The sequence below is a fragment of the Paenibacillus hodogayensis genome (assembly GCF_039536325.1).
Taxonomy (GTDB): domain Bacteria; phylum Bacillota; class Bacilli; order Paenibacillales; family NBRC-103111; genus Paenibacillus_AB; species Paenibacillus_AB hodogayensis.
Genome location: NZ_BAAAYO010000006.1, coordinates 579,036 through 809,721, shown reverse-complemented (window position 1 = coordinate 809,721; position 230,686 = coordinate 579,036). Strand labels below are relative to the sequence as shown.

Annotated in this window: 201 protein-coding genes and 2 riboswitches (2 of these 203 only partly in view); of the genes, 154 read left to right on the top strand and 47 right to left on the bottom strand. The window is 57.8% G+C overall.

Features of this window, described 5'->3' with window-relative positions; genetic code table 11:
- The 7 genes from ABD796_RS14735 to ABD796_RS14705 all read left to right on the top strand — a co-directional run.
- Positions 1 to 508: the 3' portion of a phage baseplate assembly protein V gene (locus tag ABD796_RS14735; protein WP_344908861.1), read on the top strand. 206 nt of this gene lie to the left of the window's left edge; 508 of the gene's 714 nt are visible here — the last part of the coding sequence; the start codon falls outside the window, past its left edge; the stop codon is at positions 506 to 508.
- Between the two features lie 14 nt (positions 509 to 522).
- On the top strand, positions 523 to 924 hold the full coding sequence (locus ABD796_RS14730; protein ID WP_344908860.1) for a GPW/gp25 family protein: 402 nt from the start codon (positions 523 to 525) through the stop codon (positions 922 to 924).
- Positions 925 to 973: 49 nt separating this feature from the next.
- Positions 974 to 4,048 carry a baseplate J/gp47 family protein gene (locus tag ABD796_RS14725; RefSeq protein ID WP_344908859.1) on the top strand — a complete coding sequence of 1,025 codons (3,075 nt, stop codon included), beginning with the start codon at positions 974 to 976 and terminating at the stop codon, positions 4,046 to 4,048.
- Positions 4,049 to 4,067: 19 nt separating this feature from the next.
- Positions 4,068 to 6,305 (top strand): putative baseplate assembly protein, encoded by a 2,238-nt coding sequence (locus ABD796_RS14720; protein ID WP_344908858.1) that lies wholly within the window; start codon positions 4,068 to 4,070, stop codon positions 6,303 to 6,305.
- Between the two features lie 24 nt (positions 6,306 to 6,329).
- Positions 6,330 to 8,432: a phage tail protein gene (locus ABD796_RS14715; protein WP_344908857.1), complete on the top strand. Its 2,103-nt coding sequence runs from the start codon at positions 6,330 to 6,332 to the stop codon at positions 8,430 to 8,432.
- A 26-nt stretch (positions 8,433 to 8,458) separates the two neighbouring features.
- Complete coding sequence (locus ABD796_RS14710; protein ID WP_344908856.1) at positions 8,459 to 10,135, top strand: hypothetical protein; 1,677 nt, start codon at positions 8,459 to 8,461, stop codon at positions 10,133 to 10,135.
- 76 nt (positions 10,136 to 10,211) lie between these two features.
- Entirely contained in the window at positions 10,212 to 11,093 is an 882-nt protein-coding gene (locus ABD796_RS14705) for a radical SAM/SPASM domain-containing protein (RefSeq protein WP_344908855.1), read from the top strand.
- A gap of 201 nt (positions 11,094 to 11,294) precedes the next feature.
- On the opposite strand, the gene ABD796_RS14700 is transcribed toward ABD796_RS14705, so the two are convergent.
- Together ABD796_RS14700 and ABD796_RS14695 are read right to left on the bottom strand one after the other, a co-directional pair.
- Complete coding sequence (locus tag ABD796_RS14700; RefSeq protein WP_344908854.1) at positions 11,295 to 13,073, bottom strand: hypothetical protein; 1,779 nt, start codon at positions 13,071 to 13,073, stop codon at positions 11,295 to 11,297.
- Positions 13,074 to 13,102: 29 nt separating this feature from the next.
- Complete coding sequence (locus ABD796_RS14695; RefSeq protein ID WP_344908853.1) at positions 13,103 to 13,489, bottom strand: DUF4280 domain-containing protein; 387 nt, start codon at positions 13,487 to 13,489, stop codon at positions 13,103 to 13,105.
- 158 nt (positions 13,490 to 13,647) lie between these two features.
- On the opposite strand from ABD796_RS14695, the gene ABD796_RS14690 reads away from it, so the two are divergent.
- The 9 genes from ABD796_RS14690 to ABD796_RS14650 all read left to right on the top strand — a co-directional run bounded on the left by ABD796_RS14690 (position 13,648) and on the right by ABD796_RS14650 (position 28,668).
- A complete protein-coding gene (locus tag ABD796_RS14690) occupies positions 13,648 to 16,956 on the top strand; it encodes a stalk domain-containing protein (protein WP_344908852.1) in 3,309 nt (1,102 codons plus the stop codon).
- 1,077 nt (positions 16,957 to 18,033) lie between these two features.
- Positions 18,034 to 20,802 carry an adenylate/guanylate cyclase domain-containing protein gene (locus ABD796_RS14685; protein WP_344908851.1) on the top strand — a complete coding sequence of 923 codons (2,769 nt, stop codon included), beginning with the start codon at positions 18,034 to 18,036 and terminating at the stop codon, positions 20,800 to 20,802.
- Between the two features lie 47 nt (positions 20,803 to 20,849).
- A complete protein-coding gene (locus ABD796_RS14680; RefSeq protein ID WP_344908850.1) occupies positions 20,850 to 21,446 on the top strand; it encodes a GNAT family N-acetyltransferase in 597 nt (198 codons plus the stop codon).
- A gap of 4 nt (positions 21,447 to 21,450) precedes the next feature.
- The gene (locus tag ABD796_RS14675) at positions 21,451 to 24,489 is read left to right on the top strand and encodes a HEAT repeat domain-containing protein (RefSeq protein WP_344908849.1); all 3,039 of its coding nucleotides are present in this window, start codon (positions 21,451 to 21,453) and stop codon (positions 24,487 to 24,489) included.
- A gap of 30 nt (positions 24,490 to 24,519) precedes the next feature.
- Positions 24,520 to 24,975 (top strand): ATP-binding protein, encoded by a 456-nt coding sequence (locus ABD796_RS14670; protein ID WP_344908848.1) that lies wholly within the window; start codon positions 24,520 to 24,522, stop codon positions 24,973 to 24,975.
- Positions 24,959 to 25,297, top strand: coding sequence for an STAS domain-containing protein (locus ABD796_RS14665; RefSeq protein WP_344908847.1), 339 nt, complete (start codon positions 24,959 to 24,961; stop codon positions 25,295 to 25,297). The genes ABD796_RS14670 and ABD796_RS14665 overlap by 17 nt, the downstream gene beginning before the upstream one ends.
- Positions 25,298 to 25,404: 107 nt before the next feature.
- The gene (locus ABD796_RS14660; RefSeq protein ID WP_344908846.1) at positions 25,405 to 26,880 is read left to right on the top strand and encodes a PP2C family protein-serine/threonine phosphatase; all 1,476 of its coding nucleotides are present in this window, start codon (positions 25,405 to 25,407) and stop codon (positions 26,878 to 26,880) included.
- A 115-nt stretch (positions 26,881 to 26,995) separates the two neighbouring features.
- The gene (locus ABD796_RS14655; protein WP_344908845.1) at positions 26,996 to 27,994 is read left to right on the top strand and encodes an eCIS core domain-containing protein; all 999 of its coding nucleotides are present in this window, start codon (positions 26,996 to 26,998) and stop codon (positions 27,992 to 27,994) included.
- A 404-nt stretch (positions 27,995 to 28,398) separates the two neighbouring features.
- Entirely contained in the window at positions 28,399 to 28,668 is a 270-nt protein-coding gene (locus tag ABD796_RS14650; protein WP_344908844.1) for a DUF7667 family protein, read from the top strand.
- A 13-nt stretch (positions 28,669 to 28,681) separates the two neighbouring features.
- Here ABD796_RS14650 and ABD796_RS14645 read toward each other — a convergent pair whose 3' ends face one another.
- From ABD796_RS14645 to ABD796_RS14630, 4 genes are read right to left on the bottom strand one after another with little or no spacing between them, the layout of a single operon-like run.
- Positions 28,682 to 30,241, bottom strand: a complete 1,560-nt coding sequence (locus ABD796_RS14645; protein WP_344908843.1) for an MDR family MFS transporter — start codon at positions 30,239 to 30,241, stop codon at positions 28,682 to 28,684.
- 16 nt (positions 30,242 to 30,257) lie between these two features.
- Positions 30,258 to 30,992 carry a hypothetical protein gene (locus tag ABD796_RS14640; protein WP_344908842.1) on the bottom strand — a complete coding sequence of 245 codons (735 nt, stop codon included), beginning with the start codon at positions 30,990 to 30,992 and terminating at the stop codon, positions 30,258 to 30,260.
- A 57-nt stretch (positions 30,993 to 31,049) separates the two neighbouring features.
- The gene (locus ABD796_RS14635; protein WP_344908841.1) at positions 31,050 to 31,790 is read right to left on the bottom strand and encodes a hypothetical protein; all 741 of its coding nucleotides are present in this window, start codon (positions 31,788 to 31,790) and stop codon (positions 31,050 to 31,052) included.
- An 18-nt stretch (positions 31,791 to 31,808) separates the two neighbouring features.
- On the bottom strand, positions 31,809 to 32,432 hold the full coding sequence (locus tag ABD796_RS14630; protein WP_344908840.1) for a YhbD family protein: 624 nt from the start codon (positions 32,430 to 32,432) through the stop codon (positions 31,809 to 31,811).
- Positions 32,433 to 32,616: 184 nt separating this feature from the next.
- Between ABD796_RS14630 and ABD796_RS14625 the strand changes: the two genes are divergently transcribed.
- Complete coding sequence (locus ABD796_RS14625) at positions 32,617 to 33,213, top strand: sterol desaturase family protein (protein WP_344908839.1); 597 nt, start codon at positions 32,617 to 32,619, stop codon at positions 33,211 to 33,213.
- Positions 33,214 to 33,330: 117 nt separating this feature from the next.
- Here the strand turns inward: ABD796_RS14625 and ABD796_RS14620 are convergent, their stop codons facing one another.
- The gene (locus ABD796_RS14620; RefSeq protein WP_344908838.1) at positions 33,331 to 34,299 is read right to left on the bottom strand and encodes a YpdA family putative bacillithiol disulfide reductase; all 969 of its coding nucleotides are present in this window, start codon (positions 34,297 to 34,299) and stop codon (positions 33,331 to 33,333) included.
- Positions 34,300 to 34,493: 194 nt separating this feature from the next.
- Between ABD796_RS14620 and ABD796_RS14615 the strand changes: the two genes are divergently transcribed.
- The 7 genes from ABD796_RS14615 (at position 34,494) to ABD796_RS14585 (ending at position 47,196) form a co-directional block, all read left to right on the top strand.
- On the top strand, positions 34,494 to 35,861 hold the full coding sequence (locus ABD796_RS14615) for an extracellular solute-binding protein (protein ID WP_344908837.1): 1,368 nt from the start codon (positions 34,494 to 34,496) through the stop codon (positions 35,859 to 35,861).
- A gap of 322 nt (positions 35,862 to 36,183) precedes the next feature.
- A complete protein-coding gene (locus ABD796_RS14610) occupies positions 36,184 to 37,170 on the top strand; it encodes a hydroxyacid dehydrogenase (protein ID WP_344908836.1) in 987 nt (328 codons plus the stop codon).
- Between the two features lie 105 nt (positions 37,171 to 37,275).
- A complete protein-coding gene (locus ABD796_RS14605) occupies positions 37,276 to 38,607 on the top strand; it encodes an ABC transporter substrate-binding protein (protein WP_344908835.1) in 1,332 nt (443 codons plus the stop codon).
- Positions 38,608 to 38,707: 100 nt separating this feature from the next.
- On the top strand, positions 38,708 to 44,161 hold the full coding sequence (locus ABD796_RS14600; protein ID WP_344908834.1) for a heparinase II/III domain-containing protein: 5,454 nt from the start codon (positions 38,708 to 38,710) through the stop codon (positions 44,159 to 44,161).
- Between the two features lie 153 nt (positions 44,162 to 44,314).
- Positions 44,315 to 45,388 carry a Gfo/Idh/MocA family protein gene (locus ABD796_RS14595; protein ID WP_344908833.1) on the top strand — a complete coding sequence of 358 codons (1,074 nt, stop codon included), beginning with the start codon at positions 44,315 to 44,317 and terminating at the stop codon, positions 45,386 to 45,388.
- A 287-nt stretch (positions 45,389 to 45,675) separates the two neighbouring features.
- Entirely contained in the window at positions 45,676 to 46,539 is an 864-nt protein-coding gene (locus tag ABD796_RS14590; protein WP_344908832.1) for a DUF695 domain-containing protein, read from the top strand.
- Positions 46,540 to 46,596: 57 nt separating this feature from the next.
- Positions 46,597 to 47,196 carry a histidine phosphatase family protein gene (locus ABD796_RS14585; RefSeq protein WP_344908831.1) on the top strand — a complete coding sequence of 200 codons (600 nt, stop codon included), beginning with the start codon at positions 46,597 to 46,599 and terminating at the stop codon, positions 47,194 to 47,196.
- A 66-nt stretch (positions 47,197 to 47,262) separates the two neighbouring features.
- Here ABD796_RS14585 and ABD796_RS14580 read toward each other — a convergent pair whose 3' ends face one another.
- Positions 47,263 to 48,279: a LacI family DNA-binding transcriptional regulator gene (locus tag ABD796_RS14580; protein WP_344908830.1), complete on the bottom strand. Its 1,017-nt coding sequence runs from the start codon at positions 48,277 to 48,279 to the stop codon at positions 47,263 to 47,265.
- Between the two features lie 250 nt (positions 48,280 to 48,529).
- On the opposite strand from ABD796_RS14580, the gene ABD796_RS14575 reads away from it, so the two are divergent.
- The 12 genes from ABD796_RS14575 to ABD796_RS14520 all read left to right on the top strand — a co-directional run bounded on the left by ABD796_RS14575 (position 48,530) and on the right by ABD796_RS14520 (position 57,970).
- Positions 48,530 to 48,856 carry a UxaA family hydrolase gene (locus ABD796_RS14575; protein ID WP_344908829.1) on the top strand — a complete coding sequence of 109 codons (327 nt, stop codon included), beginning with the start codon at positions 48,530 to 48,532 and terminating at the stop codon, positions 48,854 to 48,856.
- An 11-nt stretch (positions 48,857 to 48,867) separates the two neighbouring features.
- Positions 48,868 to 50,016 carry a UxaA family hydrolase gene (locus ABD796_RS14570; RefSeq protein ID WP_344908965.1) on the top strand — a complete coding sequence of 383 codons (1,149 nt, stop codon included), beginning with the start codon at positions 48,868 to 48,870 and terminating at the stop codon, positions 50,014 to 50,016.
- Between the two features lie 73 nt (positions 50,017 to 50,089).
- A complete protein-coding gene (locus tag ABD796_RS14565) occupies positions 50,090 to 50,884 on the top strand; it encodes an SDR family NAD(P)-dependent oxidoreductase (protein ID WP_344908828.1) in 795 nt (264 codons plus the stop codon).
- A gap of 22 nt (positions 50,885 to 50,906) precedes the next feature.
- Positions 50,907 to 51,569, top strand: a complete 663-nt coding sequence (locus ABD796_RS14560; RefSeq protein ID WP_344908827.1) for a cyclase family protein — start codon at positions 50,907 to 50,909, stop codon at positions 51,567 to 51,569.
- A gap of 2 nt (positions 51,570 to 51,571) precedes the next feature.
- Complete coding sequence (locus ABD796_RS14555) at positions 51,572 to 51,787, top strand: DUF4177 domain-containing protein (RefSeq protein WP_344908826.1); 216 nt, start codon at positions 51,572 to 51,574, stop codon at positions 51,785 to 51,787.
- Complete coding sequence (gene rbsD / locus ABD796_RS14550) at positions 51,784 to 52,170, top strand: D-ribose pyranase (RefSeq protein WP_344908825.1); 387 nt, start codon at positions 51,784 to 51,786, stop codon at positions 52,168 to 52,170. Before ABD796_RS14555 ends, rbsD begins: the two co-directional genes overlap by 4 nt.
- A 47-nt stretch (positions 52,171 to 52,217) precedes the next feature.
- On the top strand, positions 52,218 to 52,991 hold the full coding sequence (locus ABD796_RS14545; RefSeq protein ID WP_344908824.1) for an SDR family NAD(P)-dependent oxidoreductase: 774 nt from the start codon (positions 52,218 to 52,220) through the stop codon (positions 52,989 to 52,991).
- Positions 52,992 to 53,044: 53 nt separating this feature from the next.
- The gene (locus tag ABD796_RS14540; RefSeq protein WP_344908823.1) at positions 53,045 to 53,692 is read left to right on the top strand and encodes an SGNH/GDSL hydrolase family protein; all 648 of its coding nucleotides are present in this window, start codon (positions 53,045 to 53,047) and stop codon (positions 53,690 to 53,692) included.
- Positions 53,693 to 53,844: 152 nt separating this feature from the next.
- A complete protein-coding gene (locus tag ABD796_RS14535; RefSeq protein ID WP_344908822.1) occupies positions 53,845 to 55,389 on the top strand; it encodes a spore germination protein in 1,545 nt (514 codons plus the stop codon).
- 14 nt (positions 55,390 to 55,403) lie between these two features.
- The gene (locus tag ABD796_RS14530; RefSeq protein ID WP_344908821.1) at positions 55,404 to 56,603 is read left to right on the top strand and encodes a Ger(x)C family spore germination protein; all 1,200 of its coding nucleotides are present in this window, start codon (positions 55,404 to 55,406) and stop codon (positions 56,601 to 56,603) included.
- Positions 56,604 to 56,609: 6 nt separating this feature from the next.
- Positions 56,610 to 56,840, top strand: a complete 231-nt coding sequence (locus tag ABD796_RS14525; RefSeq protein ID WP_344908820.1) for a hypothetical protein — start codon at positions 56,610 to 56,612, stop codon at positions 56,838 to 56,840.
- A 14-nt stretch (positions 56,841 to 56,854) separates the two neighbouring features.
- Positions 56,855 to 57,970, top strand: coding sequence for a GerAB/ArcD/ProY family transporter (locus tag ABD796_RS14520; RefSeq protein WP_344908819.1), 1,116 nt, complete (start codon positions 56,855 to 56,857; stop codon positions 57,968 to 57,970).
- 192 nt (positions 57,971 to 58,162) lie between these two features.
- Here the strand turns inward: ABD796_RS14520 and ABD796_RS14515 are convergent, their stop codons facing one another.
- The 3 genes from ABD796_RS14515 to ABD796_RS14505 are packed head-to-tail and all read right to left on the bottom strand — an operon-like array spanning position 58,163 to position 61,184.
- Complete coding sequence (locus ABD796_RS14515) at positions 58,163 to 58,969, bottom strand: LutC/YkgG family protein (protein ID WP_344908818.1); 807 nt, start codon at positions 58,967 to 58,969, stop codon at positions 58,163 to 58,165.
- Positions 58,966 to 60,456 carry a LutB/LldF family L-lactate oxidation iron-sulfur protein gene (locus ABD796_RS14510; RefSeq protein WP_344908817.1) on the bottom strand — a complete coding sequence of 497 codons (1,491 nt, stop codon included), beginning with the start codon at positions 60,454 to 60,456 and terminating at the stop codon, positions 58,966 to 58,968. The genes ABD796_RS14515 and ABD796_RS14510 overlap by 4 nt, the downstream gene beginning before the upstream one ends.
- Positions 60,453 to 61,184, bottom strand: coding sequence for a (Fe-S)-binding protein (locus tag ABD796_RS14505; protein WP_344908816.1), 732 nt, complete (start codon positions 61,182 to 61,184; stop codon positions 60,453 to 60,455). The genes ABD796_RS14510 and ABD796_RS14505 overlap by 4 nt, the downstream gene beginning before the upstream one ends.
- 252 nt (positions 61,185 to 61,436) lie before the next feature.
- On the opposite strand from ABD796_RS14505, the gene ABD796_RS14500 reads away from it, so the two are divergent.
- Positions 61,437 to 62,765, top strand: a complete 1,329-nt coding sequence (locus ABD796_RS14500) for an extracellular solute-binding protein (protein ID WP_344908815.1) — start codon at positions 61,437 to 61,439, stop codon at positions 62,763 to 62,765.
- Positions 62,766 to 62,820: 55 nt separating this feature from the next.
- A complete protein-coding gene (locus ABD796_RS14495; protein WP_344908814.1) occupies positions 62,821 to 66,753 on the top strand; it encodes a right-handed parallel beta-helix repeat-containing protein in 3,933 nt (1,310 codons plus the stop codon).
- Positions 66,754 to 66,850: 97 nt separating this feature from the next.
- Here ABD796_RS14495 and ABD796_RS14490 read toward each other — a convergent pair whose 3' ends face one another.
- The 4 genes from ABD796_RS14490 to ABD796_RS14475 form a co-directional block, all read right to left on the bottom strand.
- The gene (locus tag ABD796_RS14490) at positions 66,851 to 67,822 is read right to left on the bottom strand and encodes a helix-turn-helix transcriptional regulator (protein WP_344908813.1); all 972 of its coding nucleotides are present in this window, start codon (positions 67,820 to 67,822) and stop codon (positions 66,851 to 66,853) included.
- 35 nt (positions 67,823 to 67,857) lie between these two features.
- Complete coding sequence (locus tag ABD796_RS14485; RefSeq protein WP_344908812.1) at positions 67,858 to 68,583, bottom strand: FadR/GntR family transcriptional regulator; 726 nt, start codon at positions 68,581 to 68,583, stop codon at positions 67,858 to 67,860.
- A gap of 133 nt (positions 68,584 to 68,716) precedes the next feature.
- A complete protein-coding gene (locus ABD796_RS14480; protein ID WP_344908811.1) occupies positions 68,717 to 69,397 on the bottom strand; it encodes a C40 family peptidase in 681 nt (226 codons plus the stop codon).
- Between the two features lie 188 nt (positions 69,398 to 69,585).
- Entirely contained in the window at positions 69,586 to 69,846 is a 261-nt protein-coding gene (locus tag ABD796_RS14475; RefSeq protein WP_344908810.1) for a hypothetical protein, read from the bottom strand.
- Positions 69,847 to 70,024: 178 nt separating this feature from the next.
- Here ABD796_RS14475 and ABD796_RS14470 point away from each other — a divergent pair, with 178 nt between their 5' ends.
- The 3 genes from ABD796_RS14470 (at position 70,025) to ABD796_RS14460 (ending at position 72,960) form a co-directional block, all read left to right on the top strand.
- Positions 70,025 to 70,792: an amidohydrolase family protein gene (locus tag ABD796_RS14470; protein ID WP_344908809.1), complete on the top strand. Its 768-nt coding sequence runs from the start codon at positions 70,025 to 70,027 to the stop codon at positions 70,790 to 70,792.
- Between the two features lie 165 nt (positions 70,793 to 70,957).
- The gene (locus tag ABD796_RS14465) at positions 70,958 to 71,872 is read left to right on the top strand and encodes an amidohydrolase family protein (protein ID WP_344908808.1); all 915 of its coding nucleotides are present in this window, start codon (positions 70,958 to 70,960) and stop codon (positions 71,870 to 71,872) included.
- Positions 71,873 to 72,081: 209 nt separating this feature from the next.
- Entirely contained in the window at positions 72,082 to 72,960 is an 879-nt protein-coding gene (locus ABD796_RS14460) for an aldo/keto reductase (protein WP_344908807.1), read from the top strand.
- A 23-nt stretch (positions 72,961 to 72,983) separates the two neighbouring features.
- On the opposite strand, the gene ABD796_RS14455 is transcribed toward ABD796_RS14460, so the two are convergent.
- Positions 72,984 to 74,600 (bottom strand): sensor histidine kinase, encoded by a 1,617-nt coding sequence (locus ABD796_RS14455; RefSeq protein ID WP_344908806.1) that lies wholly within the window; start codon positions 74,598 to 74,600, stop codon positions 72,984 to 72,986.
- Entirely contained in the window at positions 74,597 to 75,280 is a 684-nt protein-coding gene (locus ABD796_RS14450; protein ID WP_344908805.1) for a response regulator transcription factor, read from the bottom strand. The genes ABD796_RS14455 and ABD796_RS14450 overlap by 4 nt, the downstream gene beginning before the upstream one ends.
- Before the next feature lie 270 nt (positions 75,281 to 75,550).
- Here ABD796_RS14450 and ABD796_RS14445 point away from each other — a divergent pair, with 270 nt between their 5' ends.
- The 5 genes from ABD796_RS14445 (at position 75,551) to ABD796_RS14425 (ending at position 81,500) form a co-directional block, all read left to right on the top strand.
- The gene (locus ABD796_RS14445; protein WP_344908964.1) at positions 75,551 to 76,378 is read left to right on the top strand and encodes a carbohydrate ABC transporter permease; all 828 of its coding nucleotides are present in this window, start codon (positions 75,551 to 75,553) and stop codon (positions 76,376 to 76,378) included.
- A 133-nt stretch (positions 76,379 to 76,511) separates the two neighbouring features.
- Positions 76,512 to 77,426: a carbohydrate ABC transporter permease gene (locus ABD796_RS14440; protein WP_379120401.1), complete on the top strand. Its 915-nt coding sequence runs from the start codon at positions 76,512 to 76,514 to the stop codon at positions 77,424 to 77,426.
- Positions 77,427 to 77,491: 65 nt separating this feature from the next.
- A complete protein-coding gene (locus tag ABD796_RS14435; protein ID WP_344908804.1) occupies positions 77,492 to 78,658 on the top strand; it encodes an efflux RND transporter periplasmic adaptor subunit in 1,167 nt (388 codons plus the stop codon).
- 13 nt (positions 78,659 to 78,671) lie between these two features.
- On the top strand, positions 78,672 to 80,051 hold the full coding sequence (locus tag ABD796_RS14430; RefSeq protein WP_344908803.1) for an ABC transporter permease: 1,380 nt from the start codon (positions 78,672 to 78,674) through the stop codon (positions 80,049 to 80,051).
- Between the two features lie 18 nt (positions 80,052 to 80,069).
- The gene (locus ABD796_RS14425; RefSeq protein WP_344908802.1) at positions 80,070 to 81,500 is read left to right on the top strand and encodes an ABC transporter substrate-binding protein; all 1,431 of its coding nucleotides are present in this window, start codon (positions 80,070 to 80,072) and stop codon (positions 81,498 to 81,500) included.
- Between the two features lie 314 nt (positions 81,501 to 81,814).
- On the opposite strand, the gene ABD796_RS14420 is transcribed toward ABD796_RS14425, so the two are convergent.
- The gene (locus ABD796_RS14420; protein WP_344908801.1) at positions 81,815 to 82,888 is read right to left on the bottom strand and encodes a hypothetical protein; all 1,074 of its coding nucleotides are present in this window, start codon (positions 82,886 to 82,888) and stop codon (positions 81,815 to 81,817) included.
- Positions 82,889 to 83,122: 234 nt separating this feature from the next.
- Between ABD796_RS14420 and ABD796_RS14415 the strand changes: the two genes are divergently transcribed.
- Positions 83,123 to 87,643 carry a DEAD/DEAH box helicase gene (locus tag ABD796_RS14415; RefSeq protein ID WP_344908800.1) on the top strand — a complete coding sequence of 1,507 codons (4,521 nt, stop codon included), beginning with the start codon at positions 83,123 to 83,125 and terminating at the stop codon, positions 87,641 to 87,643.
- Between the two features lie 27 nt (positions 87,644 to 87,670).
- Here the strand turns inward: ABD796_RS14415 and ABD796_RS14410 are convergent, their stop codons facing one another.
- A complete protein-coding gene (locus ABD796_RS14410) occupies positions 87,671 to 87,871 on the bottom strand; it encodes a Sec62 family protein translocation protein (protein WP_344908799.1) in 201 nt (66 codons plus the stop codon).
- A 72-nt stretch (positions 87,872 to 87,943) separates the two neighbouring features.
- Positions 87,944 to 88,951 (bottom strand): LacI family DNA-binding transcriptional regulator, encoded by a 1,008-nt coding sequence (locus tag ABD796_RS14405; protein WP_344908798.1) that lies wholly within the window; start codon positions 88,949 to 88,951, stop codon positions 87,944 to 87,946.
- Positions 88,952 to 89,043: 92 nt separating this feature from the next.
- On the opposite strand from ABD796_RS14405, the gene ABD796_RS14400 reads away from it, so the two are divergent.
- From ABD796_RS14400 to ABD796_RS14390, 3 genes are all read left to right on the top strand, one after another.
- Entirely contained in the window at positions 89,044 to 90,417 is a 1,374-nt protein-coding gene (locus tag ABD796_RS14400; RefSeq protein WP_344908797.1) for an aldehyde dehydrogenase, read from the top strand.
- A gap of 127 nt (positions 90,418 to 90,544) precedes the next feature.
- Positions 90,545 to 91,435, top strand: coding sequence for an AraC family transcriptional regulator (locus tag ABD796_RS14395; protein ID WP_344908796.1), 891 nt, complete (start codon positions 90,545 to 90,547; stop codon positions 91,433 to 91,435).
- Positions 91,436 to 91,565: 130 nt separating this feature from the next.
- Positions 91,566 to 92,642, top strand: a complete 1,077-nt coding sequence (locus ABD796_RS14390) for a Gfo/Idh/MocA family protein (protein WP_344908795.1) — start codon at positions 91,566 to 91,568, stop codon at positions 92,640 to 92,642.
- Positions 92,643 to 92,711: 69 nt separating this feature from the next.
- Here the strand turns inward: ABD796_RS14390 and ABD796_RS14385 are convergent, their stop codons facing one another.
- The 3 genes from ABD796_RS14385 to ABD796_RS14375 are packed head-to-tail and all read right to left on the bottom strand — an operon-like array spanning position 92,712 to position 94,293.
- On the bottom strand, positions 92,712 to 93,170 hold the full coding sequence (locus tag ABD796_RS14385; protein ID WP_344908794.1) for an NUDIX domain-containing protein: 459 nt from the start codon (positions 93,168 to 93,170) through the stop codon (positions 92,712 to 92,714).
- A 25-nt stretch (positions 93,171 to 93,195) separates the two neighbouring features.
- On the bottom strand, positions 93,196 to 93,561 hold the full coding sequence (locus ABD796_RS14380) for an aminoacyl-tRNA hydrolase (RefSeq protein WP_344908793.1): 366 nt from the start codon (positions 93,559 to 93,561) through the stop codon (positions 93,196 to 93,198).
- A 54-nt stretch (positions 93,562 to 93,615) separates the two neighbouring features.
- Complete coding sequence (locus ABD796_RS14375) at positions 93,616 to 94,293, bottom strand: uracil-DNA glycosylase (RefSeq protein ID WP_344908792.1); 678 nt, start codon at positions 94,291 to 94,293, stop codon at positions 93,616 to 93,618.
- A gap of 186 nt (positions 94,294 to 94,479) precedes the next feature.
- On the opposite strand from ABD796_RS14375, the gene msrB reads away from it, so the two are divergent.
- The 3 genes from msrB to ABD796_RS14360 all read left to right on the top strand — a co-directional run bounded on the left by msrB (position 94,480) and on the right by ABD796_RS14360 (position 100,017).
- Entirely contained in the window at positions 94,480 to 95,451 is a 972-nt protein-coding gene (gene msrB, locus ABD796_RS14370; protein WP_344908791.1) for a peptide-methionine (R)-S-oxide reductase MsrB, read from the top strand.
- A gap of 462 nt (positions 95,452 to 95,913) precedes the next feature.
- A complete protein-coding gene (locus tag ABD796_RS14365) occupies positions 95,914 to 98,178 on the top strand; it encodes a heavy metal translocating P-type ATPase (protein WP_344908790.1) in 2,265 nt (754 codons plus the stop codon).
- Between the two features lie 237 nt (positions 98,179 to 98,415).
- Entirely contained in the window at positions 98,416 to 100,017 is a 1,602-nt protein-coding gene (locus tag ABD796_RS14360) for a copper amine oxidase N-terminal domain-containing protein (protein WP_344908789.1), read from the top strand.
- Between the two features lie 165 nt (positions 100,018 to 100,182).
- Here ABD796_RS14360 and thiD read toward each other — a convergent pair whose 3' ends face one another.
- From thiD to ABD796_RS14330, 6 genes are read right to left on the bottom strand one after another with little or no spacing between them, the layout of a single operon-like run.
- Positions 100,183 to 100,977 carry a bifunctional hydroxymethylpyrimidine kinase/phosphomethylpyrimidine kinase gene (gene thiD, locus ABD796_RS14355; protein WP_344908962.1) on the bottom strand — a complete coding sequence of 265 codons (795 nt, stop codon included), beginning with the start codon at positions 100,975 to 100,977 and terminating at the stop codon, positions 100,183 to 100,185.
- A 50-nt stretch (positions 100,978 to 101,027) separates the two neighbouring features.
- Positions 101,028 to 102,152 carry a glycine oxidase ThiO gene (gene thiO, locus ABD796_RS14350; protein ID WP_344908788.1) on the bottom strand — a complete coding sequence of 375 codons (1,125 nt, stop codon included), beginning with the start codon at positions 102,150 to 102,152 and terminating at the stop codon, positions 101,028 to 101,030.
- Positions 102,153 to 102,179: 27 nt separating this feature from the next.
- Complete coding sequence (locus tag ABD796_RS14345; RefSeq protein WP_344908787.1) at positions 102,180 to 102,968, bottom strand: thiazole synthase; 789 nt, start codon at positions 102,966 to 102,968, stop codon at positions 102,180 to 102,182.
- A gap of 6 nt (positions 102,969 to 102,974) precedes the next feature.
- A complete protein-coding gene (thiS, locus tag ABD796_RS14340; RefSeq protein ID WP_344908786.1) occupies positions 102,975 to 103,181 on the bottom strand; it encodes a sulfur carrier protein ThiS in 207 nt (68 codons plus the stop codon).
- A 37-nt stretch (positions 103,182 to 103,218) separates the two neighbouring features.
- Positions 103,219 to 103,854, bottom strand: coding sequence for a thiamine phosphate synthase (gene thiE, locus ABD796_RS14335; RefSeq protein WP_344908785.1), 636 nt, complete (start codon positions 103,852 to 103,854; stop codon positions 103,219 to 103,221).
- Between the two features lie 47 nt (positions 103,855 to 103,901).
- Positions 103,902 to 104,930, bottom strand: coding sequence for a ThiF family adenylyltransferase (locus tag ABD796_RS14330; protein ID WP_344908784.1), 1,029 nt, complete (start codon positions 104,928 to 104,930; stop codon positions 103,902 to 103,904).
- A gap of 108 nt (positions 104,931 to 105,038) precedes the next feature.
- Positions 105,039 to 105,149: riboswitch (TPP riboswitch) on the bottom strand.
- 259 nt (positions 105,150 to 105,408) lie between these two features.
- Here ABD796_RS14330 and ABD796_RS14325 point away from each other — a divergent pair.
- The 6 genes from ABD796_RS14325 (at position 105,409) to ABD796_RS14300 (ending at position 113,209) form a co-directional block, all read left to right on the top strand.
- Positions 105,409 to 105,732 (top strand): metal-sensitive transcriptional regulator, encoded by a 324-nt coding sequence (locus tag ABD796_RS14325; protein WP_344908961.1) that lies wholly within the window; start codon positions 105,409 to 105,411, stop codon positions 105,730 to 105,732.
- A gap of 203 nt (positions 105,733 to 105,935) precedes the next feature.
- Positions 105,936 to 106,958 (top strand): type I glyceraldehyde-3-phosphate dehydrogenase, encoded by a 1,023-nt coding sequence (locus ABD796_RS14320; RefSeq protein ID WP_344908783.1) that lies wholly within the window; start codon positions 105,936 to 105,938, stop codon positions 106,956 to 106,958.
- A 322-nt stretch (positions 106,959 to 107,280) separates the two neighbouring features.
- Positions 107,281 to 108,900 (top strand): extracellular solute-binding protein, encoded by a 1,620-nt coding sequence (locus tag ABD796_RS14315; RefSeq protein ID WP_344908782.1) that lies wholly within the window; start codon positions 107,281 to 107,283, stop codon positions 108,898 to 108,900.
- A gap of 254 nt (positions 108,901 to 109,154) precedes the next feature.
- On the top strand, positions 109,155 to 110,795 hold the full coding sequence (locus tag ABD796_RS14310; protein ID WP_344908781.1) for a type 2 periplasmic-binding domain-containing protein: 1,641 nt from the start codon (positions 109,155 to 109,157) through the stop codon (positions 110,793 to 110,795).
- A gap of 159 nt (positions 110,796 to 110,954) precedes the next feature.
- A complete protein-coding gene (locus ABD796_RS14305; RefSeq protein ID WP_344908780.1) occupies positions 110,955 to 112,304 on the top strand; it encodes a neutral/alkaline non-lysosomal ceramidase N-terminal domain-containing protein in 1,350 nt (449 codons plus the stop codon).
- 74 nt (positions 112,305 to 112,378) lie between these two features.
- Positions 112,379 to 113,209, top strand: coding sequence for an alpha/beta hydrolase family protein (locus ABD796_RS14300; RefSeq protein ID WP_344908779.1), 831 nt, complete (start codon positions 112,379 to 112,381; stop codon positions 113,207 to 113,209).
- Positions 113,210 to 113,282: 73 nt separating this feature from the next.
- On the opposite strand, the gene ABD796_RS14295 is transcribed toward ABD796_RS14300, so the two are convergent.
- Positions 113,283 to 113,774 (bottom strand): Hsp20/alpha crystallin family protein, encoded by a 492-nt coding sequence (locus ABD796_RS14295; RefSeq protein WP_344908778.1) that lies wholly within the window; start codon positions 113,772 to 113,774, stop codon positions 113,283 to 113,285.
- Between the two features lie 117 nt (positions 113,775 to 113,891).
- On the opposite strand from ABD796_RS14295, the gene ABD796_RS14290 reads away from it, so the two are divergent.
- The 11 genes from ABD796_RS14290 (at position 113,892) to ABD796_RS14240 (ending at position 126,889) form a co-directional block, all read left to right on the top strand.
- A complete protein-coding gene (locus ABD796_RS14290) occupies positions 113,892 to 115,679 on the top strand; it encodes an ABC transporter ATP-binding protein (RefSeq protein WP_344908777.1) in 1,788 nt (595 codons plus the stop codon).
- Positions 115,680 to 115,948: 269 nt separating this feature from the next.
- Positions 115,949 to 116,113, top strand: coding sequence for a GapA-binding peptide SR1P (locus tag ABD796_RS14285; protein ID WP_379120243.1), 165 nt, complete (start codon positions 115,949 to 115,951; stop codon positions 116,111 to 116,113).
- Complete coding sequence (gene ppdK, locus ABD796_RS14280; protein ID WP_344908776.1) at positions 116,106 to 118,940, top strand: pyruvate, phosphate dikinase; 2,835 nt, start codon at positions 116,106 to 116,108, stop codon at positions 118,938 to 118,940. The genes ABD796_RS14285 and ppdK overlap by 8 nt, the downstream gene beginning before the upstream one ends.
- 139 nt (positions 118,941 to 119,079) lie before the next feature.
- Complete coding sequence (locus ABD796_RS14275) at positions 119,080 to 119,721, top strand: helix-turn-helix transcriptional regulator (protein WP_344908775.1); 642 nt, start codon at positions 119,080 to 119,082, stop codon at positions 119,719 to 119,721.
- Positions 119,722 to 119,739: 18 nt separating this feature from the next.
- Entirely contained in the window at positions 119,740 to 120,543 is an 804-nt protein-coding gene (locus ABD796_RS14270) for a pyruvate, water dikinase regulatory protein (RefSeq protein WP_344908774.1), read from the top strand.
- Between the two features lie 91 nt (positions 120,544 to 120,634).
- Positions 120,635 to 120,880: a membrane protein insertion efficiency factor YidD gene (gene yidD / locus ABD796_RS14265; protein WP_344908959.1), complete on the top strand. Its 246-nt coding sequence runs from the start codon at positions 120,635 to 120,637 to the stop codon at positions 120,878 to 120,880.
- Positions 120,881 to 121,267: 387 nt separating this feature from the next.
- Positions 121,268 to 123,283: a methionine--tRNA ligase gene (metG, locus tag ABD796_RS14260; RefSeq protein WP_344908773.1), complete on the top strand. Its 2,016-nt coding sequence runs from the start codon at positions 121,268 to 121,270 to the stop codon at positions 123,281 to 123,283.
- Between the two features lie 198 nt (positions 123,284 to 123,481).
- Positions 123,482 to 124,468, top strand: coding sequence for a metal ABC transporter substrate-binding protein (locus ABD796_RS14255; RefSeq protein ID WP_344908772.1), 987 nt, complete (start codon positions 123,482 to 123,484; stop codon positions 124,466 to 124,468).
- A gap of 44 nt (positions 124,469 to 124,512) precedes the next feature.
- Positions 124,513 to 125,316 carry a metal ABC transporter ATP-binding protein gene (locus ABD796_RS14250; RefSeq protein ID WP_344908771.1) on the top strand — a complete coding sequence of 268 codons (804 nt, stop codon included), beginning with the start codon at positions 124,513 to 124,515 and terminating at the stop codon, positions 125,314 to 125,316.
- Positions 125,317 to 125,331: 15 nt separating this feature from the next.
- Positions 125,332 to 126,138 carry a metal ABC transporter permease gene (locus ABD796_RS14245; protein ID WP_344908770.1) on the top strand — a complete coding sequence of 269 codons (807 nt, stop codon included), beginning with the start codon at positions 125,332 to 125,334 and terminating at the stop codon, positions 126,136 to 126,138.
- A gap of 37 nt (positions 126,139 to 126,175) precedes the next feature.
- Positions 126,176 to 126,889 (top strand): cytochrome c biogenesis CcdA family protein, encoded by a 714-nt coding sequence (locus ABD796_RS14240; protein ID WP_344908769.1) that lies wholly within the window; start codon positions 126,176 to 126,178, stop codon positions 126,887 to 126,889.
- Between the two features lie 121 nt (positions 126,890 to 127,010).
- Here the strand turns inward: ABD796_RS14240 and splB are convergent, their stop codons facing one another.
- Entirely contained in the window at positions 127,011 to 128,075 is a 1,065-nt protein-coding gene (gene splB, locus ABD796_RS14235) for a spore photoproduct lyase (protein ID WP_344908768.1), read from the bottom strand.
- Between the two features lie 188 nt (positions 128,076 to 128,263).
- Here splB and mntR point away from each other — a divergent pair, with 188 nt between their 5' ends.
- The gene (gene mntR / locus ABD796_RS14230) at positions 128,264 to 128,689 is read left to right on the top strand and encodes a transcriptional regulator MntR (protein WP_344908767.1); all 426 of its coding nucleotides are present in this window, start codon (positions 128,264 to 128,266) and stop codon (positions 128,687 to 128,689) included.
- Between the two features lie 188 nt (positions 128,690 to 128,877).
- Complete coding sequence (locus ABD796_RS14225) at positions 128,878 to 129,864, top strand: patatin-like phospholipase family protein (protein ID WP_344908766.1); 987 nt, start codon at positions 128,878 to 128,880, stop codon at positions 129,862 to 129,864.
- Between the two features lie 102 nt (positions 129,865 to 129,966).
- Here the strand turns inward: ABD796_RS14225 and ABD796_RS14220 are convergent, their stop codons facing one another.
- Positions 129,967 to 130,266, bottom strand: coding sequence for a hypothetical protein (locus ABD796_RS14220; RefSeq protein ID WP_344908765.1), 300 nt, complete (start codon positions 130,264 to 130,266; stop codon positions 129,967 to 129,969).
- Between the two features lie 46 nt (positions 130,267 to 130,312).
- On the bottom strand, positions 130,313 to 131,287 hold the full coding sequence (locus ABD796_RS14215; protein WP_344908764.1) for a DUF1385 domain-containing protein: 975 nt from the start codon (positions 131,285 to 131,287) through the stop codon (positions 130,313 to 130,315).
- A 144-nt stretch (positions 131,288 to 131,431) separates the two neighbouring features.
- Here ABD796_RS14215 and ABD796_RS14210 point away from each other — a divergent pair, with 144 nt between their 5' ends.
- The 5 genes from ABD796_RS14210 to ABD796_RS14190 all read left to right on the top strand — a co-directional run bounded on the left by ABD796_RS14210 (position 131,432) and on the right by ABD796_RS14190 (position 135,882).
- A complete protein-coding gene (locus ABD796_RS14210) occupies positions 131,432 to 131,950 on the top strand; it encodes a YqhR family membrane protein (protein WP_344908763.1) in 519 nt (172 codons plus the stop codon).
- A 104-nt stretch (positions 131,951 to 132,054) separates the two neighbouring features.
- Positions 132,055 to 132,504, top strand: coding sequence for a type II 3-dehydroquinate dehydratase (gene aroQ, locus ABD796_RS14205; RefSeq protein ID WP_344908958.1), 450 nt, complete (start codon positions 132,055 to 132,057; stop codon positions 132,502 to 132,504).
- Positions 132,504 to 133,577: a M24 family metallopeptidase gene (locus ABD796_RS14200; RefSeq protein ID WP_344908762.1), complete on the top strand. Its 1,074-nt coding sequence runs from the start codon at positions 132,504 to 132,506 to the stop codon at positions 133,575 to 133,577. The genes aroQ and ABD796_RS14200 overlap by 1 nt, the downstream gene beginning before the upstream one ends.
- A gap of 145 nt (positions 133,578 to 133,722) precedes the next feature.
- Entirely contained in the window at positions 133,723 to 134,280 is a 558-nt protein-coding gene (efp, locus tag ABD796_RS14195; protein ID WP_344908761.1) for an elongation factor P, read from the top strand.
- Between the two features lie 936 nt (positions 134,281 to 135,216).
- Positions 135,217 to 135,882, top strand: coding sequence for a DNA-binding response regulator (locus tag ABD796_RS14190; RefSeq protein WP_344908760.1), 666 nt, complete (start codon positions 135,217 to 135,219; stop codon positions 135,880 to 135,882).
- A gap of 749 nt (positions 135,883 to 136,631) precedes the next feature.
- Here the strand turns inward: ABD796_RS14190 and ABD796_RS14185 are convergent.
- The 4 genes from ABD796_RS14185 to comA form a co-directional block, all read right to left on the bottom strand.
- Positions 136,632 to 137,990 (bottom strand): aspartate kinase, encoded by a 1,359-nt coding sequence (locus ABD796_RS14185; RefSeq protein ID WP_344908759.1) that lies wholly within the window; start codon positions 137,988 to 137,990, stop codon positions 136,632 to 136,634.
- Positions 137,991 to 138,456: 466 nt separating this feature from the next.
- The gene (locus ABD796_RS14180; protein ID WP_344908758.1) at positions 138,457 to 138,921 is read right to left on the bottom strand and encodes a DUF441 domain-containing protein; all 465 of its coding nucleotides are present in this window, start codon (positions 138,919 to 138,921) and stop codon (positions 138,457 to 138,459) included.
- 207 nt (positions 138,922 to 139,128) lie between these two features.
- Complete coding sequence (locus ABD796_RS14175) at positions 139,129 to 139,839, bottom strand: 2-phosphosulfolactate phosphatase (protein ID WP_344908757.1); 711 nt, start codon at positions 139,837 to 139,839, stop codon at positions 139,129 to 139,131.
- A gap of 244 nt (positions 139,840 to 140,083) precedes the next feature.
- A complete protein-coding gene (gene comA, locus ABD796_RS14170; RefSeq protein ID WP_344908756.1) occupies positions 140,084 to 140,881 on the bottom strand; it encodes a phosphosulfolactate synthase in 798 nt (265 codons plus the stop codon).
- Between the two features lie 175 nt (positions 140,882 to 141,056).
- Here comA and ABD796_RS14165 point away from each other — a divergent pair, with 175 nt between their 5' ends.
- The 26 genes from ABD796_RS14165 to spo0A all read left to right on the top strand — a co-directional run bounded on the left by ABD796_RS14165 (position 141,057) and on the right by spo0A (position 162,927).
- Positions 141,057 to 141,323 (top strand): YqhV family protein, encoded by a 267-nt coding sequence (locus tag ABD796_RS14165; RefSeq protein ID WP_344908755.1) that lies wholly within the window; start codon positions 141,057 to 141,059, stop codon positions 141,321 to 141,323.
- Positions 141,324 to 141,393: 70 nt separating this feature from the next.
- Positions 141,394 to 142,398, top strand: a complete 1,005-nt coding sequence (gene spoIIIAA, locus ABD796_RS14160) for a stage III sporulation protein AA (RefSeq protein ID WP_344908754.1) — start codon at positions 141,394 to 141,396, stop codon at positions 142,396 to 142,398.
- Positions 142,392 to 142,910, top strand: a complete 519-nt coding sequence (gene spoIIIAB / locus ABD796_RS14155; protein WP_344908753.1) for a stage III sporulation protein SpoIIIAB — start codon at positions 142,392 to 142,394, stop codon at positions 142,908 to 142,910. Before spoIIIAA ends, spoIIIAB begins: the two co-directional genes overlap by 7 nt.
- Positions 142,911 to 143,032: 122 nt before the next feature.
- Positions 143,033 to 143,236 (top strand): stage III sporulation protein AC, encoded by a 204-nt coding sequence (spoIIIAC, locus tag ABD796_RS14150; RefSeq protein ID WP_110840056.1) that lies wholly within the window; start codon positions 143,033 to 143,035, stop codon positions 143,234 to 143,236.
- A gap of 8 nt (positions 143,237 to 143,244) precedes the next feature.
- Positions 143,245 to 143,634 (top strand): stage III sporulation protein AD, encoded by a 390-nt coding sequence (spoIIIAD, locus tag ABD796_RS14145; RefSeq protein WP_344908752.1) that lies wholly within the window; start codon positions 143,245 to 143,247, stop codon positions 143,632 to 143,634.
- A gap of 105 nt (positions 143,635 to 143,739) precedes the next feature.
- A complete protein-coding gene (gene spoIIIAE / locus ABD796_RS14140; protein WP_344908751.1) occupies positions 143,740 to 144,921 on the top strand; it encodes a stage III sporulation protein AE in 1,182 nt (393 codons plus the stop codon).
- A gap of 38 nt (positions 144,922 to 144,959) precedes the next feature.
- Complete coding sequence (gene spoIIIAF, locus ABD796_RS14135) at positions 144,960 to 145,667, top strand: stage III sporulation protein AF (protein WP_344908750.1); 708 nt, start codon at positions 144,960 to 144,962, stop codon at positions 145,665 to 145,667.
- A 4-nt stretch (positions 145,668 to 145,671) separates the two neighbouring features.
- Positions 145,672 to 146,307, top strand: coding sequence for a stage III sporulation protein AG (gene spoIIIAG / locus ABD796_RS14130; RefSeq protein WP_344908749.1), 636 nt, complete (start codon positions 145,672 to 145,674; stop codon positions 146,305 to 146,307).
- Between the two features lie 34 nt (positions 146,308 to 146,341).
- Positions 146,342 to 147,073, top strand: coding sequence for a SpoIIIAH-like family protein (locus ABD796_RS14125; protein ID WP_344908748.1), 732 nt, complete (start codon positions 146,342 to 146,344; stop codon positions 147,071 to 147,073).
- Positions 147,074 to 147,248: 175 nt separating this feature from the next.
- Positions 147,249 to 147,755, top strand: coding sequence for an acetyl-CoA carboxylase biotin carboxyl carrier protein (accB, locus tag ABD796_RS14120; protein ID WP_344908957.1), 507 nt, complete (start codon positions 147,249 to 147,251; stop codon positions 147,753 to 147,755).
- Between the two features lie 18 nt (positions 147,756 to 147,773).
- Complete coding sequence (gene accC, locus ABD796_RS14115; protein WP_344908747.1) at positions 147,774 to 149,132, top strand: acetyl-CoA carboxylase biotin carboxylase subunit; 1,359 nt, start codon at positions 147,774 to 147,776, stop codon at positions 149,130 to 149,132.
- An 85-nt stretch (positions 149,133 to 149,217) separates the two neighbouring features.
- Entirely contained in the window at positions 149,218 to 149,634 is a 417-nt protein-coding gene (locus tag ABD796_RS14110) for an Asp23/Gls24 family envelope stress response protein (protein WP_344908746.1), read from the top strand.
- Between the two features lie 85 nt (positions 149,635 to 149,719).
- The gene (amaP, locus tag ABD796_RS14105; RefSeq protein WP_344908745.1) at positions 149,720 to 150,277 is read left to right on the top strand and encodes an alkaline shock response membrane anchor protein AmaP; all 558 of its coding nucleotides are present in this window, start codon (positions 149,720 to 149,722) and stop codon (positions 150,275 to 150,277) included.
- An 18-nt stretch (positions 150,278 to 150,295) separates the two neighbouring features.
- Complete coding sequence (locus tag ABD796_RS14100) at positions 150,296 to 150,532, top strand: DUF2273 domain-containing protein (RefSeq protein WP_344908744.1); 237 nt, start codon at positions 150,296 to 150,298, stop codon at positions 150,530 to 150,532.
- A 112-nt stretch (positions 150,533 to 150,644) separates the two neighbouring features.
- Positions 150,645 to 151,109, top strand: a complete 465-nt coding sequence (nusB, locus tag ABD796_RS14095; RefSeq protein WP_344908743.1) for a transcription antitermination factor NusB — start codon at positions 150,645 to 150,647, stop codon at positions 151,107 to 151,109.
- A gap of 48 nt (positions 151,110 to 151,157) precedes the next feature.
- The gene (folD, locus tag ABD796_RS14090; protein WP_344908742.1) at positions 151,158 to 152,009 is read left to right on the top strand and encodes a bifunctional methylenetetrahydrofolate dehydrogenase/methenyltetrahydrofolate cyclohydrolase FolD; all 852 of its coding nucleotides are present in this window, start codon (positions 151,158 to 151,160) and stop codon (positions 152,007 to 152,009) included.
- A 28-nt stretch (positions 152,010 to 152,037) separates the two neighbouring features.
- Positions 152,038 to 153,411 (top strand): exodeoxyribonuclease VII large subunit, encoded by a 1,374-nt coding sequence (gene xseA / locus ABD796_RS14085; RefSeq protein ID WP_344908741.1) that lies wholly within the window; start codon positions 152,038 to 152,040, stop codon positions 153,409 to 153,411.
- Entirely contained in the window at positions 153,389 to 153,646 is a 258-nt protein-coding gene (xseB, locus tag ABD796_RS14080; RefSeq protein WP_344908740.1) for an exodeoxyribonuclease VII small subunit, read from the top strand. Before xseA ends, xseB begins: the two co-directional genes overlap by 23 nt.
- Positions 153,647 to 153,651: 5 nt before the next feature.
- The gene (locus ABD796_RS14075) at positions 153,652 to 154,551 is read left to right on the top strand and encodes a polyprenyl synthetase family protein (RefSeq protein WP_344908739.1); all 900 of its coding nucleotides are present in this window, start codon (positions 153,652 to 153,654) and stop codon (positions 154,549 to 154,551) included.
- Positions 154,552 to 154,861: 310 nt separating this feature from the next.
- Positions 154,862 to 156,778 (top strand): 1-deoxy-D-xylulose-5-phosphate synthase, encoded by a 1,917-nt coding sequence (gene dxs, locus ABD796_RS14070; RefSeq protein ID WP_344908738.1) that lies wholly within the window; start codon positions 154,862 to 154,864, stop codon positions 156,776 to 156,778.
- A gap of 20 nt (positions 156,779 to 156,798) precedes the next feature.
- The gene (locus ABD796_RS14065; RefSeq protein ID WP_344908737.1) at positions 156,799 to 157,638 is read left to right on the top strand and encodes a TlyA family RNA methyltransferase; all 840 of its coding nucleotides are present in this window, start codon (positions 156,799 to 156,801) and stop codon (positions 157,636 to 157,638) included.
- 98 nt (positions 157,639 to 157,736) lie between these two features.
- Complete coding sequence (locus ABD796_RS14060; RefSeq protein ID WP_344908736.1) at positions 157,737 to 158,192, top strand: hypothetical protein; 456 nt, start codon at positions 157,737 to 157,739, stop codon at positions 158,190 to 158,192.
- Between the two features lie 16 nt (positions 158,193 to 158,208).
- Entirely contained in the window at positions 158,209 to 158,658 is a 450-nt protein-coding gene (gene ahrC, locus ABD796_RS14055; protein ID WP_344908735.1) for a transcriptional regulator AhrC/ArgR, read from the top strand.
- A 26-nt stretch (positions 158,659 to 158,684) separates the two neighbouring features.
- A complete protein-coding gene (gene recN, locus ABD796_RS14050) occupies positions 158,685 to 160,409 on the top strand; it encodes a DNA repair protein RecN (protein ID WP_344908734.1) in 1,725 nt (574 codons plus the stop codon).
- A 204-nt stretch (positions 160,410 to 160,613) separates the two neighbouring features.
- Positions 160,614 to 161,942: a SpoIVB peptidase gene (spoIVB, locus tag ABD796_RS14045; RefSeq protein ID WP_344908733.1), complete on the top strand. Its 1,329-nt coding sequence runs from the start codon at positions 160,614 to 160,616 to the stop codon at positions 161,940 to 161,942.
- Positions 161,943 to 162,132: 190 nt separating this feature from the next.
- Entirely contained in the window at positions 162,133 to 162,927 is a 795-nt protein-coding gene (gene spo0A, locus ABD796_RS14040) for a sporulation transcription factor Spo0A (protein WP_344908956.1), read from the top strand.
- Positions 162,928 to 163,036: 109 nt separating this feature from the next.
- Here spo0A and ABD796_RS14035 read toward each other — a convergent pair whose 3' ends face one another.
- On the bottom strand, positions 163,037 to 164,596 hold the full coding sequence (locus ABD796_RS14035; protein ID WP_344908732.1) for an S-layer homology domain-containing protein: 1,560 nt from the start codon (positions 164,594 to 164,596) through the stop codon (positions 163,037 to 163,039).
- A 649-nt stretch (positions 164,597 to 165,245) separates the two neighbouring features.
- Between ABD796_RS14035 and ABD796_RS14030 the strand changes: the two genes are divergently transcribed.
- The 8 genes from ABD796_RS14030 to ABD796_RS13995 all read left to right on the top strand — a co-directional run bounded on the left by ABD796_RS14030 (position 165,246) and on the right by ABD796_RS13995 (position 173,043).
- Entirely contained in the window at positions 165,246 to 165,566 is a 321-nt protein-coding gene (locus ABD796_RS14030; protein WP_344908731.1) for a hypothetical protein, read from the top strand.
- A 324-nt stretch (positions 165,567 to 165,890) separates the two neighbouring features.
- Positions 165,891 to 167,456 carry a helix-turn-helix domain-containing protein gene (locus ABD796_RS14025; protein ID WP_344908730.1) on the top strand — a complete coding sequence of 522 codons (1,566 nt, stop codon included), beginning with the start codon at positions 165,891 to 165,893 and terminating at the stop codon, positions 167,454 to 167,456.
- 132 nt (positions 167,457 to 167,588) lie between these two features.
- Positions 167,589 to 168,758 carry an alpha/beta hydrolase family protein gene (locus ABD796_RS14020; RefSeq protein WP_344908729.1) on the top strand — a complete coding sequence of 390 codons (1,170 nt, stop codon included), beginning with the start codon at positions 167,589 to 167,591 and terminating at the stop codon, positions 168,756 to 168,758.
- Positions 168,759 to 168,789: 31 nt separating this feature from the next.
- Positions 168,790 to 169,755, top strand: coding sequence for an ABC transporter substrate-binding protein (locus tag ABD796_RS14015; RefSeq protein ID WP_344908728.1), 966 nt, complete (start codon positions 168,790 to 168,792; stop codon positions 169,753 to 169,755).
- A 371-nt stretch (positions 169,756 to 170,126) separates the two neighbouring features.
- Positions 170,127 to 170,300, top strand: a complete 174-nt coding sequence (locus ABD796_RS14010) for an aspartyl-phosphate phosphatase Spo0E family protein (protein WP_344908727.1) — start codon at positions 170,127 to 170,129, stop codon at positions 170,298 to 170,300.
- Between the two features lie 141 nt (positions 170,301 to 170,441).
- Entirely contained in the window at positions 170,442 to 171,521 is a 1,080-nt protein-coding gene (gene steA, locus ABD796_RS14005) for a putative cytokinetic ring protein SteA (protein ID WP_344908726.1), read from the top strand.
- Positions 171,500 to 172,198, top strand: a complete 699-nt coding sequence (locus ABD796_RS14000) for a glycosyltransferase family 2 protein (protein WP_344908725.1) — start codon at positions 171,500 to 171,502, stop codon at positions 172,196 to 172,198. The genes steA and ABD796_RS14000 overlap by 22 nt, the downstream gene beginning before the upstream one ends.
- Positions 172,195 to 173,043 (top strand): hypothetical protein, encoded by an 849-nt coding sequence (locus ABD796_RS13995; protein WP_344908724.1) that lies wholly within the window; start codon positions 172,195 to 172,197, stop codon positions 173,041 to 173,043. Before ABD796_RS14000 ends, ABD796_RS13995 begins: the two co-directional genes overlap by 4 nt.
- On the opposite strand, the gene ABD796_RS13990 is transcribed toward ABD796_RS13995, so the two are convergent.
- Both ABD796_RS13990 and ABD796_RS13985 read right to left on the bottom strand, forming a co-directional pair.
- Positions 173,040 to 173,309 (bottom strand): DUF2627 domain-containing protein, encoded by a 270-nt coding sequence (locus ABD796_RS13990; protein ID WP_344908723.1) that lies wholly within the window; start codon positions 173,307 to 173,309, stop codon positions 173,040 to 173,042. The two genes, ABD796_RS13995 and ABD796_RS13990, sit on opposite strands and share 4 nt — an antisense overlap.
- Before the next feature lie 83 nt (positions 173,310 to 173,392).
- On the bottom strand, positions 173,393 to 174,241 hold the full coding sequence (locus tag ABD796_RS13985) for an AraC family transcriptional regulator (RefSeq protein ID WP_344908722.1): 849 nt from the start codon (positions 174,239 to 174,241) through the stop codon (positions 173,393 to 173,395).
- 246 nt (positions 174,242 to 174,487) lie between these two features.
- Between ABD796_RS13985 and ABD796_RS13980 the strand changes: the two genes are divergently transcribed.
- The 7 genes from ABD796_RS13980 to ABD796_RS13950 all read left to right on the top strand — a co-directional run bounded on the left by ABD796_RS13980 (position 174,488) and on the right by ABD796_RS13950 (position 187,844).
- Positions 174,488 to 176,275, top strand: coding sequence for a hypothetical protein (locus ABD796_RS13980; protein ID WP_344908721.1), 1,788 nt, complete (start codon positions 174,488 to 174,490; stop codon positions 176,273 to 176,275).
- Between the two features lie 37 nt (positions 176,276 to 176,312).
- Complete coding sequence (locus ABD796_RS13975) at positions 176,313 to 181,211, top strand: Ig-like domain-containing protein (RefSeq protein ID WP_344908720.1); 4,899 nt, start codon at positions 176,313 to 176,315, stop codon at positions 181,209 to 181,211.
- A gap of 79 nt (positions 181,212 to 181,290) precedes the next feature.
- Positions 181,291 to 182,625 carry an ABC transporter substrate-binding protein gene (locus tag ABD796_RS13970; RefSeq protein WP_344908719.1) on the top strand — a complete coding sequence of 445 codons (1,335 nt, stop codon included), beginning with the start codon at positions 181,291 to 181,293 and terminating at the stop codon, positions 182,623 to 182,625.
- Between the two features lie 247 nt (positions 182,626 to 182,872).
- Positions 182,873 to 184,297, top strand: coding sequence for a dihydrolipoyl dehydrogenase (lpdA, locus tag ABD796_RS13965; protein ID WP_344908718.1), 1,425 nt, complete (start codon positions 182,873 to 182,875; stop codon positions 184,295 to 184,297).
- 175 nt (positions 184,298 to 184,472) lie between these two features.
- Positions 184,473 to 185,483, top strand: a complete 1,011-nt coding sequence (locus ABD796_RS13960) for a thiamine pyrophosphate-dependent dehydrogenase E1 component subunit alpha (RefSeq protein WP_344908717.1) — start codon at positions 184,473 to 184,475, stop codon at positions 185,481 to 185,483.
- 3 nt (positions 185,484 to 185,486) lie between these two features.
- Entirely contained in the window at positions 185,487 to 186,470 is a 984-nt protein-coding gene (locus ABD796_RS13955; RefSeq protein WP_344908716.1) for an alpha-ketoacid dehydrogenase subunit beta, read from the top strand.
- A gap of 27 nt (positions 186,471 to 186,497) precedes the next feature.
- Complete coding sequence (locus ABD796_RS13950) at positions 186,498 to 187,844, top strand: dihydrolipoamide acetyltransferase family protein (RefSeq protein ID WP_344908715.1); 1,347 nt, start codon at positions 186,498 to 186,500, stop codon at positions 187,842 to 187,844.
- Positions 187,845 to 187,987: 143 nt separating this feature from the next.
- Here the strand turns inward: ABD796_RS13950 and prli42 are convergent, their stop codons facing one another.
- Positions 187,988 to 188,086, bottom strand: a complete 99-nt coding sequence (gene prli42, locus ABD796_RS13945; protein ID WP_344908714.1) for a stressosome-associated protein Prli42 — start codon at positions 188,084 to 188,086, stop codon at positions 187,988 to 187,990.
- Positions 188,087 to 188,176: 90 nt separating this feature from the next.
- Here prli42 and ABD796_RS13940 point away from each other — a divergent pair, with 90 nt between their 5' ends.
- From ABD796_RS13940 to ABD796_RS13925, 4 genes are all read left to right on the top strand, one after another.
- A complete protein-coding gene (locus ABD796_RS13940) occupies positions 188,177 to 189,319 on the top strand; it encodes a M20/M25/M40 family metallo-hydrolase (RefSeq protein ID WP_344908713.1) in 1,143 nt (380 codons plus the stop codon).
- Positions 189,320 to 189,628: 309 nt separating this feature from the next.
- The gene (locus ABD796_RS13935; RefSeq protein ID WP_344908712.1) at positions 189,629 to 191,254 is read left to right on the top strand and encodes a stalk domain-containing protein; all 1,626 of its coding nucleotides are present in this window, start codon (positions 189,629 to 189,631) and stop codon (positions 191,252 to 191,254) included.
- Between the two features lie 316 nt (positions 191,255 to 191,570).
- Entirely contained in the window at positions 191,571 to 192,734 is a 1,164-nt protein-coding gene (locus ABD796_RS13930; RefSeq protein ID WP_344908711.1) for an iron-containing alcohol dehydrogenase, read from the top strand.
- Positions 192,735 to 192,957: 223 nt separating this feature from the next.
- Positions 192,958 to 194,181 carry a DUF3866 family protein gene (locus ABD796_RS13925; protein ID WP_344908710.1) on the top strand — a complete coding sequence of 408 codons (1,224 nt, stop codon included), beginning with the start codon at positions 192,958 to 192,960 and terminating at the stop codon, positions 194,179 to 194,181.
- On the opposite strand, the gene mciZ is transcribed toward ABD796_RS13925, so the two are convergent.
- Positions 194,081 to 194,311 carry a Z-ring formation inhibitor MciZ gene (gene mciZ / locus ABD796_RS13920; RefSeq protein ID WP_344908709.1) on the bottom strand — a complete coding sequence of 77 codons (231 nt, stop codon included), beginning with the start codon at positions 194,309 to 194,311 and terminating at the stop codon, positions 194,081 to 194,083. The genes ABD796_RS13925 and mciZ overlap by 101 nt on opposite strands.
- 131 nt (positions 194,312 to 194,442) lie before the next feature.
- On the opposite strand from mciZ, the gene ABD796_RS13915 reads away from it, so the two are divergent.
- The 3 genes from ABD796_RS13915 (at position 194,443) to spoIIM (ending at position 197,035) form a co-directional block, all read left to right on the top strand.
- Positions 194,443 to 195,003: an NUDIX hydrolase gene (locus tag ABD796_RS13915; protein ID WP_344908708.1), complete on the top strand. Its 561-nt coding sequence runs from the start codon at positions 194,443 to 194,445 to the stop codon at positions 195,001 to 195,003.
- Positions 195,000 to 196,181 carry an endonuclease Q family protein gene (locus tag ABD796_RS13910; protein WP_344908707.1) on the top strand — a complete coding sequence of 394 codons (1,182 nt, stop codon included), beginning with the start codon at positions 195,000 to 195,002 and terminating at the stop codon, positions 196,179 to 196,181. The genes ABD796_RS13915 and ABD796_RS13910 overlap by 4 nt, the downstream gene beginning before the upstream one ends.
- A gap of 209 nt (positions 196,182 to 196,390) precedes the next feature.
- Entirely contained in the window at positions 196,391 to 197,035 is a 645-nt protein-coding gene (gene spoIIM, locus ABD796_RS13905) for a stage II sporulation protein M (protein ID WP_344908706.1), read from the top strand.
- 22 nt (positions 197,036 to 197,057) lie between these two features.
- On the opposite strand, the gene ABD796_RS13900 is transcribed toward spoIIM, so the two are convergent.
- Positions 197,058 to 198,044, bottom strand: a complete 987-nt coding sequence (locus ABD796_RS13900; protein ID WP_344908705.1) for a LacI family DNA-binding transcriptional regulator — start codon at positions 198,042 to 198,044, stop codon at positions 197,058 to 197,060.
- A gap of 283 nt (positions 198,045 to 198,327) precedes the next feature.
- On the opposite strand from ABD796_RS13900, the gene ABD796_RS13895 reads away from it, so the two are divergent.
- From ABD796_RS13895 to ABD796_RS13805, 19 genes are all read left to right on the top strand, one after another.
- Positions 198,328 to 199,650: an ABC transporter substrate-binding protein gene (locus tag ABD796_RS13895; RefSeq protein ID WP_344908704.1), complete on the top strand. Its 1,323-nt coding sequence runs from the start codon at positions 198,328 to 198,330 to the stop codon at positions 199,648 to 199,650.
- Between the two features lie 132 nt (positions 199,651 to 199,782).
- On the top strand, positions 199,783 to 200,244 hold the full coding sequence (gene fur, locus ABD796_RS13890) for a ferric iron uptake transcriptional regulator (RefSeq protein WP_344908703.1): 462 nt from the start codon (positions 199,783 to 199,785) through the stop codon (positions 200,242 to 200,244).
- Between the two features lie 155 nt (positions 200,245 to 200,399).
- Positions 200,400 to 200,636: a DUF4227 family protein gene (locus ABD796_RS13885; RefSeq protein WP_344908702.1), complete on the top strand. Its 237-nt coding sequence runs from the start codon at positions 200,400 to 200,402 to the stop codon at positions 200,634 to 200,636.
- A gap of 104 nt (positions 200,637 to 200,740) precedes the next feature.
- On the top strand, positions 200,741 to 201,640 hold the full coding sequence (xerD, locus tag ABD796_RS13880) for a site-specific tyrosine recombinase XerD (protein ID WP_344908701.1): 900 nt from the start codon (positions 200,741 to 200,743) through the stop codon (positions 201,638 to 201,640).
- Between the two features lie 106 nt (positions 201,641 to 201,746).
- Entirely contained in the window at positions 201,747 to 202,979 is a 1,233-nt protein-coding gene (gene deoB, locus ABD796_RS13875) for a phosphopentomutase (protein WP_344908700.1), read from the top strand.
- Between the two features lie 15 nt (positions 202,980 to 202,994).
- Positions 202,995 to 203,822 carry a purine-nucleoside phosphorylase gene (locus tag ABD796_RS13870; protein WP_344908699.1) on the top strand — a complete coding sequence of 276 codons (828 nt, stop codon included), beginning with the start codon at positions 202,995 to 202,997 and terminating at the stop codon, positions 203,820 to 203,822.
- 54 nt (positions 203,823 to 203,876) lie between these two features.
- Positions 203,877 to 204,728, top strand: a complete 852-nt coding sequence (locus ABD796_RS13865; RefSeq protein ID WP_344908698.1) for a purine-nucleoside phosphorylase — start codon at positions 203,877 to 203,879, stop codon at positions 204,726 to 204,728.
- Between the two features lie 64 nt (positions 204,729 to 204,792).
- Positions 204,793 to 206,094, top strand: coding sequence for a pyrimidine-nucleoside phosphorylase (locus ABD796_RS13860; protein ID WP_344908697.1), 1,302 nt, complete (start codon positions 204,793 to 204,795; stop codon positions 206,092 to 206,094).
- Between the two features lie 247 nt (positions 206,095 to 206,341).
- Positions 206,342 to 207,631, top strand: a complete 1,290-nt coding sequence (locus ABD796_RS13855; protein ID WP_344908696.1) for an ABC transporter substrate-binding protein — start codon at positions 206,342 to 206,344, stop codon at positions 207,629 to 207,631.
- Positions 207,632 to 207,767: 136 nt separating this feature from the next.
- Positions 207,768 to 208,808, top strand: coding sequence for a type 2 isopentenyl-diphosphate Delta-isomerase (gene fni, locus ABD796_RS13850; RefSeq protein ID WP_344908695.1), 1,041 nt, complete (start codon positions 207,768 to 207,770; stop codon positions 208,806 to 208,808).
- 136 nt (positions 208,809 to 208,944) lie between these two features.
- On the top strand, positions 208,945 to 210,156 hold the full coding sequence (locus ABD796_RS13845; RefSeq protein ID WP_344908694.1) for a D-alanyl-D-alanine carboxypeptidase family protein: 1,212 nt from the start codon (positions 208,945 to 208,947) through the stop codon (positions 210,154 to 210,156).
- A gap of 218 nt (positions 210,157 to 210,374) precedes the next feature.
- Positions 210,375 to 210,728: an anti-sigma F factor antagonist gene (spoIIAA, locus tag ABD796_RS13840; RefSeq protein WP_344908693.1), complete on the top strand. Its 354-nt coding sequence runs from the start codon at positions 210,375 to 210,377 to the stop codon at positions 210,726 to 210,728.
- On the top strand, positions 210,725 to 211,171 hold the full coding sequence (gene spoIIAB / locus ABD796_RS13835; protein ID WP_344908692.1) for an anti-sigma F factor: 447 nt from the start codon (positions 210,725 to 210,727) through the stop codon (positions 211,169 to 211,171). The genes spoIIAA and spoIIAB overlap by 4 nt, the downstream gene beginning before the upstream one ends.
- Positions 211,172 to 211,183: 12 nt before the next feature.
- Positions 211,184 to 211,939 carry an RNA polymerase sporulation sigma factor SigF gene (gene sigF / locus ABD796_RS13830; RefSeq protein WP_344908691.1) on the top strand — a complete coding sequence of 252 codons (756 nt, stop codon included), beginning with the start codon at positions 211,184 to 211,186 and terminating at the stop codon, positions 211,937 to 211,939.
- A 208-nt stretch (positions 211,940 to 212,147) separates the two neighbouring features.
- The gene (locus ABD796_RS13825; protein ID WP_344908690.1) at positions 212,148 to 212,870 is read left to right on the top strand and encodes a stage V sporulation protein AA; all 723 of its coding nucleotides are present in this window, start codon (positions 212,148 to 212,150) and stop codon (positions 212,868 to 212,870) included.
- On the top strand, positions 212,867 to 213,292 hold the full coding sequence (locus ABD796_RS13820; protein WP_344908689.1) for a stage V sporulation protein AB: 426 nt from the start codon (positions 212,867 to 212,869) through the stop codon (positions 213,290 to 213,292). The genes ABD796_RS13825 and ABD796_RS13820 overlap by 4 nt, the downstream gene beginning before the upstream one ends.
- Positions 213,293 to 213,350: 58 nt before the next feature.
- Positions 213,351 to 214,925 (top strand): spore germination protein, encoded by a 1,575-nt coding sequence (locus ABD796_RS13815; RefSeq protein WP_344908688.1) that lies wholly within the window; start codon positions 213,351 to 213,353, stop codon positions 214,923 to 214,925.
- 252 nt (positions 214,926 to 215,177) lie between these two features.
- Positions 215,178 to 216,512: a diaminopimelate decarboxylase gene (gene lysA / locus ABD796_RS13810; RefSeq protein ID WP_344908687.1), complete on the top strand. Its 1,335-nt coding sequence runs from the start codon at positions 215,178 to 215,180 to the stop codon at positions 216,510 to 216,512.
- A 103-nt stretch (positions 216,513 to 216,615) separates the two neighbouring features.
- Complete coding sequence (locus ABD796_RS13805; protein ID WP_344908686.1) at positions 216,616 to 217,812, top strand: MFS transporter; 1,197 nt, start codon at positions 216,616 to 216,618, stop codon at positions 217,810 to 217,812.
- A gap of 112 nt (positions 217,813 to 217,924) precedes the next feature.
- Here ABD796_RS13805 and ABD796_RS13800 read toward each other — a convergent pair whose 3' ends face one another.
- The gene (locus ABD796_RS13800; RefSeq protein ID WP_344908685.1) at positions 217,925 to 218,365 is read right to left on the bottom strand and encodes a peptidylprolyl isomerase; all 441 of its coding nucleotides are present in this window, start codon (positions 218,363 to 218,365) and stop codon (positions 217,925 to 217,927) included.
- A 163-nt stretch (positions 218,366 to 218,528) separates the two neighbouring features.
- Positions 218,529 to 218,711, top strand: a riboswitch (FMN riboswitch).
- 403 nt (positions 218,712 to 219,114) lie between these two features.
- On the opposite strand from ABD796_RS13800, the gene ribD reads away from it, so the two are divergent.
- The 9 genes from ribD to ytfJ all read left to right on the top strand — a co-directional run bounded on the left by ribD (position 219,115) and on the right by ytfJ (position 225,930).
- Positions 219,115 to 220,245, top strand: a complete 1,131-nt coding sequence (ribD, locus tag ABD796_RS13795; protein ID WP_344908684.1) for a bifunctional diaminohydroxyphosphoribosylaminopyrimidine deaminase/5-amino-6-(5-phosphoribosylamino)uracil reductase RibD — start codon at positions 219,115 to 219,117, stop codon at positions 220,243 to 220,245.
- On the top strand, positions 220,227 to 220,898 hold the full coding sequence (gene ribE / locus ABD796_RS13790; protein WP_344908683.1) for a riboflavin synthase: 672 nt from the start codon (positions 220,227 to 220,229) through the stop codon (positions 220,896 to 220,898). Before ribD ends, ribE begins: the two co-directional genes overlap by 19 nt.
- A 68-nt stretch (positions 220,899 to 220,966) precedes the next feature.
- Positions 220,967 to 222,199, top strand: a complete 1,233-nt coding sequence (locus tag ABD796_RS13785) for a bifunctional 3,4-dihydroxy-2-butanone-4-phosphate synthase/GTP cyclohydrolase II (RefSeq protein ID WP_344908682.1) — start codon at positions 220,967 to 220,969, stop codon at positions 222,197 to 222,199.
- Positions 222,200 to 222,251: 52 nt separating this feature from the next.
- Positions 222,252 to 222,719, top strand: a complete 468-nt coding sequence (gene ribH, locus ABD796_RS13780; RefSeq protein WP_344908681.1) for a 6,7-dimethyl-8-ribityllumazine synthase — start codon at positions 222,252 to 222,254, stop codon at positions 222,717 to 222,719.
- Between the two features lie 47 nt (positions 222,720 to 222,766).
- Entirely contained in the window at positions 222,767 to 223,549 is a 783-nt protein-coding gene (locus tag ABD796_RS13775) for a segregation and condensation protein A (RefSeq protein ID WP_344908680.1), read from the top strand.
- Positions 223,518 to 224,126, top strand: a complete 609-nt coding sequence (gene scpB / locus ABD796_RS13770; protein ID WP_344908679.1) for an SMC-Scp complex subunit ScpB — start codon at positions 223,518 to 223,520, stop codon at positions 224,124 to 224,126. The genes ABD796_RS13775 and scpB overlap by 32 nt, the downstream gene beginning before the upstream one ends.
- Before the next feature lie 92 nt (positions 224,127 to 224,218).
- Positions 224,219 to 224,890 (top strand): DUF2953 domain-containing protein, encoded by a 672-nt coding sequence (locus ABD796_RS13765; protein WP_344908678.1) that lies wholly within the window; start codon positions 224,219 to 224,221, stop codon positions 224,888 to 224,890.
- Positions 224,891 to 225,034: 144 nt separating this feature from the next.
- Positions 225,035 to 225,322 (top strand): hypothetical protein, encoded by a 288-nt coding sequence (locus ABD796_RS13760; RefSeq protein ID WP_344908677.1) that lies wholly within the window; start codon positions 225,035 to 225,037, stop codon positions 225,320 to 225,322.
- Positions 225,323 to 225,414: 92 nt separating this feature from the next.
- Positions 225,415 to 225,930 carry a GerW family sporulation protein gene (gene ytfJ / locus ABD796_RS13755; protein ID WP_344908676.1) on the top strand — a complete coding sequence of 172 codons (516 nt, stop codon included), beginning with the start codon at positions 225,415 to 225,417 and terminating at the stop codon, positions 225,928 to 225,930.
- Between the two features lie 103 nt (positions 225,931 to 226,033).
- On the opposite strand, the gene ABD796_RS13750 is transcribed toward ytfJ, so the two are convergent.
- Complete coding sequence (locus ABD796_RS13750; RefSeq protein ID WP_344908675.1) at positions 226,034 to 227,179, bottom strand: YhgE/Pip domain-containing protein; 1,146 nt, start codon at positions 227,177 to 227,179, stop codon at positions 226,034 to 226,036.
- A gap of 178 nt (positions 227,180 to 227,357) precedes the next feature.
- Here ABD796_RS13750 and ABD796_RS13745 point away from each other — a divergent pair, with 178 nt between their 5' ends.
- Positions 227,358 to 227,966: a PadR family transcriptional regulator gene (locus ABD796_RS13745; RefSeq protein ID WP_344908674.1), complete on the top strand. Its 609-nt coding sequence runs from the start codon at positions 227,358 to 227,360 to the stop codon at positions 227,964 to 227,966.
- 156 nt (positions 227,967 to 228,122) lie between these two features.
- Here ABD796_RS13745 and ABD796_RS13740 read toward each other — a convergent pair whose 3' ends face one another.
- Together ABD796_RS13740 and ABD796_RS13735 are read right to left on the bottom strand one after the other, a co-directional pair.
- A complete protein-coding gene (locus ABD796_RS13740) occupies positions 228,123 to 229,448 on the bottom strand; it encodes a (Fe-S)-binding protein (RefSeq protein WP_344908955.1) in 1,326 nt (441 codons plus the stop codon).
- A gap of 79 nt (positions 229,449 to 229,527) precedes the next feature.
- Positions 229,528 to 230,686: the 3' portion of an FAD-binding oxidoreductase gene (locus ABD796_RS13735; RefSeq protein ID WP_344908673.1), read on the bottom strand. The gene runs 266 nt beyond the window's last position; only the last 1,159 of its 1,425 coding nucleotides appear in the window; its start codon lies beyond the right edge, outside the window; it ends in the stop codon at positions 229,528 to 229,530.

The following is a 230,686-nucleotide window of genomic DNA, read 5'->3' as shown; positions in this document are numbered from 1 at the left end:
CGAGGTCGGCGACGAAGTGCTCGTCGCGTTCCATCTTGGTCAGATCCGCTATCCGCTCGTCATCGGCATGCTGTGGAACAAAAAAAACACGCCGCCCGCTCCAGCGGACAAAAACGACGAGCGGAAAATCATTTCGCGCTCGGGCAACCAGATTTCGTTTATCGACAAGTCGGGGGAAGAAACGATTACGGTCAAGACGAAAAAAGGCCAGACCGTCGTCTTGGCGGACAAGGACGATTCGCTCAAAATCTCCGATCAAAGCGGCAACAACGTCGTGCAGATCAAGGGCGGCTCGGCCAACGAAATTTCCATCACTAGCAGCTCCACCAAAATTACGCTTGACGCCAAAGGCAATGTCTCGATTGAAAGCGCCAAGGAGATCAAAATCAAATCGACCCAGGTCAGCATCGAGGCGTCGGCGACGATGGAGATCAAGGCCGGAGCTTCGCTCGACATCAAATCGGACGGAATGATCAACATCAAAGGCTCGCTGGTCAAAATCAACTGATGGGGGCGAACGCCATGTCGAACGAATTTCTCGGCCGGGGCTGGAAGTTCCCGGTGCAGATCGATAAAGCGACCGGCCGCATTCGGATGTCCGAATACGAAGAGGATATCGCCGAGGCGATCCGAATCATACTCGGCACGTCCCCGGGGGAACGGGTCATGCGTCCGGATTTTGGCTGCGGCATGAGCGATTTCGTGTTCGGCACGTCGGACGACACGACGCTGCGTCTGTTGGAAAGCAGCATCCTCGAGGCGATACGCGCTTGGGAGCCTCGCGTCGGGGAAGTGGACGTAACCGCCGAGCCCGACCGCAGCAATCCCGGCAAGGTGCTTATCCGCATTCGCTACCTGGTAAGGACGACGAACAATTTGTTCAACCAGGTATATCCGTTCTATTTGTACGAAGGAACGACTTGACGATCGCGTGAACGCGTCGGAAGCTTACAGACGAAGAGGGGGTGGAACCGTGAACACGCCGCAGCTCGATCCCCGCACGAAGGCGGATCTGATCGCCCGGATGAAGGAGTTGGCGCCTTATTATACGCCGGAGTGGCGATTTACGCCGGACGAACCCGATCCCGGCACGGCGCTTTTTTTACTTTTTGCAGACATGTATCACGAGAACGTGCGGCGGCTCAACCGCGTTCCGGCCAAAAACCTCGTCGCCTTCCTGAACATGTTCGACGTCTCCCTGCTGCCCGCCCGTCCGGCGGTCAGCCATGTCGCCTTCTCGCTGAGCGAAGGGGCGCGGGAGCCCGTATTGATTCGGGCCGGTACGCGCGTGAACGCCGAAGGGGCGGAGGGGATCGTTCCGTTCGAGACGGAGCGGACCGTGCTGCTGACGCCGGCGCGCTGGCACGCGGCTTTTTTGTCCAGCAAGCGGCATGACCGGATCGTCCGCGTTCCGCAAAGTTTGCTGGCCGATCCGGCAGCAGGCATGGCGGAGCCCGTTCCGCTGTTCCGGCTGCAAGGGATGGACAACTTGCAGGCGCATGCGCTGTTTCTGGCTCATACACCGCTGTTGACCGTATTCGACCGCGCGGTCATCGAGGTAGAGGTGAGCAATTCGACGAGACGTTTTGCCGATACCGCGACGACCAGCTTGCTCGCCGATCCGCACTTGACGGAGTGGCTGTATTCCGCGCCGGACGGCTGGCGTGCCTTCGACAAGGTCGAAGCCCGCAACAACCGAATCGTGCTGACGAAGACCGAGGTTGGCGAAATCGCCGAGCGCGAGCTGAACGGAGTGACGGACCGCTGGCTGCAATGCCGGCTAAAGCCGGCGGAGCCGGGCGGGAAATCGCTGGCCGACGGCGGCGTTGCGCTCGACCGCATCGCGCTCAAGACCGACTACGACGATAGCCTGGGACAAGGCGGTCTGGACCCGGATCTGATGTTTTATAACGATATCCAGGCAGAGCCAAGCGGCTTTTACCCGTTCGGCGATCAGTTCGTCCATTACGGAACGTTCTATATGGCCAGCCGCGAAGCGTTTACGAAGAAGGACGGCTGGGTTCATATCGATTTCACGCTCAAGGCGATCGAGAACCGGTTTTTGCCGGAGCCCGAGCTGCAAGTCAACTGGAAGCTGATTATGAAAAAATCGCAGTTCGACAAGAAGGAGCTGCCGCGCGCCTCGATTACTCAGGTGGTATGGGAATATTGGAACGGCAGCGCTTGGGTGCGTCTGAACGCCGGCAAGGAGGCGGAGACGCTGTTCTATCGGCCGGACACGGAAGGCGCCCCCAAGCGGATCGCCTTTCGCTGCCCGAACGACCTCGAGACGGTGTACGTGAACGGTCAAGCGAACTACTGGATTCGCGGACGCATTTTGCAGATTGAGAACGCCTATGCGCCGCTGCCGATCTATTTATCCCCTTGGCTGGAGAACGTCAAAGTGACGTACGGCTTCGACGACCGGGTGTACGCGCTCGAACGGTGCGTCACTTTCAACAATACGGTGTACGAGGACCGCACCGGGCAATGCCGCGTCGAGGGCAACGGGTTTGAGCCGTTCGCGCCGCTGCCGGTTCGGCATCCGACGCTGCATATCGGCTTTGACGCCCCTCCCGTGCGCGGTCCGATCTCGATCTATGCGTCGATCGTACCGCAGCGGCTGCGCGCGGAGGCGCCTCCTTGGCTGGAATGGGAGTATTTGCGGACTCCGTCGCTGCAGGGCGGCTTCTCGGAGTGGGCTCCGCTCAAAATGATGGACGAAACGAAGGGCTTGACCGAAAGCGGCACTCTGCAGTTCGTCGGTCCGGGCGATTTCGCGCCCGACACGGTATTCGGCACCGGCGGCTACTGGATTCGCGCGGTGAACCGCGACGACCGGTACGACGATCCGAACGCCGACGCGCAGCTTCCCCGCTTTCACGGCTTGTTTCTCAACACCGTGCAGGCGATCCAGCAGGAGACCGTTCCGGAGGAATTCCCGGAATTCCGCGAGTTCGACGACGGCGTCTATGCCTTGACCGGCCGGAACGTCGTGTCCGAGGAAGTGTGGGTGGACGAGACGGAGCGGCTGTCCGAGGAGCATCTGGCCGCGTTTGACGAGCGGGGCTTTCCTGTGTACGAGGCGATCCGCGACAGCGACGGCAAACTCATGCGCGTCTGGGTCCAATGGTCCGAGACGGCAAGCCTGGCCGATTCCGACGACCAGTCCCGCCATTACACGATAGACCGCACGTTCGGCCAAATCCGTTTCGGCGACGGGGTGCACGGGCTGGAGCCGTCGCGGGAGGGGCTGGAGAAGGTTCGCGTTTCTTACCGGGTCACCCAAGGCAAGCAGGGCAACCTGGACACGGGCACGATCGTGCAGCTGCAAAACTCGATCGCCTTCGTCGGCTCCGTCTCCAACATCGAGCCGGCCGCAGGCGGATGCGACCCGGAATCGCTGGACTCGGCGATCCGCCGCGGTCCGCAGCTGCTCAAGCACCGCGGCAGGGCGGTGACGGCCGAGGATTTCGAATGGCTCGCGCGGGAAGCGTACCCGAACATCGCCAAAGTAAAATGCATGGCGAACCGGAACGCGCGGATGACATACGAGCCGTCGGCGATGACGCTCGTCGTACTGCCCAAGGAAGGACGGGCCGGCATCCAGGCGTTCGGCGAGCTGAAGAAGCAGGTCGAGTCCTATTTGCTGAAGCGGGCTTCCGGGCTCGTCGCCTGGCCCGAGGCGATCCGCGCGGTGCCGCCGGCATTCGTGGAAGTGTCGATCGCCGCCGTCGTCAAGGTCGAGCGGTTCGACGATGTGCTGCCTACGGAGCTGGAGGCGATTCGCAAGCTGGAACGGTTTCTGGACCCGCTGACCGGCAATTTCGACGGCAAGGGCTGGGAGATCGGGCAGACGATTCATTCGTCGGTGTTTTATGCCTTGTTGAAGACAATCCGCACGATTTCGTTCGTCGAGAAGCTGTACATGAACGTTTATTTGTTGGAGGACGACCGCAGGATCGAGCTGGACGGAAGCCGTCCGCTCGACGTTCCGCATGGCGTGATCGTAAGCGGCAAGCATAAAGTATCCGTTCAAGCTTTGTAGGAGAAGAGGTGACGCCCCCATGCTGCCGCTGCCCAATCTGGACGATCGGCTGTACGACCAAATGGTTCAGGAAGCCCGTAAGGCGATCCCGAAGCTGTTCCCGGAGTGGACTGACGAGAACGCCCACGATCCCGGCATGACAATGCTGGAACTGATGGCCTGGATGACCGAAATGCAGCAGTACTTCTTAAACCGCGTGACCGCCCGCAACGAGCGCAAGTTCCTCAAGCTGCTCGGCATGAAAACCCGTGACGAGCTGCCGGCCGCCTGCGAGGTCGCCTTTACCGGGGCCGCGGGCCCGGTCACGATTCCGCGGGGCACGCCGCTTCAGGCTTACGACCAGACGTTCGAGACCGACGAGACGCTGCAGCTCGTGCCGGCCGCACTCGAAAAGCTGATCGTGCGCACGGAAACGGCGGTAGGGGATTTTACCGCGAATTTGCAGTCCGGCATTCCTTTCTACGCCTTCGGACCCGATGCGGGCGACGGCAGCCGGCTGTTCATCGGCTTCGACCGGGAGCTGCCCGTTCACACCGATATTTCGCTGTCGATCCGTTTGTCCGACCACTATCCGGTTCCGGTCGGCCGCGGAGGAACGTCGCAGGAGGAGCTGGCGCTCGTCGCCTCGTCCGTCGTCTCGTGGTCGTATGCGTCGAGCGAGGACGGCGACGGCTGGAGCCGCGTCGAGCTGCTGCGCGATACGACCGCCCACCTGTCGCAAAGCGGTAAGCTGACGTTTCGTTTGACGGAACGGATGAAGCCGTTTGCGATGTACCCGGCCGACGACCGGAAACGGTACTGGCTGTGCGGTACGCTGGAACGGGGAAGCTACGAGCTGTCGCCGAAGCTGACGCACCTGTACATCAATGCGGTCCGCGCGGAGCACCGCCAGACGATCGGCGAATGCGTTTCCTTCGAGGCGACGGGGGAAGCCGGGCTCGTCTGCGAAACGGTCGGGTATTTGCCCTATTTCGGCCATATCTCGGTGCAGGTCGGAAGCCGCAGCGGCGGGTGGCGCGAATGGACCATCGTCCCTGCGCTTGCCTCGTGCGGTCCCGGGGACGCCTGCTGCGAGGCGGAGCGGGAACCGTCCGCGCATAAGGTGCGGTTGCGCTTCGGAGACGGGCTGCACGGGGCGATGCCCGCCAAAGGAAGCCAAATCCGGCTTGTCGCATACGCGCCCGCAAAGGAAGGGCTGCTGTGGGTCGGCGCCGGCAACGGGCTTCCCGAGCAGGAGTTCGATCTGTCCCGTACGGGCCCGTTCCGCGGCATTGGCATGCTTCTCCAGGCGGCATACCGCGACAAGTCGACCGGGGAATGGGTATGGGAGGATTGGGAGCGGGTCGACGATTTCGACCAATCGCGGCCGTCCGACCGCCATTTCGTTTACGACCGCGCGGAAGGGCTTATCCGGTTCGGCAACAACGAGCAGGGGCGCATCCCGCCGAAATCGCGGGAGCCGAATATCCGCTTCGTCAGCCTGCAGACGGGGGGCGGGGCGCGCGGGAACATCAAGCAAGGGATGATTGCCGGCTTCGCCGAGGATGTGCCGGAATGGGCCGGCGTTGTCGCGAGCAATCCGGTTGCGGCGACAGGCGGAGCGGAGACCGAGTCGCTGGAGGAAGCGAAGCTGCGGGTGCAGCGCGAGCTGGCCGCCCCGACCCGGGCGGTCACCGCCGAGGATTACGAGGCGATCGCGCGCGATACGCCCGGATTGCGGGTCGCCCGGGTGAAGGCGATTCCGCTGTACAAGCCGGGCATGCGCGACTATCCGCGGGAGAAGGCTCCGGCGCAAATGACCGTCGCCGTCGTGCCGTACAGCGAACGGGACCGCCCCGACGCCGGACCCGGCTTTCTGGAGACGGTCAGCCGCCACCTCGACCGGCATCGTCTGCTCGGGACGGAAATCCACGTCATTTCCGCCGCATATATTAAAATTACCGTCCATGCCGTCGTCGTGATGGAGCCGGCCTACAAAGAAGAAGCGACCCCCATCGTCGCCGTGCTGAGACGGCTGCTGAGGCCGATGGGACATGGCGACGGGGAAGGGTGGCCGTTCGGCCGAACAGTATACAAGGGCGACATTTACGGTGCGATCAGCCGATTGAAGGGGGTCGTGTACGTGCAGGATTTATGGATCGATGCGGAAGGCCCGGCGGTGCGCAAGGACGGGGCCGGCGACATTCATCTTCCGCCGTACGGACTCGTCTACTCGGGCGATCATGAGATGGAGCTGATCGGCGTCACGGATTTGTAACCGGCTGGGCTAAGGAGGGAACGCATGAGCAGAGCGGTCAAGTTTTTCTCGTTCAACAAGCCGTCGGACTGGGAATCCGGCACTACGGCGAATATGAGCATCGGCGGGGACGGCTTGTCGGTCGAACGGACGGAAAAGTATTCGTTTTACCGGACCATAAACGCCGGCGGCATCGACGGCGCGGACGCGATGGCCGACTTCGCTCTGGGCCCTGGCTGCCGGCTGTACGTGCTCGACGCGAAAGCGGCGCTGTGGGTATACGATTACGAAAGCCGCCACACCGAGCTTCTTTATCCCGCGGGCCATCAGGTGTTTTCCCGCAAGGCGATGCTGGCTGCCGAAGGCGATGCGCTGTATATAGCCGACCCCGGTTCCGACAAGCGCGTATTGTCGGTATCCCCCTCGAACGGGCAGCTTGTATGGGCGCTGGACGACTGGCGCGGTCAGGAGCTGTTCCCGCTCTGCGTGGCCGTAGATGCCGGGAAACGGTTGTATGCGGCGATCCCTCTCGATTATGCGTATGACGCTGACGGCTGCGCGGAAGTGCCGTCAGGGGGCCGGATCGCAGTCGTGCGCTGGAACGTATCGGGGGGAGCGGAGAGGCTGTTCGAACAAGAAGCGCTCCGACTGGAGGAAGCGGCGCCGGTTGCGGCTTTGCATAACCGTTTCTTCCTTACGGTTACAGCCGGAGACATGCCGGTGCTGCTCGACGCGCACACGCGGCGCGTGATGGCCTTCGGCGCGGACGAAACGCCGGAGGCGTGCCGCCCGGATCCGAACGGCACCCTGGCCGGGCTGGCGGCCGATTCCCGCGGCGCGCTTTATATCGGGGATGCCCGCAAGGGCGCCTCGGTAGAAGACGAGCGGTTTATTTTAAAATACAAAGGACGGGACGAGCCTCCCGTAAAGGTTGCCGGTTATCGGTCGAGGGCGGACAAACTGCTGTGCGACGAGGCGGACCGGATGTACGCCGCCGATCTGGAAAAAGGCACAATTACGATATTGGAGCTGCAGTCCAGAACGCGAACGATGCCGGAAACGTCGCTCCCGGAAGCGTGGTACGTCTCCGGCGAGGTGGATAGCGCGGAGGACGAAACGGTTTGGCACAAGCTGGAGCTGCTGGCCGAAATCCCCGAAGAAACGCAAATCCGCATTTCTTATTTTGCGACGGATGAAACGATGGGCGTGCTGGATGGCAAAGTCGTCGATTATACCGACTATTTCGCCGATCCGACCCTATCCCTGAAGCATAAATGGACGGCCAGCAGACATCTGTGGTCGGAGCCGATCGTCAACCCGCGCGATGCGCTGCTGATGAACGCCAAGGGCCGCTATTTGCGGTTCCGCCTCGAGCTGGCGGGCAGCGACCGAAGCGCTCCCGTCGTCCATCGGCTGCGGCTGTTTTTTCCCCGGCAGTCGCCGATCGTGCATCTGCCCCCGATTTATCGGGAGGACCCGGACGGAAGCGGCTTTCTGGAGCGGTTTCTCGCCATATTCGGCACCTTTTTCGACGAGATGGAGGAGAAAATCGACAAGATCAGCTCCAGCCTTGATCCCGACTCCGTGTCCGGCTCCTACTTGAAATGGCTGAGCGGCTGGCTGGCGCTCGACGTGGCCGATGGCTGGGAGGAAGAGCGGGTGCGAGCGCTGATGACGCAAGCGCCCGAGCTGTACAAGCTGCGGGGCACGAGGCAGGGACTGGCGCGCATGCTGCACATTTATACCGGGGTGGAACCTTACATCGTCGAGCATCATCAGTTGAAGCATATGCAGGAAACGTCGGAGCTCAAGAGCATGTTCAGCCGGCTGTACGGCGACAATCCATATGGCTTCTGCGTGATGATGCCGCCGGAATGCGTCCGGACGGACAAACAGCGGCTGATGGTGGAGCGGATTATCGCCGACCAGAAGCCGGCTTACACCGATGGCAGGCTTATCGTGCTCCAGCCGTGGATGCATGCCGATATGCATACGTATCTCGGCATCAACACCGTGCTATCCGAGCCGACGCTGCTGACGCTGGACCAGCGCTCGTCCATGCCGCACCATACGGTGCTGATCGATAAAGACCGCGACAAGCGGATGGATCTTCATACCCGCCTGGAGCTCGATTCGGAACTGGATTAACCGAAGGAAAGGGGAGGGATACCCTCATGAGAAAATCGCGGTATTACCCGTTCGAACGGAACCGGTATTTTTACGGCAAGCTGTTGACGGTGAGGGATTTTGAATCGGAGCAAAAATATTTCAACGACAAACGGCGCATGATGAACCGGCTGTTGTTCGGCTCCGGCGTCATTACCGGCCTGCAAGTCATCGCGGTCGACGACAAATCGGTTTCGGTCGAAATGGGCGCGGCGATCGATGCGCTCGGCCGGGAAATTGTCGTCCCCGCGCCGGTTACGCTCAAACTGTCGATGATGGACGGGTTTACGAACAACGAATACGCCAAAAACGTCTATTTGTGCATCGCTTACGACGAGAAAGGCAAGGAGCCGGTTCATTCGATCGCCAACTCGTCCGTTCGTTCCGACGAAGTGAGCGAATACAACCGCGTGCTGGAAAGCTACCGGCTGTTCGTCCGCGAAGAGGCTCCCGACCCTTCCTCGCTGCCGATGGGACAACTGGCCGAGCAGACGGTCGTGCTGTATCGGGACGACCACGTACGCGTGCTTCAGCTTACCCCGCGTTACGTCAACCCGGGGCAGACGTTTCTGGCTACGATCCGCATCGAGAAGACGCTTCAAGCGGGGAAGATCGAGCTGCAATACGAGCTTTCGACGAATCGTCTGGAGGCGCTGGATGGCGGAACGGTGCGGTTTACGGAGCCGCAGGATTCGCAGGAAACGGAATATGAGTTTCAGCTGGCGCTTCGCGCGGACGGAGTCGGTTCGGGCAAAGCGCTTGTCGGCGTCAAGAGCGGCACGGCGTCCCTGCGCATCGGTGACCGGCAACTGGACGGGATTTCCCGCGAAGCGGCTTCGGTGGTGATTATACCGAGTGCGGTGCAGGAGCAGCTGATGGACGATTTTTTGAAGCAGTCATTGGAGGACTCCCTCGATTCGCCGTCGGAGCCTTGCCTGTATTTGGCCAAAATCGGATTGCTGCAAATGGGACCGACGTACGTGATCGAACGGGTCGAGCAGGTGCCTTTCGGCGAGTACGTGTACAATGCGTCCGCTTCGCACCGGTTGGCGCTCGCCGAAGCGAGGCGGCTGCGGGGTCTTCCCCGGCATGAGATGCCTGCGGCGGCTGAAGAGCGCGGGGAGCGGGAAAGCCGCGCTGCGGCTAAGGCGGAAGCCGCTCCGACGGCCGAGCCGGTGCCAGCCCGTTCTGCGGAGAACGCCGCTATACCGCCCGGGGGCGCGGATATCCGCACCGGCTACGTCGATATTCCGATATCCCCGTTTTCCAAATCGGCGCTTTCGTTCGGCAAGGCGGCCAAAAGCTTCGTCTCCCCCGAGATCGCGCACGGGCTCGGCGCCGGTCATGTGCTGGTCGTCACCAGCGTGGAGGAGTGGACTCATGACGCGATTTCCGATATGTTGAGCAGCGGCCAGCGGTCGTACTTCGGCACGGCGGACGTGTTCGCGGGCAGCGAGTACGAGACCGCGCTTCCGGAATGCCAGCTTGGCGTCGTGGCCTATCCCCAGAAAGGGACGTTCCGCATCGGCATCAAGGTGAGGCAAATCGCCGAATCTCGAACCGTGCGTATCCGGTGGTGGGCCTACCGTAACGGGCAGGCGCAGCTGGACGAGCCCGAGCCTGTGCCGGACATCGTCACCGTCTCCGAAGCGGCGGCCGGCTCGGACCCGAAGAGCGAGCTGTAAAGACGGCTTTCCGTCCAAATGTGGTATAATGCGGGGGAAAGATTGAAACCGCCGACATGGAATGGGGATTATCGTCTTGAAAACTTTTAAGAAAGTGTATATCGAGATTACGAGCGTATGCAACCTGGCGTGCAGCTTTTGCCCGCAGACGAGCCGGAAAGCGAGCTTTATCAAGCTGGATACGTTCAATACGATATTGGACCAAATCAAACCGCATACGAATCATATTTATTTGCACGTCAAAGGCGAGCCGCTGCTTCATCCCAAGCTGGACGAACTGCTCGATGCGAGCTACGCCAAAGGCTTCAAGGTCAATATGACGACGAACGGCACGCTGATCCGCAAGGCGGGGCCGAAGCTGCTCGGCAAGCCGGCGCTCCGGCAGATGAATTTCTCGCTTCATAGCTTCGACGGGCATGAGGGATCGACGAACCGCGAGCTGTACTTGGCCGATATTTTCCGCTTCGTGCGCGAGGTGTCGGAGCAGGGAGTGCTGGTTTCGTTCCGTTTATGGAATTTGCAGCGGGACGAGGCTACAAGCGAGGAAACCAGGCGGAATCGCGAAACGCTGGAGCTGTTGGAGCGGGAGTTCGCGCTGGATTACCGGATTGAGGAAAAAGTCTTGCCGGGCAGCGGAGTGAAGCTGGCCGAGCGGATTTATTTGAACCAAGAGCACGAGTTCGAATGGCCGAGCTTACAAGCCCCCGAGGATGAGGGAAAAGGGTTTTGCCATGCGCTCCGCACCCAGGCGGCCGTGCTCGTGGACGGAACGGTCGTGCCGTGCTGTCTGGACGGCGAAGGGGTTATCAATCTCGGCAACGTCAACGATACGCCTTTCTCGGAAATCGTGGAGAGCGAGCGGGCGAACAATCTGTTTTACGGATTTTCGCGGAGGGAAGCGGTCGAGGAGCTTTGCAGAAAGTGCGGGTACCGGAAGCGGTTCGGCACGGGGGCATAAGCGGCCGCGGACGAGCGCTCCCGGAAGGTAGCGATGAGTGTGTGGCCGGAAGGTAACGATGAGTGCAGCCGGAAGCCGACCACGTCGCTAAGCGCCGGAATTGGGACGCAAAACGGCAAAGGCAGAAGGATGGAAGGAGGGCGGGCTCCTTTATCGTTCTGCCTTTGCTTGTTTTGGGACTTTTTCGCGCGGTTGCCGCGATTAACGTTTGATTCGCTCGATCGCGATAATTTCCAGCTCGTGCGCAGTTTTGGCACCTGGCGAGAAGGTGAACGAGTATAGGAAATCGTCGCGGTAATACCGGTTGGCCGTCATGCCGCCAGCAGAGCTTGCGTGCAGATCAAGGGCAGTAAAGCCTTCGGCGTTCGTTTTCTCGCCCTGCTTGAACGTCTCGATCGCAGGCTGGAGCACCGAAAGCGGCTTGCTGCCCCATACGGTCAGGGCGGTCACCGCGGCTTCCTTGGGATTCGTGCGGGACGGCTCCACAAGGAACGAAAACTGCAGGTCCGGGTAGTTCATCTGGAATTTCAGGCCCGCCGATTCCGTCGGATTGGCCGCAGCCGTTTTGGCCGCGGAGGCTGTCGCGTTGTTCGCTGCGTTCGTTGCATTAGCCGTGCTGCTTGCGTTAGCTGTGTTGATTGCGCTCGCTGCGGTGTTTGCGTTCGCCGTGTTCGTAGCGCTTGTGCCGTTCGAAGTCTTGCCGTCTCCGGCTGCCGCAATCGGCGTTGCTTCGGCGGAGGCTGTCCCTGATGCCAGCGGTTGTTCCTCGAGCACGATTTCCGCCGGTTTTCCGAGCAGCTCTTCCACTTTCTTGCTGGGCAGGCCGATAAACGATTGCAGGCTGATCTTCCCTTTATCGAAATACGACTTCAGCAGAACGCCGCCGTCCTTGTCGAACAAGGTCCCGATCCCGTCGTAAGCGCCGCCGGCGAAGCCGCCTTTGTAGGCAAGCTTTCCGTTCTCGTCGTAAGCTTCTCCGCTTCCGGTCAGGGCGCCGTTGCGGAAGTCGCCTTTCATTCGGACGATGCCTTTGTCGTCGTGCCATTCGCCGGCTCCGCCGTAGCTTCCTGCGACGAACGCGCCCTTATACTGTATCAGCCCGCTCGGGTAATACGCGGTTCCTTCGCCGCCATACTTCCCGTTCTGGAAGCTTCCTTCGTACAGCAGCTTCCCGTCGTCGTCGTACAGCTTGCCGGCTCCGTTATAGGCGTTGGCCGTAAATTGGCCCTCGTAGAGCAGTTGGCCGTTCGGAGCGAACAGCTTGCCGGGACCGTGAAACATGCCTTCGAGCATCGCGCCTTCGTAGAGCAGCGCCCCGCTGTCGCTGTACAGCTTGCCCGTTCCGCCGAACTTGCCGTTCTGGAACTGGCCGGTGTAGCGGATTTTACGGTCCGGCTGGAACAATGTGCCTTCGCCGTCGTACGTATCGGCCGCAAATGCGCCCTTATACAGCAGCTTGCCGCTATCGTCATACAGCGTGCCAGCTCCGTTTTTCAGCCCTTTGTCGAACTCGCCTTCGTAGAGGAGCGTGCCGGCGTCGTTGTACAGCTTGCCTTGGCCCATGTACAGCCCGTCGGCGAGGCCGCCCTTATAGCGGGACTGCTTACCGGCGTCGACGATTCTCGCTTCGCCCGAGAAAGCTGCTGCCTTCGGCGTATTCTCAACGAGTACCGGAACGCGGTGAAGCCATTTGTTGACGACTGCTGGGGGCCGGATAAACAGGAAGTATACCAGGACGATCAGCACGAGCGCGGCGATAACCAGCAGCCTTTTGGACACATAGTAGCGGCCGATCGCCACGTAGTTGCGCAGAGATGTTTCCTTGGCATTCACCATGCCGTTCATCAGCGCCTGGAACTTCTTGATCAGGATTCCGGGCAGCTTGCCGAGCTCCCGAAACGGTTTTAAGATTTTGAACACAATCGGGTTGATAACCGGCCGGAACACCGTTTCCAACGTCTTGACAGGGTTGAACGACAAGCTTGTCACGTCCTCGCTTTGCGGATAAATTACGGCACCTGAATCGTCGCCTGGCCCGGCTGGACGACCTGAATGACGCCGCCCCAGTTGCACATGCACTTCGATGTGTTGTTGAGCGCAGGCATATTGGCGACCAATACGGTAGGAGAGCCAGGTGCCCAGGGGGCTGCGGTGACGGGAACGCAGGGCATCGGCGTAAGGACGCCGAAAGCTGCAGCGGTCGCGGCCGCTACCGTCGGATTGGCCATCGATTGGCACATGCCGAAGGGCATAATGTTGAGCATCGGCTTGTTATCCATAATATTGGCGATCGGCATGGAGGTCATGACCCGGTTGACGGGCAGCACCATGAGCGAACTCGGTGCGGCGCCGAAGCTGCATTGCAGCATGGCTCCGCCGCATACTGCGTTTCCCATATCGACATTCATCCAATCTTCATGATCATTTTTCAAGCAAGAAATGGTATAATTAGTTTCATAGTACTAGAAAAGAGGACGGTCAGCAATATGCCGCAAATGTGTTCTATGAGACAAATTACATATCTCAGATTTGGGCACACGGGGGAGGGGCCATTTTGAGAGCTGAGTCAAGCGGTCTGAAGCTAGGCTTGGCCGTGCTGCTGACGGTGCTGGGCCCGCTTGAGGCGGTCCGTCCGGCCAATGCGGCGGATCTGCAATCGCTGTCCATGCGCGAAGCGGTCGAGCTGTCGCTCGGACGGGATCCGGGTCTCCGGGAGGCGCGTACAACGGTCCGGCAGAAGCAGGTCGAGCTGGAGCAAGCCCATTACGCGCAAAAAAGCGAAGAGGAAAAGGCGGCCGGCTTGTTCGCCAAGCCACGCAATTTAAGCCAGCAGCTGCAAACCCGGATGAAGGTGCCGCAAGCCCAAATGCAGCTGACGGTCGCCCGCGAGCAATTGCGGCAGAAGACGGTCGAAGCGGGCAACGAGACGGAAAAAGCGTATTTGCAAGTCTACCAGGCGGCGCAGGCTGAGGAAAAGGCCCGCGCTGGGTGGGACGAAGCGCAGAAGCGTCTCGATGCCGTGCGGCAGAAGCTGAAATACGGGCTGGCGAAGCAAACGGACCGGGAAGCGGCGGAGCAGGGCTTGGAGCAAGCCGCTTCGGCCTACAAGCAGGCTCAGCTGAGCGTGAAGGGAACCCGGTTGGCGCTTGGAGCCAAGGTCGGCGTATCCCTGGAGCGGCCTTTTGCCATGACGTTCGAACCGGTGTACGCCGACTTATCGGAACGGACGCTGCCTGGATACATAGCCAAGGCGTTGGAGACGAATACGGCGCTCATTCAGGACGTGCAGTCCCGCCGTCTCGCGGACGAGAACCTGAACGTCACGCGAAATTTGTACAGTTCGAAGTTTGGCGCCGGGCGCATGAAGGCGCTGGACCGGATGTTCGGCGGCCCGGACATCGATATGGACCTGTTCGCGGCCCAATACGAAGGCTTGCTGGAGCAAGTCCGGCAAGATTGGGAAGGGTATTACTGGATTTTGCTCCCGATTCCGAAGAAGCTGTTCCAGGGCGAATTCGACGGTCTCCGATATTTGGACGATCTGCGCAACGGACTGCCGCTTGCGGCGATGGAGCAGGGCAAGGCCGCGCAGAAGGAAAAGGAAAGCCGGGCCGGGGTCATCGCAGCGGTGCGTCAGACGTATTTGGACGCGAAAGGAGCGGAGGAAGCCTACGCCCAAGCGCTGCGGAACCGGGATGCGGCGGCCGATGCGCTCGGCAAGGCGGAAAGCAAGCGCAAGCTAGGCCTATCCCCCGAGGAGGAGCTTGACGGAGCGAAGGAAGCTTTTGCAGCCAGCGACGCGCTTGTCCTGTCCGCGCAAATCGCCTATAGGGGCGCTATCGGAAAGCTCAATACGGACACGGGCGGAGCGGTAGAGGGGACGTACCGGCAAGGAGTGCTGCCGTATGAGCAGATCGACGACGGCTTGAGTCCCGTGGCGCCACTCCCCGACAAGCGGTCGTCCGGCAAATGGACGGTGCGGCCCGCTGTCGGCGAGCTGCTGTCGGAGTTCGAGCCTTCTCCGGACAAAAGACTGCAGGCGACCGAGTACGCCCTTTTCGATGCGAATGGAGCGATCATCGGAGGCAGAACGAAGGCCGGCAAGCCGCTTCGTCTTCTCAGTTTGTATGTCGCCCAGCCGGAACGGTTGAAGCTGGTGCTCTACCGCGGCGACGACACGATCGGCGAGGCGCAGCTCGAGGGCAGCGCTTCGCTCGGCACCTTTACCTTGAAGCCAGTTACTGCGGGCGCGCCTGCTGCGACTTCTGGGAAGCCCGAAAGCGCGGCGGTCCTGATCGGCACGGTGCAGATTGCTCTGAACGCGCTGACCCCGCAGCTGTACAATGCCGCGGCAGCCAGCGTGAAGGAATCCGGACAAGGCATTTTGTACTCCGCGGACGGAAAAGTGTGGTTCGATACGGAGCGGCTAACGGACGCGTCGGCCTTGAGCGACCCGACTGGCGGCGCTGCGCTTACGGCGGAACAGCGGGCCAAAGTCCGCGTTACGATGGAAGTGTCCGGCGAAGAGGGGCTCCGGTCGCTGCTTACCGCTGCGGAGCTGGAGCAGCAGCTCGCCGCGCTCGGGAAGCAGGTGGAGCAGTTGGAAGCCGATAAGAAGGAAGCGGCGGACAACGGCAAAGCCGGTCTGCTCGCCGGTTTGGCGACGCAGATCGAAGACGCCAAGGCGCGCATCGCCATGCTGAAAGCTGTGAAGGACGGAGACGCCGGAGCGGCTTTAAAGAATATGACGCTGATCAACAATCCGGAGGCGCTTCTGGCCAAGCTGGCGGAGGAAAACGCCGGGAACGGAGGCGGAACAAAAGGCGGGAACGGAGGCGGAAAAGACGGCGGGGGCGGCTCAGGACCCGGCACTCCATCTGGTAGCGGTCCGGGAGCTGGGGAATCGTCTGGCACCGGTTCGGGAGCCGATCCGGGCCCGGGAACGTCGGCCGGGAGCGGACCGGGGGCGGCCGACGCGGACGAGCTGCAGCGCTTGGCCGATAAGCGGCATGCGGAGCTGCAAGCAGCGATAGCCGCCGGTAACGGCGCGGCCGCTCTCCAAGCCGTGGAGGCATGGCTGGAAGCGAACGGAAAGGCCGTCGATGCCGGAAACGGCACCACCGAAGGGCTGGCCGTTCTGGCCCAAGCGGCGGCCGCGGTGAAGACGGAGCTGGGCAAAGCCGTACAGTCCGGCGACGCGCCAAAAGCCGAGTCGCTCTCCGGCACGCTCCACTCCATGAACGCTGCCGCGGGACAGCTCGCCATCGAGCAGCTTTTCGCCGAGCTGGAGTCGGTCGAAACGCTGTTGAACGAGGTCGCGGCCGGAACCGCGCCGCCTGGAACGGCAGCCGCCGAAGCGCAGGCGCAGATCGCCGACCTGCTGGAGCGGCAGCGAACGGAGCTGCTCCGGCAGGCTGTCGCGAAGCAGAAGGAGGCGTACTCGGAGGCGGAGCTGCAGGCGCTCGGGCAGTTGGCCGAGCAGCTTAAGGCAGAAGCAGGAGAAGGGAGCGAAGCGCTCCCGCCGCCGCATCTGCTGTCCCCGACGGTGTCGGTCAAGCTGGCCGCGCCGCCGATGCTGCTTGACGGTCAGGCGTTTATACCGCTGCGGGCCGTATCCGAATCGTTCGGGGCCGCCGTGGACTGGGACGGGGCGACGATGACCGCAACGGTCAGCACCGGGTACGGCACCGCCGAATGTACGATCGGCAGCGTGCTCGCCTATGTCGACGGAGCGCCGGTCGCCTTGGATACGCCGCCGCAGTTGCTGGCGGGATTTACATACGTTCCGCTGCGTTTTTTGGCGGAAGCGATCGGTCTTCAGGTCGTGTGGAACGACAAGACCGGTACGATTGAGCTGTACTAACTAGTAAGTGTTCATCCGGTCCGCAGCTCGCGATAATACTTGAAACGCCTGACGGCCCGCGATAGTGCTCGAAAGAGCATTATTTCCGCGCCAGAGGCCGATCCGGGGAGGAATAGTGTCCGAAAGAGCATTAACTCTGGGTAGAGCTGCTCAGAACGGCCCTTTTCCTGCGACTGGGCACGCGATAGTGCTCGAAAGAGCATTATTCCGGCGTTTGCGGGCGTTCCGGGGAGGAATAGTGTCCGAAAGAGCATTAACTCCGAGCAGAGTTGCTCAGAACGGCCGTTTTCCTGCGCCGTGGCACGCGATAGTGCTCGAAAGAGCATTATTCCCGAGCTAGCGGGCGTTCCGGCGAGGGATAGTGTCCGAAAGAGCATAACTCTGGGTAGAGCTGCTCAGAACGGCCCTTTTCCTGCGTCGGGGCCCGCGATAGTGCTCGAAAGAGCATTATTTCCGCTCCAGAGGCCGCTCCGGGGAGGAATAGTGTCCGAAAGAGCATTAACTCCGGGCAGAGTTGCTCAGAACGGCCCTTTTCCTGCGACTGGGCACGGGATAGTGCTCGAAAGAGCATTATTCCCGAGCTAGCGGGCGTTCCGGCGAGGGATAGTGTCCGAAAGAGCATTAACTCTGGGTAGAGCTGCTCAGAACGGCCGTTTTCCTGCGCCGTGGCACGCGATAGTGCTCGAAAGAGCATTATTTCCGCGCCAGAGGCCGCTCTGGGGAGGAATAGTGTCCAAAAGAACATTAACTCCGGACGGAGCTGCTCAGAACGGCCATTTTCCTGCGTCGGGGCCCGCGATAGTGCTCGAAAGAGCATTATTTCCGCGCAAGAGGCCGCTCCGGCGAGGGATAGTGTTTGAAGGAGCATTAATTCTGGGTGGGGCCGGAGAGGGCTGATTTCCACTCTGAGCAGAGCTGCTCAGAACTGCCGATTTTCGGCGTGGTCGGTATTGTACTTGATACTTGATTCTGACAAGCACCAGAAGCCATGTCACGGGAGCCGATGGCGTGGCCGGGTCGCCGGGGAGTATGCCCGCCGGCCGCCCTATTTTCAGTCAAACGAGGGGATTCCATCCTATGAAGAAGTCTGTCGCGGCTTTGCTGCTCGTCCTGCTGCTCGCCGCCGTAGCCGGAACGTACGCGTTTCAGGAAAGACGGCTGCTCGCGCAAAATCCGCTGGACCGGGAGCTTCCGTTCGTCAGCCTGTCCAAAGCGATTGCCGATCGGAACGACAATCTGTACGTGATCGACAATTCCAAGAAAACGATCCACAAAATGGACAAGAACGGAGTGCTGCTGTTCTCGCTGCATAGCGATACCGGCAAAAACGGCGAGCAGTTCCGCTTCAACGATATGGCTGTCGACGACCAGGACCGGTTGTACACGGTGCGTACGCTGCTCGATCCGTACGGGCTGACGGTCAAGTCGGAGCAGATCGTCCGGTTCGGTGCCAACGGGACGTTCGACTGGGTTATTTTCAACCAGGATTACGAGGAATTCAAAAACAAGCGGTATCGGATCGGCAGCTTGAAAAGCCCGCAAATCCGCCAAGGCGACCTGTATTTCTATAACGACGAGGTGACGAGAGTTACCCAGTACAAGCTGGGAGCGCAGGAGGAGAAGCCTCAGCGGGTGTTCTCCTTCGATATGCCGGCCAACAAATATTTGTCCGATATTGCCGGAACCGCTCCCGAGAACATTTATTACTCGGCCCGCAGCGGCGAAATTTACAAGGTCGGCGCGGACGCCGTGTCGGCGAAGGTTTACCCGCTTCCCGGCCTGGACCGGACGCTGCGCAATTTTCCGGAAAGCTTGAAGCTGGATGCGCAAGGACGGACGGTGTTTATCGACTATTTGTCCAAAGCGATCAGCCGGCTTGATCCCAAGCAGCCTTATATCATCGAAGAGCTGGTCAATACGGCCAAGGCGGAGGAGAAAGGGGTTCGACTCTCGTACGAGAAAACGTCGATCAGCCTCGGACCCGACGGCGACGTCATTATCGTAGACGATGCGCAGTTGAACCGCTATTACCCGGACGGCAAGTTCGCCCCGACGATGGACAAGATGCGGTATTCGGGCGGCTATCTCGCTCACCGCTGGCTGGTGTGGGGGACGGCGGCGATAGGGTTGCTGCTGCTCGTTTATGCGGCGAAGCTGCTCTACATCAACGTGCTGGGGCGGCGAACATCGCTCGTGTTCAAGCAAATTATCGTGTTCGTGCCGGCTGTTGCGATTGCGATGATTACGCTGTCGATGGTCGTCTACAACAATTTCGTCGCCAAAATGGAGCAGGAGACGTTCCGCGAACTGTCGCTGCTTGCGGCGAACGGACAAAATCTGATCGACGGCGATAAACTGGAGGCGCTGACCTCGCCCATCGAATACCGCGGCGAGACGTTCAACGAATTCCGCAAGAAGATCAACGCCGTGTTCGACAGCAGCGAAGCGACCGTCAATAACGACAACCGCGGCTTTTACAAGGCGGTTTACAAGGTGGAGAACGGCGCGATCTTCCGCATTCTCGAGGACGACGACGCGATGCATATGTTTAATCCGTTCCCGCTCACCGAGGAGAATACGCAGGTCATCCGCGAAGGCAAAGTCGTGACCGGGGGCTGGATCGACGATACGGGAAGCTGGAATTACGCGATCGCCCCGATCCGCAATACGGCGGGGAACATTATCGGCGTGTTCGAAACGAGCAAAAATATGGAATCGCTGCTCGTCCACCGCAGAGGGGTGCTCCAGTCGATCGTAGTCAATATTGCCTTCATCTCCGGCGGACTGCTGATCGTGCTGCTGCTAATGACCTTTATTCAGCTGTCCTCGCTGCGCAAGCTGCGGAGCAAGGTCGGCGATATTGCCAAAGGCAACTGGGACACGGAAGTCAACATCCGCACGAGGGACGAGATTTCCGATCTGGGCGAGAGCGTCAATACGATGGCGGCGCGCATTCGCGACTACATCACGAAGGTGGAGGCGTTCAGCCACGCGTATTACCGGTTCGTTCCGCAGCAGTTTCTTCGCTTCTTGAACAAGGACTCGATTCTGGACGTCGAGCTGGGGGACCAGGTGGAGCAGAACATGAGCACGATGATCTGCAACATCCGCGGCTTCTACCTGATGTCCAAGCGGCTGACGCCGGAGGAAAATTTCAATTTCGTCAATTCGTTTCTCAAGCGATTCGGTCCGTATGTGCGCAATCACAACGGCTTGGTGAATAAGTATTTGGGCGCAGGCTTCATGGCGCTTTTCCCCGGCTCGGCCGACGATGCGCTGCGGGCTTCCGTAGAGATGCGCAGGGAGATGGAACTGTACAATACCCATCGGGCCAGTACCGGTTATCGTCCCGTCGATATCGGCGTCGGCTTGCATAAAGGTCCGCTCCGGCTGGGCATTATCGGGGAAGAGCAGCGTCTGGAGAGCAACGTCATCTCCGACAATGTGAACATTTCCACCATCTTGGAGAGATTGACGGAGCCGCTAGGCGCTTCGATTCTGATCACGGACAGCGTCGTTCGCTCGCTCGGCGACGCGACCGCCTTCCAGTACCGCAATCTTGGACTGATTCAGGCGGGCGGCATGAAAGAGCCGCTTCACCTGTATGATGTATACCAGGGAGATCCGGATACGATACGCGTGCAGAAGGATAAGACGAAGGCTCGCTTTGAGGAAGCCGTTACGTATTATCAGTACGGCCGCTTCTACGATGCCCGCGAAGCGTTCCTGATGGTCATCAAGCAGAATCGTCAGGACAAAGCGGCACAAATGTATTTTTACTTATGCGACGAATATTTCCGCAACGGAACGACCGAAGATTGGAACGGAACGTTGTCGGTATCGTGATGATGCGTTATCGACGCCGCGCGCTGTAACTTTGAGGGGGGCCGGACATGAGCGCCATTTCAACAACAGGAACCGGGTCGAAGAGCGATTTCCGGGTCAAGCTGATGGCAACGGAGGAAGAGGCAAGGCGGATCAGCGCCTTTTTTCTCTCGGAGTGGTCGTTTGACGATCAACGGCATACGCCGGGAGAGATCGAGCATTTTCGCAACGCCCCGTCGGACAGTCTCCGGCAGAGGCATCATCTGTATTGGTATGTGGAAGACGAGTCCGGGGAAATCGTCGGCGTAACGAGCTGCAAGGAGAACGAGCATCGCACCGACGGCTATTTGTGGGACTATATGGTCGTCCACCGGCAATACCGGCAAAGCGGCGTGGCCGGACAGCTGTTCCGGGCGCTGGAAAGCTACATCGTCTCCATCGGCGGCAGATATTTGCTGACTTACACATGCGATTTGCCTGAGTATTTGCCGATCCGCACGATGTTTGAACGGAGGGGCTTCGAGCAGATCGGCCGGTATCCGAATTTTTACTATGAAGGCGAAGACCGGCTTGCGTATTACAAAAAGCTTGGGGAGCCCGCCCGGCGGGAAGGGACGAATGCGTCCCCGCATTCTCCGGGCGCAGACCAAACGGATAGGACTTGATGGTATGCAAGCTGTGTTGACCCGGTGGTTTGGACTGCGCGGGGAGGAAGCGCGCAAGCTGTGGACCATGCTGCCGATTTTTTATTGCGGAGGCATCGCCGAATCGTTGAACTACACCGCTTTTATGGCGCTGTTCAACCAGCGGTTCGGCGTCCAGTTTCTGCCTTACGTCTATATGGTCGAGGCGGCCATTATGCCCATAGAGGGCTGGCTGCTGTCCAAAATGGCCGGCAGGAACGCCAAGGACCGTTTTATGCGGATGCTCTACTTGATCATGCTGGGCATTCTGGCTTTGAACGCGGTCGTGCTGCTCGTTTTTTGGGCCGGGGGGATCAGCGCGTCTTTCTATTACCCGTTCTTGTTCCTGTCCTCCAACTTCGTCGTCCGGCAGCTGACACTGCTGCTGTGGAGCACGGCCTTCGACCTTTGTCCGACCCAGCAGGCGAAGCGGCTCATGCCGATCTTCGTCGGCTCTACGACGACGGGGGGCATCACGGCAGGGATTGTCGCCTATTTCATCGGCCATTGGCTCGGGACGGAGGCGGTGTACGCGCTGGCTCCGATCATGCTGCTCATCGGCTACCGGTTTTTCCGCAAATCGTTGTCGACGTACTTGACTCCGCTCATGATCAAGGACGCTTCCCGGGTGCAGGAAGCTCCGGGCGGGAGCGGCACGGACCGGCCGGGCTCGTATTATTTGCTGAAAACGCTGCGCAGTCCGTTCATGCTGACGGCTATCGGCCTGATGACGCTGATGCCTACGCTTTATTTCATGATGGAATATCAGTATTTCAATGCCGCGGAGGCTCGTTTTTCCACCGAAGGGGAGCTGACGGCGTATTACGGCCTCATCACGGCGCTGCAGTTCACGTTCTGCCTGGTGCTGCAAACCGTCTCGGGCAAGCTGATGAACCGGATCGGCGCAAGCAATATGCTGCTCGCTATCTCGGTCGTGTTTCTCGCGGGCTTCGCCTGCGTATCGCTCCTGATGAACGGGCCGCTTGGACTTGGGGTGGTGTCAGGCTCGTACGCGGTGTTGTACATTTTGCTTTACTATATCGCCGAACCATGCTATCAGCTGTTTTTCAAGATGATGCCGATTTCGGAAAGGGACGGCTTCCGCTATTTCGCCCAAGGTATTGCGGCATCCGGCGGGATTCTGCTCGGCTCGTTCCTGTCGCTGACCCATTCGATGCGGTGGATCGGCTTGGCGCCTCTGGCCTGGATCGGCATCGCGCTGTCCGCCGCGCTAATCGTCGTTGCCTGGTACGGTCGGCATCTGTACATTAAAGAGCTGGTGGGCAGCGTGCAGTCGCTGTTCGCGGACTTGTCGGACAACGCGGTGTCGTTCCTCGGGGCGATGCGCAGCTCGAAGGCGCTGTCCGCCGTCCTCGTCTATTTGAAGCATCCGAACGATTACGTCCGCGAGCTTGCGCTGGAACTGATCGGCAAGGTGAAGGACACTTCGTTCTTCCCGCATCTGGTCGGTCTCATCGGGGACCGGAGCGCCCGTATCCGGGTAGCCGCCCTGCGGGCGATGAACTTGCAGACGGCCACCGTGCAGGAGCTTGTGCAGGTAGCGGCCTTTCTGGAGGATGAGCACGAGGAGGTGCGGGCCGAATGCGTCAAGCAGCTGGCCAAAGCCAAGCATATGAAAAGCCAGGTCCACTTCTTTCTGCGCGTCAAGCTGCTCGACTCCCGTCCGCAGGTCGTCTACGAGGGCATTAAGGCGCTGTATGCGCTGGAGAGTGAGGAAAGCTACGCGGCCTGCGAGGAAGCGCTTGTGACGATGCTCGACAAGGGCGGGGAATGGGCGATGCTCGGCTGCCGCACGGTGGCCGATCTGCGGCTCGTTTCCTACGCTCCATGGCTGATGACGCTGCTTGAGGACACGAAGCCGGCCGTCAAGGTGGCTGCCGCCCACGGGCTCGGCAAGCTGCGGTACGAGGAGTCGGCTCCCGTTATGCTGGGGATGGTGCCTGCTGCCGACAAGGAGCTTCGCCGGGCTATTCTGGAGGCGCTTGTGGATATCGGCGACGTATGCGTGCCGGTGCTCAAAGATCATGCGCTAAGCGGCAACCCGTTCATTTGGCACATGGCTGTATCCGCTCTTGCCCGTATATGGGACGAAGCGGCGATCCGCTCGGAGCTGGTGGAGCTGTGCATGCAGCGCATCGGCGTCTCGAGCCGGGAAGGGGCTTTGCCGGGAGCGCTGCGCCGGCTTGGCAAGGAAGAGCTGGCCGAGCTGGCCGAGCAGCGCTGCATGGAGATACACCAGTCGCTGATCGACGGAATCTGGTCGGTATTGATGCAGCTTGCCGACGAACGGGTCGTCCAGTCTTTGCGAGAGACGGTGCGCGACGACAATGAGGAAGTGCGCGAGAACGGCATGGAGGTTCTGGCTGAAGGAATCGGCGATCGCCGGCTGTCCGCCGCGCTGCTGGAGCTGTTCAAATCGTCGGGACCGGGAGTCGGCGGGTCCGGCCATCCGAAGGCGATCGTGGAAGATGCGCAAACATGGCCGGATGAGTGGCTGAGCCGGATCGCTGTGCATGCGCTCGGGGAGGAAGCGGAGATGAAGGAAGAACGTCAAATGCTGTCCATGCTGGACAAAGTGATTTTTCTGAAGCAGGTATCGTTGTTCTCCGACTTGTCGGTCGATGAGCTGGGCCATCTGGCAAGCATCTCGCAGGAGGAGGTGCACGCCGAGGATACGGTGCTGCTGCGCCGCGGGCAATCTTCGTCGAGCTTATACATTCTGATCGCCGGCAATGTGGAGCTGAGCAATGAAACGGAAGCAGGCGGAGGCGGCACGATCGGCGTGCTCGGGCCGAAGCAATCGTTCGGCGAAACATCGGCGCTCGACGGGGCTGCGTCCTCGGTAACCGCCCAGGTGATTTTCGACGAGGCTCATCTGCTCGCGCTTCAAGGCGACCAGCTGTCTCGCCTTATCCGCCTGTATCCGGAAATCGGCATCGGACTTCTGAACGCGACGAGTGCGAGGGTCCGTCTGCTGGAAAACATGCTGATGAAGATGGGGTAAAGGATGACAACATGGGGAAGGGCGGCGGCAATGTTGACACACAAATTGGTGCTGGTGGGCGGCGGTCGGGAGCTGGAGCGGCTGCGCCAGTTTTTGACGGAAGCGGGCGAGGCGAACGGTCTGGATGAGCGGATGCTGTACCGGCTTAACCTCGTTTGCGATGAGCTGGTTACGAATATCGTGTCTTACGGCTACGGCGACGGGGCCGCCGCCGAGCCCCGGATCGAAGTCGACGTGCTTCCCGCCCCGGACGGGGTGGAACTGGTCATTGCCGACAACGGGATCGCCTTTAACCCTCTGCTTCATCCTCAGCCGGATTTGCTTGCGGAGGTAGAGGAGCGTGGCATAGGGGGATTGGGCATTCATTTTGTCCTCAAATTGACGACGGCCGCTTCGTACGAACGACAGGACGAACGCAATGTGCTGCGGCTGACGATGAACCGCCGGCATGCGGAGGAGGAGTATGGGGATGAATATCGAGCATAAGGAATGGAACGGCGTTGCGGTGCTTACGCTGAACGGAAGATTGGACGGGAATACGTCGAGCGGTCTGGAAAGCCGCTTCTTGCAGCTGGCCGAGCAAGGCGCAAGCCGGTACGTATTCAATCTGGGCGGACTCGAATACGTCAGCAGCGCAGGGCTCCGCAGCCTGCTGCTGGCCGCGAAAAAAGTGAAGACGATGCGCGGCAAGCTTGCGCTCGCCCATATGAACGAGCATGTGAAGGAAGTATTCGACATGTCCGGCTTCAGCACGATTTTTACGATTTGCGCTACCGAGCAGGAGGCATTGGACATCGCAGCCGAATAAATCCCGTCGGGACCGGCTGATTTCGTAGGCCGACATAGATGTCGGATAGCTGCCTGCGGTGACCGCGGAAAGCATAAGAAGGCAAACGATACGGGGAGATGAAAGCTATGAACGCGCTCCCTTACGCGCTGCTGGCCGTCCTGCCGCTGGCGGGCTGGGCATGGAGCGAATGGAGACGCCGCGCTCTGGAGGCGGAGTTGTCGCGGACAATGCAGTTGTTTGAAGTAAGCCTAGAGATGAATTCCACGATCCGCAAGCAGGACCTACTGCAGCGCATTATGGATACGAGCGCCCGTGCCCTCCAGGCAGAGGCGTCCTCGGTTATTCTCGTCGATCCGGAGACGGGGGACTTGTTTTTCGAGCTGGCCACCGGTCTGAAGGGGGAGGAAGTGCGCCGTATCAGGTTGAAGATGGGAGAAGGGATCGCAGGCTGGGTCGCCGAGAACGGGAAAAGCCTGAAAATCGACGATGCGGCCGGCGATCCGCGCTGGTCGTCGAAAGTGTCGAGCCGGGTCGAGTATCCGACCCGCAATCTGCTATGCGTGCCGATTTTCAGCAAAGGCTCGGTGATCGGTGTCCTGCAGGTGCTGAACAAACGCAACGGCCGGCATTTTACAGAGCGGGACATGCTGCTGCTGGAATCGATCGCCGCCCCGACGGCGGTTTCGCTCGAGAACGCGATGCTCTACGATGCGCTGGAAAAATCGATTGACGCGTTGAAATCGACGGTTGCCGTCAAAGAGCGGATGGAAAGCGAGCTGCAAATCGCTCAGCGCATTCAGATGGGTTTCTTGCCGGTCCGGCTGTCAAGGGGCCGTACGGCACCCTTGATATGGCAAGAGCCGGAGGAGTCCGACGGAGAAGCGGACGGGGCCGCGACTGCGACCGCCGTCAAGGAGGAAGCGCGCGGGGAGCTGCGCGAGGAGTCGTTTCCAGCGGGCGTGAGCGCGCTGCTCCGACCGGCCCGCGAGGTCGGCGGCGATTTCTATGATTATTTTCTGCTCGACGACAACGAGCTGTTCTTCACGCTCGGCGACGTATCGGACAAAGGCATTCCGGCTGCCTTATACATGGCGATGATTATGACGCTCGTCAAAGGGCGGATGTCGGCAGGCATGTCGCCCGGCCAATTGCTCACCGAAGTGAACCGGGAGCTGTACAAGGACGACTCCACCATGTTCGCCACTATTTTTTGCGGCGTGCTCGACGTGTCGACGGGCATGCTGACCTACTGCGACGGAGGACATTGCACCCCTTTCCTGCACCGGAGTACGGGAGAAATTGTGCCGCTGCTGGGACGCAAATGCTTGCCGCTTGGCGTCATGGACGATACCGAATATGCGGACCAGCAGGAAGCGCTGTCGGCGGGCGACCGGATTGTGCTGTACACGGACGGCATAACCGAAGCGGAGGACGCGGAGCGGCGCCAGTTCGGTTCGGCTTTGCTGCACGAGTTGCTTGCCGGCACGCGCGAACAGTCCGGCGAAGAGCTGCCGCGGCTTATTATCGAGGCTGTCGACCTGTTCGCCGCAGGGGCGGTGCAGTCCGACGACATTGCCGTCATGACTGTAGAAATCAAGTAACGCAGCGACCGCGCATGCAAAAAAACTCGCTACAGCCTTCGCCAAATTGTGGTATATTCAGGATAGACAAGGAGCCGGGCTCATCCCGGCGTATTCCATGAAAGGGGCGTATGCCATGACTGTGCGTCATGCGAAATACCCTAAACGTCCGGAAGGCGAAACGGCCCGCACCCCGACTTCCGGATCGGCCAAGTCCGATTCTACAGGCAGCGATCACCCCGTCGTGCAGTTGCAGCGGGCGATCGGAAATAAGGCTATCGGCCAGATGCTTGCCGGAAGCGACAGGGCGAGCGGGTTGCCTGCCGGCGTGCAGGCGAAGTTGACGGTAGGACCGGCGGGGGATGCGTACGAGCAGGAGGCCGACCATATCGGCAAAATGGTCGCGGACAACATTTCCTCGTCGGGATCCGGCGGGCCGGCCGTGCAGCGGATGGGAGCGGAGGAAGAAGAGCTTCAAATGAAGCGCTCTCCGGAGGGCATCCAGCGGATGGAGGACGAATCCATGCTGGACGAATCGGAGGAGCTTCAGATGAAGCGTGCTCCGGAAGGCATCCAGCGGATGGAGGACGAATCCATGCTGGACGAATCGGAGGAGCTTCAGATGAAGCGCGCTCCGGAGGGCATCCAGCGGATGGAGGACGAATCCATGCTGGACGAATCGGAGGAGCTTCAGATGAAGCGTGCTCCGGAGGGCATCCAGCGGATGGAGGACGAATCCATGCTGGACGAATCGGAGGAGCTTCAGATGAAGCGCTCACCGGAGAGCATCCAGCGGACGAGTCCGGACGACGGAGCGGGGTTCGACGCCGATGTCGGGCTGGAGCGGGAGATCGAGCAAAGCCGGGGCGGAGGCGCGCGCATGGATACCACAATCCAGACGAAGATGGAGTCCGAGTTCGGCACCGGCTTTGATGACGTGAACATTCATACCGACAACAAAGCGAATGAGATGGCCGAATCGATTGGCGCTTCGGCGTTTACAACCGGCAGCGATATTTTTTTCCGTCAGGGGCAATACAATCCGGGAAGCCGTCAAGGCCAGGAGCTGCTCGGTCATGAGCTGACCCATGTGGTGCAGCAGCGGGGCGGGAGTGTGCCGAGCGGTGGGGCGTAACCCGTCCCGGATCCGGACAGAGAAATAAACGGTACCGTTCTGCAAGAAGATAGCGGGATTTTTGGCAAGACGACGCGGCAGCGGAACATATGCAATCTCCGGCGGACAAGAGGACGGGAGCCTCTGTTGCCGGAGTTTTTTTATTCGCCTGCGTGCAGGCCCGCGTAGACTACCTTTTGGATAGAGCCGAACAGGTGGAGGAATATAAAGAGCAGAGCAAGCCGACCGATTGGTCAACTATCGGCCTGCCCGGCATATGCTGCCAATTTGGTGCCGACTTTGCTCCCGGCCGCACTTTGCCTCAACGTCCGCGCATGCGGATTTTTTTGCATCCAAGCTTTGAATCGTCTCCGATTTGGATACACTGCGAGTAGAACAAAAGATTTTCCCTTTGGAGGACGAGTATGACGATGACCATACATCCCGCCCACCGGCGGATGGCCGAGCTTTGGACGATGTCGCGGAGACGGAGCATGACGCCGGAGGAACAAACCGAACTGGACCAATGCCTGCAGGTGAACGCCCGATTGTGCTGGGAGATGGCGTGTTTGGAAAATGCATCTTTGCTTGCATCGATGACGCATGATACCGACTGGCAGCATGACATCTGCCGCCAAATCGAAGATTTTCCCTGGCAGGCCAAAAAACCGGACCATCAAGGTCCGGCTTCATAAGGGCTTGGGATAGCTAAGCCTGCGAACGGCTTTGCACCGTAGGCTTGCCCGGAATGGCGACCCGCTCCCGGGACATCAAGAATACGCAAATCAGACCAAGCACCGCAGGGATAAGCGTCCACACAAACGTGCGGGCGATCGAGGACGATAACGCCTCCGTAATCCGGTGCAGCAGATCGGCGGGGATAGCGGCCCGCGCTTCCGGGGCTAACAGCGCTCGCGGGTCTTTCAGCAGTTCGGCCGGGGGCAAGGCGGCGGAGTCTGCAGGATTTGCTCCAGAAGCAGCTCCGAGCGCGGAGGAGAGCGAGTCGGAAAACCCGTTGCGCTGTACGATGCCGAATATCGTGATGCCAATCGCCATGCCGAGCGACCGGAGGAAGACGATCGTCGAGTTGGCCGCTCCGCGTTTCGTCTCGTCGAAGTGGTGAATCGCGGCCATGCCCAGCACGGAGAACGAGGCGCCGATTCCGAGGCCGACGACGATCATGAATAGCGTTACCGCCAGCCGCGAGCTGTCCATCGTCACCGTCGTCAGCAGGGCTATGCCGGTCACGAGGATGATATTCGAGCCGAACATCACGTTGCGGTAGCCGATTTTTACCGCCAACATGGCTCCGATCTGACTGGACGCTACGCTTCCGAGCATCATCGGCAGCAGCAGCAGTCCGGAGTTGGTCGCGCTGCCCCCTTGGACTCCCTGGATATAGATCGGAATGTAAACGGTAGCCACAATAAAGGCCGCTCCGGAAAAAATGCCGATCAGCGAGCTGGAGGCGTACAGCCTGATTTTAAACATATCGTAGGATATGATCGGCTCGGCCGCCCGGCCTTCGATAAACAAAAACGCGAGAAACAAGACGGCGAACCCGATGAAAAGTCCAAGGATGGGAGCCGAGCCCCAAGCGAACTTCTGTCCGCCCAGCTCGAGCGCAAACATGAGACAGACGATCGAGCCCACCAGGGTAATCGCGCCGCCCCAGTCGATCCGCTGCTTGGCATGCCGAATCGATTCTTTGTAGAAAAACGCCACGAACACAAACGCCACCAAACCGAGCGGCAGGTTGATGTAAAATACCCAACGCCAATCAATATAATCGGTCACATAAGCCCCGAGCAGCGGCCCGAAAATGCTGGACAACCCGAACACCGCCCCGAACAGCCCGCCCATCGCGCCGCGCTTTTCCGCCGGAATGACGTCGAACATAATCGCAAACGCAATCGGCACGAGTGCGCCTCCGCCAATGCCCTGAATCGCCCGGTATACGCTAAGCTGAACGATCGTTTGCGCCGTCCCGCACAAAATCGAGCCGAGCAAAAAAACGAGCAGCCCGAAAATGAAAAACCGCTTCCTCCCGTACATGTCGGACAACTTGCCGAATATCGGCATGCCTGCCATTTCCGCGACCATGTAGGCGGAAGTGACCCAGACGAATTTGTCCAGCCCGCCGAGATCGCCGACGATCGAACCCATGGCCGTAGCTACGATCGTGTTGTCCATGGCCGATACGAGAATGCCGATCAACAGACCGGCCACGACGAGCGCGAGGTTGCTTTTGGGCGCCGCTGTTTGCATAACCGCACATCCTTCTCTACAGTTGTTTGCTTTGTTTGACGGACGAGTCTTCGAGCAGCTCGTACCGGTCCTGATATTCCACCAAGCCGATTTCGCAGCCAGGCCCGATGACCACGTTCGTTCCCCGCACGACATCGGCCTTCGTATGCTCCAGACGAATATCGTCGCCTTCGATCAGTTCCGCGATCAGCGCATCCTTGGAGAAGCCGAGCGCCTTGATCAGCTTGCCGAACGGGCTGCCCGCGCCCGACTTCCGCACGTCAATGGATTCTCCCCCGATTTCCTTGACTCGGCATTCGGCATACAGTTCGATCCGGACCGAACCCGCATTCAGCAGCCCGTCGATGCGAAAGCTTCCCCGTGAATGAAACCGTTCGGCGTCGCAGTTGCCCCGCAGCGTCATCGAGCCGTTCAATTGGACCTCTTCGGCGGTTACGGCGCCGCCGATCTTCATATGTCCGTCCGAACGGAAATCCTTGGCGGTCAGCGCGCCCTCGATATCGGTTTTACCGTTCGATCTGAACTTGTCGGCAATCACGTTGTCGCCAAACGAGGCGATGCCGTTTACGACGGCACTCTCGGCCTTCATCGTCCCCCGCACGACAGCCCGGCCGTTGCTGACGAAGCGGATGCAATCCAGACTGTCCTGAATGGTTCCGTTTCCGTTGATCGTTACGTTGTTAAACGAGCCGCCCCCACAGCCGCCCAGCATGCCCGATATGTTTAAGTCCCGACGTTCCTTCATATTCATGGCGTTCCCTCCGACAATTTCGAAAATAATTCCTTTTCTCTTCGATGACCGTGCCGGTTACGGCGCAATGCATTCGCACTCGCCGACCGACGAGCCGGAGCCGTTCTCGAACCGGTCTTTATACTCGACTCTTCCGATCCGGCAGCCGGGCCCGATGATGACGGCGCCTCCGCGGATCACGCGCGCGGTCGTATGCTCCACATAAATCTGATCGCCCTCGATTGTTTCCGCCGCCAGCGTTCCTTCGTAGAAGTCGGAAGGGAGGAAGAATGAGCCGATCAGCTTTTTCAGCACGTTGCCATCGGCCCGGTCAATGCGGATCCGTTCGCCGCCGATTTCCTTCACCTCGCAGCGGCTGTGCAGGGCGAGATGGACCGAGCCGGCATTGACGAGACCGTCGATGCGGAATATGCCTTTAATATGCAGTTCCTCGGCTTCGCAATGACCGTTGATCGTGAAATGTCCTTCCAGTTCGACTTCCTCGCCTGCAACGTTTCCCCGGATGTTCGTTTCGCCGAACGATTTGATTTCGCGTGCTTTGACGTTTCCTTCGATCTCCATTTTTCCGTTAATTTTGGCTGTTCCCGTATCGAGGCCGCCGGTAATGTCCAGCGTTCCGTTGATGCCGCACGACGTGCTTTTCAGCGTGCCGTATACGTTGGACGTCCCGTTGCAGCGGAAGGCCAGACAATCGATATCGCCGTCAAATTGGGCTTCGCCGTTTACTTTCACATTCTTGAATAAACCTCCGCCGGACCCGCCGGACCCCATAATGTGCAGATTGTGTCGTACGTCCATCTTCATGAACTCCTCTCTTCAGCTCAATCTCAGCTTCAATTCTTCCAGAGCGGACGCAAGGCTCAGGCTCGATACGATTTTCGTTCCTCCGTCGAAGGCGTAACGTTCGGCGGACTCCAGCATGAGGAACGAAGATGCGCCCATTTTGCGCGTAAAAACAAGCGTCCAGCTTTTATTCTCGAACAACGCTTCGTTAGCCCTGATCGTTTCCAGCATCAGCTTGCCCTCGTCCAGGCTCATATCGCCGGCTTGAAGCAGCTTGTCGAGCATATAGACGACGACGATCCGGCCAAACGGCAGCAGAGGCCCTTCCGCGAAAACCCGTTCGAACAGCTCCAACGATAGCGGAGAAACAATGTTTCGTTCCGTAAGCTCAGCCTTCGCCATTGCAAGCCCTTCGGCGGCGGGTGAAAAAACGTCCGCAAGCTCGTCGAGCGACAAATCGTCTTTCATGTTTTTGATTTTATCGATGCGGGCCAGTATGGATTGCTTCGGAAAAAACGTTTCCTGGCCGGTAAACGTCGATTTGCGCACAAACCATTGCTCGGGAATCAAGTTTTTGCGCTTCCATCGGTACAACTGACCGTAGGAAATGTCCGTCAGCTCCAGCAGTTCTTTTTTGGATATAAGCTCCTGCTCCATCACATCCGCCTCCTTACGATTGAGAGTGTAACATAACACTGTTACGTTTGTAAATGGGTGCGCGAAACAAAGTCCTCTATCTGAGGTCCCTCTATTCCTGCAGGCGGTCTTTAAAAAATTTTCAAAATATTGGGGTTGCTCCGCGCGCTGCGCAGCTACATAATGGGAGTGAGGGGGACGAACGATGAGAAGCCATTTGAAGGAGTTTTGTAAGGACGGACGCGTTCTGTTTATCGGCATCATGTGGATCGTCTATGCGTCGGTCGCAATGGCAACCGGCTGGAACGGCCGGACATGGGCTTGGGTTGGGGCTGGAATCGCGATCTTTTTCTTCGTGGAATATTTCGTTCATCGTTTCGTGCTGCACGGGGTGTTATGCAGATGGATGCCGAAGGCGCATCAGGGGCACGACGACCACCATGCCCACCCTACGGAGATGCGTCATCTGCTGACGCCGAACTCGTACAACGTGCCGACCCATTTTGCGCTCTGGCTCGTCTGCTCGGCAAGTACGGCGAGCGTCCATGCGGGAAGCGCCGTCATGATGGGAGTCGCGGCGTTGCATATGTATTACGAGTGGACCCATTTCGTATCGCACAGGCCGATCGCGCCCCGGACGCGCTGGGGGAAATGGATGAAAAAGTACCATCTGCTCCATCATTACAAAAGTCCGGACAGCTGGTACGGCGTGACCAACCCGGCGCTCGACAAGCTGTTCGGAACCGAAGGCCAGGTGCGCGGGAAGGACGCGGGTAACAAGGAAGGCACATTTCGGTCATAGCCGGTTGATAGCGCTTTCCCGTTTGTCGGAATAAAAGACGAAAGGCTGCCGTTCGTTGCCGGGCGGCAGCCCTCGTATGCGAATGATGCAGCTTGGCGCGCCGCGATTCAAAGCGATTTATGCGCCGGTAATGTGCCTCGCGATGGCGGTGCCGTGATGACGGCCCGACTCGATAAAAATTTCATTCGCTTCCGCCCCGGCCGCGATAACCCCGGCCAAATAAAGGCCTTGGACGTTCGTCTCCATCGTGTCCGGATCGAAGCGCGGCTTGCCAGCGTCGCCGTCCATAAGGATGCCGGCAGCGCCCAGAAATTCCCTGTCGGGATGAAAGCCGGTCAAGGCCAGGACAAAATCATTGTCCAGCGTCTCCCGGCCGTCCTCCCGCTCGATCGTTACGGCAGCCTCCTCGATGGAAATAACCCGCGAACGGTACAGCATGCGGATGCGTCCTTTGTTGACCAGACTCTCGAAGAGCGGGCGCACCCACGGCTTGACGCTTGCGGACATCGTCTCCCCGCGGTAGACGATCGTTACTTCCGCGCCGACGCGGACAAGCTCCATAGCGGCGTCGACAGCGGAATTGTTGCCGCCGATGATCGCGACCTTCATGCCGGTGTACGGATGGGCCTCGCGGAAAAAATGGCTGACCTTGGGCAAATGCTCGCCCGGTATGCCGATCATGTTCGGATGATCGAAGTAGCCGGTGGCGACGATGACGCGCTCCGCCTCGTAGCCGGCGCTGCGTCCCGCCCGGTCCAGGGTGGAAAGGGTGAAGCGATCGTCTTGTTTGACGATGCCGATGACCTGCTCGTAGGAGCAGATGCGGATGTTGCGGCGCATCGCCACGGTGCGGTAATAATGCAGCGCTTCGGCCCGCGTCGGCTTGTCGTTCGGGGTCGAAAACGGGATGCCGCCGATTTCAAGCAGCTCCGCCGTGCTGAAAAATTGCATATAGGTCGGATACAAGTAGATGGAGTGAACGATCGAATGCTTTTCGATAATGAGCGGATCGATTCCGGCGTTTTGCAGCTCCAGTGCAGCGGACAAGCCGCATGGCCCGGCGCCGACGATAATGACTTTTTCCATACTGGCTGTGCCTCCCTGTGAAGTAAACGTAGCATCCCCTTATTGTAACATACACGCCGGGCGTATACGATAAGGGCCGGAGACACGACGAGCTTACTATTACGTAGATAGTATGCATGGCTTGAAAAGGACGCTGCGAATTGATATGATTCTGCTAATCGAAACTTCACCATTAATCAGGCAGGGAGCAGGCGATGAACTTAAAGCCGAGCAGAAGCACATTCAGAGACCGTATGAACGGAATGATCGACACGCTGCGCAGGGATATCGAGTCGGGCGTTTATGCGCCCGGTTCTTTTTTGCCTTCGGAAGAAAGACTTGCCGAGCAGTTCGATGTGAGCTACAAATCGGTGGCCAAAGGGCTTGACCAGTTGGCGGCGGAAGGCTTGCTGATTAAAATACGCCGCGTAGGCAGCAAGGTGGTCAAGAAGGAAACGGTACATTTCGGGTTCCACGACACGTTGTACCGGGATGTCGACCTGGCTGCGCTGCTCGGTTTGTTTCACAAGGAGCATCCGCATATCGAGATCCGTCCGGTTGCGATCTCGCAAAATTATGCGCTCGATACGATCGACGATCTCATGCTGTCGGGCCGGTTCGACGTGATGATGATTAACCAGATTTATTACCAGCACGCCCGGGAGCACAAGCGGCTAAACGTGCTGGAGCCGGTAAAGCTCGCGGACGACACGTATCCGTTTCTGCGAGAGGAGCTGCTTGTCGATGGGATCAGCTACGCCCGGCCGCTTGTGTTTTCGCCGGTCATTCTCGCGTACAATCCGCAGCATTTTCGCGAGGCCGGACTGCCCGAGCCCGACAGCGGCTGGACGTGGGAACGGTTGCTGGAGGCGGCCGCGCAACTATCGAAGCCAAGCGAAAGGTACGGATTTGCCGCCAGCTTCTTATCAGGCAATAACCGCTGGCCGACGATTTGGATGCAATGCGCTTCCGATTCGATGCATGCGACCGGACGTCGTCCGGAGGCGGAGGAGCTCGCCGCCGGCCTGACATACTGCTATGGCCTGATGAAGGCGGACGGAGTCGTTCCGAGCTTTCTGGACGTTTCGGCTATTCAGTCGTTGTTCGCCGAGGGCAAGCTTTCCATGCTTATGACGACCTATTATTTGCTGAACGGCTTGGGGGAGAAGGTGGCGTACGATATCGCGCCATTGCCGCACATTACGAAACCGCGGACTATGCTGCTGTGGATCGGACTGTCCATTCATCGCAAGACGGCGGTGCCGGATTCGGCCCGCGCGTTCGTGGAGTTCATGACTTCTCGCGAGGCGCAAGCTGTCGTTCACAGCAATACGCTCAGTATTCCCTGCTCCGCATTGGCGGACGGCGCGCCCGATTCCAAGGTGTACAAGCCGCCCCGCTACAATCTGTACCGGGAGATCATTCCGTCCTACCGGAGCCAGCGGCAGTACGGGCTGCGTTATGAGACGATCGAAGCAACGCGCGATCTGCTGCAATTGCTGTACTCCGGCTTGATCGGAGAGGAGGAGCTGCGCGTCCGGGTGGCGGGACTGCTGGATAAGCAGGATGCGGAGCCCGTGTGAAGACGACCTGAAGCAAACGAGTAAAGACGTTTCCGAAACCACGACGAAAGTGGGCCGGAAACGTTTTTTTATGAAAACCTACCGCCAAAACGCGGTCGATCATCCTTGAAATACGTCGATAGACGGTTTCTTTTTTTCGCGTCCCTGAAACGAAGAGAAGCCGAATCGCGCATATCGAATTTCGCTGGTTGACATCGAGGAAGAAATGCATATACTAAGTTATGTAGATACTATGTAGTGTGATCATGAGTAAAGATTAATTCCTTATTTTATCCTCTACATATTTTCTGCATAACAAAATATCGATTGGAGGCCGGGAAGCTTGACATGGACGATTGCTCTCTGCTATCCGCCCAACCTGCAACGACCGATCTTGCATGAACGTCATCTGGGACGTTTGGCGGAGCTGGGAAGGGTGCTTCACGCGGACTGGTCGAACCCGGAACAGGCGCGTCGCACGCTGTATGAGGCCGATGCCGCCATTACTTCGTGGGGAACGCCGACGCTGGACGAGGAATGGCTCCGCCATTGCCCGCGGCTCCAGGTTGTCGCCCATGCGGCCGGGTCGGTCAAAGGGCTCGTGTCCGCAGCGCTGTGGGAGCGCGGCATTCGCGTATCCAGCGGGAACGGACCGCTCGGAGAGGGCGTTGCCGAGACAGCGCTCGGCATGACGATCGCTTCGCTGAAAAATATGTGGCGGATCGAACGGGCGGCGCGTGCCGGGGGATGGACGGAGGAAAGAAGATTGGCCCGCGAGCTGTATCAGATCACGATCGGCGTAATCGGAGCGGGTAAAGCGGGCACACACTTTATGAAGCTGCTGCATCCTTTTCAGATCAATGTGCTGGCGTATGATCCGTTCGTCAGCCGGGAACGGTTGGCCGAGCTTGGCGCGACCCGAACGGAACTGGATGAGCTGGTCCGCCAGTCCGATGTCGTGTCGATTCACGCGCCGCTGCTGCCTTCAACCCGCCATATGCTGGATCGGCGCCGCTTTATGATGATGAAAGACGACGCCATTGTGATCAATACGGCCAGAGCGCCGATTATCGACGAGGAGGCGTTGATCGAGCAATTGTCGCTCGGACGGTTGTTCGCTTGTCTGGACGTTGCTTCGTCGGAGCCGCTCCCGGCCGATCACCCGCTGCGCTCGCTGCCGAACTGCGTGTTAACTTGTCATATCGCGGGCGCGGTATCCAACGGCGGTTACCGGCTGGGACAATTCGCGGTCGAGGAGCTTGAACGCTTCAAGCGCGGCATGAAAATGGAAGGCGAAGTAGAGCGCGAGCAGATGGAGATTTTGGCCTAAGGCCGGGCGAGCTGCGTCAGGAGCCGCTTCAACTGCCGCGCTAATGGCTGTATATTTTAGAACTCTTATGAAATCGCTTACAAAAAAAGGGAGGTATTTGGATCGATGAAAAACCGGAGATTAAAAACCGTTTGCCTGCCGGCGGTGCTGGCGAGCGTGCTTGCCCTGACCGCTTGCGGTGCGGACGGATCGAAGACGCAGCAGGCTAAAGGGGACGATGCCGCCGCTGCGAATGAGCCGAAGCCGGTAGAGCTGTTTTTTTACACCGATGTGACCGACGATGTATTCCAGGCGACCTGGGGCGAGCGCATTCGCCAGAAATTCCCCCATGTGACCGTCAAGCATCAGCAAGGCGTCAAAGGCTCGCGGATCGAAGATTTGGTGGCGGCGGGGACGGTCCCCGATGTGATGCGGACGCAAACGACAACGATTCGCAACGAATATTTGGGACTCGGGTTGTCCTACGACATGCGCGAGTTAGTGCAGAAAAACAAGCTGGACCTGAACCGGTTCAATCCCGTTTATATGCAGCGCATCATCAATGAAACCGGAGCCGCCGGGGGCGAAATCTACGGGTTGCCGATCAATTCGCCCAGCCCGCTCGTCTTGTTTTACAACAAGGACCTGTTTGACAAATTCGGCGTCGCGTATCCGAAGGACGGCATGTCCTGGGACGATCTGCTCCCGCTGACTCAGCAGTTGTCCCGCTCGGAAGGCGGCATTTTGTACCGCGGGCTGACAACGAACTACTTGTCCGTGCTGCGGGACAACGCGTGGTCCTTGCCGATTTTGAATCCGAACGCCGATGAAATGGCCGATGCCGCCAAGTGGCAGATTTTGTTCAACAATCTGAAACGGTTTTACGAGATTCCGAATAATACGATTGCAGCCACGCTGAACGACGAGTTGCAGCTCTTCTACAAAGGGCGGACGGCCGCGATGTATGTTGGCCAGATTAACCAGTTCAACTCGTTCCCGGCCGACTTGAGCTGGGATATGGTCAGCTTGCCGCAATTGAAGGAAGCGCCGAACAAGCTATCTCAGTTGACGCCTCCGTACTGGTCGATTACCCGGCAAAGCAAGCATAAGGATGAAGCGTTCGCCGTGATCCTGGACTTGTTGTCCGAAGATCCACAGCTCGCCCAGGCCAAAGAGGGCAAAATTCCGACCCTCGCGGACAAAAAGATCGAGCAGGCATTCGGTCAGACTACACCGGCGCTGAAAGGCAAAAACACCAAAGCGGTCTTTTACTATCCGTTCGCCGATCCGACGCCGCTCAGGAAGACAGAACTGCCGTTTGTTGCGCTTGGCACGCAGCAATCGATCCTTAGCGGCGCTTTCGAGAAAGTGGTGAAGCAGCGGGTTGACGTCAATACGGCGCTTCGCGATGCTCAGGAGTTGCTTAAGAAAGAGCTGGACAACGCGAAGGCCAAGTAGAGACGGATGCGCCGCACCTTTAAGACTATCGGCTTTCACGCTAGAAACAAATCCTGAAACGGGCTGCGGCGATCCCGCAGCTCTTGAGGAGGAGCCAGGTATGCGGGAAAAAAGGAAACAGGGGAGCGTCCGGCTGCTTATGGGCCTATTGATCGCGGCGCTCGTATCGCCAGGCTGGCCGTCGGCAGCGGGTACGCAAAAGACCGTTTTGAGCGAAGGAGGAAACCCCGTGATTGAAGCGCCTGAAGTGAGCGTGCGCACGGATCGATGGCTGACGGCGCAGCGCGCTTCGGTCCCCGTCCAGACCGATGGCGTGTGGAACGAAAGCGTATGGACCGCGGCTGCTGGAACCGGCGGTTTTTCCACCGCCTACTTCAATGAACCGGCGGAACAGGAAACGTTAATGAAGCTGGCTTATGACGATACCCATCTGTATATCGCCCTCGACGGCCAATATGAAAGCGGATACACTGGAGCGAATGCGCCGGAGGCAGAGCGGGTTTTCCTGCTGCTGAGCCGTGATGACGACAGGATGAAGTTTTACAGCGTGCCGGTTTCGATTACGGCTGGCCCGCATCCGATCGGGATTCGGTACAACAATTTCACGACGGCCGATGTGCGGGAGACGTTGCAGCAAGTTGTCGATTTGACAAAGGGCGGACAGGCGCAGCAGGCGGTAAGCAAGCGGAGCGACGGCTGGAGCGCCGAAGTCAGCATCCCGCTGAGCGCGCTTGGCGTGGAAGGGAACGCGGCGGGAGAGCGCTGGCAGGTGAATGCGATTCGTTATTTTGGCATCGCGTCCTCGCGTCCGCTCAGCTCCTGGGCGCCGGTTCGCCGAATGACCGTAATCGACGGCGACAATTCCGGTCCGAATCGCGGTTATACGCTGAGCGTGTATACGGCCAACGAAGGGCGGTTCGGCAGCCTTTATTTCGAAGGAAGGCCGAATGAGCCTGTCACCGGCAAACCTGTCGCGGAATGGCCGCTTTCGGCTCCGGCCCGCTTGTTGTACGACAGCTTTACGGAGAAGCGGCTGGTCTTGAAGGAAGATGATTGGAATACGGATTCCTCGTCGGTTTCTATGCGCTGGACTTCGCCGTACGGCGAACAAACTACGCTCATCCCGGCTTCTGTCGCGACCGAGGGAAGCGAACGGGTTGTTTCCTTTTCCCATCCCGAGCCGCTGCAAAATGGGACCTACCGGCTCGAAGTGATCGCCGAGGAGCCCGGGGGGCTTTCGATGAAACAACTGGAGCTTTCGTTTGATCGGGAAGGACTGATCGCGGCGGGCAACGAGAAGTTTCCGACTTCGCCGCCGGCATCCGTGAACCAGGTGACGTCCGCGCCGCCATCGTCGGAAGTGGCTCAGCTATTATCGCTGGTGCCGGATCGGGTCGGGGTGTTTTTCGCCGGCGTGCCGCACGCGCCGGAGCTGTCGGAGCGGGCGACCAATTATACATGGTCGGTGGCCGATCCGTGGGTGCTGACTTCGACGGACGGCGGGAAGATCAAGTATCCGAATCCGCAATATCCGGAGAACAAGATGTTAACCGTGACCAACCGTCTCGGGCAAACGGTCGAATACCCGTATTACGAGGATGCGAACGGAAAGCGGTATTTCCTGTCCGCCCATCTGTGGTATATGCAGCGGCAATACGTGCTCACGCGGACGCGGGAGCTGGCGTCAACCGATCCGCTCGGGGCGGCGCGTCTGCTGTACCGCTTCGCCGAGGTGGTCCCTGGCTGGGTTCCGATGAACGACTACGACAAAGGCGTGCAGTACCCGGTCGTGCCGTCGGGCGGACCGCCCTATCCGTATTATGGCGGCTTATGGTCCCGTTGGTCGCAGAACGAGCTGGCCGCGCTCGGCCAGTTGGCGGACGCTTACGCCATTGTGAAACGGACGAACGCCTTCGAGCTGTTAAGCGCGGAACTCAGCGAAAACGCAGACGAGCGGATCGTTCAGGACATGTTCCGGCCTTCGCTGGATTACTTTCATTCGTTTCCGGTCATCAAGGCTAACGTCGAGGTGTCGAATTACAACGGATTGATCGCGCTTGCCAAAGCGTTGAACGACCCTGATCTGATGCACGAAGCGGTCGAGCTGGTGGAGCAGTACGTGGTCAATATGTATATGCTCGACGGGTTCTGGAAGGAAGTATCGGTGAGCTACCACAAAGATTCGGTGTTGCTGCTGAGTCAGGCGATCCAGCAGGCGGCAGGCTGGAGCGATCCGCCCGGATACGAATCGCCGCGGACGGGAGGTCGCTTCGAGCAACTGGATTTGCTGGAGCGGCTGCCGCAGCTCCCGGCGATGCAGGGGATTGCCGCGAAGCTGGCCTACCCGGACGGACGGGTGCTGCCGATCAATGACACCTGGGCCTTCTACAAGCCGCCTCAGCCCCAGGATACCGGTTCGCTGCTACTGCCCGGCGCGGGGATCGCCAAGCTGACTCGCGGCCAGGGAAGCGGTCAGACGATGCTGTATATGGGCTTTTCGCCGAAAAACGGCCACGATCATAAAGATCCGCTGAACTTGACCTTGTTTGCAAACGGTCAGGAATTGCTGCCGGATCTCGGGTATACGCATACGAAATACCGGCAGTGGGCCATGTCTACGCTGGCGCACAATACGGTGGTAGTAGACGGCCGCGATGCTGTGACCTCGGGAGCAGCCAAGTCCGGCGGCGCCATCCGCGATATGGTCAAGCTGGGCGATGCCGCCCAAGTGGTGCGGGCGGAACAGCCGAACGCCTACCCGCAGACCGAGACGTACGGACGGGAGCCGTGGCTGATCGGATTCGGCGACGCCGGACCGGACGAGGCGTACGTGCTGGATTTGTTCCGCGTGACGGGCGGTACGCGGCACGAGTATACGCTGAACGGGGACGCCAACCGGACGGCTTATTTCGAAACGGATGCGGCGCTTGCGGCCTACGGTCCCTACTTGCTGGAAGGCAATCCGGCCGTGGTCGAGCCGACGAACGAATACGAAACCGGCACGATCGACGGCGGGCAGTATCACGGGTATATGCATGTGCGCAATGTGCGGTCGGCGGCGCTGACGGACGGACAGTTCGAAGCTACGCTGCGGACGGCGGACGGCGCGTCGAAACGTTCGAATTTGCATATCACCGGATTTGCCGGAACCGGGGCAAGCGAGATGTTTATCGGCGAATCGCCGTCTATTCAGGCTACCCGGCTGAAAGGGTTGAGTTATGACACGCAAACGGAAGCGGATAAGTATTTCATGCCCAAGCTTGTTGTGCGACGGGAAGGAAATGCGCTGAGCAGCAATTTCATTACGGTGCTGGAGCCGTTTGCGTCCGGGCAGCAGCCGCGTATCGAACACGTCGAGGTGCTGCTCAGCGACGAGCAGACGGGAGCGGCGGCGGTGGCGATCACGTACGGCAGCACGCGCGACATTGTGCTAAGCGCTCCGCAGTATGCGGGTACGCCGCTGATCGTCGGCGATTTGCGGCTGGACGGCAAGCTTGGCTTTATTCGGCTGGTGAACGGCCAGATCGAGCAGATGCAGCTCGCGGATGGTACGAGGCTCAGCATGGGAGCAGCCGTGGTCACGGCCGGAGGCGCAGTTCACGGCACGGTTTTGCGCACGGAGCGGAAGCAGGATGGCAGCGGGCGCAATGCGCTGGTAACAGGGGCGGCAGTACCGCTCTCCGCAGCAGGCCGTTACGCGATCGTCACCCAAGCGGACGGATCGACAGCCGGCTACCGGATCGCCAGCGTCCAGTCTGTGGGGAGCGAGACGGTGCTGGATCTGGGCGAACAAGATCCCGGCTTCGTGATTGAGCCGGACGGCGGCTCCCGACAGTTGTATTTTCCGATGAAGCAGTGGAGCGGTGCGCCTACCCTTTATATTGCCAATTTGGAGGCGAGCGGGGTTGTCACGCTTCCGCCGCTTTCGCCGGGGACGGTAAGCGGAACGGTGTACGGTCCCGAGCTTGCGCCGCTTGGCGGCGCGAATGTGAATGTGAGCGGATACGGCGACTTGTCGGCCGTGACCGGCCCGGACGGCGGCTTCGTGCTGTCGCCGGCGCCCGGCGGCTGGCAGCGGGTAACGGCGAAAAAAGACGGTTATCGCACGACCGTGTCCGATGCCGTCTATGTAGGAGCGGGTCATACCGCGGTTGTCACGCTTGAGCTGGAGGACGACTCGCCCCCGCTGTTAACCGGGGCGCCTGCCGTAGGCGTGGGGGTCGGAGAGCAGGTGCAGGCGACATCGTCCCGCGACGGCCGGCTGTATCTGGTGCCGGAATCGGTCCCTCCGGTGCCGACGCAGTTGGAAGCGGCGACCGTCAACACAGCGGTGTACGCCACCCGTACGGCCGCCTCGGCCCAAACGCCGGCTTTCCTCGATACTTCCGGTTTCGCTGCGGGGAGGTATATGCTGTACGCGGCGGACAACAGCGGGCGCGTGTCCGCAGGAAAGACCATATGGCTGCTGCCGAAGCACCAACAGATCGTGGACAATGAAGATCCGCTCGTCCGTTATTCGGGAACGTGGGCGACGACGAAGGGGGACGACCGCCATATCGGCAGCAGTGCCGTGACGGCAACGGCGGACGGCGCTTATGTCGACATTCCGTTCTACGGCGACAGAGCCCAACTGCTCGGCGTTCGCTTCAATACGCACGGCAAAGCGGCGATTTATATCGACGGCGAGTATCGGACGACGGTGGACAATTACCTGGCAAGCTGGAAGGCGCAGCAGATTATTTTCGATACGGGGCTGCTGCCGGAAGGGGCGCACGTCATCCGTTATGAACGGACCGGCGAGAAAAATCCGGCCTCCAGCAATTACTTGATTCATTTCGACGCGCTGCGCAACATGACGGCGGAGTTGCTGCCGCCTACGGCAGGCCTTGTTGGCAAAGGACCGGTTGCGATCGGCACGCCGGTTACGGCAACCAGCTCCAAGAGCGCTTCCCTGTATCTGGTTCCGCGAAGCACGGCTGTGTCCCGCAGCGCGATTGAAGCGGCAGGCGCGTCCGCTAACGGCTCCAGCGCGACGGTGACGGCATCGACGTACGGGCTGCTCGATACGACCGGATTTGCGCCGGGCTTGTACAGCGTATATGCGATTGACGCAAATGGCGCCCTATCCGAAGCGCTTCCGCCGATTGCGGTGATTGACCCCGGCGAGAAGCTTGTAGATAGCGCCAGTCCGGTTGTTTATTATAGCGGTACGTGGTATACCACGAACAATGATAGCCGGCATATCGGCAATAGCGCGGTGACGGCGATGAGCAACGGGGCTTATGCCGACATTCCGTTCTACGGCGAAAGAGCGCAACTGCTCGGCGTTCGCTACAACGCGCACGGCAAAGCGGCGATTTATATCGATGGCGAATATCGGACGACGGTAGACAATTACCTGGCAAGCTGGAAGGCGCAGCAGGTTATTTTCGATACGGGGCTGCTGCCGGAAGGGCTGCATACGATAAGATACGAGCGGATCGGCGAGAAAAACCCGGCCTCCAGCGACTATTGGATCCATTTCGACGCGCTTCGGGTCATAGAGTCGCCGTAATCGTCGATACCCCCGAATGCCAACGACAGTTAAGCCGAATGGGCGTTTAGTTCAATGACGATGAAGACAAGGCTGGCATTTCGTGGTAGCATGAGGGGGACAATCGAATCATGACGGGCTTTCGGACACGAAAGCGCGAAAGGGGACTTATCGATGCAAAAAAGCGACGGTATGAATTATGCGCCGGAAGGTAAACCGCAACCAGTGGTAGGGGCGGGCGAATTTACGTTTGCCGCCATTGCGCTGGACCACGGACATATTTACGGGATGTGCAACGGCCTCATCGGAGCGGGTGCGACGCTGAAATGGGTGTACGATCCGGACCCGGCCAAAGTCGCCGCCTTTATCGCCAAATATCCGAACGTGAAAGCGGCCGAGTCGGAGCAGCAGGTGCTTCAGGACCCGGAGGTCCGCCTGGTTGCCGCAGCGGCGGTTCCGTCGGAGAGGGGCGCGCTCGGTTTGCGTGTTATGGAGCACGGCAAAGATTATTTCACCGATAAAACGCCGTTCACCAGTCTGGACCAGTTGGCAGCGGCGCGCGAAATGACAAGCCGGACCGGTTTGAAGTATATGGTGTATTACAGCGAGCGTTTGCATGTGGAAAGCGCCGTATACGCCGGACAATTGATCAAGCAAGGGGCTATCGGTCGGGTCGTACAAGTTATCGGTACCGGTCCGCATCGGCTCAACGCTCCTTCGCGGCCGGACTGGTTTTTCCGCAAGGAAAACTACGGGGGCATTTTGTGCGATATCGGCAGCCATCAGATCGAGCAGTTTTTGTTTTTCAGCGGCTGTACGGATGCCAAGGTCGTCAACAGCAAAGTGGCCAATTACCATAGCAAGTCGTATCCGGAGCTGGAAGACTTCGGGGATGCTACGCTTATCGGCGATAACGGCGCAACCAACTATTTTCGCGTAGACTGGCTGACGCCAAACGGTCTCGGAACATGGGGGGATGGCCGAACGATCATTCTCGGAACGGAAGGCTATATGGAGCTGCGCAAATATATCGATATCGCCCGTACAACGGACGGCAACCATCTGTTCCTCGTAAATGGCGAAGGCGAGAAGTATTTTGCCTTAAGCGGTCAGGTCGGCTACCCGTTCTTCGGCGAACTCATTCTGGACTGCCTGAACCGGACCGAGCATGCGATGACGCAAGCGCACGCGTTCAAGGCGGCGGAGCTGTGCCTGATTGCGCAGCGAGATGCTGTCCGCATCGAGTAGTTTGTCGTCCCGGTCGGGAGGCACGGCACAGCATTCGGGAATTGAATAAAGGCAACAGGAAACGGCCCTCGAATCGGGCCGTTTTTTTATACCCGGAAAAAGCAGCCTTTGCAGCTCGGATGTACTTCAGCGAAAAGCTTCGATAGGCGGCTTTTTTTGCGTAAAATCGGCTGGCTTCCCGGGCAAAGCCTGGTTTTGGCTATTTACAGGAAATCATGCGGGGGCGTAAAATTGAGTCAGGAAACCAAACCGGGTTTCCGAGCCGGACGCAACAGGGGATGAACGATATGGCGAAGCAGTGGGACTATTTCAATCGCACTACGGATCAGAAGGAACAGATGAGCGTGCTCGTCGACGCCGCCCATGCCGGCTACGCTCCGCTGCCCGGTTTCACCCGTCTTCTGTCGATCGTTATCAACCTGTATGCGATCGCCACCGACAAGAAAGAGCGGGACAGCGCTCAAGCGAAGCTCGGCATTCTGGAGCGACGATTGGAACATATGCTGGCCGAACATACGCAGGCGATCTATATCGGCCGGATCAATACGGAAACGCGGCTGGAATTTTATTATTACGCAAAGCCCGGGGGCGCACCTCACAAGAAGCTGGCCGAACGGGTGATGGCGTTGTATCCGAATTATCGCTGGCTGGCGGCGGAGCGCGACGATGGCGACTGGTCGTTCTACGACTATTTGAGACCGAACGAAGTGGAGAAGCTGTACGCCAAAAACAATATTTTGCTGCGCTCCTTGAGCGAGAAGGGCGACCGGCTTGGCATTCCCCGCCACGTCTATCACTGGCTGCGCTTCAGCACCGGCGAAGAGCTGGCCAAGGCCGAAGCCGGCGTTAAACGGCTGGGCTACGGGATCGTCAGCGCCGGCATGGACGCCGACAAACCGTCGTACCCGCATTCGCTGATCGTCAGCAAGACGCATCCGATCGCCATCCACGCGATGAATGATTCGGTCGGCGAGCTGTACGGGCTGGCCAACGAGTGCGGTGGCTTGTACGAAGGCTGGGGGACCGATATTCGCCGCAAGCTGTGGCGGCGCATTGTGACAAGCGTAGGCGGCAAACGGATCGCGGTCGCAGGGCTGGCGGCGCTGGCCGTGCTGATCGCGGTGTCGCTGCTGGCGTTCGTATACGCCTGAGGAGGGCACAGTTGTACCCGAAATCCGCACAATAACAGACAGAGGAGAGAACATACAATGACGGTAATCGGATTGATCCGGCATGGAGTTACAGATTGGAACGTCCAGCTCCGGGCTCAGGGACATACGGACATACCTTTGAACGAAGCGGGACGGCAGCAGGCCGGGCTGCTCGCCGGGCGCATCGGCGCCGAAGCGTGGGATGCGGTATACAGCAGCGATCTCGGACGAGCGTTCGAGACGGCGCGTACGGCTACGGCCGCTCTTGGCCTGGAGGTTTTGGTCGACGAGCGTCTGCGCGAAGTATTCCTCGGCGAAATCGAAGGCACGACCGAGGAGGAGCGGGTGAACCGTTGGGGCGCCGACTGGAGACAGCGCGAGCTCGGGGAGGAGCCGCGTGACGAAGCGGCCGATCGCGGCTTGCAAGCGATCCGCGATATTGCCGACAAGCACCCGAACCAGCGGGTGTTGATCGTCAGCCACGGCGGACTGATCGGCTGCACGCTGAAAAAGATGGTGCCGGAGGCGGAGTTTGCCGGGTTCCTGGGCAACACTTCGGTAACGCTTGTGCGCAGAAATGAAAACGGCGGCTGGGCGTGCGATCTGTATAACTGCACGACGCATCTTGAAAGTAAGCAGGAGCGGGAAGAAGCGTAATACAGCCTAGCAGCGCATAAGGAAGGCCGGCCCCCAGCCGGCCTTTTAAGCACGCAATTGCAGAGATCAGCCTGCGTGGGCGTTCGGAGGCGCGGAAGAATTGCGCACGATCAGCTCGGAAGGAAGGATCAGCTTTTTCCACTCGGGGGTCGTCGTTCCTTTGATCCGTTCGATCAGCAGTTGAATGCCCATCGCGCCGAACTGGTAGGCGGGCTGGGAGACGACGGTGAAGAACGGGTCGATGACCGAAGCGCCGAGGTCGTCGAAGCAGACGACGGAAAGCTGATCCGGCACGCTGATGCCCATGTCCAGCAGCTTGCGGATAATACCGACGGCAATAAAATTGTTGCCGGCGAATACGGCGGTCGGCGGAGAAGGCAGCGCCAGCAGCCGGTGCAGCGCCTCTTCGTCGGCGAACTGCTTGTAGCTCATCTCCAGGATCAGCTCGTCGTCGGGAGGGATGTCGTTCAGCTTGAGCGCGTCCTTGTAGCCGGTAAGCCGCTCGCGGGCGGTCGATACCAGGAGGGAGCCGTTGACCATGGCGATGCGCCGGTGGCCAAGCGCGAGCAGATGCTCGACGAGCCTGCGCGCCCCTTCGCGGTTATCCCCAGTGACGGCGTCGCAATCAAAGCCGGGAACGGCCCGGTCCAGCAGCACGAACGGAATCCGGTGCGTGCGCAGCGTCTGCAGGTGCGGGCCGGACAAGTCCGAGGCGGCCGAAAACAATACGCCGTCCACCCGCGTCGACAAAATCATGTCGACGTATTCTTTTTCCTTCGTCAAGTTTTCGTCGCTGTTGCCGAACAGCAGCTTGTACCCGAGTCGCATGGCGGCATCCTCCGCGCCGCGGGCGACCGTCGTGAAGAACGGGTTGGTAATGTCGGGGATAAGCAGGGAAAGCATTTTCGTTTCCTGCAGCACGAGGCTGCGCGCCATCGAATTGGGCACGTAGTTCAGGTCTTCCATTATTTTTTTGACGCGCTGCCGGGTCTTCTCGCTAATTTTCCCTGTATTGTTGATCACTTTGGACACCGTCATGGCGGAGACGTTGGCCTGTTTGGCGATATCGTAAATCGTAACCAAGGTCGGCCTCCCTTACTGTTGCGGGCGACCTCCGGACCGCTGCCGCTTTGCAGGAGCAGCCGGGCGGTATACCGGACCGGACGCCGCGCATACGCTGAATGGTACGGAAATTCGCGAATCGACGCGTGCGAGCGGCGATACGTACCGTATTTAGCTTATTGTACAGGAACAAAACAATTGACAGCAAGTATAAAGCTTGTTATGTTAGGGTTATCGGTAAACTTAATTCTTGAGCAAAGGAAGTGGGAACATGGCAGCACCGATCGAAGCGGGCGCGGATGCGCTCGTGATGGACGCCGCAGACCATGTGGCGACGGCTATCCGCGACATAACGGCCGGCGAAACGATCCAATACGTCATTCAAGGCAGAACAGAGTCGCTGACGGCGGCCGACGCGATTCCGTTGGGCCACAAAATAGCGATAGCCGACATTCCCGAAGGGGAAAAGGTGTGCAAATACGGGGAAGTGATCGGCCGGGCTACGGAAGCGATCGGCCGTGGGCGTCACTTGCACGTGCATAATATCGAAGGGATCCGCGGACGCGGAGACATTGCAAAGGGAGCGAGCGCATCTTGAACAGTACGTTTATGGGTTACCGGCGCCCGAACGGAGAAGTCGGCATCCGCAATCATTTATTGATTATTCCGACCGTCATATGCGCCAATCAGGTGTGCAGCCGCATTACGCAGCTTGTCCCCGAAACGGTGGCGATTCCGCATCAACACGGCTGCAGCCAGATCGGAGCCGACAAGCAAAGAACGTTCGACGTGCTTGCCGGAACCGGACTCAATCCGAACGTCGGCGGCGTCATTATCATCAGTCTCGGCTGCGAGGTCATCGATCCGCAAGCGCTTGCAGAAACAATTAAGGTTAGCGGTAAACTTGTCGAGGTGTTCGATATTCAGTCCGTGGGCGGCTCTGTCAAGGCGATCCAGCATGGCACGGAGCTGGCTCGCCGCATGCGCGCGGAGCTGGACGCCATGGAGAAGACGTCCATTCCGTTCGGAGAGCTGAAGATCGGCGTGAAATGCGGCGGCTCCGACGCCACGTCCGGCCTCGCTTCCAATCCGGCCCTCGGCGCGGCGGCGGATAGCGTCATCCGCACCGGAGGCACGGTCGTTATCGGAGAGACGACGGAAATTATCGGCGCCGAGCACGTATTGGCCAGCCGGTGCCGGACTCCGGAAGTATCCGAGCAGCTGTACCATATCGTCGACCGCTTCGAGAAGGAAGTCGAGCGGATGGGCGCGGACATGCGGGGCGGCAATCCGAGCCCGGGCAACATCGCGGGCGGCTTGTCGACGATCGAGGAGAAGTCGCTCGGCTGCATTTCCAAGTGCGGCACGGCGCCGATCGAAGGGATTGTCGAATATGCTGCGGCGATTCCGCAGAAAGGGCTGTATTTCATGGACTCGCCGGGCAACGATATCGAATGCGTATCCGGCATGGCAGCGGGAGGGGCGCATCTCGTCTGCTTCACGACCGGCCGCGGTACGCCGACCGGCTCTGCGGTTATTCCGGTTATCAAAATTACGGGCAATAAGAAAATGTTCGAACGGATGACGGACAATATGGACGTCGATGTGAGCGACATGCTGTCCGGCACCCTTTCCTTGGAGGACGCGGGAGAGATCATCTGGCAGGAAATTCGCGAGGTCAGCGACGGGAAGCTGACCAAAGCCGAGGTGCTCGGCCATACGGAGTTCAGCATCAACCGGATCGGACCGAGTCTGTAAGCGCACGGCGCAGATCTGGCGGCACTTTCTATCGTACCGCACGAATTTCAGATAATAAGGAGAGACATCCATTATGGCTCGTTTGGCAAATCGGGTAGCGCTCGTTACCGGAGGAAGCAGGGGGATCGGCGAAGCGATCGTGATCCGTCTGGCGGAAGAAGGAGCGAGCGTCGCCGTCAATTATACGTCTGAGAAATCCCGCGAGTTGGCCGAACAGGTCAAGCGCCAAGCGGAATCGCACGGGGTCCGGGCGATGATCGTGCGCGCGGACGTCGGCAACAAGCCGCAGGTCGAGGCGATGTTCGAGCAGGTCGAGAAGGAGCTGGGACCGGTCGATATTTTGGTCAATAATGCCGGAATCGCGCCGTTCGAACCTTTTTTGAAAATTACCGAAGAAACGTGGGACCGTACGTACAATACAAACGTGAAATCGATCTTCCTCTGCTCACAACGCGCCGCCTCCGGCATGACCGAGCGGAGCTACGGAAAAATCGTCAACGTGCTGTCTACCGCAAGCCTGATGGTCACAAGTCCGGTTATCCCGCACTATCAGTCGTCCAAGGCCGCGGCTCATATGCTGACCAAAGGCATGGCGATCGAGCTGGGCAAGTACGGCATCAATGTCAATGCGGTCGGACCGAGCACGGTCGACACCGATATGTGCACCGACTTTTTGGCCGACCCGGAGCTTCGCCGCAAGGAGGTCGAGGCGAATCCGATGAAGCGTCTCGGCACCGCCCGGCAAATCGGGGATGCGGTCGTCTTCCTCGCTTCCGAGGAGGCGATGCAGGTCAACGGACACCTGCTCATGGTGGACGGCGGATTGACCGTGAAGGCGGCTCAGCCCGACGATCACATGGAACGTTAAGAAGAGGAGGCATGAGGCAATTATGCGCATTGGTCCGATGATCGATCTGTCGCAGGATCTGTTTCACAATTGTCCGGTTCTTCCGGACCATGAGCCGCCGCAGCTCGACTATGTGCTGATCGGGGCGCGGGACGGCTGGACGCTGGAGCGGATTACGATGAATCTGCATACCGGCACGCATATGGACGCCCCGGCGCATCTCGGAGACTACACGCTGACGATGGATCGTATTCCGGTCGATCGGCTGCAGGGGAAAGCGTTGTACGTGCCCTTGGCCCACAAAGGTCCGGGAGAACCGATCACCGCAGCCGATCTGGAGCCTTACCGGGAACGGATGGACGACGAAACGGTCGTTCTGCTCTATACCGGCTGGGGGGAAAAACGCGGCTGGTCTAAGGAATGGGTATACGGCTCGCCTTACGTATCGAACGAGGCGGCGAAGCTTCTCGTGCAAAGCGGGGTTCGCGGCGTCGGCATCGATCATTTCAGCGTCGGGGGCACCGGGGACGAGAACCGGGAAACCCACCGGATTCTGCTCGGCGCCCCCGTCTGGGTAGCCGAAGGGCTGCAGTTGGACGATCCAGCCCTTGGCGAGGGGAACTGGCACGTCATGGCGCTGCCGATCAAAATCCGCGATTCGAGCGGCGCGCCTGCTCGCGTCGTAGCCTTTCGCATGGAGGGATGAGCATGGCGGCGGCCATTCGTTGGGAATACGCGACGACCGATTCTCCAGACAAGCTGAACGAGCTGGGAGCGGAAGGCTGGGAGCTCGTGGGGATCGGCCATGCGGGAGGGGGCGAGCGGTTTTACCTGAAGCGCCCGCTCCCTTCGCTGCGCGAGCGGATTACGCTCGACCAGCGCAAGCAGGTGCTTGACGCCGACGGAGGAGGTGACGTCCGATGAAGAAGGGCGGAATATTGAATCCGGCGCTCAGCCGGATTTTGGCCGAGACGGGCCATACGGATATGCTGACCATCTGCGACAGAGGGTTCCCGGTGCCGTCCGGTCCGGAGCGGCTCGATTTGGCGCTTGTGGACAATGTGCCGACCGTTCTGGATGTGTTGGCCGCGATCGACAAAGAGTTCGTCATCGACCGGATCATCGTCGCAGAGGAGATGATTCAGGCAAGTCCTTCGCGATTTGCGCATATGCGGGAGGCGTATCCCCATATCCCGATTGACTCGCTGCCGCACGTCGCCTTCAAGGAAATTTGTCCCGAATCCCGTGCGGTGATCCGAACAGGAGATTGCGTGTCTTACGCGAATATTATTTTAGTATCGGGTTAAAGGGTTATGCCCGTCCTACACATTGCGACAAAGGAGCAATCAGCAAAATGAGACTGCTGGATAAAGTATGTATCATCACCGGTGCGGGCTCGGGAATCGGCCAAAGCGCCGCGCTTCTGTTCGCGCGCGAGCAGGCGGTCGTCGTCGTCGCCGATATCGACCGAGAGAAAGGTGAAGAAACGGTCGCTCTGATCGCCGCTGCGGGCGGTCGGGCAGCGTACCTGCACGCCGACGTAACGAGCCCGGAATCGGCCAAGGCGCTTGTCGACGAGACGATCCGCCTGTACGGCAAAATCGACGTACTGTTCAACAATGCGGGAATCAGTGGCGTAGGCATGCTGCATGAGATCGAGCCCGACGCTTGGGACCGGGTCATGAACGTCAACATTCGCGGCGTCTACCTGCCGTCCAAATACGCGCTGCCGCACATGATGGAGCGCCGGGCCGGCTCGATTATCAACATGTCTTCCTGCATCGCTGAAATCGGACTTGCTCTGCGGGCATCGTATGCGGCGACGAAAGGGGCGGTTCTCGCCCTGACGAAGTCGATGCAGGTGGATTATGCGCCGTACGGCATTCGCGTCAATGCGCTGCTGCCGGGCACGATCATGACGCCTTTTGTGGAAAATTATTTGAAAAAATCGTACGACGATCCCGAACAAGCGATCGAATCGCTGAAGAAGCGGCAATTGAGCGGCGATCTCGGCAGACCGGAAGATGTGGCGAACGCAGCCTTGTTCCTCGCCTCGGACGAGTCGAAGTTTATGATGGGCTCCCCGCTGTATATCGACGGCGGAGTCGTATTCGGCAAAAACGCGTAAGCGCGACAAGCAGGGCGATCAGCCGCTAAAACGATAATCCGGAGGAATTGACGATGACATTGCGTATCAAGCAGGGCGACGTGGTATTGTTTCAAGGGGACAGCATTACCGACGCGGGACGAAACCGGGAGCAGACGGGCGATTTGGGGCGAGGCTACGCGCTGCTGACGGCGGCTTTGTTCTCCGCCGCATACCCGCAGCTGCAGGTGAAGTTTATCAACAGAGGCATCAGCGGCAACCGCGCCGCCGATTTGCTGAACCGGTGGGAGCCGGATTGCCTGGAACTGAAGCCGGACTGGGTCTCGATCTATATCGGCATTAACGATACGTGGAGAAAATACGACCGCAACGACCCGACCTCGGCGGAGCAATTCGAGCAGAACTACCGCCGGCTGCTCACCGAAACCCGGGAGCGCCTCGGCGCGCAAATCGTCTTGATCGAGCCGTTTGTGCTGCCTGTGCCTGAAGACCGCAAAGGCTGGCGCGAGGATCTTGATCCGAAAATTACCGTCGTGCGCGAATTGGCCCGCGAATTCGGAACGCTGCTCGTTCCGCTCGACGGATTGTTCGCCCAGGCGTCTACGTTGGCGACTTCGGCTTACTGGGCTCCGGACGGCGTCCATCCGTCTCCGGCCGGACACGCGCTGATCGCCAACGCCTGGCTGAAAACCGTCGGCGCGGCGGAAGCGGCAAGAGGCTAATCCGAATACATACACATCAGAAGCCACCCGGCGCCCTGCGCGCCGCGGCGGCTTTTTTCGCGTTCCGCTCGTACCGGAAGCGGGCTACATAAGAATAGCCAACACTGGATATGATAGGCATACACATTCTATTCGAAACCGGGGTTTCGTTCATGACACACAACCAACAGACCGAGACAGGCAAACGACTCCTCGCCACTTCCATACAGGCCAATATGGACGCCGTACGACAAGCTTTGGGAGGCAGCGAGGATCTGAAGACGAGAGCTTTCACCAGCTTTGACGGCTGTCGAATCGGCGTGCTTTATATGGACGGACTGGCCGACACCACGTTTATCCACGACTCCATATTGACCCCTCTTATGCAGGGCGGCGAACGGACGGGTACGCCCCGAGCCGACTCGGGGCCGGAAAGACTGCTGCGGCTGAGGGAGGAGCTGTCGGCCGGGGATGTTGCGCTTATGGATGAGTTCGATCCGCTGCTCATCCGGCTGCTGTCCGGCGATGCGATTGTCCTGATTGAAGGCTGTGCCGAAGCGCTGCGCGTCGGGGCGGCGGGCTGGGAGGACCGGCCTGTCGGCGAGCCGACCTCGCAGGCGGTCGTACGCGGGCCAATGGAAGCTTTTACGGAAAACATCCGGACCAACACGACTCTGATCCGGCGCAGAATCAAAGATCCCCGGCTATGGCTGGAAACGCGGCAGATCGGCACGGTGTCCCACACGGACGTCTCGATCATGTACTTGGAACATCTTGCCGACAAGAACGTCGTGGACGAGGTGAGAAGGCGTCTGGACCGGATCGATATCGACGGCATCCTGGAAAGCGGCTATATCGAGGAATTTATTCAGGACAAGACGCTGACCCCGTTCCAGACCGTATACAACAGCGAGCGACCGGACTCGATCGCGGCAGGACTGCTGGAGGGGCGGGTCGCCATTCTGGTGGACGGGACGCCGTTCGTGCTGCTTGTTCCCGCGCTGTTCGTCCATTTTTTTCAGGCGGCCGAAGATTATTACCAAAGGGCGGATATTAGCACCCTGCTTCGCATTATCCGGTTTTTGTCCTTTTTTTTCGCGCTGCTGGCGCCCTCTTTCTATATTGCGATCACGACCTACCATCAGGAAATGCTGCCCACGAGCTTGCTGATCAGTCTGGCGGCCCAGCGGGAAGGAGTTCCGTTTCCCGCCTTCATCGAAGCGCTGATGATGGAAATCACTTACGAAATATTGCGCGAGGCGGGAGTCCGCATGCCGCGTACGGTCGGACAGGCCGTGTCGATCGTAGGCACGCTGGTCATCGGACAAGCCGCGGTCGAGGCGGGCATCGTCTCCGCGGTTATGGTAATCATCGTTTCGATTACGGCCATTTCCAGCTACGTCATCCCGTCGTCCGGCATGTCCATCTCCGTTCGGATGATCCGGTTCATCTTGATGGGACTGGCCGCCTCGGTAGGATTTTACGGTATTCTGATCGGGATGATTATTCTGGTTCTCCATCTGACCAGCCTGCAATCGTTCGGCGCGCCTTACATGAGTCCGCTAGGCCCGTTCGTGCCCCAGGATCACAAGGATACGTTGTTCCGCATTCCGTGGCCGGGCATGCTGACCCGACCGCGGTTCATGGCCAAAAACGACCGGAAACGCCAGCAATCGAAGCCGAGCAGCAAGCCCAAAAACACAAAATCCGGATCTTGAGGGAGGCGGGGCTCGTGAGAACGACGGTCTTGGGATTGATCCTGGGCGTGCTGCTTTCGACTGTTTTGACCGGCTGCTGGAATCGCAGGGAGCTGAACGATCTCGGCATTCAGCTCGGAACGGCGATAGACAAGGTCGGCAGCCAATACCATCTTTCCGTGCAAGTGGTGGAGCCGGGCGAGGTGGCAAAACGGAGCGGCAAGGGCGACATTTCTTCCGTCACGATGTTCAAGGCGACTGCTCCTTCGCTATTGGCGGCGTTTCGCAAGCTGACCGAGTCCAGCCCGCGCAAAATATACGGCGCTCATATCCGCGTTCTCGTGCTGGGCGAATCTTTGGCCAAGGAAGGCATTGCGAATGCGATCGATCTGCTTGTCCGCGATCCGGAGGTGCGCTCCGATTTCTATGTGATGATCGCCAGAGGAACTTCCGCCGAAAGCGTGCTGAAAGTGTTGACCTCGCTCGAGAAAATTCCCGCGAACGAGTTGTTCCATGCACTCGACACCTCGGCCAAGGCGTGGGCGCCGACGACGACCGTGACGCTCGACCAGCTCGTGGAGAAGCTGCTTACGGAGGGCGAGAATCCGGTGCTGACCGGCGTACGGGTGGAGGGGGACAGAAGCATCGGGGAGATGAAGCAGAATCTGGACCAGGTCGATCCGGCTGCCCAGCTTCAGCTGTTCGGTTTGGGCGTTTTACACAAGGATCGTCTGATCGGCTGGCTGAACGAAACCGAGAGCAAAGGCTACAATTACATTACCGATCAAGTGAAGAGTACCGCAGGTTACGTGGAATGCCCTAGCGGCGGCTTGCTTACTCTGGAGACGATACAGTCCCATACGAAGCTGAAAGCCAAAATGGAGAACGGGGAGCCGACGGTGGACATCCATCTGGTCGACGAGTCCAACATAGCCGAGGTGGCATGCACCATCGATCTGGAAGATCCGCAAACGATTGCCCGGCTGGAGAAGGAGCAGGAGGAGAAGAAGATCGAGCTGATGCGAAGGACGATCGAAGCCGTACAGAGCAAGTTCAAGGCCGACATATTCGGCTTCGGCCAGGCGCTTTACCGTTCCGAGCCGAAGGCGTGGGCCCGGCTCAAAAACGAGTGGAGCGAGCATTTTGCCAAGCTGAAAGTGACTTATCATGTGGAAGTGCATATCCGCAGAATCGGGACGACCAACGAATCGATTCGGAACGGGCTGAAGGGATAAGATCGGATGTGGAAAATATTTCTTGTTATTGCCGTTGCCGCTGCGGCTTGCTCCATCGAGCTCCCGGGGCTGTTCAGACGGTCCGCGAAATCGGCGGCCCTCTACATCGTGATGATCGCCGTCGGCATCGTACTGAGCATAGCCGCCATGCAGAGGGTATCATGGCCGAGCCCGTTTCAGGCGGCAGTAGTCGTATTCAAACCGATTAACGACTGGCTGGGGCAACTGATCCGGTAAAGGGGGGGACGGTCGTGGTTGAAAAAGACAGCATTGGCACGAAGCAGTTGGCCGTGCTTATTGTGTTCGTCACGCTCGGCGACATGCTTCTTGTCCTGCCTACGGCGATTGCAAGCGCCGCCCATCAGGATTCGTGGATCTCGTCCTTGAGCGGAATGGTATTCGGTCTGCTCATTACGGGCCTGCTGTTCGTGCTGGGGAAATCGATCGGCCGGGACGGCCTGATGGGGCTCAACCGAAAGCTGCTGGGCCGCTTTGCGGGCGGGCTCGTGTCCGTTGTGTACCTGCTTTACTTTTTGATGAACACGTCCATTATGGTTCGGGAGTCGTCGGATTTTCTGACGACTCAACTGTTCCCGGAGACGCCGATGCGGGCGATTCATGCCATGGCGATCATTGCGCTGATGGTCGGGGTGAAATACGGGCTGCAGACGATCGCGCGGACTAGCGAGCTGTTTTTTCCGATATTCGCGCTGTTGCTGACGGCGCTGCTCCTCATGCTCATTCCGCAAGTCGAGACGGAACGCCTTCAGCCGATTATGGCAAACGGAATATCGCCGGTGGTGAAAGGAACGGTACTGGCGTCCGTCTACCCGTTCTGCGAATTGTGCGTCATCCTTATGGTGATGCCGCATGTAGTCCGGCAGAAGCACCTGGCTCGCGATTACGGTTTGGCGGTGCTTTTGGGAGGGATTGGGAGCTTCTCGGTCATCTTGCTGTCGATTCTCGTGCTGGGCAGCACGATGACGTCGCATTTTATTTACCCGATCTATATTTTGTCCGGGAAGGTCAGTATTGGCCACTTTCTGGAAAGACTAGAGGCGCTACTGGCGGTCAATCTGGTCTTGTCGACGTTCATCAAAAGCGTTTTGTTTTACTACGCTTTCGTGCTGGGGATGGCACAGCTGTTCAAGCTGGACGATTACCGGCCGCTTGTTTTTCCGACGGGGATGATCGTCTTCGGCTTAGCTTTTGTGATCTCCCCCAATGTGGTGTACTTCAACAGCGTCATTATGACATATTTGGCGGATATCGATGTGGTGGTCGGAATCGCGCTGCCGCTGCTGCTCGTCGCGGTTTATCGAATGAAAGGAAAAGCCGTTGGGGGACGGCCGGCGAAAGGCGGATAGCGGAGGAGAGTACGAATACCCTTTCCCCAAAAAGAGAAGCGGATAACGTATGGACAAAAAAAGGGCTCCAGATTCCTTGCGGAATTTGGGAGCCTCTTTTTTGGCGTTGTGTAAAAAGTCTTTTTGTCGGTTTGTCTTATCGGGGTAGGGCAGGGCAGGCAGCCCGTTGGCCGCCGTCTCCGCCACATGCGCTCAGTCTTCGAGAATGAGGGCATACACTTTGCCGGGACCGTGAATGCCGATGGTCAAATCGTTTTCGATATCGGCGCTGCGGCTCGGCCCGGTAATCAGGTTGACCGAGGAAGGCATGGCCGTCGCTTCGGGATAATCCGCGCGAATTGCCTCAAACGCTTCGCCCATGCGGGTAACGAGCCGACTCGCGCGGATGACAGCGAACAGCGTATCCGGGAGCAGGCTGACGGATCGGCCGTTGCCGCCGTGGGCGAGCAGGACCAGCGTGCCGGTGTTGGCGATGGCATAGTCTGCCCATACGATACCGAGCCGGCTTCGCTCCGCCGCCCGAAGCAGCGGACTGCGGGTGCTCCATACGGAGCCTTCCGGCGCTGCTGCTCCGGAAGGCGGCGTCCACGAAGCGGCGCCGCCCTCCCGCCAAGGCACGACGGAGACGCCGTCAGCGGCAAGCCCGTCATCGAGCGGAAGCCGATCCAGGTCGGGATGTGCCCACCGTGTTACGAGATCGATCTCCCGTTCGGCGCAAACGGTACGCGCATAGGCGGGGACCGCCTCGGCGGCGGCGTCCAGACGCGCAGTCCAAACCGTGCCGGTCAGCGCCGACCAGTTGGCCGAAAATTGGTCGATCCGCTCTTGGACTGTCGTCTGCCGGGCCGCATAATGTTCGGGCACGCCGATGACCGGTCTGGCCGGTGCTTGGGCGAGCGGGACCGACCGGCCGAGACGGTTGGCGAGACGGTTGATAAAGGCGTCTTTTCCCGCAATAGTGCCTGAGGCGGGACTGTGTGATTGACGGGGATTGCTCATGGACGTTCCTCCTTGCCCTCGGGCCGGGCGGCCAGTTCCTGCTTAAGCTCCTGCCAGCGCTCGCGGAACGAGCGTTTCGGCTTCATCGGCAAAAACCGCGACTGGGTCCAGCCGGACAGGGGAGCGGGCGCCCTCCGGATCGCGCCGCCGCGCAGCAGGGGCTTCTGCGCCCAGTAGGCGGCTTTGTTCGCCAGCCGGTAGAGCGTTACGCTGCCGAAGGCGGTGGCGTACGATTTGAACGCGATCCGTTCGGCCAGCGGGGTCATCTTCAGCTTGACTTTGCGGTGACGCAGCTGGACGAGCATGTCGTGCAGCGGTATTTTGACCGGACACGCCTCGTAGCAGGCTCCGCATAAACTGGAGGCATAGGCGAGCTGGCCGGCTTCCTTGTAGTCCTGATGGAGCAGCGGCGTGAGCACCGCGCCGATCGGCCCGCTGTAGACGGAACCGTACGTATGTCCGCCGACCTGACGATAAACCGGGCAGACGTTGAGACAGGCGGCGCAGCGAATGCAGTGAAGTACTTCCTGGAACTGCGGGTCGCCGAGCTGGGCCGAACGCCCGTTATCAAGAATGAGCACGTGCAGCTCCTCCGGTCCGTCCAGATCTCCTTCCCGCCGGGGGCCTGTGACGAACGACGTGTAGGTCGTCAGCTTCTGGCCGGTTGCGCTGCGCGCCAGCAGGTTGAGCATGACCTCGACGTCAGCGAACGTCGGCACGAGCCGCTCCATGCCCATGACCACGACGTGAACCTTTGGAATCGTGGACACCATTCGCGCGTTGCCTTCGTTGGAAACGAGCGTCACCGTTCCGGTTTCGGCAATGCCGAAGTTGCAGCCGGTAAGGCCGATGTCCGCTTCCAAAAAAATGTTGCGCAGCTGGTTGCGGGCGTAATCGGCGAGCGGTTTCGTCTCGGCCGGAAACGATTGACCGGAATGGTCGGAGAATAGGTCGGCGATCTGCTGCTTGTTTTTGTGAATAGCCGGAATGATCAGATGCGACGGCGTTTCCTTGGCGAGCTGCAAAATGTATTCCCCGAGGTCGGTTTCGACCGCCTCGATGCCGATTTCCTCCAACCGGTGGTTGAGGTGAATTTCCTCCGACACCATCGATTTGCCTTTGGCGACCAGCTTGGCCTGCGACTTGCGGGCGATGTCGAGAAAAGCGCGAACCGCATCCTCGCCGGTTTGGCAAAAGTGGACGTTTCCGCCGGCTTTGGCTACGTTATCCGAAAACTGCGCTAAATAAAAGTCGATATGCGAGATGACGTGTTCGCGGATCGCGCGCCCTCGCTCGCGCCACGTCTCCCAGTCGCCGAAGTCGTCGGCGGCTTTGAGCTTGCCGGTTTTCAGCTTATCCGTCGTGAAGGCGACGGCTTTGCGCAGAAATTCGTCGCCGAGCGCCAGCTCTGTTCTTTTTTTCAACCCGCTGCCAATCTTGGCCAATGCTTCCGCGTGCGAATCCGTTCCTTGTTGCGTCGCGCTCATCGTGTTGCTCCTCCTTGCTCCAGCAGCTGGGCGAGATGCATGACTCGCACCGGCTTGCCTTCCTTGTTCAGTCTGCCATCGATGTTCATCAGACAGCCCATGTCGGTGCCGACGAGCACTTCCGCCCCCGTCTCGAGCACGTGACGGGCTTTCTCGCAAACCATCGCTTCGGACATGTCGGCCATCTTCACCGCGAACGTGCCGCCGAAGCCGCAGCAGTCTTCCCGGTGGGGCAGGTCGATGAGCTCGAGCCCCCGGACGTGGCTCATCAGCTCGTTCGGCTCGGTGCGAACGCCCAGCAGACGCATCGCATGGCAGGACGGATGGTAGGTGGCGGTGTGCGGGAAAGCCGCCCCGACATCGGTAACCCCCAGAATCTGCACGAGAAATTGCGAGAATTCGTACGTTTTGGCGATCAGCGCCTCCGCCTTCGCCCGCCATTCCGGCTCGTCGCGAAACAGATCGGGATAATAATGGTGGATCATGCCGGTGCAGGAGCCGGAGGGGGAGACAATGTAATCGCTCCCTTCGAACGCCCGAATCCATTGCCGCGCCACGACGCGCGCCTCGTCCTGGTAGCCGCTGTTGAACGCCGGCTGGCCGCAGCAGGTTTGCTGCTCGGGAAAATCAACCTCGCAGCCGTAACGGTGCAGCAGCCGGACCACGCTTTCCCCGACTTCGGGGTACATCATATCGGCGAGACAAGTAATAAATAGGGAAACTTTCATATAGAGGGGACACCCGCTTTCTCAAAACCGTTTACCAATCTTATTATCAGGTTATCAGACAACTACCAAAAAGAAAAGGCTTTTTTGTCTACGCCGGCAAGGAGAAAGCGACTCGACCGATCTTACACAGATCCTGACGTATCTGACAAAGAAAACCGGCCGATTCTCCATTATGCTGTAGTTGAGCTCGCGACTCAAAAGAACCGAGGGGGTACTGCTTTGAAACGTCCTATGTCAAGAAAAACCCGAACCGTGTCAATTCGGCGCGCACTGCCGCTCGCCATTTCCTTCATGCTTGCGGCATGCAGCGCGAACAATGGACAGCAGGTGGCGGAACCGCTCGACCCAAAAGGCAAGCCGAATACTCCCGAGATCCGTGCGGACGAGCCGGCCGAACTCGTGTTTCATTCCAACAACGGCGATTCGGAGGAAGCCTTCAACAGCTTGTTCGGGAATGCGCTGCGTAAGAAGTTTCCACATTACACGATCAAGTACATGCAGCAGAAAGAGGGGCAAACGCTGCCCGAGCTTCTGGCGCAAAACCAAAGCATCGACATTTTGTTTGCCTCAACGCCCTACCTGTTCGGCTTGCTTATGGAGTCGGAGCTGCACTATGACATGAGCGATCTGATCAAGAAGCAGGGAGTCGACCTGAACAAATTCGAACCGACGCTTATTGACGGAATTCGGACGTCAAGCGACGGAAAAATGTATGCGCTTCCAGTGACAAATATGGTCCAGGTGATGTATTACAATAAAACGCTTTTCGACAAGTTCGGTATCACTTATCCGAAGAACGGCATGACGTGGGACGAGACCATGGACATGGCCCGCAAGCTGACGCGGAAGGACGATGGGAAGCAAATTCTCGGCTTCGCTTCTTCACCGGCCCATATTTTGCGCGGCAATCAATTCTCGCAGCCGTACCTTGATCCGGCGACAGACAAGCCCACCTTCCAGGACGATGTATGGAAATCGCTCATGCAGCTGTTCTACGTCACCCCCGGCTCGGACGAAGGCTACAAAAGCCGAGTGGGTGAACTGAAACGGCTTCCGAACTGGAGAGAGTTTACCGACACGCAAGAAATCGGCATGTTCGTGTACAATTCCCAGTTCCCGTTCACCGTCCCGAAAGAGGTTGGGCAGGTGCAGTGGGACCTTGTCTCGCTGCCGGTTATGAAGGAGAAGCCGAAGGTCGGCTCGGCAGCGACGCCGTTCGCCATGGCGGTGACCTCCATGTCCAAACACAAAGAAGCGGCAATGAAGGCTATCGATTATTTGACCTCGCGCGACAATCAGCTCGAGTATTCCAAGCGCGGCATCATGCCTGTGATCAACGATGAGGAAGTGAAGAAGGCGTACGGCAAGGAGTCCGATTTTAAAGAGAAAAACTGGAGCGCGGTCTTCTACAACCAATACGCCCCGATGGCCAAATTTTCCAGATTCCATCTGAAGGTGGAGAACGTTCTGAGTACCGTCCCTCTAGATGTGGTGCTCGGCAGGAAAGATTTGAACACAGCGTTGCGCGAAGCGACGGAAACGGCGGAGAAGACGATTGCCGAAGCGAAGCGAGGCCGCTGACGAGATGGCGTCCCAATGCCGACTCAATCAATTCCTAACCAAGGAGCGAAAATACATGAGGACATGTCGGAGCAAATCGATTTGCCTGGTTACCTTGCTTGCATTAGTGCTAAGCCTGTTCTCTAACGTTCCAATCGGCCTTACCCGGATTGTCAGCGCAGCGGGCAATACGTACTACGTCTCTCCCGCCGGAAGCGATACGAATCCGGGTACGGAAACAGCGCCGTGGAAAACAGTTGCAAAGGCGGCAGCATCGCTTCAAGCCGGCGATACGGCTATCTTCGAAGACGGCGTCTATGAAAGCAGTCAGACGATCCGATTCAACAGAAATGGCGCGGAGGGTGCGCCAATTACGATTAAGGCGAGGAACCAACAGCGGGCCAAGCTGCTGTTTTCCAATTTGAATACGACATCCAAGGTGGATTTGACTAACAAGACATTCATCTCGATCGCCGATTTCGAGATTACCCAGACCGTGAGCGGCACGTCAAGCGGGGATATCTTCATCAATATCAATAACTGCGCGGGTTGCACGATCAGCGGAAACGCCATCCATGGCGCAGGCGGCAAGGCCGTCCAAGCGTTATATGGGAGCGATATCGCGGTTATCGGCAATGAGATGTATGATTTTGTGAACTTTGCTGTTGTGCTGGCCAATATCGACCGGCCGATTATTGCGGGCAACGAGATTCGCGACGTCAATACGGCCATTCTCGTTCCAGCGGGCACGCGCAGCGCGCAGATCTATAACAATCGCATTTTTGCAGTCGGAAAGTTGATGCGCACGGCCATCACGCTGGGCGGAAGCTATCCCGCTTCCGTAGCGTATGACCCGAACGGATATGAAACTTACAATGCAGTTGCCTGGAACAATGTGATTGCCGCCGCGACGCCAGGACTGCTCGAAACAGCCGTATCGTTTGTCGGAAGCGTGGACAGCGGCTTCTACCATAACGTTGTCATCGATGTCACTTACGGAGTTCGCTTTGCCAACGGCGGCGGACCGACGGCCGGTTGGGCGCCGGTTCCGACTGCGTCGAACGTGTATAACAATATTTTCTCAGGCTGTTCCGCTGGCGCTGTCAGCATGATCGCACCGCCGAACGGCTACTCGCACGACTACAATCTGTATCATAACTGTGTGAACACGCTCGCCGAGCCGAATAGCGTCGTAGGCGATCCGTTGTTCGCCGACCGCGCAAGCGATTGGCGGCTGCAGCCGAACAGCCCGGCCCTTGGCAAGGGAACGGCATTGAACGTCACCGGATTTCACGGTGAAATGATGGACATTTATCTAGATTACAATGGCATGGTCCGAACGGAGTCGATACACATTGGAATTCACGCATTTGCTTTGCCCAAGCTAGGAGAGGTTTTGTTCACGGAAGACTTTGAAACCGGCGGTGCTGCTTGGACAGACCAGACCGGAACGATGCGGGTTGTGGAGGAATTCCCGGGCGGCAACAAAGTATTGACCGACCCGAATGCTTCTGCCGGAAGCGGTATCTCCCGTTCGTACGCCGGTTCCCCGGACTGGATCAGCTATCAGATGGATGCCAGAGTCAAGTTCGATCAGTTTCATGCTCAGACAGGCTGGTTAACGCTGTATACCCGGTATACCAATATCAACAACTACTACTTGCTGGAGATCCAAGGAAGTCCGGACAAAGGATACATCGGACTGAAGAAAAAGGTTGCCGGCACTGTCACTCCGTTGCAGGAGAAAACCGACTGGCATCCCCCGATCGGCGAATGGGTGAATATTCGTTTTGTGGTAAACGGTACGGAGCTCCTCGTATATGTAAACGGCAAACTGGAATTGAGCGGAGTGGACGGGCAATTGCAGAACGGAGCCATTGCAGCGGCGGTGTACCGGGCGGACATCCAGATTGACGATATCCGCGTAGTCGGGATCGACGCTCCGGCGGGATCGGGCAGCCCGGGCACCGTACCTGGCGCGACCTATTACGTTTCCCCGAACGGCTTGGACACGAACCCTGGAACAGAGGCGGCGCCGTGGCGAACGATGGCGAAAGCGGCGGAGGTGGCACAGCGCGGGAACACGGTTATTTTCGAGGACGGTCTTTATATCGAGACCCGACCGGCTGTGTTTACGCAAGGCGGCAGAGAGAACGAACGGATTGTATTCAAAGCGCGGAACAAGCATAAAGCCGTCATTCGGTTCCATGATCTGCCATCGAAAAAGATTATGCTGGTCGATACCCCGTACATTACGATTCAAGATTTTGAAATTACCCAAAATCGGCGAGGACCCGATACGTCCGATATGTTTATCCAGGTGCGGGAAGGCTCTCATCACGTGCACGTCATCGGCAACAAAATACACAATGCCTTTGAGGAGGGCGTCAAAGGGTATCTTGTCTCCGATTATTTGGTTGAAGGCAATATCATCTACGATATGAACCATGAGGGGATCGACTTTGTCAACGTCTCCTCCAGCATCATCCGCAACAACGAGATTTATGAGGTGGGTCGCGTCGGGTTGCTGGTCAAGGGCGGATCGTCCGACATTCAAATCTACAACAACTACATCCATAACCATAGCGTGAATATGTCGACAGGGGCCATCTATCTGGGGGGCGCGACCGACTCGAGATCGACCCGCGATTCCAGCATCAACGGCTTCGAGGCATGGAACATGGTGGCGTACAACAATATTGTTGTCGCCGAAACCGTAAACGGAGTCTCCACGATCAACAATGGCATCGCGTTTGCGGGTAGCAAGGACAGTGCGGCGTACAATAATATCGTAATCGGAGCGAGAAACGGCATTTATTTATACAACCCGCGCAACACCGTGCCGATTGTCGGCTGGGACTGGGACCCGGACAACATCAATCCGGTATTTATGAACAATATCATCATGAATTCGACCGACAATGCGGTGATCTCTGCCGGGACTAGACAGCCGATCAATCTGGTGCATGATTACAACGTGTACTACAACAATGCCACATTGCCGGCACAAGCAGAGCCTAACGGCGTATATGCGAATCCGTATTTGGCGGACCCGAGCGCAGGGGATTGGCGGTTGAAAGAAGGAAGTCCGGCAGTCGGAGCCGGCAAAGCGATCCCTGGTTTCGTGCTGCAGGGCAACCGGACGATTGACATTTCTGCGGATTATGACGGACAGCCGAGAGGATCTGTGTGGGATATCGGCATTTACAGAAACGGTATCCACGTGCCGGCCGCGCGTCCGTTTACGACGATGCATGCTTCGGGAACGATGGGCGAAAACGGCTGGCATGTCGGGACGGTTACGGTCATGCTTACAGCAGAGCGCGGCGATCTCCCGGTTGCCTCTACGCAATACAAACTGTCCGTAGCCGATCAAGTATACGGCGGGGATCGGCCATTAACAGACGGATATGTCCCATACACTGCACCAATTACGGTAACGAACGGCGTGTACGGGTTGACGTACCGCTCGGTCGATATACTGGGGAATATCGAGGAAGAGAAGACGGCTCAACTCCGCGTCGATCAGACGGGGCCCAACGTGCAATTGCTGCTGAACGGCAGTCCGATGGAGCAAGGCATGAATCTGGAGGCCGGTCAGTTGTACGTCATCGAGCCCGTACCGGCCGATGGGCTGTCGGGCGTTGCCCAAATTGCCCTGACGATTGACGGTATTGCCTATAGAGGCGCCAGCTTCGTATGGGAGGCGTCTCCCGGGAGCCATAACCTGATTGCAAAAGTGACGGATGTTGCCGGCCATGTAACCGAAACCCGCGTCGGGTTCAGTGCGCATGTGTCCATTGCTTCGCTGCGGAAGCTGATGGAGCAGGCGCGTGGAGCAGGGGAGATCGAACAGTCGCTGTACACGCAGTTGAATAACAGCTTGGAGCAAGCCAGACAGCAGATGAACCATCTCCTGCAGCAGTTGGATCAGGCGCAGCCGCAAAGCATTGCGCCGGAGCGGAAAGCGAGGATTGAGCAGCAGGCCGATTTCCTGATCGGTCACTAGGAATCGAGGCGCTCGCAGGAAAAGCCGGCCATCCTCAATTCAAGCCATTCACGCAAAAATACCGTCAAGGGAAGCTCCTTGACGGTATTCTCCTATTTTAACCATCGTGTCGGGATGCATCGGAATGCTGCCGTGAACCGGAAGACGGCCTGGAGCGAATGTAGGATTGGACGGTTTTCGCGTACTCCGTCGGCGTCATGCCGGTCGCACGCTTGAAGCATTTCGAAAAGTAATGGACGCTGCTATAGCCGAGCTTTTCCGCGATTTCCGTATAGTTGTACTGTTCCTCGCGAATGGCGGATTTCGCTTCCTCGATTTTCACTAGACCGAAGTATCGCATGATGCCGATCCCCATCGCTTGCTTGAACAGTACCTTCAGTTGGGTTTTTCCAATAAAGAACTGCTCGCTGATCTCGTCAAGCGTCAGGTTTGCGGATACGTTGCGCTTCATGTAGGCAATGATGCTTTCGACCAGTTTGTCCTTCTGATTGTCGCCGACCGCCATTAGCGTCTTCAATGTACCCGCCGGTGCGACGGCATTGACGCGGCGCAGCAGTTTGAGCAAGAACAGCTCCAGGTAGGCAATGATGGCGTGCTCACAACCGAACGGGGCTTGCGCGTTTCTGCCCAGCTCCGGAAAAAACAGCGTATCGATCGGCGGGTCGAATGCCTCAAACCCTTCCTTCAGCAGCTCGGTCAGGATATATAATTCGTCCTTCTCCAGTTGGAATATCCGATTGCCCAACTGATGCATGCACGGCGCGAACGAGTCGAAGGTCACGATCATCACATTGGTCGCGGTCTTGGCTCCTCCGGAGTGGAAGGCGTTCGGGGCGTAGAAGATCAGATCGCCTTGGGTCAGCTCAATGCGGCAGCCGTCCAAGTACAGCTCCAGCGCCCCTTTGTCGACGTACACAAGCTCCCAGAAATCATGCTTTTCTCCTGTGGTGTAAAAGCTCTTGGACAGCTCATAGTAGTGGAACGTATACAACCGGTCGATCGAAAATTCCCGCTGCAGCTTGTATCGGCTGCGGCCTTCAATCACTCGTTCTTCCGCGGCTTCCGTCATGCGCTGCCTCCCCCACCGTTCCTATCGTGGTGCCGTTACTCCTTCGCTTGAAGCCGGATCGTCTTCATCAGTTCGCCCTCGACATGGAGCAGGTGGCGGCGCATCGCCGCTTGCGCCCGTTCCGGATCGCGGGCGGCTACCGCAGCGGCAATCGCTTTGTGTTCGCGCCACAGTTGACCGGCGATTTTGTGATCGGCAGACAGCCGGACCCGGCGCGTCTCACGGATAGTCAGCTCCACCTGGGCGGCGATCGTTTCCAGCAGGCGGATCATAATCGAGTTGTGCGTCGCGTGCGCCAAAGTCAGATGAAAACGCATATCCTGCTTTTCTCCGACGGCCTCCATTCCCCGCTCGCTGTCCATCTCCGCCAAAATCGCGTTCAATGCGGCCAAATCATCGTCACTGCGCTTGACTGCGGCCAGTCCCGCATTAGCGACCTCCAGGGAAATGCGGGCTTCCAGCAGCTCGACGACGGCCTCCATGCTTGTAAACAAATGCTCGAACCGGAACGGTTCAATGCCGGGCTCCTGCATACTGCGCACAAAGCAGCCTTCGCCCTGGCGAATCTCGATCAACCCCATCGCCTTCAGCATGCTGAGCGCCTCGCGCATCGTCGAACGCCCGACCGCATACCGCTCGGTCAACTCGCGTGTCGACGGCAGCTTGTGGCCGGGCGGCAGTTTTCCGCTGACGATCTGCTCTTTAATCTGCTCGGCAATCTGTTCATAGATTTTACGTGAAGCGATTCGGGTGACTTCCATGCCTGTTCCTCCACAAAGACTGATAGCTCCTATTGTAGCACAGTACCCGGCCGTAAGGGAAAGCATCGGGCGGTTCGCGGAACGTGCAAAAAGCCCGGATGCGCGATGAGGCGCATCCGGGCTTTAGACGGTTTTACAGCACGCGGCGTGCCGTTATGTAATGATCGGACCAGTAGCCGGACGTCAGCGACGATGTGCCGACCCCGTTAAATGACGGACTGTTATGGATAAACTGTCCGTTTCCTATGTAAATGCCCACATGGCTGATCGTCCCCGACGTGCCTGTCCAGAAGAAGACGAGATCGCCTTTTTTCAGGTTGCCCTTGGCAACGTAGCTGCCCGCGTCTTTCTGATAGCGGGTTCCCCACTTGAGCGAGACGCCCTCTAGGCCGAACACGTACTTCGTAAAGGCCGAGCAGTCCATGACCGAGGTCGGTTTGTTGACGCCGAACGAGTAGTGCACGACGCCCTTCAGCGCCTGAGCGTGAGCGATGATGCGGTCGGCCTTGGCGTTCGCGCTAGGCGAGCCGCCCGACGGAGTGCCTGGGGTCGTGCTTCCCGACGATCGGACATAGTCGCTCGAGACATAGCCGGTTTTGCCGTTATACGATATTTGATACCAATACGAATTGACCTGATTCAAAATCTCTACCTTTGATCCTGCGTGGATCAGTTGATAGACCGAGCTGTTGGTAGAAGGCGCCGAGCGGAAATTGACGCCGCGCTCCACCGTACCCGTGGCCGCGAAGGCGCTCGTGGATATGGTCAGTGACAAGGCTGCGATGGAAATGATACTCACAATCTTTTTTTTCATGTCATCCCTCCCAGAAGTAATTGTATCCTTACTAGGAAGAGATTTCATTGGCAAAATGTTTACATGAAAGGAAATCCGCCCCACATTTTCATCTAAAGGAAATATTGCCCAAGAGGCCCGAAAGCCGCCGTCGCTGCACAACGGACTTTCGGGCTCCAGTCGCGTCCTGACGCTGTGTGCCGTACCGATTAGTACGTGGGACCTTGTCGGCACGGCGGGAAAGCGTGAATGTCCTGGATATCCTGAAGCGGGTAGTGGAACGTCGCAAATTGCGCCTGGTACAAATATTGCAGCACGAATAGCTCGTTTGCCTGTACCTGGCAAAGAACGCCGGATATGCCCTGGCCGTTTTTCAGCGACAGGCCGACCGTTCTACCGAGCAAGCCGACCGCTTTCTGGTAAAGGGGCGGCTGCGGTTGAGGAGCAGGCGGCGGAAAAGGTCTCTGCATGTTCAAAAACACCTCCCAACACGCTAAAATACCGAATGTTACAATATATGCGCAGACAGCGGGATAGACGTATGAAAAGGGCATTGCCGGTATCAGGGAATGGGGCTATACTGGGTTTGAAATTAATGGTATAGGAGAGGTGCAAATACCATTATGGCGAACCAAGGGGGAGTACAATTTGAACTGGATTGACGCTCACGTGCATTTGCAAGGGGCCCAGTTGCATCCGGAAACGTTACAGGAGGGTGACAGACTGGGTATAACGCGATTCGTCTGCTCGACTGTAGTAGGCATGGGGTATAGCCCGACCTTCGATCAGGTGCGAGAATCGAACGATCACCTTTCCGCGGTTATAGAACGTCATCCGGACCGGGTATCCGGCTATTGCTACGTCAATCCGCGCCACGGCGGGAAGGCGCTGGACGATTTCCGCCGGCGCATCGAAGACCAGCGGATGATCGGCTTGAAGCTGTGGGTCGCTACCTTGTGCGACGATCCGCTCGTCTTCCCGTTTATCGAGCAGGCGATCGCATACCGGGCGCCTATATTGATCCATGCTTGGCGGAAGACGGTAGGTCAGCTCCCTTACGAATCGACGGCCGCCCACGTGGCGAACTTGGCCGAGCGTTATCCCGAGGCCCGCATCATTATGGCGCATCTGTCCGGCCAGGTCGAGAGCTCTGTCCAACTGATCGAGCCTTATCCGAACGTATATACGGATACGTCGGGCACTCCGATCGGCGGAGGCGAGGTAGCCATAGCGGTAAGGCGGCTTGGAGCGAAAAGGGTGTTATTCGGTTCGGACCTGTACGGCATCTGCCTGGCCAGCAACGTAGGCAAAGTGCTGGGAGCCGGTCTGAACGACGACGAGCTTGATCTGGTGATGGGCGGAAATATGCAGGCTTTGCTTGACGGAGTAGTTGCCAGCCACGATAAAACAATATAGGTCTGACTATGAATGCATGTGCGGCTTTACAAAGCGGCTGAGATTCTGCCGATGACGCCTCTTCCGCAGCGGGTACTTTCGAGCGTTGGAGCGGCCGGAACGGATCTGTACCGATACGGCGACGAGCGGGCATGCTAAAAAACTTGCAAAGGAGGCTCTTCACATATGACGGCTATAGATGAAACCGGTCACGAGGGCGAACAATCAATCGGACGGGGGAAGGGCTTGGAAGAGGATGCGAGGAAAGCGGTCCGGACGGCGGCGGGCATGCTTGCCCCTTTTACCGCCCAGAAGGCGATCGATTTGACCGCGTTTATGGGGCAATGGCCGATGCGACTGCCGGTGCGCGCGTCTGCCGCGGATGTATCGGCGATGGCGGACCGCCTAGGACTGGAGGGCGTCTGCGTCAGCCATATCGCCTCGATATTCGGCTTCGATACGCATGAAGGCAACGCAGAGCTGCTCCGCGACTGCTCCGCCGACAAACGGCTATGGCCGTACGCGATCGTCAATCCGGAAGAGGCCGGGTGGGAACGGGAGCTGGATTGGGCAGTCGGCGCCGGTGCTCGCGGCATTCGTCTCGTCCCCGGCTATCATCGTTACAGCGTGGCGTCGCCGAGTGCGACGGAGCTGGTCAAGCGCGTGGGACGATACGGGCTGCCGCTTCATCTGTGCGTCCGATTGGAGGACGAGCGGCTCGTTCACCCGCGATATCCGGTCGACAACGTTCCGTATCACGAGGTGATGGAGCTGCTGCGCAGAGCAGAGGACGTACCGATCGTGTTAAGCGGCTTGAGAGCGCAGGAGTGGACAGACATTACCGAATATTTGAACGACGATGAAAGGGAAGAGCGGGAGAAACGAATATTGCTCGACCTGTGGTTCACCAACGGTCCGATCGGGGCGATCGCCGGGCTATGCCGCAAAGGAGAGGCCGGGCGCTTCGGGTACGGTTCCTGCTGGCCGATACAAGTGCCGGAAGCGACAGCGCTTCAGCTCGCAGCGGCGCCTATCGACGAGGAGGAACGCGCCGCCTTATGCCGCGGCAATGCCGTCTCGCTGCTCGGATTGCGCTCTTGAACGAAAAATCCCCCGTACTGCCAAGTTGGCCGCATGCCCGATATTGCTGACCCGGTTTCCGCCACCGACTGCTCGTAGACGACCAGTATGCGAAGGGAAGGGCGGGAAACGTCCAATGCATGGGACAGGCAACCAGGTCAAGCCGGAGGGGGTTCGCTTTCGTTTAACCGGCACAAGGCGTATAGTGGAGACAAAAGGAGGCGTATGTGATGCTGAAACGGAAGATGGGTGCGATCGGCTTCGAAAGCTCGGTGCTGCTGTTCGGCGGCGCCAAGCTGGGACAAGTGACGGAGGCCGACGCGGACCGCTCGATCGAGTTTGCGCTTGCGCACGGAGTGAACCATATCGATACGGCGGCGAGCTATGGAGACTCGGAGCTTAGGCTCGGCAAGTGGCTGCCGCAAATTCGCAAAGACGTATTCTTGGCGACAAAAACGACGCAGCGGACGCATAGCGGAGCGAAGGAGGATATTCATCGCTCGCTCGAGCGGCTGCGCATCGACCGCATCGATCTGCTCCAACTGCATGCCGTCGGTACGCTGGAAGAGCTGGACAAGTGTCTGGCCCCGGGAGGCGCTCTGGAAGCCGCCCTCGAAGCGAAGCGGGAAGGGCTCGTCGGCCATATCGGCATAACCGGCCATGGACACCTCGCTCCGGCGGTCCATCTGGAAGCGCTTCGTCGCTTCGATTTTGAAACGGTTCTGACGCCGCATAACTATTTCCTGTACGGGCTGCCTCCATACCGACAAGCGTTCGATTCCCTAGTCAGCGAAACGAAACGGAGGAACGTCCCGCTGCGCGTGATCAAAGCGATCGCCAAAGGCCCCTGGGCTGTCGGCCAAGTCCGCAATCACGCTACGTGGTACGAGCCGTTCGACGACCAGCGCGAAATCGATGCCTGCGTTCATTTCGCTTTGGCGCAGGAAGGGGTCAACGCCTTTGCGAGCGCCGGGGACGTGGAGCTGTTTCCGAAAATCGTCGCCGCCGTGGAGCGGTTCGGTCAACTGGACGACGAAGGGGCCGCCGCTATTTTGTCGGCGATTCCGGAATATGCAAGTCCGTTCGGCGCTCCGACTTCCATTGCGTAAGCGATTGTGCCGCATAAGCTGCATCAGGCGCCCGATTCGTTTTCATCCGAGAGCGGTAGCGTAAAATAGAAGAGGACGCCGCCCGGCTCGTTTCGGACGCCGAATTCGCTGCCATGCAAAGACAGGATGTTTTTCACGATGGCAAGGCCGATGCCGGAGCCGCCGAACTGGCGGCTGCCCGATTTGTCCACCGTATAGAAGGTGTTCCAAATATGCGGCAGCTCCTCCGCGGGTATCGGTTCGCCGTCGTTGTACACCTCGATGCGAAGCGTGCCGGCCATGCCGGGTACGCCGCTTCCCGGTCCTTCCAAGGTGCGGATGCGGATTTTACCCATTTCCGCGGCATGCTTGATCGCGTTGCTGAGCAAATTGGTCAGCACTTGCCCGATACGGAACTCGTCGCCGATGACGGTCGCGTCCGCATCCTCCAGATCGACCTCGCAGCTGATCCGCTTTTTCGCGAGTTCCACGAACATTTTATCCGTCAGCGATTCGGCCAGCGCTCCGATGCGAAACGGCTCTTTACGCAGGTTGAACTTACCCGATTCGAGCTGGGACAAATCCAGCATATCCCCCACGATATTAGCCATTCGTTCCGTCTCTTCCGCGATCACGTCCAAATATTCTTCCCGCCGTTCTCCTTCCGCAATGCCGTCCTTCAACCCCTCCACGTAGCCGCCGATCAGGCTGATCGGCGTTTTCAGCTCATGGGAGACGCTGGCTACGAATTCCCGACGCAGCCTCTCCAGCCGCTTCTCGTTCTCGATGTCGGCCATCAACTGTTCGTTGGCGGTATGCAGCTGGCCGAGCGTATCCTTCAAGTTTTGCGACAAGAAGTTGAGCGTTCCGCCCAAGCTGCCGATCTCGTCCCGGGAGTCGGCGGCGCATTTGGCGGTAAAGTCGAGTTTCGCCATTCGCGCCGCGGCATTGTTCAGATCGACGAGCGGACGGGAGATCATCCGCGAGAACACATAAGTTAGCAGCACGATAAGAGCGATGGCGAGAGCGAGGAAGTAGATGTAGAAGTCTTTGACGATGCTTGCCGCTTCGCCCACCGGCTGCAGGGAGGCGACCGCGAGCAGCACATGTTCGGTTGCCGTCCCGTTCTTCAGCGGGGCGATGGCGGCGATCGCATTCGGGCCCATTTCCGCGCTTTTATTGACGAACGAAACCGTTTCCCCCAGATCCAGCACCCGGCGAACGAGTCCCGCGTCACTCTTCCAGCGGTTCATGGCGGATAGCGCGATGGACGGGCCGTTATCCGGGACGGTCGTTTTGATCAGCTGCTGCTTGCTTTGGAGGAAGTTGCCGTTTTTATCTACCGTCTGTACGATCGTCAACCGCGGCTGGGTCCCGAGAAGAAGCGAGCCGTCTTTCATTTGGCCGATTGCCAAAGTAGCGGAGTAAACCTTTTCGAATTCCTGAAATTTTTCGGTCAACGTATCCACGATATCCGACGAGGTGTAATTGCTGTCGCGGAACGTCACGAGCGCGCTTTTCAGCTCGTTTATTTTTTTGCGCTCGTAATACGATTCGAAGAAGCTGGACTGCACGACCATAAGCAGCGTAAAAAACAGGACGAGAAACAGCGAGGTGAGCACGAACAGCTTCGTCGAAATTTTGTTGAAGCGGCTTATCATCGTCTCACCCCGAACTTGTATCCGAACCCTTTCACCGTGGCGATCAGGTCGGCTTTATGCTCCAGCTTCTGCCTCAGCCGTTTGATATGTGTATCCACCGTTCGGGCGTCCCCTTCATAACCGTATCCCCATACCTGGTCCAATATTTGCTCCCGGGACAGGGTGATGTTCGGGTTGCGATATAAGTAGAGCAGCAGCTCGTATTCTTTGCGCGTGAAAGAGAGCGGACGATTGTCCAGCCGGATTTCATGACCGTCCAGGTCCAACTCCAGCTCGCCCAGCCGTACGATTGGATTGGTCGGCGCTTCGTTGTCGCCGTCCAGCCGTTTGAACAACGCTTTGATTTTGGCGACAAGCACTTTCGGGCTGAACGGTTTGGTTACATAATCGTCGGCGCCCCGTCCATACCCCTGCAGCTTGTCGTATTCCTCCGACTTGGCGGTCAGCAGCACGATCAGCACGTCGGACTTTTGGCGTATCGCCTCGCATACGGCGAAGCCGTCCATAAACGGCATCATCACGTCCAGAATGACCAGATCTACGCGGTTTGCGCCGAACCGTTCCATCGCCGCCTGGCCGTTGGCCGCCTCAATCGTTGCGAATCCTTCGTGGCTTAAATAATCGACGAGCAGTCTGCGCATTTTCGCTTCGTCTTCCACAATCAAGATCGTTTTGCTCATTTCTTCCACTCTCCCGACCCCATTGTAGCACCGTGACACATAGTTGTCACATTGACCGATTACGATAATGTCGCACCCCTTTGGCGCAGAAACAGTCGAAAGGAGGACTTGTCGAACATGAGCTCGCGCTGGAAACGCGCATGGCCGCGAATCGGTCCGGTACGTCTCCGTCGCCGGGGAAAAGCCGTCCGGCAAGCGGACGAAAGCCGGAAGCCGAAGCGCGCACGCTTCCGCGGTCGACTGTGGTTTAGTGACGGTTGGACGGCCGGCATGTTTCTTGCCCCGAGCTTGGCCGGATTCGCCGTTTTTTTCTTAATCCCGTTTGGCATCGGGTTTTATTACTCGCTCGTAGACACGCCGATCGACGGAGCGTTCGTAGGGCTTCGCAATTACGCCGAGCTGCTCGGCAACGCCGTATTTCGCCGGGCGGCGGTGAATACGCTTCTGTTCACTTCCGTAAGCGTGCCTTTGAATATGCTGCTCTCTCTGCTGCTCGCGATGCTGCTGAACCGCAACGTCTATATGCGCAATTGGCTTCGCATCGGCTTTCTGGCGCCGCTCGTCATTCCGGTCGCTTCCGTCGTGCTCGTCTGGCAAGCGCTGTTCGACTTGAACGGCAGCCTCAACGGCTGGCTGCACGAATTCGGCTATGCGCCGAAAGATTGGATGGAGAGCGACATGGCGTTCTGGGTCGTCGTCATCGTCTATTTGTGGAAAAATGTCGGCTACAACATGGTGCTGTTTCTCGCCGGTTTGCAAAATATTCCGGCGGACTACTACGAAGCGGCGTCGATTGACGGAGCCGGCAGGCTTCGCCAGTGGCGCTCGATTACGCTTGTTTATTTGACGCCGACGGCCTTTTTCGTCTTCCTGATGTCGATCGTCAACTCGTTCAAAGTGTTTCGCGAAACGTACATGATCGCCGGCGAATACCCCCAGGAGCGCATTTATATGCTGCAGCATTACATGAACAACATGTTCAAATCGCTCGACTACCAGAAGCTGACCAGTGCGGCGTTCTTGATGGCGGCCGCGATCGTCGCCATTGTATTCGTCTTGTTTATGGTGGAACGCCGGATAGCTCGTACGCTCGGGTGAGCGGCGCGGCCCCAACGTTCGCTCCGAAATGCCGCTTTTCAAGGAATGGAGTGAAACCTTGCAACAGAAAGACGCTTCGCCATATGATGACAATTCCCCTTTCGTCGCAAGTGCCGGTCCTTCAGCGCTCCGCGTGAGGGAAAGAGCTTGGAAGCGAAGGAGAGCCAAGCTTCGGGCCGATGCGCGTAAGTTGGCGCTTACCGTCATTTTGCTCGGGCTGGTTGGCCTATTCGTCTTTCCGATCGTGCTCACGCTTACGAATTCGCTGATGACCGAAGGCGAAATATCCGCCCATTTTTACGCGATTTCCAAGCATGGCGAGAAGGGCAACGATCCCAGAATTTCCGGCTCTTACGTGAATGTGAAGTGGATTCCCGATAAAGTGACGCTGTCGCAATACTACGGGGTACTCGTCAAAAAACAGCAGTTTTTACTGATGTTTTGGAATTCCGTGCGGGTGGTCGTTCCGATCATCGCCGGACAAGTCGTCATTGCTTCACTTGCCGGCTATGCCTTCACGCAGCTCCGCTTCCGGCTGAGGGAGCCGCTGTTCTTCCTGTACATCGTCACGATGCTCATGCCGTTTCAGGTCACGCTCGTGCCGAATTTCATCGTGGCCGACAAGCTCGGCTTGCTGAACTCGCACTTGGCGATTATCCTCCCCGGCATTTTCGGAGCGTTCGGGGTGTTTCTGATGCGGCAGTTTATGCTCGTAGTCCCTTACAGCTATATCGAAGCGGCCCGTGCGGACGGGGCCGGCCATTTCCGCATTTTCGTCCGCATCGTGCTGCCGATGTGCAAGCCGGGGCTCGCCGCCCTTGCCATACTGGCATTTGTCGACAATTGGAATATGGTCGAGCAGCCGCTCATCTTTTTGCGCGATGCGGTGAAGCAGCCGTTGTCGGTTTATTTGTCGGCCATCGGGGAAGGGGAACGGGGGATTGCCTTTGCCGCCTCTGCCATCTATATGGCTCCGATGCTGCTGATGATGCTGTACGCCGAGCAGTATTTGATCGAGGGCATCCAACTGTCGGGCATTAAGGGCTAAGAGGCTGTGAAACGCGCCGGGGGTAAGAAAAACGAGGACAAGAGAATGGAGGAAAACGAACCGCTATGGAGTCGGTGGAACATCAGCTTCAGCAACAACAGCAGCCGCTTGCCGCGTCCGTCCACAAACGTGCCGTCCGCAATGTCATTACCGCCTTCGCTTTCCTGATGGTTGCACTTACGTTATTCTCCAATACGCTGCTTCATTTCTCCTTGCCGCAGGTGATCGTGGAGCAAGCGGCGCCCGGCTTTCTGTCGCATGACGTGACCGGCACGGGAACGGTTGAAGTGGCGGAAATCGCCGATTTGAACCTGGACACCCGCTGGACGGTCGATCAGGTGTTCGTCAAAGTCGGCGACCGTGTAACCGCAGGTCAGACGATCGCCACGTTCAGAACCGCGGATGCCCGCAGCACGCTATTAGACGAGGAAGCGCGTTACGAGCAGAAGAAGCTCTCGATCGGAAAGCTGCAGGACGGCCTGATCGAAGCGGAGAGGAACGGCAACGCGCTGCAAAGCCGGTCGGTCGAGCGGGATCTGGAGAGCGCCAAGCTCGATTTGCAAATTCAGGAGCGCAAGCTGAAGCAGCTTCGCGGGCAGCTGGAGCAAGGTGCGGCGCTCGTGTCAAGCGTATCCGGAACGGTGGTCGAGTTGAACGCCTCGGCCGGGCTTGCTCCGCAAAGCGGCCGTCCGATCGCCCGGGTAACGGATGAGGCCAAAGGGTTCCAGTTCGTTACGACGGTCGACGCGTCCAAGGCGAAATATGTAAGCGTCGGCGACGAGGTCGAAGTGGTCGTCTCCTCTTTACACAATGCCCGGCTGAAAGGCAGACTGGACACCATCCGCGATCCCGTATCCAGTGCAGGCAGCCAGACCGGCAAGAGCGCCTCAGCTTCGTCGTCGCGGAAGGAACTGATCGTCGTGTTGAACGATGACAGGCTGACGGGCGGAGAAGAAGGCGAGCTGTTTGCCTCCAAGAAGATGCCGTCATCGAGACAGCTCGTGTCCAATGCAGCGGTGCGGGAAGACGACGGCGGCAAGTATGTGCTCGTGCTGAAGGAGAAAAAGGGACCGCTAGGCAGCGAGTTTTACGCCCAGCGCGCCGCCGTTACGATTCCCGACTCCGATGATCACAAAGCGGAGATCGCAAGCGGTATAAGCCCGATCGATAAAGTGATCGTAACGAACAGCAAGCCGGTTCAAGACGGGGACCGCGTCATGATGGCGCAATGAGGAGGGGGACGACATGAGACGTATTCGTCTGTCTTCGTGGATCGTATTCGTCGGCGTTCTTCTATTGATTGCCGCCAGCGGATTGTCGGAATCGTTCCTTGCGCAGTGGCGCGATATGAGCGGTCCGCAATCGCTCGCCGCCTTGTCGGTCAACGTCGATCTGGCCGCCGATCCGACCGGCTCCGCACGGCTGACGATTCGCGAAGCCGAGAAGCTGGCGGAGCGATGGGAGCGGCCCATAACGTATTCCGCACGCACGCCGGCCGCCGTAACGGGGGGAGACCGCAGCATCGAGGCGGACGTCGTCGGCGTCGGCGGACGAACCGGCAGCTTCGCGAATTTGCGGATGTATCGCGGCAGTCCGATCGCGGCTCAGTCGATAGAGGAGTATAGCCGGGTTACGGCGATCAGTTCGCGGCTGGCGGACCAATTGTTCCGTACCCGCGATGTTGTCGGCATGACGGTGCAACTATTGGGGGCTACCTTCAAAATCGTCGGCGTTTACGAGGAGCCCGATACGCTGCTTCGCCGGATGACGGATAACGGCAAACCGGACTTGCTTGTGCCGATCACGACGCTGATCGAGCTGGACCCGGCGGTCCAAATCACGACAATCGAGCTTGCCGCCGGTCCGACCGCCGCGGTTACCGGAACGGACGAGGTGCGCAAGGCTTTGGCAGCAATCGGCAAGCCGCCTTCGCGTTACAAGATTGTCAATTATGCGGCCGAGCAAAATTGGGTCGACCAGAAGCCGAAACTGCTGCTTGCGACGGCCGGTGTTACGGGATTGCTGCTAGGCGTCCGGTTGGCCTGGGGTCGTCTGAAACGGACCGTCGCGTTCATGCGCAGAGGTCTGTCAACCGATGATTGGCCGGACGTTGTGCGGAAGGGCAAGTCGGCTCTGGCGGTCGACGCCGCCGCGCTTATCGGACTGATGGCTTGCGCATTCATGCTGGGGATGGCCGTCCGGCACCGGTTTTACATTCCCGACGAGCTCGTTCCCGACGAACTGATCGATTGGACCTTTTATCGCGATAAAAGGCTGGAATGGTGGCAGCGTCAAGTAGGTGCTATGGGCTACGTCGCATCGTCCGGCGAGCTGGTATACGATCGGGTTAACGTTCTGGTCACCCGCCTCGCGACAGTCGGGATCCTTATCGGACTGCCGTTGCTAGGAATCGGCGTGCGCGAATGGGCGATGGGCGGTCTTTCGACCGCAGACCGTCTCATCCGTCTCGCCGCCTGTATCGGGGCAGCAGTCGCGGCGACAGCTGCGGCATGCTGGTGGGCCGGGACCGAGTATGTCGTCAGGCCGCAAGAACTGTTCGTCTTTGTCAGTTTGTTTGTGTTAAGCGCGTTGTCCGCTCGCGCTGTCGGGCGAAATGGATCATAAAAAAGGACGTGTGGGAACATGTGGATGAAAAGTTGCAAAACGGCGCTTGCAGGGAGCGCGATTTTGTCGATGGCGGTTTTGAGCGCTTGCGGAGGAAATACGGGTACGTCCGCACAACCCGATGCCGCAGCTGTGGGGGATAGCGGCGGCAAGGCCGAGGAGTCGGCGGGGCCGGTTACCGTGACGCTTTCGGTCAAAACCTCCAACCGCTTTCTTGATTTGGCGAAGCAAAAATTTGAAGATAGCCATCCGAATATCAAGATCGAAATCCGGGAAAGCATCGCCGCGCCGAAGATGGAAGGCAACGTCATGATCAGGAGGAGCGGGGAGAAGCCGGATCCTAAAGATACGGAGAAATTCGTGAGCACGGTCAATACCGAGCTGATGAGCGGGAAAGCGTCGGACATCATCGTTTCCGACGGAAGCTTTCCTTATAAGAAGTACGCCGACAAGAAGCTGCTGGAAAACATCAGCGATAAGATGAAAACCGACGCTTCGTTCCAACGGGACGATTATTATGCCAACGTATTCGATGCGATGCTTTATAAAAATGCGATTTACGCTTTGCCCGCGAAGCTATCGCTCAATTGGCTCGTCGGCAATCAAGCCCTGCTCGAAGGCGTCAAGATCGACGCCGCCAAATGGACATGGGACGACTTCAAGGGCGTCGTCGAGTCGCTCGTCCGGGACGGCAGCAAAAACGGCATTCAAAATACATACGGTTTCGTGGACGTCGACGGGGCCGCGCTGCTCGCCAAGATGGTCGATTCCAGCTACAGCAAGCTCGTCGACTATTCGAATAAAAAGTTCGACGTTTCGCTGTTTACGGAAATGCTGAAGCTAAGCAAGGCGATGATCGACAACAAGCTTGTAAGCGCGGAGCCGCTCGACCGGGCTAACGTCTTGTTCCAAAGCTTCGCTCCGCTTCAATATGAAGACATGGTTCTGTTTATGAAGACGCTTTTCGATGGCAAAGTGGCTTTGTACAACCTGCCTTCCTATGCGGATATCCGCGGAGCCTCGTTCACGTCGGATATGCTTCTTTCGCTCAACGCCAAGTCGAGTCATAAGAAAGAGGCGTGGGAATTTATTAAGTTTATGTTATCCGAAGATATGCAGAAAGCCCGCGATTTGAACGGATTTGCCGTCAACCGCAAAGCGAGCGCGGAACGGCAGTCGCAGCTGAACGAAATCGGCAAAAGCGACGGAAAGGCGCAAATCACGATGATGGGCAAAGACGGCAAAGCGATCAAGCCGCAACCGCCGACGCAGCAAGATATCGACAAAATCGAACAGTCGTTGTCCGAGCTCCGGTTTTATGCAGAGACCGATCCCAAGGTGAAAGCCATTATCGATCAGGAGGTTGCCTCCTTCTTCTCCGGGCAAAAGTCGGTCGAAGAAGCAGCCAAGTCCGTGCAAAACAAGGTCAGCACGTATTTGCAGGAGTAAATGCGTCTGCTTCCGTATTGGTACTGGCTTCGCGGTACGCGCAGGGACGATGCTGATGCGGGCCTAATCAGCGCGAACCTGTGCCCAAGCGCGACCCATGCCCAAGCAGCGCGAACCCGCGCCCAACTGTATCAAACGACGTTTCACGGTCCAAGCTCATCCATATGGCCTTTCCTCCCTCGTTTAGATGCAAAAGTTTAGATGCAAAAGTACCCGCAGGCCGGCAGCCTGCGGGTATTGTTTTTTTAGGTTTCGCCCCACGCGCAGCTCCCGGCTCGCGGGGGTTCTGCATGACGGCAATCGCTTGACCGGGATCAGCGCTTATATAGCGCTTGCGGCAGCTCCCCGATGAAATAGACGCCCGAAGCTTCGTACGTTTCTCCGCTATTCGCCGTGTAATGTTCGTAGACGTGTGGGTACAGCTTCTGGATCGACGCATTGCGGTGCTGCAGCCAGACCATCGGTTTATTGTTGCGGCGGCCTTCCTGGCCGTATCGGAATGTCGCGGCAATGTCGTCGACGTTCATGGCGACTACGATGTCGGCTGCCGAACGATCCGCCGTTTCCGTGCCTGCTGCGCGATGCAGGTAGGCATAGCTGCGCGAGCGGTCGTCATCGATCAGATCGGTGCTGCTGTTGTCTGTCGCGGTTGCCTCGTAAGTATACCCAAGGCCGGTCACGAGCGATCGGGGGAACGAACCGTCTACGGGGAACATCATGCCGTAGCCGGCCGCGATGGACACCGGGCGAAGCCAACGGATCTCGCTGCGGACGGAAACGCCGTTACGGTCTATCGTGTGCCAGCAATCGATTTCTGCCAGCGGAGACGACGGCTCGTCCGGATGTCTGGCCATCATGCGCTGCTCGATGCGAACCGACAGGACTTTCCGAAACGATGGTTCGGCGCTCCAATCCGTTATTTCCGTATCGTCGAACCAAATATGCTGCGAACCGGCAAATACGGTCCCGGTGCGATTGTGCTCGGGCAGCCACTGGTGTTTGAAGCCGGACCCCGCGGGGGAGACGCTAAGAGCGAATTCCTTGTTGCTCCAGGACTGAAGCACTTCGAATTTTTTGTGAGCGAGGTATTCTTCGCCGCCTGCGGGCGTAGAGTCTGCCTCCAGCTCGGAGACAGCGCCGTCGCGGAACAGGATGAAGTCGTCGTGCTTGTCTTTGCCGAAGCCATAATGGGCGCAGCGCTTTCCTTTGAACGGAACGAGCACCTCGATGCAGCGGTCGCCGGATACTTTCGCATACAGGGTGGCAGCGCTCTCATTATGCTCGCGGAGCAGGCGGACGAAATCGGTTTGCTCCGAAGCCGTCGCCGAGAGTGCGGACTTTGCCTCCGCTGTAGAAAAGCTGCGAGTTGTCAAATCGGAATTGTTCACGTGAAAATCACTCCTTTGTTACTATATTAACGTGAAAGGAAATGCTCTTCCAGCATTTTTTTCCAGAGGCTTCTCCCGCTATCTTCATAAGCAAGGTGGTCATCGCTTTATCCGATTGGATGAAATGTTACCTTTCCGTCCGTTGGCGGAGGAAGCTTTTCTATTTTTAGGAAACCCGTGATATAATAATCGGAACATATATTCGTTCGGAAACGGAAAGGCGGCGCAGACGGGATGAGCGACAACGCACATATCGATTACCGCGGGGGTCCGGGTCGAGACTGCCATCCCGTCCTGGGGGAATGGTTCCGCGACAAATTCGGCGAACCGACCGACATACAGGCAAGGACGTGGGAGCCGGTCATGTCCGGCCGCAACGTGCTGCTGGCCGCCCCTACGGGATCGGGCAAAACGTTGGCGGGGCTGCTGCCGTGCCTGAACAAAATCGCCTTCGCCAAAAGCGATGCGGCGCAGCCGGGCGTGCGGCTGCTGTACGTAACGCCTCTGAAGGCGCTGAACAACGATATTCACGACCACCTGCTCGGATTTATACGAGAGCTGGAGCCTTACGGCCGGCGGTATGCGGAGGAGACCGGCAAGCCGTGGAGCGCCATCGGGGCAGGCGTACGGACGGGAGATACGACGCAAAGCACGCGGGCGTCGATGCTGCGCCATCCTCCCGATGTGCTGGTGACTACTCCGGAGTCGCTGTATATATTGCTGGCTTCCGAGAAGGCGCGGCACACGCTGACGACCGTCGAGCAGGTGATCGTCGACGAGATCCACGATCTGGCCGAAGACAAGCGGGGCATGCATTTATCGGTCTCGCTGGAGCGGCTGGAGCAGCTGTGCGGACGTCCGCTCCAGCGTATCGGCATATCGGCGACGATCAACCCGATGGAGCGCGTCGCGCGCTACTTGGGCGGCTGGACCGCGGAAGAGAGCGCTGGGAAGGACGGAACGACGGAGCTTGCCGCCCGACCGGTAACCATCGTGCAGAGCGCCATGGCCAAAACGTTCGAGGTGTCGGTGACGCTGCCGGAGCTGCCGGCCGTGCGGGGCAAACGGACGGAGGTATGGGCCTTTATCGCGGCGCGGCTGTGGACGATGATGGAAGGCAGCCGCTCGGTGCTCATCTTCGTGAACAACCGTCGGCTGTGCGAGCGGGTGACGCTGCACTTGAACGATCTGGCCGGAACGGAGACGGCCAGATCCCACCACGGGAGCGTATCGCGGGAGAGGCGGTTGGACACGGAGCGGGCGCTGAAGGACGGCGCCTTGCGCTGTCTCGTCGCCACGTCGTCGCTGGAGCTGGGCATTGACGTCGGCCATGTCGATCTCGTCATTCAGATCGATTCTCCGCAGTCCGCCGCCTCGGGCATCCAGCGCATCGGACGCGCCGGTCACTCCGTCGGCGATACTAGCCGGGGGATTATCGTGGCACGGCACCGCGGGCAGCTCGCCGAATGCGCCGTGTTGGCTAACGAGATCGTCAACCGCCGCATCGAGCGGATCCGTATTCCGGAAGGCTCGATCGATGTGTTTTGTCAGCAGACCGCTGCGATTGTGGCGAACGGTGAATGGCATATCGACGATCTGCTTGCCCTGTTCCGGCGCAGCGACAGCTTCCATGACGTTTCGCGGGAGAGGCTGACCGAGGCGCTTCAGGTGCTGGCCGGCTATTATCCGCATTGCCGCCCGCTGATCGAATGGGAACGCGCCTCCGGGATGCTGAGCAGTGTGCGGCAGACGAGGGCGGCCGTGCTGACCGGAGCGGGCACGATCCCGCAAAGCTCCGCTTACCCGGTCTATTTGGCCGATGGAAGAGGACATATCGGCGAGCTTGATGAGGAATATGTCCACGAGAGCCGCGCGGGCGACGTGTTCCAGCTCGGCACGGCTTCGTACCGGATCGTTTCGATCAAGGGCGACCGCATCTATGCGTCCGAGGTGCCGGCTAACGCCTACAGCGAAATTCCCTTTTGGCGGGGGGACGGGGAAGGCCGGTCGTACGAGCTTTCGTGCAAGGTGGGCGAACTGCTGGAGGAGCTGGAGCGCCGAACTGCAACCGAGGATACGCAGCTTACAGTCGCCTGGCTGATGGCCGAGTACCGGCTGGACGAGCATGCGGCCCGGTCGCTGACGGGCCTTGTCGATGCGCAGAGAGCGGCGAGCTCCGTGCCGCACCGGCACAAGATCGTCGTCGAGCACTACGAGGACGAAGTGAAGAAGCACCACCTTGTGATTCATACCGTATTCGGCAGGCGCACGAATCGGACGTGGCAGCTGGCGCTACAGCGGCTATACGAGACGCGGTCGTCTTCGAAAATATATACCTATGTCAGGGACAACGGCATCGAGTTTATTTTTCAGGATTGGAAGCAAGAATATGCCGATCTATGGATGAACGTCCGCGAGGACAACCTGGAGGAGCTGATAGCCGAATCGATCCCGTCCTCTCCGCTGTTCGGCATCACGTTCCGTCATCTGGCGCAAACCTCGCTGATGCTGGCCCGCGGCTTTACGCGCGTACCGCTTTGGCAGCAGCGGATGAGAAGCGAGCGGCTGCTGGAGGAATCGCTGCCGTATGCCGACCGCTTCCCGTTCATCCGCGAAACGATGCGCATCTGCATGTACGAATCGCTTGCCCCGCAGCGGGTCAAGGAGCTGCTGCACGGTCTGCACAGCGGCGCTATTCGCCTCGAATCGCGGCAAAGCGGGTATCCGTCGCCGTTCGCGTCTCAGTTCGTATGGGAGTTTGTCAATACGGTGCTGTACGAATCCGATGCGGTGCCGCAGGATATCCAATACCGGCTGCTGACGGTCAGCAAGCAGCTGGCCGGCCAGTTTTTCGAGCCTGCGGCGTTCCAGGGACTGATGGATGCAGAAGAAGCGCAGGCGTGGATCGACGGGACGGCAGATCCGAGCTCCGGAGCGGAGACGGGTTCGTCTGAGCCCGCTAGAGAGGAAGACGGACAAGAAGCCGGCGGCGAGGATGTGCAGCCGCGCTACCGGCAGCTCCCCGCGGAGGAACGGCTGTATCGTCTGCTGAAAAGGCAGGGCGACCTGACCGCGGCGGAAATCCGCAGCCGGATCGGGACGGATGGCTCGGCGGAGCAAGCCATTGAGCTTTTGCGCAAGCGGGATCGCATTCATGCGGTGCAGGCAGGAGGCGAAAGCCGGTGGATTTGCGGGGACGAGACGGAGACGTATCGGACGTTCGATGACGATCCGGTGTCGGCGTCGTTTATTTTGCGGCGGTACGCAGAGCGGCAAATCGCCTTTACCTCCGAGCAGCTTGCCGCTCGTTACGGTTTGGGAGCCGTCGAAGCGGACGCGTGGATCGACCGGTGGACACAGGACGGCACGATCGAGCGATCGCCCTTTGCGGGCTCGCCCGACGAGGCGTTATGGACGAGCCGGAGCGCGGCGGCCCGTCTGCTGCGATTCTCGATCGGTCAGATGCGCAAACGGGTGGAGCCGGTCGATCCGGCCCGCTACTGCCGCTTGCTGCTCGGCATCCAGCGGGTGCTGCCCGGCGAACGGTTGACCGGCAGCGACGGGCTGCGAGAAGCGATCGCGGTGCTGCAAGGGATCTACTTGCCGTTGTCGCATTGGGAATCGTTCGTCTTCCCGGTCCGTGTGGCGGACTACCGCAAAGATATGCTCGACCTGCTGTGCGCGGGCGGCGAGGTCGTCTGGTTCGGACGCAAAGAGGAGGGGGAGAAGGAAGGGCGGATCGCCTTTTACCTGGCCGAATCGCGGGAGCTTTACGCGCCGTGGACAACCGCCGGAGAACCGGCTTCCGAGCCCGAACTGCTGATGCTGCTCCAAACGAAAGGGGCAAGCTTCCTGACAGGACTGAGCCGCGAGACCGGGCTGCCGCCCTCCGAATTGATGGAAAAGCTGCTCAGGCTCGTCTGGGACGGGCGGGTTTCCAACGACCAATTCGCCCCGATCCGGCTGCACGGCTCCGGCGTGCGCGCGTCTTCCCGCAAAGGGTTCCAGTCCGGTCTCGGCCGCTGGTATGCGATCGACGGCGGGGACGTCGGCGATCTGCCGGCCGGCGTGAGCAAGAACGGCGCTGCCGGTGCGAAGGTCAAAGACGGCGGCGCGGAGGAGAAAAGGGTCGTTGCCTGGATTCATCATCTGCTGCAAAGCTACGGGGTTATTACGAGAGACGTCATCGGCCGTCATCTGCCAGCCGAGCCCGGACGACTGCAGGACACGATCCGCAAGCTCGAGGATTGGGGGATGGTGGCGCGCGGCTTCTGGATCGAAGGCATCCCCCATATGCAGGTGGCCGCCCCACAGACAGTGGAACGGCTGCGGCAGCCCGCTCAGGCGGGCGATGCGGGAGTTGTGGTGCTGTCGTCCGTCGATCCGGCGAATCCTTACGGCTCGCTGCTGAAATGGCCGGAGACGGACAAGGGGAAGGACAAGCCGTCGTTTGCTCGCAAAACCGGCAACTACCTGGTATTCCTCAACGGGAAATGGGTGCTGTGGATCGAGAATAACGGCAAACGATTCGTGACGATCGACCGCGAAGGGCTGGAAGAAGGCGGAGAGACGGAGGTTGTGCTGGAGGCGGTGCGCGTTATGCTGAAGCAGTCGGGCTTGCGGAAAATCGTGGTGGACAGCTGGAACGGGACGGCTGCTCCGCGTACGGAAGCCGCGGACTTGTTCCGGCGCATCGGCGCCGAATCCGACCGGGACGCGTTCGTCCTGTGGCCGAGCAGCTTGCGGGGCGGGTAATGCCCGCCCCGTCTGGGCTGGCGGATTCTAGACGTACCAGACATTCAGCACGACGACGAAGGCGACGATGCCGACCAGGCCGGTTGCGATATAGAGGATGCCGCTGCGTTTGAACTGCTGAAATAGCCGGAGGACGCCCATGCCGAGCATGGACAGGATAAACAGAATGAATAAGGCGACGGTAATGAAAAAATCCGGCTCTAGGCCGCTAATGTTGACGACGTCCACGGTTGACATCCTTTCCATAATAGGGTGTTTCGTTTGAGGCAAGCGGGCGGCGGTCAGAGCCGCTCGACGCGCTTATGCCGGAGGCCCCGCCGACTTGCGGATGATCATCTCCGAAGGGAGGCGGATCGTCTGCCGCTCCAGCTCGTCCTTGCGGCGAATGCGGTCGATCAGCAGTCGTACGCCTTTGTAGCCGAAGTCGTAAGCAGGCTGCATGACCACCGTCAGGAACGGATCCAGCTTCGAGGCGAGGCCGACATCCTCGAAGCAGACGACGGACATTTGCTCGGGAACACCGATCCCTTTGCCGCGCAAAAAAGCGATGATGCTGACGGCCAGCACGTTATTGGCCGCGAATATAGCTGTTGGCGGGTCAGGCAGCCGCATGACCCGCTCCAGCTTGTCCGGATCGTCGAACCGGTTATAGCCGTATTCGACGACAAGCGACTTGTCGTAGCCGATACCGTGCTCCGCGAGCGCATCGCAATAGCCCGCGAACCGCTCCCTGGCGGTCGATACGGTGCCGAAGCCGTTGATGAGCGCGATGCGCCGGTGGCCGAGAGCGAGCAGGTAGGCCGTAAGCCGGGCCGCTCCCGAGCGGTTTTCGCCGAGCACGACGTCCGCCTCCACGCCGGGCACGTCCCGGTCGACAAGCACGAAAGGCACCTGATGGACGTTCAGCATGGTCAAATGCTCCGCGGAGTCGTCCGAGGCGGGGGCAAATAGCAAGCCATCGACGCGCGTCGAAAGCATCATGTCCACATATTCCCGCTCCTTGGACAGCTTTTCGTCGCTGTTGCCGAACAGCAGCTTGTAGCCGAGCTCCATGGCGGCGTCCTCGGCCCCCCGGGCGAGCGTGGTGAAGAACGGATTCGTGATATCAGTAATGAGGAGCGAGAGCATCTTCGTTTCCTGCTTGACGAGGCTGCGCGCCGTCGAGTTCGGGACGTAGTGGAGCTCCTCCATGATCCGCTTTACTTTCTCGCGCGTGCTCGCGCTGATCCGGCCGGAATTGTTGATGACCCGGGAAACCGTCATCGCGGAGACATTCGCCCGCTTGGCGATATCGTAAATCGTTACCATAGGATCGTCCTTTGTCGGTTTGTCTTTATCATTGTAGTGAATTATGGATGTCGGGGCAACTTTTCATTGAGCCCGGGAAGGCGGAATGCGTAATGGACATATCCTTAAGCGAACTGGTGGAACGACAAAAGCAATATTACGACAGCGGCATGACCAAAGACATCCGGCACCGCCTCGATACGCTGCAGAAGCTGCGAGAGACGCTGCAAGGGGCGGAGGACCAGCTTTTCGAAGCGCTTCACCGCGACTTGAGCAAGCCGAAGGCGGAGGCTTACGCGACGGAAATCGGGGTCGTGCTGCATGAAATATCGTTTGCCATGAAGCATTTGAAGAAATGGGTGAAAGCCCGCAAAGTCAAAAGCATGACCGCCATGCTCGGCAGCAAAAGCTATATCGTGCCGGAGCCGTACGGAACCGCGCTGATCATATCGCCATGGAATTACCCCGTAAACCTTACGTTTACTCCGCTCGTTGCCGCTATTGCCGCCGGCAATACGGCCGTAGTGAAGCCCTCGGAGCTGACGCCTTCCGTATCGTCGCTAATTTCCGCGCTGGTGCGGGATCATTTCGATCCTCGTCATATTGCGGTTGTCGAGGGAGGGCCGGAGACGAGCACGGAGCTGCTGGAGCAGCCGTTCGACACCGTCTTCTTCACCGGAAGCACCTCGATCGGAAAAAAAGTGGCCGAGGCGGCCGCGCGCAGGCTCATTCCGGTTACGCTGGAGCTTGGCGGGAAAAGCCCGTGCATCGTACATCGCGATGCCGATCTGAAGCTGGCCGCGCGGCGGATCGCCTTCGGCAAGTTCACGAACGGCGGTCAGACGTGCGTTGCGCCGGACTATTTGCTCGTGCACCGGGAAGTCAAGCAGGAGCTGCTGGAGAAGATGCGGCAGGAGGTGGAGCGGTTTTACGGCAAAGCGCCGGTGCGCAGCCCGCTTTATCCGAAAATCGTCAACGACCGACACTATGATCGGCTCAAGAGCTATTTGGACGAAGGGGAGATCGTCTTCGGAGGCGAGACGGATGCGCTGCTGCGGAAAATCGCGCCGACGGCGCTTGACAATGTCCCTCTGGACGCTCAGGTCATGAAGGAGGAAATATTCGGCCCGATCCTCCCTGTGCTCGAATACGGCGAGTTGGATGAGGCGATCCGCTTCGTGCTGGATAAGCCGAAGCCGCTTGCACTGTATGTGTTCGCCAAGGATGAAACGGTGCAGCAGCGAGTCGTCGACCGATTGTCGTTTGGCGGCGGCTGTATTAACGATACGCTGATGCATGTCGCCACCCCGTATTTGCCGTTCGGGGGCGTAGGAGAGAGCGGGACAGGCAGCTACCACGGAGAATTCGGCTTTCGCGCCTTCTCCCATTACAAAAGCGTGCTGAAGCAGACGACCGCCTTCGATATGCCGTTCCGCTACCCGTCGTCGAAGTCCGGCTACCGGCTCATGCGCCGTTTTTTGAAATGACGGGCGAACGTGTTACAGACTGTTTAAGGACAAACCCGGTATTGTTTGAACGGCCTTTTTGTAATAGACTAAGGGTAGAAACGGCAAGCCGAGTCGGCTTTCATTGCCGCGTCACGGGAGGAACGTCATGAGCGCCCAGTTGTTGCAATTCAAGGATCAACTGAACGACGATTTCCAGTTCAAATTCATCCGGCATAAAGGAAGCAAGATGAATCAAAGGTTGCATATGCACGATTATATTCAGCTTGCTTACGTGGTCAGGGGAGTCGGGGCACACACCTTTTGCGATAAAACGCTGACTGTCGGCAAAGGCGATCTGTTCATCATTCCGCCATTGCGGCCCCACTGTATCAACTCGTTCGAGGACAAAGAATTTGAATTCGTGCTGCTCGATTTTATGCCGGCTTTTCTGGGAGATCATTTGAAGCCGTTTTCAAGATCGCTGTTTCAGCATGTCGTTCACTTTGAAAATACCGGCACCGCTTCCGAATGGCTGCAGCCGTGGCTGCATATTTCCCAAGACAAGCAGCTTCTCGTCGAGGGGCTGCTCCAGGACATCCAGGAGGAAGTACAGAATCGCGAAGAAGGCTACGAATTTTCGGTACAGATCAATGTGGTCAAGCTGCTAATCCTGATCGACCGGGAGTTCCGCAAAACGGAGCGCCAGCGTCAGTCGGCGGAGGGCCAGCGTCCGCAATACAAGCAATTCGACGATGTCATCCGGTACATTCAGGAAAACTACGGGCAAGATATTCCGCTAGAGCAGGGCGCGGTCATCGCCAATATGACGCCGGCGTATTTCAGCCATCTGTTCAAGAAGACTACAGGTCAGACGTTCGTGGAATATTTGCACGAGGTCCGAATCGAGCGGGCCAAGGAGCTGATCCGGATCGGCGCGCATACGATGACGCAAATTTGCTTCCAGGTCGGCTTCCGCCATCTGAGCCACTTTATCCGCACGTTCAAAAAAAGAACCGGCATGACGCCGACCGATTACAAAAAGTCGGTACTGGAATAACGAAAAATAAATCAAAGCAATTAATAAAATAGTGCAAGCGGCATGGGCCGTTACACGGTATATTTAGTTACGTGCAACGGTTCTTTTCATGCTCAATAATCGCAAGCCAATAAAGGAGTCGAGAAAAACAATGAGTATTTTAAAGGTGGGCATTATCGGACAAGGCCGCAGCGGACGGAACATTCACGGACATTTGCTTGTGCGGCTTGGCGACCAATACAAAGTGACGGCTGTAGCGGACGGCTTGGAAGACCGCCGCGTTCGCGCCGAGCAGGAATATGGCTGTAAAGCGTACGCAACTTATGAAGAGATGGTCGCTAATGAAGAGCTTGACCTGGTCGTCAACGCGTCGCCGAGCGATCTGCACTTCCCGATCTCGCTCGATCTGCTGAACAAGGGCGTAAACGTGCTTTGCGAAAAGCCGCTTGCCAAGACGCCGGAGGAAGTGGACCAACTGATCGCCGCCGCTGAGAAAAACGGCAAAGTGCTCGCGGTGTTCCAGCAATCGCGCTACATGCCGGCATTCCTGAAAATGCGTGAAATCATCGACTCTGGCGTGCTCGGACGCATCGTGCAGGTCGACTTCACGAACAACGGCTTCGCCCGCCGCTGGGACTGGCAGACGCTGCAATCGAACAACGGCGGCAATCTGCTGAATACCGGACCGCATCCGGTGGACCAGGCGCTGCAACTGTTCGGCACGGACATTATGCCGCAAGTAACGTGTATCATGGACAGAGCCAATACGTTTGGCGACGCCGAAGACTATGTCAAAATCATTTTGCGCGGTCAAGGCCGTCCGACGATCGACCTTGAAATTTCGTCCTGCTCGACCTTCCCGAGAGCGCAATTTACGATTCAAGGCACGAACGGCGGTTTGACAGGCAATACGAACAAGCTGCAGTGGAAATTTTTCAAGTCGGAGGAAGCTCCTGAACAGGAGTTGACTCGTGCGCCGCTGTTCAACGCCAATGGCGAGCCGGCTTATTGCAGCGAGAAGCTGACCTGGTATGAGGAGTCATGGGAATACGCTCAGATCGAGGGGCTTTCGATGTTCGATCAGAACACCAAATCGCTCTACTTGATGCTGCACCACTCTTTGACGACGGGAGCTCCGCTCGAAATTACGCCGCAGCAGGTGCGTCAGCAAATGGCCGTTATGGAAGAATGCCGCCGCCAAAACCCGCATATTTACGCTCAAGGCTAATATGCATACAAAGCAAGCCCTCGAATTGCCGTTTGGCAGCTCGGGGGCTTTGCTTGCTTTAAGAGACGCTTAAGGCGTATCTCCCAAGTAGCACGGGGAGGCTTGACCGAGACGAAGCAAGTCGGCAAGCGACTGTGGATAAAGACGAACCTCGCTAAGGCGGGCCAGCTCGATCCATTCGACCCCGACCTGATGGTCGTCCGGGTTGGACCCGACAAACTCGGCGATCTCGTCCGGACATAAATCGCAGCGGAAATAAAATTCGACCTGATGGACATCGGCGTCCCATTCCGCAAACTGATGGTTTTTACCAATGTATTCACGAACGTGCAGCAGCTCGCCGACGGTAACGATTCGCCCGATTTCTTCTAGACATTCGCGGACGACCGCTGCCTTCAATTCTTCGGCAGGCTCCTGACCGCCTCCTGGGAATAAATAGAAGAAGCCTTCCGCGTCCTTGTTTTTCGTCAGCAATACCGAGCCGTCCTGAACAATGACCGCCTTAGCGGAATTCCGTATAGGTTTCATGTAAAACCACCTTTGCCGTTTCTGGTTAGTACAAGCTTAACCCTTTTACATACAGCTGCGCCTTGGCCTTGGGCATCGGCGGCAGACAGACGACGGTCAACGAGCCGGAAGGAATTTCCGTCAAACCGCCGTCGCGTACGGGATAGAAGCCTTGCCCGACCAGCTTGTCCATCGCGGACGCGCTGCCCTTCAGCACGATTTTTTTCATGCCGTCCCCGTACCATTCTGCGAACCATTGCAAAAATTCGGGGGCGGGAAATCGCGAAGCGTCCCCGCGCAGCAGATCGATGGCCGCCAGAGTAGCGGCGTGAGCTACCTGAGCGGCTATTTTACCGGGAGACATCGTCAGCTCCCGATTGACTACATAGTATTGAACGAGATGATCTGCCATGCCGATCCGCTCCTTCGTTTCGAATAAGGCCTGCTTAGATGTTATCTCTTTGAATTATAAGTTCGGAATTTGCCAATCGATCTCTTTCATACCGTGTTCGCTCAAAAAACGGTTGGCTCGAGAAAACGGCTTGCTGCCGAAAAATCCGCGGTAAGCCGACAACGGGCTCGGATGAGGCGAACGGATGATGAAATGCTTCGACGTATCGATGTATTGGGCTTTTTTCTGGGCCGGGGAACCCCATAAGATGAAGACGACCGGCTTGTCCCGCTCGTTCAGCATGGCGATGACGCGGTCCGTGAACGACTCCCAGCCGTGGCCCCGGTGGGAGTTGGCGGTATGCGCCTGAACGGTCAATACCGTGTTGAGCAGCAGCACGCCTTGTTCGGCCCAATGGACAAGATAGCCGTTGTTCGGAATAAAGCAGCCGAGATCGTCGTGCAGCTCTTTGAAAATATTTTGCAGCGAAGGCGGAGCGGGAACGCCGGGCTTGACCGAAAAACTGAGCCCGTGCGCCTGGCCGGGGCCGTGGTACGGGTCTTGGCCAAGGATAACGACCTTCGTGTCTTCATAGCTGGTCAGATGCAAGGCGGCGTAAATATCGTACATATCCGGGTAGATGGTCCGGCTGCGGTATTCCTCGGCTAGAAAGCGGCGAAGCTCGGTATAATAAGGCTTGGCAAACTCGGTTTCCAGCAGCGGAGCCCAGTCGTTGCGGAATTGGACGCTCACTAGTATCTCTCCCTTATGTATGGTGTACGCTGCTAGTTTACCATAGATTCCTTCCATTGTCCGACTTTGCCGGCTGAATCGGCGGATAACAGTAGCGTGCTTTCTTTCGTCGGCGAAAGTGGTATAATGGGACAAAACCGATAGTAATCCTAGGCAAAATCCAAGACGAAGCGAGGAGATGCATGCATGAGCGATTCAAACGAGCGTTACGAACTGGCTACCTTCGCCGGAGGCTGCTTCTGGTGCATGGTGAAGCCGTTCGATCAGCAACCGGGTATTATTCGCGTCGTATCCGGCTATACCGGCGGTCACGTGGAGAATCCGACTTACGAGCAAGTGTGCAGCGACAAAACCGGCCATCTCGAAGCCGTGCAAATTACGTTCGATCCGGAGCAGTTTCCGTATGAGGAGCTGGTCGATTTATACTGGAGGCTCATTGATCCGACCGATGCCGGCGGACAGTTCGCCGACCGGGGCCATTCTTACACGACGGCGATCTTCGTACACAGCGAGGAACAACGCGTTCAGGCCGAGCAATCCAAGCGGAGGCTCGAACAAAGCGGCGTGTTCAGCAAGCCGATCGTCACCCCGATCTTGCCGGCTAAGCCCTTCTATGCTGCCGAGAACTATCATCAAGGCTATTATAAGACGAATCCGGTCCGTTACGAGGCCTACTATACGGGCTCCGGCCGCGCCAAATTCTTGAAGGAAAGCTGGAAGGACAAGGGGCGCCAGGAAGAGCTGAAACAGCGGCTGACGCCGATCCAGTTCGAAGTGACGCAGAATAGCGGCACCGAGCCGGCGTTTCGCAACGAGTTCTGGGACCATAAAGAAGAAGGCATCTACGTCGATATCGTTTCCGGCAAGCCGTTGTTCAGCTCCCTGGACAAATTTGACTCCGGTTGCGGCTGGCCTTCGTTCACGAAGCCGATCGACGAGGAGGAAGTTACCGAACACGTCGACGTGACACACAACATGGTGCGTACGGAAGTGCGCAGCAAGAATGCGGATTCGCACTTGGGCCACGTTTTCGAGGACGGTCCGAAGCCGACGGGTTTGCGGTACTGCATCAATTCGGCAGCGCTGCGGTTTGTGCCGGCTAGCAAGCTGGAGGAGCAGGGCTACGGCGAGTATACGTCTTTATTCAAGAACCGCTAACGCATAAGTAAAAAGGTCGGGAGCTCCGTTTCCCGGCCTTTTTTTCGTTCCGAATCCCGCTCGAAACGAAGCCGGCTATACTATAAAGGGGCTGAGCGGCGTGATATCCAATCTGGAGCGGAATGTGGAGTGGATTCAGGAACAGGCTGTTTTAAAAGGGATAGAGCGAAGGCATAGAAAAGGGAATAGAGCAAGGAATGGAGAAAGTGGCGCTGAACATGTTAGGCAAAAATATGGACATGGCTTTGGTCGTTGAACTGACAGGCTTACCCCAGGGGAAAGTGAAAGCTTTAAGAAAGCGTCTCGGCAAAAAGTAGATCGATCGATACAATCGCCTGTAGGACCCCCGAAAACGGCAGCGGGGGTCTATTTGGCTTTCTAGAAAAGCGCTGCAAAGGCAAAAACGGCCCGAACGGGCCAGCATGAAAGTGAACCACTCTCCATATACATGGGATGTAACGCTTGTCAATCGAGGTGATGACGATGAGCAGCAACCCTCCGGTCATCGTGGAGCGTTCCACGTTCCGGGTGACCGGCATGACTTGCGCGGCCTGCGCCGCGCGTATCGAGAAGTCGCTTTCCCGGATGGAGGGCGTTGACGGGGTTTCCGTCAATTTGGCCATGGAGCGCATGTCCGTCGCCTTCGATAACCGGAAGATCGATGTGTCGCAGATCGGCGAGAAGGTACGCCAGCTTGGCTACGCGATGTTCCCGCTGGCCCGCGAAGAGAGCGATACGGCGAAGGACTCCGAACGGGAACGAGTTCGTCTGCGCAACCGATTTGTCGGCTCGGCGCTGTTCACGCTGCCGCTTTTGTGGACGATGTTCGGCCACTGGTCGTTCACTTCGGGCGTGTGGATGCCGGCGCTGTTCATGGACCCGTGGTTTCAATTCGCGATGGCGCTTCCGGTTCAGTTCGGATTCGGTCTGCAGTTCTACATCGGGGCGTTCCACGCCCTGCGGGGACGGACGGCGAATATGGATGTACTGATCGCTTTGAGCACGTCGGTCGCGTTTCTGTACAGCCATTACTTGACGGTTACGCTCGCTTCGCCGAACGGGGCGGCTCATACGGGAGGGCATTCCGGCCATGTGCCGCTCTACTACGAAACGAGCGCCATGATCATCACCATTGTCCATCTCGGCAAATGGCTGGAGGCGCTCGCCAAAAAGCGCACATTGACGGCGATTCGTCGGCTGCACGAGCTTCAGGCGAAAACCGTGACGGTACTCGTCGGCACGGAGGAACGGCAAGTGCCGTTGGCGGAAGTGAATGCCGGCGATATGGTGCTGATTCGTCCCGGCGAACGGATTCCCGTAGACGGAAGAGTGACCGGCGGAAGCTCTACGGTCGACGAGGCGGCAGTCACCGGAGAGGTGGCCCCGTCCGACAAGCGGGAAGGCGATCGCGTGATCGCCGGAACGATCAACAAGACGGGGGCGCTGCGGGTGTTCGCCATGGCCGTTGGCGACGAATCGACGGTCGCCCGGATGGTCCGGCTGCTGGAGGAGGCGCAAAGCTCCAAGCCGTCGATACAGCGCATTGCCGATCGGATAGCGGCGGTATTCGTACCGGTTATCGTCGCCCTGGCGGTCGTAACGTTCGTTTACTGGATGTATGCGGTCGAACCGGGAGACGTCGGCACGGCTCTGATCCGCGCCATCGCGGTGCTGGTCATCGCCTGTCCTTGCGCGATCGGTCTGGCGACCCCTACGTCGGTGCTGGTCGGTACGGGCAAAGCGGCCCAGTCCGGTATTTTGTTCAAGGAAGGCCGGCATTTGGAGCAAATGCACCGGATCGATACGGTCATTCTCGACAAGACCGGGACGATTACCGAAGGCAAGCCGAAAGTAATGGACGTCCAGCCGGTTTTCGGTACCAAAGCGGAGTTGCTGCGCCTGGCTGCCGCCGCCGAATGGAGCTCGGAGCATCCGCTAGCTCAGGCGATCGTATCGGCTGCCGTGCGGGAAAAGCTGGACGTCCCGAAGACGACCCGTTTCGAAGCGATACCGGGCTACGGGATCGCAGCGGTTGCGGACGGGCGGCACGTTTATGTGGGAACAAAGCAGCTTTTGCTTCAACAAGGAATCTATGCCCCGGAAAATCCGGAGATGATCGGCAAGCTGGAGGCAAAGCGCATGTCCGTGCTGTTCGTCGCCGTAGACGGCCGGTACGCGGGCTTTCTGGCTCTCCAGGACACGATACCGGCCTCTTCGAAGGAGGCGGTCAAGCGGCTCGGACGGAGCGGGCTCGAGGTGATCATGATGACCGGAGACAACGAGCTTACCGCCAAAGCGATTGCCGCCGAACTGGGCATTCGCAAAGTGTACGCCAATGTGCTGCCGGAAGGGAAAGTAGCGGTGGTGAGACGGCTGCAGCAGTCCGGGCGCAAAGTGGCGATGGTCGGCGACGGCCTGAACGACGCCGCGGCGCTGGGGGCCGCGGACATCGGCATCGCCGTAGGAACGGGCACGGACATGGCGATCGAGGCAGCGGACATTACGCTGCTGAAGCGCAACTTGACAGGGGTGTCGGAAGCGATCCGGGTCGGCCGCAAGACGATCGGCAATATACGCCAAAATTTGCTGTTCGCTCTCGTGTACAACGTCATTGCCATCCCGTTCGCCGCTTCCGGCGTACTCGAACCTTGGATGGCCGGCACGGCGATGACGCTCAGCTCGATCTCCGTCGTATGTAATTCTCTCCGGCTTCACCGGGCGATTTGAAAGTAGCGGAATCGGGCATTGCGGCCGGTTCCTTTCTTTTTTACTGGCAGCGAGCTTTGGCTTGCAGCTTCGCTCCGCTTATTTAGTAGGTCTGCGGCTATAGGGCTCAAGACTTAAATTTGCCATATGCCGAATTGTGCCGCCGTTCAGGCAGGAAAACCATTCTTTGCATAGAATGTAACCCAATGTGTACTGCATGTACTGCAATTCAAACAAAACGGACAGGGAGATGAATAGGTGGAAAAGAGAAACATTTGGCGCTACGGCCGATGGCTGCTGCTCGCTGCTCTTGCGGCTATCGTGGGTTGTCAGTCGCTGGGGGGACTCGAGCTTAACCGGGCGCTGTTGGCCGGTATGAATACGAAGTCGGTGCAGCAAAGCCTCAGCATTTCGCTGCATGTCGAGCCGGAGGCGGGCAAGGAGACGGACGAGTATACGAAGGCGATGATCGACGAGCTGAACGCTACCAAGCTCGAGCTGCAGAGCGTCAAGATGGAAAGCCAGGAGCGGATGTCGATCAAAGGACAGCTGACGGTCCAAAAAGGAACCGTTCCGTTCCACATCCTCGCGACTCCCGAGCAGTTTCTGCTGAAAGTGGACGGCGTGTCGCGGACTATAGTGGTGCCGGTCGGTTTTAACAGTCTGAGCGACTCAGGGTCGTCGGACGATTTGTTCCAGAAGATGCGCAAGCAAGTGATGGCCAAGTACAAGGAGAAAGGAATCGATACGTCGATCGCGTCGCTGATCGTCAACAATTTGCCGAACCCGAAGCAAATCGGCGTCTCGTCCACGACAGAAACGATACATAACGAGCAAGTCAGCGTGTATAAGCTGGACGCAAGCCTGACCGGCAGCGAGCTGCTGCCCTTGGCGAAAACGTTTATTCGCAGTCTGCTCAAGGACGAACAGGCGGTGAAAAAGCTGGTCGGCGAGCTGTACGACGTCTTGTGGCCGGTGATCGAGCCTTACGCCAAAAACGGCGAACTGGCCAATATGCTGCCGCTCGGAACGCCTATGTACGGAGATCCGATGGGGCATGTTATGGAGAGCATCATAGAGACGGCCTCCGACAAGGAATTGGCTGTCGACATGATCCATACATTTATTAAGCAAGGGCTGTACTTTGCTCTGATCGGGGTCGACAGCGCGCAGAAGACCAAGGAAGGGCCATTCGGCGAGGTGTTTAACGATAATACGAAGGTTAGCGCCAAGCTGTCCTTCGATCGCAATTTGGACCTGCGCAAGTCCGAGCTGGAGTTTTCCATTCGGCCGCAATCCGGTTTCGACGGAGTTTCGTCCATCAAGCTGAACATCCGGTCGGAAAGCTGGGACCATAACAAGCCCGTAAAAGCCGATGCGCTGGAGCTTGGAGCGAATCCGTTCGTATTCGAACGTTACAACGGGTTCGACGGTCTGCTGGAATCGGCCGATCCGAATTCGATTGTCGGCCAATGGCTGGCTGAGCGGCAATATGACTACCCGGAACTGCTGACGCTGTATATACCCGTAGCGGCGAGCCCGGAAGAAGCGACCGCGTCGGACGCTTATATCGAGGACGGTATCGCTTATGCGCCGGTTGAACGTATCGCCGACTTTACCGGCTCCTCTGTCGAGTACGACAAGGACGTTGTAACGGTCACGGACGCATGGGGCACGGTCATTCGTTTGATGGTGAACGATAAGCAGGCCGAGATCGACGGGGAGTCTTACGAGATGGACGGAACGGTACGCAAGCACGGGGATACCGTCTACGTCCCTTGCCGGTTTATCGTCGAAGAGCTGGGCGCATCGGTCTGGTACGACGAGTACGGCGGGGAATTATCCATTTGGATGGAGTAAGAGAATAACGGCTGCCTGTTTTGAAAAGGCGCGGAGCCGGCGCTGGCCGGGTGAGCACACAGAGCGTGCCAACAAGCGTGCCGGCTGCCGCGACGCTATGCAAAACCGCCACGGATGACCCTTTAAGGGCTCCGTGGCGGTTTTTTGTGCGCAAAGCAGAGAATGTCAGCTCGATGATTGCTGCTGCAGACGCAGAGCGGCATGGTGCGTCGGCCCGATGCCGGAGCCGATCTCGAGCGCTGAGCCGATGGCCGCGGTAATGAACCGCTTCGCTAGGGCGACGGCTTCGTCGATCGGGAGCCCTTTGGCCAAGCCGGCGGCGATCGCCGAAGCCGTCGTACAGCCGGTGCCGTGAGTATGCTTCGTGCGTATGCGCGGAGTGCGGAACAAGCGGGCCTCTTTGCCGTCAAAGAGCACGTCCACGGCTTCCTCGCCCTCCAAATGGCCGCCTTTCAGAAAGACGTAGCGGGGCCCTAAGCGGTGGAGGCTGCGGGCGGCTTCGATCATATCGTCCACGCTGCGGATCACAGCGCCATCCAAAATGGCGGACGCTTCCGGTACGTTCGGGGTCACCACGGCGGCGAGCGGCAGCAGCTCCCGGCGCAGCGCCTCGATGGCTTCGTTTTGCAGGAGGGCGGCGCCGCCCTTGGCGATCATCACCGGGTCGACGACGACCTGCTGCGGGCCGTACAGCCGCAATTTATCCGCGACGAGACGGATAATATCCGCCGAGAACAGCATGCCGGTTTTCACAGCGTCCGCTCCGATGTCGGAGAGCACCGAGTCGATCTGGCTGGCGATCGTATCGAGCGGCAGCGGGAATACGGCTTGCACGCCCAGCGTGTTTTGCGACGTAATGGCGGTAATCGCACTCGTGCCGAATACGCCGAGCTCCTGAAACGTCTTTAAGTCGGCCTGGATGCCGGCCCCGCCGCCCGAGTCGGAGCCTGCGATCGTCATCGCTTTGAATACAGTCACAATCGTTTCCTCCTTAGCCGATGTAAATATGTCTACGCGCGTACGCCGAACCTTTCGGGCTCGAACGGAGCCAGCTCCGGTCCGCTGGAATCGCGGCCTTCCAGCAAGTCCGCCACGACATGCGCGGTGACCGGACTGAGCAGGATGCCGTTGCGGTAATGGCCGGCTGCGAACAGCAGCGAATCGGAGCGGCGCAGCCGCCCGAGCAGCGGAAAGCCGTCATGCGTCGCAGGCCGCAGCCCGGCCCATTCATGAAACGGGCGCATGCCGCCGAGAAACGGAAACAGCTTGCCGTTCCAGCTCTCCAGCCGGGCGATGCCGCGCCGGGTGACCGTCGTTTCGAAACCGGCCACATCCTCGGACGCCCCGCACACGAGCGTTCCGTTGCGTTTGCCGACCACATAGCCTTGGCTGCAAAACACCATATGACGGACCGGCATTTCCGGCGTCTCGTAAGCGCATATTTGTCCGCGGATCGGATAGACCGGTATGGCCATCCCGAACGCTTCTTCCATCAGGCCGGCCCATGCTCCGTTGGCGACGAGCAAAATGTCGCCCCGATACGTTTCCCCGCTTGCCGGGGAGCGAACCTCCGCGCCGTCCTGCCAGCGCAAGATATCGACGGGGCCTAGTCCGTCGCGGATGACGACGCCGGTCCGGCGGCAAGCTTCTTCCAAAGCCTTTACGTAGTCGGGTGCGTAAACATGCGATTCGCCGGGATAGCGCAGGGCGCCGATCGCTTCGGGCGCAATATGCGGCTCCAGCCGCCGCAGCTCGGCCGCGTCAAGCAGCTCGCTCTTCGCGCCGTGCCCGTCCTGCCACAGCCTGCGCGATTCCATCGCCTGCACGTCGGCATCGTGATACATCACATATAAGCTGCCGGTCGCCGAATATTCGAAATCGAGGCCGGATGCTTCCTTGACCGCCAGCTGCCAGTCGGGGTACAGGTTCAGACTGCGCAGACAGAGTCGGAAGAAGGCGTCGGGCTCCTCGACGTTTTCGGAGTAGGGGGCAAGCATGCCGGCCGCTGCGCCGGAAGCCTGCCCTCCGCACCGGCCCTGCTCCAGCAAAGTGACGCCGAACCCGCGGCGGCGCAGCTCGAAGGCGCAGGATAGCCCGATGACGCCTCCCCCGAGGACTAATACATGTTGTGTCATGGCGAATCAGCTTCCTTATTAGTCAGGTTAGCTCCGCGGCGCGGGGATCAACTCGGGGAGCCCGCTGCTCGCCGAGGCGTAGCGTTTCTTCGGAATGCGTCCGGCTAGGTGGGCGAGCCGTCCCGCCTCGATGGCGAGCTTCATGGCCAGCGCCATGCGCACCGGATCTTTCGCTTTGGCGACCGGCGTATTCATCAGAATGCCGTCGACGCCGAGCTCCATCGCCTGCACGACATCCTGCGCCGAGCCGAGGCCGGCGTCCACGATAACCGGCACCCCCGCATCCTCGACGATGAGGCCGATGTTGTACGGATTCAGGATGCCGAGACCCGTTCCGATCGGAGCGCCGCCCGGCATGACGGCAGCGGCGCCGGCTTCCTCAAGCCTTTTGCACAGAATCGGATCGTCGGACGTATACGGCAGAACGACGAACCCTTCGGACGCGAGCCGTTCCGTCGCCTTCAGCGTCTCCAGCGGGTCGGGCAGCAGCGTCTTTTCGTTCGCGCTGATCTCCACCTTGATCCAGTTGCCGATCCCGGCCGCGCGGGCCAGCCGCGCGATGCGCACGGCTTCGTCGGCGGTGCGGGCGCCTGACGTATTCGGCAAGTACGTGAACGTCTTGCCCTCGAAATGCTGCAAAATCGCGTCTTCGCCCGGAGCGTCGAGGTTGACGCGGCGAATCGCAAACGTCAGCACCTGCGCGCCGGACGCCTCGATCGCCGCATTTTGCACGAACGGGTTCGGGTAACGCCCGGTTCCGAGAAAGAAGCGCGAGTCAAGCGAAGTGCCGCCTATTACGAGCGAATCCTGGGTCATCCTTCTTCAGCCTCCTCCTACGAAATGAACGAGCTCGACCTGCATGCCGTCTCGCAATGCCGTCGATGCCCAACCTTCCTTCTCCACGATGCCGCCGTCGATCTCCACGACGACCATTTTGTTTTCCAGCTCGTACAAGCGCAGCAGCTCGAGTACCGTAGCGGCCTCGACGGTGCGGGATTGTCCGTTGACTTGAATCGTAATCGGTATCATGCAACTGCCTCCATGGAAGGGAAAGATGGCTGCGGCCTTAGGCGCGGCTGCGCGCGGCCGCGTCGATTTTGGCTACAAACGATTGCGAGGTGCCGCGAACGTCGGAACTGCCGACGATTTCGCTGATGGCGCATATACGCGAAGCGCCCGCCTGCAGCACCTGATCGACATTGTGCAGCTTGATGCCGCCGATGGCGACGAACGGGATGCGAATCTCCGCCGCAACCTGACTTACGTATTCGGTCGTAACCGGAGCGACAACGTCTTCCTTGCTCTGGGTCGGAAATATCGGTCCGACGCCGATGTAGTCGGCTCCGTCCCGCTCGGCCTGCCGCGCTTCCTCGATGGCGTGCGTGGAGATGCCGATGATTTTGCTCCCGACGATTTTGCGCGCTTCGGCAAGCGGAAGGTCGTCCTGGCCGAGATGGATGCCGTCGGCATCGACCGCCAGCGCGATATCGATATGATCGTTGACGATAAACGTCGCTCCGTACCGCAACGTCAATTCGCGCAGCGCGCGCGCTTTATGCAGCACATCGCGTTTGGCGCTTTTTTTGTCGCGCAGCTGGATAATGTCGCAGCCGCCCTGCAGCGCTTCCTCCATGACCTCGACCAGACCGCGGCCCGGATGGAACTGCTCGCCGGTTATGGCATAGAGCTTGAACTCCTTCATGAAAAACCGCACCTCCCTTTTAAAAGTAGAACTGCCGTAATAAGGTCTTACATCCCGATATAGCGGGCGTAAAGCGTCTTGGCCCGCACCGTGTCTTCCGTGCCTTGCACCAGCGCCCGGCCGTCGGGAAACAGCACGAGCCGTTCGCCTTCGGGAAGCTCGGCTTTGAGGAGGAACGGGTTTGTTTTGACCGTTGCTACACGCTCCAGCCGGCCTCGCCATTCGTTCAGGTCGAACGAGGCGCGGGCGCGGATTTGCACCGTTTCCCTGCCGCACAGCGAGGCTGCGGCCCCTTCCGTCCCGTTGCGCTCCAGTGCCGGATACCGGCTTCCGGAGCATACGGGGCAGTCGCTGCGCGCGGGAGGCAGCTTCATTTCGTAGTAATGGTTGTGCCAGACGTCTAGTGTAACCAGCCGGCTGCGGCGCGCGGCGCTATCGCCGACCAGATGCTTCAGCGCCTCGACCGCCTGGTACGAGGCTACGATGTCGACGATCGGCGCGATGACGCCGGCCGTATCGCACGTGTCGCCCGCGTCGTCGGACGGCTGGATCAGACAGCGCAGACACGGCGTCTCGCCAGGCACGAAGATCGCGCTCATGCCCCGCGAAGCGACGGAGCCGCCGTAAACGAACGGAATGCCTCGCTTGAAGCAGGCGTCGTTCAACAAATAGCGGGTCTGGAAGTTGTCCGTTCCGTCCAGCGCAAGATCCACGCCGGCAAGCAGACTTTCGATATTGTCCACGGTCGCGTCGGCGACGACGGCTTCCAGTTCGACGGACGAGTTGATGCGGGACAGCCGCTCCCGGGCGGCAATCGCTTTCGGCGTCATCCGGGCCGCGTCGTCCTCGTCGTACAGCATTTGCCGGTGCAAATTGCTCGCTTCGACATAGTCGCGGTCGATAAAACGCACCTTGCCGACGCCGGCCCTCACCATATGGTTGGCCAGCACGGTGCCGAGCGCGCCCATGCCGACGATCAGAACGGAGCTTTCGGACAGCTTGCGCTGACCTTCTGCGCCGATCGGTTTGAACAGCGTTTGCCGGGAATACCGGCTTGACGTTTCTTCCGCATGCATAACAGGGCATCGACCTCCTCAGGTGGCAAGCGGTGATGGGCAGACAACAAAAAAACCGCCACGGAAAGGGCGGTTTGGCGTTCGATGCTCGATCGAATAAGGTCAAGTATCGCGGCTGCACCACTTCCCTACGCTGGCATTGCTCCAGATCAGGTTCAAAGGGTCCGAAGGTCGCTTCCTTCATCTCAGCCCGCGGCAAGGGCCCCCCCAGTGATCGTATCGTAACGTTCATTCTTCACATTACAATGAACCCGTGCGAATGTCAACGCGGGAAGCTTCGCTTCAGGGCAATCGCATCACACATGGCTAGGCCGAGCGCGGAAGGAGCGGGGGAGCTTTTGCATCCACAAAAGCGAGGCGTTGATAGAGCCGGTACAAGATCGGCAGAGCGGGCGGAGACAAGGCGACTTGACGAACATACGGGGGGAGGGTAGCATAGGCAGTAAGGAGGTCGATTGCCATGAACGACGAACCGACGATGCTGGCCGCAGAAGAAGCCTGCTGTCATACCGGAGACGGCGACGAGCGGAAAAGCCACCATTCCGATAAGCTGAAAAAAAACTTGACTACCCGCTTGAACCGGATCGAAGGACAAATTCGCGGAATCAAAGGATTGATCGAAAAAGACACGTATTGCGACGACGTTTTGAACCAGATCGCGGCCATACAAGCGGCCTTGAACGGAGTGGGCAAGCTGCTGCTCGAAGGGCATCTGAAATCGTGCGTCGTCGAACGCATTCGCGAAGGGGATCAGGATATTATCGACGAACTGCTGGTCACCGTCAATAAATTGATGAAATAAGAAGCGACCCCGGCGAAGAATCGGGGAGCGAACCTGCCCGCTTTCTATGGAAGCGGGTTATTTGTCGTCATTATTCGAAAATATGACACATTAAATAAAATTAATACACTTATATTGAGCATAAAGGCTATTTAAAACGTAATATATTATGTTATAGTGTGTACTATAAAGTGACTTTTAAGGGATGAAAGGGAGGAGCCGCTATGTCATGGGGAACGGGTGTCAACGGTTTGGGGAGAATCGGGAGGCTGCTCGTCCGCCGCGCCTTTGGGGAAGGGAGACTCGATATCCGCGCGATTAACGCCAGCTATCCGGCCGATGCGATCGCCCATTTGCTCAAATACGACTCGGTGCATGGCCGCTGGGATGCGGATATTGCCGTCCGCGACGGGGATCTGATCATTAACGGCCGCACCGTCAAGGTAGTGTCGGAGCGCGATCCAGCCAGCATCGATTGGTCCGGTCTCGGCGTGAAGCTTGTTTTGGACGCCACGGGAACGTTTACGGACCGCGACGGTGCAAGCCGTCACCTAAGCGGGGGGGCGGAGAGCGTCATCGTCACGTCTCCCGGCAAGCAGCTCGATTGGACCGTAGTCATGGGAGCGAATGACGAGGAGTACGAGCCGGGGCGTCATCGGCTCATTTCGGCCGCCTCGTGCACGACGAACTGCGTGGCTCCGGTATTGCGGATGGTCGACGAAATATACGGGATACGCCGGGCGTGGATAACGACTGTGCACGCTTATACGAACGATCAGAACCATCTCGACAATCCGCATAAAGATTTACGGCGCGCCCGGGCCTGCGCCCAGTCGATCATTCCAACGACGACCGGAATCGGCAAGGCGCTTGCCGGCGTGCTGCCCCGTCTCGCTCCATTGGTCGAGGGCGTTTCGCTGCGCGTCCCGGTTCCGAACGTCTCGCTGGCCGATATGACGATCGAGCTGAACGAGGCCGTCGGCCGCATTCCCGCTGCCGAGCGGCTGGAGCGCGCAGTCGCGGAATCCCGTTACGCTCCTTATGTGGCATGGAGCCGTGAGCCGCTTGTCTCCTCCGATTATATCGGTTCGGACAAGTCGGCGACGGTCGACGGCCTGTCTTTGGCCGTCGCAGACCGGCAGCTCAAATTGCTCGCCTGGTACGACAACGAATGGGGATACGCCTGCCGGGTAATCGACGTAGCCCGCATGGTCGAGCAGCGCTCCTATGCGCTAGTGCAAAGGTAAGCAGGCTATACGGAACAGGCAGCGGGTTACATAAACCGCGCTGTCTGTTTTTTGCTTTATGCAATCGTTTTTCCACTCTGTAAAATACATGTATTTTACAGATTAATATAAGTGTGATATGCTGTATGTAACTTGTATTGGAGGTGGTATGCAGAGCGCCCGGAACGATACATGCAAGCGGTATCAATCGTTCGTTTGCAAAGACGAGCCGCAGTTGGACCCTTGTTTTCCCGTCACATGCGCTTGCAGCCTGTTCCGGCTACTACCCGCTTGAACCTGCATTCATTCCAAGTAAGCATATTTTACAGGAGGTCATGATTTGATGAAAAGGTTAGCACAATTGACAGCGTTCTCATTAACGGCGGTACTTGTTCTGTCCGCCTGCGGCAGCAAAGACGAGAAGCCGGCGGCGGATTCCGAAACGGGAACCGGAAAGCCTGGCAAAGAGAAGCTGTCGCTGAACTGGCTGGTCATGATCACAAACAACAACGCGCAGCTTCCTTCGGATAAATCGAAGGATTTCGTGCTCAAAGCGATCGAAGACAAGTTTAACGTCACGCTCAAGCTGGACTTTATGCCGGCCGGGACCGACTACCAGAGCAAGCTGAACACACGCGTCGCCGGAGGCGACATCCCGGATATTTTCCAGATCGACGGGACGAATTCGAATAAATTCATATTGGATAAAGTGCCGCTCGATATGACCAAATGGGCGACGCCCGAGAAGATGCCGAACTACTTCAAATACTGGATCAACGATACCGAGATGAAGCGCTACCAGGTGCAGGGCGTCTTCATGCGAGCGCCGATCCCTTTCCTGCGAGACCAGTATGCGACCCACTACGTGCGCAAGGACTGGATCGACGCCCTGAACAAGAAAGACCCGAATTTGAAGCTGAAGGTGCCGACGAACTACGACGAATATCTCGCCGTGGCGAAGGCGTTTACGTTCAACGATCCGGACGGCAACGGCAAGAACGACACGTACGCGATCACGGCGGCGGCCAACGGCAACGCGATTCCGCGCGATTTTCCGGAATGGATCAAGAACAATCTGGCGCCGGGCTTTATGATGGAAAACGGCTACTTCATCGACACGGGCAGCGATATCCGGCTAAGCAGCGTGCTGACCGACATCAAGGCAATGATCAATCTGAAGGTAGTCGATCCGGACTGGTTCCTCAACAAGCCGGGACAGCAGTTCGACAAAGTGCAGCAGGGTAAGGCGGGCATGTTCTTCGCAACGGCGCGCGATGCCGCCTTCGAGAATACGCCGAACAGCATCCAGAAGAAAACGAAGGACGTGACCGGCAAGCCGGCCGAATTCGTGCCATTCAACATTGCCCCGAACAATCCGATCGGCTACGAGGCGCTTCCGGGCAACGCCTGGATGATCAGCTCGAAGACGACGGATGCGAAAATCGAGCGTTCCCTCGAAATTCTCGACTGGCTCGGCGGAGAAGAAGGGTTTTTGCTCACCCATTACGGTCAGGCGGGCGTGCATTATAAGAAAGAAGGCACGAAGATCGTCATCGATCCGGCGGCGTTCAAGAAGGATATTACGGACAACGGCAGCTTCCTCGATATTTGGGGATCGGCATTCAGCAGTCCGACGATGCTGCCGGACCGGCTCGGCCTGCAATACGTCAATCCGATCGAAACCGACCGCGACCGGCAGATCGCCAGCCAAGTGAAGGCGTACAAGTATACGCTGCTCGGCACGAACCTGGCCCCGATCGTCGGGATGGATTTGTCGGCGTTCCGCAAACAGCTCTATTTGTACCAGAACAAAATCGTGTTCGAAGAAAAAGACGCCTCCAATTGGCCGAAATACCGCGCCGAGCTGATGGATAAGTACCAGGGCAAAGGATTGTTCGAAGGCTATGCCTCGCAGGTGGGAGCCGCGTTGAAGCAGGATCTCAAGTTCAAATCGGAGAACTGAGGCAAAAAAACGATAGTCAGGGGGGCGCCGCGGCGCCTCCTTTTTTGACGTTTTTTGCGTATTGGTGAACTTTACGGGGAATATCCGGGCGGGCGGCAGGAGAAACGGCTCGGCTGTCGAAACTCTGGTTCTAATACGCAATGACGCACATGCAGACCCGAGCTTCCGTCCGAGTATGACGGCCTTAAGCGCGATAACGCAGTGGCCATGGTGTATATATCCGGCTAATGCCGGCCTTGAGGAGGTTTACGCTTTTGACCAAGCTGTTGAAGGGGCTCGCGGCTCTGTCCGCCGTTTTGGCGGTTGCGCTCGTATTCGGCTCCTGCGCCCGTCAGGAGGTCAAGCCTGCCGAGGAGACCGCGCAGCCGCCCGAACCGGATAAGCCGGCCGAGCCGAAGGAGGACAAGCTGTCGCTGCACTGGATGATCGCGGTGCCGGCCAACGGCGCGAGCTTGCCTGCGGGCGGCAAAGATTTTATCAAAAAAACGATAGAAGATAAATTCAAGGTCGAATTAAAGCTCGATTATATGACGATGGGCGACGAGTTCTCCGCCAAGCTGCACGAATCGCTGAAGGCTGGCAACGGACCGGACATGTTCCAAGCCGACGGTTCCAAATCGTACAGCTATATGGCGGACGGCTACGCGGCCGATCTGAGCCCGTACGTGACGCCGCAGACGATGCCGCATTATTTTCAATGGGTGACGTCAAAGGAACTATCCCGTTACCAGGTGCATCATACGTTCAAGCGGGCGCCCGTGCCTTTCTCCAAATCGTATTACGGCGCCTATTATGTCCGCAAAGACTGGATCGACGCGCTAAACCGCAAAGATCCGGAGCTCAAGCTGAAGGTTCCATCCACCTACGACGAGATGATGGCTGTCATGAAAGCTTTTACGTATAACGATCCGGACGGCAACGGCAAACACGATACGTACGGGTACACGACGACCGGCTCCGGCATGGCGATCCCGAACGATATGCCGCAATGGTACAAACACGGCATGACGCCGGGCTTCTACATCGACGGCGACAATCGGCTGATCGACAGCGGCACGAACGCCCGCACGGCGCAGGTGCTTGACGACATCCGCGAGATGATGCAGCAGAAGATCATCGACCCGGACTGGTTCCGGAACAAAGCTGGGGAGCATATCAACAAGGTGCAGCAGGGGAAGGTGGGGATGTTTTATTCCACCATCCGGGATATCGCCTTCGACGGCTCCGCCAACAGCGTGCAGAAAAAGACGCGCGAAATGACCGGCAATGCCGCGGCGACGTTCGAGGCGTTCCATATCGCCGGAGATGTGCCCGTCACCTACGCTCCTCTGCCGGGAATTCCGTTCATGCTGAATGCCAAAACGCCGGAGGCCAAAGCCCGCCGCACGATAGAAATATTGGATTGGCTGGCCGGTCAGGAAGGCTGGCTGCTCGCTCACATCGGCAAGGAAAACGTCCACTACCGGAAGGAAGGCAATCGGATTACGCTGCTGCCGGAGGCGATCCAGAAGGATATAGCCGCCAATGGCAATTTGACCGAGGTGTGGGGGAGCGTCTTCTCGGCCAAGGCGGACGATCCGGCGCCGATCGGGCTGGAAATCGTCGATCCGCGAGAGACCGATCACGACCGGGCCATCGTTCAGGTGTTCAAGCGGCAGAAGCTGTACGAGCTCGGGACTTACGTGGCGCCCCCTCCGGGGATGGATATCGGAGCTTACCGCAAGCAGATGCGGGCGATGCAGGCGAAGACGCTGTTCGAAGACGCCGATTCAGCCAATTGGCCGTCCTATTTACACAACCTGCTGGACAACTATAACGGCAGAGCCATCTTCACGGAATACGCCAAGCAAATTTCCAACGCGCTCGGCCGCCCCGTGACGTTCAAGGCCGACTGAGGCCCGCTCGGCCGACAACGCTGCGACACTCGCCGGAACCGGCCGGGTGGCGATAAAATGTCCGCTCCCTTGCCGAAATTGACATGCGACCGCAGCCCGATACGGGTAAGATGGACCGTGATAGCGATCGATCGCGGGAACGAAAGGGGAGCGGAAACAATGGAATTGCAGCTGGGAACCGCCAAAGCCGATATTACGCCGCTTGCGGCCGTGCCTTTGGCAGGATTTGCGGTCAGGCAAAATAAACCGTATGAGGGCATCCGCAGTCGTCTTTACGCGCGGGTGCTTTATTTGCGTCAGCAGGCGGAAGGGAGCGCGATGCGTCAGGCGGTCATCGTTTCCGCCGATTTGCTCTGGTGGGGCTCTGACAGAATGCCGCGGATTCGGCAGACGCTTGCCGAGCGGTTCGGACTTGCGCCGGAAGCGATCATACTGAACGGCACCCATAATCATTCCGGTCCGCAGACGAGCTTCGGCTTTCACCGGCTGCTCGGACAGGCGGACGTCGGTTACGTCGACGATCTGGAGCGAAAGCTGGTGCAGGCCATCGCCGCAGCCGCAGCGAATATCGAACCCGTCACGATCGAGAAAGGAGAGGGACTGTCCGGTATCGGGGTGCAGCGGCGCAAGTACGTCGATGGCCGTGTCATTGGCGGTCCGAATCCCGAAGGGCCGGTAGACCCGGAGGTCGTCGTGCTGCGTTTCCGCACGGAGAAGGGGGCGGTCAAGGCGGTTGCGGTGCATTACGCCTGTCACCCGGTAACTACGAATGAAAACGTCGTCTCTGCGGAATTTAGCGGCAAAGCGATGGAGTCATTGGAGAGGCGGCTTGGGGGAGACGCCGTATGCCTGTTTCTTCAGGGGGCGTGCGGGGATATTAATATTTTCAAGGAGAGCGCCCCGGCCGAACTTGTCGCCGACCGCGATATCGTCGACTACTTCGGGCTGCTCCTCGCCGATACGGTCGGCGACGTGCTGGAGGGGCCGATGCGCGTCTTGAAGCCGGTGCCGCTGGAGGGGCGGACCGTTGCTCTGCCGCTTAGGCTGAAGCCGCTGGAAACCCGGGCCGAGCTGGAGGCTCTGGCAGCCGCGGGCGAGTCGCCTTACGACGAGTGGGCGGAGGCGATGCTGCGGAATCCGGACGGGCGACCGGACCGGCTTTTGCTGGAGTTGACGCGGCTCGACGTGGCCGAAGGGCTGTCGCTGCTGGCCATGAACGCAGAGGTCGTCGTCGAATACGGCTTGTACGTCAAAGCGGTCTCCGCCGGGAACGTACTGCCGCTTCCTTACTCCAATGGGATGATCGGCTACGTTCCGACGCAGAAGCAGATCGCCCATGGCGGCTACGAGCCGGTACTGTCCACGTACTATTTTCATATGCCGGGACGGTTCGACGAGAGCGTGGAGGACGCGATGCGGGCCGGCTTGGCCGATATGGCCGGCACTGGGACGAGCGGACGTCATGAAAGATTGACAGAAGGGGAAGCTGGTGGTACATTTAAAGCATAGTAAACTAATAGGAATTATATGATTATATAAAAAGACGGCGGAGCAGCATACGACCGTCAAGGAGGAACCCTACGATGGAACGGGCGATTACGATACAACACGGTACGATCGAGCTGAAGGCCACCTTGCATTACCCAACGATTCCCCCGCAGGATGCGGAGAAGCAAGGGGGGCAATGCCCGCTCATTGTGATCTGCCACGGTTTCATCGGCAGCCGGATCGGCGTGGATCGGTTGTTCGTCAACGCTTCGCGGAAGTTCGCCGCCGCCGGGTATATGGTGCTGCGCTTCGACTATGCGGGATGCGGGGAAAGTACCGGGGAATACGGGGAGCATGGACTTGACTCGATGATCGAGCAAACCCGGGTTGTGCTCGATTATGCGCTGGACATCGATTACGTGGACATCAACCGCGTTGCGCTGCTCGGCCACAGTCTCGGCGGAGCGGTCGCCCTGCTGACGGCGGCACAGGACCGGCGCGTCAAAACGCTGCTGCTCTGGTCGGCCGTCGCCCATCCGTTCAACGATTTGCTGCGCATTGTCGGTCAGAAAACGTATGACGACGCGGTGCGATATGGGGAAGCGGACTACATGGGGTACCCTTTGCGGCCGGCTTTTTTCGAATCGTTGTCGGCCCATCAGCCGTTTGCGCAGATCCGCAAATTCGCCGGCGACGTCTTCCTCGCCCACGGCACGTCCGATTCGGTCATTCCGGCCGACTATTGCTCGCTGTACCAGAAGCTGTTCTGGATGCGCTCGGCCGGACAATGCGATATCGAGCTGATTTTTCAGGCCGATCATACGTTTTCCTCCGGCGACTCCAAGCGGGACCTGTACGACAAGACGCTGCAATGGCTGGAATACAACGAGAAGCGCAAGCGGGATTGGCACAATTGGGAAATATAAAGCGTCGGGCAAGGAGACGCGCGTCAGGAGCCGGACAGGTCATGCCGGTTCCTTTTTTTGCGTTGGAGAACGTTTACGGGTACTGGACATACAGCTCCTTGTAGGGCGGCGGAGTCCGTTTGGTCAACCGGATGTGCAGTGTCCCGTCCCGGTAAGCCGCCTGCATCGTCTTCACGCCGACCGGAACGGGCAGCGGCACCGTTTGCGAATGGCCGAGCGGGCCTTCGATCACGAGTGCGAGACCGTTGACGAACAGCTGCAGCTTGCGCGGGTCGATGGAGCCCGGGATACGGATGCGAACTTTCAAGTAGCGCTCCGTCTCGCCGATATGCGGCTGGAACAAGGCCGACTGTCCGGAATCTGCGGTTTGCTCCTGGTACGGGGGCGTCTCCGGAACCGCGCGTTCCATCACGCCGCGCACGAACTGGCCGATGCGGGCGATCGAGTCTCCGGTTCCCGGAGGAACCGCATTCGGAAACAATTCGTCGAACAGGCGCTCGAACTGTCTCCAATTGGTGCGCTGCCCGTCCTCCCCGGGCGGGCGGTTCGTCTGATTGCGGGTCATGATTCATCCTCCCTGTTTGGTGCTATCCTATATATATGTACGTTCGCCCTCATTCGTTAATATTCAGTTCATAAAGGATGTGTACACTATGGGCATAGAAGAGAAGGAGTGAGAGAAATGAATGCGACAACCGATAGGAAGGCAATACGTCAGAAGGAAGGCGGCTGGAGGCAGTTTGTCGCTTTGATCCGCGACGCCGATCCGCCCAAGCTGCAGCTGGCCATTGCGCTGTTGCTCAGCCTCGTGGGTACGGCGGGCAGCCTGATTATTCCGCTTTTCACCAAAAATTTGGTCGACGGCTTTACATTCGATAAGCTGGAGCCGCTGCACATCGTGGTGCTTGTCCTCGCTTTCGCGCTGCAAACGGTAGCCGGGGGCGTATCGATTTATTTGCTTAACCGTGCGGGCCATAAAATAGTAGCCGGCATCCGCGACAGGCTGTGGAGCAAGCTGTTGAAGATGCCGGTCTCTTATTACGACAACAGCCAGACCGGGGAGCTGACGAGCCGGGTAACGAGCGATACCGGTATTGTGCGCGGGCTGATAACGGAGCATTTGTCCGGTTCGCTGAACGGGATTATCTCGATGATCGGCGCGATCGTCATTCTGCTTGTTATGGATTGGAAAATGACGCTGGTCATGCTTCTGGCTATCCCGATTACCGCCGCGATCATGGCGCCGCTCGCCAGACAAATGTATAAGATCTCCAAGGGCATGCAGGACGAAACGGCGGGCTTCACGGCGGTGCTGAACCAGGTGCTGTCGGAAATACGGCTGGTGAAATCGTCCAATGCCGAGGAGCGCGAATACGAGAACGGCAAAAAAGGCATTATGAGTCTATATCGGTTTGGCGTGCGGGAAGGCAAGGTGCAGGCATGGATCACGCCGGTCATGATGCTGGTCATTATGGGGCTCGTGGTGGCCCTGATCGGCTACGGCGGCATCCGCGTCTCGTCCGGGTTGATGACGGCAGGCGAACTGGTGGCGTTTCTGCTTTACTTGTTCCAGATCGTCATGCCGGCCGCGCAAATTTCCCAGTTTTTCACCCAATTTCAGAAGGCGGTCGGCGCGACAGAGCGTATATCCGCTGCGCTCAAAGCGGACGAGGAGCCTTATCAAGGCGGGAAGGACGTCACGGAGCGCGAGGAGCCGATCCGTCTGGACAACGTCGCCTTTTCCTACAATGAAGGGAAATCGGTGCTGCGGGGCGTAAGCTTCGACATCGAGCCCGGCAAGGTGACGGCGATCGTCGGACCGAGCGGAGGCGGGAAAACGACGCTGTTCTCGCTGCTCGAACGGTATTATATTCCGCAGAGCGGCACGATTTCGTATGGCGCGGAGCCGATCGGAGAGCTCTCGCTGGCGCAATGGAGACAAAGGATCGGCTACGTCTCGCAGGATAGCCCGATTATTGCCGGGACGATTCGCGATAACATCTGTTATGGGCTCAATCGCGAAGCGACCGATCTTGAAGTGGAGCAGGCGGCGCGGATGGCCTACGCCCACGCCTTTATCGACGCGCTGCCGGAAGGCTATGCGACCGAGGTAGGCGAGCGGGGGATCAAGCTGTCCGGCGGGCAGCGGCAGCGTGTGGCTATCGCCAGAGCGCTGCTGCGCGATCCGAGTCTGCTCATGCTCGACGAAGCGACGTCGAGTCTGGACAGCAAGTCCGAGCTAGCCGTGCAGCAGGCGCTCGACAATCTCATGATCGGGCGAACGACCTTGATCATCGCTCATCGGCTGTCGACCGTTGTGGATGCCGACCGGATCGTTTTTATCGAGAAAGGGGTCGTAACGGGAGAAGGCACGCACGAGGAATTGCTTGCGTCCCATCCGCTGTATCAGGAATTTGCCAATAATCAATTGCGCTTGAACGCGGAGACGCGTATCAATGTGACGTCATAAAAGAATAAAGCATGTTCCAAACCGGCAGGCTGCGTCTGCCGGTTTTTCGTCGTTCGGCAACTGCTGCGGAAATGGCGGAATCGGAATGCGAATCGTTGCATATACATGCGTGTGGTACTTTTTAGAGGTTGCGTAAGGGGGAGTCGGCCGAGAGGCGGGAGCACAAATAGACCTCATTTTGGCCAAATAATTATTGCGTCATAATTATTTATATGGTATGTATTATATAAGGAATTATAAATCATATTCGATTATGGAGGCGATCCGGCATGAAACCGATCGGTCAAAGCGTGAAACTGGGTCTTATCGTTTGCCAGTATTGCGGTCGTTGGATTGACGAAGTGGAGACGGAGAAGGTGACCGTCCTCTACGGCTGCTGCCGAGAGGAAACGTGCAGCAACGGATCGCGACAGGGGGAAGCGGAGAATGACTAACAGCGGAGCCGGCAATATTGCAAACCATATCGGCAGCACACATTCCAACGAAAGCGGCAGCATTCATCGCGAAGCAAGCGGAGGCGCGTCTTCGCGCGCTTCCGCCGGCTGGGTCAAGCTGTTCGAGCAGGGCAATGCGGAGATGAAGACGGAGCTTGGCGGCAAAGGGGCGAACCTGGCCGAGATGACGAACGCCGGATTGCCCGTCCCTCCGGGATTTACGATTACGACGGAAGCGTGCCGCGCTTATTACGCGGCGGGAGCCGCGCTGCCGGAAGGATTGATGGAAGAGGCGCGGGCGGCGCTGGCCGAGTTGGAAGGCCGGCTGGGCAAAACGTTCGGAGATGCCGGGCAGCCGCTGCTCGTTTCCGTCCGGTCGGGCTCGGTGACGTCGATGCCGGGCATGATGGACACCATTCTGAACGTCGGGCTGAACGACGACACGGTGCGCGGCGTCGCCGAGGCAACGGGCAACGGCCGGTTCGCCTACGACTGCTACCGCAGGCTGATCCAGATGTTCGGCAACGTCGTGTTCGGCATCGAGCCGATACGCTTCGAGAAGCTGCTGCACGAGATGAAGCGGCAGACCGGAGCCGAGCATGACCGCGATGTTGGCGAGGACGGCTGGATCATGCTGGTCGAGCAATACAAAGCGCTGATCGCCAAGTCGGGCAAGCCATTCCCGCAGTCGGTCGGGGAGCAGCTGACCTTGGCGGTGGAGGCCGTATTCCGTTCCTGGAACAACCATAGGGCCAAAGTATATCGCAAAGTCAACCGGATCCCCGACGAACAGGGGACCGCTGTCAATATTCAGGCGATGGTATTCGGCAACAAAGGGGACGACTGCGGTACGGGCGTCGTCTTCACCCGCAATCCGTCTACCGGAGAAAAGTCGCTGTTCGGCGAATATTTGACCAACGCCCAGGGCGAGGACGTCGTGGCCGGCGTGCGCACGCCGCTGCCGATCGCTGAGCTGGAGCAGCAGATGCCCGACGTGTATGCCAGCCTGAAGCAGACGGCAGAGCGGCTGGAACGCCATTACCGCGATATGCAGGATATCGAATTTACGGTGGAGCACGGCAAGCTGTACTTGCTGCAAACCCGCGGAGGCAAACGCTCGGCCCAGGCGGCGATGAAAATCAGCGCCGATCTCGTCGACGAAGGCGTCTTGACCCGCGAGGAGGCGATCGTCCGCATCGAGATCGGTCATCTCGACCAGCTGCTCCACCCGGCCATACCGGCGGACGCCAGCCTCGACGTGATCGCGACGGGGCTGCCGGCCTCACCGGGCGCAGCGACGGGCGAAGCGGTATTCGACGCCGACCGCGCCGAGGAATGGGCCCGTTCGGGACGCCGCGTCATCTTGATTCGTTCGGAGACGACGCCGGAAGATATTCACGGCGTGCTTGCCGCCGAAGGCGTGCTGACCAGCCGGGGCGGCATGACGAGCCATGCGGCCGTCGTCGCCCGCGGGATGGGCAAGCCATGCGTTTGCGGCTGCGAAGAGGCCCGCATCGACTTCGAAGCGCGGGAGCTGCGCGCCGGGTCGGTCGTCATCCGCGAAGGAGAGGCGATCTCCATCGACGGCTCGACCGGCCGCGTTATCCGCGGGGAAGTTCCGCTCCGGGCGGGCGAGATGTCCGCCGAGCTGGTGCGGCTGCTCGGCTGGGCCGACGAGATCCGCTCCTTGCGTGTGGCCGCGAATGCGGACAACCCGGTCGATGCGGCCAAAGCCCGCGAATTCGGCGCCGAAGGGATTGGGCTGTGCCGCACGGAGCATATGTTCCTGGCGGCGGACCGCCTTCCCGCGGTGCGCGAAATGATTCTCGCGGAATCGAAGGAGGAGCGCGAGATTGCTCTGGCCAAGCTGCTGCCGATGCAGCAGGACGATTTCGAAGGGATGTTCCGGGCGATGGACGGGCTTCCCGTTACGATCCGACTGCTTGATCCGCCGCTGCATGAATTTTTGCCGAACGCCGACGAGCTGCGCCAGCGCATTGCCGAGCTGACTGCGGCCGCGGCGGATGCGGAGCCCGACGGTTCGGACCGCCGCGCCCAACTGACTGAGCTCGAGACGATGCTGCGCAAGGTGCGCTCGCTGCACGAGGCGAATCCGATGCTCGGCCAGCGCGGCTGCCGGCTTGGCGTGCTGTTCCCGGAAATCTACGACATGCAGACCGAAGCGGTGTTCCGCGCCGCCCTCGTCTGCATCGGCGAAGGCGTCCGCGTCGTGCCGGAAGTGATGGTGCCGCTTGTCGGCCATGTCAACGAGCTGCGTTTTCTGCGCGAGCGCATCGAACGGACGGCGGCAGCGATACTTGGCGACCGCGCAGGCGAATGCCCGTACAAGGTCGGCACGATGATCGAGGTGCCGCGCGCGGCTCTTACCGCCGCACAGATCGCCGAGTGCGCCGATTTCTTCTCGTTCGGCACGAACGACCTGACGCAGATGACGTATGGCTGCAGCCGGGACGATGCCGAGGGCAAATTTTTGACCCATTACGTCGAACATAAGCTGCTCCCGCACAACCCGTTCCAGACTCTGGACCAGGACGGGGTCGGCCAACTGATCGAGTGGGCGCTCCGCCAAGGCAAGGCGGTTCGCGGCAACTTGAAAACCGGCGTTTGCGGCGAGCACGGCGGCGATCCGCAGTCGATCTTTTTCTGCCATGCGGCCGGCCTGGATTATGTCAGCTGCTCGCCGTACCGCATTCCGCTGGCCCGTATCGCGGCGGCCCAGGCGCGTATCGCCCTAGGGCCGGTCCGGGCGGAGGAAGCGCACGGACGCGAACCGACACTTGCCGTCCAGGAGGCGAGCCCGGCCTGAGTCGGGATTCGGGAAAAATGTTGACGCGTCCAGTGGCTTTTGCCGCCGAATCGAGCTAAACTAACAGAAGAGATGGATGTCGAACGAGCCGGAAGCTGTGAAGCTTTCGGCTTCCGTTCGAAGAAGGGGGGCGTCCGGGATGCAATTATCGCCGCGCCAATTGGAAATCGTCCGGCTTGTCAAGCTTCATGCTCCGATCACGGGGGAACAGATCGCCGAGATGCTCCGGCTCAGCCGGCCGACTATCCGATCGGATCTGTCCCTGCTTGTCATGCTGGGCGCTTTGGATGCGAAGCCGAAGGTCGGCTATTTTCTGGGACAAGCCTCCGACCGCGACCGGCCGGGAGCCGCGGACATTACCGGGATGAAGGTCAAGGATGTGCAGTCGCTGCCGGTCGTCATCCGCGAGTCGGCGACGGTCCACGATGCCGTCGTGACGCTGTTTATGGATAATGTTGGAAGTTTGATCGTGGCGGACGAGACGAACGCGCTTGTCGGAGTCATTTCCCGCAAAGACCTGCTCAAGGTGACGCTGGGCAATCCGGGAGCTTCGACGATGCCGGTCAGCCTCGTCATGACACGTCAGCCGAACGTCGTGACGGCTGCGCCCGACGACACTGTTCTGGAAGCCGGGCGGAGAATGATTCAGCATCAAGTAGATAGCTTGCCGGTTGTCGTCCGGCATCCCGACGATCCGGGCAAGTCGGAGGTCGTCGGCCGCATAACGAAAACGACGATGACGAAGCTGCTGGTCGGACTGACGGGAGACGTAGAGCTGTAAGTAATGGGGGGAGCGGAAATGAGCGAGGAACGGCAGCTGTTTATATACATTTGCTCGGACGCGGTCGGGGAAACCGCGGAGGCGGTCGTACGCGCGACCATGCGTCAATTCGACGCGCATCAGGTGAAGATCAAGCGGGTCAGCCATATCAAAAGCGAGGATGAAGTCCGCTCGGTCATGGAGGAAGCGGCCCAAACCGGCGGCTTCGTCGCGTTCACGCTCGTGCAGCCGGAGCTGCGCGAGATGATGAAGGAGGAGTCGGTCCGGCTCGGCGTGCGCGCCGTCGACATCATGGGACCGATGATGCAGGCGTTTATCGATACGTTCAACGATTCGCCTAAGCGCAAGCCGGGGCTGCTGCATGAGATGGACGACGCCTACTTCCGCCGGGTCGAGGCGATCGAGTTCGCCGTCAAGTGCGACGACGGGCGCGACTCGAATTTGCTGCTGCAAGCCCATATCGTGCTGATCGGGGTGTCGCGCACGTCGAAGACGCCGCTCAGCATTTTTTTGGCGCACAAAGGATACAAGGTCGGCAATTTCCCGCTTGTGCCAGAGGTCAAGCCGCCTCAGCAGCTGCTTCAGCTGCCGGGCAATCGGGTGGTCGGACTGACGATGAACGCGGATCAGCTGCTCAAAATCCGCATCGAGCGGCTGAAAGCCGTCGGGCTGCCGTACGGGGCGAAGTACGCCACGCTGCAGCGCATTTCCGAGGAGCTGGAATACGCCCACGATATTATGAAACGGCTGGGCTGTCCGGTTATCGAGGTGACCGACAAAGCGATCGAGGAGACGGCCGGCGTCATTCTCGGTTATTTATGAGAAGTGCAGAAAAGCTCCCGGTCCGATCGGGGGCAGGGGAGGTGCGAAGATGACGGAGGAACGTCGGGACCGGACGCGAGTAAAGCGGGGCATGCGCACGGCGCTGCAGCTGCCGATCCGCTTTTACCGGACATGGATATCGCCTCTCAAGCCGCCGACGTGCCGGTTTTATCCGACTTGCTCGGCCTATGCGCTTGAGGCGATCGAGCTTCACGGGGCGGCCAAAGGAAGCTGGCTGGCGGCCAAACGCATATGCAAATGCCACCCGTTCCATCCCGGCGGCTTCGATCCCGTACCTCCGTCGCGCGAGGAGCAGGCCGGCGGTCACCCGACCTGATCAGGCGGCTGCCCCGACTTGACACGATAGGACCGTTTTGCATATGATAAGGATAGTTTGGATGTCAATATGCTTCCATTGAACGGATGAGTACGCAGAGCGCAACCTATTGCAGAGAGCCGGGGCAGGTGCAAGCCGGTATAGGAAAGCTGCGGAAGATGGTCCGGGAGGATTCGTCGTCGAGCCGTTCGCCCGTTAAAGGCGGAGGTAAGGCAGCGACGCTGGCCAGCGTTACGGGCACAAGTCTGCGAGCAGGCTTGGCCGGAGCTCCGTCGTTTGCGCAAGGTACGACGGGGGAATTTGGGTGGTACCGCGTGAGTATTCGACTCTCGTCCCATGTGGACGGGGGTTTTTGTGTTTTTTCAGACTTTCTAAGGAGGATGCGGAATGAGCGACAACAAACGAAAAACGTATTACTTGACGACCCCGATCTATTACCCGAACGACAAGCTGCACATCGGGCATGCCTATACAACGGTGGCCGGAGATGCGATGACGCGCTACAAAAGACTGCGCGGCTACGATGTCATCTATCTGACCGGTACGGACGAGCACGGGCAAAAAATCGAGCGCAAGGCGGCCGAGAAGGGCGTGGAGCCCCAACTGTTCGTGGATGGAATCGTCACCGGGATCAAGTCGCTGTGGAGCAAGCTGGACATTTCCTACGACGATTTTATCCGCACGACCGAGGAGCGCCACACGACCGTCGTCCAGCAAATTTTTCAACAGCTGCTTGATCAGGGAGATATTTATCTCGGCGAATACGAGGGCTGGTATTGCACCTCGTGCGAATCGTATGTGCTGGAGCGCGAGCTGGTGGACGGCAAATGCCCGGATTGCGGACGCCCTGTCGAGAAGGTGAAGGAGCAAAATTATTTTTTGCGGCTTAGCAAATATGCCGACAGGCTGCTGCAATATTATGACGATCAGCCGGGCTTTATTCAGCCGGAGACGCGCCGCAACGAAATGATCAGCTTCGTCAAGCAGGGGCTGGACGATTTGGCGGTATCGCGCAGCACGTTCGATTGGGGCATCAAGGTGCCCGGCAACCCGCAGCATGTCATCTACGTCTGGGTGGATGCGCTGTCCAACTACATTACAGCGCTGGGCTACAAAAAGGACGACGCCAAGTTCCGCGAATATTGGCCTGCCGATGTGCACCTTGTCGGCAAGGACATTATCCGCTTCCATACGGTTTATTGGCCGATTATGCTGATGGCGCTCGACCTGCCGCTGCCTAAGCAAGTGTTCGCGCACGGCTGGTTTTTGACCAAAGAAGGCAAAATGTCCAAGTCCAAAGGCAATGTCATCGATCCGGTGCTGCTGATCGAGCGCTACGGACTCGACCCGCTGCGGTATTTCCTGCTGCGCGACGTGCCGTTCGGACAGGACGGCGTATTTACTCCGGAAGGTTTCGTCGAACGGATCAATTTCGATCTTGCCAACGACCTGGGCAATCTGCTCAACCGGACGGTCGTCATGATCGACAAATATTTCGACGGCGTCATTCAGCCGCAGCTGGCCGATGCGACCGAGTTCGACGCTCTTCTGCGGGAAACCGCACAGCAATCGGTGACGCGGCTGGAGGAAGCGATGGAAAAGCTGGAGTTTTCCGTGGCTCTGGCGAGCTTATGGCAGCTGATCGGACGCACGAACAAATATATCGACGAAACGCAGCCGTGGTCGCTTGCCAAAGACGAGGCGTCCCGTCCGCAGCTCGGCTCCGTGCTTTACCATCTGGCGGAATCGCTGCGGATCATCTCCGTGCTGCTGCAGCCGTTTATGACGCATACGCCGCGCAAAATATGGGAGCAGCTCGGCATCGCCGGCGACAGCGACCTGACTGCCTGGGAAAGCGTCCGCACGTTCGGTTTGCTCCCGGTGGGCACGAAGGTGAACAAAGGAGAAGCGCTGTTCCCGCGTCTGGACGTGGAACCGGAAATCGCTTATTTGATCCAGTCGATGGGCGGTACGCTGCCCGCGTCGCCTGCCGCTGCTCCGTCCGAGACGGATAGCCAAGCGAAACAGACGTCCGCGCCGCAAGCAGCGGCTTCGACTACGCCTGACCCGGCCCCGCTTGAGGAGATCGGCATCGACGACTTCATGAAGGTCGAGCTGCGGGTCGCCCAAGTAATCGCCGCCGAGCCGGTGAAAGGCGCAGACAAACTGCTCAAGCTGCAGCTCGACCTCGGCTACGAGAAGCGGCAGGTCGTCTCCGGCATCGCCAAGTTTTACACGCCGGACGAGTTGGTGGGCCGCAAGGTGATCGTCGTCGCCAACCTTAAGCCGGTCAAGCTGCGCGGCGAGCTGTCGCAAGGGATGATCCTGGCCGCTTCGGCCGGCGACAAGCTGACGCTAGCTTCTGTGGCGGAAGATATTCCAGTGGGCGCGATCGTCAAATAACCAGCAGCCATAAACAAATAAACGCCTCCGCACCCGTTCGTACGGGCTGTTGGAGGCGTTTGTGCGTGTTCGTTCAAAAATAGGCGACAAAAAAAGCGGTTGACAAGGGCAACGAAAAGCTTTTATAATCCAGTGTGTAAATAATAAAAGTTACGATTTACAAATTATGCGTTTGTTTGTGTGGAGGGGGCAGAACGAATGAAGAAGCAAAAATCGAGCGCTGCGCGCCTGAGCGTCATGCTCGCCGCTGTATTGCTGCTGGCGGCCGCGCTTGCCGGTTGCGGCAAATCGAATGTAACGCTATCCGAAGGAAAAGTCAATGCTATCACTACTTTTTATACGCTTTACGACTTTACGAGCCAGATCGGCGGCGACAAGGTGAACGTAATCAATCTCGTACCGGCTGGGGTGGAGCCTCACGACTGGTCGCCGAAAAGCCGCGATCTGGTCAATATCGGCAAAGCCCAGCTGTTCATTTACAACGGAGCCGGCTTTGAAGGATGGGTGCATGAATTTCTCGACAGCCGCAAAAAGGATTCCGGACTATCCGTCATAACGGCAAGTGACGGCGTTGAGCTGATTCGCGGCGTGCACGAGGACGACCACGATCACGGCAAGGAGAAGAAGAGCAAGAAGGACGATCACGCTCACGAGGAAACGTCGGACGTCGATCCGCACGTCTGGGTTTCTCCGAAATCGGCTCTCCGGATGGCCGAGAATATTAAAAACGGACTTGTGCAGGCGGATGCGGCCAATAAAGCTTACTACGAGACCAACTACGAGACGCTCAGAAAGCAGCTGGCCGAGCTGGACGCCAGGTTCTCCCAATCGCTCGGGAAAGCCCCACGCAAGGAAATCGTCGTCTCTCATCAGGCGTTTGGTTACCTGGCCCGCGATTACGGCCTGACCCAGAAGCCGATCATGGGCTTGTCGCCGGACTCGGAGCCGACGGCGCAGGATTTGAAGGAAATCAATAAATTCGTCAAAGAAAACAATGTCAAATATATTTTCTTCGAAGAGCTGGTTTCCGACAAAATGGCCAAGACGCTCGCCAAAGACGCCGGCATCGAAACGCTTGTGCTCAATCCGCTCGAAGGACTGACCCAGGAGCAGGTGAAGGCCGGTGACAATTACGTGACGGTGATGGATAAAAATTTGCAAAATTTATTGAAAGCATTACAATGAAAACAGTAGGTTTTACGTATATTTTGAAGGATTGGAGCAAAACCATGCAACAATCGATCGGACCGGCGGGGGCGCATTGCCACCTTCCGGTCGTTTCTGTGGATAACGTGTCGTTTCAGTATGAGCAGCGCAACGTGCTTGACCGTCTGAGCTTCGACATTTTGCAGCGCGACTTCGTTGGCCTGATCGGCTCGAACGGCGCGGGTAAGACAACGCTGCTGCGCATGATCGTCGGGCTGATCAAGCCGACGTCGGGGGAGATCCGCCTGTTCGGCACGCCTCTCGGGCAGTTCCGCGATTGGGAGCGGATCGGCTATGTACCGCAAAAAAACGCGTTCAATCCTCTGTTTCCGGCCACCGTCAGGGAAGTGGTGCTTTCCGGGCTGTACGGGCGCAAGAAACTGTTCCGCCGGATGAACAAGGACGATTTGCGCAAATGCGACGACGCCATGCACGCCCTGCGTATCGAGGAGCTGGCGGACCGGCGCATCGGACGGTTGTCGGGCGGTCAGCAGCAGCGCGTTTTTTTGGCCCGGGCGCTCGTCAATAACCCGGAGCTGCTCATTCTCGACGAGCCGACGGTCGGCATCGATTCGGAGACGCAGGAAAGCTTTTTCCATATGATCCGCCATATGCATCAGCGTCACAATATTACGTTCCTGATGGTATCGCACGACATCGATATGATGCATGCGTATCTGGGCTACGAGCCGGCGCATACGAGCGGCAAGCTGAAGTTTTACGTCAAGCACACCCATGAGCTGGACAATTGCGCGGAAACGAATTTGGCGCACAGCCTCCGCGATCTCAGACTGGCCGGATTCGAAGAGCCGGCTGCCGTACGTTAGGGGAGAACAACGCCATTGGATATTTTTTTGGAATATTTTTTTCAACGGGCTTTGCTCGGCGGGATTCTGATCGGGGCGATGGCGCCATTGCTGGGTATTTTCCTCGTGCTGCGAAGACTGTCCATGATCGGGGATACGCTTGCGCATGTCTCGATTGCCGGCGTAGCGCTCGGTTTCCTGATCGGCGTCTATCCGCTTGCAGTCGGTCTCGTGTTCTCGATACTCGCTTCCTTCGCCATCGAGCGTCTGCGCCGCGCTTACCGGTCGTATGCCGAGCTGTCGATCGCCATCATCATGTCGGGCGGAGTCGCCCTGGCTACGTTCCTGTTTACGCTCGGCAAAGGGTTCAACATGGACGTTACCAGCTATTTGTTCGGAAGCATTTACACGCTCAGCTGGACCGATCTGTGGCTCGTGCTGGGTGTTACCGTCGTCGTTTTGGTCATGCTGTTCCTTTTCTTCAAGGAAATGTTTCTGATTATGTTCGACGAGGATGCGGCGGCGGTAAGCGGCATTCCGCTGCGCGCCCTGAATTTGCTGACGACGATATTGACCGCGCTCGTAATCGGCGTGGCCATCAAGATTGTTGGCGCTCTGCTCGTATCCGCACTGCTGACGATACCCGTAGCGAGCAGCCTGGCCGTAGCCAAGAGCTTCCGCAGATCCGTCTGGATCGCTCTGATTTATTCGGAAATTGCCGTTGTGGGGGGCCTGGTGGCGGCAGGCGTATGGAATTGGGCACCCGGCGCGACCATCGTGCTTATGCTGATCGTCATGCTTATTTTGACGCTGCTTGTACGAGGGCGAACGGCTAACGTATAATACGGATAATGCCAATCGAAACGGAGAGTGAACGGTTTTGTCTCAAGTCAACCTGTGGATCGCATTGTGGGCCGGCTTCGCTTCCTTTATATCGCCCTGCTGCCTGCCCTTGTATCCTTCCTATTTGTCGTACATTACCGGCATCTCCGTACAAAGGCTGAAAAATGACCGTTCCACGAAGGAAATACGGATCGCCACGACCGTACATACGTTGTTTTTCATCCTCGGGTTTTCGATCATTTTTTATTCGCTCGGCTTCGGCGTGGGCTTGGTCGCCGACTGGTTTAATGATTACCGCGATCTGATCCGGCAATTATCGGCCATTCTTATTTTTGTCATGGGTCTGTTCCTGCTTGGCTTGTTCCAGCCCCAATGGCTGATGCGCGAACGGAAGCTGCAGGTCAAGTCGAAGCCGGCGGGCTATCTCGGCTCGCTCGTGGTCGGTATGGGCTTCGCGGCAGGGTGGTCGCCCTGCGTAGGTCCGATCCTATCGTCCATTCTGCTGCTGGCCGCTACGGAGCCGGGAACGTGGTTTCAGCTGACGACGGCCTATTCCGTAGGGTTCGCTATACCGTTTTTTATTCTGGCTTTCTTTATCGGATCGACGAAATGGATTCTCCGCTATTCCTCGCTGATGATGAAGATCGGCGGAGCGATCATGATCGTGATGGCGGCGCTGCTCTATTTCAACAAAATGGTGCTAATCACGATCTGGCTTCAGGAGCGGACGCCCGACTGGCTGAAATTTTAAGCCCGGGGAAACAGGACGCCGAACCTCAAAAAAGCTTCCTCGACTGCCGTAAAGGCAGACGACGGGAAGCTTTTTTTTTGCAAAACAACGCGTTCAGATGCAGAACGTGCGGATAAGCGGATCAAGTGAAGTATTCGATTTTGGCTTGCGGAAAATGCTCGAAAATCCGTTCCGTTATAAATTCCCGCAGCGCATGGGCCTGCTCGTCCGGGTATACGTATTTGCCTTGGCCCCAGCGGCCCCATTTGTATTTTCGTTTCGCCTCGTCCATCTCCAACTTGCTCTTCGGGTAGCGCTGCTGGATAACCGTTTTGGCCGTTTTCGTAAACCGGTGCTGAATGAGCTCGAATGTCAGCCCTTCGGCCGCTTCCTTCGGCACGGAGGCCTCCAGCTTCGCCAGCAGGTCCGCGTAGCCTTCCTGCCAGCCATCGTACCAGATGATCGGGGCGATAATAAAACCGAGCGGGTAACCGGCCCGCGCCACTTTGCCGGCGGCTTCGATCCGCTCCGCGAACGAGGAGGTGGCCGGCTCGAAATGACGAATGACGTAGTCGGAGTTTACGCTGAACCGGAAGCGGGTATTGCCGTTGTGCTTGGCGTCCAGCAGCGAGTCGACGTGATGGAACTTGGTGACGAAGCGGAGCCGTCCCAGCGGCTGCTTGCCCATAAATTCGATCAGTTCCTTCAACGAGCCGCTGATAGGCTCCAGACCGACCGGGTCGGACGTACAGGCCGCCTCGAAGCGGGTGATTTCGGGAGCGCGTTCTTCGATGTAGCCTAATGCCGCGTTCAAAATATCGTCCATATTGACATAGATGCGAATATACGGCTTTGCCCCGAGCGTCGTTTGCAAATAACAATAATGGCAATGTCCCATGCATCCGGTGGCGATCGGAATGGCGTACTCCGCCGAAGGCTTGGACGTATCGAATTTGAGCGTTTTGCGGATGCCGACGACGAGCGTTCGTTTGGCTGTCTTGTATTTCGCCAAGTCGCTGTCGCCAGGAAGACCGGTGATCCGGTTGTGCGAACCCGTCATTTTGATCGGCAAGCCCTTGGCTTCGGCCCATTCGTATATCCGTTGACCTTTCGGGTAATTCAGTGCGTCCGGCTCGAAATAGACAAGCTCCGGCACGAAGACGGACGTTCCGCCCCTTGCCGGGCGGTCGAGAAGATCGGTGGCCATGCTTCAACTCCTCTCCGATTGGCTGCAAAACAAGCTCCCTGCTAGCTTTCCCCGATTCGCGGAGGCGGAACCGTCGACAGATGGTCCGATGGGAGTCGATTGCTGGCTGCGCTGCCGTAAACTTGCTTTGTCCGCAGCTAAGGTGTATCATTAAAAAGGTTTGCAATTCGGAAGCGAGGAGGGGTCTTATGGCGGCGACACCGAGCATGGAGGACTATCTGGAGAAAATTTATAAGCTGATTGACGACAAAGGTTATGCCAGAGTGTCCGACATCGCCGAAGGGCTTGAAGTTCATCCCTCGTCCGTAACGAAAATGATCCAGAAGCTCGACAAAGACAATTATTTGATTTATGAGCGGTATCGGGGACTTGTTCTGACTTCCAAAGGCAAGAAGATGGGGAAACGGCTCGTGGAACGGCATCATCTGTTGGAGAGCTTCCTTCAGCTGATCGGCGTCCAGGAGGAGAACATATACAGGGATGTCGAGGGTATCGAGCATCATCTCAGTTGGGATTCGATCACTTGTATCGAGGTACTCGTCGAATATTTCCAACGGAGTCCCGAGCGTATTGCAGACCTGAGAGGGATTCGCAACGAACTAGAAACGGAATAAGAGGCATTCTCGCCGTCCGTAAACGGACGGGAACGCTCAGAACGCTTCGCTCGCCGCGCTATGCGGCGAACGGGGCGTTTTTGCATGTTCCGGACGCTTTCGTACGAACCGTGGCATACGTACAAACCGGTTCCGCATACAGTGGGTTAGGCTGAAGTTGGCTTAAACGGCGCGGAAGGGTGACCCATATGCTTGTCAACGGTGTGTTCGAAGGAGGAGGCGTGAAGGCGATCGCGCTGGCCGGGGCGATCAAAGCGGCCGAGGAGCAGGGCGTCAAGTTCAATCAGGTTGCGGGCACGTCGTCGGGGGCGATTGTAGCCGCCTTGCTGGCGGCCGGGTATACGGCGGACGAATTGAAGCAGATTATCATGGAAACCCCGTTTACCGATTTTTTGGCCAAATCGTGGCTTCATCAGGTGCCTGTCGTCGGTCCGGCCTTGCGTCTGTTTGTCCGCAAAGGGCTGTATTCGGGCCAGAAGCTGGAGCAATGGATGGCTGACAAACTGGCGGCCAAAGGCATCCGAACGTTTGCCGATTTGCCGCGGGGGAAGCTGAAAATTATCGCCTCGGATATTTCCCAGGGCAAACTGCTCGTCCTACCCGACGATATCGCCCAATACGGTATCGACCCGGAGAAATTTACAGTGGCGAAGGCGGTACGGATGAGCACGAGCATCCCGTACTTTTTCGATCCGGTCGTCCTGAGGAAATCGGGCAAGCTTCGTCAAAAGGGCGAATCGTTCGCCGACCAGTTTATCTATATCGTCGATGGGGGACTGCTGAGCAATTTTCCGTTGTGGATTTACGATGAGGAGAACAGTAAAATTCCTCCGAAGGATCAAATTCCGACGCTCGGCTTTCACTTGGTCGGCAAGGAATCGTCGGAGCCCAAACGTATCGTCGGGCCGCTCTCGATGTTCCAAGCCTTGTTCGCCACGATGATGGGCGCTCACGACGAGCGTTACATCGAAGAGCAGAACCGCTTTCGTACGATCAAAATTCCGACGCTCGGCGTGCGCGTAACCGACTTCGACATCAAGCCGGAGAAAAGCATAGAGCTGTACAAGGCCGGGTACGAGGCAGCCAAGGCCTATTTCAAGAAGTGGTCTCACCACGACTACTTGAACCAGTTCAAGGAAGTGATACGCAAAGGAAAAAGCGGCCGTCCGGCTTGACCGATGCGGTGAGAGCGACAATAAAGAAAAAACTCCAGACCGGGTTTCCGGTGTTGGAGTTTTTTTGTTTGCCCCCGTAGGGAGGGCAGCTTCTTTCTTTGGTTAATGATACGTATGGGGCTTCTCCGGAGGCCCGTCGTCATCCCGTTTGTTGCCTTGTATAACCCGGAACGGTACATCTTTTCTTCGTTCTTTGGAGCGTTTGGCGGAGGAAGAAGGCGTCGGCTTGCGCCGGTTCGATTTGCTCCATCGGGCCGGTGGGTATTTCCACAGCAGGAACACCCCTCCGAAGATGACGATCGCCACGATGAGTTCAAACGGTCTGGTCATCATATTGGTCATGATGCCGATGGCCATTAGCACCAGAATGACGATAAAAAACGGATGAAACCGCCGCTTCATATGCTGCTTCCCCCTTTCAGCTTGTCGATAAGGCCATTTGCTTCTATCAAGAAACTGCCTGACCCGAGCGGGGCCCATTGTCGCTTTGCAGCAGTTCCCGTTCGATCTCGAGCATCCGTTCGAACGAAGCGATCGATACTTCGACTTGAGTGTCGTCCGGCTCCTTAGTGGTTAGCTTTTGCAGCCACAAGCCCGGATAGCCCAGAAAACGCAGCACCGGCGTTTCCCTGACGGAATTGGTCAGGCGGAGCACCTCGTAGGAGAGCCCGATGACCAGCGGTAGCAGCAGGACGCGAAGCAATAACCGCTCCCATAAGCTATCGTATTCGAAAAAGGAGTAGACGATCACACCGACAATGACGGTAAATACGATAAAGCTGCTGCCGCAGCGGTAATGGAGCGTATTGAACTTCTGAACGTTCGCTACGGTCAGTTCCTTGCCGGCCTCGTAAGCGCTGATGACCTTATGCTCGGCTCCATGATACTGAAACAACCTCTTGATCAGCGGCGTGAGTGAGATGAAGTAAATATAGCCGAGAAGCAGGACGATTTTGATGACGCCTTCGAGCAGATTGTGGCCGATCTGGTTCTCGAACGCTTTCTGAAACAGCAACTGCTCCAAAAAAGCGGGCACGAGCGTGAACACGAATTTGCCGAACAGGAACGATAGCACCCCGACGACCGCTACGCCGAGAATCATCGTCAAACCGCCGGAAGAACCCGACTTTTTGCCTGCGGGCTCTTCGGTCTCCGTTCCGCCTTCATCCTCCGCATATTTCTCCGCCGAAAAATTGAGATGCTGGGCACCTTTGGCGCTCGATTCGATAATGGCGACAATTCCGCGCAGCAACGGGATTTTCTTTAAGTTGTTCACCCAAGCGATTTCTTTCCGGGGCACCTCGAAAAATTCGATTTCTTGGTTTTTACGTCTTACCGCTGTCACGTTGACGGTTTTGCCGGCAAACATGACGCCTTCCATAACGGCTTGGCCGCCGTATACGGCTTTTTGATTTTGCGGCACTTGAGGTCGCCCTCCTTTCCTTTGACTGCGAATAAAGTTCCTCTATTCGTATTGTAACGAATTCTCGGTCCGAAAGCCACTCGTTTAGTTTGCCAGACGCTGACGCATACTATTGATTATATGAAGCTGAAAGGACGAGCCGCTATGGAAGCACACAAGCATTCGACGGACCGCGCAGAACAAGGAGAGCGCGATGCCGACCGGACCGGGGTGCTGGCGTTCGCTCTGCAGATCGGCCTGTTCGCCGGACTGATCTGGGGTGCGGTCAAAGTCGCCGGTGCCTATTTCAAGTTTACGAAAGTCCCGTTATCTTTTATGGCCAAGCCGTTTTTCGCCCCGTCGTTCCTGAACACGACCGCAGGCTTCTGGATGGGCTGGCTTTCGTTTATCGTGTTCTCCATCGCAGCCTCGCTGCTGTATGCGGTTCTATTCCGCAAAGTCCGTGGCCACTGGGCGGGTATTGTGTACGGAATTGCCTGGTGGGCGCTTATCGTGCTGCTCGTCGGTCCGTTGACGGGGATGATGAAGTGGATTTACCGGTACGATTGGAATACGATCATTACCGATTTTTGCCTGTTTCTCATCTGGGGGCTGTTTATCGGCTTTTCGATTTCGTTCGAATTTACCGATGAGCGTGAAAGAGAGCCGTCTCGTCCTGCCTGACGCGGCCCGTGAAAGAGGCGGGGGGCAAAAAAAAGTTCTCAAAGCGGGGAAAGTTATGGTAAAATGGCTTCTGTTCGATTATTCCGCATCGGGTGGTGGTTCAGCTGTTCAACATACTGGTATTGCACGGTCCGAACTTGAACATGCTAGGGGTTCGCGAGCCCGGCATCTACGGTACGGCTACGCTGGCGGCGATCGAAGAGAAGCTGACCGCCTTGGCCGCGAAACTCGGAATCGGTCTGGAGTTTCACCAATCGAATCACGAAGGCGTCCTGATCGATCGCATCCACGAAGCTTTTGGCACGAAGGACGGCATTCTGATTAACCCGGGTGCCTTTACCCACTACAGCTATGCGCTGCGCGACGCCTGCTCCACCGTGATGCTGCCCGTCGTAGAGGTGCACCTTTCCAATATTCATAAAAGAGAGCCGTTTCGCCACGTATCGGTCCTTGCGCCCGTAGCCGTGGGACAAATAGCCGGTTTCGGGGCGCACAGCTATGAGCTTGGCCTAATGGCGCTTCACCGGCATCTTGAGGAGAAGGGGAGCAGCTGATGGAACAAGCCAGATTATCCCGCTTGCGGGCGCTTTTGCAGGAACGCGGCGTGGAAGCGCTGTTCGTAACAGGGGAGCATAACCGCCGTTATTTATCCGGATTTACCGGATCGTCCGGGTATTTGCTCGTTACCGCCGATAAAGCGTATTTGCTGACGGATTTCCGGTATATGTCTCAAGCGCCTGCCCAAGCGAAACACTTCGAAGTGGTGGAGCATCAGCCGAAATTCAGCGCGACTTTGATGGAGCTGCTGAACGGGCTGTCCATCCGGGAGCTTGCTTTCGAGCAGCAGCATGTGTCGTTCGCCACTTACCGGATGTTCGAAGCGGAGCTGCCGGGCATCAGGCTTGTTCCGACCGATTCGCTGGTAGAGCAGCTGCGCGTCGTAAAGGATGACACCGAGCTGGCTGTCATGCGCGAGGCGGCGGAGCTGGCCGACCGGACGTTCGCTCACGTCTTGACGACACTCAAGCCGGGCTTGACCGAGCTGGACGTGGCATTGACCATCGAATTTTATATGCGTCAGCACGGAGCGACATCCGTATCGTTCGAGACGATCGTCGCTTCGGGAGAGCGGTCCGCTCTTCCGCACGGCAAAGCCAGCGAGCGCGTGCTTCAATCCGGCGAATTCGTCAAGCTCGATTTCGGCGCTTACTACAAAGGCTACTGCTCGGACATTACGCGCACCGTCATGCTGGGCAAGCCGCAGGAGAAGCATCGGGAGATTTACGGAATCGTGTTGGAAGCCCAGTTGAATGCGCTGGAGCATATGAAGCCAGGGATGACCGGCAAGGAAGCGGACGCGCTGACTCGCGATCTGATAACGCGGCACGGCTATGGCGACTATTTCGGCCACAGCACCGGACATGGGCTTGGCATGGAAGTACACGAGGCGCCGCGGTTGTCCAAGCTGAGCGATACGGTGCTGGAGCTTGGCATGACGGTGACGGTTGAGCCGGGCATTTACTTGCCGGGTTTCGGCGGCGTCCGCATCGAGGACGATGTCGTCGTGACCGAACAGGGAGTCCAAAGATTGACACAATCGACAAAAGACTTTATTATCATCGATTAGTGAATCTTTTTCAAAATAGGCGTCTGTCCCGGCGTTACGGAGGCTGGGAGGCTGCGGGTCAGGAATTTGGGCAGCCGTCTTTCGATCCGTTCCGTTATGGACAGCGCAGAGGACCAAGATAACGACCATTTAGGAGGAAACGATTGTGATTTCTGTTAACGATTTTCGGACCGGCTTGACCATTGAAGTGGATCATGATATTTTTACCGTTCTCGATTTCCAGCACGTTAAACCGGGTAAAGGCGCTGCCTTCGTCCGTTCGAAGCTGAAAAACCTCCGCAACGGCAACACCGTGGAAAAAACGTTCCGGGCTGGCGAAGATGTAGGCCGCGCTCATGTCGAAAACCGCGCTATGCAATATTTGTATGCAAGCGGTCAAGAGCATACGTTCATGGACAACGAAACGTATGACCAGATCACGCTGCCGTCTGAGCAATTGGAGTGGGAATTGAACTTCTTGAAAGAAAACATGACGATCAGTATCGTCAGCTACCATAATGAAATCCTTGGCATTAACCTGCCGAACAGCGTCGAGCTGAAGGTTATCGAAACCGAGCCGGGCATCAAGGGCAACACGGCAACGGGCGCGACCAAAAGCGCTAAGATGGAAACCGGCCTGAACGTTCAGGTTCCGCTGTTTATCAACGAGAACGACGTGCTGTTGATCAACACGACCGACGGCAAGTACATTTCCCGCGCTTAATTATCCGCGTAGGGAGCATTGCAGGCGTGCGTTGCGAGGCGCAAGGGCATGGCGGCCACTGTGTCGCGAGGCGTAAAGCGTGGCAGCCTGTGCGTTGCAAGGCGAAGCGCGTGGTAGCCTATGCGTTGCAAGGCGAAGCGCATGGCAGCCTGTGCGTTGCGAGGCGTAAAGCGCATGGCAGCCTGTGCGTTGCGAGGGCGTATAGCAGTGGTAGCCTCTGCGTGCGAGGTGCAAAGCGTGTGACAATGCTGTGCGTTGCAAGTGCAAAGCGCATGACATCATGTGCGTCGCAAGGTGTGTAGGGCATCGCAGTCATGTTTCTCGCAAGGCGTAGTGCGTATAGGGCCAATCGTATGGCCGATTCGCTAAACGCCACCGTACCGCGCAGGTTATCCGCCGCTGCCGGGTATCCGCCCGTGCAGCGGGCCGAACAGGAAAGCATCCTTTCGAATTCGAGAGGGTGCTTTTTTGTCGTTTTCTTGTTGACATAAAAGCGAAACTTCTAAATGCCAAGCAGCCAAGCAGGCAAACAGCCAAGAAGCCAACAGCCAAGAAGCCAACAGCCGACAGCCAACAGCCAACAGCCAACAGCCGACAGCCGACAGCCAACAGCCGACAGCCAACAGCCAATAGCCAACAGCCAACAGCCGACAGCCGACAGCCAACAGTCAACAGCCAACAGCCAAACAGCCAGCCATTGAAACATCGATCAGCTCCGCTACACATAGCCACTACAGCAAACGTAAATGAGTTATAGTTGAGGTAACTTCCATATTTTGGTATTTTAATATCAGTCGGTCAAACAGACGACGGTCAATTGATTATTCTGAGGAGCTCTGAGCAAGTCGAAGCAGATACTTCCTCATTAGTGAATTAGGCAGTGCTCGCATACTTAGATCGTTTTGCAATTATTCCATATTCATCGGAGGGATTTGAATGGGAACAAATAGCGTTTATGAAGAGTGGATCGGATGGCATACTTCATCGCGAAACGGGGAACGGAGACGGCGGGTAGCGGAAGGACACGGGCATGCCGAGCGTCTGTTTGCGGAAAGCGTTTGGTGGCCGGCTTTTCACCATTTTTCCAACCTGCATCCGGAATATGAGGTAGTGGATTTTAGAGATGGTGTGCGCTTTCTGGATTTCGCCTATATCCACGGACAAATAAGGGTATGTATCGAAATCGACGGATTCGGACCGCATCGCCGGGATATCGACCGCAAACAATTTTCGGATGAGCTAAGCAGGCAAAATCAACTCGTCATTGACGGTTGGCAGATCATTCGTTTTTCCTACGATGATGTGAAGGAGAAGCCTCGGCGTTGTCAGCAGACGCTGCAGCAGCTATTCGGCCGGTTATTCGGCAATGCGGAGTCGGGCGAAGGGAATTTATCCGTTTTGGAAAAAGAAGCGTTGCGTTACGTATCTAGGAATCAAGGGGTCGCGCGGCCCGGAGATCTGTTCCGGTATCTGGGGGTGGGGCGTAAAAGAGGCAACGCTCTTGTACAAAGTTTGATAGAAAAGAAGTGGTTTCAGTCAAGAGGCAGTACCCAGCGTGTCCGTGCTTATCGGCTGAAGGAAGACCGCAGCGTGACATTTTGAAGCGGATTCATGTTGCGGAGGAAAAGGCGTGCTTCGGTTGGGATCGAGAGCGGCAGATTTGTTGTAAGAAGGGCTACCGATAAAAAGGTAGAGGGCGGTCGAAGTTGGCTTGTTAGCACAGCCACAGCGGTACCTTCTCCTCTATCAAATCAGCATGGATAATGCTACTACGAGCACTACGAGCTTCTGGACCTGGCTAGGGGCAGAGAAAACCGGCCCATCCTGCAAAGTTAATGCCAGAAGGAGCACTATCTCGCGAAAATCGGAGTAAATCTGCACGGATAATGCTCTTTCGAGCACTAAGCACGTCTGAATCCGGTCCAAGAGAGGGAAAACTGGCCCATCCTGCAAAGTTAATGCCAGAAGGAGCACTATCTCGCGAAAATCGGAACAAACTTGCAAGGATAATGCTCCTTCGAGCACTAAGCGCATCCGAATCCGGTCCAAGAGAGGGAAACCTGGCCCATCCCGCAAAGCTAGTGCCAGAAGGAGCACTAGCTCGTGAAAATCGAAGCAAACTCGCACAGATAATGCTCCTTCGAGCACTAAGCGCATCCGAATCCGGTCCAAAAGAGGGAAAACTGGCCCATCCTGCAAAGTTAATGTCAGAAGGAGCACTAGCTCGCGAAAATCAAAGCAAACTCGCAAGGGTAATGTTCCTTCGAGCATTAAGCAAAAACGAAAAGAGCCCCGCCCGAACATGCGGCGGAACCCGATCGAAGAATCACCTTGAGTGAAAAAGCCTCATTTTACTTTCCAAAAAAAGCATTGTGCAGAGAAACGATCGCTTTGTTCATGTCCTCGTTGCGGATGCCGAACATGATGCTATTCTCGGAAGCGCCTTGGTTAATCATCTCGAGGTTGATCGCATTGTCGGACAGAGCGCCCGTCGCCCGCTTGGCGATGCCGATCTGCTTCGTCATGCCGTCGCCGACGATCATGATCAGAGCGATGCCGCGTTGAATCAGCAGCTTGTCGGGAGCGAGTTCGCTGCGGATACGCTCCAACACGCGATGCTCCACCTCCGGCGTCAGCGAGGATTGCTTGATGATGACCGAGATGTTGTCGATACCGGAAGGCATATGCTCGTAGGACAAATCGGCATCCTCGATAATTTGCAACAGCCGGCGGCCGAAGCCTTTCTCGCGGTTCATCAAATATTTGCTCAGGAAAATGGTACAGAAATCCGCAGAGCCGGCGACCCCCACGACCGGGAATTCGTCGTTATGCCGTTCGAGCGAAATCAACGTACCTTTCGACTCCGGATTGTTCGTATTGCGGATATGGACCGGGATTTTGGCGTTAAACGCCGGTTGAAGCGCTTCGTCATGCAGGACGGAGAAACCGGCGTACGACAGCTCGCGCATTTCCGAATAAGTCATTTCATGGATCGCTGCCGGTTTGTCCACGACGCGCGGATCGGCGGCGAACACATTGTCCACATCGGTGAAATTCTCGTAAACGTCGGCCTCGACCGCCGCGGCCAAGATGGCGCCGGTAATATCCGAGCCTCCGCGAGGGAACGCTACGAGATTGCCGTTCTTGGCGTAACCGTAAAAGCCGGGAAATACGATCCGATGAGCACTGTCGCGCAGCGGACGAATCAATTCGTACGATTCCGGCAGCACTTGCGCGTTGCCCGGCTCATCGCTCAGCACGAGACCGGCATCCTTCGGATCGACATATATGAAATCGTGCCCTTCCTTTTGCAAAAAGGCGGCCAGCAGGCGGGCACTGAACTCTTCACCCAACGCTTTAATCGAATCGATATACCGGGCGCGATGACTGCGGTCGCCTTCGCCGCGCGAAATCAATATCGTCTTGACGGTTTCGAATTGCTCCCCGGGCAGCCCGAGTCCTTCGATAATGCCGGCAAACCGTTCCAAGATCGCCTGCTCCACAGCTTCGGCACCCGAACCGGCCAGTTTGGCATCGGCGTAGGCGATAAGCAGGTCGGTCACCTTCGTGTCCGGTTTGTCTCTTTTTCCCGGAGCCGATACGACGACAATTTTACGATCGGCGTCGGCCAGAGCGATACGGGCAACTTTGCGAAACTGATCGGCGGACGCAAGCGAGGTCCCGCCGAACTTGCACACTTTCAAAGCCATTGGTGTCTCCTCCTATACAGACTCTTCTGATACACTACCACAAGAGTCTTGCGGATTCAACGAGAATTCGCGACGATTTGGCGGCTTTAGACGATCGACTGACGCGCTTGATAGCGAAGGTAACGCCGCTTAAACGATAGGTTGCGATATTCGTCGACAAGCTGCGCTGTTTAGGCAAGTAGCATTCGTCGGCAAGCTGCGCTGTTTAGGCAAGAAGCATTCGTCGATAAGAGCGCAGTTTAGAAGGGAGGCTGTGTCTCTTTCGCACCGTGCGCAGCTCCCGGCGCGCGGTGTTTCGCTGCATGACGGCAGTCGGCCGACCACAGACCGCATGTGTTACGCGCCATTTCTCTCACAAGCGACATTACGAGACTCCTCCCGCAAGTTTCGCCGCATTCGTTTGACGGATGAGGACGGCTTCCTGTTACACCGTTTAATGAACGACTCCGTGTTACGCGCTAAACCGCTAATGAATTTTTCCGAACAGGAAAGTGGCGATTTTCAGCAGCAGGGCGGTAATGCCCGCGGCCATAAGCGGACCGACGGGGATGCCCCGCATGAAGATGATGCCGAAGATGGAGCCGATGACAAGACCGACGATCAGCTGCGGGTCGATTTTCAGCAAATCGAGTCCTTTGCCGTTCATGTACGTGGCGATCGCTCCGCCGATAAGCGCGATAATGCCCGGCCAAGAGGTGAAGACGGCAGCAATATCCTTCGTGGAGATGCGCTCGCTGGCGAATGGAACCAGAACGCCCATCGTCAAAAACAAAAGGCCCAGTTCCAGACCTCTGCGTTCGATCGTCGGCAAATAGCGTTCCAGATGGATCAGCTTGACCACCAGCAAAATACAAGCGGCCGTCGTGATGATCGGCGACCGGCCGATCATGCCTACGATAATCAACAACAGAAGCAGCAGTTCGCCATTCATACGATAACCCCTTGTCCGACGCGAATTGGTAAAGAAGGAAAAAAACCGCACGACGAGCCGGAAGCTTGACTCGCCCGTACAATCTTTTTCCTGCGGTACGAAAATCTGCGGGTACAGCCCGGACCGTGCCGGCTTGCGGACTACCCCACACCATACACCGGGCCCAGGCATGACTTTTTACTATGTGTATGTGTGCCGGCAAACGGATTAGAACCGGACGAGCGCCTGCTCCTTCCATACCGGAACGAGATCGAAGTGATTCGTCTGCGAGCAGAACAAGACGTCCTCCCGGTGGCCCAGCCGGGTCAGACGCTGTCCGCTGGCGCAAGCCAGAAGTGTTTCGGACAGCCGTTCGCGAGCCGTCTCGTAGGCCAGCAGCATAGCCGTACCCGTATCGTTCGTCCGGGTACGCTCTTCGTCATACTGGCGTACGTACCGGAGCAGCAGCCCGGCGCATAAGCCGTCCTCCAGGCAAAATTCATCCTGCGTGCCGGCGCATACAATGACGATGTCGCGGTTAAGCGAGAAGGCCGTCTGGGCGCAAGCTTCGGCGTTCAGGAAGGAGCCGATCAGCAGCCGTCCGGCGCGCTGCGCTTTATGCACCGCTCGCGTCCCGTTCGTCGTCGTCAGCACGATCCGCTTGCCCGCGATCTCCGGCGCCGCATATTCGGCGGGCGAATTGCCGAGATGAAACCCGGTAATTTTTTTGCAGAAACGTTCTCCGCCCAGCAGGCAGTCCGTTCCCTGGTAGGGTCTGGCCTGATTGACCGTCTCTACGGGTACGATGTCCGAGCAGCCGCTCGCCAGCGCCGTAACGATAGTGCTCGTCGCGCGCAGCACATCGATGACGATAACCGTCTTCTGAATAAAGTCGTCCGATCTCGCTTCGTTTACGGTCGAGATGACGTCCACCTGCATGCCCGATCCCTCGCTTTATATGGAAGTGATGATGCGTATCGCCGTCGACCCAAGTCAGGGCGCTTGCTGCCGCAGCCGCTTAGCTCGGCTTCGCCGCAATACTGTTCGCTGGCTTCGGGGGCGTACACAATGGCGCTGGAGTGCGAATATCCGGTAATAGACCAGAATGGGCAGCCGATCGCGTGAATGGGGGGACTGGTGCCATTGTGTACCCCTTCGGAGGACGGGTTCGCGGGTTTACAGCCTATAAAGGCTTGACGAACGTATCCGAACGAAGCCCCCTGCGCAGCGTTTCCAGCGAAAACAGCTCATGCGGCGCAATATTGCCCAGATTGACGGAACTGCCGAGCGCTTTCAATAAATAGATCTGCTGCTGCTTCTGTGGAGCTTCCCATAGAATACGGTCCGGATCGGGCAGCAGCTGCATGATCTGCCGCAGCTCCTCATCCCGGCACTGGCCGTTCTCGTCGAAGATGCCGACCCCCGTCCCGGATTCCCGCGCTTCGATCGTCACGAGCGCCGCCCCATGCTGCAGGTCGATAAGGACCGTCTCCAGCAGCATTTCCGTATCGATCGTCGATCCCCACAGCTTTTTCCCGTATTCCGTAAAGACAAGCAGCCCCGCCTCGCGGCCTCGGCGAATGAGCTCGTTGCGCGTATGCCGGTCCAGTTCGATCGTTCCGTCGGACACTTCAACGGCGGTAAAGCCGAGCAGCCGCACCATATCGAAAAATTCGCCTACGGTCTCCTGGGCAACAGCGACTTCCAGGAAAGTGCCTCCCGGCATGATGGCGATATCGTGCTGCCGGGCCAGCTCTATTTTGCGTTTCAGCAAGTCGGTCGGATAAAGCGCGGCCGTACCGAAACCGATTTTGAGCAGGTCGATATAAGGAGCCGACGTTTGCAGCAAATCTTCCATGGCATGGAGCCCGAGGCCTTTGTCGATGACCATCGTCTGCCCGTTCGTCCGCGGCTTGGCGGACCGGCAGCCGGTCGGGTCCAGCAGCAGCGGATGCCACTCCAGCCGTGAAGTTACGTCCATAAAACAAGTCTCCTCGCTGTAAAGGATTTGTATGATGTCTGGGAGCAATATATGCATTCGCCCGGACGGTGGTGCCCCTATGCCTAAAAAGGGCCTTGCCCGCATAAGATGGGAAAAAGGCGTTTTGGACAAAGGGGGAGCCCCGCTATCCGGCGCCTGGAAGGGGAAGAGGCGAATGATTAACAAAATCGTGCTGGGGATGGCCAGCCTCCGGCTCATGTCGGGCAGCCTGGAGATTATCGCGGCGCTTCTGATGCTCAGGCTCAATCAGGTGGACAAGGCGCTGCTTGTCAATTCCGGACTGGCGATCGTCGGTCCTTTGATTCTCCTAACGACGACGACGATCGGTTTGGTAGGATTGGCGGAAAAGCTGTCATTTACAAAAATGCTATGGGTCGGTGTGGGAGTTGCCTGCATTTTCATAGGCATCTTGAAAAAATAGCGGAATAATACGCCTGTCCGGGCATATAGATGAGAGTAGACCCGGACAAACCGGGAGGTGACTAACAGCCATGCAACCGATTCTAGCTTTTTTGCCGGCAACGATACGCGGATTGATAGAGAGGCTGCCGGACGAGGCCCGCGATCGACTCGAAGAAATCCGCATACGCGAAGCAAGGCCGCTCGAGCTGGTGATCGACGGCGATTCGCGGTTCGTCACTCCGCTCGGAACGTTGTCGGCGGAGCCGGACAATGGATATCGACCCTCGAAAGAGGACGGGCTGAAGCTCTTGGACCTGCTGACGAACCATTCGCTTTATACGTTCGAGGAGGAGCTGCGCCGCGGCTATATTACGGTCGCTGGTGGCCATCGCGTCGGCCTGGCCGGCAAGACGGTACTGGAGCGCGGGGAAGTGAAGCATATCCGCGATGTCGGCAGCTTCAATATCCGCGTGGCGAGAGCGATTCCCGGCATCGGCCGGACGCTGCTGCCGGCGCTATGGGACGAGGCGGCCCGCAACGTTCACCAGACGCTGATCGTCTCGCCGCCCCGACAAGGGAAGACGACGCTGATCCGCGATCTGGCGAGGATGATCAGCGCCGGAGCGGAGAGCTCGGGAGGTCCAGCAAGAACGGGGCTGAGGGTCGGCATTATCGACGAGCGCTCCGAGATTGCCGCTTGCGTCAAAGGCGTCCCGGCGTTCGACCTCGGCCCGCGTACCGACGTGCTCGACGGATGCCCTAAAGCCGAAGGGATGATGATGATGATCCGCTCCATGTCCCCCGAGGTGCTGGTCGTCGACGAAATCGGCCGCGAGGCGGATGCGGCGGCTCTCCAGGAAGCGCTGCATGCCGGCGTGCGCGTCATCGCCACCGCTCACGGCCGGAATGCGGCCGACATCGGCGACAGACCGGTCATGCGGCGCATGATCGCGGACCGGATGTTCGCCAGAATCGTCGAATTGTCTCGCACTCCCCGCGAAGGCACGCGCTATACGGTACGGGACGAAGCCGGCCGCAAGCTGGCCGAGCTGGGCGGGGCGGCGCTGAGGGAAACCGGGAGGACGTTATGCTGAAGCTGTTCGGGGCGATGATCGTGCTGCTGGCGGGGACGATGTTCGGTTTCGCCAAGGCTTCGCAGTACGCCCGACGGCCGCGCCAGATCCGCCAATTGATTCACGCGCTGCAGCGGCTCGAGACGGAAATGACGTACGGCTATACGCCGCTGCCGGAAGCGCTGCTCCGACTGGCCGAAACGCTGGAGCCGAAGTTGGCCCTGCTGTTCCGGACGGCGGCGGAGCCGATGATGAACGGTTCCGGCAAAACTGCCGGGGAAAGCTGGCGCGATGCGCTGGAGACTTGCTGGAAATATACCGCCCTGTCATCGAATGAACGGGAAATTTTAAGCCAGATGAGCTTTACTTTGGGCATCAGCGACCGGGACGACCAGACTAAGCATCTGCGGCTGGCTGTGAGCCTGCTACAGGCCGAGGAGCAAGTTGCCTGGGACGATGCCCGGCGCTACGAGAAGATGTGGAGAAGCCTGGGGGTGCTGGCCGCGGCTTTCGTCGTCATTCTGATGTACTAGTACAAAGTCAGACCTGAAACGGTACGCATGTCTGGAATGGACGATCCCTTGCCGGGCAAGAAGCGCTGCCGGTTCCACAATACGATTCGAGGTCTGACTTTGTCCCAGAAGGGGTGCGGGAAATGAATGTGGATGTCAACGCCATCTTTCAAATTGCCGGCATCGGCATCATCATCGCGATGATCCATACCGTACTGAAACAGATGGGCAAAGAGGATATGGCGCATTGGGTGACGGTGATCGGTTTCGTCGTCGTCCTGTTTATGGTCGTTAGCTTGCTGGACGACTTGTTCAAGGAAATCAAGACGATCTTTTTGTTCCAGTAGGTGGTTCTATGGAAATGATCCAGATCGTCGGCATCGGATTTGTCGTCGCCGTATTGACGCTTGTGCTGAAAGAGCACAAACCGCTGTTCGCGTTCCTGCTCGTAACGATTACGGGTATCTACATCTTCTTGTTCCTGCTAGGCAAAATATCCGCAGTCATCGACATATTGGAGCAGCTTTCGGCGCTCACGAGCATCAACGTTATGTTCATGAAGACGATTATGAAAATTATCGGCATCGCCTACATTGCCGAGTTCGGAGCGCAGATCGTCCGCGACTCGGGGCTCGAATCGATCGCCTCGAAGATCGAGCTGGCCGGCAAAGTGCTGATTATGGTCATGGCGATTCCGATCATTACCGTCATCATCGAAACGGTAGTCAAGCTGCTGCCCGCTTGAACGGGCGCCGCGGACGGGGTTCCGGCCGCAGCCGCCATTCGGCCGCAGTCGCCGTTCGGGCGGGGGCGACGCAGCCAGGAAGCGACAACGACGGGAGGGAGCCGGTTGAAACAGCAAAGGTGGTCCATCGCCGCAGTCGTCGTGTTCCTCGTATGGATCGCTTTTGCCGGAACGGTCGCCCACGCCGGGTCGCCAGCGGATGCGATCATCCGCGAGCAGGCGGAGCGGCTGCCGACAGACGAGGTGGAGAACTATTGGAAGCAACTGATGAAAGAATACGGCTCCTATTTCCCTGGGGGTCAAACTCCGAGCTTCATGGAGCTGGTCGTGCCGGGAGGCAAAGGCTTTTCGCTGAAGGGGATATTCGAAGGGATCGGCAAGTTTTTTCTGCACGAGGTGCTGATCGGGGGCAAGCTGCTCTCGTCCATCGTCATCCTGACCGTCTTCAGCATGATACTCGAATCGCTGCAAAGCGCCTTCGAACGCAACAATGTCAGCAAAATCGCCTATGCGATCACGTACTTGGTGCTGCTGCTGATCGCCATCAACAGCTTCAGCATAGCGATCGGCTACGCCAAGTCGGCGATATCGAGCATGATCCAGTTCATGATCGCCATGATACCGCTCATGCTGATGATGCTCGGAGCGATGGGCAACGTGGCCTCGGTGGCCGTACTGCATCCGCTCATCGTATTTATGATCCATGCGGTCGGCACGCTTATTTACACGGTGGTGTTCCCGCTGCTCTTCTTCTCCGCCGTGCTGCACATCGTCAGCTCGATCAGCGACAAATACAAGGTGACGCAGCTGGCCAACCTGCTCAGGCGAGTCAGCGTAGCCGCTCTAGGCATCATGGTTACCGTCTTCCTCGGGGTCATCTCGGTGCAGGGCGGAACCGGCGCCGTGGCCGACGGGGTGACGATCCGCACGGCTAAATACGTGACCGGCAACTTCATTCCGGTCGTCGGTCGGCTGTTCTCGGACGCCTCCGAAACCGTCATCGGCGCTTCGCTGCTTGTCAAAAACGCGGTCGGCCTGTCCGGAGTCATCATCCTGGTCTTCCTGTGCGCGTTCCCGGCGATGAAGATTATGGCGCTGGCGCTCATCTACAACGTGTCCGCCGCCGTCATGCAGCCGCTCGGCTCGAACCCGATCATCCAGTGTCTGCAGACGATCGGCAAAAGCCTGATCTACGTATTCGCTTCGCTGGCCGTCGTCGGCTTCATGTTCTTCCTGGCGGTCACGATCATTATTACGGTCGGCAACGTATCGGTCATGATGAGGTGACGAGGGGCGACTAACTTTGGCGAAAAGGGGCGGTACCGATGATGGAATGGTTGAACGGCTGGCTGAAGGACATTATCGTAGTCGTTATGCTGGCCGCCTTCGTCGAGTTGCTGCTGCCGAACAATGCCTTTCAACGCTATGTCAGAACGGTACTCGGGCTGTTCATCTTACTCACGCTGCTATCGCCGCTGCTGTCCCTATTCCAGCAAAAGTGGGATACGGGCAAAATGCTCGCCTCGGTCGAACAGCTGGGCGAAGACAAGAACGGGGAAAAGACGTTCGGCTCGATGCGGTCGCTGACGGCGATCATGCAGGATGCCGACCGCTGGCGGCAAACCGACCGCAGCGAAGCGCAGAAGCTGACGGAGAGCCAACTGGCCGCCGAGCTGCAGCAGAGCATCGGCGACGATGCGGAGGTTCGCGTCAAGCAAGTCAAGCTGCAAATGGAATACGACAATAACGGAACGCCCCGCATGAAGCACATGCAGGTGATCCTTGATCATAGAGAGGCGTCGTCCGGGGAAGAGCAGACGCGCCAGTCGCCGTCGCGCAAGCCGATCGCGGCCGTGGAGCCGGTGAACATCGACATCCGCATCGGTTCGACGGTCAAGCAGGACGACGGCAAGCTGACGGAAGCGCAGCAGGCAGCCAAGCAGCGGGTATACGAGCAGCTCAATCGGCAATGGAAGCTTAATCGCAGCCAAGTGACGCTGTTGTACGAGTCGGAAACGGGAAAAGGGAGGTGATCTCATGGCGAAATGGCTGCAATGGCTGGAGCAGCGGGTAGGCGGCGGGCCGGGCGGGCCCAAGCGGGTCAGCGCATTCCGATGGCTCCTGCTGCTCGGCTTGCTGGGGGTCGCCCTTATGGTTCTCAACTCGTTTCTGCACGTCAAGACGATCGAGCAGCCGGGAGGGGAGAGCGGGGCGGCTCCGCCGTTGGCCGAGCAGGCCTTTGCGGGAAAGGACCCGAACGACAAAGCAGGATTCGGCGAATACGAGCATGCTTACGAAGCGGCCATTCGGGACATTTTGCAGAAGGTGGTCGCGGTCGGGGACGTGGAGGTTCTCGTCACGATCGAATCGACGGAGGAAACGATCGTTCACTCCAATGCGAAGGATACCCAGCACATCACCGACGAGAAGGATCAGAACGGCTCCACCAGGCACATTACCGAAATCTCGCGTTCTGGAGAAATCGTCCTGTACCAAGCCTCGGGCGGGCAAACTCCGATCGTGTTAAAAAAAATAAAGCCGCGCATAAGGGGGGTTGTCGTTGTCGCCAAAGGTGCCGAAAATTTGACGGTCAAGCAGATGATCGCGGAAGCGGTCAGCCGCGGACTGGACGTCCCGGCGCATCGCATCTCGGTATTGCCCCGCAAGCAATAACGATTTAATCCACTATTTAAGGAGGACGAAAACAATGAATACGAAAAGACAAACGGTTTGGCTCGTGTCCATGCTCAGCTTGATGGTGGTACTCTCCGCTTATTACCTGTTTACCGAAGACGTGAACGACCTGGACCTGACATCGAAGCAGGCCGCCGGCAACGAAATCAAGGTCGATACGATCGCCACCGGCTCTGCAACGAAAGCGAATCCGGCTTCCGCCGATCCGGCCGCCGACGAGAAGAAGGGTGCTGCCGATAAAAGTGCCGCCGCAGGCAAAGCGACGACCGATAATGCAACCGACAAAGGCGCGGCTGCCAATAAACCGGCCCCCGACGCCAAAGCAACCGCGGGTGCCTCGACCGGCGCCAAAACGGACGAGGAAGTGCTCAAGCAAGTGACCGCCAAGGCGACGTCGGGCAGCGATTATTTTGCGGCCGCCTTCATAAAGCGCAACGAGGAACTCGCCAAGCAAACGGAAAAATTAATATCGGTCCAGCTCGACGCCAAGAAATCGAGCGAAGAAGTGACGCAGGCGATGAACGAGCTTCAAAAACTGCAGGATCAGGACGAGAAAGTGACCAGTCTGGAAGACCAATTGGCCAAAGATTTCCACAATGCGATCGTGCTTCAGGAGAGCGGCAGATGGAAAGTCGTCGTACAGGCCGCCAAACTGGAAAAAAGCCAAGGCGTCTCGATCGTCGATTTGGTCATGAAAGAAATGAACGTAGCGCCGGATAAAGTGACGGTACAGTACGTCAAGTAAGCTTCCGGCCCGAGCCGGCATACCGCGCGGGAGACCTCCGAATCCGGAGGTCTTCTTCGTTCCCGTGCGGCCCGCCTCATAATCTTGTTTATGTGCGATTGACGGTTGTGCTATAATACAAACATTGCCTGTCTTAGCAAGCGCTTCACAATCGTCGAAGGAGTGAACCATGGAAATGTTCAAATTGAGCGAAATCAAAGAGCTGATCAAGCTGGTCGATTCGACCACCGTGCAGGAGCTTGAAATTGAAAACGAAGGCTCGCGCCTTTTAATCCGTAAACCGAATAAAACCGAATCCGTCGTCGTGACGCATACTCCTCCCAACCAGCATTATTCGCCTTTGCAGCCGCCGGTATACGCCGTGGCGCCGCATACGGCCCAGAATGCCGCACCGGAAACCGGCCCGGTCGCCCAGCCTCCGGCTGCCGATCCGAGCGAGGGCTTGCATAAAATTACGTCCCCGATGGTCGGCACGTTCTATTCGGCTTCGGCCCCTGGCGCAGCTCCGTTCGTCAGCGTCGGCGACCGCGTCGGTGAGAAGACGACGGTTTGCATTTTGGAGGCGATGAAGCTGATGAACCCGATCGAAGCCGAGATCAAGGGCGAGATCGTCGACGTTTTGGTCGAGAACGGCCAACTGGTCGAGTACGGACAAACTTTGTTCCTGGTGAAACCGGAATAAATGGAGGCTAACGCGCACATGACGTTTCAAAAAGTATTGGTGGCTAACCGCGGCGAAATCGCGGTGCGCATCATTCGCGCCTGCCGGGAGCTCGGCATTTACACCGTAGCCGTCTACTCCGAGGCCGACCGGGATTCGCTGCACGTCCGTCTGGCGGACGAAGCGTATTGCATCGGTCCGACGCTGTCCAAGGACAGCTATTTGAACTTTACGAATATAATGAGCGTGGCCACGCTGACCGAATCGGACGGCGTGCATCCGGGTTACGGCTTTTTGGCCGAGAATGCCGACTTCGCGGAAATATGCGAGCAATGCAACATTACGTTCATCGGCCCGTCCCCGCAAGCGATTAGCAAGATGGGCGACAAAGCGGTGGCGAAGCAGACGATGAAGGATGCGGACGTGCCGGTTATTCCGGGCTCCGAAGGTCTGATCGAGGATATGGACGAAGCGGTGCGAATTGCCCGCGAAATCGGCTATCCGGTCATTATCAAGGCGACGGCGGGAGGCGGAGGCAAGGGTATCCGCATCGCCGAGGACGAACAATCGCTCGTCCAGCAGATCGCCACGGCCCAGCAGGAGGCGCAGAAAGCGTTCGGCAATGCGGGCGTATATCTGGAAAAATATTTGACGGGCATGAAGCACGTCGAAATTCAAATATTGGCCGACAAGCACGGCAACGCCGTCTATCTGGGCGAGCGGGACTGCTCGGTGCAGCGGCGCAGACAGAAGCTCGTGGAGGAAGCCCCTTGCCCGGTGCTTTCGCCCGAAACGCGCACGGCGATGGGCGAAGCTGCCGTCAGAGCGGCCAAGGCGGTCCAGTATTCGGGAGCCGGCACGCTGGAATTCCTGCTCGGCGAGGACGGCCGGTTTTATTTTATGGAAATGAATACGCGCATTCAGGTCGAGCACCCCGTTACCGAGATGATTACGAACATCGACATCATCAAGGAAATGATTCTCGTGGCTCAAGGCGAGCCGCTATCGTTCCGGCAGGAGGACGTCGTCATCAACGGCTGGTCCATCGAATGCCGCATCAATGCCGAAGATCCGGAGCGCAATTTTATGCCGTCCCCCGGCCTTATCCAGTTTTACTTGCCGCCGGGCGGTCCGGGCGTACGGGTTGACAGCGGGGCGTATCAGGGGTATACGATCTCTCCTCACTACGACTCTATGATCGCCAAACTGATTGTATGGGCGCCGACCCGCGATGAAGCGATCGCGCGCATGCGCAGGGCGCTTGGCGAGTTCGCGGTAGAAGGCATCCATACGACGATTCCGTTTCACCTTAAACTTATGGATCACAAGCTGTTTCAGGCGGGAACGTTCGACATCAAGTTCCTCGAGGAGCATGACGTCAACGATCCGGAATCGTAAGGGGCAGGCCCCGTATCGTTTGTCATAAAAATGGCAAAATGGTATAGTAATAGTATAGACGAGACGTCTGGGAGGTGTTGTATACATGAGTACTTTGGCTGCGGATTATGAGAAGACCGAGATCGGAACGATCCAGATCGCCCCGGAAGTCATCGAGGTGATTGCAGGACTGGCGACCGTAGAGGTGCAGGGCGTAGCGGGCATGAGCGGAGGATTCGGCGGCGGTATTGCGGAGCTGCTCGGACGCAAAAACTTGTCCAAGGGCGTCAAGGTGGAGGTTGGTCAGCGCGAGGCGGCTATCGACGTATCCATCATCGTAGAATTCGGCAACCGGATACCCGAGGTGGCGAGCTCGATCCAGCGCAATGTCAAGCAAACGATCGAATCGATGACCGGACTTTCCGTCGTCGAGGTTAACGTGCATATTCACGACGTGCAATTCAAGACACCGGATAAATTAGCGCCACAAGAAGAAGAAACGGCGGTGCTGCGAGTCAAGTAAGGCTTGGGGCCCGTCTTGGGGGAAGCGGGTTGTCCGGTGAAGGACAACCCATCGCCCCCGCCTATGCGGAAGGGGACGTACCAGCGTGATCAAAGTATTGGACCGGTTGCTGCTTTTCCTATATACGCTGATAATCGGTGTCAGCGTCGTCTTTTTTTTGACCGCATCTTTCGGGTGGGTGCCGATTGATACGTCCGCCAACTTTTTGCGCAATTTGTATTACGAAGGGTCTACCGCTTATCCGGCGATCGCGATCGGCCTGTTCGTGCTGCTCGTGACCTGTCGGTTTTTCTTTGTGGCCGTCAGACGGGGACGCGGACAAGCTCCTTCGATCGATCAGCGGACCGACTTCGGGGACATCCGCATTTCGCTCGAAACCGTGGAAAATTTGTCGCTCAAAGCGGCTGGACGGGTAAGAGGCGTAAAAGATATGAAAGCCCGGGTGTCGGTTAGCGACGCGGGGCTTGACGTTGTCATACGGGCTGTCGTGGACGGGGAGAACTCGATTCCCGAGCTGTCCGAGGAGATGCAGCGCTCGGTCAAAGGACATATTGAAGAGATTACCGGCATTCCCGTTGCGAACGTATCCGTGTTCGTCGCCAACGTCATGCAGTCTCAGACGTTTAAGAGCAGAGTCGAATAAAGGCAGGTGGCTTGCGCGATGTGGAACGAGCTTTGGGAACGGCATAAAGGCCGCCTGATCGGAATCGCTTCAGGGTTGTTTCTGGGCATTATTTATTTGATTAGCGGCTTTTGGGATATGTTGATATTCGCTTTTATCGTTTCGATCTGCGCTTACTTGGGCAGCAAATTCGACGCGGGACGGCTCAGGCTGAACGCGGACGAATGGATGGAGAAGCTCAGTCGGCTTGCGGATCGCTGGAAATGGTTTCGTTGAAACGGCGGAAGGCGGTCCCATCGGGAAACGGCCTTCTTCTTTTTTGCATGTAGATTGTGGTATATTGAACGCATAGACGTTCCGGAATGTAGGCAGGAGGATGATTCGCGCGATGAAGCGTAGATTGGCCAGGGAAATCGCGTTGCAAAGCTTGTACCAGATCGACATGAATGAGGTGTCGCCGGAGACGGCGATCGAGACGTCGCTGGAGGAAGCGCGCAGCGACAACGAGGCGGAGTTGGAAATCGGCAGCGGGGAAGTCGCCGGCTCGCTCTATTTGTCCGATCTCGTAGTGGGTACGATCAGACAGAAGGAACGGATCGACGAGACGCTTAGCGTATACTTGACGGGCTGGAAGGTGGACAGGCTGTCCAAGGTGGACCGGCAAATATTGCGTTTGGCGGCATACGAAATGCTGTTTACGAACGAGGTTCCGCCGAAGGTTGTCGTCAATGAAGCGATCGAATTGGCAAAGCGGTTCGGCTCCGACGAATCGGGTAAGTTCGTCAACGGCGTTCTCGGCAAGCTGATCAAGGAATTGGATCAGATCAAGAGCAGCTTCGAGGCCAGCCGGTAAATCGGCACCGTTCTCATACGGAAGCGATAACGGGGAGGAAATTGGAAAGTGACACAGCATATCATAGACGGCAAACAACTCGTAAGCGACATACGCGGCAAGCTAAAAGAAGAGATCGACGCACTGGCGGCGGAAGGCTTCCGCCCCGGTCTAGCCGTCGTGCTCGTTGGGGAAGATCCGGCTTCGGCCGTATATGTACGCAACAAGGCAAAGGCGTGCGAGCAGGTAGGCATCTATTCCGAGGTGCATCGGCTGCCGGCGGAGACGACGCAGGCCGAGCTGCTCGACTTGGTGGACAAGCTGAACCGCAACACGAGTATTCACGGCATTCTGGTACAGCTGCCGCTGCCGAAGCATATTTCGGAAGATGCCGTTATCGACGCGATCGCCGTGGAGAAAGATGTCGACGGCTTCCATCCGATTAACGTAGGCAATTTGTCGATAGGCAAGCCGAGCCTGCTGCCATGCACCCCGGCCGGCGTTATCGAAATCATCAAACGGACCGGGACGGACATCGCGGGCAAAAGAGCGGTCGTCATCGGCCGCAGCAATATTGTCGGCAAGCCGGTCGCTATGCTGCTGCTGCGCGAGAACGCGACCGTTACGGTATGCCATTCGCGTACCGCGAATATGAAAGAGCTTTGCCGCGAGGCGGACATTCTTGTGGTGGCGATCGGCAAGGCGAAGTTCGTCACGAAGGAGTTTGTGAAGCCGGGCGCAATCGTCATCGATGTGGGGATTAACCGTCTGGACGACGGCAAGCTGGCTGGAGACGTCGATTTTGCCGACGTCGTGGACATTGCCGGCCCGATCACGCCGGTTCCCGGCGTCGTCGGCCCGATGACGATTACGATGCTGCTGCAAAATACGCTGCAGGCGGCCAAAACGCTGCGCGGGTAAGCAGCGCGGAAGTGGGGCGACGAGTCCGATGCAAACGAAGCAAAACGTCTTGTCCGTCAAGGATTTGACGAAATATATCAAGATGAAGCTGGAAGGGGATTCGCTGCTCCAGGACGTCTGGGTACGCGGGGAGCTGTCGAATTTTACCCATCATTCCAGCGGCCATATGTATTTCACGCTTAAAGACGCCGACAGCCGGGTCAAGTGCATCATGTTCGCCTCGAACAATCAGCGGCTCTCGTTTATTCCCCGCGACGGGGCGAAGGTGGTCGCCAGAGGCAACATATCCGTCTTCGAGCGGGACGGCCAGTACCAGATGTACGTCACGCAGATGCAGCAGGACGGCATCGGCAATCTGTACATGGCGTTCGAACGGCTGAAAAAAAAGCTCGGCGACGAAGGGCTGTTTGCGCAGGAAAGAAAGAGACCGATACCGAAATTTCCGCGCGCCGTCGGGGTCATTACGTCTCCGACAGGCGCGGCGGTCCGGGATATCGTTACGACACTGCAAAGACGGTATCCGTCCGTGCCGGTGCTGCTGTTTCCGGTGCTTGTGCAAGGGGCGCAGGCGGCGCCCAGCATCGTCCGAGCCATCGAGGCGATGAATCGTCAAGGGGAAGCCGACGTATTGATCGTCGGGCGCGGCGGCGGGTCGCTAGAGGAATTGTGGGCGTTCAACGAGGAGATGGTCGCGCGGAGTATCGCGTCATCGGCCATCCCGGTCATCTCGGCGGTCGGACACGAGACCGATTTTACGATAGCCGATTTCACTGCCGATCTGAGAGCGGCTACGCCGACAGCGGCGGCCGAACTTGCCGTGCCGCATCATCTGGAGCTGGCGCAGCATCTCGCTCATTTGTCGCAGCGGCTGCTCAAGGGACTGTCGTCGCAAGTGAACTTCAAGCGCGAGCAGTGGAACCGTCTGCGCCGTTCGCCGGTGCTGACGCAGCCGTACAGGCAGCTGCAGGAGCCTGCGCAACGGCTGGACCGTCTGCGCGAGCAGCTCGCCTTCCGCTTGCAGGAGAGGGTCTCCGCCGCGCGCGAATCGGCGATCCGGCTGGAGCGGAAGCTTTCCGCGCATAATCCGAAGCAGCAGCTCGGCTATGCCCGCAAGCGCGTCGACGTCGCCCGGCATCAGCTGCTTCAATCGATGCAGGCGGTCAGCAAGGACGCGCGGCACAGGTTTACCTCCCAGCTTCGCCAGCTGGATGCGCTCAGTCCGCTCAAGGTAATGCAGCGCGGCTACAGTCTCGTCTACGACGAGCGGCAGGAACGCATCATCAACTCGATCGGGCAGGTACAGCCCGGCGATATGGTAACCATACGTTTGACCGACGGCAAGCTGGACTGTCATGTATGGGGAATGGAGGAGAACGGGAATGAGCAACGGGGAGAAGGATAACGCGGTCAGCTTCGAGGAAGCGATGGACAAGCTCGAGCAAATCGTCGCCAAGCTGGAGCGCGGGGACGTGCCGCTGGAAAAAGCGATCGAGCTGTTCCAGGACGGTATGGCGCTGTCGCATCTGTGCGGGACGAAGCTGGAGCAGGTGGAACGGAAAATCGAAACGCTGCTGGAGGATAACGGAAGCTTTGTGAAAAAGCCGTTCCAGCCGGCTACGGACGAAAGGGAGAATTAATCGACATGTCGGACTCGTCCATATCGGATTACATCAAGAGCTATGCGCAGCGGATCGAAGTGGAGCTGCTGTCGAGTCTGCCGGGCCGCTGGCCGGTTCCGGACGTGCTGCGCGAGGCGATGGCTTATTCGCTGATGGCGGGTGGAAAGCGAATCCGCCCGATTCTCGTCATTGCCGCGGCGGAAGCGTGCGGAGGCAAGCTGGAAGCGGCTTTGCCGGTGGCCTGCGCGGTGGAGATGGTACACACGTATTCGCTTATCCACGACGATCTGCCGGCGCTCGACAACGACGATTACCGGCGGGGACGGCTGACTAACCATAAAGTGTTCGGCGAAGCGATGGCCATTTTGGCCGGAGACGCGCTGTTGACCCACGCCTTTTACGCGGCATCGGGAGCGGCACTTCACGGCGTTCCCGCAGATACCGTACTCTCTATCGTCCGGGAGCTGGCCGAATACGCCGGTCCGCGGGGGATGGTGGGCGGCCAGGTGGCCGACATGCAGGGAGAGCAAGGACTTACGCGCTTGGACGAGCTGGAATATATTCACCTGCATAAGACGAGCGATCTGATCGCCTTCTCGCTCAAAGCCGGAGGACGGATCGGCGGCGCAACGGAAGAGCAGTTGGAGGCGCTCGAGACGTTCGGGACGAATGTAGGATTGGCTTTTCAAATCCAGGACGATATTCTGGATGTCGTCGGCGACGAAGGTAAGCTCGGCAAGGCGGTCCACAGCGACGAGAAGCAGCAAAAAGTGACTTACCCTTACTTCATCGGTTTGGACGAATCTCGGCGTCAAGTGGCGGAGCTGACCGAGCTGGGGAAAGAAGCGATTCGCCGCGCCCGGCTGGCCAACCCGGAGCGTCTGTTCGAACTGGCGGATTATTTGGTGGGCAGGGACCATTGATGCCGGCGCAGCGCTCACAGGCGTTGCCGCCGCTTTTTGGCGTGTCCGGACAAGCCGGCGTCACCGAGCCGTGGTCCAGGCGTGAGTAGACTATCATTGAGCGTCAATTCGCGGATATGTTATAATGTGTCGTAGTATGTAACGATCAAACGCATGGTCTTGCCTACATATTGTCGCACGTGATATCCGGCAAAGGGGCAATACTAGTATACAATGGCGCAAATTCCATAATTCCTTCCGTACGGCAGGCGGCCGGCCTTGAACCGGCCAACTCGGAGCGATAGCTCCCGATGCGTTAACGCGAAGCAATATGGGGACGGAAAGTGAGGGCACAACCGTGCTTCTAAATCGAATCGACAGTCCGGCCGATCTCAAAACGCTGAGCGTTCCCGAGCTGGAGACGCTGGCAGAGGAAATACGCGGCTTTCTGATTGAAAAGCTGTCCAAAACAGGCGGCCATCTGGCCCCGAATCTCGGTGTCGTCGAGCTTACGCTCGCGCTCCATTATTGGTTCGACAGCCCGAAAGACAAGTTCATATTCGACGTCGGTCACCAATCGTACGTTCATAAAATATTGACAGGGCGCAAAAACCGCTTCGACACGCTGCGCAAGTACAAAGGGATGTGCGGCTTCGTCAAAATGTCGGAAAGCGAGCATGACGTCTGGGAGGCCGGCCACAGCAGCACGTCGCTGTCGGCCGCCATGGGCATGGCCGTGGCCCGCGACCTGAAGGGCGAGGACAACAAGATCGTCGCCATCATCGGCGACGGCGCGCTGACCGGCGGCATGGCGCTGGAAGCGATGAACCATATCGGCCACGAGCGCAAAAACTTGACTGTCGTGCTGAACGACAACGAGATGTCGATTGCGCCGAACGTAGGCGCTTTGCACAACTATTTGTCCCGCATTCGCACCGATAAGCATTACAACAAGGTCAAGGAAGAATTCGAGCATTTCCTCAAAAAAATTCCGGCCATCGGCGGCACGCTCGCCAAGACGGCGGAACGGATGAAGGACAGCCTGAAATATTTGGTCGTCTCCGGCGTCTGGTTCGAGGATTTGGGCTTCAAATATTTGGGGCCGGTCGACGGCCACAACCTGACGCAATTGCTGGATACGTTCAAGCAGGCGGAGAACATTAACGGTCCCGTCCTCATTCACGTCGTTACGGTGAAGGGCAAAGGTTTTTCGCCGGCCGAGGCCGATTCGCAATCATGGCACGGCGGCGGACCTTACAAGATCGAATCGGGCCAATTCGTCAAGGCGGTCGGCCATCCGATGTATACGGAAGTGTTCGCCAATTCGCTGATCGAGCTGGCCGAGCGGGACGAGCGGATCGTGGCGGTTACGCCGGCGATGTCGAGCGGCTCCGGGCTGCTCAAGTTCGCCGACAGGTTTCCCGATCGGATGATCGACGTAGGCATAGCCGAGCAGCACGCCGCGACGCTGTGCGCCGCCTTGGCGCTGGAAGGCATGAAGCCGGTTTTCGCTGTGTACTCGACGTTCATGCAGCGGGCCTACGACCAGATCATCCACGACATATGCCGGCAAAACACGAATGTCGTTTTCGCCATCGACCGGGCCGGCTTCGTCGGGGCGGATGGTGAAACGCATCAGGGCGTCTACGATATCGCCTTCATGCGCAGCATTCCGAATATGGTGCTGATGATGCCCAAAGACGAGAATGAGCTGCGTCACATGATGAAGACCGCAATCGAATACAACGACGGCCCGATAGCCGTCCGTTATCCGCGCCTGAACGGCGTGGGCGTCAAGATGGAGGAGAATCCGCAGCCGATCCCGATCGGAACGTGGGAGAAGGTCCGCGACGGCGAAAAATTCGCCATCCTGGCGGCAGGAGCGCCGATGCTGGAGCTGGCTGCGCAAGCGGCGGAGCTGCTCAAGCCGGAAGGCATACAGCCGCTTATCGTCAACGCGCGCTTCCTGAAGCCGCTTGACGAGAACATGCTCGTTCGGCTGTACGAGGAAGGCTACCATCTGCTGACGCTGGAAGAAGGGGCCGTACGCGGCGGCTTCGGCAGCGCCGTATTGGAATTTTATGCCGAACGCGATATTTACGGTATGAAGATTAAACCGATCGGCATACCCGACTATTTTGTCGAGCACGGCAGTCCGAAAGAACAGCGTCAGGAAGTCGGTTTGACGCCGGAACGGATCGTCACGGAAATGAAGGCGATGCTGCCGCGCAGACGGCAGCGCGCGTAAACGGGCAGGAGCGGCAAACGATGTCTTCCAATAAAGAACGGCTTGATCTGCTGCTGGTGGAACAAGCGTATTACGATAGCAGGGAAAAAGCGAAAGCCGCCATTATGGCGGGCCTCGTCATCGTCGACGGGGAACGGATCGACAAAGCGGGCACCAAAGTGCCGCGCGAAGCGTCGATTACGGTCAAAGGGGCGATCCATCCCTATGTGAGCCGCGGAGGGCTCAAGCTGGAGAAGGCGATACGCGAATTCGATCTAAAGCTTGAGGGCGCGGTCATGATCGATATCGGCGCTTCGACCGGAGGTTTTACCGATTGCGCCCTGCAAAACGGGGCTGCGTACGTCTATGCGGTGGATGTCGGCTATAACCAGCTCGACTGGAGCTTGCGCAACGACCCGCGCGTATGCGTGATGGAACGGACGAATTTCCGTTACATGCAGCCCGGCGATTTGCCGGGACCGGCGCCGACGTTTGCCTCCATCGACGTATCGTTTATTTCGTTGAAGCTGATTTTGCCGCCGCTCCGGGCTTTGCTTGCTCCGGGAGCGCAGGTTGCCGCCTTGATTAAGCCGCAGTTCGAAGCAGGACGGGAGAAAGTCGGCAAGTCCGGCGTCGTGCGCGATCCCGGCGTGCACCGCGAGGTGTTGGAAGCCGTACTGACTCAAGCCGTCCGGAACGGCTACGAGCTGCAAGGCTTGACCTACTCACCCATTACAGGTGGAGAAGGCAATATCGAGTTTTTGGCGCTGCTCTCGCTGAACGGAACCGGCGGCGGGGAAGAGGCGCACGGCGACGCGATACCGGCCGGCTGGACAGAGCGGATTGGCGAAACCGTGGCGGCCGCTGCGCAAGCGTTTTAACGATTTGGGCTTGAACTCATCGGAACCGATGAGTTTTTTGGCTTTTCGAAAGGATTTTCCGCCATCCTCTAGAATGTTTCATGCAGGGGGGATTGGCGATGCGAACCGGGGACACGTTCGTCATAGTGCTGCTGATCGCGGCCGGCCTGATCTGGTTTTACGCCCGCGGCCGTCACTGGTACGACAAGCCGCGACCGATGCTGGCCATACCGCAGCAGGAGGAAATATTCGTTCCGTCCGACGAGGCGGTCCGGCTGCTCAACGCGGAAGGCTACGAGGTGGCCGCCGGGAAGACGAAGCTGCCGGTGACCGTGTTGCTGGACGGCCAGGAGCTGGAAACACGCCTATTCATCGACGCCTTCGTGCTGAAGGAGGACGAGTTGTACATCGTCAAGCTGGCCCGCGACCGGCAGCCGCTTGAGATGACGGCCAGCGCCATTCGCGAAAGACTGCTCGTCTACAGCTTGCTTTACCCCGATGCAGCCGGGGTGCTGTATGTCGATACGACGCTGCGCTCCATTCGTCAAATTACGTTCGAGATCGAAAGGGACTAAAAAGGGGAGGCTGTGCATGAAAGCCCAGCGACATTTTAAAATCAGGGAAATTATTACATCCAAAGCAATCGAAACTCAGGACGTGCTTGTCGAAGAGATGCGCATAGCCGGGTTTCACGTTACACAAGCGACGATTTCCCGCGATATTAAAGAAATGCACTTGATAAAAGTTCCGCTCGAGGATGGACGGTATAAATATTCGATGCCGGCCGACCAGAAAATGAATCCGGTTCCGCGGCTAAAGCGGGCGCTCGCGGATCATTTTGTGCATATCGATTTCACGGACAATCTGGTCGTCATGAAATGTATGCCAGGCACCGCCAATACGCTCGGCTCACTGATCGACAGTTTGGAATGGAGTGAAATCATGGGAACCATATGCGGCGATGATACGATCCTGATCATTTGCCGGACCAAGAAACATAGCGCGGACGTGGTCAAGCAGTTTTTGGACATGCTCGGATAACGTTGCCGGCGGCGGGAGGAATTCAGATGATTACGGAATTGACGATTCGCAATTTGGCTGTGATCGAACAAGTAACCGTTTCGTTCCGAAACGGTTTTTCGGTATTGACCGGGGAGACCGGGGCCGGCAAGTCGATTATCATTGATGCCCTCGGTCTGATCGCCGGAGGCAGGGGCTCTGCGGAGCTGGTGCGCTACGGCTGCGACAAAGCCGAGATTGAAGCGCAATTCGATATCGCCGCCGGTCATCCGGTGTTTGTCGTGTTGGCAAAGATCGGCATCGATACGGGACACGAGGACCCCGAACGTCTGATCGTCAGGCGCGAAGTGTCCGCTCACGGCAAAAGCACGAGCCGGATAAACGGACAGCTTGTCAATCTGACGATGCTGCGCGAGGTCGGCGATTGTCTCGTCAATATTCACGGCCAGCACGAGCACCAGTCGCTGATGAAGGCGGAAGCGCACTTGGAATGGCTCGATCTGTTCGAGTCCGACCGGATCGTCCCCGTTCGCTCCGAATTCGAGCAGTGCTACGACCGCTATGCCCAGTTGAAGAAGGAATTGCGGCATTTGCAGGAAACGAGCAAGCAAGCGCTGCAGATGGCCGACCTGTACCGGTTCCAGATCGAGGAAATCGGGGCGGCGGAGTTAAAAATCGGCGAAGATGAATCGTTATTGGAAGAAAAGCGCAAACTAGCTAATGCAGAAAAGCTGTATCAGAACGTGGCGGACTCATACGACGCTTTATACGGAACCAAAGGCTTGTCCACCATCGCCAAGGCGGTCGCGCGCATCACCGATGTGGCGGGGGCGCACGCGGCAGTGCTTGGTCCGCTTCTCGAGCAGATGCAGTCGGCGTATTACCAGTTGGAGGACGCGGCGTTTCAGCTGCGCGATTACCGCGATAACATCGAATTCAATCCGGAGCGGTTGGAGGAGATCGAAGACCGGCTCACGCTTCTTTCGACGCTTCGGCGCAAGTACGGGGACAATATCGGGGAAATGATCGCCTATGGGCAAAAAATTCAGAACGAGCTGGAACTGATCGAGAACAAGGATGAGACGATGCGGAAGCTCGAGCAGGCGCTGGAGCGGGAAAAAGAAAAGCTTCTGGTCATCGGGACGAAACTGTCCGAGCTCCGTCAGGAAGCGGCCAAACGTCTGGCATCGGGCATCGAAGGCGAGCTGAAGGCGCTTCATATGGAACGGACCCGCTTCGACGTTCATTTCGCCCGCAACGGCCATTCTTCGATCGGCGAACCGCCCGTTATCTCGCGCAGCGGTCTGGACGAAGCGGAGTTCATGATCTCGGCGAATCCGGGGGAGCCGCTCCGCCCGCTGGCGAAGATCGCTTCCGGCGGGGAGATGTCTCGGATCATGCTGGCGATGAAATCGATTTTCGCGCGGGTCGACCAAATACCCGTGCTCGTCTTCGACGAGGTCGATACCGGCGTCAGCGGACGGGCGGCTCAGGCCATCGCCGAGAAAATGTCCGATCTGTCCAAGCATTGCCAAGTATTCTCCATTACACATCTGCCGCAGGTGGCGTGTATGGCGGATTCGCATTATTTGATCCATAAATCGGTTCAAGGCGAGCGGACGTACACGTCGGTCGAGGACGTGCGGGATTCGGTCCGTATTCTGGAGCTGGCGCGCATGCTGGGCGGGGTAGAAGTGACGGAAACGACGCTTAGCCATGCGCGCGAGATGATCGAGCTGGCTCGGGTGCAGAAAATCGGCGCCAGTTCGTGAAAAATGGGGATTAACCCCTGAAATATCCCCGTTAATTGGGTTATACCGCCCATAATCACGGAATAACTGCAAATTCAGCGAATTTGCAGGAACGGGAGGGCATCATTTTCAGTTATAAAACCGTTGGGGCGCGGTTACCTTATAGGTACGCAAACGGCGGAAAACGCCCAGTCAGGCAGCATGCGTAAAGGAGCGTGGTTCGAGTTGGATTCCGGCAAAAGAAAAAGATTGATGGGTCTTATTCTCGTCTTCTTCGTTTGTTTGGGCAGTATTTCCACTCCTTTTCAAAGCTTCGCGTCGTTCCCCAACGAGTTGAGGTTGTTTACCGGGCAAGAGAAAGAGCTCCGCTTGTCGATGCCGGTTCACGCGCAGGCGACGGTCAATCCGGATGTGGTCAAAGTGAACGGCAGCGCCGAGCATTCGTTCCAGGTCGATCTGAACCGGCCGATCTCGCTGGAGTCGGCAAGCAGCGGCGAGACCCAATTACAGCTGCGGCTGTTTGGCAAAATCCCGTTGAAGACGGTCAAAGTGAATGTGATGCCCGATCTCAAGGTGATTCCCGGCGGGCAGACGATCGGGGTCAAAATCAAGTCGGACGGCATTATGGTCGTCGGTCATCATCTCGTCTCCGTAGCCGAGAACAAGAAAATGTCTCCCGGCGAGGAAGCGAAAATTCAAGTCGGCGATCTGATTCAGGAAGTGGACGGCACGTACATTAACGACGTCACGAAGGTGGCGGATCTGGTGAAAAAAGCCGGGGAGCAGAAAAAGCCGCTCTCGCTGAAAATCCGCCGCAACGACACGCAGATTCGCGCGGACATTACGCCGGCCTTCGATATTCTCGAAAAATCGTACAGGCTCGGCTTGTACATCCGCGACTCGGCGGCGGGCGTCGGCACGCTTACGTTTTATGCACCCGACCAGGGCGTATACGGCGCATTGGGCCATGTCATTACGGACATGGACACGCAAACGCCGATCTCCGTCGGCGACGGTCAGATCGTGCACTCCAACGTCACCTCGATCGCCAAGAGCCAGAACGGCGAGCCTGGGGAAAAACGGGCCATCTTTATCAACGAGAGCAAAATATTAGGAAACATCGAGAAAAATACCGCATTCGGCATCTTCGGCAAAATGTTCAGCGCACCGGAGCACAGCATCGAGAAAGAAGCCATTCCCGTCGCTTTCGCGGAAGAAGTGAAGGAAGGTCCGGCGCATATTTACACCGTCGTCTCCGGGCAAAAGGTCGAGAAGTTCGATATCGAGGTCGTCCACGTCTCCCGGCAGGAGTTCCCGGCCACAAAGGGCATGGTTATCAAGATTACCGATCCTCGTCTGTTGGACAAGACCGGAGGCATCGTACAGGGCATGAGCGGCAGCCCGATTATCCAGAACGGCAAAATGATCGGCGCGGTCACCCACGTTTTCGTCAACGATCCGACTTCCGGTTACGGGTGTTTTATCGAGTGGATGCTGCAGGACGCCGGCGTCGTCATCAATCCGAACACACAGCAAAATCTTAAGGCCGGTTAACGGGCCTTAAGATTTTTCGTTTTTTGTCGAACCGTAAGAGAATGTAAGGAAAAATATTTATTATAGATCATTTTCGAAAAAAATAAAAGAAAAAAATTTTTCGACAGAAGGAAAACGAACCGCCTTGTCGAAAATATGTAAGAGTGGTAGTAAACCCATCACTTTTTCGACCAATGAGGAGGAACTAATGTTGCAAAAGATCGAAGTGTTATTGGCTGATGACAACCGAGAATTCACAAACCTGCTTTCGGAATTTATTTCCGAACAAAACGATATGGTTGTGGCTGGAGTTGCCTACAACGGCAATGATGTGTTGTCTTATATGGAGCACAACAGCAAAGCGCCGGATGTGCTCATTCTCGATATCATCATGCCACACCTCGACGGCCTCGGCGTATTGGAAAAGCTCCGGGAAATGAACTTGAACCCTCAGCCCAAAATCATTATGCTCACTGCTTTCGGGCAGGAGAACATCACCCAGAAGGCGGTTCAGCTGGGAGCCTCGTATTACATTTTAAAACCGTTCGATATGGAGATTTTGACCAATCGAATTCGCCAGCTCGTTACGAACACCAGTCCGATGACATCGCACGTCTCGTCCAAGCCGAATGTGGTGCCGATTACGAAAGGCCGCAACCTGGATGCCAACATCACGAGCATCATTCACGAAATCGGCGTGCCGGCGCATATCAAAGGGTACCAGTATTTGCGCGAAGCGATCACCATGGTGTACAACAATATCGAAATATTGGGAGCGATCACGAAAACGCTCTATCCGGCCATTGCCGACAAATACAAAACGACGCCGTCTCGCGTCGAACGCGCCATCCGCCACGCGATCGAAGTCGCCTGGACGCGCGGCAACATCGACAGCATCAGCCACCTGTTCGGGTACACGATTAATATCTCCAAGAGCAAACCGACCAATTCCGAGTTCATCGCGATGGTGGCGGACAAGCTGCGGATTGAGCATAAGGTGTCGTGAAAGAGGGAAGAATAGAAGTGTAAGCGCGTAAACGACAAATACCGCTTCTTTATTGGTTTCTTTCGAAACCAGTAAAGGGAGCGGTATTTTTGTGAATGATTATACGGTATTATTTATAAGTTTCATTAACATGCGATCGCGAAATCAGCTTATGCGGAGTTCCTCCGGTCACATTATCGATTGGGATGTAGTAGACCGTAATCTGATTTTTGGAAACGAAGTCTTTCGGGACGATATACCCGGATACTTGAATGGTTGCAGTTCCCGCATCGATCAACTTTGGCTTTATCCGAATTCTATCCTCTTCTCTTTGCTCCAACACACCCAATGAAAATAGCGACTGCGGCTTTTTGGCATTTATATTTTGTTCTGTGGGTTCATCGATTCTTGTCCAATCGTCATTCGAAACGCTGATTCCGCATGAATTATGGTAGAAGGCCGATTGCTGTTCCAATGTTAATTCGCTAATGGAAAGCAAAGCATATCCGCTAACTCCGTCCAACGAGTGAAGGACCGGACTTTGCCCCCAACGCAAATCGTCGGATAGCCATTTGCGGTTGGGATCATCAGGGTCATCCAAATCAACAGCAAGAAAAGCGGTAGTCGTACACGAAACAAGACCGTTTATCGAAGTAGAAGCCCATCCTTGATCGTCGAATTCGAACGCCCCGTAGTTGTAGGCAGAAAAGTATCTCGGCACCATGGTCATTACATTGGACTTGTGCCATACCACCTCGGCAGCAGCGACAGTATGTTTGTCCGTCTGGAATTGTTGTCCTGCGTTAAAAGCGATCACTCGATTAACAAAGGTAACCGCTTGGGCACGAGTCACTTTGGAGTCGAGCGAAAGCATCCCGTTCCCGTTCCCCGTTAATAAGCCTCGCGAAGCGGCTTCATAGATCATTCGGTTCTGCGAAGAGGTTTGGTCCTTTTTTAATTGCTGAATCGGGTCCAATCCGTTTTTGATGTTTTTTAGGAAGTCCTCCACATAGGATTGCTCGTTGGAAATCAGATATCCGCACATGTTTGCGTCTTTTCTGCATTCATCGGTATCCGTTATTAATTGGGGAGGGATCCGATTCTTAACCGACGCTAACGCTTGTTCCAGTTTGGTTACGACTTGTTCCGGGTGATCGTAGACAAGGTTGAAATCGCCGGCAAAATCGGGTCCGGCTTCAATTGACTTTCTTGCTGGGTCGTTTGCAAATGTTTGCAGCGGGAATCTTTTTTGCATCTCTTCCTTGATCATCTTATCAAATATCGGATTTTGAGTTGCTCTTACCAAGGTAGCCGCAATTTCGGCGCGGGCTATAGGTTTGTCCAATCCGGACGGATAGTCGTCATTATAAAGCTCATGGCTTGTTGCCGCTTGCTTGTAAGGGGCGAACCAAGATTCGCCTAAGCGCGGTGCTTCTACGGGATACTGCAATGCTTTGATCATCATCGTTATAAACTCTTCGCCTGTAATCGTAGCTTCCGGCTTGAAAGTTCCATCCGAATAACCCGTTACGAAGCCGGTAGAAACCGCTTTTTGGATTTGCGCTTCCGCCCAATGACCGGAGATGTCCTTCAGAGTCGGTGTCTGGAATTCTGCCTGTACACTGCCGCTGCTCAGAAATAGATGGAACAGAATGGCTGCCAGAACTAGACTTGTTGAAATTTTTTTCATCCTATGCACCTGCTTTGTCTTTTCAATTTGTTAAAATACCGCTTGCGGGTCCTATTACTCGCTTAAAGGGTTCCTCCCGTCTGTTTTGTCTAAAGTCGCCCCACAACGATAAAATCAACATTTTTTATTGTAACGGTCACTTTTAAATATTTCCACGGATTTTAAGTCACATCTGAAAGAAAACTTCAAAAATATATAACTTATGACCCATTTACATGGACGCGATCTGGTATTGCCTAAATTTGGCGGATTGTGGTAAGGTATTAAGTGACTTTCGTACCAATTAACGAGTGTTTTATGAGTCCTTAAGACTTATAGGTCTTTGCTTTTTTGTGGTGAATAGGTTTAAAAGTTCATTTCTAAATCATGGAAGTTATGGATTGACTACTTGAAATGAATCGAATAAAAGAAAGGAGGGATTGAAATTTGAAGCTTAAAGCGGCAACTTTCATTGCTTTATGCGGCGCCATTTTGATGTGCATTACAACTTTCTATAACGTGTTATTAAATACTGACGTGGTTGAATATACAGAGAACTCCAAATCTCATTTTATCCTTTTGACTTTATTAAACTTTATTGCAGCTCTATCATTTGTAAACTTTTTCGTATCGTTTTCGCTTGCTCAAAGAAAGAGAGGCTAAAAAAACCATGAGTACGGAGCTTGATCATATTATTCAAGAAGAATCGTCCGGCAATCGTCCTGTTTCTTATGCCACTAATCCGATTGCAAACGTTCTTCATACATTGGGTGTAGGCATTTTGATTGTCGGAATTATAGCCGGAGTTTTTATTATTGCAGCATTGGAAGATCCGGGCTCCACACGTTCCTTTAGTCCGGACCCCCATCCGTTAAGGTGGGTTTACGGGGTAACGTTAATTATTTCAAGTCTGTTCAGCGGTATGGTTTTTGTAGGTTTTGGCGAGACGATTAAACTGCTTACACGTATTAAAGAAAACACGGAAACATAAGTTCCATGGAGATTGGGAGAGAAAGATCTGGCCGAACGTTCTTAGCGCTTCATCGGCCATCGCTTTGACGGGGGCGTCGAATCGTGCTGAAAGGGCAATAGTCAATCCTCGCCGTCTGCCGAATGCGCAGCCGGCATTTTTTTGCATACTCATGTTTGATGCGGATAGTAACGAAGCGGCTCCCGACAAAGAAGCTTCGGCAGAAGCCGAGGGGTTTGTCAAAGAAGGATGGTCGAAACGCGCCTCTAACGTTTTCTCAGCAGCCGCAAACCTGCTAATATAGAGGGAACGGAACAGAAAAGGAACGGAGGGCGGGATCGTTTTATGAATACTATTTTCAATGCCGGAACCCGGCTGTACAGACTCGCAGAGGTCTGCGCAGTCGGGCTTTCTGTTGGCTCGAACCCCTTCGAAGCTACGGGAGGCGGAGATGTTGCGATTATCGTTTTAAAGGGCAGCGGTATGCTGGACTTCGGCGAGGGAGCCCGTGCGGCAAGCCGGGGGGAAGTATGGTTGCTGACGTCGGACCGCCCCTTCCGGCTGTGGGCGGACCGACAGCCGTTTGAGGGCTGTCTCGTGCGCTACGAGGTGTACGGCGAGACGAAGCTGCACCGGTACGAGCGTGTGACCGCTGAAGAAGTGCGGATGATTGCACCGGATTTTGCGCCTCTGCTTCGCTGCTGCAGCGAGCTGATGAAGCTGGAAGAAGGGGAACAGGACGGTTTCCGGGGACAGGCTGGGCTGTATCGCCTATTGGAGCTGCTGGCTGCTGCCGAGCGTCGTCCTGGGCCGGAAGAGACGACGGAAGCGGCTATTGCCCGCGTCGTCCGTTATATGGAGCAGCATCTGGAGCGCGACCTGCCGCGGGACGAGTTGGCGCAGATGGCGGGGCTGAGCCCGGGGTATTTCAGCGCGGCCTTCTTGCGGTATAAAGGTGAAAGTCCGTCCGACTATATGCTGGGGTTGCGTCTGGAGCGGGCGGAAGAGTTGTTGTTCCTGCACGGAACGGTGAAGGAGGCCGCGGCTCGGGTCGGTTTCGAGGACGAGTTTTATTTCAGCAGGCGGTTTAAGCAGAAAAAAGGGCTTCCGCCTTCCGCATATATCCGCAGCCGCAGCTTCAGCATCGCGAGCGTCTCCGAGCCGTTGTCCGGAAATCTGCTGGCTTTGCGGTTGCGCCCCAGAGCCGCTGCGTTTTACGAACATCACGACGAATACGGAACGATGCTCCGGCTGCATTCCTGCGAGGAAGGGGAGGGCCCGGTGTGGGCGCATAATTTGCTGATGCTGGAGCAGGCGTCGCCGGAGCTGATCTTCTGCACGGATTGTCTCCACGAGGGGGCAAGGGCGGAACTGGAGCGCATCGCCCCGACGATCCCGATCGGCTGGCTCGGCGACGATTGGCGCCGCCAACTGCAGCAGATGGCGAAGGCGGTGGAGCGCGCCGGGGAGGCGGAGGCGTGGCTCGCCGCTTACGACCGCAAAGCGGAGTCGGCCAGCCGTCGCGTGCGGAGAAAATGGGGCGGAGCGACCGTGCAAGTTTGGCGGATTATGGATGCCGAGTTCCGGGTATACGGCAGACGCAATGCCGGGGCCGTACTCTATGAGGATTTGCGGCTCGGGGTCGACGACAGGCTCAAGCCTATCGAAATATTTGAAACGGTAACCCGCGATGAACTGTTCCGCTACGATGCCGATATGCTGGTGGTCATGATCGATCCGACGCCGCAGGCGGCCATCCAATGGGAGCGGCTGCAGCGTTCCGAGGCGTGGACCCGGCTGTCTGCGATCAGGCAGTGGCGAGTATACCCGACCGGCACGGAAAAGCTGCTGGAATATTCCGCTTGGTCGCACAGCCGGGCGCTGGATCATCTGACTGCAATTCTCCTGTGACCATCGTCCATCCCTGACCGTCTTATTGTCCATGTTCAAGAAAACGGGACAATGATACTATGTGAATGAGAATGAAAATTATTATCATGAAGATAAGCTTAACGGCTTAATGAACAGAAAGGTCTGATCGCCATGCTTGCCAAAGGGGCGCCATGGAGACGGGAGCTGCTGACCGGACCGCCGGCTGTCTATCCGCTGCAGGAGCTGTCCTGTACCGCAACGGGAATCCGGGCTTGTTTTTATCAGGGGCTTCCGTACCTGGGCAAAGAAACCCGCGTGTTTGCTTACTGGGCTGTGCCGCAGACCGCTACCGGCGTCAAGGTTCCCGGCGTCGTGCTAGTGCACGGCGGGGCCGGAACGGCATACCGCGAATGGGTCGAGCGGTGGGTGCGGAGGGGTTATGCGGCCATTGCAATGGATCTGGAGGGACATGCGCCGGTATTCTCCGGCAAGTCCGACGAACTGCGCCGGCACCGCTGGAGCGGTCCCGAGAAGCAGGGGGTGTTCGGCGACTACGCCCTCCCCGTCGAGGATCAATGGATGTATCATGCGACGGCCGATGCGATGTTGGCCCATTCCTTCCTTCGCTCCCTCCCTCAGGTGGACGAGACGCGAATCGGCATTTCCGGCATTTCGTGGGGAGGCATTATAACGAGTCTGGTGGCGGGTATCGACCGCAGGCTCTGTTTTGCCGTGCCCGTATACGGCTGCGGCTTCCTGTACGAACGGGGCACGATCTACGGCGAAGCGCTTGCTGCCATGCCTGAAGCGGAAGCCGGGAAAATCCGCAAACTGTGGGACCCGTCGTCGTATTTGGCGGACAGCCGGCTTCCGATGCTGTGGGTTAACGGCAGCAACGATACGCATTTCCCGCTCGATATATTCGGCCGCTCGTTCGAATTGCAGCAGCGGGGGAATGCGTCCAGCGTGCTGAGCGTCCATCCGGGATTGAAGCATTCGCATTCGGACGGCTGGTCGCGAGAAGAAATTTACGCTTTCGCCGATTCCGTAGTCCTTGCGGGAACGCCGCTTCCCCGGCTGGAACCGGTACTGCAGCGGGACAAGATGGTTACGGTCGCGTATTGCTCCCGTTTGCCGGTTGTAAGCGCCAAGCTGTATTGGAGCGAGGACGGCATCAATCGGCGGGCACTGCATTGGAAAACCGCGGAAGCCCAGATCGACGAGTCTAGGGCTATTGCGTCCGCCCGACTGCCGATTGGGGCCGGATGCTTTTTCTTCGGTCTGACCGATGCGAGAGGGCTTTCGGTCAGCACGCCGTTTCAAACGGCGAGCGGCCGGTAAACACATTTTTAGTAAAAGGGGAGTTCATGCGATGTATGTACGAAAAAGCTTGAAAAAGGGGGCGGCCTTGGCGCTGCTGCTCATACTGACGTTGACGGCCTGCAGCCAGTCCGCCAGCCCTGCAAAGACGCCGGCGGACGTCAAGGGAGAGGAGGTGGCCGGCAAAACGTCCTTTACGTTTACGGACACGAAGGGCGAGCGCAAGCTGGAACGCGTTCCGGTTCATATCGCCACGACAGTTACATATTTGACCGACCATATGATCTCGCTCGGCCTGCAGCCGACATCGACAGTCAAATCGCAAAACGAAGACTTTCCGCTTTATCTCAAACCGTTCCTCGGCAATGTCGATATCATCGGGGAGCAGGGCAAAGTACAGATCGAGAAGTTGCTGTCGCTATCGCCCGATCTGATCGTCACGGACACGAACAGCGCCAATATTTACGAGCAATATAGCAAAATCGCTCCGACCGCTCTGCTGGACAACGGATACAATGCGGCGAACTGGGAAGAAGCATTTCTGGCTACGGGCAAAGCGTTCGGGAGGGTGGACAAGGCTCAGCAAGTAATCGCCGACTATCAGGCCAAGAAAAAGCAGGCGATCGCTCAAGTAGCCGCACGGGCCAAAGGCAAAACGGTGATGGTGCTGCGCGTGCGCAACGACGTCCGCTACTACGGCGACGCCGACTACAATTGGCTGTACGACGAATTCGGGTTTTCGCGTCCAGCCGTTTATCCGGTGACCAGCAAGGAGAACCATTACGAGATTTTATCTGCAGAGAAGCTGCCGGAGATCGATCCCGATTATATTTTGCTGATCAAGGATAACAAAGAATTGTTCAACGGTTTGAAGGAGCTGACCTTGTGGAAAAATATGAAAGCCGTCCGCAGCTCGCAAGTGTACGAAATATCCTCGGATTCCTGGTTCGGCGGTTACGGTCCGCATGCGGCTCAATCGATGCTGGACGACCTGGTTCGCTTGTTTGGCAGCAAATAACGGCCATTATTACCGTTTTCTGCTTTATGGCTTATTGCGGACAGACCTTCGCTGGATGAAGGTCTGTTTTGGCGTGCAGGAAACCGGAAGCTGTCATGAAAAAAGACGGGTAACGAGGAAAAATGGTCGGGGAATGGGGAACAAATACGGGAATGATGTCGCCGTTCCCGGATACGGCTCGAAACATGACCCGCCAAAAAGCCGGATAAACAGGAATGCTGGACGAACGTGTCCGATGTCCACAAATTATTGAATACCCGTGACAAGAAGTGACAAACATTGACGATCGAATCGTATTATAATGAGTGCTATACGAACATTCGATGCAAAACGATACAAAAAGATTAACGGTGAAAGAGGAATCGATCAATATGAACGCGGCATTATTAGAAGAATCCGAAGCGATCGAGCAGCTTCGCGGCGATCTGGTGGCGCTAGCCATGAAGAAAGGAACTTTCGCGGACCACAGCGTACTGGAGATGAGCCAACAGCTTGATGAGTTTTTGGTCCAGTTCATCAAGCTGCAACAAGAGATCCGACTGTAAACTATTGCTCATAGCGCCAAAGAGCGCGCCTATATCGGCCTTCCGCCTTTCCAATGCGGAAGGTTTTTTTCTTTGACGCATGGACACGGCGGGAATTGCCAACACTACAGGAAAAGGAAACTTGTTGCGGAGGGACTCCGATTGGAGGCGAAGCGCGTGCTGTCGGCCGTTATTATCGAAGGTACAGTCAGATCGGACCGCCAAACGAAGCGGCTGCTCCGTTCCGTCGCCGCAGGCGACATCGCCTTGCTGCAGCATGCCGATCTGGACGAGCAGGCGGCCGTGGGGTTGGTCGCGGCGGGGGTGAAAGCGGTCGTCAATGCCGCTCCCACGATGACCGGCTCGTTCCCGCATGAAGGTCCGCTGGAGCTGTTAAGGAATGGAATCCCGATCTTCGAAATCGCGGCGGCGGAATTCGACCGGGTCGGCGACGGAAGACGCGTACGGATCGCGGAAGGGATGCTCGTCTGCGAAGGACGCCATATTCGTTGCAGCGCTTTTGGCTACGACTCCTGGCTGGCGGCGAGACGGACGGCCGAGCGGAGCTACCGGCAAACGGTGCTGGACTTTACGGACAATACGCTGCGGTACGCCAAGGAGGAGCTGGACACGCTGCTGACGCCGCTGCGGATGCCGCCGTTGGACAGGCCGCTGGCGGGCGAGCATGCGCTGATCGTCTCGCGGGGCAGAGGGCACCGGGAGGACTTGTCCGCGCTCCGCGAATACATCGCGGCGATGCAGCCGGCGCTGATCGGCGTCGACGGAGGAGCGGACGCTCTCGCCGCCCAGGGCTACCTTCCGGATCTGATCGTTGGCGATATGGACAGCATATCCGATGAAGCGCTGCGCTGCGGAGCGCAGTTGTTCGTACATGCATACGCGGACGGACACGCTCCCGGCATGGAGCGCATTCGCGCCTTGGGGCTCCGGGCTACTACCGTGACCGCGCCGGGCACGAGCGAGGATGTCGCCCTGCGGATCGCCTATGAGGGTGATGCGGCCCGTCTCGTCGTCGTCGGCTCGCATTGCGGGCCGGTCGATTTTTTGCAAAAAGGACGGAAAGGCATGGCGAGCACGCTGCTGGTGCGCATGCTGGTCGGACATAAGCTGGTCGACGCCCGCGGGGCGGGGTTATGGATGCAGCCGGGGTATAGCCCGCTAGCGAGGCTGCAAAGCTTGACGGAAGGAGGGGCGGACGAATGGACGCATCAGTATCGGTAGTCGTACCCGCTTGGAACGAAGAACGGACGATCGCGGCCACGCTGACCGCTCTGCACCGGATTCGCGGTGCGGCGGGCAAGCCGTTGTGGAGCGAGCTGATCGTCGTGGACGACGGAAGCACGGACCGGACTGCGGACGAGGCTGCCGGCTTGGCTACGGTTGTCATCGAGCACGCGAATCGCTTGGGCAAAGGGGCGGCCATGCGCACCGGGTGGATGCGGGCGCAAGGAGAGATCGTCTTGTTCGCCGACGCGGACTTGGGGGCGAGCGCCGTTCATCTCGCCGAACTGCTTGCGCCGCTGCGCAGCGGAGAAGCCGACATGGCGATCGCCCGCTTCGCAGCGCCAGCCGTGAATGGAGGCTTCGGCTTCGTCAAACGGTTCGCCGGCAATGGCATATTCAGGCTGACCGGCTTGAAGGTGGAGGCGCCGCTGTCCGGGCAGCGCGCCGTCCGCAGCCAGCTGCTGAGGCAATTCGACCGGCTTCCGGAAGGGTTCGGCATCGAGGTCGGCATGACGATCGATGCGGCCAGGCTCGGCTGCCGGATTTGCGAGATTCCGCTTCCCCTCCAGCACCGGGAAACCGGCAAGTCCTTGTCCGGGTTCTGGCATCGCGGGAGCCAAATGATTGACATCAGCCGGACGATGCTTGCCCGCTGGAGGAAGCCCGTACGGTGAACGCAGCGGTTGCGCTCGTTTTGTTCGCGGGCATGGCCGGTTTGGCTCGGCTGCTGCTCCCGGGAATGCTGCGGTTTTTAAACGATCACGGTCTGACGGCGCCAAACTATGCGGGGGAAATTATTCCGGTCGGCACCGGGGCGGTGATCGTTTTGCTCGATTTGGCTTTGTATACGCTGTTCATAGCAGGGGAAGAATGGCTTCCGGTTCTACCCGGCTTCGCCTCGACGGCATGGCTTGCGAACGGGGATGCCGCCGCGTACGTGCTCGTATTCGCGGTAGGCTGGCTGGACGATACGATCGGGGAACGGAAGGTGAAGGGGCTGGCGGGTCATTGGCGGCAATGGCGACGGACGCATTCTCCATCCACGGGAATCGTCAAGGCGCTGCTTGTCGGAACGGCGGCGCTGTGGGTTGTGGCGAGGGGGAGCGGATCTTGGGCGGAAGCGGGGTTCGACTGGCTGACGATTGCGTTGTCGGCGAATGCGCTCAATTTGCTGGACGTCCGGCCGGGGCGGGCGTGGAAAAGCTTCGGCTTGGGGGCGGCGGTGCTCCTCGCAACGAGCCCGCTGTCCGGCTGCGTCTGGATGCTGCCGGCGCTGGCCGCCGGAGCCGCGCTCTTGCCCGGCGATCTGCGGGGCCGGCATATGCTGGGCGACTGCGGCTCCAATCTGCTCGGCTTTACGCTCGGCTGCGCGCTAGCGAACGCCGCCCCCGTCTGGCTACAGGGGAGCGCGCTGCTGCTGCTGCTGGCTATGCACCGCACAGCGGAAAAAAGTTCGATCACGGCATGGATCGAACGGCATAAGTGGGTCCGGTGGCTCGACCGGTTCGGCCGCGTCTAGGGCCGCTTTTTTTTTGCCCGAAACCGGGGCGCGACATAATTGCGCTTGCGGTCGCGGAAAAAGATCCATCCTCCGATGAACGTAACGCCGGCCGCGAATAAGACGAAGCCGAACAGCATTTTTCCCCATAAAATATGCGGATTCTCGTCTTCCGGTCCGAACTGGGCGAAGAAGGCGTCCTTCATGGCCAGAAAGCCGTAAGTGGCGGCGATTCCGGGTATAATCAGCAGCAGAATGGCGATAAACCGCTGAACTTTGTCTTTCATGCAACGGACCTCTCTTTGCGTCGTTTTCTAGTTATCCTATCCTATCTTATCTCGAATTGTATTTGATGTCTAATGCAGGACGCTTACCCGATCTCGAACATGTCGCGGTACTCTCTTGGCGACTTGCCCATATGCTTTTTGAAAATGCGGCAAAAATAGGAGAAGTTCGGGTAGCCGATCCGTTCGCCGATCAGCTTGACGGACAGGTTGCTCGTTTGCAGCAGAAAGCAGGCTTCCCGCAGTCGACGGGCGGCGATATGTTCGGTTATAGTGCTGCCTGTCGCGTGATGAAACATGCGCGACAAATGATAGGGCGACAGATGGACAAGGTCGGCCAACTGGTCCAGGTTCAGTTCTTCATGAAAATGTTGATCTATCCATTTCATGACATACTCGGCGTAATGGTTGGACCGCGGAGACGAAGGGCCTGCGCTCGTTTCGTCCAGCGTATTCCAGATCCAGTACAGCGCCTGCAGGATGGAGTTGACGAAGAACGTCAGCTGCTCGGATTTTTCGTCTTTTGCGGAGCTGTCGAACAAATAATCTTTGCCATGCTGAAATAGCTGGTCGAGCATCGGATGCCGGATGAGCTGGACAGGCAGTTTCTCTTTCCACAAATATTGAAAAAAACGTTGGAATTGCGGGTACGGCTGCAGCCGATTGTCCATATGGTAAGGGTCGAAAATAAGCACGGTCCGTTCATAGCTTTGTTCGCGGTCGGGTTCGATGCGGTGCAGTTGAAAGGGCTGCAGCAGCACAAGGGTTCCGGGGCCGACTTGAAAAATCCGGTTTTCCAGCACCATCAGAACCGAGCCCGCGAATATATACAAAAACTCCATGCCGTGATGCATATGAAACGTATCGAAATGACCGCGAGTGGAGCGACTAATATATTTAAACCGGCTCTGGCTCAGTTCGTTGTAAAACTTCATCGCTTCTCCCCCGATTCCCGATCGATTGCGCTATACCAAAACAGTTCGACTGCCGCAATGAAAACCCTTTCCGGCGAAGAGCAAGAAGTAAACATTTTACCGCAAAAAATGAAAACATTGATAAAGCGCTTTCTGATAACATATGGATTACCGAACCTCTTGCTCCGTCATTCACGAAATCGGTTACATTGGCATTGATTCTTAAATATCTCATAACAGGATGTTTCGGGAAAAGGAGGATATGATGTGTTGAAGCTATCCTACGGGGAGCAGATGCTGCACGATCATTTTACCCGATCGGCCGCTTCCAGCCAATGGGATGACGGCTTGATCCGTTCTGAAGGGCCGGGGCATACGAAAGCGGTCTCTACGCTTGCCAGTACGCACGCCGGTCGTCCGACGGCCGCCTACTATGCGGCTTCCGTCTTGTGCGGCACGATGGAGGAGGCCTTCGGCAGCGAGGTGCTTCGGGCGCTTCGCTCCCTGCAAATCGTCGATGCTTCCAGTTCGTACCATGGCGCTTTTTTGTGGTATCGCGAGGAAACGCAGGTGAGCGATTCGAACGCCGCTTTTTTTACCTTGATGCCGATTGTATGTCTGGTGTTATGCAAAGCGGAACGGATTCCTGCCGCGCACCGGCCACTAATCGACGGCATGCTGCGTCAGTCGCTGCCCTGGTTCGAGCATGAGACGGCGCATCCGAGTCTGTATTATTCGAACAAAATCGTCAGCGACGGCGCCTTGTATGCGGCGCTGGCGCACGTGCTGAACGATGCGGAACATGCCGCCAAGGCGTTGCGTTTTTTGCAGCGTTGGAGCGACTATACGACCGAACGCGGCTGGGGCTGGGGTGAGAACATCAGTCCGGGCTACATTCGTATCATCGTTGCCGGACTCCGGCTGGCTTGTCTCGCGCTTGGGCAGGAACAGGCCGGTTTGCGGGCGCAGTTGGAAGGCCATATGGAGATGCTGCTGGCGTACAACGCCTTCCATGGCGACCACGAGTTTGTGCCGGCGATCCGCAGCTATAATTTTGAGGGCCACACGCGTCAGGACAACCTGATGCTGCGTCTTGCCGGCGTGATCGCCCCCGATTCCGACTATGTGTACAACAAGGAAGGGGTGTGGAACTGGATCAATTATGCCCTGCTGTTCGAAAGGGAGCTGAATCATCCTCCAAAGCCGACGGCGCTGTCCGTTCCGCGCGGGCGGAGGGAACGCGTATTCGACGACAGCTATGCCACGAGCTGGATCGGACATCACGGCCGTCTCGGCAGCCTGAACCGGTTTCCGGTCATCCCGGGCTCCTACCAGTGGCCGTCGTGGGGGCTCGCGTGGCAAACGTTTCCGGTCTCGTTTAGCGTCGATGGGGAGCAAATATCCTATTTGCGTTGGTTCATTCGCGAAGACGGGCAGATCCGGTCGCATCCGGCCAAATCGTACGGCGACAACTACTTGAATCCGGCGCTGTTTCGCGAGCCTTATTACCCGGACATTCAGTTGCGCAGCGTCCAGCATGACCAGATGCTGCTCGTCGTGCGCAGCATGAGCGGCATTCATCATCAGTTCGCCGAAGCTGCGGACGAGTGGATGGTGAAAAGGTTTAGCGGGAGCGTCTCCCGGCATGTCTCCGAGAGCGGCACCGAATGGGTTGTCCTTCATTTCGAGACAGCCGACGTGGCCATTGCCGCGCTGAACGGTATTTCCCTGCATACCGGTACGAACGGACGCGGACCGATTCAGGCGGAGCTCGAGCAGGAAGAAGGGCAGCTGCGGATTCGCCAGGTGCTGTATCGCGGCGAAGAGAAGCTGCATCATATTGCCCGAATCGAAACCGGATGGGCCGTCATTCATTTCGATCAAAAGCTTGCGGGGGAACAACTGAGCCGCCGGTTGGACAGGCTGCGCATCGAAGACCGTTCATTTCCGGACGGGGAAGTGCCGCGCGCGTCTCAAGACGAGCTGCGAGAAATCTGTCTCTTCGACGGCGACGTGCGGATAGCGGAGCTGCGCATCGATCCGTATATGCTTTGAGGCTACCGGCTTCACATTCCTTTGAGGAGGTGCGCGTATGCAGTACGCGACGAAAGCACGGCGACCGGATGGAGCGACAGACATATGGAAACAGTCCAATCTTCCCTCTCTTTATGCTCGCAAGGTTATCGGTATCCTTGGCCTTGCCTTCTGTATGATCGCAGCAAGCGGGCTTCTCGGCGCGCCCCGGGCCAATGCGGAGAATCTGGTCGTGAACCCCGGCTTCGAAACCGATCTGAGCGGCTGGACCGCAGTTGGATCGACGATTTCCAAAAGCACGTCGGAAGCGTATGCCGGAACCGCATCGGCCAAGATCATGCGGCCGTCGGTCTATTCCGGCAATATCGGGCAGCCGGGGATGCAGTTCGAGCCGGGCAAGACGTATTATTTCTCGGTGGCCGTGAAGCGGGAGGCAGGCGCGGCAGAGGTCGGACTGTATCTGAACCAGAGCGGGGTCAAGTGGGGCAGCTCCAACTATCCGATCATGGCGAGCGGCTCGGTGAATACGGAATGGAAGCTGCTGCGCGGAATGAAAACGTTCCCGACCTCGGCGACCGATCCCGGCTCTGGCTTCGTGTACGATAACGCCAGATTGTTTATCCAGCATTCGCTCAGCAGCGAGCCCAAAAACGAACAAGGGCAGTACGTTAGCTTTTATGTGGACGAGGTGAAGGTGGAACCGGCGACGCCGCAAACCGTTGCGATTGCCGGCAGCCCGAGCGCCCTCGTTCCGCTGGCGGGCAACGCCGCCAATACGTACAGCTACACGGCCTCGATGACGAACCAGATGGGAACGACCGAGGGGATGAACGGACAAGCGCTTTCCTGGTCGGTCGTCGGCAGCCCGACCGGTGTATCGATTCATCCGTCGAGCGGCTTGCTTTCGGTAAGCGCTTTCGCGTCGCTCGGCACGATCACGATCCGCGCCGAGTCGGCGGCCAACGCCTCTGCCCATGCGCAGTTCGCGGTCACATTGTCGGCGAGCACGCCGGATCCCGTGCCGAAAGCTCCGGCCGCCTCCAAGGTAACGATCGCCGGTCAGGCGAAACCCGGTCGACTGCTTGCCGCCTCCTACGACTACGTCGATGCGAACGGGAATGCGGAATCCGGCTCGACGCTTGGCTGGTATATTAGCGAGACGGCAGCCGGAGCCTTCACCCTCATACCGGGGGCGACAAGCAGCTCGTACACCGTGCAAGCGGCCGATCTCGGCCAATACGTCAAGTTCGGCGTTACCCCGCGAACGAAGGTCGAACCGGTTTCCGGCACGCTCGTCTACAGCCAGCCTTTGCTGGTCGGGGAGGGTGCAGCGCCGACCGCGGAGCAGGTGCGTATAGCCGGGATGGCTTCCGTCGGGCAGCTGTTGACCGGGATGTACGACTATATCGACAGCGACCTGGACACCGAGTCGGGGACGACGTACCGTTGGCTGATTAGCGGCTCGAAGGCCGGTCCCTACGCCGCGATCGCCGGCGCAACGGGCCGGACGCTGACAGTGACCGCCGCCATGCTGAATCAGTTCGTCAAGTTCGAGGCGACTCCGGCCGATGCTTACGATACCGGAATCGCTTACGCGAGCGCGCCTTCCGAAAGGATCGACTCCGGTCCGTCTTCGTCCTACTATGTCGACCCGGTCGTCGGCGACGACGACAACATCGGCACGATAACGAACCCGTTCCGCACGATTCAGAGGGCGCGCGATAAAGTCCGGACGTTGACGGAAGGCATGGCCTCGGACATCACGGTTTATTTGCGGGAGGGCGAATACGTCCAGCCGTATGCAATCCGCACCGAGTCACTGTTCAAGAACGACAAGACGCTGAGCGAGATCAGGAGCATCAAGGCGAGCACGCTTACTTTCGATGAACGGGATTCGGGGAAAAACGGGTTCTCGGTCATCTACCGGGAGTACCCGGGCGAAAGTCCGGTCATTAGCGGAGGAAGGACGATTGCCGGCTGGACGCTTCATGACGCCGCCAAAAACATCTACAAAGCATACGGCGGCGGCGACTTGGATACGCGCCAATTGTACGTAAACGGTGTTCGCGCCGTGCGCGCGCGCAGTGCGGGCGGCTTGAGCGCCGCCACGCACAATGAGACGGGGCATACGACTACCGATACGTTTTTGGCCGGCTGGGGCAATATCCGCGACATCGAGATGGTATATAAGCAAAAATGGACCAGCCCCCGCGGCAAGGTCGACTCCATTACGGCGAGCGGAGGCGTGGCGACGATCGTCATGCAGCAGCCGGGCTGGTACTACTTGCGTAACAAAGGATCGACAAGCGCGACGGTTCCGTGGTATTACGAGAACGCCTACGAGCTGCTGGATGAGCCGGGGGAATGGTATTTGGACCGGACGACCGGCATGTTTTACTACAAGCCGCGCCCGGGCGAAGAGATGGGGTCGGCTCAGGTCGTTGCCCCCGAACTGGAGGAGCTGATGCGCGTTCAGGGCAGCAGTCTCGATCAGCCGGTTGCCCATTTGACCTTTTCCGGCTTGCGTTTCGAATATGCGGCCTGGCTCAGACCGAGCACCGGCAACGGGCATGCCGACGCGCAAAACAGCCATATCCGGGAAACCGGCAGCGGAATCGGGGACCGGTTGATGGACGGAGCGGTTCATGTGCAGCAAGCGCATTTCATCACGTTCGAGGGCAATCGATTCAGCCGTCTCGGCTCGATCGGCTTGAAGACGGATGAAGGCACCCAAGACAGCCGGATTGCCGGCAACGTCTTCACGGACATTTCGGGCGGCGCGATCGCAGTCGGCGACGTGACGTCCGGCCAGAAGGAGACGGCCGATGCGCGCAGGCTGAACCGGAACAACGACGTGACCAACAACCTGATCCGCAACATCGGCGTCGACTACTACTCGGCGGCGGCCATTTCCGCCGGTTATCCGGTCGATATGGACATATCGCACAACGAAATCGGCGATGTGCCTTATTCGGGACTGCACGTCGGCTACGGCTGGGCATCCAGCCCGACCTCGAACACGCGCAATGTCCGCATACAAAACAACCTGATCTACGACGTGATGCAAAAGCTGAACGACGGCGGGAACATTTACACGCTCGGGACGACCGGGGGCTCGGTTGCGGAGCCAAGCGTCGTCTCCGGCAACTACTTGCTGCGCGACCACGACGTCGGTCAAGGCGCCATCTATTTCGATGAAGGCAGCAACTACTGGCAGACCTATGACAACGTGGTCGAAACGGCTCCGAACTTTTTGCATATTTGGACAACGACGATTCGCGACATTACCGTCAACCGCACGTATACGAATACCCCCAAGCTGGTCAACAACGGCACGAATACGCCGGTGACCGGAACGGTGTTGAGCGAAAATGCGGAATGGCCGTCCGCCGCGCTGACGATTATCCGGAACGCGGGCTTGCAGCCCGCCTACCGCCATCTGCGTCCGGCCGAGCCGATAGCCAGATTGTTTCTGAGGGAGATGGAGCTGGAATCGGGACATTCGGCGCCGCTCCAGATCGAGGCGGCTTTGTCGGAGCGCGGTGCGGCAATGGACCTGAGCGCGTATACGATCGTGTTTGCCAGCAGCAATCCGGCCGTGGCGACCGTGGACAGCGCGGGTCTCGTCACCGCAGTCGGTCCGGGCAAGACGACTTTCACCGCAACCGTTAACGGCGTTCCGGTTCCGGTCGTACACGGCGTCTACGTGGACGATGCATACGATGGGCTAACCGTCACGACCACGAAACCGGCGCTAATGCCGCGCCAATCGCTTGCGCTTACGGTAACCAGCGCAACGTATTACGGCCGAACGCGTCCGATCGACTCCGTCGCCTTCGCGAGCGACAACCCGGGCGTAGCCACTGTAACCGCCGGCGGAATCGTAACCGGTAAAGCGGTCGGCATTGCGAATATCGAGATTACGGCCATCGTCGAGGGGACGGCCGAAACCTATGCCTTCCCGGTGCAAGTCAAGCTCGCCCTGACGGAAACGATGATCGACGAGCCGGATTATTGGTACGTGAACGGCACGGCGGAAAAGACGGCGTCCGACGGGCTAATCACGCTCCGCACGCCGACCGGACTCGCAATGTTCCAGGGCCGGCAGTATGCGAGCGAGATCATTCCGGTGCAAATGACGATCCAGGACACCGGCGGCTGGCATGCGCTCGCTTTCCGCTCGCAGCAGGACGACCAGCCGTATAATGCGTTGACGAATGAAACTTATCTGTTTGTATTCAGTCCGTCGGCGATAGAGCTGCACCGCTTCAATAAGGGGGAACGCACCGTTCTGTACGGCAATGTGGCCGGATTTACGCCGTTGATCGGAAATGCGCTGCCGAACACGTATTTGACCTACGGCAGCAATCATTTGGTGGAATTCGGAGCGATTGATGTGCCGGGCGGCGTCCGAATCGTGCTAAAGGTTGACGGTCATTCGGTGATCGATGTTGTCGACTCCTACAGCGGCTATATCAAGGAGACGGGTTATGTCGGGCTGATCGCCCGCACAGGCTCGATTGCGCTGCGCGACTATAAGCCGGAAGCGCCGCTTCATGTCCGTTACACGTCCGTATCGCCGAATTCCGTCAATCTCGCCTGGGACCCGCATCCGGCCAATGTCGGAACGGTGACCTATACGGTATACGGCGAAGGGAACACCGTGGTCGGCAGCACCTACGGCACGGCGTTCACCGTCTCCGGGCTGTCCGCCGAGACAGGCTATACGTTTCGCGTATCCAGCACTAACAGCTTCGGCTACGTGTCCGATCCAAGCAACGCGGTGACGGTTACGACGATGCCGATGGCGGCCGTATGGGGCGGTCTTGCCCGACAGGATGAACGTCCGCGCACGGAGTATCCGGAAGATGGGGAGAGCCGGGGACAGAGCGACGGAAACCGGCCTCCCGAGCATCATGCCGATTATGACGGGCTTTCACGGGTTCACGATAGTTAAACGCCACCGTTACAGATGTGCATTGCAACTTATGGAGACAGTCAGAGAGACCAAATAGAAGGCATAGGGGGATTCCGAAATGAACCACACAAGAAAAGGGTATCTAACATGGGCAACCATACTGGTGACGGCCATGACGATCAGCGCGTGCGCCGGCGGCGCAGCCGAAACGAAGTCGCCTCCTGCGAACGAAGCAGCGGGCGAAACGCCGAAGGCGCCGGTTGTCGATATGTCGAAGCCGATCACCCTGACGTTTTTCAACAATGCGTCCAATGAAATTTTCGAGCAGGAAATCGGCGCGCGTATTCGGGCCAAATACCCGAACGTGACGATCAAGACGGTCGGCAACGGGTTTACGCGCTCCAATATAGAGAAGCTGCTTGCCTCCGGCGAACAAATCGACCTGTTCTGGATCGGGTTTCAGGAGAGCATCGCGGACATGAAAGCTTTGGGTCTGGCGATGGACTTGACGGCGTTCATCAAGCGCGAAGGCTATGATTTATCCCGCTTCGACGACAGCGCGCTCCAGATGGTCAAGGACCAGTCGGACAAAGGCGAAATATTCGCGCTGCCTTGGCAGGTCGGATCGGCTGTGCTGTTCTACAACAAAGATTTGTTCGACAAGTTCGGGGTGTCGTATCCGAAGGATGGCATGACCTGGAATGAAACGCTCGAGCTGGCGAAGAAAGTGACGCGCAGCGACAACGGCGTCCAGTACCGCGGGCTGGATATCGGACTCACCCGTCATTTTTACCAGCAGTACGCCCTGTCCCCCTATGATCCGAAGACCGGGAAGGCGACCTATTTGAGCGACCCGCGCTGGAACCGGATTATGCAGTTCGTCAAAGACCTGTATGCGATTCCAGGCAACCGTCCGGAAAAGATCGTCGAAGACCGCGCCGGTTTCATGCAGCAAAAGGTAGTTGCCATGCTGCCGTGGTCCGCGTACTTTCAACCGTTCCTCGGTGCGCAGGACTTGAATTTCAATATTGCGGCGCTGCCCGTATTCGACGACGCCAAAGGCCAGGGGGTTTCGCCGGCCGCATCGATCCTGATGATGAGCCCGAGCACGAAATACAAAGACGAGGGCTGGGAAATTTTGAAATTCCTGGCCTCGGATGAAGTAGAGATTGGCAACAGCCGCATCGGGTTTCCGCCGGCGATCAAGCTGCAGGCGGCCAAGGACCAGTTCGGAGCCGATTTGCCCGGCGTCGAAAAGCTGAACATGAAAGCGGTATTCCACAACAAATTAACGCCGCAGCCTGTGATTAGGGGCGATTTACACTCCGCGGCAATCCGCCCGTACGTGCCGATGATCCAGAACATCGGCAACGACAAGGCCGATATCAACACCTCGCTGCGCGACTCGCAAGAAGCCGCCGACAAAGCGATTCAAGAAATAAATTCCAGATAAATCGTCCGCAAGCCATTGCAGTTCGTTTGAAAAACACGCCGCAGCCGCCCTGCTTCTTGTCGGTCTATCCGACAGGAGCAGGGCTTGCTGCATATAGAGCGGAACGTCTGAAAAGATGGTATAATTCTTTCGGTACCGCAAAGGAATATCAGACAATTCAGTTAATTATTTGTGGCATCGTTTATGCAAGTTTACTCGGTTTTGGTACAATAAAGGCATCGTTTCGAAAGACGGGAGGAACATACATATGTCCAAAACATACGATCTGGTAGTGCTCGGCGGCGGAATCGGCGGTTATTCCGCAGCGATCCGCGCGGCGCAGCTTGGGAAATCGGTGGCGATCGTCGAGCGGGACAAGCTCGGGGGGACTTGTCTGCACCGCGGCTGCATTCCGAGCAAGGCGCTGCTGCGCAGCGCGGAAGTGTACGCCACGATGAAGCGCGCCGACGAATTCGGCGTCGTGGCCGATGGGGCGATTTCGTTCGATTTCGCCAAAGCGCAGGCGCGCAAATCGGCCGTCGTGGAGCAGCTGCACAAAGGGCTGCAATATCTCATGACGAAGCACCGGATCGACATTATACGGGGCAACGGGCGCATCATCGGCCCTTCGATCTTCTCCCCGCGCAGCGGCTCGGTGGCCGTGGAGCTGGAGGACGGGGAGTCGGAGACGCTCGTGCCGGCACAGCTCATTATTGCTACCGGATCGCGACCGGGCATGCTGCCGGGAATCGAGGCCGACGGGCGGCGTATCTTGACGAGCGATCATGCGCTGGAGCTGGACCGTCTTCCGGCATCGATGGTCATTGTCGGCGGCGGGGTGATCGGCGTGGAATGGGCGACGATGCTGCACGAATTCGGCGTGGAGGTAACGCTTGTCGAAGCCGAGAAGCGGCTGCTGCCGACGGAGGACGAGGACGTGTCGAGAGAGTTGGAGCGTCTGTTCAAAAGGCGCGGCATCCGTGTCATGACGGGGGCGCGGTTGTTGACCGACACGGTCGAGATAGGGGCAGATACCGTTTCGATGTCGATAGAGACGTCCAAGGAGACGGAGCGGATTATGGCCGAAACGATGCTCGTATCGGTCGGCCGGGTGGCCAATGCGGACGGGATCGGTCTGGAAAATACCGACGTCCGGCTGGAGAAGGGCGTCATCAAAGTGAACGAATGGCTGCAGACGGGCGAATCGCACATTTATGCGGTCGGAGACGTGAACGGCGGCTTGCAGCTCGCCCATGTAGCCGGACATGAGGGCATATGCGCGGCGGAGCATGCCGCGGGCAAATCGTCCAAGCCGCATGCGGCGCATCTCGTGCCCCGTTGCGTATACTCCCATCCGCAGGTGGCCTCGGTCGGCTGGACCGAGCGACAGGCGGCCGAGCAAGGCCGCGAGCTCAAGACCGCCAAGTTTTCCTTCAAGCCGTTAGGCAAGGCGCTCGTTTATGGTGAGAACGACGGCTTCGTGAAGGTGGTGGCGGATGCGAAGACGAACGACCTGCTGGGTGTTCACATCATCGGTCCGCAGGCGACCGAGCTGATCGCTGAGGCGGCGCTGGCCAAGCTGCTGGATGCCGTGCCGTGGGAGATCGGCAGTTCGATCCACCCTCATCCGACGCTGTCCGAAGCGTTGGGGGAAGCGATGCTGGCGGTGGACGGGCTGTCCATCGGCGGATAAGGTTTCGGCGAATCGGATGTTCAAATTGTATTCATACGCCAAAGCGATTATAATATACTTATAGCGTCAACTCTTAAGACCTGATACTAATTGTTTTTTGCGGTCCCACTATCATTCCGGCGAGCGAAGGTGTCTGACACCGCATCCGTTCGGCCGATCAGGAGGCTGAAGCCCCATGTCCATCGGTCAATTGACGAAGCATAAGCAACTTGGGCTAACCGACGATCAAGCGCTTGACATGTACAGGTTCATGCTGATGGCCCGAAAGTATGACGAACGCGCCCTGCTGCTCCAACGTGCAGGCAAAATCAACTTTCACGTTTCCGGCATCGGACAGGAGGCGGCCCAAGTCGGCGCGGCGTATGCGCTCGACCGGAATCGCGATTACTTTTTGCCCTATTACCGGGATTACGGATTTGTGCTTACCGTCGGCATGACGCCCAAGGAGCTGATGCTCTCGCTCTTTGCGAAAGCCGGCGATCCGAACAGTGCGGGCCGGCAAATGCCCGGTCACTTCTCGCACCGCAAGCTGCGCATCGTTACCGGCTCGTCGCCCGTTACGACGCAGGTGCCCCATGCGGTCGGCATTGCGCTTGCTGCGCGGATGAAGGGCGAATCGATCGTTTCGTTCACCACGTTCGGCGACGGCTCGAGCAATCAGGGCGATTTTCACGAAGGCTGCAACTTCGCCGGCGTGCACAAGCTGCCCGTTATCTTCATGTGCGAAAATAACCAATACGCAATATCGGTTCCGCTGCATAAGCAGGTGGCCGGCTCGATCGCCGACCGCGCGCTCGGCTACGGCTTCCCGGGCGTCAAGGTTGACGGCAACGATGTGCTCGAAGTGTTCCGCGTCGTCAAGGAAGCCCGCGAGCGCGCCATTCGCGGCGACGGTCCGACGCTGATCGAGGCGGTCACGTACCGGCTCTCGCCGCACTCCACCTCGGACAACGACCTGGCCTACCGGACGAAGGAAGAAGTCGACATGCACCGGGGCAAGGATGCGATACCGCGCTACAAAGCGTATTTGATCGAAAGCGGCATTTGGAGCGAAGAGCAGGACGCTCGACTGAGCGAGCAGCTCGTTGCGGAAATCAAGGAAGCGACCGAATACGGCGATAAGGCTCCGTTCCCGGATACGCAAGACTTGTTCAAGCACGTCTATGCCGAAGAGGAAGGGGTGTAACCGATGGCGGTTCAGAACTATTTGACGGCGATTCGCGAGGCGATGCGCGAGGAAATGGTGCGCGACGACAACGTGTTCGTGCTCGGCGAGGATGTCGGCTATAAAGGCGGCGTCTTTACGGTGACGAAGGGGTTGATCGAACAATTCGGCGAAACGCGCGTGATCGATACCCCGCTTGCCGAATCGGCCATAGCCGGAGTCGCAATCGGAGCCGCCATGTACGGCATGCGGCCGATAGCCGAGATGCAGTATGCCGACTTCATGTTGCCGGCCACCAACCAGATTATTAGCGAGGCGGCCAAAATCCGTTACCGCTCCAACAACGACTGGGGCTGCCCGGTCGTTATCCGCGCGCCGATCGGCGGCGGCATTTTCGGCGGCTTGTATCATTCGCAATGCACGGAATCGATCTTCTTCGGGACACCGGGGTTGAAAATCGTTTTCCCTTCCACGCCATACGATGCCAAAGGGCTGCTGAAGGCGGCGATCCGCGACGCCGATCCCGTTCTTTACTTCGAGCACAAAAAATGTTATCAGTTCGCCGAGGGCGAAGTGCCCGAGGATGATTACGTCGTGCCGATCGGCAAGGCGGACGTAAAGCGAGACGGTTCGGACATTACGGTCATTACGTATGGCTTGCCGGTGCATTTCGCTCTGGAGGCGGCAAGCGAGCTGGCCAAGGAAGGGATCGAGGCGCTCGTGCTCGACCTGCGCACGATCCAGCCGCTAGACAACGAAGCGATCTTGGCCGCGGCGGCCAAAACCGGCAAAGTGCTTATCATTCACGAAGACAACAAAACCGGCGGCGTCGGCGCGGAAGTATCCGCGATCATCGCGGAGGAACTGTTGTTCCAACTGGACGCCCCGATCAAGCGGCTGTGCAGTCCGGACGTTCCGGCAATGCCGATCAGCCCCGTGCTGGAGAAGCATTATATGCTAAACAAAGATAAAGTAATGGAAGCTATGCGCAACTTGGCCTTATATTAATTAAGCGCTCGGGGAGGTTAGCGGATTATGAAGGAAACGAAAGCGCAGGGCACCCGGATCGTCATTCCCCAGCTTGCGGAATCGCTCGTGTCGGCGACGATCAGCAAATGGCTGAAGAAGCCGGGCGATTACGTAGAGCAGTACGAACCGATCTGCGAGCTGATTACGGAGAAAGTAAACGCCGAGCTGCCCTCGACGGTGGAAGGTACGCTGGTCGAGCTGTTGGCCGAGGAAGGCGAGACGGTTCCGGTAGGCGGCGAGGTGGCGATTATACGGGAGTCTGGATCAGTAGCTGAAAGCGAAGCCTCGCCGACGGCCAGCATTTCGACCGCAGTCGTTGCCGCGGGTGGGACCGCTGGGGCGGATGTCAGCATGCGCAACCGGTATTCCCCGGCGGTGCAGCAGCTTGCGGCCGAACACGGCATCCGGCTGGAGCAGCTCAACGGAACCGGACTGGGCGGACGCATTACCCGCAAAGACGTGCTGCGATACGTCGAAGAGGGAGGCCCTCAGCGTTCCCGGACGACGGACAGCAGCGCGGCTGCCATCATCACGGCCGCCGAGGTGCAGGTATCGCCCGATGTGCCCCAAGTTCCGGTGCGCTCGACCGGACTGCATCTATCCGAGGAGCCGCCGATCCCGAAGATCGAGGTCGAGGGTCGCGGCAATGACGGCCGCGGCGAGACGATTATCGACGTGACGCCGATCCGCAACACGATCGCCACCCGGATGCGTCAGAGCGTGGCGGAAATTCCGCACGCCTGGACGATGATCGAGGTGGACGTGACCAATCTCGTCGTCCTGCGGAACAAGATCAAGGACGAATTCATCAAAAAAGAAGGCATCAACTTGACGTACCTGGCGTTCGTGTTGAAGGCGGTCGTCAATGCGATCAAGGACTACCCGATCATGAACTCCGTTTGGGCGGTCGACAAAATTATCATCAAGCGCGACATTAACATCTCGTTGTCCGTAGGCACCGAGGATTCGGTTATTACGCCTGTCATTAAAAAGGCGGATCAAAAAAATATCGCGGGTCTCGCGCGCGAGATCGACGAGCTTTCCCGCAAGGCGCGTTCCGGCAAGCTCAAGCTGGACGATGTGCAGGGAGGCACGATCACGGTCAACAATACCGGATCGTTCGGTTCCATTTTGTCGTATCCGATCATCAATTACCCGCAAGCGGTCAACCTGACGTTCGAATCGATCGTCAAACGACCGGTCGTGATCAACGATATGATTGCGGTTCGCTCCATGGCCAACATATGTTTGTCGCTGGACCACCGGATTTTGGACGGCGTCATCTGCGGGCGCTTTTTGCAGCGGGTGAAGGAAAATCTGGAAAGCTTCAATATGGAAACCAAGCTGTACTGATACAAAGTCAGAGCGAAAACCTCTTAGAGGAGCGAAACGGACCGGACCCCTTGCGGAGCAAGGGATGCATGTCCGAATACGCGGCTCCGGCCCGGTTTTTGCGGGATCGAGCCAGAGCTTGAACGGTTCCGGGGAACGGGCAATCAGCCGAGGAAAACGCCTACGGTATACAGAATGACGGACGAGACCATAGCGAACAGCATCAGATATACCATGATTTTAACGAAATTTTTGCTGAACAACAGCTTCAACTCCTTGAATTAGGTTATACTTGGAGCGATAATGACGCATATCTGTATTGTACCTTAATCCATGTCCGGGAGGAAAGTCAGATGATTCAACAAAATCGATTGGTCGAGCAGTTTTTGCAGCTGGTCCGAATCGACAGCGAGACGAAGCACGAGCGGGAGATCAGCGAGGCGTTGAAAACGCTGTTCGGCGGCGAGCTCGGACTGGACGTAGTCGAGGACGATACGGCCGCGGTAACCGGCCATGGCTCCGGCAACTTGATCTGTACGCTGGAAGCAACGCCGGACAAGGCGCATCTTCCGGCGATCTTGTTCACCTGCCATATGGACACCGTAACGCCGGGCAAAGGGATCAAGCCCCGCGTGGACACGGACGGCTACATACGCAGCGACGGCACGACGATATTGGGCAGCGACGACAAGGCCGGCATTGCGGCGATGATCGAGGCGATCCGCGTGCTGAGGGAACAGCGCATATCGCATGGCAAGCTGCTGTTCGTCATTACCGCGGGCGAAGAATCCGGCTTGCTCGGATCGCGGGCGATGGCGGAGCGTCCGTCCGTTCCGTTGAAGGCAAAATTCGGCTACGCGCTCGATTCGAACGGCCGAGTCGGTCAAATCGCGGTGGCCGCGCCGACGCAGGCGCGCATTCAGATTACGATCAAGGGCCGCTCGGCACACGCCGGGGTCAATCCGGAGGACGGCGTCAGCGCGATTCAAGTTGCGAGCAAGGCGATTTCCCGCATGCCGCTCGGCAGGATCGATTTCGAGACGACGGCGAACATCGGCAGCTTTGCCGGGGGCGGTGCCACGAATATCGTCTGCGAACGCGTCGATATCGCCGCGGAAGCGAGGAGCCGCGAGCAGGCGAAGCTCGATCGTCAGCTGGAAGCGATGAAGCACGCCTGCGAATCGGCCGCCCAGGATATGGGCGCCACGGTTGAATTTATAAGCCAGGTCATCTACCCGGCTTACAAATACGACGAGAGTGCGCCAGTCGTGCAGTTGGCGATGAAGGCGCTGGAGAAGATCGGGCGTCAGCCGGGCACGTTCCACACCGGCGGAGGCAGCGACGCGAACATGTTTAACGGCATGGGCATCCCGACCGTCAATCTGGCCGTCGGCTACGAGAACATCCATACGACCGAGGAACAAATGCCGATTTCCGAGCTGACGGCAGTCACCGAGCTCGTGGTGGCGATTGTGACGGAGGCGGCAAGCGAATAGTGAACACGGAAAAGGCGCCCGCGATGGCGCCTTTTTTGGTTACAGCTCCAAATACGCGCAAACGGATCGTTTCTGCAGCCACGTTAAGAGGACGGCAGAACGGATAAGCGAATGTATGTTCAGATGTTTGTTCGAGGGAATTGCCCATCCTAGCGGCAGATAGCCGACAAATATGTTGGACGTTTCGAAGTCAAGGCAGCATTTTACGGGATTGTCGGGGGTTGCATTTTTTCCCATACAAACAGTAGGATGGAAGAGCAAATGTGACTTGGAAAGAGTTTTAAATTCAAGGGGAAGCAGGAATTGCAGATGAACAAACAGGGAACGCTCGGCTTCGCACTGGCCATTGGTCTGCTGCTTGGGGGGAATGCGGCTTATGCCGAGAAAGGGCTAACACCGACGACGGATGCGCGGAAGGTTTCGTCGGTTACAATCGTTTTAAACAGCAGGACGGCTCTAGTGGACGGCCAAGCTTTGGTACTGCCCGTCGAGCCGACGCGGATTGGTGATACGACGATGGTTCCGATTCGCGCCATATCGGAAGCGCTGGGAGCCAATGTCGAGTGGCTCGGGGACGAGAATGCGATCGCGATTCGGTACGAGGATTTCCGGCTTCGCCTGGTGATCGGTAGTCTGACGGCAAGTGTGGGCGATCGGACCGAGTCGTTGGAGCAGCCGGCTCAAATCGTGAATGAATCGACGATGGTCCCGTTGCGATTTATTGCCGAAAACTTGGATAAAGACGTCCAGTTCGATGCTGCTGCTGGAACGATCACGATCATGTCCAAGCGCCAGGAAGAGTCTCCTTCACAGCACGAGTCGCCCGCAAAAGATGCTGCAAAACAAGCGGCCAATGAATCTGAGAAAGAACTCGCGAAGAACGTTCACGCGACGCGGACGAAGTTGGACCCGATCAGGATGGAAGCGTTGATCGACATGAAAGATATGAACGCCGATTTGCGTAATATCGCTATCCGGCCACGAAGCATCGTGACAGACAAGGCCGGAAGCGTTTACGTGCTGTTCGGACAGGACCGAGCCGTCGGGCTGCTCAAATACGATGCGAAAACAAAACGGGTGGAAGTGCTGCTGGATAAGTTCGACAGCCGATTTAACTTCAGCTATACCGAGCTTCTGAAAGGTAAGAGAGAATTTCCCTACACCAACCTCGCCCCGGAAACTTTATATTATGACGAGTCGAGCGATAGCGTTTACTTGCTGGCGTACAATACGAACGCCACATATAATCAAACCGGCGAAGCTTTCTACAAGAGCAGCATATCCAGCGTCGTATACCGCATCGTTCCGGGCGGGACAATTGAAATGGTAACACATGGAGACTACGGATCGTTGGTCCCTTCAGGCAGTAATTTTCTACTTGCTGAGGGCAAGCAAGTTTATTTCAGCGATATCGTACACGGCCAAATATACACATCGGAAGCTGGGGGTTCGGCGATTCCGCTGGCGCCGATCGATAAAAGCGAGGGCGGAGCCAAGCTGGCGGCGACGTTCAAGGAAGGCAGCATTTATTATTTGGACTTGGTGTCCCGTAAGCTGCACGAAGTGAATCCGACCAATGGAGATACTCGGCTTGTCACCAAGCTGGATGATGAAAACCTGCGTTTTGCAGCAGCGGTGGGCGGGAAGTTTTATGTGGCGGATTACGAGCGAATGTACGAGTTGGATACGGATGGGAAGCTGACGCCATATGTCACGTTGGGCGATGTCAATCAGCCCGATGAGAGAGGCGAATGGCAGGAAACGAAAAATTCCAATGGATCGGTAATGAGAGTGCCGATCAGCGGCTCCATGCAAAGGGTGAGCGACTTTGGCATGTATACGGTAAAGGCAGATGGCAATATTGTGCTGTCACGCGAAGGTGCGCAACCGCCGCTTCGAATCATCCGACTATACGAAGAGACGAAGCGGCCCTGATAGCGGTTAGTCAGCCATACGTGCCAAAAGAAGTATCCTCTCGCTGCCGGGCTGCGCGCAAGCACGCCGTTTGCCAGCGACGGCGCTTCTCTTTGCGCAAAATGGAGCATACTAAGGCGGCGAAAAAGCTAGACCTGGAGCATACACATATGGTCTGATAAAGAGAAATAAAAGGCAGGACCTACTGCGGGTAACAGAGAGGAGGAACGCACCGGCAATGGACCGTCCGCCGTAAACGATCCGGGTCCGGAAGAGCTTCTTGTCCGCCCTCACGTTATAATAAAGACAGACTTATAGAAAAAGGAGCTGCTGCGCGTTGAATTCATTCCAGTTTCAGAACCCTACACAAATCGTTTTCGGTCCCGGCACCGTCAGCAAGCTCGGCGAGCTTGTCCAACCCTATGGTCGCAACGTGCTGCTGGTCTACGGGTCCGGAAGCATTAAGCGTACCGGCTTGTACGATCAGGTGATCGCTCAGTTGAACGCGATCGGTGCACGCATGTACGAGCTGCCGGACGTGGAGCCCAATCCGCGCCTGTCGACCGTTCATAAAGGCATCGAGCTGGCGCGCGCCCACTCGATCGACCTCATCCTGGCTGTCGGAGGAGGCAGCGTGATCGATGCGGCGAAGGCGATCGCGGTCGGCGTTCCTTACGAGGGGGACGTTTGGGATTTTTGCATCCGCAAAGCGGTCATCCGCGAGGGGTTGCCGCTCGGCACCGTGCTGACGCTGGCCGCGACCGGATCGGAGATGAACGGCAACTCGGTCATAACGAATTGGGAAACGCAGCAAAAACGCGCGTTCGGCAGCCGGTTCGCTTATCCGCGCTTCTCCATTCTCGACCCGGAGCTGACGTATACGGTGCCTGCGAGCCATACGGTGAACGGCGCGGTCGACATTATGTCGCACGTATTCGAGCAATATTTCAGCCTGACCGCCAATACGCCCCTTCAGGAACGGTTTTGCGAAGGGATTCTGCAAACGGTGATCGAGAATGTCGAGCTGGCGCTGGCCGATCCGCAGCATGCCGACGCTAGAGCCAATCTGTTGTGGGCCGGCACGATGGCGCTGAACGGCATAATCGGCGTAGGCGTGCAGCAGGATTGGGCCTCGCACGGCATCGAGCACGAAATCAGCGCGATCTACGACATCCCGCACGGAGCGGGCTTGTCCATCGTATTCCCGAACTGGATGAAATACGTTTACCAAGAACGGATCGATCGGTTCGTGCAATATGCTGTTCGGGTATGGGGCGTCGATCCGTCCGGAAAGACGCCGGAAGAAACGGCGCTGGCCGGCATCGAGCGCACCCGGGCGTTTTTTACCCGCATCGGCGCCCAGGCAACGCTGGCCGAGTTCGGGATTGGAGCGGACAAGCTGGAACGGATGGCGGAGGAAGCGGTTCGCTTCGGTCCGCTCGGCTCGTTCAAAAAGCTGGAGCGCGACGACGTTCTGCGTATTCTGCAAATGTCGCTGTAGAGATTATACAGGCAAGCGTTTAAAAAAGAAGAGAAGGACCTGCCGGCAGCGCCAGCAGGTCCTTTTGCCGTCCCGGGACTTACGCATCCAGACGATGCGGAACCCGACCGTTATTTGGAGCGGAGCCGGACAACAGCGGAATTGCAGCTCATAAATCGCTGCCGGTGTCCATACACTTCCATAAAAGCCGGCGGATGCAAGCCGCCTGACAAGGGGGAACGGCATGATCGTATGGAGAGACGGAACGGTTGTCGGCGCAGCCGAGCTGCGTTCGGGCGTACAGCAAGTGGATGTGATGGAGGCGGACGGAACCTTACGGCAGGCTGTTCATTACACGGACGTTCGTCCGCCGCTCGTCTGCGGGGATCGCGTGGTCGTCAACGTTACCGCTGCCGCCCTCGGGCTCGACGGGGGGCTTTGCTTGATTCACGACGTAGCGGAGCGTAGGGAGCCCGACGAGGCTTCGGCAAGCGAAGGAGCGGAAGCAGAGCAAGAGAATACGGCGGGGTTGGGCGCAAGCCCCAAGCAAAGGTACCCGGGCGACGACGAGGAACGGGAAAGCTTTGCCCAGGAGCAAGGCCAGCTCCAGTCCGGTCATATTATGAAGCTGCGCTATATGCCTCAGCAGCGGGCGGTTTTGGCTGTAGAGGAGGAGGCGAGCCCGCATCGCCGGCTGTTTGCCGAGCCGCGCCAGCTGGACGGCATGCCGGTGCTGATCGGGGAGCTGCACAGCATGCTCCCGGTGGCGGTGGCCTGGATACGCGGCAGCGGGGAAGGGGTTTCGCTGCGCCTGTCGTACATCATGACGGACGGAGGGGCGCTGCCGCTCGTATTAAGCGGCCATACGGCCCGTCTGCGAGCCTCGGGCTGGCTGGACGGAACGGTTACATACGGCCACGCCTACGGCGGCGACCTGGAAGCCGTCAATAAATATACCGCGCTTCTGGCAGCGCGGCACGTTCAAGGCGCGGATATTGCAATCGTGACCATGGGGCCGGGCATTGTCGGTACGGGCACGCCGTTTGGCCATACGGCGACAGAGCTGGCCGAGCTCGTGCATGCCGTCCGTGCGCTTGGCGGAAAGCCCGTTGTCATGGCGCGGGTCAGCTTCGCCGAAGCGCGCGAGCGGCACCGGGGCGTCAGCCATCATGTGCGGGAAACGCTCGGCAAGCTGGCGCTGGCCCGTGCGGCAATCCCGCTGCCGGACGAACTGGAGGAACCGCACAAGCGGTTGATCCGCCGGCAGTTAGAGGAGTCGGGTTGTGCCGATCGGCACGATCCGCTCTGGGTGCCCGGCGTCGGATTGGCGGAGGCGGAGCGGCGGCTGGCGGCGTACGATGCGCCGATTACGACGATGGGAAGGCAACTACGCGACGATCCGGCGTTTTTCCTGACGGTATGCGCGGCGGCGCAGGCCGCTCTGTCGGCTGCTGGCGGCCGTCGATAAGCTTGGGCAGCAGGGCGGCCAGCCCGTCCTGGCCGCTTCCTGCCGCAGCGGACATGCTGCGTAATTGCGCGCGGATTTCCCAGCTTTTTCCGACCAATCTCAGCTGCGTCTCGGTTATATAGCTTTTCATCGCTCATCCCGTCCTCATCATTCGTTTGAAAGTCTGGTATACTATCAACGTATGCGTCCGGCGGACAAGCTATGCCCGAAATAACGAGACGCGAGAGAGAATGAAGTTTCGGAAAATGAGGAGATGACACGATGTCGGGCAAATCCAAGTACGAAGAAGTGACGATCGCTACAGAGCCTGTATTCCAGGGCAAAATCATATCTTTGCAGGTCGATCGCGTCCTGCTGCCAAACGGGGAAACGGCGACGAGGGAAATCGTCAAGCATCCGGGGGCCGTTGCCGTACTGGCCATTCATGAAGACCGGATGATCGTCGTCGAGCAGTACCGCAAGCCGCTCGGCCGCAGTCAGGTGGAGATCCCCGCCGGGAAGCTGGAGCCGGGCGAGGACACGGCTTCCGCAGCCATGCGCGAGCTGGAGGAGGAAACCGGCTTCACTTGTTCGGAGGTGCGGCTGTTAAGCTCCTTCTATACGTCGCCCGGCTTTGCCGACGAGATCCTGCATTTGTACGTGGCCGACAAGCTGACGCCGGGAACGGCAAAGCCGGACGAGGACGAATTTATCGACTGCGAAGCGATAACGTTGGATACCGCCAAGCGGTATATCGAGGAAGGCCGGATCAGCGACGCCAAGACGATTGCCGCGGTCTACGCCTGGCAGCTGCATCGTCTGACTGGCTCGTATTCGTTATGAACCGCTATTGGGCCGACCTGCACATCCATATCGGCCGCACCGAGAAAGGCGAACCGGTGAAGATCAGCGGCAGCCGCGACCTGACCTTTTACAACATCGCCAAAGAAGCGTCCGACCGGAAAGGGATCGATATCGTCGGCATTATCGACTGCCAGTCGCCGTTCGTGCAGGAAGAAATTATGCATTATTTGGACAAAGGCGAAATGAGCGAGCTGGAGGGCGGGGGCATCCGCTACGGCCGGACGACGATCATGCTCGGCAGCGAAATCGAGGTTAAGGACGAGGGACTCGGGGCGGCCCATCTGCTCGTTTACTTGCCAACGCTTCAGGCAATGCGCGAATTTACCGACTGGCTGCGGCCGCATATGAAAAACGTTGGGCTAAGCTCGCAGCGCCTGTACCTGCCAGCCCGCCGGCTTCAGGAGGAAGCGGTGGGACGGGGCGGGATGCTGATCCCGGCGCATATTTTTACCCCTTACAAAAGCTTGTTCGGCAGCGGGGCGCGCCATCTGGCGGATATGCTCGACCCGGACCGGGTAGCCGCCGTAGAACTCGGCCTGTCTGCCGATACGGAGATGGCCAGCCTCCTTCCCGAACTGGACCAGTATTCGTTCGTGACCAATTCCGACGCCCATTCGCTCGGCAAGATCGGCCGAGAGTACAACGAGCTGGAGCTGGCCGCGCCGACGTTTCGCGAATTGCAGCTCGCACTGGGGCGCGAGGGGGGACGGCGCATAGCGGCCAATTACGGGCTTAACCCGCGTCTCGGCAAATACCACCGCACCTACTGCGGGGCATGCGATTCGATCGTGGATGAAGCGCAAATAGCGGCGGAACGCTGCTTGTATTGCGGCAGTCCGAAAATCGTCCGCGGCGTGATGGACCGAATCCGTTCGATTGCCGGCCGCGACGAAGCCCGCATAGCGGAGCATCATCCGCCGTATAAGTTCCAGGTGCCGCTCGAATATATGCCCGGGCTTGGGAAGAAGAAGCTGCAGACGCTGCTGGAGCGGTTCGGCACGGAGATGAACATTTTGCACCGGGTCGGCTTGGAAGAGCTGCGGGAAGCCGTCGGAGTAGAGCTGGCCGGCTATATCGCGCAAGCGAGGGCCGGAACGCTGCAATTGGAGGTAGGAGGCGGAGGTCGATACGGCAAAGTATCTCGGGAGCGCTCCTGAACGTTCCCTGCCTCGGCCTAGTGGCCAATGTTCCATTGGAAGACTGTGGCCCTCGACGGAGGGCTATTCTTGTTCTCGGAATGAAACAGGCTTCCCTATCATTCGTTCTTGGATAGACTAGCGATCCGCGAAAGATTCCAATCCGATAGACATAGTTTTCCCCTTGCCTTCATATATTGGATGCAGCAGGACAAGGGGAGGAAGCGAACATGAATCGGAACTACCAGATGCGATTGTATATGAAGGATCATTTGCCGCTTTATTTGTTCGTCTCGGTGCTGTTCGTCATGGGGGTCGTCTTCGGGGCATTGATGGTCAATGCGCTTTCGCCCGGACAGAAGGAAGAGATGGCCCGGCATGTGAACAGCTTTATCCAGATCGTCGATCAGGGCAACAAGTTCGGAGGAACGGCAGCGCTCTGGGACTCCTTCGCGCTTCACCTGAAATGGATCGGTCTCATTTGGGTGCTCGGCTTGTCCGTGATCGGGCTGCCGCTCATTTTTTTGCTCGATTTTCTGAAGGGCGTGCTGATCGGCTTCTCGGTCGGCTATCTGGTCGGGCAGCTGTCGTGGAAAGGCATGCTGTTCGCCTTCGTGTCGATCGCGCCGCAAAATCTCATCGTTATTCCGGCACTGGTCATGTGCAGCGTCGGAGCGTGCGCTTTTTCCCTGTATATCGTGAAAAACCGGTTTATGCAGAAGCGCGGGGCTCTGTACCCGACCTTCGTCAAATATACGTCTTCCACCGTCGTCATGACCGCGCTGTTGTTCGGCGTGGCATTGTTCGAGGCTTATTTGTCCCCGGTGATGATCAAATGGGTGACGCCGATGCTGGTGGCCGCTCAAATCGGGTAGTGAGGGGACTTCCTTGTCGGCATCAGCCGGGGGGCGTGGCTGTCGTGTGTCGGACGATCAATTCGGGATAGATGGTCTGGTTGTGCCACTCGCCTTCGGAAAGCGGGTCGTCGCCGAGAAGCAGCCCGATCGAACGTTCGGCCAGTTCGCGGACGTTCGGGCCTACGTACGTGATAGGTACGTCCAGCAGCTTCTCCGTCTCCGGAATGCTCTCGTAAACGATCAAGGAGAAATCTTCCGGAACGCGAAGGCCCAACTTGCGAATCGCCTGAATGAACGAAAATAGGTTGCCGTGGCTGTCGACGATAACGGCCGTCGCCCGGTCTGGATCGTTCTTGCGGAGCACTTTGGCGACCTGTTCCTGAGACAGCTCGATGTCGGTATGGCAGTTCATGAGAAAATCCGGGTCGTATTCCAGCTGGTTTTCCAGCAATCCGATCGTATACCCCATCTGCTTATCGGAAGCGCTGCCCACGAACGCAATGCGCCGATGTCCGAGACCGGCCAGATGCCGGACCGCCTTCAGCATCGCGTCCTTCCGGTCAACCTCCAGCCGGTGGGTGCCATCCAGGCTCGCGCCCCCGAGCATCAGCATGTTTCCACGGAACTGCTGCTTGGCTTGCAAAAATTCGAGGCTCGGCTTCCATCCTGGGCCGCACCAATAGATCGCTTTATCGACCAGATGGTCGTTGAAGTGGCGAAGAGCCTCGTCGGGCTTCGCGAAGGAAACGATCGTGTAGTGGTCGCGCAAAGCCGCCTGCCGCTGCAGCTCGAGGCACAGATGGTTGAAGAACAAGCCATAAGGACGATTCCAGAGAACCCCTATACTGCCTTGCCGCGTTTCAGCTTTGCGCTTCGCGGCCGGACCGGACAAGTAGTTCATCTCTTTGGCTAGCGCGATGATTTTGGTGCGCGTCCGATCTTTGACGCCGGGTTCGTTGTTTAGCGCGCGGGAAACCGTAGCGGCGGTTACGCCGGCAGCCTTGGCGATATCTTTTAGCGTTATCATGCGTACTCCTTTCGTATAGTCCGACAAACAAACGATTATATTCCATCATACCATGAGGGATGGTGAAAAAAAAGTTGCACAAAAATGTAACGATTACATTTTTACGATAATATTTTTATAAAATTAAACTTTACATTTCTTTGCAACGGACTTAAGATAAGAATTAAGAAATCGCTTTCATAACGGTGTACCCTTCCGGTATTGATGACAATTCGCTTGTTAAACCGAATAAAGAAATCGATTTCCGGAACGGTTGCAAAAAACAGAAGGGGGAATTTTTCACATGCTGAACAAACGCACGAAAACGTTGACGGCCATGACGCTGGCCGCAGGGCTGTTGGGGGCTTGCAGCAGCGGCGGAACCGGCGGGGATCCCGCAAAATCGCCGGAGAAGGATATTACGAAGGAGCCGGCCGAGGTCGTTTTTTATTCGAGCAACGGAGATCCGGTCGAAAGCTTCGATTACCGGTTCGGCGACGCGCTGCGCAAACATTTTCCCAACTGGACGATCAAGTACATCCAGCGGACGGGTACGGGCACGCAGTTGGCCGATCTGATCGCCAACGGCACGAAATTCGATATTTTTTTCCAGTCGATCGGCAATTTTGAAGCGGCCGCGTTTCCCGCCGGCATTCAATACGATATGACCGAGCTGATCAAAGCCCAGAAGGTCGATCTGAGCAAGCTCGACCCGACCGTTCTCGAAGCCGTCAAGCAAGCTTCGGGAGGGAAGCTGTACGGACTCCCGATCTTTACGAGCAATCTGGTGCTCTATTACAACAAAACGCTGTTCGACAAGTTCGGCGTCCCCTATCCGAAGGACGGCATAACGTGGAACGAAATGGTCGAGCTCTCCAAAAAGCTGACCCGCGTCGACGGAGGCACGCAGTATTTCGGGTTCACCCATTCGCCGGCCCATACGCTTCGGCTGAATCCCATGGCCATTCCCGATGCCGATCTGCAAAACGATACGCCGACAATCAACAAGGACGAGCGCTGGAAATCGTTTTTCCAAACGTATTTCCTCGACCCGATGCGGGTTCCCGACTATCTGGAAGGCATGAAAAAGATCAATAAAATCCCGGACATCAACATGTTCGTCAAGGATCAGAACGTCGGCATGTTCGGTTATTTGTCCAGCTTGATCTACGTCTGGGAGCAGGAGCTGAAATCGCTGAACTGGGATATTGTCTCGTTCCCGACGGTGGAGAAGGGAGTCGGCTCGCAATCGTATCCGGTGTACTTCGGCATGACGAATATGGTCCGCAACAAAGAAGCGACTATGGAAGTGCTGAAATATATGATTTCCGAGGAGTTCCAGACCGGGATGGCGCGCAAGGGCATTATGCCGGTATTGAACGACGAAGCGGTCAAGAAGGAGATCGGCAAAGAATCGCCTTACAAGGACCGCAACTGGAAGGCGATTTTCTACAACAAGTTCGCCCCGATTCCGGCCAAAGGCATCTATGACGCCGAACTGGTCGGTCAGTACACGGCGGCGGGCAATAATATCGCGATGGACAAAATGGACGTGAACACGGCGCTGCGCACGGCAGAGGAAGCGTCGGTCAAAAAAATTCAGGAATTCAAAAGCAAGAACCCGTAGCTCTTTTAAAATCATTCTAAAAAGTTTGACTTGTTTTGCCGCTCCCCCTATAATGAGAATGCGGCGGTTTCTTTAATTATATGGAAATCGGACGGGAAGCAACACGCGAAAGCGCTCAAGAGGGGGAGGACCATGGAAGCGCGTATCGAAAAAATCAAGCAGCAATTGCAATCCAAAGGCTACAAGCTGACACCCCAGCGCGAAGCGACCGTGCGCGTATTATTGGAAAATGAAGAAGATCATTTGAGCGCGGAAGACGTCTTCATGCTCGTCAAGGATAAAGCGCCCGAAATCGGGCTTGCTACCGTGTATCGGACCCTGGAGCTGCTCAGCGAGCTGCACGTGGTGGAGAAGATGAACTTCGGCGATGGCGTGGCCCGCTACGATCTTCGCAGCGACAGCACGCGGCATCATCACCACCATCTGATTTGTGTGCAATGCGGGGCCGTCGACGAAATTATGGACGATTGGCTTACTCCGCTGGAGGAACGGCTGGAGCGCGAGTTTCAATTCAAGGTGCTGGATCATCGGCTTGATTTTCAAGGCATCTGCCATCGGTGCAAAGACAAAGTACAACCTCCGGAGACGGAATAACGGGAAATCCCCGGCAGCGTGGTTCACGCTTGTCCGGGGATTTTGGCATTTTACGGTCGCCCGGGACATAAATCGGCTCGTCCTCTCATAATCTGGGTACAAAAGCGGCGAATCGGCTGCTGAACGCGAATTTCGTGCCATGCGGAGGACGGGCCATGTGGATTATCGGATGGAGGAAATGGTGGATTCGCGCCAAATATATCGCGATATTCGTCGTGCTGACGGTCGTGCTGTTCCAGCTGTTCCGGCTGGTCGGGGGCTGGATCGAGCCGGCGGGCCGCTACCGGGAGCCTCTCGGAAAGGCGGTTAAGGCGTTCCGGCATGACGAGCCGGTCAGCGAGCCGCAGACGGCGGCGGAGCGATTGCTGTTTTTTTACAAGTACGGGGAATGACGGAAAACCCAAACTTTTGTTCGGCTTATGCAGGAAAACGGCCCCCGGCGTTGAATAGTTCTCATACAAAGAGGAACGACACACTGGGGGAACGACTAGTAGCGATGAAGAGACATCTCCAAAGCTTTATACATTACCTCACCGCGGAGCGGGGATTGGCGCACAACACGCTCGAATCGTACGAACGCGACCTGGTCCAATATATCGAGCATCTCGACCGGCAGGGCGTGCAGTCGTTGGGGGAGATGGGCAAGCTGCATATCGCCACCTATCTGCACGAGCTGAAGCAGCTTGGCCGCGCTCCGGCGACCGTATCACGCACGATCGTTTCGATTCGCGCTTTTTGCCAGTTCCTGGTGAAGGAGGGGCTGATGGCGAGCGATCCTTCGTTGCATATGGAGACGCCGAAGCTGGAGAAAAGGCTGCCGAAGGTGCTGACCGTCGAGCAGGTCGGGCTGCTGCTGGATGCTCCCGAAACGACGTCCGCTTCGGGCATGCGCGACAAGGCTATGCTGGAGCTGCTGTATGCGACCGGCATTCGCGTGTCCGAGTTGATCTCGCTGAACGTGGGGGATGTCAACGTCGCGATGGGCTTCATCCATTGCACAGGCAAAGGCTCCAAAGAGCGGATTATCCCGCTGGGACGCATTGCCGCCGTTTGCCTGGAGGAATACAACGAGTCAGTACGCCCGAAGCTGCTCCGCCAGGATAAGGGCGAGGAAGCGCTTTTCATCAATCATCTGGGCACCCGCTTGACCCGCCAAGGATTTTGGAAAATCATTAAGCGCCGCGCCCGGGAGGCGGGCATCGATATAGAAATTACGCCGCATACGCTTCGGCATTCATTCGCCACGCATTTGCTGGAAAACGGCGCCGATCTGAGAGCCGTGCAGGAAATGCTCGGCCATGCCGACATTTCCACGACTCAAGTGTATACGCACGTGACGAAGTCCAGAACGAAGGAAGTGTACGACCGCACCCATCCGAGGGCGACCATGACGTAGCGCAAGCGGGTTCTCCCGGTTCGCGTTGCCGGTTCTTCGGCGGCTTTCGAGGCATACCCCGGCTCCTGCCGGGGTATTTTTGCATTCACTTGGGCGGCATGCGATAATGAGTAAAATTGCAGCGATCCGCTGCTTATCCGGCGAAACGGAGGTAACGAATTTGACCTTTCAACGCATTGCCCTGATCGTGCTGGACAGCGTAGGCATCGGCGAAGCGCCCGACGCCCCCGGCTTCGGCGACGCCGGAGCCCATACGCTCGGACATATTGCGGAACGAGTCGCGGATTTCCGCCTGCCTCATCTGGAACGGCTCGGTTTGGGCTGCATTGAACCGCTGCGGCATATCGCGGCGGTCGCGCAGCCGGCGGCCTTTTACGGCAAGATGACGGAGGTGTCCGTCGGCAAAGATACGATGACCGGCCATTGGGAGCTGATGGGCCTGCGCGTCGAGATTCCGTTCCAGACGTACCCCGACGGGTTTCCCGAGCCGCTTGTCCGCAAGTTCGAACAAGCGACGGGCCGCCGGGTTATCGGCAACAAGCCCGCTTCGGGCACGGACATACTCGACGAGCTCGGGGAAGAGCAGATGCGCACCGGCGCGTGGATCGTCTATACGTCCGCGGATAGCGTATTCCAACTGGCCGCCCACGAGGACGTCATTCCGCTGGAGGAGCTATACCGCGCCTGTAAAATCGCTCGCGAGCTGACGATGGACGAGTACGCGGTCGGCCGGGTCATCGCCCGTCCTTACGTCGGCGAGCCCGGGGCGTTCAAGCGGACGCCAAACCGGCACGATTATGCAGTTAAGCCGCCGGCTCCAACGGTGATGAATCGTCTTGCGCAAGCCGGATTGGATTGCATCGCCATCGGTAAAATCAACGACATATATTCCGGCGAAGGGGTGACCTCGGCGGTATCGACGAAAAGCAACGCACACGGCATCGAAGAGACGATCCGCACACTGGAGCAGCCGTTTCGCGGTCTGGCGTTTACGAATCTCGTCGATTTCGATTCCTTGTACGGCCACCGGCGCGATCCCGAGGGCTACGCCCGGGCGCTCATGGAATTCGACGCCAGTCTGCCCGACATCATGGCCCGTATCGGGCGCGACGACCTGCTGCTCCTTACCGCCGATCACGGCAACGATCCGACGCATACGGGCACGGACCATACGCGGGAATACGTGCCGCTGCTCGCTTGGAGCCCGCGGTTTCAAGCGGGGGCGTCGCTTGGCGTGCGCGGCACGTTCGCCGATCTAGGGGCGACCGTGGCGGATAATTTCGGACTGCCTGCGCCGTCTTACGGCAGCAGCTTCCTGTCCGAGCTTCTTTCATTATAGGAACGGGGGTTAAGCATGAGCGAGCTTAGCATGGAACAGCGCATCCGCGACGCCGTCGGATTCATCGAGGAGGAAATCCCTTACTCGCCGGAGGTCGGTCTTATACTCGGCTCCGGTCTCGGCGTCCTGGCGGATGCGATGGAGGACGTTACGGTTATTCATTACGAGGAAATACCGCATTTTCCGGTATCGACCGTGGAGGGACACGCCAGCGAACTGCTGGTGGGCACGATCGGCGGCAAAAAAACGGTTCTCATGAAAGGCCGTTTTCATCTGTACGAAGGCTATGACGTGGCTGCGGTATCGTTCCCGGTGCGCGTCATGAAGGCGCTCGGCGTGAAGTCGCTGCTCGTCACGAACGCGGCGGGCGGCCTTCAAGCCTCTTTCTCCCCGGGCGATCTGATGCTGATTAGCGATCATATCAATTTCATGTTCCGCAATCCGCTGATCGGACCCAACGAGAACTCGCTCGGCGTCCGCTTCCCGGACATGTCCGAAGCCTACAGCGCGGAACTGCGCGAGCTGGCGCGGGAGGCGGCGTCCGGTCTCGGCTTGACGCTGCGCGAGGGCGTCTATGCCGCCATGACCGGACCGAGCTATGAAACGCCGGCCGAAATTCGCATGCTGCGCATGCTCGGCGCCGACGCCGTCGGCATGTCGACCGTGCCGGAGGTTATTGCCGCCCGTCATGCGGGCATAGCGGTGCTTGGCATCTCATGTATTACGAACATGGCGGCAGGCATGCTCGATCAGTCGTTGTCGCATGCCGAAGTGATGGAGACGGCCGAACGGGTGAAGGGAAGCTTCCTCGAGCTCGTGAAGGCAATCATACCGAAATTATAAAACCGAAGGAACGAACATAATCGGTTACCGGAAAAAAGCAGGAGGTTGTGTAATATGGAATTGTCCTATGTAGAGCAGATCAATCAGGCGGCAGGATTTATACGGGGCCGCATCGGCGGTCGCCTTCCTTCGATCGGACTCGTTCTCGGCTCGGGGCTGGGGGATTTGGCCAACGAAGTGGAGGATGCCGTAGCGATCGATTTTGGTGAAGTTCCGCATTTCCCGGTATCGACGGTAGAGGGGCACGCCGGGCGGTTCGTCGTCGGAACGCTCGAGGGGAAAACGGTCATCGTCATGCAGGGCCGCTTTCATTATTATGAAGGTTACCCGATGCGCCAGGTCGTCAAGCCGCTGTATGTGATGCGCAAGCTGGGCGTGCAGTCGGTCGTTGTAACGAACGCGGCCGGAGGCATGAACCGCGCCTTCCGTCCGGGCGATCTGATGCTGATCTGCGACCATATCAATATGACTGGCGATCATCCGCTGATCGGCAAAAACGATCCCGAGCTCGGCCCGCGCTTTCCCGACATGTCCGAGGCGTACGACAAATCGTACCGCGAGCTCGCCCATCGCATATCGAGCCAAATCCGCGGCGACGACGGAGACGCGCTGGAGCTTCAGGAAGGCGTCTACTGCGGCATAAGCGGCCCTTCCTACATGACGCCCGCCGAGCTGACGATGCTGGCGAGACTGGGCGGAGACGCGGTCGGCATGTCGACCGTGGCCGAAGTGACCGCCGCCCGTCATTGCGGCTTGCGCGTGCTCGGCATCTCCTGCATTACCGATATGGCGGTTGGCGATGAGCTGGAGCCGCTGTCGCACGAGCAGGTTATGGAGGTGGCGAACCGGACGAAGCCGAAATTCGCCGCGCTTGTCAAAACGTTCGTGCGCGAAGCCGAAGTGTAGGTCGAAGGACGAACGAACCGCCGCGAGTGCTGCGCGGGGATGCAAGCAAGGGAGGAAAGCGGTCATGAGAATGGTGGACATTATCCAGCAGAAGAGGGACGGCGGCCGGCTGACCCGCGAGCAGCTGTATTTTGCCGTGCAGGGCTTTACGAAGGGAGACATTCCGGACTACCAGATGTCGGCGTTTGCCATGGCGGTCTTTTTCCGCGGCATGGATGCGGCGGAAATTGCCGATCTGACAATGGCGATGGTCAACTCCGGCGATGTCGTCAGTCTGGCCGGCATCCGTGGGACGAAGGTCGACAAGCATTCGACCGGCGGCGTCGGCGACAAGACGAGTCTGATCGTGGTGCCGCTCGTAGCTGCGGCAGGCGTGCCGGTCGCCAAGATGTCGGGCCGCGGACTCGGGCATACGGGAGGCACGGTCGATAAGCTGGAGTCGATTCCGGGCTTTCATATCGAGCTGGAGAACGAGCAATTCGTGCGCAACGTCAACGAGCATAAGATGGCTCTTGTCGGACAGAGCGGAAACCTGGCTCCGGCGGACAAAAAGCTGTACGCCTTGCGCGACGTGACGGCTACGGTCAATTCGCTGCCGTTGATCGCTTCCTCGATCATGAGCAAAAAAATCGCCGCAGGCGCCGACGCGATCGTGCTCGATGTTAAGGTCGGCTCCGGCGCGTTTCTCAAATCGATGGCCGAGGCGGAGGAGCTGGCGGCGACGATGGTGTCCATCGGCAGCAGCCTGAAGCGCAAGACGATCGCCGTCCTGTCCGACATGAGCGAGCCGCTCGGAACCGAGGTTGGCAATGCCAACGAGGTGCGCGAGGCGATCGCCGTGCTGAAGGGCGAGGGAGACGCTAGACTGACCGAGCTATGCCTGAATCTTGGCGCCCATATGGCGGTCGCCGGAGGGGTGTACGCCGATTACGCTGCCGCGTACGGCGCCTTGAACGGATTGCTCGCTTCCGGCGAGGCGCTTCGCACGTTCCGGACGTTTATCGAGGCGCAGGGCGGCGAGGGCGGCATTGTCGACGATCCCGGACTGCTGCCGCAAGCCCGTTACCAGGTAAAGGTGCGGGCGGAGCAGGAAGGCTTCGTGCAGGCGATCGATGCGGAAAGCGTAGGCGTCGCCGCGATGCTGCTCGGAGCCGGCCGCGCCCGCAAGGAGGATGCGATCGACTATGCAGCCGGGGTTTCCTTGCTGAAAAAGACGGGCGATGCGGTGCGCTACGGCGACGTGCTGGCTGTCATTCACAGCAACAGCGAGAACAACCAGGAGTCGATCGGACGTTTGGTTGCCGCCTACGTCATCGGGGCGGACCGTCCCGCGCCTGTGCCGATCGTGCATAAAGTGATCGGCTAGGCTGTTGGAGCGGAGGTTTTGACGGTTCCGTTGCGATGTTAAGAAAGTATCTGGTTGATCAAACCGCGTTCTTGCCGAACGCGGTTTTTTGGTGCTGCGGGGCATCGAACTCAGTCTCATAGATTCATTAACATGAAATAGTTTCATATATGAGAATTTTTATTGACGTTTCGATTTTTTGCGTGATATACTTCAGAAAAGAAACCGATTACATTTCCAGCGTAACTGAATAGGGGAGGATCTTATTATGGCAAAATCGCATTCGCTGCTGATGGCCAGTTTGATTTTGGTTATCACGACCGCTTGTGCAAGTAGCGGCAGTCAAGCACCCCAGGTACAGGAGGAAGTAGTCAAGCCAAGCGAGCCTATGACGCTGACCATGCTGCAGGACGGCGCAACCATCTCCGACGAGGAGTTCGAGACGATGATCGCAGCCCCGGTCAAAGCCAAGTACCCGCACATTACCGTTCAGATAGTAAGGAACACCAAAGGCGCCGACGGTCTGAGCAATTTGATATCGGGGGGAAGCTTTCCGGACTTTATGTTCACGACTTACCCTCAGATCAAGATTCACAGGGAGCTCGGGACAGCCTACGACATGACGAGCCTGATCAAGACCTACAAGATGGATATCGGCAAGTTCGATCCGGCGGCGATGGAGACATCTCGTGTGTATGGGGGCAACGAAGGAATGTATGCGGTTCCATTCTCATTGAACTTCCTTGCTTTGTTCTACAACAAGGATATCTTCGACATGTTCGGGGTCACCTATCCGAAGGAAGGCATGACCTGGGACGAGACGGTCAATTTGGCCAAAAACTTCTCTCGCACGGCCGGTGGCGTCGAATACAAAGGGATTATGATTCCCGGCATCGGCGACCTGATCACGCAGCTCTCGCTTCCTTACGTCAATGCGACGACGAATAAGGCGGCGATCAATTCGGACGGATGGAACAAAGTATTTCAGCTGATCAAAGCCGTTAATGAAATTCCGGGCAATAAGGGCGCGACGTTGGACCATTTTTTGAAAACGCAAACATTGGCAATGATTCCGACGTATGATGCCCGCTTTGCCGCTCTAGAGAAGCTGCAAGGTACGCCAAGCCAGTTCAACTGGGACATTACGCAGTTCCCAAGCTACACGGAGCGGCCAAATACGAGTCTGGCCTCGTCCGGACACTTCCTGCTCGTATCGGCATTGAGCAAGCATAAGGAAGAGGCGTTCGAGGTGATCAACTTGCTGACGAGCGAAGCGAATCAAAACCTGATTACTGAGCATGGCCGCTTCACCTCCCTCAATAATGAGCAGATCAAAAACAAGTACGGCATGAACATGAAATCGATGCAGGGCAAAAACATTAAGGCCGTCTTCAATAGCAAGTTCGCACCTCCCTTCCCGCCGACGAAGTACGATAAATTTGCGACTCCGCATCTGACCGCCGCCGTCAAAAGCGTCATCGACGGAGAGCTGGACGTCAACAGCGCGATTCGCCGCGCCGAGGAAGCGTTCAACAAAGATATCGAAGCCAACAAGTAGGGCTGAGGCGTCCGGACTCGGCCGAACGATTCCTCCCCGATTTTGTCAACCGGTACGGATTGCTGTATAGTAGTGGGTATCCGCCCCGCTATGCATGCGGGGCAATCAGGCAATGGGAGACGCAGGGGGAATCGGCATGGAAGCAGAGATAAGCACGGAACGCCGCAAGGCGGAGCATATTCGGATATGTCTGGAGGAGGATGTCGAGAGCCGCTCGGAAGGAGCCGGCTTCGGGCGATACCGTTTCCGTCACCAGGCGCTGCCGGAAATCGACTTCGCGGAGATCGACACGACCGGGGAATGGCTTGGCAAGCGGCTGCGAGCGCCGCTTTTGATCAGTTCGATGACGGGCGGGACGGAGGAGGCGCTGGCGATCAACCGCCGTTTGGCCGAGGCTGCCGAGCATCGTGGCTGGGCGATGGGAATCGGCTCCGTCCGGGCGGCTGTGGAGCGGCCGGAGCTGGCCCGGACGTTCCGGGTGCGCGATGTGGCCCCGACCATCCCACTGATCGCCAATATCGGGGCCGTGCAGCTTAACTACGGCTATGGGGCGGAAGAGTGTCTGCGCGCCGTGGAGCTGGCGGAAGCCGACGCGCTCGTACTTCATCTGAACGGCATGCAGGAGCTGTTTCAGCCGGAGGGCAATACGAATTTTAAAGGGCTGCTGGAGCGGATCGGCTTTCTGTGCCGGACGCTTCCGGTGCCGGTCGGCGTCAAGGAGGTCGGCTGGGGCATCGGCGGAGAGACGACTCGCCGTCTCGCCGACGCCGGAGTCGCTTTCGTGGACGTGGCCGGCGCGGGAGGGACGTCGTGGAGTCAAGTGGAGAAGTTCCGTTTGACCGATCCGGTTCGACGGGCGGCGGCGGACGCCTTTGCGGACTGGGGCATTTCCACTGCGCAATGTTTGGTCGAAGCCCGCGAGTCGGCGCCGGGCTGCACGCTTGTCGCAAGCGGCGGGCTGGCCACGGGAGTCGACGCCGCCAAGGCGATTGCGCTTGGCGCGGACGTCGCCGGCTTCGGCCGCTCGCTGCTCGGACCCGCCGTCGAATCGGCGGAGCGGGCCGCGCTGGTGCTCGCCCGTATCGAATTCGAGCTGCGCGCCGCGATGTTCGGCATCGGCGCCGACAGCTTGGAACGGCTCCGTGCGACAACGCTGCTGGAGACACGTTCCGTATAAGGAGAAAGGCCGCCTTTGGCGGTCTTTTTTGTTTATTTTTCCCCTTTTTTGGCAACACTGGTTAGAAGCGATTCCATACTTGCAGCCAATTCGCATGGAACACGTTTCAACCATGGATCAGGAGGGGTTCAATTTCATGTTCAAACGAGGATTTGCCAGCCTACTATGCGCCGCGCTCGTCTTCTCGCTCGTCATGCCTGCGGCCTTCGCGGACGATAAAACCGGTAAAGCCCAGGATAAATCGGGCAAAGCCCAGGAGTCCGCTCCGCAAGTCGATCTGGCTCCAAGCGCCGGCTCGGCGGTGTTGCTCGATGCCGATACCGGAACGATTTTGTTCGAGAAAAACCATAATCAGAAGCTGCCTCCCGCAAGTATCACGAAAATTATGACGATGCTGCTCGTGATGGAAGCATTGGATCAGGGCAAAATCAAACTGGACGAGAAGGTACGTACGAGCGAATACGCCGCTTCCATGGGCGGATCGCAAATCTTTCTCGAGCCCGGCGAAGAGATGACCGTCGACGAAATGCTCAAAGGCATTGCCATGGCTTCGGGCAACGACGCATCCGTCGCAATGGCCGAGAAAATTGCCGGCACGGAGGAAGCGTTCGTCGGCATGATGAACGCCAGGGCGAAGCAGCTCGGCATGGAGAACACCCATTTCGTCAACGTAAACGGGCTTCCCGCAGAAAACCATTACACTTCGGCCTACGATATCGCGCTGATGTCCCGAGAGCTGTTGAAGCATGAAGGAATTACGAAATATACCGGCCAATACCAGGACTACCTCCGTAAAGACTCCGAGAAGCCGTTTTGGCTCGTCAATACGAATAAACTGGTCCGTTTTTACGACGGGGCGGACGGTTTGAAGACGGGGTATACGAGCGAAGCGAAGTTTTGCCTGTCGGCTACGGCCAAGCGGGATAACTTCCGGATTATCGCCGTCGTACTCGGCGAGCCGAATACGAAGACGCGCAACGCCGAAGTGACGAAGATGTTCGACTACGCATTCTCGCAATATATGAGCCACCCTATTTTCAAAACCGGAGACGTGATCGGCACGGTCCGCGTCGAGAAGGGCGAGCAGCGCGATCTGCAGCTTACGGCCAAGCACCAGTACAGCGTTCTGCTCAAAAAAGGCGATTCCGTCGAAAATATCCGCTACGAGCTGCAGCTTCCGGCGTTGAAAGCGCCGATTGCCTACGGACAGTCGCTCGGCAAGCTGATAGTCTACAGAGGGGACACGGTCATTAGCGAATTCCCTGTCGAATCTCCGACAGAGATAAACAAAGCCGGCTGGTGGAAGCTGTTCAAGAGAACGTCGATGCGCTTATTCATGGCGGATTGACGCGTATGACCCGGTCGTTCCCGGATGCCTCGGCGGTATCCGGGAATAGCCGGTTTGCGGAGAGATTGACGAATTTTCGCGAAAAATGACCGTAAGTTGTTGAAAATGATCAGGAATCACCTCTTTTTAGCAGTTTTCTTCTAGTTTTGTCGCCATGCAGGAATATACGTCCATTTCGTAGAAATCATAGGCACAACGCGAAAGGAAGTGAGCCTGCCTTGAGTTTGCACATTGAATTGGAGCATCACCGGAGAACGCTGATCGTCCGATTAAAGGGGGAACTCGATCATCATACCGCCGATGCCGTGAAAGTGAAAATGGAAGAGGCGATTTTGCGGGGCGACGTCAACCATGTCGTGCTCAGTATGAAAGAGTTGAGTTTCATGGACAGCTCGGGGCTCGGCGTCATTCTCGGCCGATATAAGCTCATTACGGCAAGAGGCGGCAAAATGGTCGTGTGCGATGTCAATCCGGCGGTCTATCGTTTATTTGAGATGTCCGGACTGTTCAAGATTTTGTCCATTCAAGATAATGAGAGACTTGCTTTATCCAGCTTGGAGGTGGTGTCATGAGCCGGAACAATCACATGCAGCTTCGCTTTGCCAGTATATCCGAGAACGAATCGTTCGCGCGCGTTGTCGTTGCCGCGTTCGTTTCCCAGCTCGATCCGACGATGGAAGAGCTGACCGATATCAAGACGGTCGTATCCGAAGCGGTAACGAATGCGATTATTCACGGATATGACAACGCCAGCGACCAGGAAATCGAGATTACCGCGAAAATCGAGGGAGACCGCTTTTTTCTGACCGTCGAGGATCAAGGCAAAGGCATAGAAGATTTGGAGCTGGCTCGCCAGCCGCTGTACACCTCGAAACCCGAATTGGAGCGGTCCGGGATGGGGTTCACGATCATCGAAAACTTTATGGACGAGGTGGATGTCGTATCCGAGCCCGGCCAAGGGACGAAGGTCGTAATGGTCAAGCAAATCGAATCAAAAAAAGCGCTTTTTAACTAGGGGTTTTGCGATATGGATGTCGATTTGAAACATGCCTCGCACACGTACCTGGACGATAGTGAAGTGAAACGGCTTATCGCTCTGAGCCAATCCGGGGATACCATCGCGCGCGAGACGCTCGTCAATTGCAACATTCGCCTCGTCTGGTCGGTCGTTCAACGGTTTCTGAACCGAGGCTACGAGCCTGAAGATTTGTTTCAGATCGGGTGCATCGGATTGCTGAAATCGGTAGACAAATTCGACCTGTCCTATGACGTTAAATTTTCCACCTATGCGGTTCCGATGATTATCGGGGAAATCCAGCGTTTTTTACGCGACGACGGTACCGTCAAAGTCAGCCGTTCGCTCAAAGAACTGGCGAACAAGGTGCGCAAGAAGAAGGACGAACTGTCCAAGCGGCTCGGCCGGATGCCCACGATCAAGGAAGTGGCAGACGATCTCGGCATTACGCCCGAAGACGTCGTGTTCGCGCAGGAGGCCAACAAGCCGCCTTCGTCGATTCATGAGACCGTATTCGAGAACGACGGGGACCCGATTACTCTGATGGATCAGATTGCCGACGAAAGCCAGGAAAAGTGGTTCGACAAGCTGGCTCTCAATGAGGCGATCAGCGCCTTGTCGGAGCGGGAGAGGCTGATCGTCTACCTGCGGTACTTCCGCGATCAGACGCAGTCGGAGGTGGCCAGCCGGCTCGGCATTTCCCAGGTGCAAGTATCCCGGCTGGAGAAAAAAATATTGCAATCAATCCGCGAGCAGATCGCCCAATGAGCGTCAGTTTACGTCCAAGCTACGGGCGGGAGCCGCGCCGGCATCGAATACAGACGAAACACCGACCGTTTTCGGCCCTTAGGGGCGGGAGACGGTCGTTTTTTTGCGTTGAGCATGGATTGGAGCCGTTTGCCAAAAAATAGGGCGACTATCCGCTTGCCGCACTCCGCATACTACACCAAATGACACAAATGAAGGGAGTGATTCCATGAGTCACGCGTTCACTCCGACCGTATACATACGATTGCGCAAGCGGGCTACGATTCCTCCGGGGCAAACTGTGACGCTGGGGCGCGTCGCGCAGCTGTTGACCGAGCCGGACATGGAGCGGACGCTGATGGAGCTGCCGCTTGTGAAACCGTCGGAGCGCGACGGCAACATCGTGCTGATCGACATGATGCACATCGTCCGGACGATTCGCAGCGTCGCGCCGCACATCAAGATCGAATATTTCGGCGATCCGCACGTGCTGATCGATATCGAAACGAAGCCGAAGCGGCCGAATCGGCTTGCGCTTGCAGTCGTTTGGCTGCTGCTGTTCATCGGCTCCGGGTTGGCTATCATGAATTTTCACGAGGACGTAAGCATGATGGAGGTGCATCAGCGCATCTACGAGATGGTAACGGGTGAATGGGTGGAGCATCCGTATTGGCTGCAAATTCCGTATTCGCTTGGTCTGGGAGCCGGCATGGTGCTGTTTTTCAACCAGCTGTTCAAAAAACGGTTCACCGAGGAGCCGAGTCCACTGGAGGTGGAGCTGTTCACATACCAGCAGAGCTTGAACCAGTACGTCATCACCGAAGAATATCAGAAAATGGCAAGCGTTCCGTCGGGAACGTTGACACCCGGTGAGGACAAGGGAAGCGCGGCGGAATCGTCTGCGGCTCCGAGACCGACTGAAGCTTCGCAGGAAGAAGGGCGACGGCCATGATCGGCCTGTTCGGAATCGTCTCGGCGGCGGTCATCGGCTTGGCGGGAGGCTTGGCGGTCGGCGGGGGGATGGTTTCGTTCCTGATCGTGCTCGATATTGTGCCGAGGCTGGCGCAGATGACCCGTTCGTTCGACCGAGTGCACTGGTTCGAAGGAGCGATGGTCACGGGGGTGTTGTTCTGGACGTTCGCCTATTTCTTCGATTGGCGGGTGACGCTGACTCCGGTCGCTGCGATTCTGATCGGACTGCTGGCCGGCTGCTTCGTCGGCATGCTGGCCGGAGCGCTGACCGAAGTGCTGAACGTGCTGCCGATCATGGCCAAGCGTCTCGGGCTTGGCGGGTACATCGTCTGGCTGCTGATGGCGATGGTGCTCGGGAAGGTGATCGGCTCGCTGTTCGATTGGATCGTGTATCACGCTTGACGGGCTTGCCGAATCGCATGGTTTCAAATGAACTTACACGATCCAAGGAGGGATGCGAATGGATACGGATATGAAAGATCAGCCCCGAGGCAAGCTGACCGTACGGCGCAGACGCAAGAACGATGGGAACATCGACGCCAACGAGCTGCTGACTGACGAAGAGCTCGGTTTGAAGGAAATGAAGGAGATTCCCCGTTCGATCGGTGAGATCGAGCGGGCACTGAAGGAAAAGGTCGGCCTGGGCGTCAGCTTCGACCTCGTGTTCCGCGAGATGGAGTTCGGAATGAAGAAGACCGCTTTCTTCTTCGTCAACGGATTTGCCAAGGACACGGTACTGACCGATATTATTGCCCGCCTGTCGCTGCTCGACCGGGAACAGCTTGCTCCGAATGCTCTGGCCGCGCTGATGAACCGGTATGTGTCGCACATTCAGGTTGTACCGGAAAAGGAGTTCGACAAGGCGGTCCAGTTCGCGCTGATGGGCTCCACGGTGCTGTTTATCGATCATGAATCCGCCGCTTTGGTTATAGATGCCAAAACGTTCCCGGTCCGTTCGATCGAAGAGCCGGATTTGGAAAGGGTAGTCCGCGGCTCGCGCGACGGCTTTGTGGAGACGTTGATGACCAATGTGAGCCTGGTCCGGAGGCGCATCCGCGATCCACGGCTGAAGCTGGAGCTGCTGACCGTAGGCTTGCGGACGAAGACGGACGTATGCATCGGCTATATCGGCGACATTGCCGACCCGACCTTGGTCGAATCGCTGCGCGACAAGATCAATCAGGTGGAGATCGACGGCATTCCGCTTGGGGACAAACAGCTCGAGGAGGCGATTATCGGCAAAGGCTGGAACCCGTATCCGTCGGTCCGTTATTCGGAGCGTCCCGATGTCGTCGCCTCGCATATGCTGGAAGGGCACGTTATTTTGTTCGCAGATACTTCGCCGAGCGTGATGATCCTGCCGACGACTTTTTTTCATCTGGTGCAGCATGTCGAGGAGTACCGGCAGACGCCTTTTGTGGGCAGCTACTTGCGTTGGGTGCGGTTTATCGGGATATTCGCTTCGTTGTTTTTGCTGCCTCTGTGGTTTCTGATGGTGAAGCATCCCGAGCTGAAGCCGGCGGGACTCGCCTTTCTCGGACCGCAGAAGCAAGGAGAGCTGCCGATTCTGATCCAGTTTTTACTGGTGGAGCTGGGCGTCGATTTGATGCGGCTGGCCGCCGTTCATACGCCTTCGCCGCTTTCGGTGGCCATGGGGCTTGTTGCGGCCATTCTGGTCGGCGACATCGCCGTGAAAACCGGACTGTTTATCAATGAGGTCATTATGTATATGGCGATTGCCGCAGTCGGCATGTTCGCCACCCCGAGCTACGAGCTTGGACTCGCGAACCGTCTCGTCCGGATGGGGCTGCTTATTCTGGTAGCCGCGTTCCAGATTCCGGGCTTCGTCATCGGCATCACGATATGGCTGGTTGCTCTGTCCATCAATCGTTCCTACAATACGCCATATATGTGGCCGTTCATTCCGTTCAACGGAAAGGCGATGCTGTCGATCTTGTTTCGCCGGCCGATTCTGGCTTCCAAAATGCGTCCGAGCATCACGAATGCGGTGGACCGCCGCAGACAGCCGGAATGAATGCTTATCGGCCGTTCAAAGCAGCGAGAGGCTGTGCAGTACCGGCAAGCCCGCCCTTGGAGCGGGCTTGTTTGGCTGCCTGCCGCCGAGCTGCCGGGCCGTCCGGGGGCCATTGAGGAAAGGCGCGGCAGGCCTTCGCCTGCGCAGACTGGTGTATAGCCCGTATTGTCAATACAACAGCGCTGTGGTACTTTAGAAGAAAGCTTGCTAATGCCAACCACGATATCGAACGAAGGAAAGAGGAACGTAATCATGTATTTGCACGGAACGAGTCAAATTAACGCGGCCGGGAGATTGGAAATCGGAGGATGCGATACGGCGGAACTGACCGCCCAGTTCGGCACTCCGCTGTACGTATTCGACGAGGAACTGATTCGCCGCCGCTGCCGGGAGTTCGTCGAAGCGTTTCGCGCCACCGGACTGCCGTTTCAAGTGGCTTACGCGAGCAAGGCGTTTTGCGTCATGGCCATGTGCCGGATCGCCGAGGAGGAAGGGCTGTCGCTGGACGTCGTCTCCGACGGCGAGCTGTATACCGCCCTGCGGGCCGGATTCCCGCCGGAGCGCATTCATTTTCACGGCAACAACAAAACCCCCGAGGAAATCGAGATGGCGCTCGATGCGAAGATCGGCTGTATCGTCGTCGACAATTTCATGGAGCTGCATCTGTTGAATGAAACCGCCAAGGACAAAGGAGCGGTTATCAATGTGCTGTTCCGCGTCACTCCGGGCGTCGAGGCGCACACGCACGAATTTATTTCGACCGGTCAAACCGATACGAAATTCGGCTTCGATATCGGCAACGGCTCGGCCTTTGAGGCGATCCGCGAAGCGGCGTCCATGCAGAACGTGAACATTTTGGGCGTTCATTCCCATATCGGATCGCAAATTTTCGAAGTCGACGGCTTTCGCCTTGCCGCGGAACGGGTTGCCGAGTTTGCCCAGGACGTTCGCCGCGAGCTGAGCGTAACGTTTGCCGTCATCAATCTGGGCGGCGGCTTCGGCATCCGCTATGTCGAAGAGGACAGCCCGCTGCCGCTTGCGCGCTACGTGCAGGCGATTACCGACTCGATCCAATCGTTGTTCGCCCAATACGAGTATCCGCAGCCGGAAATATGGATCGAGCCGGGCCGCAGCATCGTCGGCGACGCAGGTACGACGCTGTACACGATCGGCTCGTCCAAGAACATTCCAGGCGTGCGCAAGTACGTGTCCGTGGACGGGGGCATGACCGATAACCCGCGTCCGGCTCTGTATGACGCCAAATACGAAGCCATGCTCGCGAACCGTGCGAAAGATCCGAACGAGGAGACCGTATCCGTGGCCGGCAAATGCTGCGAAACCGGCGATATGCTTATCTGGGATCTGGAGCTTCCCGTTACCCGTGCAGGCGACACGCTCGCCGTATCGTGCACGGGTGCGTACAATTATTCGATGGCGAGCAACTACAATCGGCTCCGCCGTCCGGCGGTCGTGTTCGTGCGCGACGGCGAGGCCGACCTCGTCGTCCGCCGCGAAACGTTCGAGGACGTGGCTGGCAAGGACGCTCTGCCGGAACGGATGCGCAAGCAGCCGGTAGGGAGAAGCTGAACGGCATATCAAGCATGAGAACGGCGCCGGCGCCCCGGATCGGACTTTTCGATCGGAGCGCTGAGGCGTTGTTCTTTTTGTAACCGAAGGAGTGCGGCAAGTCGTGGAAAAATACTGGAAACGCAATTTATACGTGCTATGGATAGGCGTATTTTTCTGCGGAATGGCATTTTCGATGGTTGTTCCGTTTTTATCGCTGTACATCAATACCGATCTGGGGGTGGAGAAGCATCTGGAGCTGTGGAGCGGCTTCGCCTTCGGCATTACGTTTCTCGCCGGGGCGTTAATCGCACCGTTCTGGGGTTCTCTCTCGGACAAATACGGCCGCCGGCCGATGCTGATCCGCTCCGGCTTCTCGCTGTGCGCAGTCTATATTCTTACCTCTTTGGTGCGCAACCCTTACGAGCTGATCGCCGTTCGCATCTTGTCCGGCTTGCTGGCCGGGTACGTTCCTTCGGCGATTGCGCTGATCGGCACGAACACGCCGGAGAAAAAGGTCGGCTACGCCCTCGGCATCATCTCGACCGCTTCGGCCGCAGGCAGCATTCTCGGACCGCTTGTGGGCGGGCTGATGAGCAAGTTCGTCGGCTACCGTGAGGCGTTCCTGCTGTCCGGCGCCGTCGTGCTCGTCTCTGCGCTCGTCGCCGTATTCTTCGTCAAGGAGGACAATTTCGACCGCAACCGGCCCCGCTCGCACGTGCTTGACGATTTGCGGGCCGCTGCGGCCAATTCGGGGCTGATGCGCCAGCTGATGATCGCGCTGATCGTCACCAGCTCAGTCATGGTGCTGGAGCCGCTGCTGGCCATTTACGTGCTTAAGATGGGCGTATCGCATAACGACGCCAGCTTCAGCTCGGGAATCATTTTCTCCGCCGTCGGCATCGCGACGATTTTGGCAGCGCCTCAATGGGGCAAGATCGGGGAACGGATCGGCTATCGCAATACGCTCGTCATCGGCCTCATAGGAGGAGGCGTTGGCAATCTGCTGCAGGTTTTGTTCCACAGCATCGTCGGGTTCGGCGCGCTGCGCTTCGTCTACGGGCTGTTTTTCGCCGCCGTGTACCCTTCGCTGAATGCGCTCATCGTCAAGGCGACGACGCCCGAATTCCGCGGCAGGGCGTTCAGCTTGAACCAGTCGGCCAACCAGCTCGGCAATATGGCCGGACCGATCGCGGGCGGGGCGATCGGCGGCTGGATCTCGATCCCCGTCGTGTTCGTACTCAACGGCCTGCTGCTGATCATTACAGCGGCTACGATCAAGCTGCAAGCCAATAAGGCGACGAAGTCCGTCTCGTCCTGAGGCGTGTATGCAGGCTGCTCCGCGATCTTGCGACGCAAGCCCATAACGAATAGCCCGGAGGCCATCCAAGGCCAACGGGCTATTCGAACAGGCGATTCGGAGAAGCCGGAGCTTACTCTTCGTCCCACACCTTAACTTCTTTCATCTTGTCACCTTGCTTGGTTGCGTCGATAAATTCCATCCCTTTGACGACTTTGCCGAACACGGTATGACCGCCGTCCAGATGCGGCTGCGGCTGATAGCAGATGAAGAACTGGCTGCCGCCAGTGTTTTTGCCCGCATGGGCCATCGAGAGCGTGCCGCGCTCGTGCTTGCTGACGTTGGTGGACGTCTCGCAATCGATCGTGTAGCCGGGACCGCCGGTTCCCGTGCCGTGAGGACAACCGCCTTGAGCGACGAAGCCCTTGATGACGCGGTGGAACGTCAAACCGTTGTAAAAGCCGCTGTTAGCCAGCTTTTCGAAGTTGGCTACCGTATTGGGCGCTTCCTCCGGATAAAAATCGATCAATACCTTCTCGCCGTTTTCCAGCTCGATGCTACCTTTTTTTGCCATTGTCATTTCCTCCCTTGCTTGTCCAAAGCTTAACTCATTGTACTGGAAATCCGCGCATTTTTCAAAGCCAAAACGACATCCGTCCAAAAACGCATGAAAATCTGCTTGCCACACATTGTTTTCCTATGGTAATATGCAGTACAATACAAATGAACATCATACGATATTCCTTCGGGGCAGGGTGCAAATCCCGACCGGCGGTGATTTCGGCTTTCAGAACACAGCTTAGGCGTATCGCGCCTGGCGGCCGAATCAGTCCGTGACCCGTGTCGCGAGTAAACTTTCGACCGGTGGACCTGGTGCAATTCCGGGACCGACAGTATAGTCTGGATGGGAGAAGGAATCGGGGCTTTCGGTGCGCGGCATTTTCGCGCCGGACATGTGTTTTTTTTCACATGAACGGCGGCGCTGGCTGCGAACCGGCAGGCATGGAACGGTTTTGCGTACCGCAAAAACGGAACTGCCGGGCTCCCGGGTGAGCGCGCGTGCGCAGCCGGGATGCTTTTTTTGGCCCTTACGGCGACGTCTATTTGGCCATGCTTGCATGGCTGCACCAGATGTTGCCGGCGTCCTTGTATTCCCGCCCCTTTACTTTAACCGGTAAAGGGGCTTTCGTATTGTTCAAGTAGATTACGCGATTGCCGCATTCGTCCGGGGACTCGGGGCCGCCCGCCCGGACGGCCGTATGAGGGGTCGCGGAAACGGGCCGAACGGACCCGCATGTTTTCCGGTATAGGCGGTGAGAACAATTGGAAATGCTGAATGATGAATACTACATGAGGCTGGCGCTGCAGCTTGCCGAGAAGGCGATTGGCCAGACGGGCATCAATCCGGTCGTCGGCTGCGTCATCGTCAAGGAAGGACGCATTGTCGGCCTTGGCGCGCATTTGCAGCGGGGCAGCCATCATGCGGAGGTGCACGCCTTGCTCATGGCGGGCAAGGAGGCGGAAGGAGCCACGGCCTACGTCACGCTGGAGCCGTGCAGCCACTTCGGACGAACGCCGCCGTGCGCGGACCGCCTGATCGCCGAGAAGGTCGGGCGCGTGGTCGTAGCCTGCACCGACCCGAATCCGCAAGTTGCGGGGACGGGCGTAGAACGCCTGCGCAGCCACGGCATCCGCGTCGACGTCGGGGTGCTGGAGCGGGAAGCCCGCGCGCTGAACGAAATGTTCAACAAATTCATCGTCTCCGGACTGCCGTTCGTGACGCTGAAATCCGCGACTACGCTCGACGGCAAAATCGCCGCCAAGACCGGCGACAGCAAATGGATCAGCGGCGAGTCGTCGCGTGCCCGCGTGCACATGCTGCGGCATCGGCACCAGGCGATCATGGTTGGGGTCGATACGGTGATTGCCGATGATCCGCTGCTGACCGCCCGTCTGGAGCTGGAGGCCATCCAGCCGGTACGGCTCGTCGTAGACTCGAAGCTGCGCATTCCGCTGGAGTCCCGTCTCGTCAAAGATACGTCGGCCAAAACGATAGTGCTGACGACGAATCAGGCGTCGATCGAGCAGATGCTGCGGCTGAACGCTCTCGGCGTGGAGGTTATCAAATGCTCAGACGGCCCGCAGGTCGATCTGCGCAAGGCGATGGCGATTTTGACGGAACGGGAGATCGGTTCGATCTTGCTGGAAGGCGGAGGCAAGCTGAACGGGGCCATGCTGTCCGCCGGGCTGGTCGACAAGGTCGTGCTGTTCCTCGCTCCGAAAATCGTCGGCGGAGCCGGGGCTCCGGGAGCTTTCGTCCTGGACGGCTTCGAGCGGATGGCCGATGCGATTGCGCTCGAGCGCATCGATATCGAACGGGTCGGCGACGATTGCTGCATTACGGGCTACCCGAGCCCGGGAAGGAGACAGGAAGCATGTTCACCGGAATCGTAGAGGAAATGGGGCGGATGCGACGCATCGGCAAGCAGGGACAAGCCATGGTACTGACGGTCGAGGCCTCTCTGGTGCTGGGTGACGTCAAGCTGGGCGACAGCATCTCGGTCAACGGCGTATGCTTGACCGTTATCGCCTTCGATGCAAGCTCCTTTACCGTGGACGTCATGCCCGAGACGTACCGCAAAACGACGCTGCGCCTTTTGCAGCCGGGAAACGCGGTCAACTTGGAACGGGCCATGCCGTCGAACGGGCGTTTCGGCGGTCATATTGTGCAGGGGCATGTGGATGCACCGGGCACGATCGCGTCCCGCCATTCGGAGGAGAACGCCGTCGTGTTCCGCATTGATACCGCGAATGAAGAATCGATGAAGTATGTCATCCCGCACGGGTCGATCACGGTGGACGGCATCAGCCTTACCGTCGTCTCGGTCGACGAACGCTCCTTCACGATCTCAATCATTCCGCATACGCTGGCCCAGACGGTGCTCCAGCATAAGCAGCCGGGCGAACCGGTCAATGTCGAATACGACCTGCTGGGCAAATATATCGATCGGCTGCTTTCCTTCCGAGGCCGAGGGGCCGGCGAAGGGGCGGGCGGGCGCCGTGGAGGCGTCACGATGGAATTTTTGGCCGAGAACGGTTTTATGTAACGATCGATTAAAAGGAATAACGGGATAAAATTCGGATCAAGGCGTGTAACGAAAACGAGGTGAAGGCTATGCAGAAGCCTGTGAAAATGGACACGATCGAAGAAGCGATATACGATCTGATGCTCGGCAAAGTCATTATCGTTGTGGACGACGAAGACCGCGAGAATGAAGGGGATTTCGTCGCGTTGGCCGACAAGGCTTCGCCCGACGTCATTAATTTTATGATCAAGGAAGCCCGCGGACTCGTTTGCGTCCCGATCACCGAGGAACGCGCGGAGCAGCTCGATCTGCCCCCTATGGTGGCCAAGAATACCGATTATCATGGAACGGCGTTTACCGTATCCATCGATCATAGCGGCACGTCGACCGGCATATCCGCCTACGAGCGCGCCGCCACCATCAAGGCGATGATCGATCCGGCGACGCGTCCGGAGGATTTCCGCCGGCCGGGGCATATCTTCCCGCTGATCGCCAAGAAGGGCGGCGTGCTGCGCCGGACCGGACATACCGAAGCGGCGGTCGATCTGGCTCGCATGTGCGGCTCTTATCCGGCTGCGGTCATCTGCGAGGTGATCAAGGAAGACGGCACGATGGCGAGGGTGACGGACTTGGCGGAGATCGCCGAGAAGCACGAGCTGAAGATGGTCACGATCAAGGATCTGATCCATTACCGCAACGAGAAGGAGAAGCTCGTCAAACGCGAGGTGGAGATCAAGCTGCCGACCGATTTCGGGATGTTCGCGGCGATCGCCTATTCCAACGAGGTGAATAACCAGGAGCATGTCGCCTTGGTCAAAGGCAAGATCGACCCGGACCAGCCGGTGCTTGTCCGCATGCATTCGGAATGCCTGACCGGCGACGTGTTCCATTCGCACCGCTGCGACTGCGGTCCGCAGCTGGCTGCCGCGCTGGAGCAGATCAACGAGGTCGGCAACGGCGTGCTCGTCTATTTGCGCCAAGAGGGCCGGGGCATCGGCCTGATCAATAAATTGAAGGCTTATGTGCTTCAAGAGCAGGGATATGACACCGTGGACGCGAATATAAAATTAGGGTTTGCTCCCGACCTTCGCGATTACGGCATCGGAGCGCAAATTTTGAAGGATCTGGGCATCAGCAAAATTCGCCTGCTCACGAACAACCCGCGCAAAATCCGCGGTCTCGAAGGATACGGGCTGGAAATTGTGGAACGCGTGCCGATCCAGATGGAAGCAAACGACGACAACCGCGTTTATTTGCACACGAAGCAGGAGAAGCTCGGCCATTTGCTTAATTTCGAACACGAGGGCGGCACGGGCATTTGACGAAGAGGCCTCCTCCGATCATACTACTTAAATATAAGGAGCTTGAACCCATATGGCAAACTTTGAAGGCAATCTCATATCCGAAGGATACCGCTACGGAATCGTAGTCGGCCGTTTTAACGAATTCATTACATCCAAGCTGCTCGGCGGCGCGCTCGACGCTTTCAAACGGCACGGCGCCAAAGAAGAAGAAATCGACATCGCCTGGGTTCCCGGAGCGTTCGAAATCCCGTTGATCGCCCAGAAGCTGGCGGAAAGCGGCAAGTACGACGCCGTCGTGACGCTTGGAGCGGTTATCCGCGGCTCGACCCCGCATTTTGACTACGTGTGCAACGAGGCGGCCAAAGGCGTGGCGGCGATCGGTCTGAAAACCGGCGTGCCGACCGTGTTCGGCGTGTTGACCACCGATTCGATCGAGCAGGCGATCGAACGCGCCGGCACGAAAGCCGGCAACAAAGGCTGGGAGGCGGCCGTTACGGCCATCGAGATGGCCAACCTGACGAAGCAGCTGGCGCGCTAAGCCGTTTCGGGTAAGCATGTATTCGTCTAACGTAAAGGTGGACCGGAATGAAGCCGCATTACAAATTGGAAACGTTCGAAGGTCCTCTTGATCTGTTGCTTCACCTGATCGATAAGGCGGAAATCGACATATACAACATCCCGATCAGCGACATTACCGAGCAGTACATGGACGTGTTGGGGGCGATGCAGGAGCTGGAGCTGGAAGTGACGAGCGAGTTTCTCGTCATGGCGGCGACGCTGCTGGCGATCAAAAGCCAGCTTCTGCTGCCCAAGCCGCCCCCCGTCGAGGTGGACGACCTCTTTTTCGAGGACGACAGCTTCGATCCGCGCGCCGAGCTTGTACAGAAGCTGCTCGAATACCGTAAGTATAAAGCGATTGCCGAGGAACTGCGGGACAAGGAACTTGCCCGCAGTCTCGTCTTTACCCGCGAGCCGGAAGATTTGACGCCGTTCGTGCGCGAGGTGGAGGTCAATCCGGTGGAAGGGCTTGACGTGGCCGATCTGGTCATCGCTTTTCAGAGGGCGTTGCGCAAAGCCAAGTCCCGCAATACCGTGGCCAAAATTCGCCGGGATGAAATTTCGGTCAAGGAGCGGATGGGCGAGGTGCTCACGCTGCTCGATAAGCGCGGCGGCAAGCTGCTGTTCTCCAAGCTGTTCGATTATGAGATGAACCGCGAGGAAGTCGTCGTGACATTCATGGCTTTGCTCGAATTGATGAAAACGAAACAAATCGTTTGCTTCCAGCAGCGGCTGTTCGACGATATCGTGATCCAGCAAAGGGAGGGGGGAATTCGGGTTGAACTACCGTCAGATCCAATCGGTGATTGAAGGGCTGCTGTTCGCCGCGGGGGACGAAGGTCTCGACGCAAAGCAGATCGCCGACGTCATCGATCTGCAGCCGCATGAAATCAGCGGGCTGCTCAAGCAAATGGCGGAGGAGTTCCAGCGCCTCGAGCGGGGCGTACAGATTGTGGAAATCGCCGGCGCTTTCCAGTTGACGACGCTTCCGCAGCATGCGCCCTACTTCGAGAAGCTGGCGCAGTCCCCGACCCGCTCTAGCCTGTCCCAGGCGGCGCTGGAAACGCTGGCTATCGTCGCGTACAAGCAGCCGATCACGCGCGTGGAGATCGAGCAAATTCGCGGCGTGAAGGCGGACCGGGCGTTGCAGACGCTTACGGCCAAAAACCTTATTCTGGAGGTCGGCCGCGCCGAGGCGATCGGTCGTCCGATTTTGTACGGCACGACCAAGCCGTTTCTCGATTATTTCGGTCTGGCCGGTTTGCATGAGCTTCCCGAAGCGTCGCTGCTGCAAAATCCCGACGATCTCGAGGAAGAAACCAGGATGCTGTTCGAGAAGCTGGAAGGACAGCAGCTGACGATCGACGACGTTCCGGACAACGGGTAAGCGGTGTATAGAGGAAAGACTACAGGTCATACTAAACTTTGACAGGCGGCGGATGCCGCCCTAAGTTCAGGGATGACCGGAGGATCAGACGCATGGCATGGTGGGCGTGGATGGTCGCGGGCATTCTCCTTACGGGAATGCTCTTATTTGTGCTAAGCGACGTGTCGTTGAAGGTCCGGTTTTCCCGGGTGCAGGGGGACGACAGCTTGACCGTCGAGGTGAAGGGGTTGTACGGGCTGGTGCGTTACCGGTATGCGGTTCCTACGATGAACTGGACGTCGGACGGCCTGCAAGTCAAGACAAAAAACTCCAATCTCCGTGGGGAGCCTGCCGGAGAAGAGCGGAAAGTCAATATTACCCGCGAAACCGTCGAGCAATTTTTCCACAAGACGAAGGAACTGCTCGCTTACACGCTGAGGCTGGCGGAATGGGCGAGAAACGTCCAGGCCCGCGTCGTATGCACTGACATCCGCTGGTCGACGCGCGTCGGGCTCGAGGATGCCGCAGACACGGCGATTACGGTGGGCGTTCTGTGGGGATTGAAAACGTCCGCGCTCGGCTTCTTGTTTCGCCATATCCGGCTGGAGGCTAAGCCGGAGCTCAGCATCGATCCGATGTTCAATCGGATGCATTTCTCCACGGAAGCCTTATGCCTGATGAAAATCAAAGCGGGCTATGCTTGCTATGCCGGATTTCTGCTCGTGTTCCGAATCTTGCGGGTGAAGGGCGGATTCCGGTTTTGGAGCAAATTGCTGCTGCGATAAATTATTTTTATATTAACGAAAAAAAGAATTGATAATTTTCCAAAAATCGACTATTATCTTTCTATACATGACATGACTCGACCTTAGTCCGAATCGCGATAGGACTAAAGTCCAGGTCAAATTCCAATGTATGGGAGTGTTTCCGTGGAAACTCAAGTAAACTATAACCAATCTGCTGTCAATACGTCTCAACAGACAGCACCGGTGCTTTCGTTTAAGGACTGGATGATCACGTTGCTGATCATGGCAATTCCGCTTGTCAATATTATCATGTTATTCGTCTGGGCTTTTGGCGGCAGCTCGACCAATCCCAATAAATCGAATTACGCCAAAGCTGCTTTGTTGTGGATCGCCATCGGCATCGTTTTGTATGTTGTGTTCGTGGTCTTTATTTTCGGAAGCCTCTTGGCCGGAATCGCTTCGAATTCTTAAGCCATACATAACGATTGTACCTCCGGGCAATGCTATAGCTGTATGAGAAGCTATTGTACCTCAAACAGCTATCCATCCGAGGAGGAAATCATATGGGCGAGCATCCGATACAAGGGCTGATGAAAACAGCCATGGAAAACATTAAGGAAATGGTCGACGTCAATACGATCGTCGGCGACCCGGTGGAAACGCCTGACGGCAGCGTCATTATGCCGATCTCTAAAGTTGGCTTCGGCTTTGCCGCCGGCGGCAGCGAATTCGCCATGGAAACCAACAACGACTCCGATACGGGACGCGGCGATGGGCAAAACCGCGGCGACGCGCACAATGCTCAAGTGGCTTTGCCGTTCGGAGGAGGCAGCGGCGGCGGCGTTTCGATTACGCCGATCGCTTTCCTCGTCGTAGGCAAGCAAGGCGTCAAGGTCGTTCCGCTCGACAACCAGACGCATCTGTACGAACGTCTGATTGAGCAGGCTCCGCAAGTGGTTGATAAAATCCAAAGCATGCTGAGATCCGGTAAAATGACGAATACGGCAAACGGTGCGTATGCAGGCACGACTGCCAACGATACGTTCGTCAGCTCCTCTAATGGGAATGTAATCGACTGAAGCATGAAACGCATTACGCATTGAACGAATGCTTAAAACCCTCTCCTGCTGGTTCGGAGAGGGTTTTTTGTAGTTCGCGTTTGTTATGAAACGTGCCCGAGTATTATCCGATGGTTGTTTGCATCCGGATGTTTTTGTGGCCTTTCCATAGAGTTGCGGCCAAGCCAATCAAGACGCTGGCTCCCGAAAAAGCGAGCAGGAGACCTACATCGTGCAGCGTGTCGGTTCCTCCGAACTGGATGTTCATAATGCCTTCGACCGAGTACGTCGCCGGCATGATATGGGCCAGCGCCCGGTAGGTGCCGCTCAGCATTTGACTCGGCACGATCGTTCCCGAAGTGACCAATTGCAGCGACAGGAGCGCCATATTAATGAGCATGCCGGCCATGCCGAACACCATTAGCACCGTCTGGGCGAGCAGCATAAAGGTAAGAATGGTCAGCCAGTGAAACAGCCAAAACGATACGAAGCCCTGTTCCATTTGTCCGCCGAAGGCGGCGATAACGGTAGAACCGATTATCGAAATCACGAAGGAGGCGACTCCAATGAACAGCAGACGGAACAAAAAATGCTGACGTCTCGTCAAAGCCGAACCGATCGATAAGGAAACCTGATGTACGTTCATGCCCATCAGCATGGCGCCCACGAAGGAGCCGAGCACCAGCATCATCGGAACCATCTGATTGTTCAAACCGTTGACCGGATGAAGGGAGGTAACGTCCGCCTCTGCTCGGGTCAGAACGCTTTGCGCGGTTTGCGACGCTTGCCCGGCAGGCATATTCAATTGTTGGAGCACGCTTTGCGTGCCCTGCAGGGAAGCTTGGGCATTAAGCTCTCCGGTAACTTTTGCCGCGACGCTCTGCGCCACGCCTTTGGGCATCTGGGCGTTCGCCTCATTCAGAGTGTAACGGACGACGGCTTTTGCGGAAGGATCTTTCAAGGCAGCGCTGAAATGTTCAGGAATCGTAATGATCAAATAGGCGTCGCGCTTCTCCAACTGCCGGCGTGCTTCCTCGGCCGTGAGCAGGGCCGTCTCAAACGGAAGCGTATCCTGCAGATGCTGTCCGATCTGACGACCGGACTCTCCGTCCTCGTTGACGATGGCGACTTTGAGCCGATCGGTCCGGTCGAGCACGCCGTCGTACGCGGTCATCCAGAACAGGCAAAAGATGATTTGTGCCATCAGGGCGACGACCACGGCTACCGTGGTTTGCGGTTTTTTCAAGTAAAGGGCCCATGCTTTAGCCATTGAATTGCTCCACTCCTCAAATAAGTTCTTTTTAATATAGGTTCATATTAACCTAACAAATGTTTTAGTGTCAATATGAACTTAGGTTAAAATGTACCTATTATTTATTGTGATCGTGGACCACATGCTTTACAATGAGATATAGAGTGTTTCGATTGATGCGAAGGAGTTGATTGGCATGAGCTCATCCCGCTACGCTTTGCTTTCCTTGTTGGCGCGCGAGCCGCTCAGCGGCTACGATATTAAGCAGCAGATGAACAACCGGCTTGCTCCTTTCTGGAAAATAGGCAGCAATCAGGTATATCCGGAGCTGACGAAGATGGAGGAGGAGGGACTGATCCGTCTCCAAGGAGTGGAGCAGCATACGTACCGGCCCGCGCGGAAGCTGTACGAGATTACGGAAGCCGGCCGTCAGGCGATCATCGCATGGACGGTGGAGCCGGTGGAGATGGATTACGGGACGCGCGACGACTTTTTGCTGAAAACATATAACACGTGGCTTATCGATCCCCAGACGATGGTCGACCGGATGGAGCATGCCAGACGACAGCATGAGGAGCGGCTCTTCTTCTACGAAAGCAAGGCGGAAGAGTTGAAGCAGCAGCGTCGGCTCGCCTCGCCGCACGCCGATCCGATCGCCTCGACCCTCTTCGTGATCGAGTTCGGCATTCGCTGGGAGCGTCTATACATTCAATGGTGCGAGGATATGATAAAGGATCTGGCGATCGCGAACGGAAAACAGGACGTGCCGGACCCCGGCCCGCCATCAAGCTCCGAGGAGCCTTGAATAACCGATCTTCTCAAGAGGGAAAACCGAAAACCCGAAAACCCGATAACGGGTTCGAAAAATGGCCCAAAACAAACGCCCGCTGCTTTGCCTTTCGGCAAGCAACGGGCGTTTGTGTGGTTACAGAGAACGGGAAGTCCGAACCTTTGATTTCGGTCAGCCCTTCTGCGAGGAGGCGCCGTCCGCGATCCGGTCGTACAGGAAGTCGACGATGTGCACGGCCTCCATCTTGTCGGACAGATGCTCGCGCTCGATGCCGAGCTTCATTTGCAGCAGGCAGCCGGGGTTGCTCGTAATGAGCACGTGGGCGTTCGTTTCTTTCACATGCTCCATTTTGTGCTCCAAAATCTGGTTGGCCATCTCGGTCTGCACGATATTGTAAATCCCCGCAGAGCCGCAGCACCGGTCGGCGCCTTGAAGCTCTACAAAGTTCACGTTCGCCACCCGTTTCATCAGGTTGCGCGGAGCGTTGGACGAGCGCATGACGTTGCGCAGATGGCACGAATCTTGGTAAGTAATCGTAAACGGCTGGCCGTTCGGATTGGATTGATCCGCGGGCTGACTGAATTGCGGCAGCCGGCCTTTTTCCAGCAGCAACTGGCTGACATCCTTGACGCGGGAGGCGAACCATTTGGCGTCATCGGCATAGTCGCCCTCGTCATGCAGCAGATGGTCGTATTCGACCAGCAGGGCGCCGCAGCCGCCGGCATTGGAGGCGATATAGTCGACGCCAGCTTCGCGGAACGCGCGGACGTTTTGACGGGCGAGCTGCTTCGCCTGATCGATCTCGCCGGAGTGCGCGTGGAGCGCGCCGCAGCAGTTTTGCGCCTCGGGGATCAGTACCTCGAAGCCCGCTTCGCTGAGCAGTTGAACCGTTTTGCGGTTCGTTTCGGTAAACATCACGTCCATCAGACAGCCGCGGAACATGCCGACGGTGGCGATTTTTTGGCCTTTGGCCGGAACCCGCGTGCCGAACAGTTCGACCACGCCTTTGCCGGAAGCTTCGGGCAAAATTTTCTCCATGTCGCGCATGTTTTTCGGGAACAGCTTCATGATGCCGCTGCCGCGGGCCACTTTTTGCAAGCCGGACTTCTGGTACGTGCGCAGCATCGTGCCGAGTAGCTTCATCCGCTTCGGCTTCGGGAACAGCTCCTTGAAGGCGGCTTTGCGCGCGGCATTGATATACCAGCGGTGCTCCACGTGCTGCTCCAGCGAATCGCGGGTTTCCTCCAGCAGATGGCCGTATTTGACGTCGGCCGGGCATACCGGTTCGCAGGCGCGGCAGCCGAGGCACAGATCCATTTGCTCGCGGAACGATTGGTCCGGCTCCATGACGCCGTCCACGACCGCTTTCATCAGCGCAATCCGTCCGCGCGGCGAGGCGGCTTCCAGGCCGGTCTCGAGAAAGGTCGGGCAGGCGGCCTGGCAGAAGCCGCAGCGCATGCAGTTGGTCAGCTCGTCGTAGTTGAGCTGGAGCTTCATCGTCTGGGCGAGCGCGTTGAGCGGCTTCTTCTCGGGCGACGAGCCCCATGGCACATGCGGCTCTTTGGTTGTCGTATCGTTAACGGCTGCCATGACTGATCACCACTCTTTTCCGCGATTGTTTGGCGAAAATTTTGCCGGGATTCATGATGTTGTTCGGATCGAACGCTTTCTTGATCCCCTTCATAATCTCGATGCCCGCTTCGCCGATTTTCCATTCCAGATAAGGGGCTTTCATGACGCCGACGCCATGCTCGCCGGTGATCGTACCGCCCAGATTGATGGCCGCTTCGAAAATTTCCTCGAACGCCATCTCGACGCGGTGAATCTCTTCCTCGTCGCGCGCGTCGGTCGTACAAGTCGGATGCAGATTGCCGTCGCCGGCGTGGCCGAACGTACAAATTTGCACATTGTATTTTTTGGCGATGTCATTGATCGCGACGACCATGTCGGCGATTTTGGAGCGCGGAACGGTGGCGTCCTCGAGAATCGTCGTCGGCCGGATGCGAGCGCACGTAGACAAGGCGCTGCGGCGCGCCAGCATCAGCTTCTCGGCTTCGGCGGCATCGGCAGCCATCTTCACTTCGACGGCGCCTTGCTCTTTGCAGATGCGCACGATTTCCACGATATCCTTCTCGACGACCGATTCGTCCAGACCGTCCTGCTCGATCAGTAGAATCGCTTCCATGTCGACCGGCAGGCCGATCTTATTGAAGCCTTCCACGACGCGGATCGTGGCGTTATCCAGAAACTCCAGCGTAGCCGGAATGATCCGGTTGCCAACGATGGCCGATACGGATCGGGCCGCGGAGTTGAGGTCTTTGTAATGGGCGACCATCGTTTTCTTGTACTTGGGCGCTGGGATGAGCTTGACCGTCGCTTCCGTAATGATCGCAAGCGTCCCCTCCGAGCCGACCAGCAGCTTCGTCAAGTCGTAGCCGGCCACGTCCTTGTACAGCTTGCCGCCGGTGCGGATAATGTCGCCGTTCGGCAGCACCGCTTCCAGGCCAAGTACGTAGTCTTTGGTCGTCCCGTATTTCAGGCCGCGCAGGCCGCCCGCGCATTCCATAATGTTGCCGCCGAGCGTGGAGATGATCATGCTGCTCGGATCGGGCGGGTAAAACAAGCCGAGATTTTCCACCGCGAGATGGAACTGCTTCGTATTAAGTCCGGTCTGGAACGTAGCGGTCAAATTGTCGGTATCGATCTCGATCAGCTTGTTCATCCGGTTCATCACC

What these genes read in the sequence shown, in the direction of transcription:
- ABD796_RS14730 (WP_344908860.1), top strand. Translation starts at nt 523, where the DNA reads ATGTCGAACGAATTTCTCGGCCGGGGCTGGAAGTTCCCGGTGCAGATC.
- ABD796_RS14720 (WP_344908858.1), top strand. Translation starts at nt 4,068, where the DNA reads ATGCTGCCGCTGCCCAATCTGGACGATCGGCTGTACGACCAAATGGTT.
- ABD796_RS14715 (WP_344908857.1), top strand. Translation starts at nt 6,330, where the DNA reads ATGAGCAGAGCGGTCAAGTTTTTCTCGTTCAACAAGCCGTCGGACTGG.
- ABD796_RS14710 (WP_344908856.1), top strand. Translation starts at nt 8,459, where the DNA reads ATGAGAAAATCGCGGTATTACCCGTTCGAACGGAACCGGTATTTTTAC.
- ABD796_RS14695 (WP_344908853.1), bottom strand. Translation starts at nt 13,489, where the DNA reads ATGGGAAACGCAGTATGCGGCGGAGCCATGCTGCAATGCAGCTTCGGC.
- ABD796_RS14685 (WP_344908851.1), top strand. Translation starts at nt 18,034, where the DNA reads ATGAAGAAGTCTGTCGCGGCTTTGCTGCTCGTCCTGCTGCTCGCCGCC.
- ABD796_RS14680 (WP_344908850.1), top strand. Translation starts at nt 20,850, where the DNA reads ATGAGCGCCATTTCAACAACAGGAACCGGGTCGAAGAGCGATTTCCGG.
- ABD796_RS14675 (WP_344908849.1), top strand. Translation starts at nt 21,451, where the DNA reads ATGCAAGCTGTGTTGACCCGGTGGTTTGGACTGCGCGGGGAGGAAGCG.
- ABD796_RS14670 (WP_344908848.1), top strand. Translation starts at nt 24,520, where the DNA reads ATGTTGACACACAAATTGGTGCTGGTGGGCGGCGGTCGGGAGCTGGAG.
- ABD796_RS14665 (WP_344908847.1), top strand. Translation starts at nt 24,959, where the DNA reads ATGAATATCGAGCATAAGGAATGGAACGGCGTTGCGGTGCTTACGCTG.
- ABD796_RS14660 (WP_344908846.1), top strand. Translation starts at nt 25,405, where the DNA reads ATGAACGCGCTCCCTTACGCGCTGCTGGCCGTCCTGCCGCTGGCGGGC.
- ABD796_RS14655 (WP_344908845.1), top strand. Translation starts at nt 26,996, where the DNA reads ATGACTGTGCGTCATGCGAAATACCCTAAACGTCCGGAAGGCGAAACG.
- ABD796_RS14650 (WP_344908844.1), top strand. Translation starts at nt 28,399, where the DNA reads ATGACGATGACCATACATCCCGCCCACCGGCGGATGGCCGAGCTTTGG.
- ABD796_RS14645 (WP_344908843.1), bottom strand. Translation starts at nt 30,241, where the DNA reads ATGCAAACAGCGGCGCCCAAAAGCAACCTCGCGCTCGTCGTGGCCGGT.
- ABD796_RS14640 (WP_344908842.1), bottom strand. Translation starts at nt 30,992, where the DNA reads ATGAATATGAAGGAACGTCGGGACTTAAACATATCGGGCATGCTGGGC.
- ABD796_RS14635 (WP_344908841.1), bottom strand. Translation starts at nt 31,790, where the DNA reads ATGGACGTACGACACAATCTGCACATTATGGGGTCCGGCGGGTCCGGC.
- ABD796_RS14630 (WP_344908840.1), bottom strand. Translation starts at nt 32,432, where the DNA reads ATGGAGCAGGAGCTTATATCCAAAAAAGAACTGCTGGAGCTGACGGAC.
- ABD796_RS14625 (WP_344908839.1), top strand. Translation starts at nt 32,617, where the DNA reads ATGAGAAGCCATTTGAAGGAGTTTTGTAAGGACGGACGCGTTCTGTTT.
- ABD796_RS14620 (WP_344908838.1), bottom strand. Translation starts at nt 34,299, where the DNA reads ATGGAAAAAGTCATTATCGTCGGCGCCGGGCCATGCGGCTTGTCCGCT.
- ABD796_RS14615 (WP_344908837.1), top strand. Translation starts at nt 34,494, where the DNA reads ATGAACTTAAAGCCGAGCAGAAGCACATTCAGAGACCGTATGAACGGA.
- ABD796_RS14605 (WP_344908835.1), top strand. Translation starts at nt 37,276, where the DNA reads ATGAAAAACCGGAGATTAAAAACCGTTTGCCTGCCGGCGGTGCTGGCG.
- ABD796_RS14600 (WP_344908834.1), top strand. Translation starts at nt 38,708, where the DNA reads ATGCGGGAAAAAAGGAAACAGGGGAGCGTCCGGCTGCTTATGGGCCTA.
- ABD796_RS14595 (WP_344908833.1), top strand. Translation starts at nt 44,315, where the DNA reads ATGCAAAAAAGCGACGGTATGAATTATGCGCCGGAAGGTAAACCGCAA.
- ABD796_RS14590 (WP_344908832.1), top strand. Translation starts at nt 45,676, where the DNA reads ATGGCGAAGCAGTGGGACTATTTCAATCGCACTACGGATCAGAAGGAA.
- ABD796_RS14585 (WP_344908831.1), top strand. Translation starts at nt 46,597, where the DNA reads ATGACGGTAATCGGATTGATCCGGCATGGAGTTACAGATTGGAACGTC.
- ABD796_RS14575 (WP_344908829.1), top strand. Translation starts at nt 48,530, where the DNA reads ATGGCAGCACCGATCGAAGCGGGCGCGGATGCGCTCGTGATGGACGCC.
- ABD796_RS14570 (WP_344908965.1), top strand. Translation starts at nt 48,868, where the DNA reads ATGGGTTACCGGCGCCCGAACGGAGAAGTCGGCATCCGCAATCATTTA.
- ABD796_RS14565 (WP_344908828.1), top strand. Translation starts at nt 50,090, where the DNA reads ATGGCTCGTTTGGCAAATCGGGTAGCGCTCGTTACCGGAGGAAGCAGG.
- ABD796_RS14560 (WP_344908827.1), top strand. Translation starts at nt 50,907, where the DNA reads ATGCGCATTGGTCCGATGATCGATCTGTCGCAGGATCTGTTTCACAAT.
- ABD796_RS14555 (WP_344908826.1), top strand. Translation starts at nt 51,572, where the DNA reads ATGGCGGCGGCCATTCGTTGGGAATACGCGACGACCGATTCTCCAGAC.
- rbsD (WP_344908825.1), top strand. Translation starts at nt 51,784, where the DNA reads ATGAAGAAGGGCGGAATATTGAATCCGGCGCTCAGCCGGATTTTGGCC.
- ABD796_RS14545 (WP_344908824.1), top strand. Translation starts at nt 52,218, where the DNA reads ATGAGACTGCTGGATAAAGTATGTATCATCACCGGTGCGGGCTCGGGA.
- ABD796_RS14540 (WP_344908823.1), top strand. Translation starts at nt 53,045, where the DNA reads ATGACATTGCGTATCAAGCAGGGCGACGTGGTATTGTTTCAAGGGGAC.
- ABD796_RS14535 (WP_344908822.1), top strand. Translation starts at nt 53,845, where the DNA reads ATGACACACAACCAACAGACCGAGACAGGCAAACGACTCCTCGCCACT.
- ABD796_RS14525 (WP_344908820.1), top strand. Translation starts at nt 56,610, where the DNA reads ATGTGGAAAATATTTCTTGTTATTGCCGTTGCCGCTGCGGCTTGCTCC.
- ABD796_RS14515 (WP_344908818.1), bottom strand. Translation starts at nt 58,969, where the DNA reads ATGAGCAATCCCCGTCAATCACACAGTCCCGCCTCAGGCACTATTGCG.
- ABD796_RS14510 (WP_344908817.1), bottom strand. Translation starts at nt 60,456, where the DNA reads ATGAGCGCGACGCAACAAGGAACGGATTCGCACGCGGAAGCATTGGCC.
- ABD796_RS14505 (WP_344908816.1), bottom strand. Translation starts at nt 61,184, where the DNA reads ATGAAAGTTTCCCTATTTATTACTTGTCTCGCCGATATGATGTACCCC.
- ABD796_RS14495 (WP_344908814.1), top strand. Translation starts at nt 62,821, where the DNA reads ATGAGGACATGTCGGAGCAAATCGATTTGCCTGGTTACCTTGCTTGCA.
- ABD796_RS14490 (WP_344908813.1), bottom strand. Translation starts at nt 67,822, where the DNA reads ATGACGGAAGCCGCGGAAGAACGAGTGATTGAAGGCCGCAGCCGATAC.
- ABD796_RS14485 (WP_344908812.1), bottom strand. Translation starts at nt 68,583, where the DNA reads ATGGAAGTCACCCGAATCGCTTCACGTAAAATCTATGAACAGATTGCC.
- ABD796_RS14480 (WP_344908811.1), bottom strand. Translation starts at nt 69,397, where the DNA reads ATGAAAAAAAAGATTGTGAGTATCATTTCCATCGCAGCCTTGTCACTG.
- ABD796_RS14475 (WP_344908810.1), bottom strand. Translation starts at nt 69,846, where the DNA reads ATGCAGAGACCTTTTCCGCCGCCTGCTCCTCAACCGCAGCCGCCCCTT.
- ABD796_RS14465 (WP_344908808.1), top strand. Translation starts at nt 70,958, where the DNA reads ATGACGGCTATAGATGAAACCGGTCACGAGGGCGAACAATCAATCGGA.
- ABD796_RS14460 (WP_344908807.1), top strand. Translation starts at nt 72,082, where the DNA reads ATGCTGAAACGGAAGATGGGTGCGATCGGCTTCGAAAGCTCGGTGCTG.
- ABD796_RS14455 (WP_344908806.1), bottom strand. Translation starts at nt 74,600, where the DNA reads ATGATAAGCCGCTTCAACAAAATTTCGACGAAGCTGTTCGTGCTCACC.
- ABD796_RS14450 (WP_344908805.1), bottom strand. Translation starts at nt 75,280, where the DNA reads ATGAGCAAAACGATCTTGATTGTGGAAGACGAAGCGAAAATGCGCAGA.
- ABD796_RS14445 (WP_344908964.1), top strand. Translation starts at nt 75,551, where the DNA reads ATGTTTCTTGCCCCGAGCTTGGCCGGATTCGCCGTTTTTTTCTTAATC.
- ABD796_RS14435 (WP_344908804.1), top strand. Translation starts at nt 77,492, where the DNA reads ATGGAGTCGGTGGAACATCAGCTTCAGCAACAACAGCAGCCGCTTGCC.
- ABD796_RS14430 (WP_344908803.1), top strand. Translation starts at nt 78,672, where the DNA reads ATGAGACGTATTCGTCTGTCTTCGTGGATCGTATTCGTCGGCGTTCTT.
- ABD796_RS14425 (WP_344908802.1), top strand. Translation starts at nt 80,070, where the DNA reads ATGTGGATGAAAAGTTGCAAAACGGCGCTTGCAGGGAGCGCGATTTTG.
- ABD796_RS14415 (WP_344908800.1), top strand. Translation starts at nt 83,123, where the DNA reads ATGAGCGACAACGCACATATCGATTACCGCGGGGGTCCGGGTCGAGAC.
- ABD796_RS14405 (WP_344908798.1), bottom strand. Translation starts at nt 88,951, where the DNA reads ATGGTAACGATTTACGATATCGCCAAGCGGGCGAATGTCTCCGCGATG.
- ABD796_RS14400 (WP_344908797.1), top strand. Translation starts at nt 89,044, where the DNA reads ATGGACATATCCTTAAGCGAACTGGTGGAACGACAAAAGCAATATTAC.
- ABD796_RS14395 (WP_344908796.1), top strand. Translation starts at nt 90,545, where the DNA reads ATGAGCGCCCAGTTGTTGCAATTCAAGGATCAACTGAACGACGATTTC.
- ABD796_RS14390 (WP_344908795.1), top strand. Translation starts at nt 91,566, where the DNA reads ATGAGTATTTTAAAGGTGGGCATTATCGGACAAGGCCGCAGCGGACGG.
- ABD796_RS14385 (WP_344908794.1), bottom strand. Translation starts at nt 93,170, where the DNA reads ATGAAACCTATACGGAATTCCGCTAAGGCGGTCATTGTTCAGGACGGC.
- ABD796_RS14380 (WP_344908793.1), bottom strand. Translation starts at nt 93,561, where the DNA reads ATGGCAGATCATCTCGTTCAATACTATGTAGTCAATCGGGAGCTGACG.
- msrB (WP_344908791.1), top strand. Translation starts at nt 94,480, where the DNA reads ATGAGCGATTCAAACGAGCGTTACGAACTGGCTACCTTCGCCGGAGGC.
- thiD (WP_344908962.1), bottom strand. Translation starts at nt 100,977, where the DNA reads ATGACGATCGCAGGCTCCGACTCGGGCGGCGGGGCCGGCATCCAGGCC.
- thiO (WP_344908788.1), bottom strand. Translation starts at nt 102,152, where the DNA reads ATGACACAACATGTATTAGTCCTCGGGGGAGGCGTCATCGGGCTATCC.
- ABD796_RS14345 (WP_344908787.1), bottom strand. Translation starts at nt 102,968, where the DNA reads ATGACCCAGGATTCGCTCGTAATAGGCGGCACTTCGCTTGACTCGCGC.
- thiS (WP_344908786.1), bottom strand. Translation starts at nt 103,181, where the DNA reads ATGATACCGATTACGATTCAAGTCAACGGACAATCCCGCACCGTCGAG.
- thiE (WP_344908785.1), bottom strand. Translation starts at nt 103,854, where the DNA reads ATGAAGGAGTTCAAGCTCTATGCCATAACCGGCGAGCAGTTCCATCCG.
- ABD796_RS14330 (WP_344908784.1), bottom strand. Translation starts at nt 104,930, where the DNA reads ATGCATGCGGAAGAAACGTCAAGCCGGTATTCCCGGCAAACGCTGTTC.
- ABD796_RS14325 (WP_344908961.1), top strand. Translation starts at nt 105,409, where the DNA reads ATGCTGGCCGCAGAAGAAGCCTGCTGTCATACCGGAGACGGCGACGAG.
- ABD796_RS14320 (WP_344908783.1), top strand. Translation starts at nt 105,936, where the DNA reads ATGTCATGGGGAACGGGTGTCAACGGTTTGGGGAGAATCGGGAGGCTG.
- ABD796_RS14315 (WP_344908782.1), top strand. Translation starts at nt 107,281, where the DNA reads ATGAAAAGGTTAGCACAATTGACAGCGTTCTCATTAACGGCGGTACTT.
- ABD796_RS14305 (WP_344908780.1), top strand. Translation starts at nt 110,955, where the DNA reads ATGGAATTGCAGCTGGGAACCGCCAAAGCCGATATTACGCCGCTTGCG.
- ABD796_RS14300 (WP_344908779.1), top strand. Translation starts at nt 112,379, where the DNA reads ATGGAACGGGCGATTACGATACAACACGGTACGATCGAGCTGAAGGCC.
- ABD796_RS14295 (WP_344908778.1), bottom strand. Translation starts at nt 113,774, where the DNA reads ATGACCCGCAATCAGACGAACCGCCCGCCCGGGGAGGACGGGCAGCGC.
- ABD796_RS14290 (WP_344908777.1), top strand. Translation starts at nt 113,892, where the DNA reads ATGAATGCGACAACCGATAGGAAGGCAATACGTCAGAAGGAAGGCGGC.
- ABD796_RS14285 (WP_379120243.1), top strand. Translation starts at nt 115,949, where the DNA reads ATGAAACCGATCGGTCAAAGCGTGAAACTGGGTCTTATCGTTTGCCAG.
- ppdK (WP_344908776.1), top strand. Translation starts at nt 116,106, where the DNA reads ATGACTAACAGCGGAGCCGGCAATATTGCAAACCATATCGGCAGCACA.
- ABD796_RS14275 (WP_344908775.1), top strand. Translation starts at nt 119,080, where the DNA reads ATGCAATTATCGCCGCGCCAATTGGAAATCGTCCGGCTTGTCAAGCTT.
- ABD796_RS14270 (WP_344908774.1), top strand. Translation starts at nt 119,740, where the DNA reads ATGAGCGAGGAACGGCAGCTGTTTATATACATTTGCTCGGACGCGGTC.
- yidD (WP_344908959.1), top strand. Translation starts at nt 120,635, where the DNA reads ATGCGCACGGCGCTGCAGCTGCCGATCCGCTTTTACCGGACATGGATA.
- metG (WP_344908773.1), top strand. Translation starts at nt 121,268, where the DNA reads ATGAGCGACAACAAACGAAAAACGTATTACTTGACGACCCCGATCTAT.
- ABD796_RS14255 (WP_344908772.1), top strand. Translation starts at nt 123,482, where the DNA reads ATGAAGAAGCAAAAATCGAGCGCTGCGCGCCTGAGCGTCATGCTCGCC.
- ABD796_RS14250 (WP_344908771.1), top strand. Translation starts at nt 124,513, where the DNA reads ATGCAACAATCGATCGGACCGGCGGGGGCGCATTGCCACCTTCCGGTC.
- splB (WP_344908768.1), bottom strand. Translation starts at nt 128,075, where the DNA reads ATGGCCACCGATCTTCTCGACCGCCCGGCAAGGGGCGGAACGTCCGTC.
- mntR (WP_344908767.1), top strand. Translation starts at nt 128,264, where the DNA reads ATGGCGGCGACACCGAGCATGGAGGACTATCTGGAGAAAATTTATAAG.
- ABD796_RS14225 (WP_344908766.1), top strand. Translation starts at nt 128,878, where the DNA reads ATGCTTGTCAACGGTGTGTTCGAAGGAGGAGGCGTGAAGGCGATCGCG.
- ABD796_RS14220 (WP_344908765.1), bottom strand. Translation starts at nt 130,266, where the DNA reads ATGAAGCGGCGGTTTCATCCGTTTTTTATCGTCATTCTGGTGCTAATG.
- ABD796_RS14210 (WP_344908763.1), top strand. Translation starts at nt 131,432, where the DNA reads ATGGAAGCACACAAGCATTCGACGGACCGCGCAGAACAAGGAGAGCGC.
- ABD796_RS14200 (WP_344908762.1), top strand. Translation starts at nt 132,504, where the DNA reads ATGGAACAAGCCAGATTATCCCGCTTGCGGGCGCTTTTGCAGGAACGC.
- ABD796_RS14190 (WP_344908760.1), top strand. Translation starts at nt 135,217, where the DNA reads ATGGGAACAAATAGCGTTTATGAAGAGTGGATCGGATGGCATACTTCA.
- ABD796_RS14185 (WP_344908759.1), bottom strand. Translation starts at nt 137,990, where the DNA reads ATGGCTTTGAAAGTGTGCAAGTTCGGCGGGACCTCGCTTGCGTCCGCC.
- ABD796_RS14180 (WP_344908758.1), bottom strand. Translation starts at nt 138,921, where the DNA reads ATGAATGGCGAACTGCTGCTTCTGTTGTTGATTATCGTAGGCATGATC.
- ABD796_RS14175 (WP_344908757.1), bottom strand. Translation starts at nt 139,839, where the DNA reads ATGCAGGTGGACGTCATCTCGACCGTAAACGAAGCGAGATCGGACGAC.
- comA (WP_344908756.1), bottom strand. Translation starts at nt 140,881, where the DNA reads ATGGACGTAACTTCACGGCTGGAGTGGCATCCGCTGCTGCTGGACCCG.
- ABD796_RS14165 (WP_344908755.1), top strand. Translation starts at nt 141,057, where the DNA reads ATGATTAACAAAATCGTGCTGGGGATGGCCAGCCTCCGGCTCATGTCG.
- spoIIIAA (WP_344908754.1), top strand. Translation starts at nt 141,394, where the DNA reads ATGCAACCGATTCTAGCTTTTTTGCCGGCAACGATACGCGGATTGATA.
- spoIIIAB (WP_344908753.1), top strand. Translation starts at nt 142,392, where the DNA reads ATGCTGAAGCTGTTCGGGGCGATGATCGTGCTGCTGGCGGGGACGATG.
- spoIIIAC (WP_110840056.1), top strand. Translation starts at nt 143,033, where the DNA reads ATGAATGTGGATGTCAACGCCATCTTTCAAATTGCCGGCATCGGCATC.
- spoIIIAD (WP_344908752.1), top strand. Translation starts at nt 143,245, where the DNA reads ATGGAAATGATCCAGATCGTCGGCATCGGATTTGTCGTCGCCGTATTG.
- spoIIIAF (WP_344908750.1), top strand. Translation starts at nt 144,960, where the DNA reads ATGATGGAATGGTTGAACGGCTGGCTGAAGGACATTATCGTAGTCGTT.
- spoIIIAG (WP_344908749.1), top strand. Translation starts at nt 145,672, where the DNA reads ATGGCGAAATGGCTGCAATGGCTGGAGCAGCGGGTAGGCGGCGGGCCG.
- ABD796_RS14125 (WP_344908748.1), top strand. Translation starts at nt 146,342, where the DNA reads ATGAATACGAAAAGACAAACGGTTTGGCTCGTGTCCATGCTCAGCTTG.
- accB (WP_344908957.1), top strand. Translation starts at nt 147,249, where the DNA reads ATGTTCAAATTGAGCGAAATCAAAGAGCTGATCAAGCTGGTCGATTCG.
- accC (WP_344908747.1), top strand. Translation starts at nt 147,774, where the DNA reads ATGACGTTTCAAAAAGTATTGGTGGCTAACCGCGGCGAAATCGCGGTG.
- ABD796_RS14110 (WP_344908746.1), top strand. Translation starts at nt 149,218, where the DNA reads ATGAGTACTTTGGCTGCGGATTATGAGAAGACCGAGATCGGAACGATC.
- ABD796_RS14100 (WP_344908744.1), top strand. Translation starts at nt 150,296, where the DNA reads ATGTGGAACGAGCTTTGGGAACGGCATAAAGGCCGCCTGATCGGAATC.
- nusB (WP_344908743.1), top strand. Translation starts at nt 150,645, where the DNA reads ATGAAGCGTAGATTGGCCAGGGAAATCGCGTTGCAAAGCTTGTACCAG.
- xseA (WP_344908741.1), top strand. Translation starts at nt 152,038, where the DNA reads ATGCAAACGAAGCAAAACGTCTTGTCCGTCAAGGATTTGACGAAATAT.
- xseB (WP_344908740.1), top strand. Translation starts at nt 153,389, where the DNA reads ATGAGCAACGGGGAGAAGGATAACGCGGTCAGCTTCGAGGAAGCGATG.
- ABD796_RS14075 (WP_344908739.1), top strand. Translation starts at nt 153,652, where the DNA reads ATGTCGGACTCGTCCATATCGGATTACATCAAGAGCTATGCGCAGCGG.
- dxs (WP_344908738.1), top strand. Translation starts at nt 154,862, where the DNA reads ATGGGGACGGAAAGTGAGGGCACAACCGTGCTTCTAAATCGAATCGAC.
- ABD796_RS14065 (WP_344908737.1), top strand. Translation starts at nt 156,799, where the DNA reads ATGTCTTCCAATAAAGAACGGCTTGATCTGCTGCTGGTGGAACAAGCG.
- ABD796_RS14060 (WP_344908736.1), top strand. Translation starts at nt 157,737, where the DNA reads ATGCGAACCGGGGACACGTTCGTCATAGTGCTGCTGATCGCGGCCGGC.
- ahrC (WP_344908735.1), top strand. Translation starts at nt 158,209, where the DNA reads ATGAAAGCCCAGCGACATTTTAAAATCAGGGAAATTATTACATCCAAA.
- recN (WP_344908734.1), top strand. Translation starts at nt 158,685, where the DNA reads ATGATTACGGAATTGACGATTCGCAATTTGGCTGTGATCGAACAAGTA.
- ABD796_RS14035 (WP_344908732.1), bottom strand. Translation starts at nt 164,596, where the DNA reads ATGAAAAAAATTTCAACAAGTCTAGTTCTGGCAGCCATTCTGTTCCAT.
- ABD796_RS14030 (WP_344908731.1), top strand. Translation starts at nt 165,246, where the DNA reads ATGAGTACGGAGCTTGATCATATTATTCAAGAAGAATCGTCCGGCAAT.
- ABD796_RS14025 (WP_344908730.1), top strand. Translation starts at nt 165,891, where the DNA reads ATGAATACTATTTTCAATGCCGGAACCCGGCTGTACAGACTCGCAGAG.
- ABD796_RS14020 (WP_344908729.1), top strand. Translation starts at nt 167,589, where the DNA reads ATGCTTGCCAAAGGGGCGCCATGGAGACGGGAGCTGCTGACCGGACCG.
- ABD796_RS14015 (WP_344908728.1), top strand. Translation starts at nt 168,790, where the DNA reads ATGTATGTACGAAAAAGCTTGAAAAAGGGGGCGGCCTTGGCGCTGCTG.
- ABD796_RS14010 (WP_344908727.1), top strand. Translation starts at nt 170,127, where the DNA reads ATGAACGCGGCATTATTAGAAGAATCCGAAGCGATCGAGCAGCTTCGC.
- ABD796_RS14000 (WP_344908725.1), top strand. Translation starts at nt 171,500, where the DNA reads ATGGACGCATCAGTATCGGTAGTCGTACCCGCTTGGAACGAAGAACGG.
- ABD796_RS13990 (WP_344908723.1), bottom strand. Translation starts at nt 173,309, where the DNA reads ATGAAAGACAAAGTTCAGCGGTTTATCGCCATTCTGCTGCTGATTATA.
- ABD796_RS13985 (WP_344908722.1), bottom strand. Translation starts at nt 174,241, where the DNA reads ATGAAGTTTTACAACGAACTGAGCCAGAGCCGGTTTAAATATATTAGT.
- ABD796_RS13975 (WP_344908720.1), top strand. Translation starts at nt 176,313, where the DNA reads ATGCAGTACGCGACGAAAGCACGGCGACCGGATGGAGCGACAGACATA.
- ABD796_RS13970 (WP_344908719.1), top strand. Translation starts at nt 181,291, where the DNA reads ATGAACCACACAAGAAAAGGGTATCTAACATGGGCAACCATACTGGTG.
- lpdA (WP_344908718.1), top strand. Translation starts at nt 182,873, where the DNA reads ATGTCCAAAACATACGATCTGGTAGTGCTCGGCGGCGGAATCGGCGGT.
- ABD796_RS13960 (WP_344908717.1), top strand. Translation starts at nt 184,473, where the DNA reads ATGTCCATCGGTCAATTGACGAAGCATAAGCAACTTGGGCTAACCGAC.
- ABD796_RS13955 (WP_344908716.1), top strand. Translation starts at nt 185,487, where the DNA reads ATGGCGGTTCAGAACTATTTGACGGCGATTCGCGAGGCGATGCGCGAG.
- ABD796_RS13950 (WP_344908715.1), top strand. Translation starts at nt 186,498, where the DNA reads ATGAAGGAAACGAAAGCGCAGGGCACCCGGATCGTCATTCCCCAGCTT.
- ABD796_RS13940 (WP_344908713.1), top strand. Translation starts at nt 188,177, where the DNA reads ATGATTCAACAAAATCGATTGGTCGAGCAGTTTTTGCAGCTGGTCCGA.
- ABD796_RS13935 (WP_344908712.1), top strand. Translation starts at nt 189,629, where the DNA reads ATGAACAAACAGGGAACGCTCGGCTTCGCACTGGCCATTGGTCTGCTG.
- ABD796_RS13925 (WP_344908710.1), top strand. Translation starts at nt 192,958, where the DNA reads ATGATCGTATGGAGAGACGGAACGGTTGTCGGCGCAGCCGAGCTGCGT.
- mciZ (WP_344908709.1), bottom strand. Translation starts at nt 194,311, where the DNA reads ATGAAAAGCTATATAACCGAGACGCAGCTGAGATTGGTCGGAAAAAGC.
- ABD796_RS13915 (WP_344908708.1), top strand. Translation starts at nt 194,443, where the DNA reads ATGTCGGGCAAATCCAAGTACGAAGAAGTGACGATCGCTACAGAGCCT.
- ABD796_RS13910 (WP_344908707.1), top strand. Translation starts at nt 195,000, where the DNA reads ATGAACCGCTATTGGGCCGACCTGCACATCCATATCGGCCGCACCGAG.
- spoIIM (WP_344908706.1), top strand. Translation starts at nt 196,391, where the DNA reads ATGAATCGGAACTACCAGATGCGATTGTATATGAAGGATCATTTGCCG.
- ABD796_RS13900 (WP_344908705.1), bottom strand. Translation starts at nt 198,044, where the DNA reads ATGATAACGCTAAAAGATATCGCCAAGGCTGCCGGCGTAACCGCCGCT.
- ABD796_RS13895 (WP_344908704.1), top strand. Translation starts at nt 198,328, where the DNA reads ATGCTGAACAAACGCACGAAAACGTTGACGGCCATGACGCTGGCCGCA.
- fur (WP_344908703.1), top strand. Translation starts at nt 199,783, where the DNA reads ATGGAAGCGCGTATCGAAAAAATCAAGCAGCAATTGCAATCCAAAGGC.
- ABD796_RS13885 (WP_344908702.1), top strand. Translation starts at nt 200,400, where the DNA reads ATGTGGATTATCGGATGGAGGAAATGGTGGATTCGCGCCAAATATATC.
- xerD (WP_344908701.1), top strand. Translation starts at nt 200,741, where the DNA reads ATGAAGAGACATCTCCAAAGCTTTATACATTACCTCACCGCGGAGCGG.
- deoB (WP_344908700.1), top strand. Translation starts at nt 201,747, where the DNA reads ATGAGTAAAATTGCAGCGATCCGCTGCTTATCCGGCGAAACGGAGGTA.
- ABD796_RS13870 (WP_344908699.1), top strand. Translation starts at nt 202,995, where the DNA reads ATGAGCGAGCTTAGCATGGAACAGCGCATCCGCGACGCCGTCGGATTC.
- ABD796_RS13865 (WP_344908698.1), top strand. Translation starts at nt 203,877, where the DNA reads ATGGAATTGTCCTATGTAGAGCAGATCAATCAGGCGGCAGGATTTATA.
- ABD796_RS13860 (WP_344908697.1), top strand. Translation starts at nt 204,793, where the DNA reads ATGAGAATGGTGGACATTATCCAGCAGAAGAGGGACGGCGGCCGGCTG.
- ABD796_RS13855 (WP_344908696.1), top strand. Translation starts at nt 206,342, where the DNA reads ATGGCAAAATCGCATTCGCTGCTGATGGCCAGTTTGATTTTGGTTATC.
- fni (WP_344908695.1), top strand. Translation starts at nt 207,768, where the DNA reads ATGGAAGCAGAGATAAGCACGGAACGCCGCAAGGCGGAGCATATTCGG.
- ABD796_RS13845 (WP_344908694.1), top strand. Translation starts at nt 208,945, where the DNA reads ATGTTCAAACGAGGATTTGCCAGCCTACTATGCGCCGCGCTCGTCTTC.
- spoIIAB (WP_344908692.1), top strand. Translation starts at nt 210,725, where the DNA reads ATGAGCCGGAACAATCACATGCAGCTTCGCTTTGCCAGTATATCCGAG.
- sigF (WP_344908691.1), top strand. Translation starts at nt 211,184, where the DNA reads ATGGATGTCGATTTGAAACATGCCTCGCACACGTACCTGGACGATAGT.
- ABD796_RS13825 (WP_344908690.1), top strand. Translation starts at nt 212,148, where the DNA reads ATGAGTCACGCGTTCACTCCGACCGTATACATACGATTGCGCAAGCGG.
- ABD796_RS13820 (WP_344908689.1), top strand. Translation starts at nt 212,867, where the DNA reads ATGATCGGCCTGTTCGGAATCGTCTCGGCGGCGGTCATCGGCTTGGCG.
- ABD796_RS13815 (WP_344908688.1), top strand. Translation starts at nt 213,351, where the DNA reads ATGGATACGGATATGAAAGATCAGCCCCGAGGCAAGCTGACCGTACGG.
- lysA (WP_344908687.1), top strand. Translation starts at nt 215,178, where the DNA reads ATGTATTTGCACGGAACGAGTCAAATTAACGCGGCCGGGAGATTGGAA.
- ABD796_RS13800 (WP_344908685.1), bottom strand. Translation starts at nt 218,365, where the DNA reads ATGGCAAAAAAAGGTAGCATCGAGCTGGAAAACGGCGAGAAGGTATTG.
- ribE (WP_344908683.1), top strand. Translation starts at nt 220,227, where the DNA reads ATGTTCACCGGAATCGTAGAGGAAATGGGGCGGATGCGACGCATCGGC.
- ABD796_RS13785 (WP_344908682.1), top strand. Translation starts at nt 220,967, where the DNA reads ATGCAGAAGCCTGTGAAAATGGACACGATCGAAGAAGCGATATACGAT.
- ribH (WP_344908681.1), top strand. Translation starts at nt 222,252, where the DNA reads ATGGCAAACTTTGAAGGCAATCTCATATCCGAAGGATACCGCTACGGA.
- ABD796_RS13775 (WP_344908680.1), top strand. Translation starts at nt 222,767, where the DNA reads ATGAAGCCGCATTACAAATTGGAAACGTTCGAAGGTCCTCTTGATCTG.
- ABD796_RS13765 (WP_344908678.1), top strand. Translation starts at nt 224,219, where the DNA reads ATGGCATGGTGGGCGTGGATGGTCGCGGGCATTCTCCTTACGGGAATG.
- ytfJ (WP_344908676.1), top strand. Translation starts at nt 225,415, where the DNA reads ATGGGCGAGCATCCGATACAAGGGCTGATGAAAACAGCCATGGAAAAC.
- ABD796_RS13750 (WP_344908675.1), bottom strand. Translation starts at nt 227,179, where the DNA reads ATGGCTAAAGCATGGGCCCTTTACTTGAAAAAACCGCAAACCACGGTA.
- ABD796_RS13745 (WP_344908674.1), top strand. Translation starts at nt 227,358, where the DNA reads ATGAGCTCATCCCGCTACGCTTTGCTTTCCTTGTTGGCGCGCGAGCCG.
- ABD796_RS13740 (WP_344908955.1), bottom strand. Translation starts at nt 229,448, where the DNA reads ATGAAGCTCCAGCTCAACTACGACGAGCTGACCAACTGCATGCGCTGC.